Here is a 227,214-nt window from a genome sequence, read left to right as displayed (position 1 = left end):
CCGCGTCTACCGCGCCACCTACGCCCGCATGGAAGCCAGGAACGCGGAGTACTTCGCGGAGTACCCCGAGGACCGCGCCGTCCTGAATCGGGTCTTCGAGCACTTGGGGAGCACCGCTGAGCGCCTGCCCGACGGCCGGCCCGTGACGCGGGCACTGGTCCAGATGCTCGGCCAGTTCCTCGGAGGGAACACCCGCGTGGACCAGCTGCACCACGCGTTCGAACAAGCGTTCGTCCCCACCCCCGGCGGGGCGCGCCTCGGCGACGCCTTCCTGGCGGTGCTGCAGGCGCAGGCCGCACGGCTGACGAACCCGCTCTACGCGCTGATGCACGAGTCGATCTATGCCCAGGGGTTCGCCACCGACTGGGCGGCGGCACGCGTCCTGACGGAGTTCCCGGCGTTCCACCCGGACGCCGCCGAGCCGCTCCTCACCGGGGAGATGGTCTACCCGTGGTACTTCGATGAGGACCCGGCACTGCGCCCGTTGGAACAGACTGCCGGGCTGCTGGCGTCCATCGACGAGTGGCCGGAACTGTACGATCTGGACGTGCTGGCCACGAACACCATTCCGGTGGCCGCCGCGGTGTACTCGGACGACGTGTACGTAGACCGCGACCTGAGCATGGAGACGGCGTCCCTTGTCCGCGGCCTCCGCGTCTGGGAGACGGGCGAATACCACCACGACGGCATCGCGGACGACGGCGCCGGCATCTTCGCGCGCCTGCTGGGGATGACCGAACCGCAGCCCGCCGACGCAGAAACACCTCAGGCATCCCAACGGGGCCCCGCGGAAGGAAACGAATCATGACTCTGCACATCACGGGCGACGAGGCCGCGGACGCACTGCTCGACGAGAGCCCCCTGGCGCTGTTGCTCGGGATGCTCCTGGACCAGCAGGTCACCATGGAATCGGCCTTCGCCGGCCCGGCAAAGATCCGCGACCGGATCGGCGCACTCGACGCGGCCCAAATCGCCGCCTACCCACCCGACGACCTCCTCGAGGTCTTCCGGCAGTCCCCCGCCGTACACCGCTTCCCGGGGTCCATGGCCCAACGAGTACAGGCGGTCTGCGCCGTCGTCGAGGCCGAATGGGGCGGCGACGCCGCTGCCCTCTGGACGCGCGGCGGGCCGGACGGCGCCGAGGTCCTCAAGCGGCTCAAGGCGCTGCCGGGCTTCGGAGACCAAAAGGCGCGGATCTTCCTCGCGCTCCTGGGCAAGCAGCGGGGCCTCGACGCCGCGGGGTGGCGCGAGGCGTCCGGGCCCTACGGCGAGGAGGGCGCCCGGAAGTCCGTGGCGGACATCGTCGACGCGGAATCGCTCGCCCAGGTCCGCGCGACGAAGAAGGCCGCTAAGGCCGCGGCGAAAAAGAAGTAGCGAACACCACGCGCAGGCACCAGGCCCCGACGAACGCCGCCACGGCCATGGCGGCGTAGTTCAGCCCCCCGAAGCCCGCCAGCGCCAGCACGACGCCGGAGAGCGCGGCGCCGAGGGCACCCGCCGCGCCCATGAGGGCGTCGGCCGCCCCCTGCACCAGGACGCGGACCTGGCCGGGGACACTCTCGGAGACGAAGGCGGATCCCGACACGGTCGCGAGCGACCATCCAAGGCCCAAGAGCACCAGTCCGACGACGACGGCGGGTCTGGACTGACTGCCCAGCGCGCTGGTGAGCAGTGACGCCGCAAACACGGCCTGGGCGAGCAGCATCGTGCGCGGCCGACCCCACCGGTCGGCCAGGAGTCCCACCAGCGGCGACAGCGCGTACATGCCGGCGATGTGCAGCGAAATGGTGAAACCGATGATCACCAGCGCGTCGGCCGGCACCTGCCCGCCCACGGCATGGCCGGCGTGGGCGACTTCGGACGCGGCCAGGTTCTTCAAGTGCACCGGCGTCATGGACATGACCGCCACCATGATCAGATGCGCACCGACGATCGCCGCGATGCCCATTCTGGCCGCGGGATAGTCGCGCAACGCGGCCATCCCCTCGCGCAGGGAAGGCCTGCCCGGGGCGCCCCGGACCGCCGCCGCCGGATTCACGTCGGCGGGTGCGTCCCCGGTGGCGGCCCGGGCCATCTGGAGCGGGTCCGGCCGCAGCCCGATGTTCAGCACGAGCAGTGCCACGAGCAGTCCGGCGAACGAAAACAGGAAGGGCCCGCTCAGCTCCGGAAGCCCCAACGCCGCGCCCAACTCCGCGCCGGGACGGATCAGGTTGGGACCGCCGACGGCACCGATGGTGATGGCCCAGACGACGAGTCCCAAGTCGCGGCCGCGCGTTGCGTCGTCGGCCAGGTCGGTGGCCGCGAAACGGGCCTGCAGGTTGGCCGCCATCCCGACGCCCAACAGCCCCGACGCCACCAGCAACAGCGGAAAGCTGCGCACGACCGGCGCCAGCACCATGCCGAGCGCGCCCAGCGCGGCCAGTGCGAGGCCGGCGGACAACGCGACCCTGCGTCCGCGGCGGATGGCCAGCCCGGCCAGCGGCATCGCGGCGACCGCCGCGGCCACGGAGATGGCGGTGGTGGACGCTCCCGCGAACGCGTCGCTTCCGGTGAGTTCCACGGCAAGCAGGGAGCCGAGCGCCAGCCCCGCCCCGTTCCCGACGCCGCTGAAGAGCTGGGCCACGGACAACGACAAAACAACGCGGCGCTGGAGCGCCTTCCTTTGGGGAAGGCGGCCCAACGCCGCGTCGGTTGGCTCGCTCACCGCCCCAGCGTAGCAACCACCCGCTACGGGGACGAGGTTGTTCAGAAGGGTGCGTGAGTGACTACTCGGCGTCCGAGCGGGCGAGCTCGACGTCCTTGGCCAGGCGCGCGTCCATGGCGGCCCTCTTGCCGGCCGGGCTCAGCAGGCTGGCAACCGTCGCGACGACGATCGTTCCGAGGATGACGGCCAGCGAAAGGGGCGTCGAGATCTCGGGTACCCATTCGATGTGCTGGCCACCGTTGATGAACGGCAACTCGTTCTCGTGCATCGCGTGGAAGACCAGCTTGACGCCGATGAAAGCCAGGATGACCGACAGTCCGTGCTTGAGGTAGATGAGCCGGTCCATGAGTCCGCCCAACAGGAAGTAGAGCTGGCGCAGGCCCATCAGCGCGAAGATGTTGGCCGTGAACACGATGAAGGCGCTCTGCGTCAGGCCGAAGATGGCGGGGATCGAGTCGACGGCGAACAGCAGGTCCGTCATGCCGATGGTGATGAACACGACGACCATCGGGGTGAAGACGCGGCGACCGTCAACGGTGGTGCGCAGCTTGTTGCCGTCGTAGTCCTTGCTCATCGGAAGCCGTGACGTGAGCCGCGCGATCAGGCCGTTTTCGGAGCCCTCTTCCTCGTCCTCGCCGGAGTCCGTGGCCTGCTTCCAGGCGGTCCAGAGCAGGAAGGCGCCGAAGATGTAGAACACCCAGGTGAAGTGCTCGATCACGGTGGCGCCCACCATGATGAAGATGCCGCGGAGGATCAGCGCGATGATGATGCCGAACATCAGCACCTCCTGCTGGTACCTGCGCGGCACGGAGAACCTGGCCATGATGATGATGAAGACGAAGAGGTTGTCCACGCTGAGGCTGTACTCGGTGACCCACCCGGCGATGAACTCCTGGCCGTAGTCCGGCCCGGCCTGCCAGAACATCAGGCCGGCGAACACCAGGGCGAGGGTGACGTAGAAGCCGACCCACAGGCCGGCTTCCTTCATGGAGGGCTCGTGCGGTCGCTTTACCACGTAGAGGAGATCGAAGAGGAGGACCAGTCCGAGCACCACGAACGTGATGGTCTGGAACTGGGTGGAAAGCTGGTCTGACACAGGTGACCTTTCGGGGGCGGCGCGAAGCACCGATTGCGGATACAAGTGATTGCCGCAAGTCTCTCCGCCGCCCGGTGTCCGGGTCCGGCCACTGCGCCCGGCGGTGCCCCATTGCCCCGCGTGCTGACGTCCACAGTGTTCGGGATACTCCCCTACGCTCGGAACAGTCTATCGCAGGGCAGGACCTACGCGTGCCCGGCGTTCTTCATCTGGCGCAGTTCCTTCTTCAGGTCCCCCACCTCGTCGCGCAGACGCGCTGCCAACTCGAATTGCAGTTCCGCGGCCGCTCCGTGCATCTGATCGGTGAGTTGCGTAATCAGGTCCACGAGGTCTTCCGCGGGGACCGCGGCCAGCCCGTCCCGCTTGACGGCAGCCTCGCCCCTGTCCTTGGCCGACTTGCTGCGCTTGGCCCCCTTGGCCAGCCGCTGGTTGTTCAGCAGTTCCTGCGTGTCGGCGTCCTCGCGGGCGATCTGGTCCGTGATGTCCGCAATCCGCTTCCGCAGCGGCTGTGGATCCACGCCCTTTTCCTTGTTGTATGCCATCTGGATTTCGCGCCGCCGATTGGTTTCGGAGATCGCGTGCGCCATGGAGTCCGTGATGCGGTCCGCGTACATGTGCACCTGGCCGGACACGTTGCGGGCCGCGCGGCCGATCGTCTGGATCAGCGAGGTCCCCGAGCGGAGGAAGCCCTCCTTGTCCGCGTCCAGGATCGACACCAGGGAAACCTCCGGCAGGTCCAACCCCTCGCGCAGCAGGTTGATGCCGACCAGCACGTCGAAGACGCCCAACCGAAGTTCGCGAAGCAGCTCGACGCGGCGCAGTGTGTCGACATCGGAGTGCAGGTATTCGACCTTGACCCCGTGCTCCGTGAGGTAGCCCGTGAGGTCCTCCGCCATACGCTTGGTCAGCGTGGTGACGAGCACTCGCTCGTTCTTCTCGGTCCGTTCGCGGATCTCGTCCAGGAGATCGTCTATCTGGCCCTTCGTCGGTTTGACGACGATCTCGGGGTCGATCAGGCCGGTCGGACGGATGATCTGCTGGACCGTCCCGTCGGCCTTTCCGAGCTCGTACTTGCCCGGCGTCGCCGAGAGGTACACGGTCTGGCCGATGCGTTCGAGGAACTCGTCCCACTTCAACGGACGGTTGTCCATGGCGGACGGGAGGCGGAACCCGTGCTCCACCAGCGTGCGCTTGCGGGACATGTCGCCTTCGTACATCGCGCCAATCTGCGGGATGGTCACGTGCGACTCGTCGACAACGAGCAGGAAGTCGTCCGGGAAGTAGTCGATCAGGCAGTGCGGCGCCGTGCCGGGTCCGCGTCCGTCGATGTGCCGGGAGTAGTTCTCGATCCCGTTGCAGAAGCCCATCTGCTGCATCATCTCGAGGTCGTAGGTGGTGCGCATCCGCAGGCGCTGCGCCTCGACCAGTTTGTTCTGCGACTCCAGTTCCTCCAGACGCACTCGCAGCTCGTCCTCGATGTCGGTGATGGCCCGGTTCATGCGCTCGGGCCCGGCGACGTAGTGGCTGGCCGGGAAGACGTACATCTCCGTCTCCTCCCGGATGATCTCGCCCGTCAGCGGATCGAGCGTGAAGATCTTTTCGATTTCGTCCCCGAAGAACTCGACGCGCAGCGCCTGCTCCTCGTACATCGGGATGATCTCGACGGTGTCGCCGCGCACGCGGAAGGTTCCCCGGTGGAAGTCCACGTCGTTGCGCGCGTACTGCATGGACACAAACTTCCGCAGGAGGTCGTCGCGGTTCAATTCCATGCCCCGGCGCAGCGTCACCATCCCCGCCACGTATTCCTCGGGAGTGCCGAGGCCGTAGATGCAGGACACTGTGGCGACCACAACGACGTCGCGCCGGGTCAGCAGCGCGTTGGTGGCCGAGTGCCGCAGCCGCTCCACCTCCTCGTTGATCGAGGAGTCCTTCTCGATGAACGTGTCCGTCTGCGGGACGTAGGCCTCGGGCTGGTAGTAGTCGTAATAGGAAACGAAGTACTCGACCGCGTTGTTGGGCAGCAGCTCGCGGAACTCGTTGGCCAGCTGCGCCGCCAAGGTCTTGTTCTGCACCATGACCAGCGTGGGACGCTGCACCTTTTCGACGAGCCACGCCGTCGTCGCGCTCTTTCCCGTGCCGGTGGCACCCAGCAGCACGACGTCCTTCTCACCGCCCTTGATCCGTTCGGTCAGCTCGCCGATGGCCTGCGGCTGGTCCCCTGCGGGCTGGAAATCACTGACCACCTCGAACGGCGCCACGACGCGGTTGATTTGCTGGGCAAGACTCATGGGACAAGGCTACGCCCGGCCCCGGACGCATTGCGCCACTACCGCCGATGGCTTAATCGGCCGAGAATGGAACCCGCCAACTCGCGCGCGAACAACACTCCCCCGCCGACGGCCAGCACCATTCCGAGTCCGGCCAGCCAACCGGGGACCAGCACGCGCCACGTCCACGGAGCGGAGGACGTGGTGAACTCAGCGCGCCCCCCCCGACCGCCAGCCACAGCACGAGGGCGACCAGCAGGCAAGCCGCCATGGCCGAGAAGGTCCGCCGCACCCAGCGCATGCCGTCCCCGAATTCGAAACCCGGCGTCGGATCGGACGCGCGCGGCGTCACGGTCCGGCCCCGGGCTTCCCCGGGGCGCGCACGGCCGCCGCCGGCAGTATCCGTTCATTCCAGAGGCGGTCCACGGAGGCCAGCAGGTCGCCGAGGGTTCCCGAGTTCTCCAGCACGACGTCGGACGCGGCCGCGCGTTCGGCGTCCGTGGCCTGGGCGGATACGCGGGATTCGGCCTCGCTCCGGGCCATGCCGCGGTCCTGAACCATGCGGCGGATCCGTTCGGGCTCCGGCGCCTGGACTGTCACGACCAGATCGAAGTTTCCGGCCTGCCCGGTCTCCACCAGCAGGGGGATGTCCTGGACCACGACGGCGCCGGGTGCGGCCGCCGCACGCCGGCGGGCCGCCTCCGCACGGACCAGCGGGTGCACGATCCCGTTGAGCTTCAGCCGAGCCGGTTCGTCGGCGAAGACCAGCGCACCGAGCGCGGGCCGATCCAGCGCGCCGTCGGTCCCGAGCACGCCGTCACCGAACGCCTCGACCACGGCGGCCAGTCCCTCCGTCCCCGGCGCGACCACCTCGCGGGCGATCGCGTCGGCGTCGATGAGGACGGCTCCGAGTTCGACAAGCCGCGACGCGACGGCCGATTTTCCGGCGGCAATCCCGCCGGTGAGTCCAACATTGAGCATTCCCCCACCCTATCGGGCGCCTTCGGCCGGGGGGATGTTCTGGTTGACGTGGAACAGGTTGGCGGGGTCGTAGATGGCCTTGATGCGGGCCAGCCTCTCGTAGTTGCCCCGGTATGCCGCTCGGACCCTGTCCTGTCCCTCGTCCATGAGGAAGTTGACGTAGGCTCCCCCCGCGGTGGTGGGGTGGAGCTCCTCGGAATAGGAGCGCGCCCAGTCGCTGATGAGCTCCGCCTTCGCCGGATCGGGATCGACCCCCACAATGACTCCGGCCCAGCCCCCTTGCCGGTAGGCGAAGGCGGTGTCGCCGGTCCCCACCCGGGCCGCTGCCCCGTCGATCGGGTACAGGTGCATGGTGGAGTGTCCGGTGGGCAGCGCAGCCCCGTGTCTGGCATGGATCCCGATGGCCGCGTCGGAGATCTCGGCGACGAAGTCGGCACGCCAATACCATTGCATCCCAGCGGGATACAGCCCGTCGAAGGCCTGTTGCAGCACATTGAAGGGCATTTCCTGCAGGCCGACCAGCAGGGGATTGCCGAACTCCCGCACCTGTCCCAGCACCTCGCCCGCGCGGTCGTGGGCGCCGGTGTAGCACCAGACGATGCCACAGGATTTCCTGCCCCACAGTTCCTCGGGGAACGGCGCGGCCGGCGGAATCGCCATGATGCCGATCCAGCCGGACAGTTCTGCCGGCAACGTGGGGAGCAGTTCCCTGTACCAGGCCATGACTTCGCTGGTGTCGGCCAGGTCGTAGAGCACGGGTCCCCCAATGATCAACCCGTGCTCACCGATGTCATGGGTGCGGAAAACGAAGGACGTGGCGACGCCGAAGTTCCCTCCCCCGCCGCGCAGGGCCCAGAACAGATCGGGATGCCGGTCCGCGTCTGCCCTGACCAGCGAACCGTCGGCGAGCACCACGTCCGCGGAGAGCAGGTTGTCCACGGTGAGCCCGAAACGGCGCGCCAGGTAGCCGATACCGCCTCCGAGCGTCAACCCGCCGACGCCGGTGGAGGCGATGAATCCGCTGGGCGTCGCCACCCCGAAGGGCACCGTGGCGTGGTCCACGTCGCCCCAGGTGGCGCCGCCGTCGACGCGCACGGTGTGGGCCGCCAGGTCGAGGGTGGTGCCGCGGAGACCGCCCAAGTCGATGACCAGCGCGTCGTCGGCGATTCCCAGTCCACCGGCGTTGTGCCCGCCTCCACGGACGGCGACGGTCAGCTCATGCGTGCGCCCAAAATTGACGCAAGCGACGACGTCGGCCGCATCGGCGACCCTGGCGATGGCCGCGGGGCGCTTGTCGATCATCGCGTTGTACACGGCGCGCGCCGCGTCGTAGCCCGCGTCCGATGGTCGGGTCAGGCTTCCGCGCAACTGCGCGGCGAGTTCGTCGAAGTCCGCATGCGCGGTGACGGCCGTCGGTGTTGAGAGGCTCATGGCGTGCTCCCTGGTCAGCGTGGTGGGTTGATGGTCCCCACGATAGGATGCCGGGCGTTCGCGGAGCGTTCGGCCGTTCGGGCCAACCGTTCGCGTTGCTCCCTGAGATGCCCCGCCCACCAGTTTTCCTGGCGCGATCGGACCGCCTCGAGCGCCGCATCGACTTCGGCGAGCGCCGCCACGGGTTGGTGGTCGCGCACGAGGACGTCGGCCAACAGCGAGTGCCAGTACGTCATTCGCACCACGGCATCCTGGTGCTCCAGGGCCAGCATCGCGGTGCGGATCCGCCGCGCGCCGGGGGCTCCCCCGGTGCTCCATCCGGCGAAGATCTCCGCCCACTGTCCGTAGTAGGCGATGTCGTAGCGGCGACACAGCCCGAGCAACTCGTCCACCACCTCGCCGAGCCCCTCCGCGTCGGCCGACAGTTGGCGCAATAGCGCAACGTACGCCAGTGCCACGGCCCGGGTGTAGGGATGTTCGGCCGCTGCCGAGCGGTTAAGGGCCTCGGAGGCCAGGAGCCGCGCCCCGTCCCGATCTCCGGCAAGCCAGTGCGCGTGCGAGGCCCAGGCCCGCGCGTGGATCTCGATGCGCGTTCCCAGGATCGTGGAGTACCCGGGCGTTACCGTTGTGTAGCAGGCGGCGAAGTGTTCGATCGCCTCGCCGGGCCGCCCCAGTGCAAGGGCGGCCCCTGCCACCGCAAAGTGCGCCTGGGCCGCCAGGTCGGCGTCGTCCGCGGTGATTTCCAGGGCGCGTAGGCCGATCGCGTAGGACTGTTTGATACGTCCCTGAACATGCCGCCCGCAGAACAGGCCGATGAGACTCGCCACGACCACGCGTGGGCGCCCCAACCGCTCGGCCAGGACGACCGATCGTTCCAGGTTCTCCAGCAGCTCCGCGCAGGAGTACCCGTGAAGGGCGGTCAGCGGCGGAGACATGGCGCGCCTCGCGTCCAGCTCCGCCGCATCGCGGCCGGCTCCGGGATCCAAGCCCGCGACGATGTCCAGCGCCTGTCGGTAGCTTTCCAGCGCCGTTGCGTTAGCGAACACGCCGGCCGCCGCCGCTCCGGCACGCATCCGGAAGTGCAGCGCCCTGGCCGGGTTGGAGGCCAGGGCATGCTGTTCGGCGAGCAGGGCCGCCACGGCATCCAGGTCCTCGGCGTGCAGCGCCTCGAGGGACGCGGCCAGCCGGGTGTGCAGGAGCCACCGTTGCGCGGGGGTCAACGGCCGGTAGGCGGCGTCCGCCAGCAATTGGTGCGCAAAGTAGTAACCGTGGCCCACGGGAACCAGGATGCCCAGGCGCCACAGTTCGTCCACGGCCGCCACCAGCTCGCCCGCCGGGAGATCGGTTGCGGCATTGAGCAAGCCCAAGCCGATTTCCCGTCCGTTGGCCGCCACCAGCCCGGCCACTGCCCTGGCCTCGGGATCCAATCCGGATATCCTGTTCCCGAGCACCGCGCCAAGCTTATGTGGAGATCCGTCGTCTTCCTCCGGGAGAATGCGGGCGGTCTGGACGATGAACAGCGGATAACCTCCCGTCGCCGCCCTGAGCATTCGCGCCTGACCGTCGTTCAGGGGGCCTCCGCGCAGGGCGCCGGCGAGGGCGGCGGTATCCGCTTCGCCGAATGGTTCCAGGGGAATCTCGTGGAGGCAGCCACTGGTCCGCAGCGAGGCCAGCATGCCGGCAACGGCCCCGCCGGGGCGGGAACCGCCCGTGCGCATCGTGGCGACCAGCATCAACCCCGGCGCGTACTCCCCCGCAAGGAGGAAGTGGATCAGCGCGGCGGTTTCGCTGTCGCACCACTGCAGGTCGTCCAGCACGAGCAAGGTGGGCCTGCCCGCGGCCCCGATGCCGCGGGCCAGCGACTCGAAGTAGCCGAAGCGCTGCCACGCATCGACCATGGCGCGCTCACCGTCCGCGGCCGCGGAGGGGAGCGCCGCCGTGCCGCCTCCAACACCTGGCAGAAGCCGGCTCACGTCGCGTTGGATGCGGGGAGGGAGATCCCGCAGCACCGCGGCAAACCCGCTGGTGTGCAGCCACGCGGCGAACGGCGCCAGCGGGATCATCCCTCCGCCGTCGAAGCACCGCGCCCTCGCGACGAGGGCTCCACGCGCGGCTGCACCGGCCGCGAGGCTCTCGGCCAGGTGCGTCTTCCCGACTCCCGGGCCTCCCGTCAGGAGCATCACGGCACCGTGTCCGGAAGCAGCGGCGTCCCAGGCGGCGCGTAGTGTCGCCATCTCCCGGGCCCTGCCGATGGGATCCTGCAGTCGTTCCCGCCGCGAAGTGCGCCCGTGCTCCCCGGAGAGTCCGGACACCAGGGCCCGGGTCTCCTCCCCCGGCCCCACGCCCAATTCCCCCTCGAGCATCTGGCAACAGCCGTGGAACGTGTGCATGGCTGCCGCTGGCTCTCCGAGCGCCAACTGGACCCCGATCAGGTCGCGGTATCCGCTTTCGGACAGTGGTGCGACCTGCACTCCCCGTCGTGCCGGCCCCAGCGCCCGTTCCGCCTGTCCCAGCCTCAGCCAAGCCGCCGTCGCCTCCGAGCAGAGTCCCGAGTATTCGCCCTGCAGCGATTCGCGAAGCGGACCCACCCAGTCCGCATAGTTCCCAGGCATCAGTTCCCCGCGGTAGCTGGACAGGGCGGCGTCAGCATGCCGTAGGAATCCCCTGACATCGCCCCGTCCCGCGGCGTTCCGAGCCGCGGCCCCCTCGCCGGTGAAAAGCTCCACATCGATGCGCACGCCCGCGTCGGGAACCCATCCGATGGCGCCGTTCGCCGTCTCGAGGCGCCCGGACCCGCCCAGCAGGCAACGCAGGTTGTGGAGTTCGCGCCGAAGGTTCGTCAGCGCCTGCGCATCCGCGGAATCGGGCCAGAAGGTTCCGGCCAGCACCTGCCGCGGAACGAGGATGCCGGGGTGCAGCACCAAGTAGGCAAGGAGGTCCAGGGCACGGGCTTTGCCGACACCCACTTCGGCTCCGGCATCGGTGAGGCGCTGTTCGCCCAGCAAATTCAACTTCAGCACGATCCGTGTCTCCCCACGATGCCCCCACGCGCCATTCTCGCACCACCTCCACCGGCGAACAATGGGCCCTCCGCCGCCGCTAGGCTTGAGCGGTGACTGCCACAGAAAGCCGTGCGACGGCGTACACAACGGTCGAGGGCGACCACGTGCACGAAATCGTGGTCAAGCGGTCCCGGTTCGTCACCCACCTGCGCCGCGTGGAGACCGAGGACGCGGCCCGGGAGGTGGTCGCCGAACTCCGCAAGACCCACTTCGACGCCCGCCACCACTGCAGCGCGTACATACTGGGTCCCGACCGCACGGCCATGCGCAGCAACGACGACGGCGAGCCATCCGGCACCGCCGGCGTCCCGATGCTCGACGCACTCGCCAAACGCGAAACGGCTCCGGACACCGCCGGGCTCTCCGACACCGTCGCCGTCGTGGTCCGCTACTTCGGCGGGGTCCTGCTCGGCGCGGGCGGTCTGGTCCGCGCCTACTCCGAATCGGTCTCCGCGGCGCTGGACGGCGCCGTCCTGCTACGCCGCCAGCGGATGTGCAGCTACGGCATCGACGCGCACCACGCCGACGCCGGCCGGCTTGAAAACGAACTCCGAGCCGCCGGCACCACGGTCCTGGGCACCGACTACGGACCCTCCGGGGTGACCCTGCGCATCGCGCTGCCCGACGACGCCGCCGTTCTGGCTGGATTCAACGAGCGGCTCGCGACGCTGACCGCCGGTTCGGGACGGGCCGTGCAACTGGGAACCGACTGGGTGGACCTGCGGTGAATGATCCGATGCCTGCCGGCCTTGATTTCACGGCGCTGCGCCGCTGGCCCGACGCCGAGGCCGAAAACCTACAGGCGCACGACGCGGCGGACCGCCTGCTGCTGCACACCGCCGCCGAAACCGGGCGGCTGGCAGCCCCGGGAAAGGTCGTGGTCCTCAACGACCACTACGGCGCGCTGGTATTGGGGGCCGCCGCACTGGGCGCACACGGTATGCGCGTCCACCAGGACGGGCTCTCCGGGGTCCGCGCACTCGCGGCGAACGCGGACCGGTTGCTGCCCGGCCTGCCCGCCGATGCGTACCGCCAAGAGGCGCTGGGTCCGGCACTGCTTGCCGGAGCCACGCTCGTCGTCCTTCAGCTGCCGCGCTCGCTGGACGCCCTCGAGGAGTTCGCCGGGATGGTTGCCGCCCACGCGGACCCCGGCGTCGTGCTGCTCGCCGGAGGCCGGGTCAAGCACATGACCCGCGCCATGAACGACGTGCTCGGACGGCATTTCGCGTCCGTCTCGGCTGGACTTGCCCGGCAGAAGGCCCGGGTGCTCACCGCCGCGTCGCCCCGGCCCGCCACCGAACGTCCCGCCGACCGCTTCCCGCTGACAGCGGCCCACGACGTCGGGCTGCCCGCGCCGCTGACGCTGTGCGCCTTTGCGGCCACCTTCGGCGGCGCCAAGCTCGATCCGGGCACGCGATTGCTGCTTCCCCTGCTTGCGGGCGCCCGACCCGCGCAACGGGCCGTGGACCTGGGCTGCGGGAACGGCACCATCGCCGGCTATCTGGCCCTTGCCCGGCCCGACCTGCGGGTGCTGGCCTGCGACCAGTCGGCCTCGGCGGTCGCCTCCACCGCGGCGACGGCGGCGGCAAACGGCGTCTCGAACCGGGTCGAGGCGGTGCGCGACGACGGGCTGTCGGCGCTGGCGGACGGCTCCGAACAGCTGGTCGTGCTGAATCCGCCCTTCCACATGGGGAACACGGTCCATGCGGGGATCGCTCTGAAGCTGATCGCCGAAGCCGGCCGGGTGCTGGCCCCCGGCGGCGAACTCTGGTGCGTGTGGAATTCTCCCCTGGCCTACCGCCCGCACCTGCAGAGACTCGTCGGCCCCACGCGGCAAGTGGCCCGGAACCCCAAGTTCACGGTCACGGTTTCCACGCGGCCGCAGGCCTAGCCGCTCCACCGCGTCTCCCCCGACGATCTGCCGGCAACGAACGAGGGCCCCCTCGCCTTTCGGCGTGGGGGCCCTCGTTCGTGTTACGTCAGGCGGCGCGGGCGCCGTCTGACGCGGACTGCCTAGGCGCCGGTGAGCTTCTCGCGCAGTGCGGCGAGAGCCTCGTCGGAAGCCAGCGTGCCGGCGTCCTCGGCCGGAACCTCGGAGGAGTAGCTGGTCGAAGCGGACTCGCCGCCACCCTCGGTGGCCGCAACGTCCTCGGCGGCGTGCTGCGCGACCTGCTTCTTGTGCGCTTCCCAGCGGGTCTGGGCGTCGGCGTACTGCTGCTCCCAAACGGCGCGCTGGGACTCGAAGCCCTCGAGCCACTCGTTGGTCTCCGGATCGAAGCCCTCGGGGTACTTGTAGTTGCCCTCTTCGTCGTACTCCGCGGCCATGCCGTAGAGAGCCGGATCGAATTCGGAACCCTCGGGATCGACACCGTCGTTGGCCTGCTTCAGCGACAGGCTGATGCGGCGGCGCTCGAGGTCGATGTCGATGACCTTGACGAACAGCTCGTCGCCCACGGAGACAACCTGCTCGGCCAGCTCGACGTGGCGCACGGCCAGCTCCGAGATGTGCACGAGGCCCTCGATGCCGTCCTCGACGCGGACGAACGCGCCGAACGGAACCAGCTTGGTGACCTTACCCGGGACAACCTGGCCCAGTGCGTGCGTGCGGGCGAAGGTCTGCCACGGATCCTCCTGCGTCGCCTTGAGGGACAGCGAGACGCGCTCGCGGTCCAGGTCCACCTCGAGAACCTCGACGGTGACTTCCTGGCCGACCTCGACAACCTCGTTCGGGTGGTCGATGTGCTTCCAGGACAGCTCGGAAACGTGCACCAGGCCGTCGACGCCGCCCAGGTCCACGAAGGCACCGAAGTTGACGATGGAGGAAACGACGCCGGGACGGACCTGGCCCTTTTCCAACTTGTTGAGGAACGTGGAGCGAACCTCGGACTGGGTCTGCTCGAGCCATGCGCGGCGGGAAAGGACCACGTTGTTGCGGTTCTTGTCCAGCTCGATGATCTTCGCTTCGATCTGCTGGCCGATGTACGGGGCCAGATCGCGCACGCGGCGCATCTCGACGAGGGACGCGGGCAGGAAGCCGCGCAGGCCGATGTCGAGGATGAGGCCGCCCTTGACCACCTCGATGACGGTGCCGGTGACGACGCCGTCCTCTTCCTTGATCTTTTCGATGTCGCCCCAGGCTCGCTCGTACTGAGCGCGCTTCTTGGAGAGGATCAGGCGGCCTTCCTTGTCCTCCTTGGTGAGGACGAGAGCCTCGACGTTGTCACCGACGGCGACGACTTCGCCCGGGTCGACGTCGTGCTTGATGGAAAGCTCGCGGGAAGGAATGACACCCTCGGTCTTGTAACCGATGTCGAGCAGAACTTCATCGCGGTCGACCTTGACGACGACGCCCTCGACGAGGTCCCCATCGTTGAAGTACTTGATGGTGGCGTCGACGGCTGCGAGGAAGTCTTCAGCGGTACCGATGTCGTTGATGGCGACCTGCGGGGTACCAGTCTTCTCGTTGGAGGTGATGGTCATGTAGTAGGGGCTCCGATGTGGATAGTCTCTGATGGGTCGGGCAGCCGGAAGTCCCGGCATATTCCGAAATATTGGATTCAACGCACGATTTCCGCGCGCGACAGCGCGCAGGACATGCCCGACCAGTCTAGCCGCTTACGGCAACGGCGGTCAAAGGACGCCGGTCGCCGTCGCGGGAGTTCGCCCGACGGCGGTCGTTCCCGGCGCCCGCCACTCGAACCGGCACTAGAAATGTGTGATGCAGTACGGCGGCGCGCCCATTGCGAACATGCGGTCGATCAGTTCCACGGACGCCTCCGAGGCGCCGGGAAGCCGTCCCGCGGCGGCGAGGGTCGCGGCGGAGACACCGCCCAGAAACAGCGAGCCGAGCACGTCGACGGGAACCACGGCGTCGACGGGCGCGTCCGCGTCCAGCCGTTCCACGGTGGCCCGGCCACCTTCGGCGGCGACACGAATCCGTCCCGAGGCGATATCGAGCGGGTCGAGAACCTCCAGCGCGCAGGTGCCGTCCGTCGGCCAGGAGCGCGCCGCCAGGGCGGCGACCGGATCCAGCACCCGCAGCCACAGCACGTCCTCCGCCCCCTTCACGGCATATCCGCGGCTGTCCGCCATGGACCATGGCAGCGGATCGTCCTCCGCCGCCGCGCTGAACACGACGCGCTCCACCAGGTCCACAGAGGCCAGGTACCGCCAGAGTTCCCGGTAGGCATCGTCGGTCGCGGCGACGAGGTCGGCGACCTCCAGCGTGCGCGGCTCCTTGTCCCAGCCGGCGAAACGGTAGCTGACGTAGCCGTCGGCGGCGCCCCCATCCGCGTAGTACACGGCCGCGCGCAACCCCCGGTCCAGCTCCGGCTTGTCGCGGCCCCACGTTCCGGACACTCTCATGGCGTAGGCGCTCTGGCGTCCCACGGAGCCGGTGGTCCGGGCGTGGAATCGGGAGAAGACCTCGGGTGCGAGTTCGCGGAGGGTCCCGGGCTCGGCGACCTCCACGGTCCCCGTGGCGTGGGCGCGGAGTCCGAACCGCTCGCGGACATCCACCTCCACCTCGCGGGCGAAGGTGGCCGCGCCGAACCCGAAACGGCCGTAGATCGTGGCCTCGGAGGCGGTCAGCGCGGCCATCGCGCGGCCGTTGGCGGCCGCCCAGCGGAGATCCTCCGTCATCATCCGGCGCAGAATGCCCCGCCGGCGGTGCGTGGCCCTGACCGTCACGGCCGTGATCTGATGCGTGGGCAGCATGCGCCCGCCGCCCACATTCAGGTCGTTGGCGAGGGTGGCGTAGGTCGCGACCGGGACACTGGGGTCCCAGACGCCGGGACGCGTCTCGTCGTCGTAGGCTCCCCACAGCGTTCGACCGTCTTGGATGTAGGAGCGCGCAAATGCCGCGGTGTGCGCGGGTTCCATGCCTGAATCGAGGAAGCCGAAATCGACGGCCCCGAACCATCCAAGCGTTCGGGCGTCGGGCTTGTCGCCGTCAACGCCGGGCGGAAAACGCTCGATCCTCATGCCGATCTCCTTCGAGTTAGTGGCCGGCCTGGTGCCAGTCTGCGCCGATTCCGACGGACACGTCCAACGGGACGGACAAGCTGGCGGCGGCCCCCATGCGCTCGCGCACCATCGCACCCACGGCATCGAGTTCGCCGTGGGCGACCTCCAGCACAAGTTCGTCGTGGACCTGCAGCAGCATGCGCGATTTCATGTCACCCTCGCGCAGCCCCGCCTCCACGCCCAGCATGGCCCGCTTGATGATGTCCGCGGCGGACCCCTGGATGGGGGCATTGAGGGCTGCGCGCTCGGCCATGTCGCGGAGTTGCCGGTTGTCACTCGACAAGTCGGGAAGGTAGCGGCGACGCCCCTCGATGGTTGAGGTGAATCCATCGATCCGCGCCTGGTCGACGACGGAGCGCAGGTAGTCGCGCACGGCTCCGAAACGCGTGAAGTAGTTCTTCATCAGCATCCGGGCCTCGTCGACCGGGATGTTCAGCTGCTTGGAGAGACCGAAGGAACTGAGCCCGTAGGCCAGACCGTACGACATGGCCTTGACCTTGGAGCGCATCTCGCCGCTCACGTCCCCTGGATCGACGCCGAAGACCTGCGCGCCGACGAACCGGTGCAGGTCCTCGCCCTCCCGGAAGGCCTGGATCAGCGCCTCGTCCCCCGAGAGGTGCGCCATGATGCGCATCTCGATCTGCGAGTAGTCGGCTGTCAGGAGCGTCTCGAAGCCGTCCCCGACGACGAACACCTCGCGGATGCGCCGTCCGGCCTCGCTGCGGACGGGGATGTTCTGCAGGTTCGGGTTCAGGGAGGACAGCCGGCCGGTGGCCGCCACCGTCTGGGCGTACGTGGTGTGGATCCGTCCGTCTTCGGCCACTGCCCTGCGCAGGCCCTCGACGGTCTGTCGCAGCTTGGAGGCGTCGCGGTATGCCATGAGGGCCGCGAGGAACCCGTGTTGGGTCTTGGCCAGCAGGTCCGCGAGGGAATCCGCGTCCGTCGTGTAGCCCGTCTTGATCTTCTTCGTCTTGGGAAGGTCCAGCTCCTCGAAGAGCACCACCTGGAGCTGCTTCGGGGAACCCAGGTTCACCTCATGCCCGATGGCCTCGTAGGCCGCGGCCGTGGCACTGTCGATGGTCGTGGTGAAATCCGCCAGCAGGTCGTCCAGCTTGCCGGTGTCGATGGCGATCCCCGTGCGCTCCATGTGCGCCAGCACGGACGACAGCGGCAACTCCATGTCGCCCAACAGCGTGGCGGCTCCCCGCTCCAGCACCTGGCCCGCGAGGTAGACGCTCAGCGTGCGGATCACGTGTGCGGCGCGTGCGGCGGGCAAAGCCGCCCCCGAATCCCCCAATTCGAGCGAGAGCTGGCCGCTGTCGGCGGGCTGGGTGGCATCGAGTGCGATCCGCAGGTGGTACTGGGCGATGTCCGCGAGATCGTGGCTGCGTCGGTCGGGTTGAATCAGGTACGCGGAAATCATGGTGTCGTCCACGACCCCGTTGAGTTCGATCCCGCGCTCGAGGAGTAGCTTGTACCCGGCCTTGAAATCGTGGAGTGCCTTCTTGTAGTCGTCGGACGACAGCACCCTGGCCAGGGCCGACTCCGTTTCGGCGTCCGCTAGCTCCAAGTCGGCGTACGCCGTGGCGTCGTCGGAGGCGAAGGCGATTCCGACGGCGTCGGCGCCGCCCGGCGTCGTGGCCACGGTCGCCAGATGGACGCCGAGGGTGTGGGCGCCGTTGCGGGAGAACCACGAGTCGACCGCCTTGGGGGTGTCCAGCATCGTCGGTTCCGGCACCTCGGCCTCGTCCTCGTGCTCCGCCTCGTCTTCGCCGAACAGGTCGAAGAGGCGCTTGCGCAGCGTGTTGAACTGCAGCGCGTCGAAGAGCTCCTCGATGGCCTCCCGGTTGGGGCGGTCGAGTTCCAGGGCCTCCAGCGTGACGGGCAGGTCCAGTTCGCGCAGGAGGTGGTTGAGGCGGCGGTTGCGCTTGACGTTCTCGAGGTGCTCGCGCAGCGACTCCCCCGCCTTGCCCTTGATGTCCGCGAGGTTCTCGATGATGCCCTCGAGACCGCCGTATTGGTTGATCCACTTGGCGGCGGTCTTGGGCCCGACTCCGGGAACGCCCGGCAGATTGTCCGCGGTCTCCCCCACCAGCGCGGCCAGGTCCGAGTAGCGTTCCGGACGGACGAAGTACTTGGCCTCGACGGCGTCGCCGTCCATGGGCGGTATGTCCGAAACGCCCTTCTTCGGGTAGAGCACCGTGGTCTTCTCGGTGATGAGCTGGAAGGCGTCCCGGTCGCCCGAGACGACGACGACCTCCCACCCGGCGGTTTCCCCGCGCCGGGCCAGCGTCGCGATGATGTCGTCCGCCTCGTACCCGTCGGACGTGATGGTCGGGATGTTCATCGCCTCCATCACCTTCTGGATGAGGTCGATCTGCCCGTGGAACTCCTCGGGGGTCTTGTTCCGGCCCGCTTTGTACTCCGTGTACTGCTCGGAGCGGAACGTGGGGGTATCCAGGTCGAAGGCCACTCCGACGTGCGTCGGCGACTGGTCTTGGATCATCCGGATGAGCATCGAAACGAAACCATAGACCGCGTTGGTGTGCTGGCCCGTGTCCGTCGCGAAGTTCTCGGCGGGGAGGGCGTAGAAGGCCCGGAAGGCCATGGAATGACCATCGATGACAAGGAGGCGTTGCGCGCGGGGGTCCTCGGTTTTGGTTGATTGGCTCACGGGTGCCAGCCTAGTTGCCATGACGGACAATTTCACAGGCGCGCACCCTGCCCCGGCCAACCCCTTTGAAAGCCAGCTCACGGCGCATGGGGTGCCGGCGGAGATACACGCTCGGTTCGCGGCGCACGGTGTCGGAACGCTGGTTCAGAAGCTCGGGATCGTGTTCACCGAACTCGCCGTCGGGCGCGTCGTCGCCACCATGCCGATCGAGGGCAACCAGCAGGTGGCGGGGATCCTGCATGGCGGTGCCAGCGTTGCCTTGGCGGAGACGCTGGGTTCCTTCGCCGCCGCCCTGCACGGCGGCGACGACAGGCGGCCGGTCGGCGTCGACATCTCCGCGACCCACCACAGGCCGGGCATCTCCGGCTTGGTGACGGGCGTCTGCACGCCGATCCACCTGGGACGGACCATCACCACCCACGAGATCGTCATTACCGAAACGAACGGCAAGCGCGTGTGCACGTCGCGCATCACCAACATGCTGTTGGACGCGCGCTAGCCTTCGCCGGCCGGGACACGCAGGCTGCCGTACCTCTCCATCCGGTGCCACCGCAGCCGGACCCCGGCCAGCGCGGTGACCACCGACTGGATCACCACGAGGTACATGAGTTGCCGGTAGACGAATTGCTGGAGCGGGAGCGTCCACAGCGGCCGAAGCGGCTCGCGGTCAAGCCGGAACGCATAGGCCGCCATGGCGAACTGGACCAGGAGGAATCCGATCCACAGGGCGGCAATCCGGAGCGGATCCAGGAAAACCAGACCGTAGATGGCGAAGACGTCGACAACGGGAGCGAACAACGGAAGCAGCACCTGAAGCACCAGCAGGTACCCGAGGCCCCTCCGGCCCAGCTTGCCGGACGCGCCGCGCTGCAACACGGCGCCACGATGCTTCCACATGGCCTGCAGGGTGCCGTAGCACCAGCGGTAGCGTTGTTTCCAAAGGGCGCCGATGCTGGCAGGCGCCTCCGTCCAGGCCCGTGCGGCGTCCTCGTACACCACCCGCCAACCGGCGCGGCACAGCGCCATGGTGAGGTCGGTGTCCTCGGCGAGGGTGTCGGCGCTCACCCCGCCGACGCCGGTCAGGGCTTCGCGGCGGAAGGCCCCGATCGCCCCGGGAACGGTCGGCATGCATTCGGCGACATCGAAGAGGCGGCGGTCGAGGTTGAAGCCGACGACGTATTCGATGTGCTGCCAGGCGCCGAGGATGCCGCCCCGGTTCGCGACCTTGGTGTTTCCCGAGATCGCGCCCACCCGCGGATCGGCGAAGCGCTGGACCAGGACGTGGACGGTGTCGGGTTCGAAGACGGTGTCGCCGTCGACCATGACCACGAGGTCGTAACTGGCCGCGGCCAGGCCGGCGTTCAAGGCGGACGGTTTGCCGCCGTTCTCTTTCCGGATGACACGGACGCCGGGCAAATGGAGATCGGCGACGGCGCCGGCCGTGCCGTCGGTGGATCCGTCGTCCACGACGATGATCTCCACCGGATGCGTCGAGGCGGCGATGGACCTGACCGCGGCCTCGATGCCCGCCGCCTCGTTGTAGGCGGGGACGATCACGGTGACCGGTTCCAACACCTCGGCGCGAAGCGGCAGCTCGAACCAGCCGCGCTCTATCTCGGTTTCGCGGTTGTGCCGCACGGCGCGGCTGTGCCGGGCCGCAACACCGACCACGAGCAGGACACGCACGAGTGTCACCACTCCCGCCACGACCAGTGCCCACGCGATGGCCGTGACCACCGCATCGGTGAACCAAACGCCCCAGAGAAGGGCCTTTCCGGCCAGGGTGTCCCCTAATGGCGCCGGCCCCTCGCTCTCAACTCCGATCGAGTCGCCAACAGTCGTGAAGCGTTGGCCCGACTCCTGTTGTCCCGCCAGCACCGAAGAGAGCGCGGCGACGGTCTGGGACCTGTGACCGCCTCCGTCGTGCAGGAGGACCACCTGTCCCCCTTTGCCGGAGTCCGTGATCTGGTCGGCGATCGCCGTCGGACCGGGGCTCAGCCAGTCCCCGCTGTCGATCGTGCTGAGGACGGTGAGGTACCCCTCGTCCCCGGCCGTCTGCATGGCGGACCATTGGCCGTCGGTGACGGACGCGTTGTCGGAGACATACGGGGGCCGCAGCAGGGACGGCGAGCTGCCCGTGATCCCCGCAACCACCTTCTGGGCACCCCGGATCTCGAGTTGGCTCCTCCAGAGCGGAGACCCCGCGAGATCGGTGTGCGTCAGCGTCTGAATGCCGATTTCATGCCCCTCGGCGGCCATGCGTCGCACCAGATCCGGGTGCTGGATTGCCTCCGTACCCGTCACGAAGAAGGTCGCGTGGGTCCCGTGTTCGCGCAGCACGTCGAGGATTCGGGGCGTCCACAAGGGATCCGGCCCGTCATCGAACGTCAACGCGACGTCGCCGGCGGACGCGTCCGCGGTGCGAACTCCGCTTCCGCGGGGATCCACCACGGGTCCGCCCTCCAAGACTGCCCGGGGGACGCTCCCGGCGCTGGCTTCCGCCGTAGGGACGGGCGCGCCAATCCCGGACAGGTGGTTCATGTACCCCTGCACGGCCAGTGCCAGTCCGAGCGTCAGCACCAGTGCCATCATGAGGAACCAGTGCGCCCCGACTCCGTTGGCACGGGCGGCGCGGCGTCCCGAATTCACGGGCGTGTGGGCGCCATGGAGGTCGCGCGAGCCGTCGGGGCCGCCTGTGCCGTCGGTGCGGGTCCGACCGCGTCGTCCGCCGCGCGCGGAAGCGCCGGCGCCGCGACGGTCGATCCGCCGAGGAATGCGACCAGAAGAAGGACCACGTAGGCCGCCACAAGTCCCAACGCAATCACCCCCAACGTCCTGAGTCTTCGCAGTCGTCGACCTGTTGGGTCGACGAAGATCGGACCATGCGGTGGGGTGGGGGCGTCACGGACAGGCGTTTCGGTGGCAACTGGCATCGCTGATCCACTTTAGGCGACAGCGGCCAATGTAACAAAAGCATCACAGAGAAACTCGTGCAACGCTGGTGGCATGGACCTCGAGGTGACGACGGCACTCACGATTCCCGCCGCCGAACTGAGCTGGCGCTTTTCGCGCTCATCCGGACCGGGCGGACAGCACGTGAATACCTCCGACAGCCGCGTCGAACTCTCTTGGAGCATCGCCGAATCCACGGCGTTGGGCAGCGGCCAACGGCACCTGCTGTTGACGCGCCTCGAGCGTCGCCTCGTCAACGGCACCATCACGGTGACGGCCGCGGAACAGCGTTCCCAGCTGCGCAACCGCGAGATCGCCAGAACCAAGCTGGCCCAACTGGTGGCCGAGGGGCTTGCGCCCGGGCCGGCCCGCCGCCGCGCCACGAAACCGACCAGGGGCTCCAATCTCCGCCGTCTCGCCGCCAAGGAACGTCGTTCGGCGACCAAGCGCCAACGCAGGCGCCCGCCGGGCGATTAGAAGGTGCGGCCCGAGGGGGCGGGCTTGACGACGTCGTACCGCGTCTCGCGCACGCCGCCCCCGTGGTCGACCATCGAGGTCTCCACGAGCGTCGCTTGACCGCGCATGGCGAACAGCGGCCGTCCGCCGCCGAGGATGACGGGCATGCTGAAGAGGATGAACTCGTCCAGCAGTCCGGCGTCCACAAACTGCCCCGCCAGCGATCCGCCGCCGACCACCCAGACGTCCTTCTCCCCCGCGTCTTCGGCGATATCGCCCACCCATTCGCCGACGTCTCCGCGGATGAAGGTCAGGTCCGCCCCGGGAAAAGCGGCCAATTCGCGGTGCGTGAAGACCCACGTGGGGATCCCGGCGTACGGCCAACCGTCCTTAACGTTCGCCAGCATCCAGCTGTAGGTGTCGGCACCCATCGCCAAGGCCCCGACGCCGGCCATGAAGTCGGCTATCACCGAATCCTGGGTGGGGAAATCGACGTCGAAGAGCCATTCCAACGAGTCCCGCTCGTCGGCAATGTAGCCGTCGGCCGATGCTGCCACGTAATACCTGTTGCGAGCCATGGGACTATCCTAGGGGCGGATATCCCGCCGGCAACGGCCGGCTGCACGGCCGTTCTCAATACCCTTGTGCCCGAGGTGGGACTTGAACCCACACGCCTTGCGGCGCCGCATTTTGAGTGCGGTGCGTCTGCCATTCCGCCACTCGGGCCAGCGCCGCCGAATAGGCCATGCACGGGTCTTTTGACGGACCGGCGCGCCATGGTCGCTGCGGAGGCGTTGCGGAAAACAACTCTACATGCCGATAGGCTGGAGTCAGAATCCGTTCCAACCCACGCCCGGACACACCGCGGGCAGCCAGGAGCAAGAAAACAATGACGGAAATTACCCCCGAGCCGTCGGGTGCCCCCGCGCGCCGCGTTGTGGTGGCCGAGGACGAGACGCTGATCCGACTCGATATCGTGGAGATCCTCCAAGGCGAGGGCTACGAAGTCGTCGCCGAGGCGGACAACGGTGAGAAGGCCGTCGAGCTGGTGCGCGAGCACCGCCCGGACCTCGTGTTGATGGACGTCAAGATGCCGGTGATGGACGGCATCACGGCCGCCGAAACGATCGTCAAGGAGCGCATCGCCCCGGTCGTGCTGCTCACGGCATTCAGCCAGAAGGAACTCGTGGAGCGCGCGCGCGAGGCGGGCGCGATGGCGTACGTCGTCAAGCCCTTCACGCCGAACGACCTCATCCCGGCCATCGAGATCGCGATGTCCCGCCACGAGCAGCTCGTCGCCCTCGAGAAGGAGGTCGGGGACCTTCAGGAGCAGTTCGAGACGCGCAAGCTGGTGGAACGGGCCAAGAGCGTCCTGACGACGAAGATGGGCCTCTCCGAGCCGGAGGCCTTCCGGTGGATCCAGAAGACGTCGATGGACCGGCGGCTGGGCATGCGCGAAGTCGCCGAAACTATCATCAACCAGGTCAAGTAGGCCCGACCGGCACCTGCCCCATCCTCGGCGCGATGGGGCCGCGCACGGCACAAGGGAGGCGGACCCCGCGGGGTCCGCCTCCCTTGTTCACCGGCCTCGGGTGCCGAGGTCCGTGGTTCGTGCTAGGGCTGCTCGCCCCGCATGCGCGTGACCATGTCGTCGACGGCTTGCTCCTTGGTCCTCCAGGGACCGACCTTCTCCCGGTTCGGCGTCTGCTGGCCGTCGTAGAGCTGACCGGCATCGGCGATGTCGCCCACGCGGTGGATGCGCAGCGAGTTCGTCGAACCCGCCTGCCCCGGAGGGGAACCGGCGGCGATGCAGACCAAGTCGTTGATCTGCGCGATTCCCTCCTTCTGCAACGCCTCGTCGACCTGCGCGGTCATCTTGTCCGTGTGGTCGGCATAGTCGACCAACCGGGGCTGGATGCCCCAGAACAGCGTCATGATGTTGTAGGTGTGCTTCAACGGCGTGAACCCGAGGATCGGCTGCTTAGGCCGCAACCGCGAGAGCCTCCGCGCGGAATCGCCGGACTGCGTGAACGCGACGATGAACTTCGCGTCCAGCTGGTCCGCGATGGCGACCGCGGCGCGCGTGATGGCGCCACCGCGGGTCTTCGGGCGGCTTCCCAGTGGCGGTATCCGCTGCAACCCGTGGTCCTCGGTGGCCTCGATGATCCGGGCCATCGTCTCCACCGTTTCGATCGGGTACGCGCCCACGCTGGTCTCGCCCGAGAGCATGACCGCGTCGGCCCCGTCGAGGACGGCGTTGGCGCAGTCCGAGGCCTCGGCGCGTGTCGGCGTCGGACTCTCGATCATGGACTCGAGCACCTGTGTGGCGACGATGACCGGCTTGGCCCAGCGCCTGGCGAGCTCGATGGCACGCTTCTGGACCAGCGGCACCTCCTCCAGCGGCAGTTCGACGCCGAGGTCGCCGCGGGCCACCATAATGGCGTCGAAAGCGTCGATGATCTCCTCGAGCGCATCCACCGCCTGCGGCTTCTCGACCTTGGCGATGACCGGCAGCCGCCGGCCCTCCTCGTCCATGATCTCGTGGACCCGGGTGATGTCGCTGGCGTTGCGGACGAAGGACAGCGCGATCATGTCGACGCCGGCGCGGAGCGCCCAACGCAGGTCGTCCTCGTCTTTTTCGCTCAGCGCGGGGACGTTGACGGCCACGCCGGGGAGGTTGATGCCCTTGTTGTTGGACACCTCCCCGCCGACGATCACCTCGGTCACGACGTTCCGCTCATCGACCTCGACGGCGCGCAGGGCGACCCGTCCGTCGTTGACCAGAAGCCGGTCGCCCACGGCCACGTCCTGCGGGAGGCCCTTGAACGTGGTCGAGCAAATGTCCTTGGTGCCCTCGATGTCGTCGATGGTCACCGTGAACCGGTCTCCCACGGCGAGCGTGTGCGGCCCGTCGGCGAACCTGCCGAGGCGGATCTTCGGCCCCTGAAGGTCGGCGAACACGCCGACCGGGCGTCCGAGTTCCTCCGAGGCCTGCCTCACGTTGGCCAGGTTCTCGGCGTGGGTGGAGTACTCGCCGTGGCTCATGTTGAGCCGTGCGACATCCACTCCCGCCTTGATGACCTGAAGAGTCTTTTCGTACGTGCCGATTGCCGGGCCGAATGTCGCCACAATTTTTGCGCGTCTCATTGCGTCAGCCTATCCGCCTTTCCTTTGTCCGGGTCCGGGACGCAGGACTGCGCCCCGGTCAGAGCATGCCGATGGACCGGTCCGTCGGCGCCACGGGCGCCGGCAGACGAGTTTCACCCATCAGATACTTGTCCACCGCGGCGGCGCAGGCGCGCCCTTCCGCGATGGCCCACACGATCAGAGACTGTCCGCGGCCGGCATCGCCGGCCGCAAACACGCCGGGCGTGTTGGTCATGTAATAACCGTCACGGGCGACGTTGCCCCGGTTGTCGAACTCAGTGCCGGCCTGTTCGCCGAGCCCTGCGGGCTCGGGCCCGGTGAAACCGAGGGCCAGGAATACGAGGTCGGCGGGAATGACACGTTCGGTGCCGGCCTTCGGGACTCGCTTTCCGTCCACGAATTCGGTCTCGGCCACCATGATGCCCGTCACACTTCCGTCCTCACCAACGAACTCTACCGTAGAGGCGAGGTAAGTGCGCTCTCCGCCTTCCTCGTGCGCGCTGGCGACCTCGAAGAGGTTGGGGAACATCGGCCAGGGCTGGTGCCCGGGCCGTTCCGTCGGCGGCTGCTGGCCGATGGCCAGCGTCGTCACGGATGCGGCCTTCTGGCGGTGTGCGGTGCCGATGCAGTCCGCGCCGGTGTCACCGCCACCGAGGATGACGACGTGCTTGCCGCGCGCGTCGATCTGGTCCTCGACCTCCTGGCCGGACACGACACGGTTGGACTGCACGAGGTAGTCCATGGCGTAGTGCACGCCCTGGAGGTCCCGGCCCGGGATCGGGAGGTCGCGCGGCACCGTGGCGCCGGTGGCGACCACGACGGCGTCGTAGCGCCGCCGCAGCTGGTCCCAGGAGATGTCCTTGCCGAGTTCGACGTTGGTGCGGAACCGCGTTCCCTCGGCCTCCATCTGCTCGAGGCGGCGGTCCAGAACCGTCTTTTCCATCTTGAAGTCCGGGATCCCGTAGCGCAGCAGCCCGCCGATGGCGTCGTCGCGCTCGTACACGGCGACCGTGTGGCCGGCGCGGGTCAGCTGCTGGGCCGCGGCCAGGCCGGCCGGGCCGGAGCCGACGACCGCGATCGTCTGGTCCGTGTGCCGTTGCGGCCGCAGCGGTTCCACGACCCCGTCCTCGAACGCCTGGTCGGCGATCGAGACCTCGATCTGCTTGATGGTGACCGCCGGCTGGTTGATGCCCAGCACGCAGGAGGATTCACAAGGAGCGGGGCAGAGCCGTCCGGTGAACTCGGGGAAGTTGTTGGTCGCGTGAAGTCGCTCGCTCGCCTCCCCCATGCGGCCCTTCCAGACCTGGTCGTTCCACTCCGGGATCAGGTTGCCCAGCGGGCACCCCTGATGGCAGAACGGCACGCCGCAATCCATGCATCGTCCCGCCTGCTCCTTCAGGGCCCCCGACTCCTGCCGCTCGTAGACCTCCTTGTAGTCCATGATGCGCACCGGCACGGGGCGCCGGGGCTGGGTGACGCGGTCGCGTACTTTCAGGAATCCACGCGGATCAGCCACGGGTTGCCTCCAAAATCCTGTTCCAAACGGCTTCGCCGTCTGGGTCGAGTCCTTCCGCTTCGGCAGCGGCACGGGTTTGCAGCACGGCGGCGTAGTCGCGCGGCATGATCTGCGTGATGCGGGCGACGGTGTCCTGGAAATCAAGCAGCAGCGTCGCCGCCAGCGTCGATCCCGTTTCCTCCGCGTGACGCGCGAGCAGGGCGCGCACCGTTTCGACGTCGTCGCCGGGAACGGCCTGCAGGATCAGTTCGCCGGCGTCGAGCGCCTGGCGGTTCACCTGTGTGCGGTCCAGATCCAGCACGTACGCCTGCCCGCCGGACATGCCGGCGCCGAAGTTGCGCCCCGTGGGGCCCAGAACCAGCGCCGTGCCCCCTGTCATGTACTCGCAACCGTGGTCGCCGATACCCTCGGCCACGGCCGTGGCTCCGGAGTTTCGCACGAGGAAACGCTCGCCCACGATGCCGCGCAGGAACATCTCCCCGCTCGTCGCGCCGTAGCCGATCACGTTGCCGGCGATGACGTTCCGCTCAGCGGCGAACGAGTTCGCGCGGTCCGGCCGGACGATGATCCGGCCGCCGGAGAGACCCTTGCCGACGTAGTCGTTCGAGTCGCCGAACAGCCGGATGGTGATGCCCTCCGGGAGGAAGGCCCCCAGCGACTGGCCGGCCTGGCCCGCGAGCGTCACGTCGATGGTGTCCGTGGCCAGCGTGTCCGTCCCGAACGTCCGGGTGACGGCGTTGCCCAGCATCGTGCCCACCGAACGGTCGGTATTGACCACGTCGAGGCTGATGCGGACCGGCTGGCGGTTCTCCAGCGCATCCGCGCTCATCTCGATCAGGCGGTTGTCGAAGTGCTTTTCCAGCTCGTGGTTCTGGCCCACCATGTTGCGCACCGGGGAACCGTCGCCGTCGAAGCCCTGGAGGATCGGCTCCAGGTCGAGCCCCTCGGTCTTCCAGTGGTCGATCGCCGGCTTCTTGTCCAGCATCTCGGAGTGGCCGATGGCCTCGTCGATCGTGCGGAACCCGAGCTCGGCCAGGATCTCCCGGACCTCCTCCGCGAGGAACTCGAAGAAGTTCACCACGAACTCCGGCTTGCCCGTGAAACGCGAGCGCAGTTCCGGGTTCTGCGTGGCCACACCGACGGGGCAGGTGTCCAGGTGGCAGACGCGCATCATGATGCAGCCGGACACCACCAGCGGCGCCGTGGCGAAACCGAACTCCTCGGCACCCAGCAACGCGGCGATGACGACGTCGCGCCCCGTTTTGAGCTGGCCGTCCACCTGGACGACCACGCGGTCGCGCAGGCCGTTGAGCATCAGCGTCTGCTGCGTCTCGGCCAGTCCCAGCTCCCAGGGGGCGCCGGCGTGCTTGAGCGAGTTCAGCGGCGAGGCGCCCGTGCCGCCGTCGTGCCCGGAGACCAGCACAACGTCGGCCTTGGCCTTGGTCACGCCGGCGGCCACGGTGCCGATGCCCATCTCGGAGACGAGCTTGACGTGGACGCGCGCCCGGGGATTGGCCCGCTTCGCGTCGTAGATCAGCTGCGCCAGGTCCTCGATGGAGTAGATGTCGTGGTGCGGGGGCGGCGAGATGAGGCCGACGCCCGGCGTCGAATGGCGCGTGCGCGCCACCCACGGGTACACCTTCTGGCTCATCAGCTGGCCGCCCTCGCCCGGTTTGGCGCCCTGGGCCATCTTGATCTGGATGTCGTCGGCGTTGGTCAGGTACAGGCTCGTCACGCCGAAACGGCCGGAGGCGATCTGCTTGACCGCCGAACGGCGCTCCGGATCGAGCAGGCGGTCGACGTCCTCGCCGCCCTCGCCGGTGTTCGACTTGCCGCCCAGGCGGTTCATCGCGATGGCCAGCGTCTCGTGAGATTCCTTCGAGATGGAGCCGTAGCTCATGGCCCCGGTGGAGAACCGCTTGACGATCGAGGAGACCGGCTCCACCTCGTCCAGCGGGACCGCGGGACGGACCCCCTCCTTGAAGCCGAGGAGACCGCGGAGCGTCATGAGGTCCCGGGACTGGTCGTCGACGCCGCGCGTGTAGGACTTGAAGATGTCGTAGCGGCGCTCGCGCGTGGCGTGCTGCAGCCGGAAAACGGTCTCCGGGTTGAACAGGTGCGGCGGGCCCTCCCGGCGCCACTGGTATTCGCCGCCGGTTTCCAGAACCCGGTGCGGTTCCTCGTTGCCGTCGGCGGGATACGCGGCGGCGTGGCGGGCCGCCGCCTCCATGGCGATGACGTCGAGTCCGACGCCGCCCATCTGCGACTGGGTGCCCGTGAAGTACTGGTCGACGACCTGCTGGGACAGGCCCAACGCCTCGAAGGTCTGGGCACCGCAGTAGGAGGACACCGTGGAGATGCCCATCTTGGACATGATCTTCAGGACGCCCTTGCCGAGGCCCTTGATCATGTTCGCGTGCGCCGTCTCCGGCGTCGTGTCGCCGAGGTCGCCGCGCAGCGCCATCTCCTCCACCGACTCCAGGGCCAGGTAGGGGTTGATGGCCGAGGCGCCGTAGCCGAGCAGCAGCGCCACGTGGTGCACCTCGCGCACGTCGCCGGTCTCCACGAGGAGCGACGTCTTCGTGCGGTTGGCGCTCTTGAGCAGGTGGTGGTGCACGGCGCTGAGCAGCAGCAGCGACGGGATAGGCGCCCACTGGGCGTTGGAGTCGCGGTCGGAAAGCACCACGAACTTCACACCGCGGTTGATCGCGGCGGAAACCTTTTCACAGATCTCCTGCAGGCGCTGCCGCAGTTCCTTCTCCCCTCCCTCCGGGCGGTACAGGCCACGGACCTTGAGGGACACCTTGGTCCCCTTGTCGTCGCGGAGGTTGGTGATCTTCGCCAGCTCGTCGTTGGTGACGACCGGGAACGTGAGGGCGATCTGCCGGGCCGTGACCTGGCCGGTGTCCAACAGGTTCCCGTCCGGTCCGATCGAACCGTGCATGCTGGTGACCAGTTCCTCGCGGATGGCGTCGAGCGGCGGGTTGGTGACCTGGGCGAACGACTGCGCGAAGTAGTCGAACAACAGCCGGGGCCGCTTGGAGAGGACGGCGATCGGGGTGTCCGACCCCATGGCGCCGAGGGGCTCCGCCCCGGTCTTGGCCATGGGCGCCAGAAGGATCGAGAGTTCCTCGTTCGTGTAGCCGAAGGTGCGCTGGCGCAGCGCGACGGAGGCGGGGGTGTGCACGACGTGTTCGCGTTCGGGCAGGTCCTCGAGCTTGATGACGTTCTGCTCGACCCACTCCTTCCACGGGTTGGCCGCGGCGACCTCGGCCTTGACCTCGCTGTCTTCGATGATGCGTCCGGCCTCGGTGTCGACCAGGAACATCTTCCCCGGCGAGACGCGGCCCTTGCGGACGATCTTCTCCGGCGCGATATCCACGACGCCGACCTCGGAGGCGAGGACAACCAGGCCGTCGTCGGTGACCCAGTAGCGCGCCGGCCGCAGGCCGTTGCGGTCCAGGACGGCGCCGACGAGGTTGCCGTCGGTGAACGACACGGCGGCCGGTCCGTCCCACGGCTCCATGAGCATCGAGTGGTACTGGTAGAAGGCCCGGCGGTCCGGGTCCATCGAGGTGTGGTTCTCCCACGCCTCGGGGATCATCATCATGATGGCCTGCGTGATGGGGCGCCCGGAGATCATCAGGAGTTCGGCGACCTCGTCGAACGACGCCGAGTCGGAGGCGCCCGGCGTGCAGATCGGGAAAAGCTCCTCGGGCACTTCGCCCAGCACGTCGCCGGCGAGCTGGGACTGGCGGGCGCGCATCCAGTTGCGGTTGCCCTTGACGGTGTTGATCTCACCGTTGTGCGCGATGGTGCGGAAAGGCTGAGCCAGCGGCCACGAGGGGAACGTGTTGGTGGAGAAACGCGAGTGGACGATGCCGAGACGGGTTTTGAAACGCGCGTCGGACAGGTCCGGATAGAACGGCTCCAGCTGGGCCGTGGTCAGCATGCCCTTGTAGACGATCGTCTTCGACGACAGCGAGGGGAAATACACGCCGTGCTTGTTCTGCGACCGTTTGCGCAACCGGAAGGCCCGGGCGTCCAGGTCCTCCACCGGAGTCGCGGTTCCCTCGGCGGGCGCCAGGAAGAGCTGAACGAACCGGGGCATGCAGGCGCGCGCCATGGCGCCGACGATGGACGCCTCGACCGGCACCTCGCGCCAGCCGAGCACGGCGAGGGACTCCTGCGCGGCCAGTTCCTCGATGCCTTCGCGGGCCGTGGCCTCGATGGTCGCCTCGTCCGGCAGGAAGGCCGTACCGACGACGTAGGAACCCGCCGGAGGCAGGTCAAAGTCCACGACCGCGCGGAAGAACTCGTCGGGAACCTGGGTGAGCAGTCCCGCGCCGTCGCCCGTGCCTTCGTCGGCGCCGACGGCGCCGCGGTGCTCGAGGTTGCGCAGGGCCGTCAGCGCCGCATCGACGATGTCGTGGCCCGGCTCCCCCCGAAGGGTGGCGATAACGGCCAGGCCGCACGCGTCCTTCTCGTTCTCCGGGTTGTAGAGGCCCGTGGCCTCGGGGATGTTGGCAAAGCTGGTGAAGGGCGACGTGGCGACCCCGTCCAGAGGGCGCTGTGCGCGCGGCTGATCTCCGGTCAGTTTCATGTTGTCCTTTCTCCGTATGGTGGTCTGCCACGGGGGTGGCGGCGCAAGGGTGCGGAGGGACGGCGTTGGCCCCTGGGCGGTCGAGGCCGGCGGTCGCCGACGGTGCCCGGTGAGTCGGATTTCCTCTGCGGCGCGGGGCTGCGCCGGAGGACGTCCGGCCGAGGTGGGCCGCCGGCTTGTACTGGCGGTGTTCCACGTAACGGTGGTCCACTTCATTGTGGTGCGCGGCCCCGGATTGCTCAAGGGAGTCCGCGCCTCTTCCGAAGCGACCGACGCTTAAGGGTTGTGGTTCGGCGTGAAGCGGAAGTATGGAGAGATTAGCACCCCGCGGCCGGGCACCCCCAGCCGCGGGGCATTCTTTACGCGGGGCCCGACTTGGTTTCCTCGGACCGCCGGGCAGGGGGGGTTGCGTCCGTCTCCGGCGCCCCGTCGTCATCCGGTTCGGCGCCTTCTTCCTCGGGCGCGCGCCCCGGAAGATGGACCCCGGGATCCGGAAGACCGCTGAATCTCGCGGCGAGATAGGCGAAAACCACCAGGGCGACGACGAGCAACAGCAGCGACGTCCAGACGTTCAAGCGCTGCGTGACGCCGAAGAAGGAGATCATTTCGGCGTCGTCGATGCGCATGGCCTCGATCCACAGGCGGCCGAGTGTGTAGTAGGCCACATAGGCCCAGAACATGGTGCCCCGGCGGAACCTGAACTTGCGGTCCAAAAGAAGCAGGATGGCCACGCCGGCGATGTTCCAGAGGAACTCGTAGAGGAACGTGGGGTGGAACAGCGTCCCCGGCAGGGCATCGGGCGGGAAGTTGGGGCTTGTCGCGTCGATCTCCAGGCCCCATGGCAGGGTGGTCGGGCCGCCGAAGAGCTCCTGGTTGAACCAGTTGCCCCAGCGTCCGATCGCCTGGGCCAGCAGGACGCCCGGCGCGGCGGCGTCGGCGAACGCCATCAGCCGCACGCCGTACCTGCGGCATCCGATCCACGCGCCCACCAGACCGAGGGCGACGGCGCCCCAGATGCCGAGCCCGCCGCGCCAGATCTGCCAGATCAGGCTCAGGTCGCCCGAACCGTCGAATCCGGGACCGAAGTACGCGTCCGGCGACGACAAGACGTGGTAGAGACGGCCACCGATGATCCCGAACGGGATGGCCCAGATGCAGATGTCCCAGACGACGCCGTCCGGCCCGCCCTTGGACTGCCAGCGCCGCGCGGTCAGCCACATGGCCGCCACGATCCCGGCCAGGATGCACAGGGCGTAGGCGTGGATGGTCAGCGGACCGACCGAGAGACTGGCGAATTCCTGCGGAGGGCTCGGGATGGAGGCCGGAAGAGCCGTGAACGGATTCATGCCGTCCCTCCCTTGCCGCTGAGTTCGGCCGTGAGCCGTCCGACGGCCTCGACCCCACCATCGCGCAGGGCGGCGACAAGCGCGGTTCCGACGATCACGCCGTCGGCGTATGCGCCAATCTCCTCCACGTGCTCGGCCCGCGAGACGCCGAGACCGACGCAGGCGCGCTCCGCGCCGGCCGCGTGCGCTGCCTCGACGACGGCGGCCGCGGTGTTCGCGACATTGCTCCGCGCTCCCGTGACGCCCATGATGGAGACGCAGTAGACGAATCCACGGCTTGCCTCCACCGTGGAGCGCATGCGTTCCACGGTCGAGCTCGGTGCGACCAGGAACACGCGGTCCAGCCCGTGCCTGTCGGAGGCCTCGAGCCATTCGGAGGCCTCGTCCGGAATCAGGTCCGGCGTGATCAGGCCGGCGCCGCCGGCCTCGGCAAGGCGGCGGGAGAACTCGTCCACGCCCATCCGGAGCACGGGGTTCCAGTAGGTCATGACCAGCACCGCCGCATCGCAGCGCTCGGTGATGCCGCGGACCACGTCGAACACCTGCGCGACCCGGAAGCCGTCGGCCAGCGCCTGGACGGTCGCCGCCTGGATCACGGTGCCGTCCATGACCGGGTCCGAGTAGGGAATCCCGACCTCGATGATGTCCGCGCCGTTCTCGGCCATGGCCACGGCGGCGTCGATGGTCGTCTGCACGTCGGGGTAGCCGGCGGGCAGGTAGCAGATCAGCGCGGGACGGCCCTCCGAGCGGGCGCGTTCGATGGCTGCGGCGGACTTGCTCTGCATTACTTGTCCTGTCCTTCGGCGTCGTCGATGATGTCGAACCACTCGGCGGCGGTCCCCACGTCCTTGTCTCCGCGTCCCGAAAGGTTCACCACGACGATGGTTTCCTTCGGGTCCGCTCCGGCTTCCACCTTGCGCCGGCCGACCTTCATTGCCCCGGCCAGTGCGTGCGAGGACTCGATGGCGGGGATGATGCCCTCGGTGCGGCACAGCAGGCTGAACGCCTCCATGGCCTCCGCGTCGGTGATGGGTTCGTAGGCGACGCGCCCGATGTCGTGCAGGTGGGAGTGTTCCGGTCCGACGCCGGGGTAGTCCAGTCCCGCGGAGATGGAGTGCGATTCGATGGTTTGGCCGTCGTCGTCCTGCATGAGATACGTCCGCGCGCCGTGTAGCACGCCTGGTTTGCCCAGGGTGATGGTTGCCGCGTGACGCGGGGTGTCCACCCCGTCCCCGCCGGCCTCGAAGCCGTAGAGTTCCACCGAGGGGTCGTCGAGGAAGCCGTGGAAGATGCCAATGGCGTTGGAGCCGCCGCCGATGCACGCGCAGACGGCGTCCGGGAGCCGTCCGGCCTGTTCCAGGACCTGTGCCCTGGCTTCCTCGCCGATGACCTCGTGGAAGAAGCGGACCATGGCAGGGAAGGGGTGCGCGCCGGCGGCGGTCCCGAGCAGGTAGTGGGTGTTGTCGACGTTGGCGACCCAGTCGCGCAACGCCTCGTTGATGGCGTCCTTCAGCGTCTTCGAACCGGCGGTGACGGGCACCACCGTGGCGCCGAGAAGGTTCATGCGGGCGACGTTGAGCGCTTGCCGGCGGGTGTCCTCGGATCCCATGTAGACCACGCACTCCATCCCCATCAGGGCCGCGGCGGTGGCGCTGGCGACGCCGTGCTGGCCGGCGCCGGTCTCGGCAATGAGGCGGGTCTTGCCCATCCGCTTCGCCAGCAGCGCCTGGCCGATGACGTTGTTGATCTTGTGCGAACCCGTGTGGTTCAGGTCCTCGCGCTTGAGGAAAACACGGACTCCCCCGGCGTGTTCCGCGAACCGCTTGGCCTCCGTCAGCAAAGACGGCCTGCCCGAGTAGTTGCGGTTCAGCTCGGCGATTTCGGCGGTGAACGCCGGATCCGCCTTGGCCTTCTCGAACGTGTCCTGCAGCTCGTCCAGCGCGGCGATCAGGGATTCGGGCATCCAGCGCCCGCCATAGCCGCCGAAGTAGGGGCCGGGGGCATTGCGGAGGCTGGGACCGCCGTCGAGGAAGGCGTCGACCGGATCGGTCGCCTCTGGCTGGCTGGGGGTCTCGGTCATGGTGTGGCCGTCCTGTCTGGCTGGAGGGAAAGCTGGAAGGTGCGCCCGATCAGGCCCTGCGGGCGGGCCGCGCGGCGGTGCCGGTCGCGATGAAGGCCCGGACGGCGTCGGCCGGGGTGTTGTCCTTCACCAGGGCTTCGCCGACGAGGATCGCGTCGGCGCCGTGCGCGGCGTAGTCCGCGACGTCGTCGGCTCCGCGCACCCCGGATTCGGCGATGATCACGCACGTGGACGGAATCCTGTCCGCCAGGCGGGCGAAGTTGGACCGGTCGACGTCGAGCGTCTTGAGGTTGCGCACGTTCACGCCGATGATGCGGGCGCCGACGGCCACCGCGCGGTCGACTTCCTCTTCCGTGTGCGTCTCGACCAGGGCGTTCATGCCCAAGTCGTGCGTCAGCGCCAAAAGCTCGGCCAGCGTCGCGTCGTCCAGTGCGGCCACGATCAGCAGGATCAGGTCGGCACCGTGGGCACGCGCCTCGAGGATCTGGTACGGCTCCACCGTGAAGTCCTTGCGGAGCAGCGGCAGGTCGACCGCGGCGCGGACGGCGTCGAAATCCGCCAGCGATCCACCGAAGCGGCGCTCCTCGGTGAGCACGGAAATGACGGAGGCCCCGCCGTCGCGGTACTGGCGCGCCAGAATGGCGGGTTCCGGGATGTCCGCGAGGGCGCCCTTGGACGGGCTTTTGCGCTTGATCTCGGAAACCACCCGCAGGATGGTGTCGCGGCCTGTCCCGTCGGACGTGCCGCCGAGGGTGGCAAAGGCGTCGCGGGCGGGCGCTGCGGCGAGGGCCAGCGCGCGGATGGAGGCCGCGTCGATGTCCGACTGCCGCCCCCGCAGGTCCTCGCGGACGCCCGAAATGATGTCGTCGAGAACGCTCACGCCTAGTGGCCGTTGTCCTTGGACTTGCTGCCGCCGACGCCGTAGCCGATCTTCTTCATGAACCAGCCGGCCACGAGACCGAGGATCACCACGACGGAGCCCACCGCCAGAAGCGGCACGTTCGTGATGGCGAATCCCACGCAACCGAGGAGCGCGCCGATCAGCATGATGCCCACGGCGGTCCACGCCGCAACACTGTTTCCATGCCCGATCGGCTCCGCGTGCATTGGATCGAAACCGTGTCCGGTGGTGGCTTCGGCTTTGGTGGCCATGGCTGTTCTGCTCCTCGTCGGCTGGGTTGTCCGGGGAATGCGTCCCGGGTCGAAACTAGTTACATTCTGCCATTCTTTTCCCCGGCGGGACGCCATGTTGCGCCCGGCGGCGGCACCCCAGCGCATGCCGTCAGCGGGTGGGGTCCTCGCCGCGGGAGAGGCTGTCCCAACCGTCGATCTCGTTGACCGGGCCCGCCGCCGGACCCGCCGCGGACGGCGCTTCCGTGGCTGAGGTCGCGGCGTACTTGCGGTTGGCCCGCCAGTGCCGTCCGGTCGCGGCGAGCACGATGCCGCAGCCGATCGCCCAAACACCTGCCGCGAGGGCCACCCAGGGCCAGAACCGCACGTCGTAGGCGCCGTCCACGGTCGGCGTCCCCGCCGCCGCCCCGACGGCGGAGGCCGCGGCGCCGCGGGGGTCCGCGACGACGGCGAAGGCGGACGCCACGATGCCCGCCCCGGAGGCGGCCAACAGCACGGCAATGACGTACCGCGCCACGGGCCCGGCGATCGCAGCGGCCACGGAGCCCGCGAGCGCGACGATGGCCAGCGCCGCCACCGCGGTGGCCGCCTCCGAACCCGCCACGTCGATGGGTGCCGGGTTGATCGCCCCCTCGGCGGGAAGCACGCGGATCCACACGCGTGTGGCGGTGGCGAGCGCGGCGATGGCGCCGAGGACCCCGGCCAACACCACGCCGCGGCGCGACGGAGGCCAGAACCGGCGGACCGTCGCGGCCGACCCGCCCGCGGAGCCGGTCATGGAGTCGTTCCCGCCGGCCGCATGCTGCCGGCGGCCCACACCGCCCGCAGTGGTGCCGCGGACTTGTTGATGCTCTCCAACGATTCGGCCTCGGGGTCCGAGTCGGCGACGATTCCGCCGCCGGCCTGAACGTAGGCGCGGCCGTCCTTCATCAGGGCGGAGCGGATGGCGATGGCCATGTCCATGTCGCCGGCGAAGTCGAGGTAGCCCACGACGCCGCCGTACACGCCGCGGCGTTGCGGCTCCATCTCATCCAACAGCCGGAGCGCGCGCGGCTTGGGGGCCCCGGAGAGCGTCCCGGCGGGGAACGTCGCGGCCAGCACGTCGTACGACGTGGCCCCGTCGGACAACCGGCCGACGACGTTGCTCACCAGATGCATGATGTGGCTGAAACGCTCGACCTCCATGAACTGGCTCACCTCGACGGTTCCCGGTTCGCACACCTTGGACAGGTCGTTGCGGGCGAGGTCCACCAGCATCAGGTGCTCCGCGCGTTCCTTCTCGTCCGCCAGCAGGTCCTTCTCGAAGACCAGGTCGTCCTCGTAGGTCGCACCCCGGGGGCGCGAGCCGGCGATGGGATGCGTGACGACGTGCCGGTCGTTGACGGTCACCAACGCCTCCGGCGAGGAACCGACGATCGAGTACCGGCCGCCGTGGGTGTCCTCCATGTTGAAGAGGTACATGTAGGGGCTGGGGTTGGTGGTGCGCAGGATCCGGTAGACATCCAGCGGGTCGGCGTCGGTCTGGAGTTCGAAGCGGCGCGAGACGACGACCTGGAAGACCTCGCCGTCCACGATCGCCTCCTTGCCCCTGAGGATGGCCTGCCGGTACGACTGCTCGTCCCAGCTGTGCGTGACGGCCCGCATGAGCTCGTCTTGTGGCACGTCGGCGCCGCTGAAGGCGGAGACGTCCGCCGGAGCGGCCTCGTCGAGCCGGGCCAGCATGTTCCGGATGCGTTCGACGGCGTGTGCGTACGCGCCGTCGACGCCGGTCTCGGCGCCGTCTTGGTTGATGGCGTTCGCGATGAGTGTGACGCTGCCGTCGGTGTTGTCGTGGGCAGCCATGTCGCCGACGAGGTTCATGGCGAGTTCGGGCAGTCCGAGGTCGTCGTGCGGCGGGTTCGGCAAACGCTCCCAGTGGCGCACGGCCTCCCAGCCGATGAAACCGACCATCCCCGAGGTGAGCGGCGGCAACCCGTCCAGCGGTTCGGTGCGCAGCATGGCAACGGTGTCGCGGAGGATCTCGACGGGGTTGCCCTCCGTGGGGATCCCCACCGGAGGGTTGCCGATCCAGTGGGGCTTGCCGTCCCGCGTGGTCAGCGTCGCGGGCGAGCCGCAACCGATGAACGAGTAGCGGCTCCAGACGCCTCCGGCCGCGGCGCTTTCCATGAGGAACGTGCCGGGCCGGCCACCGGACAGCCGGCCGTAGATCGCGATGGGCGTGAGGGAATCGGCGAGCACGCGCAGCGACACCGGGATCACCCGTCGGGTGCGTGCGAGCTCGCGGAACTCCTCGAGCGTTGGGGAGATGACCCCGAGTCCTTGCATTTTCGTGGAGACCTTCCTCGTCGGGCGTGGGTGTGGGCAGCGGCCGTGGACCGGCGGAGCGTCAAGCTTCAGGCGAAGGACGCTACGGACGCGCCTAGGTCCCGCCCGTCGAAGCACGTTCGCGTGCCCGTGTGGCATGCGGCGCCGACCTGGTCGACCCGCACCAGCAGTGCGTCGCCGTCGCAGTCCAGGGCCACGGAGCGGACGTGCTGGACGTGTCCCGAGGTGTCGCCCTTGCGCCAGTACTCTTCGCGCGAGCGCGACCAGTAGGTGACTCGTCCGCTCGTGAGGGTCCTGCGCAGCGCTTCCTCGTCCATCCAACCCAGCATCAGGACCTCGCCCGTGTCGTGCTGTTGGACGATGGCCGCCACCAGGCCGGCGTCGTCCTTCTTGAGGCGCGCCGCGATGCCGCTGAGTGCGCCGAGACCGCCGGGCGCGGCGTCGGGGTCCGGTGGGGAAGCTGGGTTGTTGGACATCGGTTCCAGTCTAGTCGCTCGCGTGCCGGCCCCGCCGTCGACGACCGCTACGCGGCCCTGCCAAACGCGCCGCACCGTGCTAGTTTCGGAGGTGATGAGATTCGTACCTCCTTCGCGCGAAGTCCTGGCTGAGGTCCTGCTGGCGGCCGGACCTGATGAGTCGACCCTGTGCACCGGTTGGCGCACCCGTCACCTCGCGGCCCACCTATATCTCCGTGAACACCATCCACTGGCCGCGGGCATCACCATCAAGGCATTCGCCGGCCCGCTGGGCCGGGCAATTAACCGGCTCGCCGGCGAGGCATCCATCCCCGGGAGGTACGCCGAACTGGTGGGGCGTTTCGCTCATGGACCGGGCAGGCTGTCCCCCTTGGCGGTGCCCGCGGTGGACCATGCCGCCAACCTGGTGGAGTTCTTCGTGCACACGGAGGACGTGCGCCGCGCCGGTGAACGCTGGGCACCGCGCGTGCTGGACTCGGAATACTCCGACGAACTGTGGCTGGCCCTCGTGCGGGGAGCCGCCGTGCTCTACCGCGGGGTGGACGTCGGCATCATCCTCCGCCGCCCCGACGGTCGGCGGCATGTGGTCCGCCGCGCCCCGACCTCGGTGGCCATCACCGGCGAACCGGCCGAACTTTTGATGCACGCCTACGGCCGCCGAGGCCAGGCGCTCGTGACCTTCGAGGGTGCTGAAGACGCGGTCGCACTGCTCTCCAGCGCGGATCTGCGAACCTGACTCGTCCGGACGAGGCGGTGCGCAGCCCGGACGCCCTTAGAGTGTCCGCGTTCGGTAGTGGTAGTTGGAGGCCGTGGTGAAACCCAGCGCGTCATTCAGCAGGATGGCGCCCACGTTGCTTTCGCGCACCTGAAGCCAGACACCCTCGAGACCGCGTTCGGCCGCGTTCCGCAGCAGCGCCTCCAGTACGGCTTTCGAGAGGCCCTGGCGACGGAATCCGGCCCGAGTGCCCACGCAGTACATGCCCCCGTATGATCCGACCAGCGCCATGCGCGCGATGGCCGCGACGGTGCCGTCCGCTGTCAGGGCGGCGTAGACGGCGGGCGAGCCGAGCAGGATCTGCCGCGAGATCGTTCGGTCGGCCGGCGCGCTCGGGCCCTCGTGTTCCCAGAAGAGCTCCAGCCAACGTTCATCCGGTTGGTGCGTCAGTTCCACGCGCGGGTCGACGGGGAGGTCGGCGAACTTCGGCAGGTCGATGCCCTCCATCACCTGGACCAGCGTGGGGCTGCCGGCCGCGTAGCCGCGCTCGCCGAGGCGCGCGTCCAGATCCGCCGGCTGCGTTGCCGGCGTGATCTGGAACACCGCGTCCAGCCAGCGTTCGGCACTGCGCCGCTCGACCTCCGCGACTGCGGCGTCGACGTCGGAGGGCGTTTCCAGCGCCAGCACGGAATTGGCGCGGCGCGTGACGCCCGCGGCGTAGCGCAGCAGCCATCCGTCGACCTTTCCGCGTTCCAGGGCGGGCCACCCCTCGTTCATCAGTCCATCGAGGAACGCCGGGTTAGCGAACAGGGAAACCAGCCTCCCTGATCGCGTCCTTCACCCGGGCGATCATGTCCACGGGACCGAAATGGAAAATCGAGGCCGCCAGCACGGCGTCGGCGCCCGCGGCGATGGCCGCCGGAAAGTGCTCGGGGGATCCCGCGCCCCCGGAGGCGATTAACGGCACCTTGACCGCGGCGCGGACCGCCGCGATCATCTCGAGGTCGAAGCCCTGCTTCGTGCCGTCGGCATCGATCGAGTTCAGCAAGATCTCCCCCACGCCCCGCTCGGCGGCCTCTCGTGCCCACCCGATGGCGTCGATTCCGGTGCCCGTGCGGCCTCCGTGTGTGGTTACCTCGAACCCGGACGGAACGGAGGGATCCGCGGTGCGGCGAGCGTCCAGAGACAGGACGAGTACCTGTGAACCGAACCGCTGGGTGATCTCGCTGATGATCTCGGGCCGCGCGACGGCGGCCGTGTTGATGGAGGCCTTGTCGGCGCCGGCGCGCAGCAACCGATCGACGTCGTCAGCGCTGCGGACGCCGCCACCGACGGTCAGCGGGATGAAGACTTCCTCGGCGCTCTGGCCGACGACGTCGTATGTGGTCTCGCGGTTGCCCGAGGAAGCGGTGACGTCCAGGAACGTCAGTTCGTCCGCCCCGGCGAGGTTGTAGCGCTTTGCCAGCTCCACCGGATCCCCGGCGTCGCGCAGTCCCTCGAAGTTGATGCCCTTCACAACCCGGCCCGCGTCGACGTCCAGGCAGGGAATGACTCGGATGGCTACGCTCACGGCGGCTCCTCTAGATACGGCAGGCGTGGATGGTGCTGACCAGAATGGCGCGGGCGCCGAGATCGTAGAGCTCGTCCATGATGTTGTTGGTCTGCGATTTGCGGACCATCGAACGGACGGCGACCCAAGCCCCGTCCTGCAAAGGCGAAACCGTGGGCGACTCGAGCCCCGGGGTGAGGGCGCAGGCCTGATCCACGAGGTCACGCCGGATGTCGTAGTCGAGCATGGCGTACTGGCGGGCCACGAGGACCCCCTGCAACCGGCGGATCAGAACCTCGGAGCCGACGGAGTTTTCCCCCGTCCGGCCGATCATCACGGCCTCGGAGTTCAGGATCGGTTCGCCGAACGTCTCCATCCCGGCCGCGCGCAGCGTGCTGCCGGTCTCCACGACATCGGCGATGGCATCCGCGACGCCCAGCCGGACCGAGGATTCGACCGCGCCGTCCAGCCGGACCACTTGGGCGTCGATTCCGCGCGCCTCGAGATAGCCGCGCAGCAGGCCGTCGTAGCTGGTAGCAATGCGCTTTCCGTGCAGCTCCTGGACCGAGGAGAAGTCGCCGACCGGACCCGCGAATCGGAACGTCGAGGCTCCGATTCCCAGTGGAAGCCGTTCCTCGGCGTCCCCGTTGACCTCCGCGTCGAGGAACAGGTCGCGCCCGGTGATGCCGACGTCGAGGATGCCCCGACCGACGTAGACGGCGATGTCACGCGGGCGGAGGTAGAAGAACTCGACGTCGTTGTCCGCGTCCACCAGCACCAGCTCGCGGTTGTCGCGGCGCTGGCGGTATCCGGATTCGGTCAGCATGGAGGTCGCGGCCTCCGAAAGTGCGCCCTTGTTGGGCACGGCTACTCGCAACATGGTGCGGCTCGTTTCTGGTCTGGAGGTGGTGCCTGTGCCGGCTGGTCTACGTTTCTTCGCCGCGGCCGTGGCCGTCGGCTACAGATGCTTGTAAACGTCCCGCAGCGTCAGGCCCTTGGCCAGCATCATCACCTGAAGGTGGTAAAGCAACTGCGAGATTTCCTCGGCAGCCTCCTCGTCCGATTCGTACTCGGCGGCCATCCATACCTCGGCGGCCTCCTCGACGATCTTCTTGCCGATGCCGTGCACACCCGAGTCGAGCTCCGCGGTGGTGCGCGATCCGGCGGGGCGGGCCACGGCCTTCTCGGAGAGTTCGGCAAAAAGGGTGTCAAAGGTTTTCACGGCACAAGCCTAGCGGTTGGCCCGGTGCCGCCCGGCACCGGGCCAACCAATGTGACGAATTCCTCGGATCACCGGCCGGAGAGCACCAGGGCCGTCTGCAGGGCCGCCGCCATGGCTTCGTGGCCCTTGTCCTCGACGGAGCCCGGGAGTCCGGCGCGGTCCAGCGCCTGCTGTTCGTTGTCGCATGTCAGTACGCCGAACCCCACGGGCGTTCCCGTCCGCACGGAGACGTCTGTCAGGCCGGCGGTGGCGCCCTGGCACACGAATTCGAAATGGGGCGTGCCGCCGCGGATGACCACGCCCAGTGCCACGACGGCGTTGTATCCGTGCGCCAGCCGTGCGGCCACGACGGGCAGTTCGAACGTTCCGGGGACACGCACGACATCCGGCACGTCGATGCCCGCCTCGGCCGCGGCACGCAGGGCGCCGTCGACGAGGCCGTCCATGATCTGCTCGTGCCAGCTCGCCGCGATGATGATGGCCTTCAGACCGGCCTTGCCGGCGGCCGCGAGATCCTCGGCCCCGACGGCCGGAGCTCCGTGTCCACTCATGTTTTGTTCTCCCTTTGTTTGATTGACGTTTGGTTCCGGCCCGAAAGCCGGCTATTCGGCACTGGGCGCCGTGAACGCTCCGGCGGCGATGCTGTGCCGCATGCGTTCGCGCTTGGTTTGCAGGTACCGCGTGTTTTCCGGCCTGGCGGCCACATGGCTGGGAATGGTTTCGACGACGTCGATGCCGGACTCGGTCAGCCAGGTCTCCTTGAGCGGGTTGTTGGTGATCAAGCGGATGGACGAGTGCCCGAGGCTCAACAGGATCGCCACCGCGGCGTCGTAGCGGCGCGCGTCGACGGGCAGGCCCAGTTGTTCGTTGGCCTCCACGGTGTCCGCCCCGCCGTCCTGCAGCGCGTACGCCCTGATCTTGTTGGCCAGCCCGATCCCCCTCCCCTCGTGTCCCCGTAGGTAGACCACCGTCCCGCCCTCGGCGGCGATCGCGGCCAGGGCGGCGGACAGCTGTTCGCCGCAGTCGCAACGGTAGGACCCGAACACGTCCCCGGTCAGGCATTCCGAGTGCAGGCGGACCAACGGCGCGGGTCCAGGTATCTGGGACGGGTCAACCGGACCCGCGGGGGCCTGCGCCCCGCCGACGACGGGCGCCGTGAAGGTGAGGTGTTCGTCGCCGCTGCCGCGCACGGTCCACGCCTGGACGGTGAAGACACCCTGCGCGGTTGGAACCGACACCGCGGGCCCGCCGACGACGGAAGCGGGCTCGGGGGTGTGGGCCTGCGCCGGGCCGCCGGCGGCAAGGTAGTTCGCGAGGTCCTCGATGCTGATCAGCGGAATGTCCCACGTGGTGGCGAATTCGCGCAGCGCCGGCAGCCGCATCATGGTGCCGTCGTCGTGCACCAGTTCCGCGATGGCTCCGACCGGCTGCAGCCCTGCCAGGCGGCAGAGGTCCACGGACGCCTCGGTGTGGCCGCGCCGCTGCAGCACGCCCCCGTCCACCGCGCGCAGCGGGAAGATGTGGCCCGGCCGGGTGAAGTCGCCGATCCCGCTCTCGGGGTCGCCGAGCAGGCGAACCGTGGTCGCGCGGTCCGCGCCGCTGATGCCGGTGGTGATGCCGGCGGCCGCGTCGCACGAGACGGTGTACGCGGTGCCTTTGGCGTCCTCGTTGACCTCGACCATCGCAGGCAGGCCCAGTGCGTCGGCCCGTTCGCCGGGCAGCGGGACGCAGACGACGCCGGAGGTGTGCCGGATGGTCCAGCCCATGAGTTCCGGCGTGGCGAACTCTGCGGCGAAGATGATGTCGCCTTCGTTTTCGCGGTCCTCGTCATCGACGACGACGACGGCACGTCCCGCCGCGATGGCCGCGACGGCGGTCTCGATCGGGTCCAGGATGCTCATGCGTGGCTCCCCCTGTCCGGCGCCGCGAACGAGGTCAGGCGCTCGATGTATTTCGCCATGACGTCCACCTCCAGGTTGACGGGATCCCCAACGCGGCGGAATCCGAGGACCGTGTCGCGCAGGGTGGTCGGGATGACCCCGACCTCGAACCATTGATCCGCCTCGCCGGCCGGAGAAACCTCCGTCACGGTGAGCGAGACGCCGTCGATCGCGATCGATCCCTTCCGTGCGACGTACCGCGCCAGCTCCCGCGGCACCGAGAAACGCAACCGGTCCCAGTTCCCCCGGCCCTCGCGTTCTATGAGCGTGCCGACGCCGTCGACGTGCCCCTGGACCACGTGTCCGTCCAGCCGGCCTCCCGCCGGGACGCACCGCTCGAGATTCACGTTGTCGCCGACCGCGAGGGAGCCCGTGGTGGTGTGGCGCAGGGTTTCGCCCATGACGTCGATGTCCACGCGGTCGCCGTCGATCGCCGTGGCGGTGAGACAGACGCCGTTGATGGCGAGGGAGCCGCCGAGGCCCAGGTCGGCCGCGTGCCCCGGCGCCGAGACGGACAGCACGACGGCGTCGCCCTCGCCCTCCGGACGGATGGCCTCGATGCGGCCGAGGCCGCTGATGATTCCGGTAAACATTCCTAGTTCCTTCCTTCCGCGCCGTCGGGCGCGGTATGTGCGGGCGAGTCCGCCTCCTGGTGGGGCAAGGGCTCGAGGTGGAGGACGACGTCGTCCCCCAAAAGCTGGTGGGACGGTCCCCCCGTGGCGTCGAGGCGGAGGCGCCGCGCCGACGAAAGGGTACCGATCCCTAGGTCCCCGACGGCGTTGCGGCCGGAGCCGAGCAGAAGCGGTGCCTGGTAGAGCCACAGTTCGTCCACGAGATCAGCGGAGAGGAAGGCGGTGGCGATGGACGATCCGCCCTCCACCATGGCGTGGTCGATTCCGGAGGCCGCGAGGTCACGCAGCGCCGCGGCCGGGTCGTGGGTACGGAGGTGTCGCCAGTTCCCGTCTCCGCAGACGGCCGCGTCCGCAGGCACGTCCCGGTTCCCCATGATGACGCGCAGCGGCTGTCTGGCGGCCGGCGTGCCGTCGGGGTTGCGCGCGGTGAGGCGCGGATTGTCGGCGAGCACGGTCCCGGTTCCGGCGATGATGGCCTCGGCGGCGGCCCGGACGCCGTGGCTGTGAGCGCGCGCCGCCGCCCCGGTGATCCACTGGCTGGACCCGTCCGCCGCGGCGATGCGTCCGTCGAGCGTTTGCGCGAGATGCAAGGTGGTGAAGGGCCGGCCGGCCGCGCGTGCGGCGAACCAGCGGTGGTTCAATTCGCGCGCCGGGGCGCCGAGCGGGCCTTGCCGGACGTCGACGCCGGCCGCGCGGAGGCGATGGGCCCCGCCCGATGCCCTGTCCGTGCCGTCGGCCGTCGCGTACACGACGCGGCCGATTCCGGCATCGACGATGGCCTGTGCGCAGGGACCCGTCCGGCCCGTGTGGTTGCACGGCTCGAGCGTGACGAACATCGTCAGGCGTACCGCTTCGTCCCGGGGAACGGTGCCGAGCGCGGCCAGCGCGGCGGCCTCGGCGTGGGGCGTGCCCGCTCCGGCGTGGTGTCCGGTGGCGCGAACGCGTCCGTCGGCGTCGAGGATCACGGCTCCCACCAGCGGGTTCGCGCCACGGGGGCCCCGTCTCGCGGCCTCCAGCGCGGCGGCCATCGCTGTCGTCTCGGCCTGCTCCGCCATCAGTGCGCGCCCAGGGGGCCGACGGTGTGCGCCTGGGGAATGGAAAATTGTGTGAGCCACCGCTGGGGGTCCATCGTTCCTCCTCGTTGAGCCGCGGCGGCTCCGGGGGATACGACAGTTCGGCGCGGATGGCCGGCGTCCCCAGAGAGGGGTGCGCCGAAACCAGCGAACCTACTTTGTACGTGCTTCTCTCATCCAGACTTTAACTGTCGGTATCGGAATTTCACCGATTCAACCATCCCGCCGAAGCGGTTTGGGTCGCGGACTATAACCGCCGGTTCGGACTTACACCGACCCCGGAGCACGTGTAGTTGTGTTTGACGATTAAATCATACGGCCGCGTCGCCCGATGCCACGACGTTGCGCAATGTGTCGACGGCCGCGGCCGGATCTCCGGTTCCGTACACGCTGGATCCGGCGACGAAGACGTCCGCGCCGGCGTCGGCCGCCCGCAGGATCGTCTCGCGGGTGATCCCCCCGTCCACCTGGAGGGCGATGGGAAGGCCTGTGCCGTCGATGGCCGCCCGCGCCCGCCGGATCTTCGGCAGCACGATCTCCAGGAAGGCCTGCCCGCCGAATCCCGGTTCGACCGTCATCAGCAGCAACATGTCGAGTTCGGGCAGCATGTCCAGGTACGGTTCCACCGGCGTCGCCGGTCGCAGGGCCATGGCGGCCCGCGTGCCCAGACCGCGCAGTTCGCGCGCCAATCGCACCGGCGCCGACGAGGCCTCGGCATGGAATGTCACGGAGGCCGCGCCCGCCTCTGCGTAGTCCGGTGCCCAACGGTCCGCGTCCTCGATCATCAGGTGGACGTCGAGTGGCAGTCGGCTCGCCTCGGCCAGCCGCTTGACGATCGGCAGTCCCAGCGTCAGGTTGGGCACGAAGTGGTTGTCCATGACGTCGACGTGGACCGCGTCGGCGGTGTGGATGCGCGCCAGCTCAGATTCGAGGTTGGCGAAGTCGGCCGAGAGGATGCTCGGGTGGATCCGGCAGTCTTTCATCGGTCAGCCTTTCGTTTCCGCCGGCGCGGCGCCCGGCTCGTCGATGGTGATCAGTGCCAGGAACATGGCATCGGTGCGGTGGACGTGCGGCCACAACTGCACCGTTGTGCCGTCGCCCAGGGACTGCGCGGCCGCGACCTCCGCGATGCTCACGCGTTCGATCGCGGCCCCGGTGTCCAGAAGTCGCGCGTCGGGGTGGCGGCGCAGTGCGTCTTCCACCACGGCCACGGTTTCCGCCGGGTGCGGCGAACACGTCGCATAGGCCACCACTCCCCCAGGGCGCACGGCGGCGAGAGCGGCATCGAGCAACTCACCCTGGAGGATCGTCAGCTCGGCGATGTCGCGGGGCGTCTTCCTCCAGCGGGACTCCGGTCGCCGGCGCAGGGCGCCGAGGCCGCTGCACGGAGCGTCGACGATGATCCGGTCGAACCGTTCGTCGGCGGGAACCCCGGAGTACCGCCGGCCGTCGCCGACGACCACGGCCCACGCGTCCCGGGGCACGGCGGCCATGGCGTGGCGGACCAGCTCGGCCCGGTGTGGGGCCGGCTCGTTGGCGGTGAGCTCGGCCCCGCGTTCGGCAGCGAGTGCGGCCAGCAGGGACGCTTTGCCACCCGGGCCCGCGCAGAGGTCCAGCCAATCCGTGTCGCGTCCCTCGATCGGCTGTTCCGCCAGGGCGCGCGCCACGAGTTGCGACCCGGCGTCCTGCACTCGGGTGGTTCCGGACTTCACCGAGCGCAACCGGGACACGTCGCCGGCCGCGTAGTACGCCGAATCGGGTGCCAGTTCTCCGGGCTCGGCCCCGTTCTCGAAGGCCTCATCGAGGTTGCCCAGCCCGGGCAGAGCAACAAGGTTTACCACGGGCGCCAGGTTGTCGGCCTCGAGCAGCTCGGTGATCTCCTCCGCCGGGCGGCCGTGCGCGACGAGCGATTGGCGCAACGCACGCACGATCCACTCGGGATGGCTGTGGGCCAACGCGTCGCGGGCCGCCTGGTCTTCGACTCCCTCCAGCAGGATCGCGGTCCAATTCTCCAGGTCGTGGGCGGTGACCTTGCGCAAGACGGCGTTCACGAGGCCGGAGGGTCCCGCTCCGATCACGGCCCGGGCCAAGGACACCGTCTCGTCGAGGGCCGCGTGCGTGGGCACGCGCATGGCCAGCACCTGATGAGCCCCGATGCGCAGGGCATCGAGGATGGCGGGATCCAATTGGTCCAGGGGCCGGTCGACACAGCGGGCGAGCACCGCGTCGTAGAGCCCCTGTCCGCGCAGCGCCCCGTATGCGAGCTCGGTGGCGAAACCGGCGTCCCGGCGGTCCAGTCCACGTTCCCTGATGCGCGCCGGCAACACGAGGTTCGCGTAGGCATCCTCCGCCGAGACGGCACGCAGCACCTCGAAGGCCGTCAGCCGGGCCGGATCCGCCACACGCTTGCGCGCCGACGGCGCCGCGTCGCTGAACCGGCGTTCGGCGCCACCGCCCCGGTTTCGCTCGCGCCCCTGCTCGTTGCGGCGCTGGCGGTCGGCTCCGGCTCCCTGCCGGTCGCGTCCACGCGGTTGTTCGCTCATTCGAATTCCACCTTCGTTGCCGTTTCGCCATCCAGTGGGGCGCTTTCGAATCCGCGCGCCCATTCGGCGGCGGCCATGGGTTTCCTGCCCGCCGGCTGTACGGTTCCCAACCGGACGGCATGCGATCCAGTGCCGACGAACACCACCGGCTGTTTCCCGGGAAGAACCCGGATCTCGCCGGGCGCGAGGTCCTTCTCCCCGGGTTCAGGGCGCACCGGCCCGAGCTTGAAGCGCTGCCCCTTCCACCCGGTCCATGCGCCCGGTTCGGGTGTTGTCCCGTTGATGCGCCGCCGGATGGCCAGAGCCGGTTGCGACCAGTCAACGTGCCCGTCCTCCAGGCGCAGTTTCGGCGCGTGGGTGACTTCTCCCGATTGGGGTACGGCCGTCAACCGCCCGTCCCGCACACCCGCCAGGGTCTGCGCCAAGAGGACGCCGCCACTGTGGGACAGGCGTTCCAACAGCGCCCCCGAGGTGTCGCCGGGGAGGATTGTCTCGGTCAGGGTCCCGAAAACCGGACCCGTGTCCAGGCCCTCCTCCAACTGGAAAGTCACGGCACCGGTGATCTCGTCGCCGTTGATGACCGCGTGTTGGACCGGAGCGGCCCCGCGCCAGGCCGGAAGGAGCGAGAAGTGGAGGTTGATCCATCCGGCCGGCGGGATGGACAAGGCGGCGGGAGGCACCAGGCCGCCGTAGGCAACGATCGCCGCCACATCGGGCGCGGCGGCCCGGATGGCGTCCTGGGCGACGGCGTCGATGCGGTTGGCTCGAATCACCGGAAGGCCGAGTTCCTCCGCGCGCGCAGCCACGGGCGACGGTGCGGGGATGCGCTTGCGCCCCTGGGGCGCGTCCTCTCGCGTGAGGACCGCGACGACGTCGAACCCGTCCTTTAGCAGGCGGTCCAGCGACGGGACCGCAACCGCCGGCGTGCCGGCGAACAGGACCCTCACAGGCTGATCCCGAAGCTGGATCCGACGGATTTGCCGCGGGAGGCGACGGTGGCGCCGGCGACGTCGTTGTAGTTGGCGCGGCGGATGCGCCGCAGGGCGTCCTTCTTGTCCTCGCCCGCGAGCCGATCGATGTAGAGGACGCCGTCGAGATGGTCGGTCTCGTGTTGGAGGCAGCGTGCGAGCATGCCTTCGCCCTCGACGACCACCTCGTTGCCGTCCGCGTCGAGGCCGGTGGCGCGCGTCCACCGTCGGCGCCGGACGGGGTATCCGAGGCCCGGGATGGACAGGCAGCCCTCGACATGGTCGTCCTGGAAATCTTCGCTGAGTTCCAGAACCGGATTGACGATGTGACCGCGGCGACCCGCTATCTGGAAGGTGAAGACGCGCAGTCCGACGCCGATCTGCGGCGCCGCGAGTCCGGCGCCCTCCACGTTCTCCATGGTTTCGTCCATGTCCCGCACCAGCCTGCGCAACTCGGGACCGAAGTCCGTCACGGGCTCGGCCGCCGTCCTCAGGACCGGATCGCCGACAATTCGAATTCCCAAGACCGCCATGGGGCGTGAACTCCTCCCGCCGGCCGTACCGGCAATGTGCTCTGGATCCCTTCGCCGCGCCCCCGTGGGGTCGCGGTGCCCTGCCATTCTACTGTCCGGCGGCTCCCGCCGGCGGGGCGGCCACGGCGTCGGCCGCGGGAGCGGCCTGCGGCGGGGGGCCGATGGGACGCAGTGCGATTCCCGCGTCTTCGACCTTCATGTTGGCCTCCCACACCTGCCGGAGGGCCCAAAATCGCTTCCAATAGGCGGGCAGCACCGCCGGGTTCGCCATCATCGAAGCCACCTCCGTTTCCCCGATGGCTACGCCCAGCAGCATCGGGTCCGCCCCGTATTTCCAAGGTTCCCAGGTGCCCGTCTCCGCATCGACCACCATTTCCTCGGCCTTGTAGCCTGCCGCGAGCTGCATCACCACCTTGGGGTCGAGTTGCTTGACGCGCCCGTCCCGTCCGGTGCCTTTGGTCTTGTAGTCGACCAGACAGAGCCGTCCTCCGATTTCCGCCACCAGGTCCAGCGTGCCGGCATAGCCGACCTGGTGGTTCCACACGGTCACTTCGGCGGCCAAGGGGACCACCCGGTACTCGTCCCACCAATCGTCGAAGCGCGCCGCGAAGGCGCCCTCGCCGTGCTCCTCCAGACTCGCCCGGTGTTCGGCGGCCGCGTGCGGCTTGCCGAGGGCGCGCAGCGCCACCTGTTCGCAGTACCCATGCACGCGATCCCCTCTCCGGGCAGCGGCGTCGCGGAAAGTCTCGGCCGCGCTGGAGGCGTCGCGGGCCACTGTCCGTAGTTTCGCGGGGCTCCCCACGGAATCGGCCAGGCGGGCGTCCTGCACGACCGCGGTGGCGGCCATGTGTCCGATCCAGCCGTCCATGCCGGAGGCCGCCTGCCCGATGACCGTGGTGATCGAGGGCACCTCCGGGAGGCCGCCGGTGCGGCGGGAGTACATGCGGCCGAAGGAGGTCTGGTGGGCGAGAGCCGGTGACGTCATGACATCGATTCTGGCACGCCCCGCCGACGGTTTGGATCCGCCCAAGGGGGACGCGTGAACCCGATCGAAACCAACGCCGACACGCTCCGGAATCCGTCGATTTGGAGGAACGGCGAAACGTCGTATAGAGTTTTTACTCGTTGGAAAGCACGGGAACGGGCAAGGAAACAAGCCGGTTTCGGGCAGATTTTTCATCATGCGGACATAGCTCAGCTGGCTAGAGCGCCACCTTGCCAAGGTGGAGGTCGCGGGTTCGAATCCCGTTGTCCGCTCGCATTACTCTGTAGAGGTCGACTTGTCGGCAACCGGGTTCGGGTCACCGTTCCAGGATATGGTGGGGTGGCCGAGTGGCTAGGCAGCGGCCTGCAAAGCCGTCCACGCGGGTTCGAATCCCGTCCCCACCTCGCATACAGTAGGATTGCACCCTGACAAGGGCGATTGGCGCAGCGGTAGCGCGCTTCCCTGACACGGAAGAGGTCACTGGTTCGATCCCAGTATCGCCCACGAGGAATCTCCGCCCCGGCGGAGATTCTTTTGTGTTGAGACCCAAAATGTCCCGGCACGCAGGCGGACATAGCTCAGCTGGCTAGAGCGCCACCTTGCCAAGGTGGAGGTCGCGGGTTCGAATCCCGTTGTCCGCTCCGATTCTGCATGACACAAAAAAGCCCCGGCCCACGGTCGGGGCTTTTTTGCGCCTGCGCCCCTTGGGCTCTTGTGGCCAGGCTCACACCGAATAAGATGGTTGCAGGCGGGAGCACTTCTGGCTCCCCGAGTGAAGGGAGGTGCCACTTGACCGCATATGACGAGCTCAAGGGCAAGGCCGAGAAACTCAGGGGCGGGGCCGGCGAACCGGCCGGCCGAAGAGCGGAAACGCTCAGGGGCAATCCCCCCGCCTAGACATCTCGGGCGTCCACGGACGCCAGCCCGCCCAGAGTGCGGCAAAGTGGGTGTCGGTACCGCCGTGAGGCGGGACCGGCACCCACTCGCGTTAAGCTGGGCCCGTGGAAGCACGGGTTCCTGTGCGGACCGTCCGGTCGTACGCCGACCGGAAGGAGTCCCCACCGAGCATGCGCAGACTTCGAGAAATGGCCCTGCGCGATGGCCAGCCCATCGTTGCCGGCTTCGTGACGGCGCTCGTCGGCTTCGCGTCGTCGTTCGCCGTCGTGCTTGCGGGGCTGCGGGCAGTCGGCGCAACAGACGATCAGGCCGCGTCCGGCCTGTTGGCGCTGCTCGTCGCCTTGGCCGTCTGCAGGATCGCCTTGGCCTGGTCAACAAGGCTTCCCCCTCACCATGGCGTGGTCGACACCGGGAGCCGCACTGCTCGCGACCGCGGGCGGACTCTCCCTCGGATGGAACGAAGCCGTCGGAGCATTCCTCGTGTGTGGCTTGCTGATCGCAGTCAAGGGGGCGGTTCCAGCCCTGGGACGTCTCGTGGCGGCCGTTCCGGTCCCGCTGGCCCAGGCCATCCTCGGCGGAGTGCTCTTCGAGCTCTGTCTGGCACCATTCGCCGCTCCGGCGACCGTGCCTTGGCAGGCCGCGCCGGCCGTCCTGGCGTGGCTGGTGACGATGAGGTGGCACCCTCGGTGGGCCGTTCCCGTCGCCATGCTGGTCACGTTGGCGGTCGTCGGCTATTCCAGCGCCGCGTCCGGCGTCGGGCTCCCCGCAAGCGCGTTGCCGCGCTTCGAGTTCACTGCGCCGGTGTTCACGCTGCAGGCGATGGCCGGGATCGCGCTGCCGCTGTTCATCGTCACCATGGCCTCGCAAAACGTCCCCGGCATGACGGTGCTGGCAGGCTTCGGCTACCGCGCCCCGTGGTCGGCGTCCATGCTCGCAACGGGGGCGGGAACGATTGCGGCTTCGGTGTTCGGCGGTCACGCCGTCAATCTCGCAGCCATATCCGCCGCACTCGCCGCGGGCGAGGAAGCCGGCGCCGACCGCGGCCGCCGGTGGGTAGCGGCGGTCTCCTCCGGCGTCGTCTACCTGCTGCTGGGGACGGTCTCCGCGGCCGTTGCCGCGCTGGCCGCGGCCGCCGGTCTGGCGCTCCTTGGGACGCTCGGAAATGCCGCGTCCATGGCGCTGGCGGATCCAGCGCCCCTGCGGGACCGCTACACCAGCTGTTCGCCCTGCTGTCCCTCGCGCGCCAAGGCCGTCAGCCTGGAGACTGCGCGGAAGTACTTCTTCATGTAGCCGCCGGCCAGCATTTCGTCCGTGAACAGCTGGCTGAAGGGCGCGCCGCTCGCGACGATCGGAACGTCCTTGTCGTAGAGCCGGTCGGCCAGCACGACGAACCGCAGGGCCAGGGCCTGTTCGGTGATGGTGTGCACGTTGTGCAGCACCAACACGTCAATGCCCTCGAGCAGTTGCCGGTACCGGCTCGGGTGGACGCTGGAAAGGTGTTGGACCAGCTCCGGAAACGAGTCGACCGCCATGACCCTGCCGCCGTACCGCTCCGCGGCGTGCTCGCGCAGGCGGTCGTCGGCGATCGGCTCCGGCGCGTCGGGCAGGCCGCGGTGCCGGTAGTCTTCGCCGTCGATGCGCACCACATCGAACTGGTCCGCCAGCACTTGGATCTCGCGTTGGAAGTCGACCGCGGCGAACCGACCGTCACCCAGCGAACCGGGAAGGGTGTTCGACGTCGCCGCCAGCCGAACGCCGGCGTCGGAGAGTTCACGCATCAGCCGCGACATCAGGACGGTGTCGCCGGGGTCGTCCAGTTCGAACTCGTCGATGCAGACCAACTTGTAGCCGCTGAGAACCTCTACGGTCTTCCGGAAGGACAGGGCGCCCACGAGGTTGGTGTACTCCACGAATGTCCCGAAGGCCTTCGGCCCGGGAACCGCGTGCCACAGCGACGCGAGAAGGTGCGTCTTGCCGACGCCGAAACCACCGTCGAGGTAGATCCCGGACTTGGTGTTCTTCTTCTTGCCGCCGAACAACCGTCCGAGGAGTCCGCCCGAACCGGCGCCCACGCCCTCCGAGAATTCCCGGAGGCGCTGTACCGCCCCTGCCTGCGAGGGCTGGGCCGGATCCGGGCGGTAGCTGTCGAAGGAGACCTCTCCGAAACGGTGGGACGGGTGGAAGCCGGACAACAGTTGGTCAGGCGTCACTTGGGGGGTCCGGTGGGTCAGGTGCTGGATCGGGGCCACGGGGTGCGTTGGTTCCTTAGGTGTCGGTTGCGGCGCACTCGGAGCGCCACAGCGATTTTACGCCCCGCTTCGAGCCGTCCCGACGTAACGCATCAAGCCATCGGCGAAATGTGGCACCCGATGGCTCCGATGCCGGTCCGGCACCGGGCCATCCCGATAGGCTGAACGGCAGGACGACTTCCCGAACGAACAGAGGATGGACATGCCAATCGCAGTAGACAGCAACCCCAAGTTCTCCGACTACGCACACCCCGAGCGCCTGGTCTCCACGGAATGGCTGGCCGCGCACCTCGGCGACGAATCGCTCGTGGTGCTCGAGTCGGACGAGGACGTCCTGCTCTATGCGACGGGCCATATCCCCGGTGCCCTGAAGATCGACTGGCACACCGACCTGAACGACGAGGTGACGCGCGACTTCGTGCAGGGCGAGCAGTTCGCGGAACTTCTGGGCTCGCGCGGCATCACCCGGGACACGACGGTCGTCATCTACGGCGACAAGAGCAACTGGTGGGCGGCGTACGCACTCTGGGTCTTCACGCTGTTCGGCCACGAGGATGTGCGGCTGCTGGACGGAGGACGCGACAAGTGGATCTCCGAGGGTCGGGAGCTGACCCGTGAGAAGCCCGCCCCCTCCCGCATCGACTACCCTGTGGCCGAACGCAACGACGCGCCGATCCGCGCGTTCCTGCCGGATGTCCTCGAGCACTTCGGCAACCCCATGATCGATGTCCGTTCCCCCGACGAATACACCGGTGAGCGGACCCACATGCCCGCCTACCCCGAGGAGGGTGCGCTGCGCGGCGGGCACATCCCGTCGGCGGCCTCCGTGCCGTGGGCGCGCGCCGCTGCCGAAGACGGATCGTTCCGGACCCGCGCGGAGCTGGAGGAGATCTATCTGGACGAGGCTGGCCTGAAGCCCGGGGACAACGTGGTGGCCTACTGCCGGATCGGCGAGCGCTCGAGCCACACGTGGTTTGTGCTCAAGTACCTGCTGGGCTTCGAGACGGTGCGCAACTACGACGGCTCTTGGACCGAATGGGGCAACGCCGTGCGTGTCCCCATCGTCAAGGGAGCCGACGCCGGCAGCGCGCCCGCGGCCCGGGTGTCCCAGCATGGATAGCGCCCTGCCCGCGGCCCTCGCGGAGATCGTCGACGATTTCTCCGCCCTGGCCGAGCCCGAACGACTCGAGCTCCTGCTCGAATTCTCGGACAATCTCCCCGAGTTGCCCGCGCGGCTGTCGGACCACCCCGAGCTGCTCGAACAGGTGGTGGAGTGCCAGTCCCCCATCTTCCTGACCCTGGAGGTGGGAGACGGTCCCGACCGACCGGTGAGCCTCTTCTTCTCTGCCCCGCGCGAGGCTCCAACCACGCGCGGGTTCGCCGGCGTCCTGCACAAGGGGCTGGACGGCCTGCCGGCCGCCGACGTCCTCGCGGTGCCCGACGACATGCCCAACCAGCTGGGCCTGACGCGGGCCATCACCCCTTTGCGGATGCGCGGCATGACGGCAATGCTGGGCCGGATCAAACGGCAGGTCCGCGAGGCCGTGGGCCCCGTCCTCTAAGACGCCGAGGGGCGGTTGTCCGACGTGGCCAAAAGACACGCTCCGGCAGGACACCATGGCGGCACGCCCGCCATCTCGGCGCTGGACGCGGCCTGCGCCCGGTACGCCCTGCGCCACTATTCCGCTTCCGGCGACGCCGCCTTCGGCCCCGAGGCCGCGGCTGCGCTCGGGGTGTCCCCGGCCCGGGTCTTCAAGACCCTCCTCGTCGTCACGGGTGCATCGGCGCTGGCCGTCGGCGTCGTGCCGGTCGACGGGACACTGGACCTCAAGGCACTGGCCGCAGCACTCGGCGTCAAGAAGGTGGAGATGGCCGAACCCGCCGTCGCGGAGCGACGCACCGGCTATGTCCGCGGCGGCATCTCCCCGCTCGGGCAGCGGCACGCCAGTCCGACCGTCGTCGACGAATCCGTGCTGACGCACGCCACGGTGTTCGTCTCCGGAGGGCGCCGGGGGCTGGAAATCGAGCTATCGCCCGCCACCCTGCTGGCCCTCTCGTCGGGGTCCACGGCGCCGATCGCCTCCCGCTGAGGATTCCCCGGCGTTACCGCTCGGGGCGCTCAGCCGAAGGCGGTAGTGGGGCGCCGCCCGGATGCGGCGCGTCCATCACGCCACTGAGCCAGTGGGCAACCGTCAACTCCCAGCGGTCGGGATCGACGTTCCACTCGTGGGTGTGGCGCGCCTGAGTGAAGCGGACGAACGTGACCATGGCCGGGTTGAGCTCCGCGATTTCAGCGGAGGGTCCAACGGGCACGAAGTCGTCGTCCTCGCTGTGCAGGATCAGCGTGGGGACGCGCAGGTGGTCCGCCCTGGACACCCAGTTGAGATCCTTGAGGTTGACCGGCGCGGCCAGTCCGGTGATCCGGCGTCCCGCGCCGTTGGACAACATCCATTGGCCCAGGCGGCCGACGGACGCCGGGATCCGGTTCACGCGCGCGTGGTGGCCCAGGACGTCGATCCAGTCCACGACCGGGCCGTCGAGGACCAGCGCCTGGATGCGCCGCCGATGGCGGGACTTGTCGGCCACTTGAAGGGCGATGGCGCCACCCATGGACCAGCCGAACAGCACGATGTCGCGCGCGCCGTGGGCGAGTGCATAGTCGATGGCCGCTTCCACATCGCGCCATTCCGTGGTGCCGAGCCCATAGCGCTTGTCCGTGGCGGCCGGGGCCAGGCCGTCGTTCCGGTAGGAAACGAGCATGGCCGTCAGGCCCTGCCCGACGACAGCGGGGATGGCCCGTAGCGCCTCGGTCCGGTCCGCGCCCCGGCCGTGGACCATCACGGCCCAGGTGCCGGCGCGGTGCGTGCCCGGAACCAGCCACGCGGGTGCGGACCCCGCTTCGACCGCGACATCGACGTCGGTCGCCTCGAATCCAACGTCCGAGGGCGCCGAATAGACGACGCCGGACCAACGGCCGCGGACCGCCGTGGCCAGATTGCCCGAATAGACGTGTTCGACGCGTCGTGCGATGGTGCCCTCGGCCGGCGTGAACGAGGTGATGCCGCCGATGCGCGCATGTCCCCGTCCGCCGTCGAAGAAGAGCGAATAGGTTCCGGCGACCGTGGTCTGAGCGGTCGCCGGAAGAATGACCTCGAGCCCCGACGGCGTCTGGACCACGGCCAGGATGGCCACGTCCTCCGCGTGTGCCCGCGAGGGGGTGACGACCTGGCGGGCGAAGTATCCGGCGAGCGCGGACACGCTTCCGGCCAGGAGTGACCCTGCCCCGAGGCCGACTCCGGCGCCGAGGAGTCCCCAGCGGAGCATGGGCGCCCGTGCTCCGCCGTGGGAAAGGTGGGATGCCGTGTCGATGCGCATGGGCCCATCATCGCAACATCGCGCCCGCACGGCCAACCGCCCCTCCGAGCGGGGGCCGCGCGGGCGGACCCGCCGGGAATGGAGCGGGCGCCTCGTTCGTTGTCCACCACGTGAGCAACAACGACGAAAGCACCCAGAGTCCCTTCCCCGTCTCCAAGCCAGATGAGGAGTGGCGCAAGGAACTCTCCGCGGAGGAGTACCGCGTCCTGCGCCAGGCCGGGACCGAGCGTCCGTTCACGGGGCGGTATTGGGACAGCCGCGACGAGGGCGTCTATGCCTGCCGGGCGTGCGGATCCGAGCTTTTCGAGAGCGAGCGGAAATTCGATGCGCATTGCGGTTGGCCGTCCTTCTGGGCGCCACTGGCGGAGGAACGGGTCCGCTACCTGCGGGACACCGAGTTGGGCATGGAGCGCATCGAGGTCCGGTGCGCGAACTGCGATTCCCACCTCGGCCACGTCTTCGAGGGCGAGGGCTACGGCAACCCCACGGACCAGCGCTACTGCATCAATTCCGTGTCGCTGACTCTCCGGGCGGCCGGCGCGGAATAACGGCACCGCGCCCGTTCCCCGCCCCTGCTGGGGCTGGGTCCGGACACCGCGAGCGCAAGCAATCAATTTACTTACGCTTAGCCTGATTTTCAATCAGCGATTCTTTCCAAAAGCTACGCTGGGGCCATAACCCAGTAGCCGCCGTTCCCCGAACGGCATCCCCGGAAAGAAGGTGCACCGTCATGACCCAGACCGCCATCGCCGCAGCGGCCACGGATTCCGCCGCCCTGGTCTCCCACCCCAGCTGGCTGGCGCTCAAGTCCGCGGCCACCCGCTTCCAAACGGTCCAGGCAAAGGACGGCTCCCTGGCCGATCCCGCGGACCTCGCTCTCGCTGCGGGTCTGGCCGACGCGATTGTCGCCGCCATCGGGGACCTAGCCCCGGCCTTCCCCCACGACGCCGAATACCTGGACCTGCTGGCCCGCGACTTCCGGAAATGGTCCGACGGCGGTTTCGGCGTGCCGGACTTCCTCGACTCGCTGGTGGCGTTCCGCCCCCAGCTGCACCGCGTCGACGGACTGCGCCACCTCGTCGTTTTCCCCATGTACACCCAGAACGGATCGTCGAACCGCTACGTGGAGGCCGTTCTGGTGCAGGTCATCTGGCCCGACTTCATCGCGGAGCTGGAGGCAGGCGCCTACTCGAACAAGCTGTTCGTCCCACTGCGTTTCCTCGACTTCACCCCGGGCTACGACACCAATTCCGCGGTCCTCTTCCCGGAATCCGTGTCCCTGCGCGAGACACCGGCGTTCACTTGGGGCGCCATCTTCCAGGACCGCGAGGCCGCCCGCTACCGTCGCGTCGTCGACGCGGCCGCGTCCATTACCCGCCTCGACCTGCCACGGGACGCCGCCGAGCTCCTGACGGACCAGACCCTGGCCGAGGAAACCTTCATCATGTGGGATCTCATCCACGACCGCACCCACATGCGCGGTGACCTGCCCTTCGACCCTTTCATGATCAAGCAGCGGATGCCGTTCTTCCTCTACACACTCGAGGAGCTGCGCTGCGACCTGACGGCGTTCCGTGAGTCCGTGCGCATCGAGGCGGACGAGACGGCCGGGGACGACGCCCGCCGACACGCCAAACTGGTGCAGTACGCCATCATCTTCGACCGCATCTTCCGCTTCGCCATCACCGGCACGCGCGTGCGCAACTACGACGGGCTTGGCGGTCAGCTGCTGTTCGCGTGGATGCACCAGCACCACGTCCTGCACTGGACCGACACCAGGCTCACGATCGACTGGGCCCACGTCCCCGACGTCGTGAGCGCCCTCGGCGAGGCCATCGACCGGCTCTACTGGCGCTCCATCGACCGTCCCAAGCTGGCGCACTGGATCGCCGCCTACGAACTCGTCTCCGGGACGGTGGAGCCGCACCCGGCCTCCGTCTGGGCGCTTGGCAAAGCGGCCCTTCCGTTGACCGAACCGCTGCGCGAGATGACCAACCAGGTCATGGACGACGAATTCCCCCTGTCCATGTTCTACGAGGCCCTGTCCCGGAAAATGCAGCCGGTCATCGAATCCACCGTGGGAATCACGGGCACCGCCGCTCCCCACGAACTAGACTCGGCGGCATGACGGAAGCGCCTGGAACCTCCCGACTGCGCGGCACGACGGTCCTGGTGGCCGGTGCCACCAGTGCCGCCGGAGTCGCGGCCGCCCATGCCCTGCACGACGCCGGAGCGACGGTCCTGGCGGTCGGCACCGATGCCGGGCGCCTGGATGGGCGACTGCCGTTCACCGCCGGACGCCTGGTCTGCGACCTCGCCGACCCGCCGGCGGTCTCGCGGCTTGCCGCGGACGTCCACGCCACGCACGGCAGGATCGACGGGCTGGTGCACCTGGTCGGTGGCTGGCGCGGCGGCAAGGGCATCGCAGGGCAGTCCGACGGCGATTGGGACTTCCTGCACCGGAACGTCCTGACCACCCTGCGCAACACCTCGCGAGCCTTCTACGACGACCTTGCGCACTCGCCCCGCGGGCGCCTAGCGATCGTTTCCGCCACGGCCGTGGACCGACCGACCGCCTCCGGGGCCAACTACGCGACGGCCAAGGCAGCGGCGGAGGCGTGGACGCGCGCCGTGGCCGCCGGTTTCAATGCGGCGCAGGCGGGCAAGAGCGCCGAGCCCGTCCCGCAGCACTCCGCCGCGGCGGCCTTCGTCATCAAGGCCTTCGTGGACGAGGCCGCGCGCCGAGCGGAGCCGGACAAGACCTTCGACGGCTTCACGGACGTCGCCGACTTCGGCACCGCCGTCGTGGGCCTGTTCGAGGCCGACGCGGCGCTGGTCAACGGGGCCCGGCTCTACCTGGTCCCGGAGGAATCCCCCACGGTTCCCCACGCCGAGAACTAGTCCCCACCGCCCGACCCCGAACCAAGGATTAACGTGAGCACCTCCCTGCACGACATCACCACCCGCGGCTTCGCCTCGGACAACTACTCCGGCGTCCACCCGGAAATCCTCCAGGCCCTCGCCAACGCCAACGGCGGCCACCAGATCTCCTATGGCGAGGACGAATACACCGCGCGCCTGCAGGACGTGGTGCGCACCCACTTCGGGGCATCCGCCGAAGCGTTTCCTGTCTTCAACGGCACGGGCGCGAACGTCACCGCCCTGCAATCGCTGCTGCCGCGCTGGGGAGCGGTGGTGTGCGCCCAGACGGCGCACATCAACGTCGACGAGAACGGCGCGCCGGAGCGGGTCGGGGGCATGAAGCTCCTGTCCGTCCCGACCGACGACGGAAAACTGACGCCCGAGCTCATCGACCGCGAGGCCTGGGGGTGGGGCGACGAGCACCGCGCCCAGCCGCTGGCCGTGTCCATCACGCAGTCCACGGAGCTGGGCACGGTCTACTCGGCCGCCGAGATCCGCGCCATCGCAGACCACGCCCACTCGCTGGGCATGCGGCTCCACGTCGACGGTGCCCGGCTGTCCAACGCCGCGGCCGCGCTCGGCGAGCCGCTCGGCGCGTTCACGTCCGACGCCGGCGTCGACATCCTCAGCTTCGGAGGGACCAAAAACGGGCTGATGTTCGGCGAGGCCGTGGTGGTGCTCGACCCCGAGGCATCCACCGGCCTGACGTACCTCCGGAAGATGAACATGCAGCTGTCCTCGAAGATGCGCTTCCTCTCCGCGCAGTTCGTCGCCCTCTACGGCGGAGACCTGTGGCTGCGGTCCGCGTCGCACGCCAACGCCATGGCCGCCCGCCTGCACGCGGCCGTCCGGGACATCGACGGCGTCGATGTCACCCAGCCCGTGCAGTCCAACGCGGTGTTCGCGAAGCTGCCGCGTGCCGTCGCGGACCGGGTGCGCGAGACGTTCCGGTTCTACGATTGGGACGCGTCCAACTCCGAGGTGCGCTGGATGTGCTCGTTCGACACGACCGAGGAGGACGTGGACGCGTTCGTCGACGCCATCCGACGGGAAATGTCCGCGGCCTGAAGCGTTGCCCCGGCGTGCCGCGGGACGGGGCCGCCGCCCGCGTCCTAGACTCGGGAACGTGACCGCACTTGGCGACCTTTCAACGGTTCCGCCGGACTTCATGAACGCCCTCTCCTCGCTTCGGCGGGCGCAGGGCAGATCCGAGGTCCGGCTAGAGGAGATACCCGCACCGTCGCGGCTCGCGCCGTTCGCCGTGGCGCTCTCGGCCGAGGTGTTCGATCCGGCCGCGGCGTTCGCCCGGCCCCCGCACGGCCCGGCGGCCGCGGCCCTGGCCGATTCCGCCGCGGGCGAGAACGACGACGAGTTGGCGACCGGGCGCTTCATCCTCCTCCACGACCCGGCCGGCTCCGCGGTATGGCAGGGGAACTTCAGGATCGTCACCTACATCCGCGCCCAGCTGGACGCGGACATGGGCAACGACGCCATGCTCGGGTCCGTCGCGTGGACCTGGCTGGTCGAGGCCCTGGACGACCACGCGGCCGGCCACACCCAGGCCGGCGGGACCGCGACTCGCGTGCTGTCCGAGAGCTTCGGCAGTCTCGGAGAACGCCCCGAGACCATCGACATCGAACTGCGCGCGTCGTGGACGCCGTCCGCGCCGGACGTCACCGCCCACCTCGAGGCGTGGATGGACATGGTGTGCACGTTCGCCGGGCTCCCGCCGCTTCCGCCCGGCGTGACGGCGCTGCCCCGACGCCGCCGCTCGTGAGCCGACTAGACTCATAGGCACCATGACGAGCGCGAACACCGACACCAGCCCAGCCGAAGACGCCATCGACGAGCCAACGGAGCCAACGGCGGTTCCGCTCACGGAACCGCGGGACGGCGTGCCGCTGGTGATCAACACGCCCTCCGGCCTGGCCCGTGCGGCGGCGGCCATTGCGGCCGGAACGGGGCCCGCCGCGGTGGACGCGGAGCGCGCCTCCGGCTTCCGCTACGGCCAACGCGCCTTCCTCGTGCAGATCCGCCGCGAAGGCGCAGGAACCTGGCTGATCGACCCCGAGCCGTTCGAGGACCTCGGCGTCATCAACGAGGCGCTCTCCGGCGTCGAATGGATCCTCCACGCCTCCACCCAGGACCTGCCGTGCCTGGAGGCGGTCGGGATGCGCCCCGACTCGCTGTTCGACACCGAACTGGCCGCACGGCTGGCGGGCCTGCCGCGCGTGGGGCTCGGCGCCGTCGTCGAAGCGCTCCTCGGCCTGTCGCTGGCCAAGGAGCACTCGGCGGCCGACTGGTCCACCCGCCCGCTCCCCGAACCGTGGCTGCGCTACGCGGCGCTGGACGTCGAGGTCCTCACCGAGCTGCGGGTCGAGCTGATCCGGCTCCTCGAGGACGGGGGGAAGCTCGCGATCGCCCACGAGGAATTCGAGGCCATCCGCTCCGCGGCACCGGCCGCCCCGCGCGTGGATCCGTGGCGCCGAACGTCCGGACTCCACCAGCTGCGCGACCGCCGCCAGTTGGCGGCGGTGCGGGAGCTCTGGCAGGAGCGCGAGTCGCTGGCCGAAAACCGGGACGTCGCCCCCGGGCGCCTCATTCCCGATGCCGCCCTCATCGCCGCGGCCAAGGCCATGCCCACCACCGTCCCGCAGCTACTGAAGACCCCGGGCTTCCACGGGCGTGCCGCCGGCAAGGAGGCACCGCGTTGGTTGCGTTGCCTCCAGCAGGCCCGTGCCGAGGACCAGCTTCCGCCGCTGCACCTGCAGTCGAACTCGCCGCCCCCGCCGCGCACCTGGGCGGACAAGGATCCGGCGGCGGCCCAACGCCTGAACACGGCCAAGCCCCGGGTCGCCCGGGCCGCCGAGTCCCTCGACATGCCGGTGGAGAACCTGCTGACTCCGGACTACCTGCGTCGCCTGTGCTGGCGGCCGCCGTCGCCGGTCGAACCCGAATCCATCGCCGCGGCACTGTCGGACCTCGGCGCCCGGCCGTGGCAGATCGAGATCACCGCGCCGATCCTGACGGTCGCGTTCCTGGACCCCGACCCGTTGCCGTAGCTGGTTGGCGAGCTTGGTTGCACAGGAAGTTACTGCACAGTAACGTATGGGGTGGATCACACCCACCCGCCGAAGGAGCACCCGGTGAACCCCACCCCAACCCGTCCGCTCAACCGTTCGCGCCAGGTCCGCGACGTCGTCTTCGTCGACGGCGTCCGGACACCGTACGGCAGGGCCGGAGAGAAGGGCATCTACCATGGAACGCGCGCCGACGACCTGGTCGTCAAGTGCATCCGCGACTTGATGCGGCGCAACCCGTCCCTGCCCGCCGAGCGCATCGACGAGGTCGCCATCGCCGCCACGACCCAGACAGGCGACCAGGGCCTGACAATTGGCCGGACCGCGGCGCTCCTCGCGGGCCTTCCGCAGAGCGTCCCCGGCTACGCGATCGACCGCATGTGCGCCGGCGCAATGACGGCGGTGACCGCCATGGCCGGTTCGATTGCCTTCGGCGCCTACGACGTCGCCGTCGCCGGCGGCGTGGAGCACATGGGCAACCACCCGATGGGCGAGGGCGCCGATCCGAACCCGCGTTTCCTCTCCGAGCGCCTCGTCGACCCCGCCGCCCTGAACATGGGCAACACGGCCGAGAACCTCCACGATCGCTTCCCCGCAATCACGCGCGAACGCACCGACCGCTACGCGGTGGCCAGCCAGGCCAAGCTGGCCGCCGCGTACGACGCCGGGAGCATCCAGCCGGACCTCGTCCCCGTGGCCGCCCGGCGCCCCGGCGAAGGCTGGCGGGTCCACAGCACGGACGAGCCCCCGCGCCCCGGAACCACCGAGGCGGACCTCTCCGGCCTCCGAACACCGTTCCGCGCGCACGGCCGGGTGACTGCCGGCAACGCGGCGGGCCTCAACGACGGCGCGACGGCGGCGCTGCTGGCGTCCGCCGACGCCGCCGAGGAGCTGGGCCTGCCCGTCAGGATGCGGTTGGTCGCGTACGCGTTCGCCGGCGTCGAACCGCAGGTGATGGGCATCGGTCCCGTCCCTTCCACTCAGAAGGCACTGGCCCAGGCCGGGCTCGGCATCGACGACATCGGACTGTTCGAGATCAACGAGGCGTTCGCCGTGCAGGTGCTGTCCTTCCTGGACCACTTCGGCATCGCCGACGACGATCCCCGCGTCAACCGCTATGGCGGGGCGATCGCCGTCGGGCACCCTCTGGCGTCCTCGGGCGTGCGGCTGATGACGCAGCTGGCGCGGCAGTTCGAGCAGGACCCTTCCGTCCGCTTCGGGCTCACCACCATGTGCATCGGCCTCGGCATGGGCGGCACCGTCATCTGGGAGAACCCCCACCACGCAGACTACGGAAAGGACGCCTAGCCATGGCGCAGGAAAACTTCGGGCGCTTCGAGCCGCTCACCGCACTGGTGCCGGACGAGGTCGTCACCCACTCCCTCGTCGCCGACGTCGCGCTCCCGGGCGGCCGCACACTGGCCCTCGTCACCCTCGACAACGGCCTGGACCACTCCAAGCCCACCACCCTCGGACCGCGGACGCTCGTGGAGTTCGGCCAAACGCTGGAGGCCCAGAAGGTCCGCGCCGCGGCCGGGGAGATCGATGCCCTGGCCATCACCGGCAAGCCGTACTTCCTCGTGGCCGGCGCCGACCTCTCCGCCGTCAAGAGCCTGAAGGATCCCGCACATGGCCGCCTGATGGCCGAACTCGGCCACGCCGCCTACGACCTCCTCGCCGACCTGGGCGTGCCCACCTTCGCGTTCATCAACGGCGTGGCGCTCGGCGGCGGGCTCGAGATCGCGCTGGCCGCGAACTACCGGACGGTGTCCACCGGAGCCAACGGCATCGGGTTGCCCGAGGCGTTCATCGGCCTCGTCCCCGGATGGGGCGGCGTCTACCGGCTCCCCCGCCTGATCGGTCCCGAGGCGGCCCTGACCGTCATGATCGAGAACCCGCTGAACAACAACCGCTCCCTCAACGGTCCCGCCGCGTTCAAACTCGGCATCGCCGATGCCCTGTTCGAACCGGCCGACTTCGTGGAGCGCTCCGTCGCCTGGACCGCTTCCGTGCTCGACGGAAGCACCGACGTCGCGCGGGCCAACGCCGCGGATCCGGCGTCGGATCCCGCAGTCGCCGCACGGTGGGACGCCGCCGCCGCCAAGGCGCGGGCGTTCGTGGACGCGAAGACCTCCAACGCGGCTCCGGCACCGGCGAAGGTACTCGAGGTCTTCGAGGCCGGCAAGACGATCACCCACCGCGAGTCCGCCGAGCTAGAATGCCGGGCATTGGCGGACCTCATGCAGACTCCGCAGTTCCACGACACCGTCTACGCGTTCCTGGACCTGGTCCAGAAGCGTTCGAAGCGGCCCGCCGGCGCGCCGGACCGCAAACTGGCGCGGCCGGTGGGCAAGATCGGCGTCGTCGGCGCGGGCCTGATGGCGGGGCAGTTCGCCCTGTTGTTCGCCAAGGCGCTCAAGGTGCCCGTGGTCATCACGGACATCGACCAGGCACGCGTGGACCGCGGGCTGGCGTACATCCACGGCGAGGTGGACAAGCTGCTGGCGAAGAAGCGCGTCTCCCCCGACGCCGCCAACCGCACCAAGGCCCTCGTCACCGGGTCCGTGGAGAAGTCCGCGTTCGCGGATGCGGACCTGGTGATCGAGGCGGTCTTCGAGGAACTCTCGGTCAAAAAGCAGGTGTTCGCGGAGGTCGAAGCCGTGGTTTCGCCCGAGTGCATCCTCGCGACCAACACCTCCTCGCTTTCCGTGACGGAGATGGCAGCGGACCTGGCGCATCCCGAACGGGTCGTCGGCTTCCACTTCTTCAACCCGGTCGCCGTGATGCCGCTGATCGAGATCGTCCGGGCGCCCAAGACGGACGACGCCGTCCTCGCCACCGCCTTCGCGCTGGCCAAGGAGCTGAAGAAGACGGGGGTGCTCGTCAAGGACGCCCCCGCCTTCGTGGTGAACCGCATCCTGCTGCGTTTGATGGGCGAGGTGTCCAACGCCTTCGACGACGGCACGCCGGCGGACATCGCGGACAGCGCGCTGCGGCCCATGGGCCTGCCGATGACGCCGTTCCACCTCCTGGCGATGGTCGGCGTCCCCGTGGCGCAGCACGTCATGGAATCCCTGAACGGGGCGTTCGGCGAGCGCTTCCGCGTCTCGGCGAACCAGCAAAAACTCATCGACAACGGCATCACATCACTGTGGGAGAAGAAGGATGACGGCTCCGTCGCCATCCCCGCGCCCACGCTCGGTGTCCTCTCCTTCGGGGATTCGCCCAGCACCTCTGAGGAACTGCTGCGGCGCACGCAGGATGCCTTGGCCGAGGAGATCGGACTCATGTTGGCCGAGGGCGTGGTTGCGGGGCCGGAGGACATCGACCTGTGTATGGTCATGGGTGCGGGCTGGCCCATGCACTTGGGCGGGATCACGCCCTACCTCGATCGCGTCGGGGCCTCGGAGCGGGTCAACGGCCGCAGGTTCCACCCCGCCGCTTGAGCGCGCGCAACTTAGTGGTGCTTCGCGCTTCACAAAACGCCCGGCCGTGGATCAAGATGGGGCATGAATGAAATCACGGCCGGGCGCCCGGCGAGAAGGATAGTCCTCGGCTCGTCCCTGGCCGTCGGGGCCACATGCGCGCTGGCCGCCTGCGGCGGGGGCGGTGGCTCCGCCTCGAGCGAGGCCCCGTCCGCAACCGGCGAGGGCACGGAGGCCGCGACCACGGAGGAACTGCAGGTCGGCGGCAGCATGTCCGTGGACCTCGACGGCAAGAACTACCTGCTGCACCGGCCGGACGAGGCGACCGTCCTCGCCTACAGTTCGGTGTGCACCCACGAGGGGTGCCAGGTGGGCATCGGTGCCGAGAACTTCTCCTGCCCGTGCCACGGTTCCGAGTTCGCCATGGCCGACGGCGCACGCGTGGCCGGACCCGCCAAGGACCCGCTGGCGCGCTACGCCGCGGAAATCGACGGCGACAAGGTCATCGTCTACCTGTAGGCGGCGTCGAGGCGGTGGACGCGGTGCGCCATAGAGGCCGTGAAGGCCTCGTCGTGGGTGGCGACGACCACCGCGCCCCCGCGTTCCAGCACGGTTTCAATGGCCGCGTTCAGCCGGGCCACGCCCGGCGTGTCCAATGCCTCGGTCGGCTCGTCGAGCAACAGCACCGCGGGCTCGTGCACCAGCACCGCGGCCAGGGCGACGAGCCTCCGGGCCGAAGCGGGCAGCTCGTAGGGGTGCGTCTCGGCCGCGTGTTCCAATCCGAGGCGCGCCAGGACCTCCGGGACACGTTCCGCCGCCGTGCCCCGCCGGGAGAGCCCGAACGCAACCTCCCGGCGGACTGTCCGTTCGAACAACTGGTCGGACGGATTCTGCAGGAGCAGGCCCGCGGTATTGCCGGCGCGGCTGCGTTTTGGTCCGCACACGTCCGCCCCCGCCAGGAGGATCCGGCCGCCTTCCGGGCGCAACAGGCCGGCGGCCGCCTTGAGTATCGTGCTTTTCCCCGCCCCGTTCGCCCCCACCAGGGCAAGACACTCTCCCGCATCGACCCGCAGGTCCAGCCCGCTGACCACGGGTTCCGGGGCGCCCGGATAGCGCAGCCGCACGCCGGCGAACTCGAGCCCGGTCCCCGCGGCTTCGCGCACCGGGCGGCGCGGCCCCGACGCCAACGGAGAAGCCGACGGCGTCGGAGCCGAGGCGCCGGCGTCGGTCCGTCCCGGCGGGTACCCAGGGTATCCGCCCAGCGACACCACATGGTCCGCGCCCGAGCCCAACCCTCCCGGCGAACGGGTCAACAGGACGATCGCGGTGCCCCCGGCCCGCAGGCGCGCCACCAGGGCGGAGACCTCGGCGGCGGCCGTACCGTCGAGGCCGGCCAGCGGTTCGTCCAGTACCAGCACCCGCGATCCGGAAAGGGCGAGTGCGGCCAGTGCCACGAGACGCTCCTGGCCCCCGGAAAGACGTTCGGGGTCCCGCCGCAGCAGCGTCCGCGCTCCGAGCCGGTCCGCCACCTCGGAGACCCGAAGCCGCATTTCGGTGCGGGGAACCCCCGCGTTCTCCAGCCCGAAGGCGAGTTCCTCCTCCACCGTCTCGCGCACGCCGGACAGGTAGTGGCCGGCGTCCTGCGGCAGCATCCCCACGTGGCCGGCCCATCCGGAGACGTCGATGCGGAGGCTGCTGCCCGCGGTGTGGCGTATTCGCTGCCCTCCGAGGGAGATCGTCGCCTCCAATTCGTCGCCGTCGTGCCGCGGCAGCATCCCGGCGAGCACCGCGCCGAGGGTCGACTTGCCGGACCCGGAACCGCCGACGACGGCCGTCAGCGAACCGGGCGCCAGATTCATGGAGAGAGCTGAGAGCGCATCCTTCGGCGCGCCCGAATACCTGAACCGCTCCAGCTCGAGCTCAAGCACATCGATCCGCCGGTTTCCCTCGTTTCGCGTGGCGCTCATCCGGCACCCACCCACACGGGGGCGAGGACCGCCGCGGGCCCCAGGACGGCGCACGCGAGTGCGGTGAGGCGGAACCGGCGCTGGCCGGGCGAGTCGGGCACCGTGCGCAGCCGCGTGTGTTCCCCCGCGGCGGGGAAGCCGCGCGCGGCGAGGTGAGGGGCGCGGTCGGCCGCATCCTGCACGGAGGCCAACACCAGCGGGACGGCCCGTAGCCGGACGCGCCGCCACCAGCCAAGGGGTCCGGGTCCGGCTGCGGCCCCGCGCAGGGCCTGGGCCTCGCCAATTGTCCGCTGCTTCTCCGCCATCCGGGGCAGCAGCAACAGGGTGGCGGCCACGAGGTAGCCCAGCTGCGGCGGAGCGGCGGAGAGGTCGACGGCGGCGATCAGATCGTGCCGGTCGATCAGCAGCGTGCACAGCAATCCGGCCACCACGAACACCGCGGTGCGCAGTCCGAGCTGCAGGACGACCTCGAGTCCTTCGGCGGTGATCCGCAGCGGTCCGGCCGCGGCCACGACGTCGCCTGCCGTGCGGTCGCCCAATCCATGGATGAGGAACTGGGAAGCGGAGGCGGGTAGGACGATGGCGGCGGCAAGCCCCACCAGACGCAGTGCCCGGCGGGCCCACGCGGCGAGCAGCAGGCTGACGAGCAGCACCGCGCAGCTGAGCCACCAGCGGCCGGCTGCCGTGGTGGTGGCCACGACCGCCACGGCCAGTGCCAACACGGTGAACGGATGCAGCGGCAGGGCGCGGTGCACGGTTCGTCCTAGTTGGCGCCGCGCCGCCCGAGCACCCGGTGGCGGCGGACGAAAGCGAAACCGCCGGTGAGGCGGCCGGGCAGGGCGTAGACCAGCAGCGCGGCGAGCAGGAACACAATAGCCTTGTCGCCGGGATCGGAGATGAGGGCCTGCTTGGTCACGGCCGAGAGCAGCGAGTCGCCCATGGAGCGGAACGCGGCCACCAGGGCGCCGGTGCCGACACCCGAGGTACCACCGAAGACGAACGCGGCGACGGGGGCGGACACGACGCCGACGAGGATCCCGGCGCCGAGGCCGGCCACGGGGGCCAGATAGGGGCGCCGCAAAGCGCCGAACCGGGCGGCGGTGCCGGCCAGGAAGCCGACGAGCGCGGCGCCGGCCGCGAACGGCAGCACCGTGGGATTGAACAGGGACCAGACGAGCGTTCCCAGCACGCCGGTCGCGGCGCCCGCGCGGCGACCGGCGAGGAAACCAACCAGGACGGTGCCGAGCGAGTCCAGGTACAGCGGAACCATGACGGAGCCGACGAACTGGCCCAGCACGATGTTCAGCGCGAGCGCCACCGGGATGAGCGTCAGGGTGGATACCGGCAATTCGGGCAGCACGGCGGCCAACAGCAGGACGGCGGCGGCCAGATAGGCGGCGAAGGTGGCTAGGGCGACCCCCTGGCCGATTCCGTCGACCAGGCCCGCCGGCTGCGTGGCGACCAGGGTGGCGTAGGTGCCGGCGAGCAGGAGGCCTCCCGCGGCGGCGAGGATCCGCGCTCGCAGCGGATGGCCGGTGGCGGCGACGTCGGGCAGGATCAGATTCGGTGACATGGGGTTCGTTCCTCGGGTGCGGGTGCGGCGGGAGCGACGGCGGTACCGGGACGGTGCGGCGCGCCGCCGTAGCCGGGCCTATGTCACCTTGGCCCGGTGAACGATTCTATCCGACACCGAACGCCGGTCGAGCGCTCACGGCGCTTCGCGTAGCCTCCGGACCAGTGTGCCCAGCCGATCGACGAGTTCGGCGAAGCCCGCCGTCGGATCGTTCCAGGACACGACGTGGGCGTTCGCGTCGCGGCCCCAGAGCGAGCGGAAATCGGCCACGGTGGTTCCGGCCAGCAGGGGGGACTCGGTCTCGACGTCCACGCTGGCCGGGCGGGTGCGGTATTCGAGGGTGCCAACGGCGATCCCGGCGGCGCAGAAATCGTGCACGTGGGCGATGTAGCCCTGGTCGTGGTGCCGGTGGAATTCGAAGTAGAAACGAAGAGCGTCGGACAGGTACCGCACCAGCGGGTCCGCGGCCTTGCTCCGGGTCCCCTCCGGGTCGACGGCCAGGACGTTCTCCGGCTCGGGGCAGCCGGCGGCCGCGGTCAGGTCCGTGATCAAGCCGGGCTGCATCTCGAAGCGTTCGGTGGTGTCCAACGAGCACACGATCGGCAGCCGGTCCGCCTCGAGTCCGGCTTTGGCGGCCGCCGCGTAGGCGGCGTACACCTCCGCGGCCGCGTGCGGGTCCACGTGGGTGTTCCATTCGGCCGTCGGCGTGGTGTTTCCCTGGTGGTAGAAGCTGCCGCCCATGACGACCACCCGGCGCAACAACCACGGCAGCCTCGGTTCGCGGCGCAAGGCGAGGGCGAAGTTCGTCAGCGGGGCCGTGAGCAGAGCCGTCAGCTCCCCGGGGTGGGCGTGCGCGGCCTCGATCCAGTACCCGGCCGCGTCCAGATCCACGGCGGATGCGCCGCCCGGCAATGGATCGGCGGCCGGGCCGACCCCGCGGGCGGGATCCGGTTCCGGAAGCGTGGCGTAGCCGACCCCCTGCGGACCGTGGGTCTCCGGCGTCGTGGTCAGCGGCAGTCGCAGGGGGGCGCGCGCCCCGATGAGAACCGGCACGTCCGGCCTGCCGCACAACGCGAGCAGTGCCCGGTTGTTGGCGGCCACCTGCTCGGCAGAGACGTTTCCCGGCGAGGAAGTGACAGCCACGAGTTCAACGTGCCCGCAGGCGGCGAGGTAGGCCAGCGCGAGCGCGTCGTCGATCCCCGTGTCGTTGTCGAGCAGCAGGCGGACCCTGGGCAGCGTCATCGGTTAGAAGAGCGCGACTTTGGGCACCGCCGGGAAGATCTCCTCGAGTTCGGACAGATCCCCGGCGTCGGGCTTCCAGGCGACCGAGGCGGCGTTCTGGCGTATCTGGTCCGGCGTGGTGGCGCCGGCGATCACCGAGGAAACGGCCGGCCGTGAGGCCAGCCAGGAAAACGCAACCTGCAGTTCGCCCAGTCCGCGCGCGGCGGAGAACTCGCCGAACCGCGCGAGCTGACCGAAATCCGCCCTTTCCAGGAGGTTCTGTCTCGAATGCGTCAGCCGGCTCCCCTCAGGGGCGCTGCCGGAGGAATACTTGCCCGTCAGCAGTCCGTTGGCCAGGGGGAAATACGGCAGGACGCCCAAGCCATAGGCCTCCGCTGCGGGAAGCACTTCGAGTTCCGCGCGCCGGTCCAGCAGGTTGTAGTGGCTCTGGCTGGAGACGAACGGCGTGTATCCGCCCTGCCGGGCCGTGAACTCCGCCTCGGCGATCTGCCAGCCGGCGCGGTTCGAGTGCCCGATGTAGCGCACCTTGCCGGCGCGGACGAGGTCGTCCAATGCCGCCAGCGTCTCCTCGATCGGCGTCAGCGCATCCGGGGTGTGGAACTGGTACAGGTCGATGTAATCCGTGCCGAGCCGGCGCAGCGAGGCCTCCACCGCCGTGGCGATGTAGCGCCGCGAACCGCGTGCGCCGAAGTCCCGGCCGTTGGCACCGGACATGTCCATGCCGAACTTCGTGGCGAGAACAACGTCGTCCCGCCGCCGGCCGAGGGCCTTGCCGAGGCGGATTTCCGACAGCCCAGGTTCCTTCCCGTAGGTGTCCGCCGTATCGAACAGCGTGACACCGGCGTCGATGGCCGCGTGGACCACCGCGTCGGTTCCCTCTTGGGTCTCGGTCGGGGTGCCGGCGCGGCCCAGGTTGTTGCAGCCGAGTCCGACGACGGAGACGGCCAGTCCGGAGCCGCCCAGTCTCCGGTATTCCATGTCCCCGGACGAAGGGTGGGCGTCCGGGCCGCCGGGTGCCTTGAGGGAGTCGGTCACGGGATGCCTCTCATGTTCGTTTTCACACGGCGGCGCTGTGCCACCGTGGCCTACCTGCGTCGGCCGGCACCGCGCCGGCCGCTGCCCGCTACGTGAGCGAGAACCTGCCCTTGGCCGGAAGCGGGTGCTTCTGCTTCAGGGAGTCGGGCTCGCCGTGGGGCGCCACCCCGATGGACAGCTTGGTGAAATCCAGCTGCGCGTCCCGCAGGCACGTCTTGATGGCGGATACCGCCTTGGACGGCTCAGGCGACAGGATCCGGATGTTGAGCTTCCGGGGCGTGAAGTCGGAGGACTCCACGGTGCCCAGCCCGCGCCAGGCCAGATGGCCCCGCAGCACCTCCTCGGCCCGGCGCAACAGGTGCTTGTCCCGGTCCGTGCCCTCGACCGTCTTCAACGCGTACTGCGCCACGACCCAGAACTGGTCCGCGTCCTCGAGCTCGGCGAAACCGTCGTCGGAGCACTGCTCCTCGAAGCCGGCCAGAAGCGCCGCACCGGTCTCCGCGTCGACGTCCTTGGACTCCCGGGTCTTCGACTGGTACCCCACGGTTCCGTGGTTCAGGACGAATTGGCCGAGTTCCTGGTCCTCGAACTGCTCGTACCAGGCCTCGCGGAACTCGAGGGTCCCCTTGTCGTCCCGGCGGTACATGCGGATGATGGCCATGGTGCTCCTTGATGCTGGTGGTGCTGGATGTCTCGGAAAAATCGTGGCGCGTGGCTAGTGCGGGTCGGAAGCGGCACCGGCCGCGGACCTTCCCGCGGCAAGCCATGCGCCGGCGGTCGAATCGAAGGGAGCCGTGCGGTTGCGGACGGATCCAAGCAGAAACTCGGCCTCCGCGCCCATCGCGCCCCGCAGAACCTCCGGATAACCGAAGGCCACTGCGTGCTCGGCGAACTCGTCCTCGTCGTCGAGGAACACCCCGCGTTCGTTTGAACGAATGACATCGAGGTCCATGTCGATGGAGTTCACCTCCCAACCCGCCGGGCGGAGGGGACGCCAACCAATGCCCGTGGACACGTCGATGTACAACCTGACGTCCCCGGGATGACTCTCGTCGTAGAACGTTGCCACCCAATCCCCGGCATGCGGGAAGAGGCAGACGGCGTCGGACTCGGCCATGAACCCCAACCCGGGACGGGAGACGAACGAGCCCCGCGGCTGGAAGACCCAGTGCCCAAACGAGTCGGCACCGAGGTAGGTACCGGGGACGACCCAGTGCGCACCGCCGTCGTACTTCCAGGCGCGCGCGACGATTGGAGCCCCCGCCTCGATGGCCGGCGGCGTGCGGACCAGATCCCGCGGCAGGCTCACGTCTGCGGAATCTGGCCGGTGGGCAGATCGTGTCCGGGCAGGGGCCGCGCGAACGGCACCTTGGTGCCGAGCACCTGGGCGGTCGTGTCGCGCGCGATCTGCGCGGCCGTGACCCCGACCCGGGCCAGGACCTGGTTGCGGGATCCGTGCTTGAGGAATTCGACCGGGAGACCCACCTCGTTCAGCGCGGTGTCGACGCCCGCGGCGCGCATCTCCTGGCGGATCCGCGACCCGACACCGCCCGCCTTGACACCATCCTCGATGCACACGACGATCCGGTGCCTCGCGGCCAGTCCGATGATCGAGCTCGGAACCGGCAGGACCCACCGCGGATCGACCACCGTGGACGAAATGCCCTGGGAGCGCAGTCGCTCCGAGACCTCCAGTGCCATGCCGGCCATCGACCCGACGGCGACGATCAGCACATCAAGTTCGCCCTCCCCGTGGCGGGCGAGGACGTCGACGCCGTCGTGCAGCCGTTCCGTCGCTTCGATCTCGGCGCCGACGGAGCCCTTCGAAAAGCGCAGGACGGTGGGCGCGTCGTCGACGGCCACGGCCTCCCGCAGTTCCTCGCGAAGCCGGGTGGCGTCACGCGGCGCGGCCAGATGCAGGCCAGGCACCACCTGCAACAGCGAAAGGTCCCACATGCCATGGTGGCTGGGCCCGTCGGGACCGGTGACTCCCGCGCGGTCCAACACCACCGTCACACCGGCCTTGTGGAGCGCGACATCCATCAACAGTTGGTCGAAAGCGCGGTTCAGGAACGTCGCGTAGAGCGCAACCACCGGGTGCAGGCCCCCGAACGCCATGCCGGCCGCGCTCGTCAGTGCGTGCTGCTCGGCGATTCCGACGTCGATGACGCGCGACGGATGGCGTTCGGCCATGGCCTTCAGCCCCACCGGAATGAGCATGGCGCCGGTGATGGCCACGATGTCGGCCCGACGGTCCGCGATGTCCGCGATCTCCTCGCCGAAGACGCTGGTCCAGGACTGCGCGTTGGGACGCTCGACGAGCTCGCCGGTTTCGGGGTCGATCACACCGACCGAGTGGAACTGGTCCGCCTCGTCGGCGCGGGCCGGCGCGTAACCGCGGCCCTTCTCCGTCAGGGTATGGACGATGACCGGACCCTTGTAGCTGCGCGCGAGCTGCAGCGCCTCCTCGACGGCGGCCATGTTGTGGCCGTCGATGGGTCCGATGTATTTCATGCCGAGGTCCTCGAAGAGTCCCTGCGGCGCCCACCAGTCCTTGATGCCCTTCTTGGTGGCATGGAGGCTCTTGTACGCAAAGCGCCCGACCGCCCCGCCCTTCTGCAGGCGATCCTTCCAGAAGTCGAGCGTGCCCTCGTAGACCTCGTGCGTGCGGACCCTGTCCAGCGTCTGCCGCAGTCCGGCCAGCTGGTCCGCGAGCCCGCCGATGGTCGGGGCGTAGGAGCGGCCGTTGTCGTTGACGACGATGACAACGCGCCGGTCCTTGTCTACGGCGATGTTGTTGATGGCCTCCCAGGCCATGCCCCCGGTGAGGGCGCCGTCCCCGACGACGGCGACGACGTACCGGTCCCCCTCCCCCGCGAGCCGGCGGGCGCGCGAGATGCCATCGGCCCAGGAGAGCGAACTGGACGCGTGCGAGCTCTCGACGACGTCGTGTACGGATTCGGAGCGCTCCGGATAGCCGGCCAGCCCGCCCTCCTGGCGCAGGGTCGAAAAGTCCTGGCGTCCGGTGACGAGCTTGTGGACGTACGACTGGTGGCCGGTATCGAACACCAGCGAATCGTGCGGGGAATCGAACACGCGGTGAATGCCGAGCGTCAGTTCGACGACGCCCAGGTTCGGACCCAGATGGCCGCCGGTGCGTGCCACGTTGGCGATCAGGAAGCCGCGGATCTCCGCGGCCAGTTCCTTCAGCTGCTCCGGCGCCAGCGCGCGGAGGTCGCGGGGCTCGCCGATGGATTCGAGCAGGGACACGAAGCCGTTCCTTTCGCCGGGGCAGGTACCGCTATATCCTACCGGCCACGCGGGTGCACGGGGTGGGACGCGGCCGCGCCGCACGCCGTCGGCTTCCTACGCGGCGGGCGGCGGCGCGGCGTACACCATTGACAACCTGCGGTAGGACCGGGTGAGTAGCGCCGCGAGGCCCAGCAGGATCGACGCGACACCGGACACCAGGAACACCAGCGCGATCCCCCGGGCGTTACCGTCCCCGAGCAGCCAGCCCAACGACTGCCGCCCGGCCGGCGAACCCACGTACGGGATGATCCAGAATTCGGCCAGCGGGGCGACCATGAACGCCGTGACCGGTGCGGCGGCCGCCTCGAACGTCATGGCGAATCCGAAGACCCTCCCCTGGGTGGCGTACGGGACGACCTTCTGGATAACGGTCTGCTCCGCCGCTTCCACCGCCGGTATGATCATCATGAAGATCCACATGCCGATGGCGAAGAGCCACCACCACTCGCGCAGCGTGAACGTGGCTCCGAGCACGCCGGTGCACGCGACCAGCACCAACATGGTGCGGATCGGATTCCGGCCGAGCCCGAATTTCGCCACCAGGCCCCCGCCGATCAGGAATCCCGTGGCCGTGACACCGAGGACCACGCCCCAGATCTCGACGGGAAAGATGGTCAGGCCGTACGGATCCATGAGCGCCATGAAGACCCCGCCGGTGAGGTTGTTGAACGTGGTGAACAGGATCAGGGCGAACAGCCCCTGCGTGGCTCGGACGGCCGCGATTCCGGCACGCAACTCGGCGAAGCTTTCCCGTTCGGCCGAACGCACGATGCTGGGTTCGGGAATCCTGAGCGCCAGGAGGTGCCCCAGCACCGCGGCGCAGGCCACCAGGGCGATGACGATGGTCCCGCCCATGCCGATCAAGCCGATGGCCAGCCCGCTGAAGACCGAGGTGACCATGAAGGCAAGCCCCTGCACCGTGCCCACCAAACCGTTGGCGTTGGCACGGCGGTCCGGCGGCACCAGCAGCGTCACGGTCGTGGACAGCGCGATGTTGCGCAGCTGTTCGAACACCGCCCCGATGAGCACCACCAGGGCAAACATCCAGAACCAGATGCCGGTCAGGTCCAGCAACCGGGATTCGGGTATCAGCAGGAACATCAGTCCGGACACGGCGAAGCACGCAACAGTGAAGACCGTGGAGCCCACCATCACCGCGTGCTTGCGGTAGCGGTCCACGAGTACGCCGAAAAAGAGCCCGAAGAACGCAACCAACAACATGTAGGCCCCGCCGATGAGACCGGTGGCAAGCACCGAGCGGGTCTCCAGGTAGACCCAGAAAGTCAGGGCGAACCACAGGAAACTCGTGGTGACGTTGGCAAGCGCCGTGTTGACCAGGACGTGCGTAAAGGTGCGGTGCCCCGTTTTAGGTAGGGCCCGGCTCGCGCCGGATTCGCCGCCGTTCGTGCCGAGGTCCGTGGGAGACGTCCCATCCGGAGACATGGGGCCAGCATAATTCCGGCCACGTCGATTCAACAGGGCCGAGCCGTTCGCCGGCGCGGTCATCTGACGGAATGGGCCTGCTCTCCACTGAGTTTCTTGGTGAGCTCGTGCGCATGGTGCAGCAACAGGCGTCCCATTTCCGGGCGTCGGTCGGGCGCGAACCGCGATTCGATTCCGGTCAGGCTGAGGGCCCAGGCCGGTTGGCCCGCCTGGTCGAAGACGGCGGCGCCCATCCCCCAACTCCCCTCCACGATCAATCCTGGGTTTTCCGCCCAGCCCCGTTCGCGCGTCTCCGCGACGCGCCGACGCAGGGAGCGCTGCCCGTGTTCGCTTCCGAACTCGGTGTCCAGGGCGTGGGCAGCGAGGTACCGTTCGGTAGCGCCCTCCGGAAGGAAGGACAGGATCGCCAGCCCAGCAGAGGCCACTCCCAGCGGAAATCGCTTGCCCTCGTGGAGCACGAAGGACCGGATGGGAAACGCACCGTCCTCCCGCAACAGGCATACCGTTTCGTCGCCGCGCCGAACGGAGAGGAAGGCGCTCTCGCCGGTCGCGGCCGCGAGGGCGGCGACGTGGCCGCGGGCAATGCCGGTGATGTCGTAGCGCTCGGCGGCAACGGTACCCAAGAGGTACATTTCCGGACCGAGCATCCACAGACCCTCCCGGTGGTCGTGGTCGCAGAATCCCTCTGCGGTCAGCGCGGCCAGGAGGCGGTGCACCGTGGGGCGCGCCAGCCCGGTCGCCACGGCAACCTCACTCGTGGTGGTGCCCCGCGGCATGGCGGTGCCCACGGAGCGCAGGACAGTTGCCAGTCGACCCACAACCTGTGCACCCGGATACGAATCACTCATGTCCATATTATGGACCGAATCGGTCCGCGGGACCATCACTCGATCGATTTGCGTGAGATGCGTCCACTTCGTAGACCAAGTGCCCGCGTCATTGTTACGTTCTTCCCGTGAAGGACAGCGACTCCACATCGTGGACCATCAAGGGAGAATCATGACAACGAAGGTCTTGGAAAACGTCAGTGAGGTCCTGGGTGAGACAGTCCGCGACGGCATGGTCATTGCGGTTGGCGGCTTCGGCCTCAGCGGAATCCCCAGTCGACTCATTGCCGCCCTGCGCGACACCGGCGCCACCGGCCTGACCATCGTCTCGAACAACATGGGCGTGGACGGCAAAGGGCTGGGAATCCTGCTGGAAAACAGGCAAGTCTCCAAGGTCCTGGCCTCCTACGTGGGCGAGAACAAACTCTTCGCACGGCAGTTCCTGAACGGGGAACTCGAGGTGGAGTTCGTTCCCCAAGGCACGCTGGCCGAACGGCTGCGCGCCGGCGGCGCAGGCATTCCCGCCTTCTACACACCCACGGGAGTGGGAACTCCCGTCGCCGACGGCAAGCCGGTGATGGAGTTCGACGGGCGTCAGGCCATCCTGGAACGCGGCATCGTCGCCGACATCTCCCTGGTGCGCGCCCACGAGGCGGATCCAGAGGGGAACCTGCGCTACCGGATGACGGCTCGGAACCTGAACCCGCTCGTCGCGGCCGCGGGCCGCGTCACGTTCGCCGAGGCGGAAATCATCCATCGGGACTATCTGGATCCATCCCTCGTGGACACCCCCGGGATCTTCGTACGGCACGTCGTCACCACCGACGGCACCAAGGACATCGAAAAGCGGACCGTGCGCGTCCGTCAGGAGGCATAGGACCATGTGGACCCGCGATGAAATGGCGGCCATCGCCGCCAGCGAACTGACCGACGGCCAATACGTCAACCTGGGCATCGGCATCCCGACCCTGGTGGCCAACAACCTGCCCGAGGGCGTGCGAGTCACGCTGCAAAGCGAAAACGGCCTGTTGGGCATGGGCCCTTTCCCCTACGAGGGCGAGGAGGACGCGGACCTGATCAATGCGGGCAAGCAAACCGTCACCGTGCTGCCCGGTGGAAGCTACTTCGACTCCGCCGCCTCGTTCGGCATGATCCGTGGCGGGCACGTGGCCACCGCGATTCTCGGCGCGCTCCAGGTCGCCGCCAACGGCGATCTGGCGAACTGGACCATTCCCGGGAAACTCGTCAAGGGCATGGGCGGGGCCATGGACCTGGTGGCCGGGACGCCACGCGTCATCGTCATCACCGATCACGTGGCGAAGGATGGGACACCGAAAATCGTGGAACGCTGCGACTTGCCGTTGACCGGCGTTGGAGTGGTGGACCGGATCATCACGGACCGCGCGGTGTTCGACGTGGTCGATTCCGCCCTGGTGCTGCGTGCCGTCGCGCCGGGTACCGCCATCGAAGAACTCAGCGAGTCCACCCGGGCCGCATTCACCGTCGACCTCGAGGAGCAGGAAGCCGCATGAGCGCATTGATCGCCGGGTACGCCCGCACACCCTTCGCACGATTCAACGGGGCCCTGGCCACCGTTTCCGCCACGGAGCTGGGCGCCCATGCCGCGGCGGCCGCCCTCGAACGTGCCGGGATCGGCGCGGAGGAAGTGCAGCGGGTCTTCGCCGGGCAGGTGTTGCAGGCCGGTGCCGGGCAGAATCCGGCCCGGCAATCCGCCGTCGGAGCCGGTATCGATTTGCGCGTTCCGGCGCTGACACTGAATGCCGTCTGCCTCTCCGGCACGGAGGCGGTGGTCGCCGGCGAACGCCTGATCGCCAGCGGCGAGGCCGACGTGGTGGTGGCCATCGGCCAGGAATCCATGTCGCTGGCGCCGCACATCCAGCGGGCTCGGGCCGGTACCCGGTACGGGGCCATCGAGATGATCGACACCCTGGAGTTCGACGGACTCACCGACGCGTTCGAGGCCCGGTCCATGGGCTCGTCCACGGAGGACGGGAACACGGCCATGGGCATCGACCGTGCCGAGCAGGATGGCTTCTCCGCCCGCTCGCACCGCCTGGCAGCGGCCGCCGCGGAATTCCACGCGGCCGAGATCGCGCCGTTCACCATCGCCTCCCGGCGCGGAGACACGCTCGTTTCCCTAGACGACGGCGTTCGTGCCGAGACCACCGTGGAGACCCTGGGCAAGCTCCGTGCGGCGTTCAGCAAGGAAGGCACCATCACGGCGGGCAACGCATCGCAGATCACCGACGGCGCAGCGGCCCTGGTGTTGGTCAGCCGTTCCGCGGCCGAGCGGCTGGGCGTTACGCCCTTGGCCGAGATCGTCTCCCATGCATTCGTCGCCGGCCCGGACGTGCGGTTGCACGAGCAACCGGCCAACGCCATCATCGCCGCCTTGGAGGGCACGGACTTCGCCCCGGGCGATCTGGCCGCCGTCGAAATCAACGAGGCGTTCGCCGCCGTGGGCATCCGCTCCACCGCGAAGCTGGGCATCGACCCGGAGATCGTGAACACCAAGGGCGGCGCGATTTCCATGGGGCATCCGATCGGAGCCTCCGGCGCCCGGATCGTGGGGACGCTGGCTCGCCAGCTGGCGGAGCTCGGCGCCGGGTCCGTGGGTGCCGCCGGCATCTGCGGCGGCGGCGGCCAAGGCAGCGCCGTGGTCCTGCGCGCCCTGTAGCGGAACGATTCCGGGCCGCGAACCAGCGAGCCACGCCCGCTCGTCGGCGGGACCATGAAACACCGCGAGGGCGGACACCCGGTGACCCGGATGTCCGCCCTCGCGGTGTTGGCAGCTCGCCTAGGAAGCGGCGATCTGGCGCAGCACGTACTGCAGGATGCCGCCGTTGCGGTAGTAGTCGGCCTCGCCCGGCGTGTCGATGCGCACCACGGCGTCGAAGGACTTGGCGGAGCCGTCCTCTGCCGTCGCGGTGACCTTGACCGTCTTCGGGGTGGTGCCGTTGTTCAGCTCCGTGACGCCGGAGATCGAGAACGTCTCGGTCCCGGTCAAGCCCAGGCTGTCGGCGGACTCGCCCGCCGGGAACTGCAGCGGCAGGACGCCCATGCCGATGAGGTTCGAGCGGTGGATGCGCTCGAAGGACTCGGTGATGACGGCCTTGACGCCGAGCAGCGCGGTGCCCTTTGCGGCCCAGTCGCGGGACGAACCGGAGCCGTACTCCTTGCCGCCGAGGACGACCAGCGCGGTGCCGGCGGCCTGGTAGTTCTGCGCGGCGTCGTAGACGTACGCCTGGGGCGCGCCCTCCTGGGTGAAGTCTCGGGTGAAGCCGCCCTCGACGCCGTCCAGCAGCTGGTTCTTGATGCGGATGTTCGCGAACGTACCGCGGATCATGACCTCGTGGTTGCCTCGGCGGGATCCGTAGGAGTTGAAGTCCTTGCGGTCCACGCCGTTGTCCAGGAGGTACTGGCCCGCCGGCGTATCCGACTTGAAGGAGCCTGCCGGGGAGATGTGGTCGGTGGTGACCGAGTCGCCCAGCTTCAGCAGGACGCGTGCGCCCTCGATGTCCTTGACCGCGTCAGGGGTGGCCTGCATGCCCTCGAAGTACGGGGGCTTCCGGACGTAGGTGGACTTCTCGTCCCACGCGAACGTGTCGCCCGCGGGAGTGTCGAGTGCCTTCCAACGGTCGTCGCCGTCGAAGACGCCCTCGTAGCCCTTGGCGAACATGCCCTCGTCGATCGACGCGTCGATGGTCTCCTGGACCTCGGTCGGCGTCGGCCAGATGTCGCGCAGGAAGACGTCGTTGCCGGAGTCGTCCTTGCCCAGGGAATCCGTCTCGAAGTCGAAGTCCATCGTTCCGGCCAGCGCGTAGGCGATGACCAGCGGCGGGGACGCCAGGTAGTTCATCTTCACGTCCGGGTTGATCCGGCCCTCGAAGTTGCGGTTGCCGGAAAGCACGGCCGTCGCGGCGAGGTCGTTGGCCTGGATGGCCTCGGAGATCTCGGCCTCGAGCGGGCCGGAGTTGCCGATGCAGGTCGCGCAGCCATAGCCGACGATGTAGAAGCCGAGCTTCTCCAGGTACGGGGTCAGTCCCGACTTCTCGTAGTAGTCGGTGACGACCTTGGATCCCGGGGCCACGGACGTCTTGACCCACGGCTTGGAGGCCAGGCCCTTTTCGACCGCCTTGCGCGCCAGGAGCGCCGCGGCCAGCATGACCGACGGGTTCGAGGTGTTGGTGCACGAGGTGATGGAGGCGATCGACACGAGGCCGTGGTCGACGGTGAACTCTCGTCCGTCCGCCATGGCCACGTCGACGGGCTTGGAGGGACGGCCGATGTTCAGCGCGTCCGCGTCGCCTGCGGCGTAGTTGTGGATGTCCTTGCGGAATTGCTCCTTGGCGCCCGTCAGCTCGATGCGGTCCTGGGGACGCTTCGGGCCGGCGATGGAGGGAACCACCGTGGAGAGGTCCAACTCGAGGTATTCGGAGAAGCGGATCTCGCGCGACGCGTCGTGCCAGAGGCCCTGTTCCTTCGCGTAGGACTCGACCAGCGCGACGTTCTCGGCCGGGCGGCCGGTCAGGCGCAGGTAGTCCAGCGTCACGTCGTCGATCGGGAACATTGCGGCCGTGGAGCCGAACTCCGGGCTCATGTTGCCGATGGTCGCGCGGTTGGCCAGCGGCACCGCGGCGACGCCCTCGCCGTAGAACTCGACGAACTTGCCGACGACGCCGTGCTTGCGCAACATCTCGGTGATGGTCAGCACGACGTCGGTAGCGGTCGCCCCGGCCGGGATGTTGCCCGAGAGCTTGAAGCCGACGACGCGCGGGATGAGCATGGAGACCGGCTGGCCGAGCATGGCCGCCTCGGCCTCGATGCCGCCGACGCCCCAGCCCAGCACGCCCAGACCGTTGACCATGGTGGTGTGCGAGTCGGTGCCGACGCAGGAGTCCGGGTAGGCGCGCAGCTTGCCGTCGACCTCGCGGGTCATAACGGTGCGGGCCAGGTACTCGATGTTGACCTGGTGGACGATGCCCGTTCCCGGGGGAACGACCTTGAAGTCGTCGAACGCGGTCTGGCCCCAACGCAGGAACTGGTAGCGCTCGCCGTTGCGCTGGTATTCGATCTCCATGTTGCGCTCGAGGGCGCCGGAGTTGCCGAACACGTCGATCTGCACGGAGTGGTCGATGACCATCTCGGCGGGAGCCAGCGGGTTGACGCGGGTCGGGTCGCCGCCGAGGTCCCTGACGGCTTCGCGCATGGTGGCGAGGTCGACGACGCACGGAACCCCGGTGAAGTCCTGCATCAGAACGCGGGCCGGGGTGAACTGAATCTCGATATCCGGCTGCGCGTTCTCGTCCCACTGGGCAAGGGCGCGCACGTGATCGGCGGTGATGTTCGCGCCGTCCTCGGTCCTCAGCAGGTTCTCAAGCAGGATCTTCAGGCTGTACGGAAGGCTCTCGGCACCTTCGACGGCCTTCAGTCGGAAAATCTCGTATTCGTTGCCATCGACGTCCAATACGCCTTTGGCCCCAAAGCTGTCCACATTACTCATTGGGACTCCTCTCGCCAGACTTCATCTTTGTTGCTGGTCCGGACGAACCGCCAGTTAGGCGCGCCTTACCGTTAGGCGGTCCGGTTGGATTACGGCAGAGCTGTTCACAGTCTAGCCACGCACGACCGTTCGCATACCCCCCCCGGATCCGGGGTTATCTTGATGTCAAGATTTATTTTCACGGTACTTCCCAAGTATCTTGATGTCAAGATACTGTGGTCCGGACGGGCCGACACAAAGGAACTGGTGGACATGGACGGGCACACGGACGCCGTGGACGAAATCATCGACGGGTGGCGGCGGGCCCTGCCCTCGGAGGACGTCGAGCCGATGGGCGTCTTCAGCCGGATCGTCCGCCTCGCCCAACGCTTCGACGCCCTGCGCCGCAACGCCCTCGCGGCCCAGGGTCTCCAGCTCGGGGACTTCGATGTGCTCTCCGCGATTCGGCGCAGCCCGCACGGTGCGCTGACGGCGGGACAACTGGCCAGGGAAAACCTCGTCACGTCGGGCACGATGACCAACCGGATCGACCGCTTGGCCGCCCTGAAACTGGTGGGCCGATCGGCCGATCCGGACGACGCCCGGATCGTACGGGTCCAGCTGCGGCCGGAGGGACGGCGCATCGTCGACGCCGCTTTCGTGGAGCTCATGCGAATCGAACACGAACTCCTGGGGGCGGTCCGGGACGCCGACCGGCAGCCGCTCGTCGACCGGCTCAGGGAGCTATTGGCACGGCTCGAGGCCTAACGCGGGGTCCCGCGCCCGGGTACTAGCTGCGGACCAGGAGTCCCACCATTTCCATGTGGTGGGTGTGCGGGTACAAATCCAGCACCCGAACGGACTGCAGGGCATAGCCCTTCCGGTCGAAGTAGGCGACGTCGCGGGCGAAGGACGCCGGGTCGCAGGAGACGTACGCGACGCGGGCCGGATCCGCGGCGGCGATGCGGGCGACCGCCTCCTTGCCGGCACCGGCGCGGGGCGGATCCAGCACGACTCCGGCGAGGGACCCGGCTTCGAGGCCATCCGGGACACCCGCGGCCGCGAGCCGCTTCTCCACGCGACCCTGAACGATCTCCACCTGTGGCCTGCCGTGCGCGTTCCGCCGCGCGTCCTTGCTGGTCCCCGGAGCCCCCTCGATGGAGACGACCCGCCCGGACTCCCCCACGGCGTCGGCCAGCGCCAGGGTAAACAGGCCAGCGCCGGCGTAAAGGTCCGCGAAGCGCTGCCCAGGCCGGGGCTCCAGCAGGCTGGTCACGGCCTCCACGAGCGTCGGGGCGGCGAGCCGGTGGATCTGCCAGAATCCCTCTCCGGTGACCCGGTATTCGCGGTCCAGGACGTTCTCGGCGACCCAGGTGCGGCCGCGAAGGCGGCGCAGTTCGCCGCGGCCGTCCGCCGTCGAGCCCGTCGCCTGGGTCAGCACCGCGGCCGAGGTGCCGTCGGGCAGCCGTTTGGCGGCGCGGTCGGCGGAGCCGGGCTTGGCGCCGTCGTTCTCGACGAACAGGACCAGCGGCGCGGCGTCCGACGACGGCGCAACGACCTCCACGCGCGCGATGCCGCTGAGCGGAATCTCCCAGAGGCGCAGGGCGTTGATGGCATCGACCGCCAGCGGCATCTCGTGGACCGGGATGAGCCGGTCCGAATGGTATGCGTTCATCGCGAGGCGCCCTTGGGCATCGACGGAAAACGACGCCCGCGTGCGCCAGGCCAATCCGTCCCCGCGCTCACCCGCGGGAACCTCGACGCCGGCGAAGCCCACGGCCTCGGGGTCGGTTTCACCGAGGCGTGTCAGCTGTTCCCGGAAGACCTGTCCCTTGAGCTGGCGCTGGTGCGCGAGTGTGGCGTGTCCGAATTCCGCGCCGCCGACCGGCAAGCGTCCGTCCGCCTCGGCGGTTAGCGCGTCGGCGAGCGGCCACGGGTGTTCCGTGCGGTGCTCGGAGGCCTCCAGCACCTCGATGGTGTCCGCGTTCCAGAAGCGGCCTCCCGAGCCCTCCCCCGTCACCCGGGCCCGCACGAGCTCCCCGGGCAGCGCGTGGCGGACGAAGACCACGCGGCCCTGGTGGCGGGCCACGAAGTGTCCCCCGTGGGCCGGGGCGCCGATGCGCAGTTCGAGGACGTCGTCGTTCGGGGGGGTCTGCGTCATTCGGGCCTCCGGCCACTGGTGGTGTCCCGCGCGTTCGCGGTGTTGTCGAAAAGTGCCCGGCCATGGGTGGATTCGGACAGTTGCCACGGCACGCTGGCCACGACCACGCCGGGTTCGAAGTGGAGCCGGGTTTTGATGCGCAGCGCGGTCTGGTTGTGGATCAGCTGCTCCCACCAACGTCCCACCACGTACTCGGGGATGTAGACCACCACGAGGTCGCGGGGCGAGTCGCGTTTGATGCCCTTGATGTAGTCGATGATCGGCGCCGCCGTCTCGCGGTACGGCGAGGCGAGAACGGTGATCGGTACGGGAATGCCGAGCCGGTCCCAATCCGCTACGGTCCGGGCCGTTTTGTCTTCGTCGATGTCCACGATGATGGCGTCGAGCTTGGAGGGGCGGCCGGCCCGGGCGAAGGCCACAGCCCGCAGGACGGGCTTCCGCAGCGTGGACACCAGGATCAGGGCGTGGACACGTGCCGGCAGGGCCTTCGCCGACGTGGAGGCGTCCACGGAGAGTTCCCGGTCCACGGCCTCGTAGTGCCGGTTGATCGAGAACATGACCAGGTACAGGGCGAGGATCCCGAGGAGTGCCAGCCATGCGCCGAAAATGAATTTGGTGACGAGCACGATCACGAGCACGGCGGCCGTGAAGACGAAGCCGATCAGGTTCAGGAGGCGGGAGCGCTGGATCCGCAACCGGATCCGACGGTCGGCCGTGCTCGCCAGTTGCCGCCCCCAGTGCTTGACCATGCCCAGCTGGCTCAGTGTGAAGGAGACGAAGACGCCGACCACGTAGAGGTGGATCAGGGTGGGCACGTGGGCGTCGAACACCAGCACCAGCACCAGCGCCGCCACTCCCAGGGAAATGATGCCGTTGCTGAACCCCAGACGGTCCCCGCGCGTGCGCAGCTGCCGCGGAAGGTATCCGTCCGTCGCCAGGTGGGACGCCAGATTCGGGAAGGACCTGAACGCCGCGTGGCCGGCCATCCACAGGACGGCCCCGGTGAGGGCCAGGATCAGGTAGAAGCCCACACTGGCCGAACCGAAAATCGCCTGCGCCAACTGGCCCACGACGGGGTTCTGGATGTAGTCGGCGGGGATCGGACCGCCGTCGAGCAGTAGATTCGTCTCCGGATTCTCCACCACGTGGATGCGCGTCGCCCGAGCCAGGAACATGGTCCCCAGCGTCAGCGCCGTGGCCACGACCCCCAACCACAAGAGTATCGACGCCGCGCTGCGCGCCCGCGGCGCCGCCAGCGTCTGGACATTGCTGATCGGGGCCTCGATGCCCGTCATCGCGGCCGAACCCGTGGAGAAGGCGCGCAGCACCAGAAGGGCGCCGAAGAATCCGGTCAGGCCGGCTTCGTAACCGGCCTCGGGCACGATCTCGAACTCGGCGCTGGGCGCGCTGCCTAGGGTCCCGAGGCCGGCCGTGACCGTGCCGACCCCGATCATCACCAGCATCGCGGCGACAAAGAGATACGTCGGCAGGGCGTTGCCGACGGGCGATCTTCCAACACCGCGCAGATTCAGCAGGGCCAGCAGCACGACGCCGGACGCGGCGATCGGGGCTTCGTTTCCGGCCAGTGCCGGGAAGGCGGCGATCGCATAATGCGCCGCGGAGGACATCGACACGGCGACGGTGAGGACGAAATCGACCAGCAGCGCGGCCGCGACGGTCGTGCCCGCCCGGGGGCCGAGGTTCACGCTCGCGATCTCGTAGTCGCCCTTGCCCGACGGGTAGGCCTTCACCGACTGGCGGTAGGAGGCGATGATGACCAGCATGACGGCCATCACCGCCACACCCACCAGCGGGGACAGGTAAATGGCGGACAATCCCGCGATGGCCAGGGTCAACAGCACCTCGTCCGGGGCATAGGCCACCGAGGACAGGGCGTTGGAAGACAACAGGGGCAGCGCCAGCCGGCGCCGCAGGGGTGCCTGCTTCAGCCTTTCGGTCCTGAAGGGCCTGCCCACCAGGATCCGCTTGAGCGCGTCGAGAAACGTCAGCACCAGTCAAAGTTAGCCCCTGAGCGCGCCCATGTCATACGCGGCATCCACGCGGCGGGGCCCGCGGGGCCGAATCGTGCGAGACTTGGGCTGGAAAACGACGGGGCCGAGCGCATCGGGCCGGCCCAAGGCGAGAGAGTTCGGGAGCTGTACGTGGCGCATTTCGTCATCATGGGTTGCGGTCGCGTGGGAATGACCCTCGCGCACACGTTGGACGACGCCGGCCACACGGTGGCGATCATCGATCAGGACGAGCGGGCATTCCGGCGTCTTCGCCGCGGTTTCTCCGGGCGCCGGGTCACCGGCGTCGGATTCGACCGGGAGACCCTCGAGCGCGCCGGCATCGAGGACGCGTACGCTTTCGCCGCCGTCTCGAGTGGCGACAACTCGAACATCCTGGCCACGCGCGTGGCACGCGAGACCTACCACGTGCCTAATGTCGTCGCGCGGATCTACGACCCGGGCCGCGCGGAGATCTACCAGCGCCTCGGCATCCCCACCGTCGCGGCCGTGCGCTGGAGCGCCGACCAGGTGTTGCGCCGGATCCTTCCCGAACAAGGCATCAACGGCGACTTCCGCGAGGCGTCCGGGCGGTTGATCCTCGGCGAAGTCTCGCTCCACGACGGTTGGTACGGTCGCACCCTGAACGACATCGAGGACGCCACCGGAGTCCGTGTCGCCTATCTCACGCGGTTTGGCGAGGGCATGATCCCCGCCCGGGACGCGAGGCTGCAAAAGGGCGACATCCTGCACGCCATCATGTCGGTGGACGCCACGGCGGACATCGACCGCACGCTGTCCAAGGCGCCCAAAGCGCCTGCGGACCAACAGGCATCGGAGTCCTAACCGTGAAGGTGATCATCGTCGGGGCCGGCAGCGTCGGTTCCTCCATCGCACGCGAGCTGCTCGCCCACGGGCACGATGTCCAGCTGATTGACGAAAAACCGGAGGTCGTGGGACGCAGTGGGCTGCGCGGCGCGCGCTGGCTCTTCGGGGACGCCTGCGAGTTGAGCACGCTGAAGGAAGCTGGTCTGGACGACGTCGACGTCGTCGTCTCCGCCACGGGAGACGACAAGGTGAACCTCGTCGTCTCCCTCCTGGCCAAGAGCGAGTTCGGCGTGGGCCGGACGGTCGGCCGAGTCAACAACCCCAAGAACGATTGGATGTTCGACGACGCATGGGGTGTCGACGTCGCCGTCAATACTCCGCGCCTGATGACCGCGCTCGTCGAGGAGGCCGTCGAAATCGGCGACCTGGTCCGGCTTTTGACGCTGCAGACGGGCGTCACGTCGATGGTCGAGTTCACCGTCCCGCACGATTCCGCCCTGATCGGCGCCACCATCGGCCACATCGATTGGCCCGAGGACTCGACCGTCGTCGCGATCCTGCGCGACGACGCCCCCATCACCCCCAGCCCGGACGATGTCATCGAGAGCGGCGACGAGCTGTTCTTCATCACCAGCATCGCGGCCGAGGACCAGTTGCGCGCCGTGCTTCGGCCCGAAGCGGAAACCGACGGCCCGGCCCCGGCGGAGATCGACACGAAGTAGGCGGAACCCGGCCGACCGACCCCGGGCATAGGGGCCGGGCGGCGTCGCCGGTTGTTCCGCGAACCCTAGCGCTGCACGGCCCCGAAGCGTTCGGTGGCGACGGCGACCGCCGCGGCGCGCGCCTCGGAGGCCTCGTCTGCGGTCAGCGTACGATCCGCCGCGCGGAAGCGGAGGCCGAACGCCAGCGACTTCTTGCCTTCGTCGATTCCCGGACCCGAGTAGACGTCGAACAGCGCGACGTCCTCCAACAGCTCCCCGGCCCCCTCGCGCAAGGTCTCGAGCACGTCGCCGGCGACCACGGCCGAGTCGACGACAAGCGCGACGTCCTGGGTGGAGATCGGATACGTGGAGATCGGCCGCGCCACGATCACGTCCGCGGCGGCGGCGAAGAGAACGTCCGCGTCGATTTCCACGGCTGCCGTGCGCGCCGGGAGGTCCAGCTCGGTGAGGAGTTTCGGGTGAAGCTCCCCGGCGTAGCCAACCGCCGTGCCGTCGCGCAGAGTCAGCACGGCGGTGCGGCCCGGGTGGAATGCCTGGTGCGAGCCTTGGGAGCAAACCAGATCGACCCCGAGCACGTCGGCGACCAGCTTGGCCACGTCGAGGGCATCGGACCAGTCGTACGGGCGCGGCTCGTGCCCGGCTCCGGCGGGGGAATCGTGACCCGTCAGGACCGCGGCGATGTGCTGCGGCTGGTGAGGCAGGCCCTCGTCGAGCGCATCGAGTTCGTCGTCCGCCGGACGCTGGGCGGTCTCCGGTAGGGTCGCGGTCCCCAGCGCATCGCCGGGCAGGAACACCAGCCCCGCCTCATACAGCGCCAAGTCGCGGAAACCACGGCCGTGGTTGCGCCGCGCCGTGGCCAGCAGTCCGGGCAAGACCGACCGGCGCATGTGTCCGAACTCGGAGGACAGTGGGTTGGCGAGCCTGACCGACGCCGGTTCCCGACCGCCCTCCGCCGTGCCGAACGTCGCGTTCTGGGCAGCCGAAACGAAGGGGTAACTCAGGGTCTCGGTCAAGCCGGCGTCGGCGAGTGCCTGCACCACACGCCGACGTTGCTGCTGGACGCGGGTGAGGCCACGCCCGGGTGGAGCCACCGGCAGGGTCGCCGGAATCTTGTCGTAGCCGACGAGTCGGGCGACTTCCTCGGTGAGGTCGTCACGTGTGCGCAGGTCGTGCCGCCAGGTAGGAGCCGTCACGCGATAGCCATCGGCGGTCGCTTCCACCTCGGCGCCCAGGTCGCGGAGCGTGCCTTCGATCTGTGCGGGGGTGAACTCGATCCCCACCCGCCGCGTCGGGTAGTCGGCGGGCAGGTCGATGAGGGCCGGCGCGGGGCGCGTGCCGACGTCGGTCGCGGTGGAGTCGGCGACACCTCCGGCGAGTTGGACCAGCAGATCGACCGCGCGCTGCGCGGCCTCGTCGGCGATTTCCCAGTCGACGCCGCGTTCGAAGCGCTTCGAGGCCTCGGACGGCAGCTTGTGGCGGCGCCGCGTCCGCGCGATCGAGACCTCCTCGAAGTGCGCGGCCTCGACGAGTACGTTGGCCGTGTCGTGGGAAACCTCCGTGGAGGCGCCGCCCATGACCCCGGCGATGCCAATGGCACCGGTCTCGTCGGTGATCAGCAGGTCTTCGACGTTCAGAACGCGTTCCTTGCCGTCCAGCGTGGCCAGCCTCTCCCCCGCGGCGGCGCGGCGGACGGTGATCGGTCCGCTCAGCTTGTCGACGTCGTAGAAGTGCAACGGCTGGCCCAGTTCGAGCATCACATAGTTGGAGATGTCGACCACGAGGGAGATGGAACGGATGCCGGCCAAACGCAGGCGGCTGGCCATCCACGGCGGGGTCGGCCGGCTCGGGTCCACCCCGCGCACGGTCCGCGCCACAAAACGGTCGCAGCCCGCCAAGCCGTTGATGCCGGCGTCGTCCTGGATCACGACGGCGTAGCCCGGGCCGCTCGGCGCGTCTGCCGTGATCCCCGCGACGGGGTCCGTGAACGGCGTGCCGGTCGCGTGCCCGTATTCGCGCGCCACGCCACGGATGGAGAAGCAGTAGCTGCGGTCCGGGGTTACGTTGATCTCGGCGGCCTGGTCGTTGAGTCCCAGGAGCTCCATCGCGTCGGTGCCGACCTCGGGGTCCAAGCCCATCCGGGAGAGCACCAGAATGCCGTCGTGGTCCTCGCCGATACCCAGTTCCCGCACGGAGGCGATCATGCCGGCGGAGACGTGCCCGTAGGTCTGGCGCGGGCTGATGCGGAAGTCTCCCGGCAGCACGGCGCCGGGCAGGGTCACCACGACCTTGTCGCCCTCGACGAAGTTGTGCGCGCCGCACACGATGCCCTGCACGCCGGAAGGATCGATGCCCTCCTGCTCCAGGGTCTGGGGCCGGCCTTCGGGGACCACGCGCACCTGGCACCAGTTGATGGTCTTGCCGTTGGTCTGCGGTTCCTTGACGATGCTGAGGACCTGGCCAACCACCACCGGACCGGACAACTCGTCGGAGGGACGGTGGACGGCCTCCTCTTCGAGGCCGACTTTGACCAGGTCGGCCATGACGTCCTCGGCGGTGGCGTCGGAGGGAACCTGCGCGTACTCGCGCAACCATGAAAGTGGAATACGCATTGCTTAGATCTCCATCCCGAAGTGCTGGCTGAAACGGACGTCGCCCTCGATCATGTCGTGCATGTCGGGCACCTCGTTGCGGAACATCAGGGTGCGTTCGATGCCCATGCCGAAAGCGAAGCCCGAGTAGACGTCCGGATCGATCCCGGCCGACCGTAGGACGTTGGGGTGCACCATGCCACAGCCGCCCCACTCGATCCACTGGGGGCCGCCCTTGGCGCCGGGGTGCCAGATGTCCAGCTCGGCGGAGGGCTCCGTGAAGGGGAAGTAGTTGGGGCGGAGCCGGATGTCGGCCTCGTCGCCGAACATCTGGCGTGCGAAGTGCTCCAGCGTGCCGCGGAGGTCGGCCATGGACAGGCCCTTGTCCACGGCGAGTCCCTCGAACTGGTGGAACACCGGTGTGTGCGTCGCGTCGAGTTCGTCGGTGCGGAACGTTTTGCCCGGGCACAGCACGTAGATCGGCACGTCGCGCTCGAGCATCGAACGGACCTGTACCGGCGACGTGTGGGTGCGAAGGACGAGGTGCGCCTCCGGCGGGTCGACGAAGAACGTGTCCTGCATGTCGCGGGCGGGGTGGTCCGGCTTGAAGTTGAGCGCGTCGAAGTTGAACCACTCGGACTCGACCTCCGGCCCCTCGGCGATCTCCCAGCCCATGCCGACGAAGATGTCGCTAACGCGGTCCTGGAGCACGGAGAGCGGGTGCCGGGCGCCGGCACGACGACGGCGCGGGGCGGCCGTGACGTCCACGGCCTCCTCGACGAGAATGCGCGCGGCGTCCTCCTCCTCGAGCACCTTCGTGCGCGCGGCCAGAGCCTTGTTCACGCGCCCTCGCGCGGCTCCCAAAAGCTTGCCCGCAACGGCCTTCTCCGACTTGTCCAAGCGGCCGATCTCGCGGTTCGCGAGGCTCAGCGGCGCCTTCTCCCCCGTGTGCCCGAGACGGGCGGCCTTCAGCTCGGAGAGGTTCGACGCGTCGGCGATGGCGGTCAGCGCCCGGTCGGCCGCGGCGCCGACGGCGGCTTCGTCCGTCGGGTGCGGAACGGCGTCGCCCACGGAGTCGTGGACGCCGACGGGCGTCATTGATTCAGACATATCTGGTTGGTGCCCTTTTCACTGTGGTTCGCGTGTCCTGGTTCGGGCCCAAGTCTAGTTCAGCCGGATCGGCTGCCCCCAAACCCGGGTAGCTCGCAACGCCGACGGCAGTCCCGCTGGCTACACTGGGCGCATGCCACGCTGGAAGCACGCGAGGACCGTCGCCAATTGGGTCAACCTGTCGACGCCGATCGGCCTGGCGCTGGCGATCGCCACCCGGTGCAGTATCCGCCGCGGACCGAACGGGCTGATCCTCGCGCTGGGATACCGGCCCGCCCTACCGGTCGCGGGGGCCTTCACGGTGGGCGGCGTGGTCTTCTTCCGCGCGCGGTTCGGACGCCCCGAGGAACACCCGGCCCTCCTGGCGCACGAGGAGAGCCACAGTTCGCAGTACGCCTGTTGCGGCGGGCTGCCGTTCATACCGCTGTATTTCACCGGCGCCGCGTGGTCCTGGCTCCGCACGGGGGATCCTGCATCCCGTAATCCCTTCGAAAGGGGCGCGGGCTTGGCCGCCGGAGGCTACAGGGAACGCCCGGCGATGCCCTGGGCCTCGGCCCTGCTGCCCACGGCGCGCCGGCTGCCTGGCCAAGGTCCGCGGAATCGCTCCCGCGGCTAGCGCGCCGCGCCACCGAGCGCTGCCCGCCGCCTACGACTCGGCACCGGCAACCAGAAGGGCATCGGGAGCAGGATTCAGGGCCTCCACCGCGACGAGCCGCAGGGCACAAGCCAGGTCCGCACCTGTGGGTCCGGTGCCGCCGTCGGGGGCGATGGTCGGCACGTGCACGAATCCACCTCGGATCCTTCTGCCGTGCCCCGCCGCCTGATGCATCAACGCGTAGAACACCTGATTGCAGACGTACGTCCCCGCGGTCTGCGAGACCTCCGCGTCGATCCCCGCGGCGGACAATGCGGCCAGCGTGCGCTTGATGGGCAGCGTGGTGAAGTAGGCGGCCGGCGCGCCCTCCACCACGGGTCGATCCACGGGCACCTCGCCCGCGTTGTCCGGTATCCGCGCGTCCAAGACGTTGATGGCGACGCGCTCCAGCGACACCACCCGCCGCCCCGCCGCCAAACCAACGCAGACCACGACGTCGGGGCGGTGTCTCTCGATCGCCCGCGCCAAGGCGCCGGGCGCCTCGGCAAAGACGCACGGAAGTTGCTCGGCGACCGCCGGGATGCCTTCGGACACGAGAGCTCGGGCGGCCGTGGTGGCGGCGTCGATGGAGGGATTGGACGCCGCGCCGTCGAACGGCTCGAAACCGGTCAGCAGGATCATCGCACCATCATACGGTGCGCCTCGGCACCCGCTTCGACCCCATAGACACTCACTCGAAAACATGTTCTAATCAGAGGGTGAGATGGGAAGCTCAGCTCGTCCGGCACCAAACCGGACGGCCGGAAGCGGGGGCGGCCGATGCGGTCGGCGCCCCGCTTCCGCTCGCCGGCTTCGCAGGACCGGGCGTGGAGACCCTGCCACTCGCCGGCATGGTGCGCTCGGTGCAAACGCCCGAGTTCGCGGGCATGACGTTCCACGAGGTCCTGGCGAAGAGCGCACTCAACAAGGTTCCCGCGGCATCCAATATGCCCTTCCATTGGACGGTGAACCCCTACCGCGGATGCAGCCACGCATGCGTCTATTGCTTCGCGCGGAAGACACACACCTACCTGGATCTGGACGCCGGTCGCGACTTCGACTCGCAGGTGGTCGTCAAACTGAACGTCGCGGAGGTGCTCCGCGCGGAACTGCACAAACCGTCGTGGACGCGTGAACACGTGGCGTTGGGGACCAATACCGATCCCTATCAGCGTGCCGAGGGACGCTACCGGCTCATGCCGGACATCATCTCCGCGCTGTCCGAGTCGGGAACGCCGTTTTCGATCCTGACCAAGGGAACGCTTCTGGCCCGCGACATCGAACCGCTCGCACGCGCCGCGCAGCGGGTACCGGTCTCCGTCGCCCTGTCGATCGCGATGACGAATCCGGAACTCAGCGCCGCCGTCGAACCGGGCACGCCGACTCCCGAGGCTCGCTTCCGGCTGGTGGAGCGACTTGCGGCGCACGGCATCGAGTGTTCGGTGCTGGCAATGCCGATTCTTCCCTGGCTCAGCGACTCGGACGAGGCCCTCGACGCCCTGTTCGCCCGGCTGGCATCGGCCGGCGCCGCGGGGGTTTCGGCCGGGCCCCTGCATCTGCGCCCCGGGGCCCGCGAATGGTTCATGCAATGGCTCGCGGATAGCCATCCGGAGTTGGTGGAACGCTACCGTCGGCTCTACCGAAAAGGATCCGTGGCGGACACGGACTACCGTGACTGGTTGGCGGGCCGCGTCCGCCACTTCCGCGCGCGGCACGGGCTGGCATCGGGGGTCAGCGGATTCCGATCCCCCAAGGCTCGGTCAGATTCCGGCACGGACGGCCCGTTCGCGTCCCACAACGCCGAGCCGGCCGCTCCGCGGGGCCAACCTCGCCCCCAAGCCCAGGCCACATTGTTCGACCTCTAGGTGCGGGGGCCCGGCACGGCTCCACATGGCACTGTTACAAGCACGGGTTACAGGCAAGGGTTCCGGCGCGGGTTTTCGGCACCACGCGTGGCTCCCCGACGTGGACCTCCGGGCGGGACATGCGCCGGCGCCGTCCACCCCACCCGATGTTCACCATGGGTTCGTTGCCCCGGCGCGGGGGTGTGGCTAGGCTCGCCGTATGGCCATTTTGGAGACCTCAGCGACCGTGTTCCCCGTCCTCGACATCGACCGCGCCATGGCGCACTACGCCCTGCTGGGCTTCGACGTCACGGGCTACGACGGCGACGAGGCCTACGCCATGGCGCGCCGCGACGGCATTTCCATCCATCTGTGGGAGGCGCCGGCTCTGGAGCCGGAAGGCAATTTCGCGTCGGTCTTCGTCACGGTGGACGACGCGGATGGACTCTCCACCGAATGGCGGGGCGCCACGGCCGACATCGCGTACGACGCGCCGACCAGCAAACCCGTTGACACCGAATACGGGTTGCGCGAGGCCGCCCACGTGGACCCGGACGGCAACCTGATCCGGTTCGCACACAAATCGCGGGTGCCCGCGGACGCACAGGCCCCGCAAGCCGGCTAGCGGGGCGGTACCGCTCCGCCGAGAGACGCCTCCCGCAGGAGCGCCCGGACGATCGGGAGATCGGCGGGGATCCATGCGAGCCGCAGGGCCGCCTCCGGTTCCAGCTCGACCCATTCCAACGCATCGTGGTCCTCCAAGGGCTCCGGCTCCCCCGCCGTGATCTCGGCGAACCACACGCGCATCGCAGCGGCACCGTTCAATGGCCAGCCGTACTCCGAGGGACCCAACAGCTCTCGGCCGAGGCGCGCACCTACCCCCAGTTCCTCGACCAGTTCGCGCAGAAGTGCCGCCTCGCACTCCTCGCCGGGCTCGACCTTGCCGCCGGGGAACTCCCACAGGCCAGCGAGAGCCTCGGGCTTTGTGCGCCGGGCGGCCAGCAATCTACGGGGCGAGTCGAGCGAATCGACGATGGCCGCACCGACGATCTGCCGAATGTCATCCACACGCGGCCTATCCACGACGCTGGGCACGCGCCGAGGCGTACAGGCACACGGTCGCCGCGGTCCCGACGTTAAGGGATTCGGCCACTCCGTACAGGGGGACGGCGACTCGGTGGTCGGCGGTCTCCAGTTCCGCGGCCGAGAGGCCCTTGGCCTCGTTGCCGAACAACCAGGCAGTGGGAGCCTCCAGCACCGGCATCGGCTGCGCACTACCGGCGGGCCGCGCCCCATCCGCTGGACCGCCGGGCTCGACGCCGAGCCGGCGGGAAGCGCTCAGGTCCTGCAAGGCGTCCAGGTCGGTGTCGCCGTAGCCGTCCGCGGCGAGCACCACGACGCCGGCCGCGTGGAGGGCTTCCACCGCCTCGCCGAAGTCGACCCCCTGGATCACCGGGAGGTGGAAAATCGAGCCGGCCGTCGACCGCACCGCCTTGGGGTTGTACATGTCGACGCTCCCCTGGGTGACCAGGACGGCATCCGCGCCTGCGGCGTCGGCCGCACGCAGGACCGTGCCCGCGTTGCCGGGATCCTGAAGGCGGCACAACACTGCTATGAGGCGCGGGGCGGCGCCGAGCACGTCGGCCACGCTGTCCCCCGGGATCCGGCAGACGGCGAGGATTCCCTGCGGCGTGACCGTGTCGGCCATCGCTGCGATGACGTCCGGTGTCGCCAGCCGGAGCGGCGCGCCGCCCGCGAGCTCGGCAAGGCCCGGGTCGCGTTCGAGTGCGTCGGCGCTGGCAAACAACTGCTCAACGACGGGGGCGGCACCGGCGGCCACGCGCTCCCGGTGAAGGCTCAGGGCCTCACGCACCGATTGGGGTCCCTCCGCGAGGAAGAGACCGGTTCGCGCCCGTCCCATGCGCGTGGCGAGGCGGGCGACCTCCTTGACCCGCTCCGCCCGCGGGTTGGACATGGGGTCGGCGTCGGATCCGGCAATAGTCATGCCGAAAACCTTAGCCGGGAAAGCCGAAGGGGACGGAATCCTTGCGGATTCCGTCCCCTTCGCCAGGGCGCGGCGCAATGGCCGCGGATCAGTCGGTAACGACTAGCCCTCGAACTTCTGGCGCGATTCGCCACCGGCCGGCTCGAACCCGGCGGCCTTGGCGGCCTCAACCGAGTTGAACCAGAACTCGGGCTGGGTCTGCTCATACCAGGTCGAGCCCGGCACGTGGTACTTCATCGACTGGTTGCCCTTGATGACGAAGCCCTCGGGGGCGTCCTCGCCTTCGACGGCCGCCACGGATCCACCCTTGGCGGAAGCGGCCGGTGCGGCCTTGGAGGCAGGAGCCGGCTCGGCCGCGGGTGCCGACTTGGCAGCCCTGGCTGCGGGTGCCTTCGAGGCGGTCAGCTCGGTCTTCACCAGGGGGGCCTTGGCGGCGGCGGGGGCGTTGACATCGGCCGGCAGGGCCTCCTTGGCAACCTTGACCAGCGCGCTGAAGGCGTTGGCGTCGGAGATGGCCAGCTCGGCCAGCATGCGGCGGTCGACCTCGACCGCGGCGGCCTTCAGGCCCTGGATCAGACGGTTGTAGGTGAGTCCGTTGGCGCGCGCCGCGGCGTTGATGCGCTGAATCCACAGGCGGCGGAAGTCGCCCTTGCGCTTGCGGCGGTCGCCGTAGCTGTACACGAACGAGTGCAGCAGCTGTTCCTTGGCCTTGCGGTACAGGCGCGAACGCTGACCGCGGTAGCCCTTGGCCCGCTCGAGGATGACCCGGCGCTTCTTGTGGGCGTTGACCGCCCGCTTCACACGTGCCACGTGTGTACTCCTTAATGCTCTGCCCTCGGGCCGTCCACGAGGTGGGTTCCGGCCGGAGGAAAACTATGGGTGGATGGGGCCGCTGGGCCCCAGGGCGGTTTGCTAGATTCCCAGCATCCGCTTGATGGTCTTGGTGTCCGCCTTGGCAACGATGCGGTCGCCCTTGAGCTGGCGCTTCAGGCTGGAGGGCTTGTGCTCCAGGTAGTGCCGGCGGTTGGCCTGCTGGCGCTTGAGCTTGCCGCTACCGGTGAGCTTGAAGCGCTTCTTGGCTCCACTGTGGGTCTTGAACTTCGGCATGTCCGCCGTTCTCCTTACGTGCTCCCGTGTCCCTGGGGACCGAGGATCTCTCGTGCCTCCGGTTTCGGAGGCGCGTTGGTGGTGTGCTCACCCATAAAGGGCGGGCCGCACCGGTCCGGCTACTTGGCCGGACCCGGCTTGGCTGGCTTGCGCGGTGCCGGTTTCGGCGCCGGTGCAGGCTTGGGGGTTGGCTTTGGGGCCGCCACGGGCTTCGGTGCCGCCTTCGGGACCGGAGCCACGGCCGGCTTGGCGGCCGCTTTGGGAGCCGGTCGCGCCGGGGCCTTGGCGGCCTCCGCGGTCTTGGCTTCGGCCGCCGGTGCCTTGGTTTCCGGTGCCCTGGTTTCCGGTGCCTTGGTCTCGGCGGCCGGCGCCTTGGCGACCGGAGCCTTCTCCTCGGCCTGGGCCGGGGCCTCCGACACGGCTTCGGGCTTCGGCTCCTCCTTCGCCGGCGCCTTCGCGGCCTCGGCCGCGTCGGCCTCGACCTGGGCCACGCGGGCCATGAAGTCGTCGGGAAGGTTGTCCGCGAGGCTCTGCGTCAGCGCGGGCTGGTCGTCGCCAGAGGTGTCGATGCGATCCTTCGAAGCGGCCGACCTGGCCTTGTCCGACTCGCGCTGCTGCTGACGGCGGGCTTCGGCCTTGGCCTCCGCCTTGTTCTTCACCGGCCCAACGACCATAACCATGTTGCGGCCATCGATGCGCGGGGTCGACTCGACCATGCCCACTTCGGCAACGTCCTCGGCGAACTTGTTCAGGAGGCGGATACCCATCTCCGGACGCTGCTGCTCGCGGCCACGGAACTGGATCATGGCTTTGACCTTGTCGCCGGCCGCGAGGAAGCGGAGCGCGTGGCCCGTCTTCGTCTCGTAGTCGTGCTTATCGATCTTCAGCCGGAAACGGATTTCCTTTAGCACGGTGTTGGTCTGGTTCTTGCGTGCCTCGCGGGCCTTGACCGCGGCTTCGTACTTGTACTTGCCGAAGTCCATCAGTTTGCATACGGGAGGCTTCGCCGTGGGCGCCACCTCGACGAGATCCAGATCGGACTCCGATGCCAGACGCAACGCGTCCTCGATGCGGACAACGCCAACCTGTTCGCCGTTGGGTCCAACCAGCCGCACCTCTGGGACGCGGATTCGATCATTAATGCGTGGATCGCTGATGTGTAGCTCCTGCTGTTAGTCGTTCGGACGCCGCCCACAACAGGAGAAGGCCCCCGGCTGCAAGGCAGGCGGAGGCCAATTTATTCGTAGGCGATTTCGCGCCCGGCCCGGACGAATGTCCCGTGCCACCGAATGACCCGGCGGCCTGTGCGGCTGCAGCGGGTGGGAGAAGGCCTCCACTTGCGTACCGGATTCGCGCATCTTGACGGTCCACCATGCTTCAAAGTGGCATCACCGAATGCGCGATTCCAGTCGGTCTGTGAAAAGCTTAGCAGTATGAGCACCCCTGAAACCAATCCGACAGCTACCTCCTCCGACACCGACCACGTTCGCGACATCGCCGACGTTGCCGCAGTCGAGATCATCACGACGGCTGCCGTCCACCTGATGAGCGCCGCGGCAGTCAAGTGCGGCCTCGCGGAAGGGGCGGACGCCGAGGAGCTGAAGGACTTGGACGAGGCCCGCAAACTGATCACGGCGCTGGCCGGCCTCATCACCGCGGCGGCACCCGAGGTAGGAAGCCAGCACGCCGCTCCCCTGCGCGACGGCCTCCGCACGCTGCAGTTGGCCTTCCGCGAAGCGTCCACCATCCAGGATGCGCCCGGGCAGGGTCCGGGAGAGAAGCTGACGGGCCCCGTCAACTAGCCGCACCTCACCAAACCAGTCACCCCGAAGGGCCGACCGCACCGCGGTCGGCCCTTCGCATGCGTCCAAGGACCGGACAAGCGGCCGCGTCACGCGGACGGCCGGTCAGGCGCAACCTTCAGCGAGATCTCCAGCGAGTCCACGGACTCGGCGAACGACTGCTCGCCGGCCAGCGCCGTCTGGATACGGGCAGCGGATTCCCGCGCCGCCGTTTCTGCGGTGCCGGCGGTGAAGGTGATTTCCAACCGCAATTCGGGTCCCGGACCGCCGCCGGCGATAATCCGCCCGTCCGCGGAGCGGCTTGCCACCCCGCTCCCAGGTCCGGCCGAGATCCCGGCGACACCCGGCTCCGCGTCGGCCAGGCGCCTCAAGATCTGCAGGTGTCGGGCATCCCCATAGCTGGGCACCCACTGTTCCTGTCGTGCAAGGGCCCAGACCGCGGGCCGGCGAAGCACAAACGTCACTTCCGCGCCCGGATCCAGGACCAGCAACTGGGCCCCCTCGGCCACGGCGGACAGCGCGGCACGCGCCGCGTAGACGGCGACCGGCCGGGCTTCGGGGTGCCAGGTCCGTAACCGCTCCACCGTCGTGAATGCCGGCAGCGCGGACCGTCCGTCGGGAGCGGTGATGGTCACGAGCGCCATGTCGGCTTCCTTGTCCTCCATTTCGCCGTGTGCGCCGGTTCCGCCGTCCACCAGCGACGCGACGACGGGAACGAAGACCCTTGCCGAGGCAAGGGCGATGTGTACGTCCTCTTCCGCGCCCGAGCCCGAGAGCAGCGCCGCGATCGCAGACTCGTAGGCCGGGTCGGCGGATCCGTCGTCGCCCTCGAATCCGTGCAGCGGATTGCCGGGCCCAGACAGGTCGCGACCGTCCCAGGGACGGCCCGCGGAGTCGGTGGCAGCACCGGCGCGGTCGAGCGCGGCCGCGATGTGGCCGGGCAGGGAACGGCCGGCCGGACCGTCCGTTGACCTGTCGTGCGACACCATGCGCCTGGTTATCGGCTCAGCGCCTGCCGGCGACGTCCAGCGCCTCCGGCAGGGTGAACTTTCCGGCGTACAGTGCCTTGCCGACGATCGCGCCCTCGACGCCGGCGGGCACGAGCTCGCGCAGCACCCGGAGATCGTCGAGGCTGGAGATCCCGCCCGAGGCGACGACAGGCTTGTCGGTGCGCTCGCACATTTGGCGCAGGAGTTCCACATTCGGTCCGCGCAGCGTGCCGTCCTTGGTGACGTCGGTGACGACGTAGCGCGTGCAGCCGGCGTCCTCGAGCCGTGCGAGGACCTCCCAAAGGTCGCCGCCGTCCTTGGTCCATCCCCGGGCGGCCAACGTGGTGCCCCGAACATCGAGGCCGACGGCGATCTTGTCGCCGTGGCGCTCGATGGCGCGGGCGGTCCACTCCGGGTTCTCCAGCGCGGCCGTGCCGAGGTTCACGCGCGCCGCACCGAATTCGAGGGCGCGGTCCAGCGACTCGTCGTCGCGGATGCCGCCCGAGAGCTCGACCTTGATCGTCAGCTGGTCGGCCACCCGGCGCAGGACCTCCGTGTTGTTGCCGCGGCCGAAGGCCGCGTCGAGGTCCACCAGGTGGACCCACTCGGCGCCGTCGTTCTGCCACGCCATCGCCGCTTCGAGCGGATCGCCGTAGCCCGTTTCGCTGCCGGCCTCGCCCTGCACGAGGCGGACGGCCTGACCGTCGGCAACGTCGACGGCGGGGAGGAGTTCGAGGACGGGGACGTCTTGCTTGCTCATGTTCGGCACTTTCGGTTCGGTGGGTGGGGAGGTCGCGGCGGGCGCCCGACGGGGCCCACGGGGGTCAGGAAGCGAGCGTCAGCGCATAGGCGGCGAGGAGCGACAGCCCCGCGAGCACCCAGCACGTGATGGTCCAGGAGACGTGGGCCTTCTGCTGCCGGAGGGACAAGGCGCCGCCGGCCAGAATACCGGCCAGTGCCATGAGCAAAATGCTCCACATCAGAGCGTTCCGAGCCAGTTCTCCAGGAGTTGCGCCCCGGCGTCACCGGACTTCTCCGGGTGGAACTGCACGGCCGACAGGGGGCCGTTCTCGACGCCGGCGATAAACGGGGCGCCGTGCTCGGACCAAGTGACCAGGGGCGGGACCATGGCCGGCTGCAGGACCTCGAAGTCCCACTTCTGCACGGCGTAGGAGTGCACGAAATAGAAACGCTCGTCCTCGATGCCGGCGAAAAGCCGCGAGCCGGGGGGCGCCTTGATGGTGTTCCAGCCCATGTGCGGAACGATCGGAGCCGGCAGCAGCTCCACGGTTCCCGGCCATTCGGCGAGTCCCTTGGTCCGCACCCCGTGCTCCACGCCCTCCTCGAAGAAGACCTGGTGCCCTACGCAGATCCCCATGACGGGCCTGTTGCCGGCGATGCGGCGCCCGATGAGGCGCGCGGCACCGACGTCGTCCAGTGCCTTCATGACGGCGGCGAAGGCGCCGACGCCGGGCACGAGCAGGCCATCCGCCTCCAACACGTCCTCCGGACGGGCACTCAGGGTGACGGACGCGCCCACGCGCTCCAGCGCGCGGACCGCCGAACGGACGTTCCCGGAGCCGTAGTCCAGTACGGTGACCTTCTGGGCACCCATCTACAGTGCGCCCTTCGTGGACGGAATCGCATTGCCGATGCGCGGATCCGGCTCAACTGCCGTGCGCAGTGCGCGGGCCAGCGCCTTGAACTGGGCCTCGACGATGTGGTGGGGATCGCGACCGCCAAGAACCGTCATGTGGAGGCAAATCTGCGCGTGGAGCGTCAGGGATTCAAAGACGTGACGCGTCAGGGACCCCGTGAAGTGCCCGCCGATCAGGTGGTACTCCTGCCCGGCCGGTTCCCCGGAGTGCACCAGGTACGGGCGTCCCGAGATGTCGACGACGGCGTTCGCCAGCGCTTCGTCCAGGGGGACCGTCGCCTCGCCGAACCGGCGGATCCCCGCCTTGTTGCCCAGCGCGGTGCGCAGCGTCTCGCCGATAGTGATGGCGACGTCCTCCACCGTGTGGTGGACGTCGATGTGCGTGTCGCCCGTGGCCTCGACGGTCAGGTCGATCAAGGAGTGCTTAGACAACGCCGTGAGCATGTGGTCGTAGAACGGCACAGTGGTGCTGATATTGGCGACGCCGGTGCCGTCGAGGTTGAGCTCGACCGCGACGGAAGACTCGCTGGTCTTGCGCTCCATGCGGGCCCGGCGGCCGTTGGGCGATTCTGCAGACATACATGATCCTTAGGCATGGGTGGTGGTTGGCGACGCGCCGAAGGCTGGCGTCGCCTGCGGTCAAGTCTACCCGCGGGCATGCGCGGTCTCCTGGCCGAGCAGTTCCTCGAGCCGCGTCAGGAAAGCCGTGGTTTCCGTCTCCGTTCCGGCCGTCACACGCAGGTGGCCGGGAATGCCGACATCCCTGACGAGGACTCCGGCATCCAGCAATCCCTGCCAGATGCGACCGGCATGCTCCAACCCGCCGAAGAAGACGAAGTTCGAGTCGCTGGCAGCTGGGTCCAGTCCCATGCGCTTGAGTTCGTCCACGATCCGGTCGCGCTGCGTCTTGATGTCCTCGACGGTCCCCAGAAGCACATCCACATGCTTGAGTGCCGCGTTGGCGGTCGCTTGGGTCACCGCGGACAGGTGGTAGGGCAGCCTCACCAGGCGAAGCGCATCGGCGATTTCCGGCGCGGCCGCCAGATAGCCGACCCTTGCGCCCGCGAGCGCGAAGGCCTTGCTCATGGTGCGCGAGACGATGAGCCGGTCGCGGTCCGGCAACAGGTCGAGCGCAGAACGGGTGCCGGAGAGGGAGAACTCCGCGTAGGCCTCGTCGACAATGACGATCGCATCATTGGCCTCGCCGGCGTCGTAGACGGCTTCGACGACATCCAGTCCCAGTGCGGTTCCTGTCGGGTTGTTCGGCGAACAGAGGAAAACGATGTTCGCCCCGGAGGCCGCGACCTGCTCCGCCGCCGACTCGGCCGAAAGGCCGAAGTCGTCGGCGCGGACTCCTGCCGCGTAAGCGGTGTCCGTGCCGCTGGCCAGAAGCGGATACATGGAGTACGTGGGGGGGAACCCCATCGCGGTCCGTCCCGGGCCACCGAAAGCCTGGAGAATGTGCTGCAGCACTTCGTTCGAGCCGTTGCCGGCCCAAATGTTGGACGGGTCGAGGTCGTGCCCGAGATAGGCCGCCAACCGTTCGCGGAGTTCCGTGAACTCCCGGTCGGGATAGCGGTTCAGGCCCGACGCGCACGCTGCCACGTCCGCGGCGATCGCCGCACTGACCTCGGGGGGGACGGGATGCGTGTTCTCGTTCACGTTGAGCAGGATCGGCACGTCCAGCTGGGGCGCACCGTAGGGCTCGAGGCCCCTCAGATTGTCCCGCAGCGGTAGTTTGGCCAGGCGTCGAAGCTGATCACTCACCGGACGATTCTAGTGCCGTCTTCACGGAGGGCTCCAATCCGCGACCCCGCGCCGGTCACAAACGGGCACTGCCGGGCGGGCCGGACCAGTGGCGCAGATCGGGAGGTGCGGTCGGGACCGCGCGGTGTTGGCGTCTAGCCGCCGGTCGGGACGAACAGTTCCTGACCCGGAACGAGCTTGGAACCCGCCAGGTTGTTCAGTTCGGCGATTTCGGAGATGACCTCGCGTGGATCGCGATTGGGTGCGAATTCGGCCGCGAGCCCCCAGAGGGTCTCCCCCTCGGAGACCGTCACCGTGTCGGCTAGCACGGGGGTCGCTTCGCCGGTACCCGCGGCCATCACGGGAGCCGTGAATACACCAAGGAGCACCAGCAAGGCCGTGGCTCCCAGGAGCACGGGGAGTCCGATGAGCAGGAAACGCCCGCGACGTGTGAGCCGCACCGATGCCTGCGTGGACCGGACCGCGTGGACTGGCGCGTTCGCCTCGGGGCGGGCCGGGGGAACAAAAGCTGCGGGAAGCACTATCTGAGCCATGACTTGCCTTTCATGTTGCTTCGCCCGCTGATTTCGCGGGAGGTTCCAATCCGTTCGGGTTCGGGGCAGGCTTTCGTCTCTTCGAAACTCCTGTTCGAACTTATCTTCGAATTTGTTCTGTTCCATTTTTAGCATCCCTGGACGACGATTGTCGAGACACGATCGAACAAACCTTTGAAAGCGGGTTCCGTTCCACTAGCGTTGGCGGAAAGGAAGCCAGTGGGATTGAGTTCACCACCGGGCACCGACAGGTTGGGCGGGCATCCGGCAACGCAGGGACGAGAGGCACGGGGCAGGGCATGAGCACAATGGAGAATCGGGCGCCGCGGCGGACACCGAAGAGCCTGACCATCAGGCAGAAGAAGATCCTCGAAACCATCCAGCGCGCGGTGGCCGATCACGGATACCCGCCGTCGATGCGGGAGATCGGCGACACAGTGGGCCTTGCCAGTCTCTCGAGCGTGACCCACCAACTCGCACAGCTCGAGAAGCTGGGCTACATACGCAGGGACCCCCGGCGTCCCCGTGCCATGGAGATTCTGATGCCCCTGACGTTGAGCGACGGCGAAGTGTCCGCGGAATCCGCCGAGTCGAACCTGATGGCCATCAACGGAATGCCGGTGGCGGAACTGAGCACGTCGTCGGACACCGCAATGGTGCCCCTGGTGGGTCGGATCGCGGCCGGCGGACCGATCCTTGCGGACCAGACGGTGGAGGACGTCATGCCGCTTCCGCGCCAACTCGTGGGCCATGGTGAGCTGTTCATGCTCAAGGTCAGCGGGGACTCGATGGTCGAAGCGGCCATCTGCGACGGTGACTGGGTGGTGGTGCGCCGCCAGCAGAACGCCGAGAACGGCGACATCGTCGCCGCCCTGCTGGACGACGAGGCCACGGTCAAGACGTTCCGGCAGCGCGACGGGCACACGTGGCTCCTGCCGCAAAACCGCCAGTACGAGCCGATCCTGGGCGACCACGCGACCATCATGGGAAAGGTCGTCTCGGTGATGCGTTCGCTCTAGCGGTTGCCCGGCGCCGCCCGCACGCACCTAGGAACCGGCAAGCCGCTCCAACGCGCCCAGCACAGTCTTCTTGTCCGTCGTTGCCCACATCGGAGGCAACGAGGCGCGGAGAAAGCCGCCATACCGCTCTGTGGCCAGCCGCGAATCGAGGACCGCCACCACTCCCCGGTCGGAGGTGGAGCGGATCAGTCGTCCCGCCCCTTGGGCGAGACGAACGGCGGCGTGGCTTGCCGAGACTGCCATGAAGCCGTTTCCGCCGTGACGGGCCACGTCCCTGCTCCGGGCGGTGGCTAGCGGGTCGTCGGGGCGCGGGAACGGAATGCGGTCGATCACCACGAGGCGGCATGCCGGGCCGGGCACGTCAACCCCCTGCCACAGGGTCATGGTTCCGAAGAGGCAGGTGTCCCTTTCCTCGCCGAACCGCTTGACGAGGGCGGCCATACCCGATTCGCCCTGGCAGAGGATCTCTTGGTCAACCAACGGACGCAAAGCCTCCGCGGCCTCCTCCGCTGCCCGACGGGACGAGAACAACGCGAGCGTCCCCCCGCCCGCGGCGCGAATGAGATCCCCGAGTTCGGCAAGCGTCTCCGACGACACGCTCCGTGACGGCTTCGGCAGGTGCTTGGCGACGTACAACATGCCTTGGCGGGGATAGTCGAAAGGGCTTCCGACGTCGACTCCGGTCCAGCTGGGGGCACCTTCGCCCAGCAGGCCGAGCGAACCGGCAACCGGTTCGAAGGCCGCGCCAATCGCGAGTGTCGCCGACGTCAGGATGACCGTCCTTCCGTCGAACAATCCCTCCCGCAGACGGCCCGCGACGGATAGCGGGGCGACGTTCAGGGTCGCCGGAGTGGATTCGTCCGGTTGGGTGAACCCCTGTCCGGGAGTGAACGTCCCGGAACGCGATGCCCACAGGACCTCGCGGGAATCCTGGGCCGATTCGAAGCGGTCGCACTGCTCGGCGAGGTACTGGAGTTGCGAACGCGCCATCTGCCTGCCGCCGTCGACGGACTCGTTCCCCGCGGGTTTGGAGTCCGAGAGCGCCACCCGCGCGGCCTCGCGGATTTGACGCACCGCGGCGGCCTGCTCCTCGTTCAACCCAGAGGGCATCAAACCGGTGGGGTGCCCCTCGAGTGCGCGTTGTAGCGCCTTGCCCGCCTGGTTGAGGGCCTCGACGCTAACCGCGCAGTGTTTGCGCGCGGCGGACACGGCCGCGCCCACCAGGGCGACGGACAGCGGACGGGTCACGGAATTCGTCACGCGGTCTTGGAGTTCGTGGGCCTCGTCAATGATCACCGTGTCGAAGTCCGGCAAAACGGCCAGTCCCTCGAACGCGGCAATCGCCAACATGGCATGGTTTGTAATCACGATGTCAGCCTCGGCTGCGTTCTTGCGGGCAAGTTCGCTGAAGCACTCCTCGGCCATGGGGCACTTCTGCGCCCCCAGACAGTCCATGGCCGTTACCGAAACCTGGTGCCAGGCGCGGTCGCCCACTCCCGGAGTCAGGTCGTCGCGGTCGCCGGATTCGGTTTCCTCGGCCCATTCGCGCAAACGCACGACTTCCTGGCCCAGTGCGCTACTGGGGCCCGCCCCCGCGGTCAGCGGCCTGGCCGCTCCGTCCTCGCCGAGGGCGAAGACCGCCCCGTCGTCCTCATCGGGATATCCGCCGCCAAGCTTGTACTTGCACACGTAGTTTGAGCGTCCCTTTGCCAACGCAACGTTCACAGGTCGCGGCAGGTGCGGACGCAGGTGCTCCAGCAACCGGGGCACGTCGCGGCCCACGATTTGCGCCTGCAGGGCGAGCGTGGCCGTGGAGACCACGACCGGCTTGTCCGCTTCCAGCGCATGGGCGATCGCGGGAACCAGATACGCGAGCGACTTGCCGGTGCCGGTCCCCGCCTGCACCAGCAGATGCCTGCCCGAGTCGAGGGATTCGCACACCTTCTGTGCCATTTCGTGCTGGCCAGCGCGGTTCTGTCCCCCCATGCCCTCGACTGCCACGTCGAGGAGCGCAATGACGTCCTCGACCTCAGCCATGTACGGTGAACCGCTCCAATTCGGACGCCAGGCCCTCGCGGACCTTCACGACCATCCGTGTACCGTCCCCGACGTGTTCGGTCTCGAGGATCTCTGCATCGGAGCCGTGGAGCCGGTTGACGATGTCCCCGCGGTCGTAGGGGATCAACAGCTCGAGCCGCAGACTCGGCCTGGGTATCGAGTCGCTGATCAGCTGCAGCAACTCGTCGATGCCGTCGCCCGTCCGGGCGGAGACGACGACGTGGCGCGGCTCGCGCTGCCGGATCCGTTCCAACACGAACGGGTCCGCCACGTCCGCCTTGTTCAGGACGATGATCTCCGGGACGTTCTGCGCATCGACTTCCGTGAAGACCTGGCGGACGGCATGGATCTGCCCCTCCGGATCCGGATGCGACGCGTCGACCACGTGCAGGATCAGGTCCGCGTCCGCGACCTCCTCCAACGAGGAGCGGAACGCTTCCACGAGTTGGGTCGGCAGGCTCCGGACAAAACCCACGGTGTCAACCAGGGTGTAGCCCAGTCCGTCCGCCGTTTCCGTCTTGCGGACCGTCGGGTCCAGTGTCGCGAACAATGCGTTCTCGACGAGGACCCCCGCGTCCGTTAGCCGGTTCAACAGGGAGGACTTGCCGGCGTTGGTGTAGCCTGCTATGGCCACCGAGGGAACAGTGTTGCGCTTGCGGTTGGCGCGCTTGGTTTCGCGGGCGGGTTTCATCGCGGCGATCTCGCGACGCAGCTTAGACATGCGCGTGCGGATTCGACGGCGGTCGAGTTCGATCTTCGTTTCACCCGGTCCGCGCGACCCGATGCCTCCGCCGGCCGCGCCAACGCGGCCGCCAGCCTGGCGGGACATGGACTCGCCCCAGCCGCGTAGCCTGGGCAACAGGTACTCCAGTTGTGCCAGTTCGACTTGGGCCTTGCCTTCGCGGCTCTGTGCGTGCTGTGCAAAGATGTCCAGGATCAGGGCCGTCCGGTCGATCACCTTCACCTTGATGATGTCCTCCAGGCCGCGGCGCTGCGACGGGGACAGCTCCGAGTCCACTACCACCGTGTCCGCACCGGTGGCCGAAACGATGTCCTTGAGTTCCATGGCCTTGCCCGACCCCAGATACGTGCCCGGGTCCGGCTTGAGTCGCCGCTGGATCAGGCCGTCCAGAACCTCGGAACCCGCGGTCTCCGCGAGGGCGGCCAGCTCGCGCAGCGAGTTTTCGGCCTCGATTGCCGTGCCCTCCGTCCAGATGCCGGCCAGCACGACCCGCTCGAGCCTCAGCTGCCGGTATTCAACCTCGCTGACGTCCTCCAGCTCCGTGGACAGTCCCGCAACACGGCGGAGCGCCCGCCGTTCCTCGAGGTCGCGCTGTTCGCCGTCGGAGTCCGAGTGCTCGCGGCCGTGGCCGCCACCCAAAGCCTGTGCCCGACCACCCGCCAGAGCGCGCTCGGCGCCAGATGGGGCGGTCCCCGCGGATTTCTTCGCGGCCGCGTTGTCCGCGGCTAGGATTCGGTCGATGACGGACTGGATCTCGTCGTCGTTCAGACCGCGGTCGTGCGGGTTGGGCTGGTTCAAGTTGGTCATGTTCCCCTTTGGCGGATGGTTGCTATCAGGATAGTCCCCGGAGCCGTCGTTTAGCCCCGGTTCCCCGGTGGGCGAACGACGCGGGGCCCGCATCCGTGGTTCGGCTCGGACGCGGATTACCAGCAATCCGTCGGCTGCGGTTAACCTGCCTCCATGGGCTCCGACCATTATTTCAGCGCACAACCGTCCACCCCGCTCAAGCGCAAGACCATCCGGGTGCCCCTCGGAGGGGCCGAACGAACGATGGTGACCTCCGGCGGGATCTTCAGTCCCGACGGCGTGGACAAGGGGACGGCGGTTCTCCTGGCGGGCGCTCCCGCCCCCGCCGAACAAGGCGCGCTGTTGGACATCGGATGCGGATGGGGCCCCATAGCCTTGACCCTTGCGATGAGATCGCCCGGCGCGACCGTCTACGCCGTTGACGTCAACGAACGAAGCATCGAACTCACGCGTGAGAATGCCCGCATCCTGAACGTGGACAACGTGGTCGCGGGAAAGCCGGAGTCGGTTCCCGGGGCTCTGGAGTTCGCCACGATTTGGTCCAATCCCCCGATCCGGGTGGGTAAGGAGGCGCTCCACGAGATCCTGCTCCAGTGGCTTCCGCGGCTGTCTCCGGGCGGCGAGGCCTGGCTCGTGGTGCAGAAGAACCTCGGATCGGATTCGCTGCAAACCTGGCTGGGCGAACAGCTGTCGGAGGGTTGGACGGTGGAGCGGGCCTCGACCGCGAAGTCGTTTCGGCTGCTTCGCGTGGTCCGTCCCCGCTAGCCACAGATCCCAGGTGCCGCGCGGGACTAGGCGAGCGTGCCCCGCGCGACGATGGCCGCCGGCCCACTGAGCTCCACGTGTTCGCGGCCGTCGACCCCGGTCATGAACCGGACTGCCACCACGCCCCCGGGCACCTGCACGTCCCAGCGGTCCGCTGACGTTCCACCCGCCCAGTGGCGTGTGGCCACCACGGCGGCGCAGGCGCCCGTTCCACAGGACTGCGTTTCCCCGACGCCACGCTCGTGGACCCGCATCCGGATGCGGCCGACGCCGCGTTCTACGAGGGGCTCGGACGGCACCACGTACTCGACGTTGGTTCCATGCTCGGGAACGGGGTCCACCCGCGGGGCACGGTGCAGTTCCGCGTGTTCGAGTTCGCTGGCCTCCGACAGCGCGACCACCGTGTGCGGATTGCCCATGCTGATGCTCAACGCCGGCCGGGCAACGTCCAGTCCGTCGGTCTCCACGACCGAGTCGAGAGCCCGTTCCTCGGCCTCCGTTGGGGACGCGAACGCCCACGGCCCCATGTCCACCGCGTAGCCGTCCGCCGACCGGGCGACCACCTTGACGCCGGCCCTGGTCCCGATGGTCAGGGTCTCGCCCTCTTCCAGCGCCACCAGGCCCTCCTCGATCAGGAAGTGAACGAAGACGCGCACGCCGTTCCCGCACATCTCCGACAGCGAGCCGTCCCCGTTGTGGTAGTCCATGAACCACTCGGCACGCGGGTCGGCCGCCACGAGGGCGCGTCCCTCGGGCAGGGACTCGGAGCGCACCGCGCGGATGAGCCCGTCGCCGCCGATACCCAGGTGGCGGTCGCAGATCGCGGCGACCGCCTCGGGCGCCAGAAAGCGCTCACCCCCGGGATCTGCGACAAGGACGAAGTCGTTACCGGTGCCGTGCCCCTTGGAAAAGGCCAGGCCGGACAACTCATTGAAGTTCCGCGTGGCGCGCTCTGTGCTCATGCCTCCAAGCCTAGTGCGCGCCTTGCCCCCGGCGAATCCGCCGTAACGGTGCTACGGCGACTCGCCCAGGATCCCCAGCGACGCGTCCAGCAACCCGGGATCGGCGGCATCCATCCAGCGCACGCGGTGGTCGGCGCGGAACCACGTGACCTGCCGTCGGGCGAATTGACGCGTGGCAACGACAGTTCGATCGGCTGCCTCGTCAACGGTTGCCAACCCGTCGACCACGTCGAGGAACTGCGCGTAGCCGATGGCGCGACAGGCAGTCTTGCCGGTGCGCAGCCCCCTGCCGTCGAGGTCGCGCACTTCGTCCAAAAGTCCCTTGGTTACCATGGCCTGCACACGCTCCCGCAGCCGTTCGTGCAGGCGGGGCCGTTCCAAATCCAAGGCCAGCTGGACGGCTGGTCGGGAATACGTCCGGTCCGGCATGAACGATCCGAACGTCCTTCCCGTGAGTTCATGGACCTCCAATGCCCGAACGATCCGCCGGGCGTCGGTCAGACGCTCGGCCGACGCCGGATCGACATCCCGTAGGCGCACAAGAAGGGCCCCGACGCCGTATGCGGCCCCTTCCTCTTCGATGCGGCGGCGGACCCGGGCATCGGTCGGGGGAAACTCAAGCACGTCCAGCGCGGCGCGGACATAGAGTCCGGAGCCGCCGACGAGGATCGGAACGCGTCCGCGGGACTCGATCTCGTCGAACGCGGCCCTGGCCTGGGCCTGGAACCGCGCGACGCTCGCCTCCTCCCGGACATCGAGGATGTCCAGCAGATGGTGCGTGACCCCGCGGCGTTCCTCCGGGGCCACCTTGGCCGTGCCGATGTCCATGCCCCGGTAGAACTGCAACGCGTCGCCATTGACCACCTCGCCGTCGAGGCGCAGGGCGAGCTCGATCGCGAGGTCCGATTTTCCGGTGCCGGTGGGACCCACGATGGCCACCACCGGTCGCCTCGCGGCAGAAGCCACGTTAGGCGCGCGGCGGCAGCACCGGCATGCCCAGGCTGACGCCGCCACCTCCGGTGCCACCCACCGCCGGTACGCCGCACGTCTCGGCCTGTGCCCTGTCCCACGCGTCGCCTGCCCGCGACCGCCGAAGCTGGTACTCCGCTGGCTCCCCGGGATCCGCGATCAGGTGGAAGGAGGCGGCGGAGGTGACCGGGACCGTCACGAGATCGCCGGGCCGTGGATGTTCGGCACCCTCTGGAACGGTGAAGTGCACGAGACGCTGGTCGCGCGAGCGCCCCGACAAACGGTGGGTTTCATTCGACTTCCGGCCGGCCTGCGCCGTGACCATGATCTCGACGCGGCGGCCGACCTGCAGGGAGTTCTCCTCCGCGCAGATGCGGTCCTGGAGGGCCGTGAGTCGTTCGTACCGCTCCTGGACGACCGACTTGGGTAGCTGGTCCGGCAGTTCGGCCGCGGGGGTACCGGGACGTTTGGAGTACTGGAAGGTGAATGCGCTGGCGAACCGAGAACGTTCGACGACGTCGAGCGTGGCCTGGAAATCCTCCTCGGTCTCGCCCGGGAAGCCGACGATGATGTCCGTCGTGATGGCGGCGTGCGGGATACGCTCCCGGACCCGGTCGAGGATACCGAGGAATTTCGTGGATCTGTAGGAACGCCGCATGTCCTTGAGTACCTTGTCGGACCCCGACTGCAGCGGCATGTGCAGCTGGGGCATCACGTTCGGGGTATCGGCCATCGCCTCTATCACGTCGTCGGTGAAGGCCGCCGGGTGCGGGCTGGTGAACCGCACGCGCTCCAGCCCGGGGATGTTTCCGCAGGCCCGCAGGAGCTTGCCGAAAGCCAGACGGTCCCCGAACTCGACACCGTACGAGTTCACGTTCTGTCCGAGGAGGGTGACCTCGATGGCGCCGTCGGCAACGAGCGCCTCCACCTCAGCCAGGATGTCCCCGGGCCGCCGGTCGCGCTCCTTGCCGCGCAGGCTGGGGACGATGCAGAACGTGCAGGTGTTGTTGCAGCCGACCGAGATCGACACCCAGCCGGAATACACGGAATCGCGCTTGGTGGGCAGGGTGGAAGGGAAGACGTCGAGCGACTCCAGGATCTCCAGCTGAGCCTCGTTGTTGTGCCGCGCCCGCTCGAGCAGGGCCGGCAACGACCCGACATTGTGGGTGCCGAACACGACGTCGACCCACGGAGCTTTCTCGAGGATTGTTTCCCGGTCCTTTTGGGCCAGACACCCCCCCACGGCGATCTGCATCCCCGGTCGGCGCCCCTTGATGGGAGCCAAGCGGCCGAGGTTGCCGTAAAGCTTGTTGTCCGCGTTTTCGCGCACCGCGCAGGTGTTGAAGACGATGACGTCGGCCACGCCGTGTCCCTCCTCGGCCGGTACAAGACCCGAGGTCTCCAGGAGCCCGGCGAGACGCTCGGAATCGTGGACGTTCATCTGGCAGCCGAAAGTGCGCACCTCATAGGTGCGCCCGGCGTCGCCGCTAGCCTGGATCTGGGGACTGGGGATGGTGAGACTCACCGTTCAAGGGTACCGAACCCGGAGGCAGCGTCCGGACCGTCACCGGCCGCGAACAGACCCCGTGGACATCGTCTAGGAGCCGCCGTGCTCGTCCCACGCCTCGTTGGCTACTCGGAAGGCCATCGATGGGCCGTATCCCTTGCGGCCGAGCATCCCCACGATGCGCCGCACTGCCTTGTCGCGGTCCGCCGAGGGCGGCACGGAACGCAGCTTACGTTGGGCCAGGTCCCGCGCGGACGCCAACTCGTCTTCGACGGTGAGTTGCTCAAGCGCCCGGTCCGCTAATTCCGGAGCGATGCCCTTTTCGCGCAATTCCCTGCGGAGCGCGCTGGCGGCTAGGCCACGGGAGTGCGCGCGGCTCCGTACCCACGCCTGCGCGAAAGCCTCGTCGTCGACCAGCTGCAGCTCCTCGAACCGGTCCAGCACCGCGCCGGCGGCGGCGGCGGGGATGTCCCGCCGCGCGAGTTTCTCCTCGAGCTGCCTGCGGCTCTTCGCCGAGCCGGTCAACTGCCGCAGCACGATGGCGCGTGCGGCGGCTTCCGGATCGGCGTCCCCCGCGTCCCGCCCATTGGACCGACGCTTCGAGACGCTTGCGGCCCCGGGCGACGCATCGGAGGAGTCGGTGGAAGGCGAGCGCTGCCCGCCGGCGTCGTCTCCGGAGCCGGTCAGGCCGCTCCAGTCCGGTGTCCGCACCATGGCTACGAGTCCGAGACTGCCTTCAGCTTCGGATCCTTGACATCGGCCTCGACCGGTGCGCCGATGCCAAGCTTCTCCTTGATCCGGCGCTCCAATTCGTTGGCCAGGTCTGGGTTGTCGGTGAGGAACCTGCGCGCGTTTTCCTTGCCCTGTCCCAACTGGTCCCCGTCGTAGGTGAACCACGCGCCGGACTTCTTCACGAAGCCCTCCTCGACACCCATGTCGATCAGACCGCCCTCGCGGGAAATGCCGTGCCCGTAGACGATGTCGAACTCGGCCTGCTTGAACGGCGGGGCCATCTTGTTCTTGACGATCTTGGCGCGGGTCCGGTTGGCCACCGCGTTGGTGCCTTCCTTCAGTGTCTCGATGCGGCGGACGTCGATGCGAACCGACGCGTAGAACTTCAGTGCCTTGCCGCCCGTCGTCGTCTCCGGGCTGCCGAAGAAGACGCCGATCTTTTCACGTAGCTGGTTGATGAAGATGGCCGTGGTCTTCGTCTGGCTCAGGCGACCTGTGATCTTCCGGAGCGCCTGGCTCATCAGGCGCGCCTGCAGACCGACGTGGCTGTCTCCCATGTCGCCCTCGATCTCGGCGCGCGGAACCAGCGCGGCGACCGAGTCGATGACGATGACGTCCAGCGACCCGGATCCGATCAGCATGTCCATGATCTCCAGGGCCTGCTCGCCCGTGTCGGGCTGCGAGACCAGGAGCGCGTCCGTATCCACGCCGAGCTTCTTCGCGTATTCGGGGTCCAGCGCGTGCTCGGCGTCGATGAACGCGGCGATGCCGCCGTTCTTCTGGGCGTTGGCCACGGCGTGCAATGCGACGGTGGTCTTACCCGAGGACTCCGGACCGTAGATTTCCACGACGCGGCCGCGGGGAAGACCGCCAATGCCGAGCGCGATGTCCAGGGCGATCGAACCCGTGGGGATCACCTCTATCTTGGCGCGGGTGTCATCGCCCAAACGCATCACGGAACCCTTGCCGAATTGCTTGTCGATTTGCGCCAGCGCTGCGTCGAGCGCCTTCTCGCGGTCCATTGCGGCCATTTGCCCACCTCGGTTGTCTCATGGCCTTCCGGCCCGTTGTTCGTCCTTTAACCACGCTATGTGCCGGCCCGGACATTTTGGCCCGGGATGCGTCGGTTGTGGACGGTCGGGGCCGTTGGCCCCGTATTTCATCTCTGTGAGGAGCCTATCGTTATCCGAACAGATATTCGATTCATCTTCCCGGCGTGTCCGTGCCACTTTCAGTCCTTGGGCATCCTGTCGATTCCGAGGCGCCGCACCGGCGGCACGTCTTGCATCTCGCAGACGGCGAGCCACACGGCGCGGGGGTGCGCCCCGGCGGAAAGGGCCTCCTGCGCCGTGCGGCCACCCAGTTCCGCCAAAACCAGATCGCCCGCCAACACGCGGGCGTACGCGGAGCCGAACTCGTCCTCCATCAAACGCCAGAAATCACTGAGTCTCACCCTTGAATTGTCCCACGCGCACGCCACCGCGCCGGGGACCGCCACCTATCATGGTGGTCATGACGCACCACGATGCCCCGGCCTTCGCCGGAGACCGCGACCAGGCCATCCACGACATGGAGGAGCAGTTGAGTTTCCTCTGGCGGCGGGCCCGCGCCAACGGCAACAAGGTGGCCCGCCAGGTCCATCCGGACATGGAACCCGGAGCCTACGGACTTCTCGCCGCCCTACAGCGCAAGGGCAGCCTCCGCCTCACGGATCTGGCGGCGGAGATCGGTGTCGGAAAGCCGTCGGTCAGCCGTCAGGTGACCCTGCTCGAATCCCTGGGCATCGTGCGCAAGACCGCCGACCCGCTGGATGGACGCGCTCAGACCATCAGCCTCACCGAGGAGGGCGCGCGGCAGCTCTCCGCCGCCCAGACCGCACGACGCCATGTGTTCCACGACTTGCTCGCCGATTGGCCGGTCGACGACCTGTCGTCCCTGGCTGCGTTGCTGACGCGGCTGAACCATTCCTACCGGAACGACCCGATGTAGCTCTCGCAGGAACCGTAGCGAACCGCGTATCCGCTACGGGATACGGAAAGGGACCCGTTTCCGGGTCCCTTTCGCGTTGCTGCCGCGCGGCCTGGGCAGTATGGCCGCGAGTGGCGCGCCTAGCGGCTGGAGGCCATCCCCTTCAGGCGGTCCGGCCATTCCTCGGGCATGGACCCGAACTCGCTCGACAGCTCGACAGGGACGGTGTCGGGAATCTCTACGCCCTCGGCCAGCGCGACGCGGTCGCTTACCTGGCGGAGCATCAGGGAAAGCGGGACATCCAAGGCACCGCAAATGGACGAGAGAAGTTCGGAGGATGCTTCCTTCTGGCCGCGTTCGACCTCCGAAAGGTAGCCCAGGGAAACGCGGGCGTTGTGTGACACTTCGCGCAGGGTACGGCCCTGACGCTGACGAACGTCCCGGAGGACGTCGCCAATTTCGTGGCGTAGGACTACCATCTTGGGCTCCTTCTGGTCGCGACGGGCATCTTCTGTCAGTCCCACATCCCGCCAACGGACGACACCGTTCACGGTTACGGGTTGCTTGACCATGTGTATTGCCTTACTCCTTTGGGTCCTTGCGCCGGCTTGACGGTCGGATCGGGTGGCGCCTCGTGCGTTCCCCGATGCTTTTTCCAACTACCGGGGGCCACGTTTTGTTCCCGGGAGACCACCCTATCCATTCGGGGACCACGCCTGCCAGTGATACGACCGCGTTGTGGCTTAATCTTTGCCGAAGGCTAGTTCTCGGAGTTTCCGCAGTGCGGCGTCCCTCGACTGCACCCGGATTCGCTGGCGGTCGCCCTCGAACCGGAATGCCTCGAACCCCGTTCCGTCCGGTCCCGCATATCCGATGAAAACAGTGCCGACGTCTTTGCCGTCGTGGGCCGCGGGGCCGGCAACGCCGGTGGTGGAGACCGCGAAGTCCGCCCCGCAGGCACTGCGCGCGCCGACGGCCATCCGCGCGGCGACCTCGCCGTCGACCGAGCCGACCCGTTCCAACAGATCGGGGTCCACACCGAGGAGCCCCGACTTGACGTCGTTGTGGTAAGCGACGACGCCGCCGCGCAGGACTGCGGAGGATCCGGCGATGTCCGCCAGCGCCGCGGACACGAGTCCGGCGGTGAGGGATTCCGCGGTTGCCACTGTCACGGAGCGTCCGACGGCGGCCTCGACCACCTCCCGCGCCATGGGCAGTCCGGCTGCGGCGGGCTCGGGCAGCGGCCAGCAGCTCGTGGCGCCGGTCGCCTCCGGCGTGCGCTCGGCCACCTACTTGCCCCGCCGCGCGGCCGCGCGCAGGCGGGCGGCCTGGAACACATAGTCGATTCCCGTGTAGAGCGTGATGGCCACGGCAAGCAGCATCACCGCGAGCGCGACGACCTCCAGCCATCCCACGGTGTGTGTCACCGGCAGCAGGTACAGGAACACGGCCAGGGACTGCGTCACCGTCTTCAGCTTGCCCCCGCGCGACGCCGGCATGACCCCGTATCGGATCACCGCGAAACGCAGCAACGTGATCCCCAGTTCACGAACGAGGATGACGACGGTGATCCACCAGGGCAGTTCCCCGAGCAGCGACAGCAGCACCAGAGCCGAGCCGAGCAGGAGCTTGTCCGCGATCGGGTCGGCGATCTTGCCGAAGTTGGTGATCAGGCCCCGGCTGCGGGCCAGGTCGCCGTCGAGCTTGTCCGTGTAGATCGCCGCCGCGAAGACCGCCACGGCGACCCAACGCAGGACGCCGTACCCGGAGTCGTCCGCCAGCAGCGCCCACGCGAAGAACGGGACCATGACGATGCGCAGCGTGGTGAGCACGTTGGCGATGTTCAGCGTCGGGACGGGGTCGGTGCCGCCGTCCTCCTCATGCGATGTCACGGACTCAGGCTACCTTCCGGTGAGGCTCCACGCGTCGTTGGAGCCCCCCTCGTCGCCGTCGTCGGACCCGTCGTGGTAGTCGATCGCCCGCGTGCGGCTATCCAGGTCCTCGCCGACGACGTCGGTTCCGTAGTGGTTGGCGTTGGCGTTCTCGGCCAGCGCGGCCTCCATCGCCGGCGCCTCCCCGGCCGACGCCGGAGCGTCCTCCCCGCGCATCGTCGCCAAGACGCCGGGAAGGTCGTCCGGCTTGACGAGCACGTCGCGCGCCTTGGACCCCTCCGAGGGGCCGACGACGCCGCGCGACTCCAGCAGGTCCATCAGGCGTCCTGCCTTGGCGAACCCGACGCGCAGCTTGCGCTGCAGCATCGACGTCGAACCAAACTGTGTGGTGACCACCAGTTCCGTGGCCTGCAACAGCACCTCGAGGTCGTCGCCGATGTCGTCGTCGATTTCCTTCTTGGCGACCTCTACGGCGACGTCCTTGCGGTACTCCGCCTTCAGCTGTCCCTTGACGTGCTCGACGACGCGGTGGATTTCCGACTCGGTGACCCAGGCGCCTTGGACGCGCATCGGCTTCGAGGCGCCCATCGGCAGGAACAGCGCGTCTCCCTGCCCCAGCAGCTTCTCGGCGCCCGGCTGGTCCAGCACGACCCGAGAGTCGGTGACCGAGGACGTCGCGAACGCCATCCTCGAGGGAACGTTGGCCTTGATGAGGCCCGTCACGACGTCCACGGACGGTCGTTGGGTCGCCAGCACCAGATGGATGCCGGCGGCGCGGGCGAGTTGGGTGATGCGGACGATCGAGTCCTCGACGTCGCGCGGGGCCACCATCATGAGGTCCGCGAGCTCGTCGACGATCACCAGCAGGTACGGGTAGGGCTTCATGACGCGCTTGGAACCCTCGGGAGGTACCGCCTTGCCGTTCCGGACGGCCTTGTTGAAGTCGTCGATGTGCTTGTAGCCGAAGTTCGCGAGGTCGTCGTAGCGCGTGTCCATCTCGCGGACCACCCACTGCAGCGCCTCGGCGGCCTTCTTCGGGTTGGTGATGATCGGGGTGATCAGGTGCGGAACACCCTCGTAGGCGGTGAGTTCGACGCGCTTGGGGTCCACCATGACCATGCGGACCTCGTCCGGGGTCGCGCGCATCAGGATGGACGTGATCATCGAGTTCACGAACGAGGACTTGCCCGCGCCAGTGGCACCAGCGACGAGCAGGTGGGGCATCTTGGCCAGGTTGGCGACGACGAAGCCGCCCTCGACGTCCTTGCCGACGCCCATGACCATGGGGTGCTCGGTCTTCCGCGCCGCGTTGGAGCGCAGGACGTCGCCGAGGGCCACGACCTCCTTGTCGGCGTTCGGGATCTCGATGCCGATGGCGCTCTTGCCCGGGATGGGGCTGAGGATGCGCACGTCCGAGGAAGCGACCGCGTAGGAGATGTTCTTGCTCAGGGCGGTGACGCGCTCCACCTTGGTCCCGGGCGACAACTCGATCTCGTAGCGGGTCACGGTCGGTCCGCGGCTGAAGCCGGTGACCTGGGCCTCGACCTTGAACTGGTCGAGGGTCTCCGTCAGCGCCTTCACGACGGAGTCGTTGGCCTCCGAACGCTCCTTGGCCGGTGGCCCGGACGGGAGGAACTCCGACGCCGGCAGGGTGTAGGCGACGTCGCCAGACAGCTGCAGCTGCTCGGTGCGCTGCGGGATCGGCGTCAGGGGCGCGGGCTGGGCCACGGGATTCGAGGGAACCTTCGGCGCCGACGCCGCCAGGGCGGCCAGGTCGGCCGTGTCGATCGCCTCGGTGACCGGTGCGGGGTCGCCGAGGCCGACGTCGCTCTTGATCTTCTCGATGGCGCGTTCGGACGCCGTGGGACGGCGCACGCCCGGTGGTATCCGTGGCTCGGACGCGGCGTCCTCCGGACGCGCCTCCTCGTCCGCTTCGCGGATGACCGCGTGGTCGTAGGCCTCGTCGCCGGAGAAGGCGCCGCGCGACGCGTCGTCTTCGTCGTCGCGCGTCCGCTTGTCCTTGCCGAAGAGGCTTCCCTTCCGCCGGGCTTTGCGGTCCTCGCGGGACTTGGCCTTGCGCTCCTCGTAGAGGTAGCTCTGGTCGTGCTCGGGACCGTCCCGCGTGTCCCGCCCGGCGTCGTCCGGCTGACCCATGACCCATTCGTATCCCTGGCGCAGGCGTGCCGGGATGTGGCGGAACGGGGTGGCCGTGATGATCATCAGACTCAGGAAGAGCAGGAGGCACATGATCACCAGGGCGCCCCAGCGGCTGATGAGGCCGGAGATGGGCGAGGTCATGAGGAACCCCACGATGCCGCCTCCGGACCACAGCCGGTCGAAGGCATCGGAGAGCGTGGGGACGCCCTCGACGACGTGGGCGATACCGGCTCCGGCCGCCGTGCCCAGCGTCAGGCCGATGCCGACGCGGGTGTTGGCGCGGTCTTCCTCCGGATGGCGGAACAGCCTGAACGCGCCCACCAGGAGAACAAAGGGAAGGATGACGGCCATGTAGCCGAACGTGCCGCCGGCGACGTTGTGCACCGCGGTGCCGTACCAGCCCTGTCCGCGCAGGCCCCACCATTCGACGCTGGCGACGACCGCCGCGATGAGCACCAGGAACAGGCCGGTGCCGTCCCGGCGCAGGTCGTGGTCCGGATTGACGTCCCGCCCCAGCTTGCGGAAGGCGCCGGCCACGATGCGCGCGATCCCCATCCAGAGACCACGCACGGCGCGCAGCGGAAACGGCAGGTCGTGTTCGGGAACCTGTTGTTGCTGGCGCGTGCGGGCGGTGGGGGTGCGCGCGGCGCCGGCGGACTTGCTGCGCGCCCCTGCTGCGCTGGCCGGTTTGCGGCCAGAGGCCTTCGGCTGGCTGGGGGAAGTACGGGTGGCCATAGTCGCCACGGTACCCGAAATGGGCCTTGAAACCGGGGATCTACACGCCCCTTTGGGCCTCCGGATTTAGGCCTCCAGGACCACCGGCACGATCATCGGCCGACGCCGCAGCTTGCGGCTGACCCATGACCCGATCACCCGGCGAACCACTTGCTGGAGCTGGTGCGTGGTGTGCGTCGGGTTGTTGACCACAGCCTCCTCCAGCGCGGCGGCGATCTTCGGCTTGATGTCGTCGAAGACGGAGTCGTCCTCCGCCACGCCGCGGGCGTGGATGTCGGGCCCCGAAACGATCTTCCCGGTCTGCCTGTTGACCACGCTGATCACCGAGATGAATCCCTCTTCGCCCAGGGTCCTGCGGTCCTTGAGGTCGTCGTCGGTGACGCCGCCGACGCTGGAGCCGTCCACGTAGACGAATCCGCAGTCGATCCGTCCCACGGCCCGTGCGACTCCCCCGCGCAGGTCGACCACGGACCCGTCCTCCGTCAGCAGCACGTTGGCCGCGGGGACTCCCGTCTGTTCGGCGAGGCGGCCGTTGGCGATCAGGTGCCGCGTCTCACCGTGCACCGGCATGGCGTTCTTCGGCCTGATGATGTTGTAGCAGTAGAGCAACTCGCCGGCGGAGGCGTGCCCGGAGACGTGCACCTTGGCGTTGCCCTTGTGCACCACCTCCGCACCGCGGCGCATGAGTCCGTTGATGATGCGGAACACCGCGTTCTCGTTTCCGGGGATCAACGAAGACGCCAGGATAACGGTGTCGCCCCGGCCCACGTTGATCCGGTGGTCGCCGTTGGCCATGCGGGACAGGGCCGCCATCGGTTCCCCTTGGGAGCCCGTGGACATCAGCACCACCTTGTGGTCCGGGAGCTTGTCCACCTCCTTGAGGTCCACGAGGATGTTGTCCGGGACGGTGAGGAAGCCGAGCTTGGCGGCGATCGCCATGTTCCGCACCATGGAGCGGCCGACGAAAGCGACCTTGCGCTGGTGGAGGTGGGCCGCGTCCAGAACCTGCTGCACGCGATGGACGTGGGACGAGAAGGAAGCGACGATCAGCCGCTTCTCGGCCACGCCGAAAAGCCGCTCCAGCACGGGACCTATTTCCTTCTCGGCGGTGGTGAAGCCCGGCACGTCGGCGTTGGTGGAGTCGGACATGAACAGGTCGACGCCTTCCTCGCCCAAACGCGCGAAGGCGCGCAGGTCGGTGATGCGACCGTCGAGGGGCAACTGGTCCATCTTGAAGTCGCCGGTGTGCAGGACGTTGCCCGCAACTGTACGGATGAAGACGGCCAGCGCGTCGGGGATCGAGTGGTTCACGGCGACGAATTCGCACTCGAACGGCCCCAGCTTCTCCACCTGGCCCTCGGCCACCGTGAGGGTGAACGGACGGATCCGGTGTTCCTGCAGCTTGGCCTCGATCAGGGCGAGCGTCAGCCTGGAGCCGATGAGCGGGATGTCCGCCTTGAGTCGCAATAGGTACGGTACGGCACCGATGTGGTCCTCGTGCCCGTGCGTCAGGACGACGCCTACGACGTCGTCCAAGCGGTCCCGGATGTAGCCGAAGTCCGGCAGGATCAGGTCGACGCCGGGCTGGAATTCCTCGGGGAACAGCACTCCGCAGTCAACGATCAGCAACTTGCCGGCGATCTCGAACACGGCCATGTTGCGCCCGATCTCGCCGAGTCCCCCGAGCGGCACAATCCGCAGTGTGCCCTCCGGCAGGGGCGGTGGAGCGTTCAGTCGCGTCCCGTCCGCGGGGTCCACAGGGGTTTCGGTCATGCGGTGGCTACTTTCCTAGATGGCCCAGCCGGCCTCCGCCAGATCGGCGCGGATCGGCGCGAGATCCGCCTCCGTCGGTGCCACGAGGGGCAGCCGGACGAGGGCGTTCGGCAGGACGCCCTGCCAATGGAGAATGGTTTTGGCGGCGACGGCTCCCTGGATGTGGGACATGACGGCGCGTTGCACGGGGTCCAGGGCGAAGTGGGCGGCGCGGGCCGTCGCGAGGTCGCCTGCGCGGACGGCATCGACCAGCTCGCGGTATTTGGCGGTTGCCACGTGTGCCGTCACCGAGACCAGGCCGACGGCGCCCGCCGCCATCAGCGGCAGCGTCAGTCCGTCGTCGCCCGAGTAGACGTCCAGGTCGGTGTTGGCCAGCACGCGCGTGGTTTCCTGGAAGTTCGCCTTGGCGTCCTTCAACGCAACGATCCGGGGGTGCTCCGCGAGCCGCATCAGCGTCTCGGTCTCGATGACGATCCCGGCCCGTCCGGGGATGTCGTACACCATCACGGGCAGGTCAACGGCGTCGGCGATCGCCTCGACGTGCGCCTGGACGCCCGCTTGGCTCGGCTTGTTGTAGTAGGGCGCGGTCACGAGCAGGCCGTCGATGGGCAGCTCCGCTGCCCTGCGCGAAAGCGCGATCGAATGACGCGTGTCGTTCGTCGTCGAACCTGCCAGGACCTTGGCCCGGCCGCCGACGGCGTCGGCCACGACGCGGAACATCTCCAGGTTCTCGTGGTCCGCCAGCGTCGACGTCTCGCCCGTGGTGCCGGTGACGACCAGGCCGTCGCAGCCATCGTCGACCAGCTTGGACGCCAAGCGCGCGGCGGCGTCGTAGTCGACGTCCCCGTTGTCCTTGAAGGGGGTAACCATGGCGGTCAGCAGGGTACCGAACGTGTAGTCGTTCCGGGCGGCGGCGGGTGCGGAGGCTGGCATGGATACAACGTTACACTTTCCGCGAACGAGGGATCCCCGCGGCACCGCCCGTAGGCTGGCAACATGACGAAAAGCACGCCCGGGCGAGGCCCCGCCAAGACGCGGCTCGCCGGGATCGATGCGGCCAGGGGACTCGCCCTCCTGGGCATGATGGCCACCCACATCATCCCGCTGTCCAAGGACGTGACGGACGATTCCGCGGGAGCGGCCCTCGCCGCCGCCGAGCCCACGTGGGCGGCGCTCTGGTTCGCGGGCAAGGCGTCGGCGCTGTTTGCCGTGCTGGCCGGCGTCGGGCTGGCGTTGCTCACCGGCGCGGCGCGGCCGTTGTCCGGCGACCGTCTCGCCGCGACCCGCCGCGGCGTGGTGGTCCGCGCGCTGGCGATTGCCACCCTGGGACTTGTGGGCGGCTCGCTGGACACCCACGTGGCGGTCATCCTCGTCCACTACGGGCTGTTGTTCCTGTTCGCGATCCCGTTCCTGGGGCTTCCCGCACGGCGGCTCGCCTGGTGGGCCGGCGGGTGGTTGCTCTTGTCGCCGGGCCTCCTGTTCCTCGCGCGGCCGCCCGTCTCCGCCGCGCTCACGCCCGCGGACGTCGGCGGCTCCCCGGTCTTCATGGACCTGTTCCGGCCGGCCACCCTGGCGGCGGACCTCTTGGTCACGGGCTACTACCCGGTCCTCGTGTGGACCGGCTTCGTTCTGCTGGGCCTGTTCGTCGGGCGCTGCGACGTTTCGCGCCCACCAGTGGCCCTGGCGTTCGCCACGGCCGGCGCGGCCGTCGCGGCGGGTGCCCGGGCGCTATCCGTGGCGCTTTTGGCCCGTCCGGACGCCGAAGCTGCCCTGACGTCGGGTACGGGCCGGGGCTCCGACGCGCTGGGGGTCTCGCTGCGGACGGGGCAGGGGCTGGCCGGCGTGGAATCGACGCCCTGGTGGTTCGCGCTGTCCGCCCCCCACACCGGAGCGCCGCTGGACATCCTGCACGTGGCGGGAACGGCGGTGGCCGTCCTGGGGATCTGCCAATTGGCCGCGACGGCGCTGAAGTCCCTGCTCGGCGGGGCGGGCGAGATGCTCCTGTGGCCCATTGCCGGAGCGGGGGCGGCGACGCTCACCCTCTACCTGGGGCATCTGGTCGGGTTGGACCTGCTCAGCGGTGCGACCGCGGACAGGCCCCGGCTCGGTGTCTACCTGTGGTACGCCGGGGCCGCGCTGCTGGTGGGCATCGCCCTGAAGTGGGCGGCCGTCCGGGGACCGCTGGAGTCGATGGTGCATACGATGGCCGCCGGAGCGGCCGGCGACACCGCGCGCCGGTAGGCGGTCCCGCGGAGCCGGCTCCCGGCCGCCCGCGGGGTGGCCCCCGGCCCAGGCGGCCGGGAGCGTGGCTGGCTCTAGCCCGCCGGGGGGCGGGCGGGCCTGCCGATGCGCGATTCGGGCGAGGCGACGAACAACGCAACGGCGGCCCGCATCGTGTGCCGCGCCCGCTTGCGGTCCCCCGCCACGTCGTAGGCCAGTGCCAGTCGGTGCAGGCTGCGCCAGCTGTCCGGGTTCCGTTCGGCCTCGTCCCTGTACTGGGCGAAGTCCTCGTCGGCCGCGGCCCTGACGATGCGGCCCGACGGCGTCCGCGGCAGCTCGTCGACGGGCAGCAGTCCCTCGGCCTCCAGAATGCGGGCCATCCGCTGGGTGCGGGCGCCGAACAACAACTCGCGGACCAGGATCCACACCCCGATGAGCGGCAGCACAAACGCCGCCACCCCGATGCCCTTGGCGAGCGGCTCCGGCGCGGAAAGGTAGGCGATCGAGGACGAGAACGACGCGAAAAGGTACAGCACGAAAAGCGCGATGATCGCGCCCACCCACAGCTTGGTCTTCACCCGCGCTACGCCCCCAGGTCCAAGTAGCCGTCGAGTCCGTAGGTCAATCCGGGGCGGTCGGCAACGGTTCGCAGGCCCAGGAGGACTCCCGGCATGAAGGACGCGCGGTCGAAGGAGTCGTGGCGCAGGGTCAACTGCTCCCCCGGTCCCCCGAAGAGCACCTCCTGGTGTGCGACCAGGCCGCGTAGCCGGACCGAGTGCACACGCACCCCGTCGACGTCGGCGCCCCTTGCGCCCTCGAGGCCGGAGGCCGTGGCATCCGGGCTCCCCGCGACGCCGGCCGCCGCCCGCGAGGCCGCGATCAGTTCCGCGGTGCGCACCGCCGTCCCGGAGGGCGCGTCCACCTTGTCCGGGTGGTGCAGCTCGATCACCTCGACCGATTCGAAGTAGCGGGCCGCGCGCGCGGCGAAGGCGGTGGCCAGCACCGAGCCCAGTGCGAAGTTCGGGGCGATGAGCACGCCGGTGCCGGGCCGGGTGGCCAGCAGCTCCTCGAGCGAGGCGCGCCGCGCCTCGGTCCAACCGGTCGTTCCGACCACCGCGTGGAGCGAATGCTCGACGGCGAAGCGGACGTTGGCCTCGGTGCTTTCCGGGACGGTGAGGTCGAGGACGTGGGTGGCGCCGGCGTCGAGCACGGCACCGAGCGGGTCCTTCCGGCCGAGCGCGGCGACGAGGCGGAGGTCCGGGGCGGCTTCGACGGCGCGCACGGCTTCGGCACCCATGCGCCCGGAGGCGCCAAGGACTGCAACGGAAAGGGGTGGGGTCATGCCCCTAGGCTATCCCGGTCAGGCGATGCCGACCCATTCCGTGTCGCCGTCGTCGAAATGCTGTTCCTTCCACACGGGCACGCCGTGCTTGACGGCTTCGACCAGGTCGCGGCAGGCGTCGAAGGCCTCGGCCCGGTGCGCCGAGGCGGCCGCGGCCACCAGCGCGGAGTCCCCCACCACGAGGTCTCCGATGCGGTGGAACGCCCAGAGCCGCGTTCCGGGATGGCGGTCGGCCACCTCGGCGGCGAGTTCGAGCATCCGCTGCGGCGCGCTGGGGTGCGCGCTGTAGGCAAGCCGCTCCACGCCGCGCCCGCCGTCGTGGTTGCGCACGACGCCGCCGAACGTGACGACGGCACCGGTCTCGGCGGTCTCGACGGCCTGCCACGCGGTCTCCACGTCGATCGGATCGGCGCTCACGCCGGCCGCGACCACGATTCCGGGCGCCGGGGTTCCGGCGCGTGCCTCAATGTCCATGTCCGCCCTCCAGTTGTTCGCACAGGTGTCCGATGATCGGATCCAGCACGCCGAGCGCGTCCATCACGCCGCCCGGGGACCCCGGCAGGTTGGCGACGAATGTCCCGTTGGACGTGCCCGCGTATCCGCGGCTCAGGTCCGCGTGCGGAGTCTTTGCCCTGCCCGCGGCGCGGATGGCCTCCATGATGCCGGGCAGGTGCCGGTCCAGGAGCGGAAGCGTCATCTCCGGCGTCGCGTCCGTGGGGCTGAGCCCGGTGCCGCCGCTGGTCAGCACGACGCGCGGCCCGGTGAGGAGGATCGCCCGGAGAGCGGCACCGACCGGCTCCCCGTCCGGCACGACGATCGCCTCGCCGGTTTTCAGCCCGTGCTCGGCGAGCCAGTCGCGGATCACCGGTCCGGTGCGGTCCTCGTAGACGCCCGTGGCCGCACGCGTCGAGGCGATCAGCACGGCGGCTCGGCGCGGCGCGGCACCCGGCTCGCGGGCGCTCATGCGTCGGCTCCCGGGACGCGGGAGTCGTCCAGGGACCAGTCGCCGCTCTTGCCGCCGGACTTGGCAAGCACCCGGATGCCGCCGATCACCGCGTGCTTGTCCACCGCCTTGACCATGTCGTAGAGGGCCAGCGCCGCGACCGAAGCCGCGGTGAGCGCCTCCATCTCCACGCCCGTGACTCCCCGGGTCTTCACGGCCGCCACGATCCGCACGGATCCGGCGGCGGCATCCGGCTCGAAGTCCACCGTCACCTTCGACAGGGGCAGCGGGTGACACAGGGGTATCAGGTCCGGCGTCTTCTTGGCCCCCATGATTCCCGCGACGCGGGCCACCGCCAGCGCGTCGCCCTTGGGCAGCGTGCCGTCGGCAATGAGGACGACGACGTCGGGCCGGGTGGTCAGCACCGCCTCGGCGGTCGCCTGGCGCGAGGTCTCGGCCTTCGCCGAAACGTCGACCATGTGCGCCGTGCCGTCCGCCCGCACATGGCTCAGCTCCCGTGCCGCGTCCCCGCTCATGATTCGTCTCCCATCAACATGGTTTCAACCGTAGCGCCCGCCGCGACCTCCGTGGTTTCGCCCGGGATCAGGATCAGCGCGTTCGAACGGGCGAGGGCATGCACCAGGTGGGACTCCATTCCGCCCACGGTCGCCACGCGCCCGGACTCCGGGGAGTAGACGCCCCGCCGCGCCTGGACCTTGCCGTTCGGGGATCCCGCCAACGAATGCGCCAGCGTTGCGTCGACGCTTCGGCGATGCGGCAAACCGATCAGGGGTGCGAAGGCCGGGCGGAGGAACAGCTCGAAGCTGACGAAGCTGCTGACGGGGTTGCCGGGAAAGGCCACCACGGGAACCGGGCGCACCCCCGGCAGCTCCAGCAGGCCGGATCCCTGGGGCCCCCCGGGCTGCAACGCCACGGAGCCGAAGGTCACCCCGTGCGCGGCGAGGGCCAGCCGGACCACTTCGTAGGCGCCCTTGCTGATGCCGCCGCTGGTCAGCACCAACTGGAATCCGGGCCCGTCCGCGGCGCCGAGCTCCGCCGCCAACGAAGAGACGAAGCCGGCCACGTCGTCGGCGCTGATTCCGGCCGGGCGCACTTCCCATCCTGCCTGTTCCAAGCAGGCACGAAGCAGCGTGGTGTTCGCGTCGTGGATCTGCCCCGGCTTCAGTTCGGAGCCGGGCGCGGCGACCTCGTCGCCCGTGGAAATCAGGAGCGCGAGCGGACGGCGAACGACGTCGAGCTCCGCGACGCCCAGTGCCGCGGCAAGTCCCAGTTGAGCCGGTCCCAACCGGGTCCCCCCGGCCAGCGCCGCCGTTCCCGCGGCGATGTCGCTGCCCGCCCGGCGCACGAAGCGCCCCGCGGGGTGCGAGGCGGGAAGCCGGACCGTTGCCGCGCCGTCGTACGGTGATCCGCCGCCAACGAAGTCGGGGAAAACGGGCGGATCGGCGGCCTCGACGGGAACGACGGCGTCCGCGCCCGCGGGCAGCATGGACCCGGTCATCACGGGGGCCGCCGCGCCCGGCGGCAGCGCGGGCGCGGCGGCCCCCGCGGGGATCGGCCGCGCGACCGCCAGCGGCCCGCCCGGGGCGAGATCGGCGGTCCGCACCGCGAAGCCGTCCATCTGGGAATTGTCGAAGGGCGGCAGGTTCCGCGGGGCGGACAGCTCGACGGCGAGGGTGCGGCCGCGCGCGTCGGCCAGCGGCACTGATTCCGTCCCGAGCGAGGAAAGCGGACCGGAGAGCAGGACCCGCAGCGTTTCGCGGTGCTCGTCGACGGTGCGCCGGAAGGTGGGCTCCATGAAACCATCCTACGGCGGCGCCCTTTGACGCCGGTGGCGGAATGCCTGGCCGGGACGCGGCTTTCACTGTCCCCGCCCCGCACGGTGCACTACGCTCGATCCCATGGAACAGAGCCCCGAAACCCCACGATCTGGCGTCGCCGCGGCGGTGTCGCTGGGCATGCCGGGCCTACCGAAGGCCCTGCAGGCCGCACCGGAAGGCGACATGCGGCTCGTGGACCGCTTCGGCCGCGTCGCCACCGACCTGCGCGTGTCGCTCATCGACAAGTGCAACCTGCGCTGCACCTATTGCATGCCGGCCGACGGCCTCGCCTGGCTGCCCAAGGAACGGCTCCTGACGGCCGCGGAGATCCGGCGAATCGTCCGGATCGGAGTGGACACGCTCGGCGTCAGGGAACTACGGCTGACCGGTGGCGAACCGCTGGTGCGGCACGACTTGGTGGACATCATCGCCGGACTCCGCGAGGACCACCCGGACCTTCCGATTTCGATGACCAGCAACGGCGTCGGCCTCGCCGAGAAGGCGGCCGCACTGGCCGCCGCCGGGCTCAGCCGCATCAACGTCTCGCTGGACACGCTCCATGCGGAGTCATTCGAGCGGCTGGCCCGCCGCAACTTCCTGTCCCGGGTCATCGAGGGCATCGACGCAGCCGCCGCCGCCGGGTTGGCGCCGCTGAAGATCAACGCCGTCCTGATGCGCGGAATCAACGACGTCGAGGCGCCCGAGCTGCTGGCTTGGTCTTTGGAGAACGGATACGAACTCCGGTTCATCGAACAAATGCCCCTGGACGCCGACCACGGCTGGCGCAAGGACAACATGGTCACGGCGGAGGAGACCCGCGAATTGCTTCGCCGCGACTATGTGCTGACCGTCGACGGCGCCGACCGCGACGGCGCCCCCGCCGAGAAGTACACGGTCGCCGCCAAGTCCGATCCCGGCGTCGTGCTGGGCACGGTGGGGATCATCGCCTCGGTGACCGAGCCGTTCTGCGCCGACTGCCGCCGGACCCGCATCACGGCCGAGGGCAAGGTCATGAGCTGCCTGTTCTCGCGCGAGGAGACGGACCTGACCGCGCTGTTGCGCTCCGGCGCCAGCGACACGGAGGTCGCGGACCGCTGGCGCGCCGCCATGTGGGCGAAGCCGCGGGCCCACGGCATGGACCACGTGGGCCTCGGGGCCGACGACTTCGTTCAGCCCGACCGCTCCATGAGCGCGATCGGAGGCTAGATGCGGATCCGGTACTTCGCCGCCGCGGCGGCCGCCGCGGGCGTGCGCGACGAAACAGTGCACCTCGCGCGCATCGCGGCCGACGGCGGCACGCTGGACGCGCTCGTTCGCCATCTGGCGGCCGAGCACCCGGCCCCGTCGGCGCGCAACGCGCCGACGCTGGCCCGGGTGCTCGAACGCTCCAGCCTTCTGGTCAACGGGGTGTCGGCGAAGAACGCGCGGAAGCCGCTCGCGGACTCCGACGAGGTCGACGTCCTGCCCCCCTTCGCCGGCGGATAGCCGACGCTACATCTTGTGGCTTGAGCCGAGCACGTTGCCGGCCTTCCACTCTTCCCAACCCGGGCGTTCGGCCATGAACGCCTCGATCTCCTCCTTGGAGGCCTCCAGCTTGGGGTCGTGCTTGAGGTAGTGCCGGGTTTCCCGGGCCACCATGCCCGAGAGCAGCAGCAGGCCGATCAGGTTCGGCAGGGCCATGAGGCCGTTCATCATGTCGGAGAAGTTCCAGACGACGGCGAGCTCGACGGTGCAGCCGATGTACACCACCAGCGAGAACAGCATCCGGAACGGCATGACGGCGCGGCGTCCGAGCAGGCGCTCGACGTTGCGTTCGCCGTAGTAGGACCAGCCGAGAATGGTGGAGAAGGCGAACATCACCAGGCCGATGGTGACGATCCAGTGACCCCATTCGCCCGGCAACCCACTCGTGAACGCCTCGCCGGTCATCAGTGCCGCCGAGATCTGTTCGCCGGATGCGTCCGTCTGGTTCCAGACCCCGGTGGTGATGATCACCAGGCCGGTGCAGGTCACGACGATGATCGTGTCGATGAACGTCTGCGTCATCGAGACCAGACCCTGGCGCACCGGGTGTGTGGTCTGCGCGGCGGCGGCCGCGATGGCCGCCGAGCCCATGCCGGACTCGTTGGAGAATATGCCGCGGGCCACGCCGTACTGCACGGCGATGATGATCGCGGAGCCGGCGAACCCGCCGACGGCCGAGGTCCCGGTGAACGCGTCGGTGAAGATCAGTCCGATGGCGGCCGGCATCCCCGTGATGTTGGAGATCAGGATGTAGATCGCGCCCGCCACGTAGAAGATGATCATGACCGGCACGAACGCGGCGGTGACCCGGCCGATCGATTTGATGCCACCGACCAGCACGATTATCGCGCCGACAGTCAGGACCAGCCCGGTCAGCCAGGTGGGGATGGAGAAGCTGTTCTCCAGGTTGCTGGAGATCGAGTTGCCCTGGGTCATGTTGCCGATGCCGAAGCAGGCGATGACCGCGAAGACCGCGAAGGACAGGCCCAGGATCTTGCCCAACGGACCCGGGATGCCCCGCTCGAGGTAGTACTGCGGACCGCCGGACTTCTCCCCCGCCGCATCGGTGCCGCGGTAGCGGACGCCGAGGTACGCCTCGGTGTACTTGGACGCCATGCCGAGCAGGCCGGTGACCCACATCCAGAACAGGGCACCGGGACCGCCGATGCCGATGGCGGTGGCGACGCCCACGATGTTGCCGGTGCCGACGGTCGCGGCCAGTGCCGTGGTCAGCGCCTGGAACTGCGAGATGTCCCCCTCGGCCCCGGGGTCCTTGCGCCGGAGGATGCCCAGCCTCAGCGCTGCGCCGAGCTTCAGGAATTGCAGGCCCCCCAGCCTGATGGTCAGGTACAGTCCGGTGCCCAACAGGAGCGGGATCAGCAGGAACGGTCCCCAGACCACGCTGCTGATGTCGCCCAAGATGGTGGCGGGTGTTTCCATGTCTTATTTCACCCAAAGCCTCTCGGTGCGGTGCTGGTATCGTGGCCGCGTTCGCGGCTCCTCCAGCATCGACCCAAACACCTTTACCGACCGACTTCGTGACGGCAAACACGGAGCTGTTACATACCGAAATCGGCCGGACTGTCGAACGGGCCGACCACCGTGACGGTTCGCGGACGTCCGGCCAGTTCGCGGGCCAGTTCCCGGACCTGGTCCGCGGTGACCGCCTTGATCCGGGCGAGCGAATCGTCGATGTCGTGGAATACGCCGGTGACCAGTTCGGCCCGCCCCAGCCGGGACATGCGCGAGCCCGGGTCCTCCAGCGCCAGGACCATGCCGCCGGATAGCTGGCCCACGGCCTTGCGGAGCTCCTCGTCGCTGATGCCGTGCTCGGCCAGCTGGTCGAGTTCGTGGCCGAGCAGCCGGATGACCTGCCCGGTCTTGGCCGGCGAGCACCCGGCGTACATGCCGAAGTAGCCGGCGTCCGAGTAGGCCGCGGAGAAGGAATACGTCGAATACACCAGGCCGCGCTTCTCGCGGATCTCCTGGAAGAGCCTGGAGGACATTCCGCCCCCCAGCACGGCGTTCAGGACGCTCATGGTGTAACGGCGCGCGTCGGTCGCCACGATACCGGGACAGCCCATGATGATGTTGGTCTGCTCCACGGGGCGGCGGACGACGTCGACCGTGTGCTGTCCGCGGATGGCGGCGGGCTCCGTGGCGCGCCGCGGCTCGGGGCTCGCGCCCTCCTCGAGGCTCCACCCGGCCGTGACGAGGGCGTCCATGACCTGCCGGCAGACGTCGTCGTGGTCCAGGGACCCCGCTGCGGTGACCACCAGCTCGCTGGGCTTGTAGTACCGCGCGTAGTGGTCCACGACGGAGGCGCGGGGAACGGCCATGATGGCCTCGGGGGTGCCGCCGATGGGGCGCCCCAGGGGGTGCTCCCCCAGCACGGCGGCGACAAACTTTTCGTGGGCGACATCGCCGGGGTCGTCGCCGTCCATGGCGATCTCCTCGAGGATGACGTCGCGTTCCTGCTCGAGCTCGTCCGGGTCGAGCACCGCGGAGGTGACCATGTCGGCAATGACGTCGATGGCCAGCGCGAGGTCCGAATCGAGAACACGCGCGAAATAGCAGGTGTTTTCCTTCGCGGTGGCCGCGTTGGATTCGCCGCCGACCTCGTCGAAGGCCGAGGCGATCTCCAGCGCCGTGCGGCGGCTGGTGCCCTTGAACAGCAGGTGCTCCAGGAAGTGGGTCGAGCCGTGTTGGCCATCGGCCTCGTCGCGCGAACCGACACCGATCCAGAATCCGATCGTGGCGGAGCGTTGTCCGGGCATGGCCTCGGTCAGGACCCGGACCCCGCCGGGGAGGACGGAGCGGCGCACCAGCGCCCCTCCGGCCTCCCCGTGCAGGATCGTGGGGTCCCCGGCCTCGATGGGGGCGTGCGCTCCGATTTCGGGCGCACGCCTGCCCACCGGGGCCGGGGACATTCCCGAGCCGTTGAGCGGCAGAGGAATCATTGCCATCGTTGGTTGCTTACCTACTCCGCGGCGTCCACGGAGACGGCGGCTTCCTCGGCGACAACCGGGGCGAGCGAGAGCTTTCCGCGGTCGTCGACCTTGGTGATTTCCACCTGGAGCTTCTGGCCCACGGACACGACGTCCTCGACGTCGTCCACGCGCTTGCCCCCGGAGAGCTTGCGCAGCTCCGAGATGTGCAACAGGCCGTCCTTGCCCGGGGTGAGCGAAACGAACGCACCGAAGGTGGTCAGCTTCACGATGGTTCCGAGGTAGCGCTCGCCGACCTCCGGCACCATCGGGTTGGCGATGGCGTTGATCGCCGAGCGGGCGGCCTCCGCGGATTCGCCGTTGGTCGCGCCGATCAGGACCGTGCCGTCGTCCTCGATCGAGATGTCGGCGCCGGTGTCCTCCTGGATCTGGTTGATCATCTTGCCCTTCGGGCCGATGACCTCGCCGATCTTGTCCACCGGGATCTTCACGGAGATGATGCGCGGGGCGAACTCGGAGAGTTCGTCCGGCGTGTCGATCGCCGAGTTGATGACGGAGAGGATGTGCAGGCGCGCCTCGCGGGCCTGCTTCAGGGCCGCCGCCAACACGGAGGCCGGGATGCCGTCCAACTTCGTGTCCAGCTGGATCGCCGTGACGAACTCGGAGGTGCCGGCGACCTTGAAGTCCATGTCGCCCATGGCGTCCTCGGCGCCCAGGATGTCGGTCAGCGCCGCGTAGCGGGTCTGGCCGTCTACCTGGTCGGAGACCAGGCCCATGGCGATGCCGGCGACCGGCGCACGCAGCGGCACACCGGCGTTGAGCATCGACAGCGTGGAAGCGCAGACGGAGCCCATCGAGGTGGACCCGTTGGAGCTCAGCGCCTCGGAGACCTGGCGGATCGCGTACGGGAACTCCTCGCGCGACGGCAGCACCGGCACGAGGGCACGCTCCGCGAGGGCGCCGTGGCCGATTTCGCGGCGCTTCGGCGAACCGACGCGGCCGGTCTCGCCGGTGGAGTACGGCGGGAAGTTGTAGTTGTGCATGTAGCGCTTGCGCGTCACCGGCGACAACGAGTCGATCTGCTGCTCCATCTTGAGCATGTTCAGCGTGGTGACACCCATGATCTGGGTTTCGCCGCGCTCGAAGATCGCGGAGCCGTGCACGCGCGGCAGCACCTCGACCTCGGCCGTGAGCTGACGGATGTCCGTCAGGCCGCGACCGTCGATACGGATCTGGTCCTTGAGGATGCGCTGGCGCACCACCTGCTTGGTGACCGCGCCGAAGGCCTTGGAGATTTCGCCGGCACGCGCCTCGAACTCCTTGCCCTCGCCGGCCAACTGCGCCACGACCTCGTCGCGGTAGGCGCCGGAGGCGTTGTCGCGGTCCTGCTTGTCCGCGATGGCGAAGATCTCGGTCAGCTTGGCCGTGGCCAGCGACTCGACCGCGGCGAACGCGTCGTCCTCGTAGTCCTTGAAGACCGGGAACTCGACGGTGGGCTTGGCGGCGCGGCCGGCCAGGTCCGACTGCGCGTCGCACAGCACCTTGATGAACGGCTTGGCGGCCTCGAGGCCCTCGGCGACGACCTCTTCGGTCGGTGCCGTGGCGCCGCGCTCCTTGATGAGCGTCCACGAGTTGTCCGTGGCCTCGGCCTCGACCATCATGATCGCGACGTCGTCGCCGGCGATGCGGCCAGCGACAACCATCGAGAACACGGCGTTCTCCAGCTGGGAGTGCTTCGGGAAGGCGACCCACTGGGCACCGTTGCCGTCGTCGACCAGTGCGACGCGGACGCCGCCGATCGGGCCGGAGAACGGCAGGCCGGAAAGCTGGGTGGACATCGAGGAGGCGTTGATCGCCACGACGTCGTAGAGGTCGTCCGGGTTGATGGACAGGATCGTCACGACGACCTGCACCTCGTTGCGCAGACCCTTGACGAAGGCCGGGCGCAGCGGGCGGTCCATCAGGCGGCAGGCCAGGATGGCCTCCGTGGACGGACGTCCCTCGCGGCGGAAGAAGCTGCCCGGGATGCGGCCGGCGGCGTACATGCGCTCTTCCACGTCCACGGTCAGCGGGAAGAAGTCAAAGCCCTCGCGGGGGTGCTTTCCCGCGGTGGTGGCGGAAAGCATCGAGGTGTCGTCGTCGATGGAAACGAGCGACGCGCCGGCGGCCTGCTGGGCAAGGCGGCCGGTCTCGAAGCGGATGGTGCGCTGACCGTAGCGGCCGTTGTCGATAACGGCTTCGGCGAACTGGATTTCGGGACCCTCCATGGAGAGTCACCTCCGTTTCTTTGGTTGCGGAGGCAACCGGCATCTTCTCCGGGTCGACCGGAGGCTGCACCCGGTCTTCGATCGAGGCCCACGGGCGCCCCGGCGTCATGCCGGATTCCCGTGGACCACTACCGAGGACCGCGAATGCGTGTGATGCGGATTGGCTCCTGGTGTTTTGCTGATTCGGCGGCGGGCGTGTTGCCTCCACCGGGGGCGAGGCGTCCCCCCGCCGGATTCACCGGCCGGAGGGGCGCCCCAGGGGTCGTGCTAGCGGCGCAGACCGATGCGCTCGATGAGCGCGCGGTAGCGTCCGATGTCGGTGTCCTTCAGGTAGCCGAGCATACGACGACGACGTCCGACGAGGGCCATGAGGCCACGGCGGGTGTGATGGTCGTGCTTGTGCGACTTGAGGTGTTCCGTCAGATCGAGGATGCGACGGGACATCACGGCAATCTGGACCTCCGGCGAACCGGTGTCGCCTTCGTGCGTGGCGTAGGCCTTGATGATTTCCGTTTTTACAGCGGCGTCGAGGGCCACATGAACTCCTAGAGTTGTACCGCGAACAAAGAACAACCGTTGCCGGAAGGATGCCACGCAACCGCGGACTGCAGCGGGCACCGTCGTCAAGTCTAGCACCGGGAGCCGTGCCGGCTGCCACCGTCCGCCGTCCGCTAGAGCCTGACGGAGCGCCAGGCATGGGTGCGGTACGGCAGTCCCAACGGCTCGTCCGGATGGTGTCCGAGGTGCTCGAGGAGATACCAGCGCAGGTTGGCCTCGACCTTCTCCCGGACGGTCTCGGCGGCCCGCAGGTAATAGCTGCGGCTGCGGGCCAGTCCCAGCAGGTCCTCGGGAACCACCGACTGCTCCCACTGGATGTGCAGGGGCTCGGGTTCCGTGAATTCGGGTCCGATGCGGGGGCGGAACCCGGGGCGGTGGACGTCGCCCGCGTGCATGATGCGGCTCAGCCGGTGGACCCACGGCACGGTGACGTCCAATTGGTTCCAGACCAGCGACAGGTTACCCGAGGGACGCAGGAGCCGTGCTGCCTCCGTCGACGCCTGCTCCGGGTCGACCCAATGCCAGGCCTGCGCACACAACACGACGTCGAAGGCCGCCGCAGCCAGCCCGGTGGCCTCGGCGGTGGCCTCCACGGTCTCAACCCCGGGGAGTTTGCGCCGCAGCCGGCCCAGCATGTCCGCGGACGGATCGACGGCCGTGGCGGCCAACCCGCGGGCCGCCACGAGTTCCGTGAGGATGCCCGTGCCGGCTCCGATGTCCACGGCGTCGCGGGCTCCGTCCGGCAGCATGAAGTCGACCGCCGCTTCCGGATAGGAGGGCCGCACCGCGTCGTAGTGTTGGGCGCCGGCGCGGAACGCGGCGCCGAACTCGCGGCGCGCGGCCTCGCCGATCTCCGGGGCCCGTCCGGGGAGGTTCGGGACGGTGCCGCCGGCGGGGCGTGCCTCAGTCACCGGCGAGTACGGCGCGCGCGTGGACGACGTCGTCGCGCATCTGGTCGACCAGGGCCTCTACCCCGCGGTAGGCCACCATGGGACGAAGCCGGGCGACGAACTCCACGACCACCTGCTGGCCGTACAGGTCGAAGTCCTCCACCGATTCGGCCGGGCGGTCGATCACGTGCGCCTCCACCTGGCGGCTCACGCCCTCGAACGTCGGGTTCGATCCCACGGAGATGGCGGCGGGCCAGCGGACCTCCGCCTCATCCACGAGCCATCCGGCGTAGACCCCGTCGGCCGGGATGATGCCGGAGGCGTCCGTGGAGAGGTTGGCGGTGGGAAACCCGAGCTCGCGTCCGCGCGCCGCGCCGTGTACGACCTCGCCGCGCATCCGGTGTGGACGCCCGAGGATGTCGCCTGCCAGGCGCACGTCGCCGTTCACGAGTGCCTCGCGGATCCAGGTGGAGGACCAGCGGCGATCCTCTCCGATGTCGTCGATGCCGATGACCTCGAACCCGTGCCGCACCCCCAACTCGAGCATCGTGGCGAAATCGCCTTCATTCGCGCGGCCGAATCTGACGTCGTGTCCGACGACCACGGCCTTGGCCCCCAGCCGGTCCACGATCAGGTCCTTCACGAACTCCTCGGCGGAGGCCTGCGCGAATTCGAGGGTGTAACGAACCATCAGCAGGGCGTCGATGCCCGTGGCCGCGAGGGAGTCGATGCGGTCCTCGACGCCCATGATGAGCGGCGGACACGTCTCCGGCCGGTGGACCTGCGCCGGGTGGGGGTTGAAACTGATGGCGACGGCGGATGCCTGGTGCCCCCGCGCCTCGGCGACCAGTGTTCCGAGCACTGCCCGGTGGCCGCGGTGAACGCCGTCGAAATTGCCGATGGTGACCACCGACGGTCCGTAACCCGCGGGCACTGCCTCCAGGCCTTTCCAGTAGTGCACTGCGCTCCTTCGTGGGTCGGACATGCGGGGCGGCGGTCAGACGCCTGTTTCATTATGGCCGATCGGGGCCCGCGGACACATTCGGCGCCCCGCCACCGGCGGTTTTCCGTCAGTGGCGCACCGGGCGGTGGCGGAAGAGCCACCACAACCCGACCACGGGCAGGACGAGCGGTATGTAGCCGTATCCGGACCCGAACCCGGACCACACGGAGGCGTGCGCGAAGTGGCCGGGGATCGTGAGCGACAGGACCCCGACCACCACGACGCCGATCAACTCGACCGACACGGCGGCCACGGACCAGGCCCACGTCCTCCGGCCGCTGCCGGCGAGCGTAACGGTCGCCAGGATGTACACCAGGCCGGAGAAGAGGCTGAGCGTGTAGGCCAGCGGGGCCTCGTCGAACTCGGCCAGGATCTGGTAGACGGCGCGGACCGTCGCCGCGAGCGCCAGGATCCCGTAGACGGCCACGATGATTCGCCCCAGCCCCGTGCCGCGGGTCGCCTCCCCCGGCCCGCCGGTCTGTTCCGGCCTGCCCCGGGAGGCCGCGGAGATGATTCTCCTGCTCATGCCGGGCCCCCTCCGTCCCAAATCTGTTCCATGCGGTAAAGCATCACGAAGACCGTGGCCCCCGCGGCCGCGAGCACCACGTTGGACCACCGCGACCTGTCCGAGACCGCCCAGACGAACGCCAGGATCGGGAGCAGCAGGGCGGTCGCCACGTACCCCCAGAACTCCCAGGGCGCGCCCGCAAGCGCCTCTCCCTGGGCCTGCCGGACGGCCGCGGCAATGCCGTAGACCACCAGAAACAGCTCGACGGCGGCAACGCCGAGAATCGCGTAGTCGTCCGGGTGGTCGCGGATGATCGCCGCAACCACGCCGAGGACCACCGACAGGGCGCAGACAACGGCCCCGGCAATGAAGAGGCCGTCGACAATCACGGTGTGGAACCTTTCGTGGGTGGGGGGTGGCGTAGGACGTGCGCGGGCGGCCGGGATCAGGCGGTTGCGAAGACGATCTCGGGCTTCGCGGCGTCGCCCTTGTTCTTCAGGAGGGCGACCAGTCCCCCGCCCGGCGCGAACGCCGCCGTGACGGCCGGGTCCGGATTCGGCGCGACGCGTCGGCCGAAGGAGAGCTCGGTGGTCTCCTCCGTCGTCAGCTCCCGGTTCGGGAACAACGCGCGGGCGGCGTCGTCCAGCGGAAGCATGACGAGGTCCTCGGCCAACTGCTCCATGGTGCGCGCCCGGTCGATCCCGTACGGGCCCACCTCGGTGCGGCGTAGCGCGGTCAGGTGGCCGCCGACACCGAGCACTTCGCCGAGGTCTCGCGCCAGGGCCCGGATGTAGGTGCCGGAGGAACACCCGACCGTGACGTCGACGTCGAGCACCTTGCCGGCGCGCTCGCGGCGTATGTCGTGCACCTCGAAGCGGGACACGGTCACGGGCCGGGCGGCCAGCGACACGTCCTCGCCCTTGCGGACCCGCGCATAGGAGCGTACGCCGTCGACCTTGATGGCACTGACGCTCGAGGGAACCTGCGAGATGTCGCCGGTGAGGCCCGCGACGCCGGCGGCGATCATGTCCTCGGTGACGGCGGCGGCGATGCGTGCCTGCAGGATCTCGCCCTCCGCGTCGTCCGTGACGGTGCTTTCCCCCAGGCGGATGGTCGCCTCGTACGTCTTGGCCGCGCCCACGATGTAGGTGAGCAGCCGCGTCGCCTTGTTGACGCCTACGACCAGCACCCCGGTCGCCATGGGGTCGAGCGTTCCGGCATGGCCGACCTTCCGCGTTCCCGCGAGCCGCCGGGTCCGGCCAACCACGTCGTGGCTGGTCCACCCCTGCGGCTTGTCGACGATGACCAGACCGGAGCCTGCGCTTTCCGGCGTGCTGCCGCGACCTGTTTTCACGCACCCCAGTATAGGTGCACCGGCCACTCCACCCGTCGACGCGGGGTTCGCGGTCCGGAAAACAACGAAGTCCGGCCCCGGGGCTGTCCCCGGGGCCGGACTTCGGCGTTGATTCGGGCTACGCCCGTACGTCGCCGTCCGCGGCTTCGCCGTCGGAGTCGAGGTCGTCGTCCTCGTCCCGCTTGTACGGGTCGGCCTCGCCCGCGTGGCGGGCTCCCTGTGCGAGGGCCGCCACCTCGGCGTCGCGTTCCTTGGCGGCCCGAAGGACCTCCTCGAGGTGCGAGGCGTTGACCGGAATCTCGTCGGCGACGAACTCCAGGTCCGGAGTCAGCCGAACGGTCACGTTGCGGCCGACCTCCTTGCGAAGCACGCCCTTGGCTTTAGCCAGCGCCGCACGGGCGCCTTCCTTGGCCTCGTCGTCACCGAAGACGGTGTAGTAGATGGTCGCGTGCTGCAGGTCGTTGGTCACACGTGCGTCGGTGACGGTGACGCCCTCGACGCGCGGGTCCTTCACGACCTTGCCCAGAGACTGGGCGACGACGACCTTGATGCGTTGCGCGAGCCTGGCCGCGCGGGCCGGATCGGCCATGGTCCCTCCTTAGGGAATGTCTGTTTTTCGAAAACTACCAGTGACGACGACGGCGGACACCACCGTGGCGGTGTCCGCCGTCGTCGGCGCACTCGGACCGTTAGACGCGCGGCTTCTCGCGCATCTCGTACGTCTCGATGAAGTCGCCTTCCTTGACGTCGTTGAACGATCCCAGGCCGATGCCGCACTCGAAGTCCGTGCGGACCTCGGTGGCGTCGTCCTTGAAGCGCTTCAGCGAGTCAACGGTGAGACCCTCGCCGATGACCTTGCCGTCGCGGGTGACGCGCGCCTTGGCGTTGCGTCGGATGACCCCGGTCCGGACGATCGAGCCGGCGATGTTGCCGAACTTGGACGAGCGGAAGACCTCGCGGACCTCCGCCGATCCGAGCTGGACCTCTTCGTACTCGGGCTTCAGCATGCCCTTCAGCGCCAGCTCGATGTCATCGATGGCTCCGTAGATGACCGAGTAGAAGCGCATGTCGACGCCCTCCTTGTCGGCCAGGTCGGCAACGCGTTCGGCCGGCTTGACGTTGAATCCGATGATGATCGCGTTGTCCACGGTCGCCAGGTTGACGTCGTTCTGGGTGATGGCGCCGACGCCGCGGTGGATGACCCGCAGCTGCACGCCCTCGCCGACGTCGATCTTGAGCAGGGAGTCCTCGAGGGCCTCCACGGCACCGGAAACGTCGCCCTTGAGGATGAGGTTGAGGGTGTCGATCTTGCCGTCGGCGACGGCCTGGTCGAAGTCCTCGAGCGTGATGCGCTTGCGGCGCTTGGCGAGCTGGGCGTTGCGGTCCGCCGCCTCGCGCTTTTCGGCGATCTGACGCGCGGTGCGCTCGTCGGAGGTGACCAGGAACGTGTCGCCGGCACGGGGCACCGTCGACAGGCCCAGGACCTGGACCGGACGCGACGGCCCGGCGACCTCGAGGGTTTCGCCCTTCTCGTTGAACATCGCACGGACGCGGCCGTGCGCCTGGCCGGCGACGATCGTGTCACCGACGTTCAGCGTTCCGGACTGCACCAGGACGGTCGCGACGGCGCCGCGGCCCTTGTCCAGATTGGCCTCGATCGCGATGCCGCGGGCGTCCTTGTTCGGGTTGGCCCGCATGTCCAGCGCCGCGTCCGCGGTGAGCAGGACGGCGTCGAGCAACTCGTCGATGCCCTCGTTCCGCAGCGCGGAAACGTGGACGAACATGGTGTCGCCGCCGTACTCCTCGGGAACCAATCCGTATTCGGTGAGCTGGCCCTTGACCTTGTCCGGGTTCGCGCCCTCCTTGTCGATCTTGTTCACCGCGACGACGATCGGCACGTTGGCCGCCTGGGCGTGGTTGAGCGCCTCGACGGTCTGCGGCATCACGCCGTCGTCCGCCGCGACAACCAGAACCGCGATGTCGGTGACCTTCGCGCCACGGGCACGCATGGCGGTGAACGCCTCGTGGCCCGGGGTGTCGATGAAGGTGATGGCGCGGTCGGTGGACTCGTGTTCGTGCTGGACCTGGTAGGCACCGATGTGCTGGGTGATGCCGCCGGCCTCGCCCTCGATGACGTTGGTCTTGCGGATCGCGTCGAGCAGGCGGGTCTTACCGTGGTCGACGTGGCCCATGACGGTCACGACCGGCGGACGGGACATCAGTTCGTCGTCGTCCTCGTCCTCGAGCTCCTGGTCGAGGTCGATGTCGAAGGAGCCGAGCAGCTCGCGCTCCTCGTCCTCCGGCGACACGACCTGGACCTTGTAGCCGAGTTCGACACCGAGCACGTCGAACGTCGCCTCGTCCAGTGACTGGGTGGCAGTGGCCATCTCGCCCAGGTGGAACAGAACGGTGACGAGCGCCGCGGGGTTCGCCTCGATCTTGTCGGCGAAGTCCGTGATGGACGCGCCGCGACGCAGGCGGATGACGGTTTCGCCGTTGCCGCGCGGAACGCTCACGCCGCCCAGCGACGGAGCGCTCATCTGCTCGAGCTCCTGGCGCTTCGCGCGCTTGGACTTGCGCTGCTTGCCTCGGCCGGCGCCTCCCTTGCCGAAGGCGCCCTGCGTGCCGCCGCGGCCGCGGCCTGCGCCGCCCTTGAAGCCGCCACCGCCGGCCGGGGCTCCACCCGGGGCGCCGCCCGGACGTCCCGGGGCGCCGCCGCGACCGGGGGCACCGGGACGTCCGCCGGCGGGGGCCGCCGGGCGCTCGGTGCGGTTGGGCATCATGCCCGGAGTCGGACGCGGACCACCCGGACGGGGGCCGCCCGTGCCGGCGCCGGCAGGGCGCGGACTGCCCGGACGCGGGGCTCCGGCGCGCGGGGCCCCGCCCTGGCCGGCCGGCGGACGGGGACCGCCGGTGCCGGCGGCACCCGGACGCGGGGCGCCGCCGCGCATGCCCTGCTGCGAGGAGAACGGGTTGTTGCCCGGGCGGGGAGCGCCCGGACGGGCGCCGGGACGCGGCGCTCCGGGACGGGGCCCGCCGGGGCGATCTTCGCCGCGCATGCCCTGCTGCGAGGAGAAGGGGTTGTTGCCCGGGCGCGGGGCGCCGGGCTTGCCACCGGGCGCCGGACGGGATCCGGGCCGCGGAGCCTGGGAACGCTGTTCGCCTGATTCCCGTGCCTCCGGCTGTGCCGCCAGCGCCTCGGGAGATGCCGCGGCGGGCTTGCTGTCCGGCTGCGCAGGGGTCGCCTGCGACGCGGCAGCCGCGGGGGCGGCCGGTGCGGCGGGGGCCGGAGCCGCGGGGGCGGCCGGTGCGGCGGGGGCCGGAGCCGCGGGGGCGGCCGGCGAAGCCGCTGGCGTCGCGGGTGCTGGTTTGCCTGCCGGCTTCTGGCTGGCGGGCGAAGCGCCAGCGGACGAGCCGCTGGCGGGGAAGGCGTTGCGGAGTTTCCTCACGACCGGCGCCTCGATGGTCGAAGATGCGGAGCGGACGAATTCGCCCAGTTCCTGCAGTTTCGCAACTGCGTCCTTCGAAGTGATGCCGAGCTCTTTGGCGAGCTCGTGTACGCGGACCTTGGCCACATTTCTCCTGTCTCGGTCCGCCCCGCACTCACTTCTGCCAGGTACGAACCCTCGTTTTATTGCTTGCGCGGCCGCCGTCATCGGACGGCAGGCCGAATGCTGCACTTAGCTGCTGAGTCATAGCTAGGCGCTCATCGCTTGACACTCATCGGGTTTCCATCAGTTTTCTGACCCGCTTTCAGGTTGGACGGTTGCGTCGGCGCCATCCCCGTTCGGGGAGGTGCCCAGTGCCGCCAGCACCGCCTCGAGCGTCACGGCGTCCACCGGGACCCTGAAGGCCCTGGAAAACGCCCTTCGCTTCACGGCGAGGGCTGAACACTCCGGCGACGGGTGCAACCACGCACCCCTGCCGGACCTGCGACGAGCGGGATCCGGAACCACGGCATTCGAGCCGTCTTCCGCCACCGCCCATCGCAACAGCTGGTCCTGTGTTCCGGTTTCCCGGCATCCGATGCACGTCCGCCGCGGCCCGTCTTGCGCGCTCACGTTCGGAATAACTCCTGCTACCGGCTACCGGTCCGGATACGGACCATTGGCAAGTCTACCGCGTTTCGGCCTTCCCGGTGCGCAGCGGAAACACCGGTGGGCGGCCTCCACCGGAGACCGCCCACCGGGCGCCTACCGCGCCGTGGTCCTTTGGGACGCCGCCTACTCCGACGTCGCGGCGTCCGAGACGATGTCGATGCGCCAGCCGGTGAGCTTGGCCGCCAGGCGGGCGTTTTGCCCTTCCTTGCCGATGGCCAGCGAGAGCTGGTAGTCGGGAACCACCACGCGCGCCTGCCGGATCGCGGCGTCGACGATGGTCACGGAGTTGACCCGCGACGGCGACAGCGCGCTGGCGATGAACTTCGCCGGATCCTCGTTGTAGTCGACGATGTCGATCTTCTCGTCGTTGAGCTCGTTCATGACCGCCCGGACCCGTGAGCCCATCTCGCCGATGCAAGCTCCCTTGGCGTTGATGCCCGGCACGCGTCCACGGACCGCGATCTTCGAACGGTGGCCGGCCTCGCGGGCCAGGGAGACGATCTCCACGGACTTGTCCGCGATCTCGGGAACCTCCATTTCGAAGAGCTTTTTCACGAGGTTCGGATGCGAGCGGGAGAGGGTGATGGAGGGGCCCTTCGTGCCCTTGTGCACGTCGGTGACATAGGCACGGATGCGGGAGCCATGCGTGTATTTCTCGCCCGGCACCTGCTCCGGCGGCGGCAGCACGGCCTCCACCGTCCCCAAGTTCACCTGGATCATGTAGGGGTTCGAGCCCTGCTGGATCTGCCCGGAAACCAGCTCGCCCTCCTTGCCCCGGAACTGCCCGAGGATGTTGTCGTCCTCCGCGTCGCGCAGCCGCTGGAGGATGATCTGGCGGGCCGTGCTCGCGGCGATACGGCCGAATCCGGTCGGCGTGTCGTCGTATTCCGCGACGTCCCCGCCCTCGTCGTCGACCTCAGTGGCCCAAATGGTCACGTGGCCGCTCTTGCGGTCGATCTCGGCCCGTGCCTTCTCGATGGCTCCCGGAGACTTGTGGTAGGCCATCACCAGCGCTTGTTCAATGGTCGGAATCAGCAGCTCGAGTGGAATCTCGCGCTCGCGTTCCAGCAGGCGAAGCGCACTCATGTCGATATCCATGTCAGGCCCCCTCTTCCTCGTCGTCGATGTCCAGCGGTTCCGCGTCCGGGTCCCCCGGACGGGTGAATTCTACGTCGACCGTACCGCGGCGGATCCGGCCGTACTCCAGCGTCGCGGGCTCGCCCTGCTTGGGCTTCATGCCCTTCTTAACGGTCAGGTCCGGAACGACGACGATCGCGTCGTCCGTGGCCTCCACCAGGCGGCCCGAGATGTTCTCCTCGCCCATGAGGTTGACCTTGACCAGCCGTCCCACATTGCGGCGCCAGTGCCGCGGTTCAGTGAGGGGGCGGCCGACTCCGAAGGAGGAAACCTCCAGGTCGTAGGGCCGCCCGTCATCCCCCGGGTCCCGGTCCATGGCCTCGGAGAGCGAGCGCGAGACCTCCGCAATCGCGTCGAGGTCGACGCTGCCGGTTCCCTCCCGGAGATCGACCACCACGTGGACGGTCCGGTTCTCCCCCGCGGCGCGCACCTCCACGTCCTCCAGATGGAGGTCGTGGGAGGCAACCGTGGGTTCCAGGTACTCCTTGAGGCGGCTGGCCTCGAGCTGGGTGTCTACTGGCTGGCCGGGCATTTTTTCCTCCCACGTGATGATGTTGTGCAAACAAGAGTATCGACTTTATCGGGAAATCGTTTCCGCATCCCTCCCGCGTCGCGCGCACGGGGGCGGCGGCGACGCTGCGGACACGGGCGGAAGGGCCCCACCGGGCCGGCCGCGTGGGATGATCGAGGGGATGTCCCACACCGCCGCACCCCCGCCCCGCCGACACCCGGCCAGACGCGCGCTGATCTGGCTGCGCCGCGCCGTCGGACTGCTGCTGGTGGCCGTTGTGGTCGTCGGCATGGGGACCACGGGCGGCCCGTCCCCCCGGGCCATTCCGGACGTTGCGCCGGAGGTTCCGGATGCCGAACCGGTACCGGATCCTTCCGTCGAGGCGGGCCTCGCAGAGCTGTTGGCCAGGACCGAGGCGCTGGTGGCCGCGGCCTCCCAGCCGGCGGCCGGAAGAGCCGCGGGGAGCAACCCGCCGGCTGCACGGACCGACGTCGTCGCGTCGTCGCTGGGCACCGTCTCCACCGTGTTGGGACGCCATGTCGATTTGCTCACACCACCGGCGCCGGCCATCGGGGATTTCGGCTCCGAGCCCGGCGGACCGGGCACGGACACGCCCGCGCATCTTGCCGCCGACCTCGCGGAATCCGGCAACCGGCTTCTGGCCGCGTCCGTCCAGGAGCCGTCGCGGCGCTCCCGCGTCCTCCTCGGCGCGGGAATCGAGGAACTGCTCGCGGCCCGCGCCTTGGCGCGGGCCCACGACGGCGTCGTGGCCGAGGCGCCGACTTCCCGGGGCGCCACGGTACAGCAGTGGCGCGACGCGGCCGGAACCTCCATCGCCACCGGTTCCTGTGGAGGAACGGTCTCGCAAACCTTTCCGGAGGCGCCGAAAACCACCCCGAAGACGCTGCCGCGCATGGTCGCGGAGCCTTCCGCGGCTCCGACGCCTGCCGCGTCGATGGCCGCCGACGCGTCCTACCGGCTGTCCTACGCATACAGTCTGGCCGCGGCGCGGTCCGCCGGGAAAGCGTCCGCTTCTGCCGCGCGGGCCTCGGCCGCGCGCGAGGAGCTGGGCGCGCTGCTACAGGGACTGCTTCCGCCGGAATGCCCGCCGCAGCGCCACGCCGCCTACACCGTGCCGACGGACTTCGACGCCGATCCGTCCCGCGCGCTGGGCGCCGGGGAGGCCCAGCTGGCCGCCGCCCTGCTCGACCTCGCCGCGGCGGCCCCCGCGGACCTGCGGCCCCTCGTGGCGGCGGAGGCGTTCGCCGCCGCCGAGGCCGCCGCGGCGCGGGGCGTCCGCCCCGGATTGACCTGAGACCGCCATGGGTTGGGAACCGGAACCGCACGCGCTGCCGGCCAGGCTGCGCTCCAACGCACTGCTCCTTCCCTCGGGACGGGCCTGGCGGGCCGGGCTGGCCGACCACCTGCACCGGGTGATGGCGCGATGGTCCCTCGTTCACGACGCGGACGCGGGCACCTGGTGGGCCAGGCACTCTGCGGTCGTGGTCCCGGTGCTCTCAGAGACCGGCCGGCCCCTGGCCCTCAAGGCGTCCATTCCCGACGACGACCTGCTCACCGAGGCGTGGGCACTCGAAATCTGGGCCGGCGACGGGGCTGTGCGGATGCTGCGGCACGAGGGCTTCGACCTCCTTCTGGAGCGACTGGCGCCCGATGCGGACCTCGGCGCCGTCCCGATGGAGGAGGCGTGCGGGCATTGGGGCGCGTTGATGGCCCGGCTGTCGCTTCCGGCCGATCCGGTGTGGCCGCCGTTTGGACGAACCGATGCCCTGGCCGAACGCTGGAACGACGAGTTTCCCGCGGACTGGGAGGAACTGGGCCGTCCGTTCCCGCGGTCAGTGCTGGAAGCCGCCCTCGACGTGTGCCAGTACCGCGGCGCGGTCTCCCGCCGGGACTCCGACGATTTCCTGGTGCACGCCGACCTGAACTACCACAACGTCCTCGCCCGCCCGTCCGGCGGCTACGCGGCAATCGACCCGCAGGGCATCGTCGGCGACCGCGAGTTCGCCGTCCTGCCGATGCTGCACAACCGGCTGGGCGATCTGCCGCCGAGAAACCAGGCCGCGGCGCTCCGGGGCAGGCTCCGGATCCTGGGATCCGCGGCGGGGATCGACGCCGGCCTGGCCGCCGCGTGGTCCGTGGCCCGGGCGGTCGAGGACACGCTGTGGTTCACGCGCCATGGTCGTGCCCCGGATGCGGAGCGTTCCCTGTGGGTCGCCACGGCGCTGGCGGGACTGGACGTCTCGCACCTGCCCGCGGCAAGCGATCTCAAGCCGCTGGTCCAACCGGGGACAGGCGCCGGGCGCTAGCCGTTTCCGAGGATGTTCTCCTGGAGGACGTCGTAGCCGAGGCGCAGGATCAGCACGCCGACGACGGCGAGGAACACCACCCTGATGAAGCGGCTGCCCTTGCTCACCGCCATGCGCGCCCCGATGTACCCGCCGACCATGTTGGCGACGCCGAGAACGAGACCGAGTCCCCAGAGGAGGTGCCCGCTGGGCAGGAAGAACGCGAGCGCCCCGAGGTTGGTCGCCATGTTCACGATCTTCGCCTTGGCACTGGAGGACAGGAAGTTGTATCCGAGGAACACCACCATGGCGATGACGAGGAACGAGCCGGTGCCCGGGCCGATGAGTCCGTCGTAGAAGCCGATCACCAGTCCGATCACACCGGCCGCTGCATAGTGCCGGCCTCCCTGATGACGCAGGGACGTCAGTTCGCCGACGGTGGGCCGGAACGCGGTGAACAGCGCGACGGCGACCAGCGCGGCCACGATGATGGGCTTGAACACCGACGCCGGAAGCACGGTGGCCACGATCGCCCCCGCGAAGCTGCCGGCCAGGGCCACTGCGGCCATGGGCAGCGCGGTCCGCAGGTCCGGGTGCGCCCTGCGGTAGTAGGTCACGGCGCTGGTGGTCGTCCCGAACACGGAGCCCAGCTTGTTGGTGGCGAGCGCCTGGACGGGCGTGATGCCCGGAACGAGCAGCAGGACGGGCAGCTGCAGGAGCCCACCGCCGCCCACGACCGCGTCGATCCATCCGGCGGCCAGGCCGGCCAGGAGGATCAGCAGGAGGGTTCCGGCCTGGATGTTCTCCAGGCCGGCCCCCTCCAGCGTCGCGAACCAGTCCGGCAACTGGTGCCTAGCCGCGGACGGCGGAGACGAGGTAGCCGACGACGTCGGCGACGGCCACGTTCTCGGCGGTTCCGCTGGCGCGGTCCTTGACCTCGATGAGCCCCTCCGCCAAACCGCGTCCGACGACGGCGATGGTCGGCACGCCGATCAGCTCGGCGTCTCCGAACTTGACCCCGGCGGAGACCTTCGGACGATCGTCGAAAATCACCTCGATGCCCTGGGCCTCGAGCTCGGCGGCGATGCGCTCGGCCTCGGCGAAGAGGTCCTCGCCCTTGCCCGTGACCATGAGGTGGACATCGGCAGGGGCGACGTTGCGCGGCCACATGAGGCCGCGCCCGTCGTGGTAGGACTCGGCGAGGGCCGCGACGGCACGCGTGACGCCGATCCCGTACGAGCCCATGGTGACGACCGCGAGCTTTCCGTTCCGGTCCAACACCTTCAGGTCCAGTGCCTCCGCGTACTTCCGGCCGAGCTGGAAGATGTGGCCCATTTCGATGCCGCGGGCGGTCTCCAGCGGACCGGAGCCGTCGGGGGCCGGATCGCCTGCGCGGACGTCCACGGCCTCGATGATGCCGTCCCAGCCGAAGTCGCGCCCGGCGACCAGGCCAAACACGTGCTTGCCTTGCTCGTTGGCCCCGGTGATCCAGCTGGTGCCCGGCACCACGCGCGGATCGACCAGAAACGTGATCCCGGTGGATGCCTCGGCGCCGAGCACTGCGTTCTCCAGACCCTGACCCGGTCCGATGTAGCCCTTGACGAGTCCGGGGTGCTTCCGCAGGTCGTCCTCTGTGGCGGCCTCGATACCGACCTCGCCGCCCATCGGAAGGTGCGTGGCGATGTTCGCCTCCACGCGTTTCAGGTCCACCGCGCGGTCCCCGGGCACCCCGACGACCACCAGGTGGCGCTCGCCCGTAGGCAGGATGGCCGCCAGCACGACGTTCTTGAGCGTGTCGGCGGCAGTCCACGCGCCGCCGTCGCGCGGTGCCAGGACGTTGGCGGCGGCGACCAGCGTGTCGATGGTCGGCGTGTCCGGGGTGTCCAGGACTTCGCAGGCCGGAAGGCCGGCGTGGTCGATGGCATCGGGGACGACGGTGGTGACGGCTTCGACGTTGGCGTAGTAGCCGCCCGGCGAACGGACGAACGTGTCCTCCCCGACCTCGGTCGGATGGAGGAACTCCTCGGACTTCGAGCCGCCCATCGCTCCGGCGGTGGCGAAGACCGGCAGGACCTCCAGGCCCAGCCGCGCGAAGATCTTCAGGTACGCCGCGCGGTGCGCCTGGTAGGCCTCCTCGAGGCCGTCGTCGTCGATGTCGAAGGAGTAGGAATCCTTCATGATGAACTCGCGGCCGCGCAGCAGGCCGGCGCGCGGTCGGGCCTCGTCGCGGTACTTGTTCTGGATCTGGTAGAGGTACGCCGGCAGGTCCTTGTACGAGTTGTACAGGTCCTTCACGAGCAGCGTGAACATCTCCTCGTGCGTCGGAGCCAGGAGGTAGTCCGCGCCCTTGCGGTCCTGGAGGCGGAACAGCCCCTCGCCGTACTCGGTCCAGCGGTTGGTGGCCTCGTAGGGCTCGCGCGGAAGCAGCGCCGGGAAGTGCACCTCCTGGCCGCCGATGGCGTTCATTTCCTCGCGGACGATGCCCTCCACCTTGGCCAGGACGCGCAGTCCCAGCGGGAGCCACGTGTAGATGCCGGGGGCGGCACGGCGGATGTAGCCGGCGCGCACCAGCAGCTTGTGGCTGGCGACCTCGGCGTCGACGGGGTCTTCGCGAAGCGTGCGCAGGAAAAGGGTGGAGAGTCGAAGGACCACGCGTGATGTCCGTTTCCGCGGCCTCGGGCCGCAATCGGTGGAGTGTTTCCCGAAGGGAACGCAGACCAATTTACCCGGTTGTGCCCGGCGCGGCCGAATGCGGCTAGAAGAGGATCGTGGCGAATTCGCCGCACTGGCGGAAGCCGACCCTGCGGTAGGTCGCGAGGGCGGCGGCGTTGTAGTCGTTCACGTAGAGGCTGGTGACCGGCGCGAGCGACAGCGCGTAGTCCGCGACCGCCGCCATGTAGGGGGCCGCCAGACCCTGTCCCCGGTGGCGCGGCTCCAACCATACGCCCTGGATCTGGGTGGCGCGGGTCGAGGCGGTGCCCAGTTCGGCCTTGAACAGGACCTCGCCGTCGCCGTCGAGTTCCACCAGGGAGTGGCCCTGGCGGATGAGTGAGCGGACCCGCGAACGGTAGTAGGCTCCCCCGCCGGCCAGCGGCGAATACCCCAACTCCTCCTCGAACATCTTGGCGCATGCCGGCAGGACCGCCTCGTAGTCGGTCTCGACCGTGGTCCGCAGGCCGTCGGCCCGGGCGATCCCCGCCACCCGGTCCAACACCATCAGCGGTTGGTGCGCACGGATGTCGAAGGCTCGTTGGGGCCCGTCCTGCAGCCGCGACCACAGGGAGAGGACGGCCTCGGACATGCCAAAGACGGACGAGTAGCGGCGGCCCAGCGGCAGGACGGCGTCGGCGAATTCGACGGCCGCCTCCGCGGAGGCCTCGATGGGCACCAGGTTGGCCCCGACCCAGCAGGCGGAGTCGAGGCGAGCGCCATCGAACCGGCCGATCACGGTTCCGCCGCTGGACGTCGGTGCCGCCGATCCGGTCGCCTCGAGTTGGGCTTCCATGAAGACGTTGGCGACGGGATCCCGCGACACGAGCTCGGCCAGGGTCGTAGTATCCGCGTGGCCCAGGACCCGGACGTTGGCCGTGAGCTGGTCGCCCTCGGCCGCGATCCGCTTAGTGGACGGGAACCACGGTGCCACCCTGGAAAGAATCTTCGCCACCGCGTCCCCGTTCCGCCGCGTGTTTCGCCGCCTGGATCCAGTCTCTCAAGAAGTCGGGCCAGCGGGACAGCCCCGGCGCAAAATGACTCCGCGGGTCGTTTTTTACCGCGCTAGGAGACGCTGACGGTCGGTTGCGCCGCGGAACCGTCCTCCGGGGCCTCCATGCCTTCGGCGATCCGCATGGCCTCCTCGATCAGCGTCTCGACGATCTGGTCTTCGGGTACGGTCTTGATGACCTCGCCCTTGACGAAAATCTGGCCCTTGCCGTTGCCGGAAGCAACGCCAAGGTCTGCCTCGCGGGCCTCTCCCGGACCGTTGACGACGCAACCCATGACGGCCACGCGCAACGGCACCTCCATGCCCTCCAGGCCGGCGGTCACCTGGTCCGCCAGCGTGTAGACGTCCACCTGGGCGCGTCCGCAGGAGGGGCAGGAGACGATTTCGAGCTTGCGGGGTCGCAGGTTCAGCGACTGCAGGATCTGGTTGCCGACCTTGATTTCCTCCACGGGAGGGGCGGAGAGCGAGACGCGGATCGTGTCGCCGATGCCCTGCGCCAGCAGCGCGCCGAACGCCGTCGCGGATTTGATGGTGCCCTGGAACGCCGGTCCCGCCTCGGTCACACCGAGGTGCAGCGGCCAGTCGCCGCGCTCGGCCAGCAGTTGGTAAGCCCGCACCATGACCACCGGGTCGTTGTGCTTGACCGAGATCTTGAAGTCGTGGAAGTCGTGCTCCTCGAACAGGGAGGCCTCCCACACCGCCGACTCGACCAGGGCCTCCGGCGTCGCTTTTCCGTACTTCTCCAACAGGCGCGGATCGAGGGAACCGGCGTTGACGCCGATGCGGATAGAGGTGCCGGCGGCCTTAGCGGCGTCGGCGATCTGCTTGACCTGGTCGTCGAACTTGCGGATGTTGCCCGGGTTGACGCGCACGGCGGCGCAACCGGCGTCGATCGCGGCGAAGACGTACTTCGGCTGGAAGTGGATGTCGGCGATCACGGGGATCTGCGACTTCTTCGCGATGATCGGCAGGGCCTCGGCGTCGTCCGAGGTCGGGCAGGCGACCCGGACGATGTCGCAGCCGGAGGCCGTCAGCTCGGCGATCTGCTGCAGGGTGGCGTTGATGTCCGTCGTCTGCGTCGTGGTCATCGACTGCACGCTGATCGGCGAATCCGATCCGACGCCGACGGAACCGACCTTGATCTGGCGCGTCTTGCGCCGCGGAACGATGGTGGGCGGCGGTGCGGCGGGCATTCCGAGGCTGACCGGGGTCAAGGCTTCCTCCAGGTGTGGTGGTGCGTTGGGTTCGGCCCCCAGTATCCCACTGTCGTCGGATGCCGGGGCCCGGGCGGGGTCAGGCGTGGTGGGAGAGTTCGCCCGTCACGGGCACCCACGCGGTAGCACGCAGCGCCGATACGAGGCCTTCCGCGTTGAACGGATCGTCCTTGAGCGACGCCAACAGCTCGGACTCGGAGCCGGCGCCGAAGATGAGCAGCGCGCCGGTGCCGTCGGCGTACGGTCCGGAGGCGACGAGCCACACGCCCGTGTCCGCGTCCGGGTCCCGCTTCAGCGAGGAGAGGAACGAGCGGTGCCCAGGACGGTGCTCGTCGCGGGCCGCTTCGGTACCGGCGGCATAGACGTATTCGACTGCGAAGATGGTCATGCTTCAACACTAGCGGCTACTGGTAGGAGACGAACCACGGCTTCGGTGTGACCTCCGTGAAGGTTTCGACGGGAGTGAAGGTCGGCGAGTCCTCGTCGACGAAGTTTTTCCAGGCCATCCGGATGCCGGGCGGAAGGTCCCGGCGCAGCGCGTTCCAGGTCTCGAGCTTCTGGCCGGGCGTGCCGTGCCCGTCCGCGTGCAGGACCAGCGCCAGTTCCGGGTACCCCGTGTCCAGGGATCCGCGATCGGCAATCATCCGCAGCTGGAACTGGTGGAGGACGACGACCTTCTGCGGCAGCGCGTGCTCGCGCGTCAGCCCGGCGAGCCAGGCGTTCACCTCGTTCAGCTCGGCCGCGTCGACCGTCCCGATCTGGACCATGTGCCGCTGGTTCGGACCCAGCCGCCATTCCGGGTCGTAGGCCAGCCCGACGTGGGGCAGCCGCAGGAACTCCTCGTAGTGCTTGGCCTGGGTGAGGAAATCGTTGCGGCCCGGCTGCAGATCCAGCACCACGTAGACGCCGGCCTCCCCCGCGGCCTCGATCCAGGGCCGCAGGACCTCGACGTCCGTGTAGCGCGAGTAGTTTCCGTCCGCGCCCGGGGCGGCGGAGGCCACGGTCGCGATGATCTCGAATGCCGGCTGGACGGGTTCGGCGCTGTGCGGCTGGTACTCGGCCGCGAGTGCCTTGACGCGCGTGATTGCCGCGTCGACGCCCTGCTCGCCCAGCATTCCCAGCGCGGACGTTTCCGGATGCCCGTAGAGCGCCACCATCCGGCGCCCCGGGAAGACGAGCTGCCCGCCCCCCGGAAGCTCGGATCCGCCCGCGGCCGTGGCCGCCAGAGCCTCGAAATCGCCGGCCGATCCGAGGCCGGGTCCGACGCCGTACACCGCGGCCTTTGCGTGGTCCGCGAAGAACGCCAGGTCATCCGCGCCGTCCCTGGGGTCGGCCGAGTCGAGTGCGTGGACGCCGGCCCCGGCGGAGCGCGCGGTGGCCAGGGCCGCGGCGTAGGTCGTCGCCGCCCTTCCTTCCCGGTGGACGACGGCGAAGTCCGCGCCACCGGCTGTCGATGCCCGCGCGTCCGGCAGATCCGCGGCGGCCGTGGCCGATCCGTCGACCGTTTCGACTGTCCCGAGCCCGTCGAGCAACCCGTCCCAACCGCTGTCGGGAGTCCCGAAGGTCACCACGGATCCTGCCCCGAGACGCTTGATTTCGTCGCGGACGGCCGCGTGCGGGTCGGCATTGGAGGCGGTTGCGACCAACAGGAGCGGCACGCCCAGCTCGACGGCGCGGTCCGCCGCCCGGCCAGGCACCGCGCCGTGATCCCCATCGGCGTCGCCGTCCGTTTCCCCGCCCGCAGCCCCATCGGCGAGGACGACGACGGCCGGCGCCGAGGCGAACAGGGCCCGGCTGACCGCAACGGCTGCCTCGGCGGGGTCCCCGGCGAGGCGCTCGATGCCGCCCCGGGGGCGCTGCAGTACGGCCGTCGCCGGATCAGCGTCCGCCGACCCGGCGGTGCGCGTCCTGCCGGCACCGGCGGCCCCGGTGCCGGTGGGATCGGAGGTGCATCCGGCAAGTGCGAGCGCCGAGACGGCCAACACCGCCGTGAGCGTCCGTGTGTTGTGGCGCCGCCGCGACCTCCCCGCGTCCCGTTCGCCCTCGCGTGTCCTGTCCGTGTCCAACATCGGCGTACCCCCTGTGGTGCAAATGTGGTGAAAATCCGTCAGAAGATGTTCACCGGTTTGACGATGTCCGCATAGATCAACAATATGCCCATGCCCAACATGAGGGCGGCCACGACGTAGGTGACCGGCAACAGCTTGGCGATGTCCACCGGTCCCGGGTCCCGCAGGCGGAACACCTTGGCGAACCCGCGCCGCAGCGCCTCCCAGAGCGCTCCGGCAATGTGGCCGCCGTCCAGCGGCAACAGGGGAACCAGGTTGAACACGAAGAGGGCGATGTTCAGGCTCGCGACGAGACCGATCAGCGTGGCGAACCGGTTCTCGAGCGGAATCTCCTCCATGGCGCTGACCTCGCCGGCGATGCGTCCCACGCCGACCACCGAGATGGGGCCGTTGGGGTCCCTGGGCGCGTCGGAGAAGGCCGCCCGGGCGACCGCCGCCATGCGCGCCGGCAGGTCCAGCACCACGCCGGCGACGACCCGGACGTTCTCGCCGACGAGTCCGGGGACTTCCCCCACCGGCAGGGTCATCAGGCGCTGTTCGGATCCCATGCCGATGAAGCCCACCCGGACCGTCTGGACGGTCCCGTCGGCCTCCGTCAGCGGGCGGCCGTTGATGTCGAGTTCAGGGCGTTCGGTGAGCAGCGGCTCGATGGTTGCCGTGTGCTCGACGCCGTCCCGCAGATAGGTGATCGGCGCCTGGCGTCCGGCTGCCGCGCGGATCATTTCCGTGAGCTCCATCCAGTCCCGCTCGCCGACGGCGGTGCCGTCGAAGGACGTGACGACGTCGCCCGGCAACAGGCCGGCGGCGTAGGCGGGAGCCTCGGGATCCGAGGGGCGGCAGTCGGTGCCGCCCTGACGCTCGCGCTCGGCCTGTTCCTCGTCGGTAACGACGCACTGGAAGACCTCGGAGACGGTCGTGGTGGCCTGCACCGTCCCGAACCCGGTGACGACGACGGCGATGAGCAGGGTTCCGATCACCAGGTTCATCAGCGGTCCACCCAGCATGATGACGATCCGCTTCCACACCGGAAGCCGGTGGAACATGCGGTCCTCGTCTCCCGGCCGCAACTGCTCGGCGGCGGCCTTGCGCGCGTCGTCGGCGAGCTGCTGGAACATTCCGGTGCTGGATTGCCGCACCTGGCCCTCGCCCGACTTGGCCGGCGGGTACATGCCGATCATGGACACGTAGCCGCCCAGCGGGATGGCCTTGAGTCCGTATTCGGTCTCGCCCCGCCGGGTGGACCACACGGTCTTGCCGAAGCCCACCATGTACTGCGGGACGCGAACGCCGAACAGCTTGGCGGGGACGAGGTGGCCCACCTCGTGCAGGGCGATGGACAGGGCGATGCCCACGGCGACGATCACGACGCCGGCGATGAAAAGCAATACGGTCACAACAATCCCAAACGCTCGTGGGCACTCTTTCGTGCCCAATCCTCGGCCGCCAGCACCGCTTCCAGGGTGGGGTCCGCACCGGCGGCCGCACCGGCGTCGTACTCCGAGACGACGGCCGCCACGCTGTCGACGATGTCCAGGAAGCCGATCCGGCCCGCGTGGAAGGCGGCGACCGCCTCCTCGTTCGCGGCGTTGAAGACGGCCATGTGCGTGCCGGACGCCGCGGCCGCGGCCTTGGCGAGCAGGATGGCCGGGAAGGCCTCCTCGTCCAGCGGCTCGAAGGTCCAGGAGGCCGCGGCGGACCAGTCGCACGGCGTGGACGCGCCGGGCACGCGCGCGGGCCAGGCCATACCCAGCGCGATGGGCAGCCGCATGTCCGGCGGGGAGGCCTGGGCGATTGTCGAGCCGTCGACGAACTCCACCATGGAATGCACCACGGACTGCGGGTGCACCACGGCTTCGATCCGCTCCAGGGGGACGTCGAAGAGCAGGTGCGCCTCGATGACTTCGAGGGCCTTGTTGACCATTGTCGCCGAATTGGTGCTGACCACCTTGCCCATGTCCCAGGTGGGGTGGGCCAGCGCCTCGGCCGGCGTGACGCCGGCCAGCTCCGCGCGGGGACGTCCGCGGAACGGCCCCCCGGAGGCCGTGACCACCAGGCGCGCGACCTCCTCCGGGCGGCCCGAGCGCAGGGCCTGCGCGAGCGCGGAGTGCTCCGAGTCGACGGGCACCAGCTGGCCGGGCGCCGCGAGGTCCTTGACCAGGGCGCCGCCGACGATCAGCGACTCCTTGTTGGCGAGCGCCAGCAGGTGTCCGGCCCGCAGCGCGGCAAGCGTCGGCGCCAGTCCGATGGAACCGGTGATGCCGTTCAGCACGACGTCGGCGTCCTCCCACGCGGCGATGGCCGAGGCGGCGTCGGGGCCGGCGAAGAGTTCTGGCGCGTAGTCCGGGACGCCCGCCGCCGCCGCGCGAGCGGTGATGGCCGCGCGCAGCGCGTCGACGTCCGGGTGGGCGGCGCCGACCGCCGCGGCGCGCGTGGCGACGGCCTGCCCGGCCAGCAACGGCAGGTTGGAGCCACCGGCGAGCGCGGCGACGCTGAACCTGTCCGGGGACTTGGCCGCGACGTCGAGGCCCTGCGTGCCGATGGATCCCGTGGACCCGAGGAAGACCACCCGGCGCGGACCGGTGTCCGCGGGGGGCGTGAAGTGGCGAAGTGTGGGAGTCACGCCGCCATTCTCCCAGACCCCGGGGCGGTCCGCCTCACGCGCCCGGCTGCTCGAAGGGGTGGTGGAGCATCCAGCGGATCCGCGCGGACACGGCGGGGTTCCGGGCCGGGGCGTTGCAATGGAACATTTCCGGATCGGCGAGGGACCGCCGGGTCCCCTCCGCGACCGTGGCGTCGTCCCACGCGTTGGCGCCGCCGGCGGTTCCGGCCGCGAATTCGACGGCCACGGTTCGTCCCAGGTGTTCCGCCAGCAGGAGCGCCACGAGGACCCCTTCGGCGCGGTGGCGGTTGACGACGGTGGCGGGAGGGAACCCCGTGGATTCCCACCCGCCGGCGTGGTACGTCCGCTCCCATGCCCGCATCCGGCGTTCCAGGTCCTCGGGCATCCCGAGTTCGGCGTACCCGACCGCGTCCCAGGCCCATACGGGGCTTTCGCCGTGGTCCACGAACAGCCGGACGTAGGGCACCGACTCGATGGTCGTGTAGGTCGAATCCAGGCCTTCGTCTTCCATCCGGCAAGTCTCGCAGACCCACCCGCCGCCCGCGGAGGGGAGCGCTCCTACGCCTTGACCGCCAGCACGGGGCAGTCGGCGTCGAGGATGATCCGCTGCGCGTCCGAACCCAGGATGAGCTTCCCCACGGGCGTCCGCCGCCGGATGCCGACGACGACCAGCTCGGCCCCCGTTTCCTCCGCGGCGTCCAGCACGTCCTCGGAGGCCAGTTGCGACGAGGTGAAGTGCCGGACCTCGAAGTCCACGCCGCCGGCCCGCAGCGCGGCGTCGAGCTCCTCCATCGCCGTCGCGTGGGCGTAGTTCGGGTCCACGTGCCGGTCCGCCCGCGTGGTGTTGAGCACCAGCAGGCGCGCGCCACGGCGCCGGCACTCCCCGATGGCGGCCGCCAGGGCCGCGAGGCCGATCTTGCTGGGCACGTACCCGAGCACCACCGTCCTGCCGGTCGGCGTCCGCCGCGCCGCGCTCATGCCGCCATCTCGAGGGTTTCGGATTCCATGGCCTTCTGCTTCCTTTTGATCCAGTACGACGCCGCGAACAGCAGAGCAAGCGCCGTGTAGACGAACCACGTGAACGGTGTGGAGACTAGCGCGGTGAGGTCGTTCTGCGAGATCTGCAGCGACCGGCGCAGCTGGACCTCGAACATCGGGCCGAGGATCATCGCCACCACCATGGGCGCCACCGGGTAGCCGTAGCGCCTCATGAAGAACCCGAGGATGCCCACCGCCAGCAGGATCACGAGGTCCATGGTCGCGAAGTTCACCGAGTACGCGCCGAGTCCCGCGAACACGAGGATCCCCGAGTAGAGGTACGGCCGCGGGATCTGCAGGATCTTCACCCACAGTCCCACCAGCGGAAGGTTGAGCACCAGCAGCATCACGTTGCCTATGTACAGGCTGGCGATGAGCGCCCACACCAGGGCGGCGTTCGTCTCCATCAGGAGCGGTCCTGGCTGGATCTGGTAGCGCTGGAAGGCGGTGAGCATCATGGCGGCGGTCGCCGTCGTGGGGATGCCCAACGTCAGCAGCGGCACCAGGACGCCGGCGGCGGCCGCGTTGTTGGCCGCCTCGGGACCGGCGACGCCCTCGATGGCGCCACGGCCGAACTCCTTGCGGTTCTTGCCCTTGGCCAGTTTCCGCTCGGCCGCGTAGGACAGGAAGGTGGAGACGTCCGCTCCGCCGGCCGGCACGGTGCCGATCGGGAAGCCGATGAACGTGCCGCGCAGCCACGGCTTCCAGGAGCGGCCCCAGTCGTCGCGGGTCATCCAGCCGGCTCCCTTGGCCTTGCCCACGGACATGACCTCCACGGGGCCGCGGCGCAGGCGCCCCGCCACGTAGAGCGCCTCGCCGAGCGCGAACAGGCCGACGGCGACGAGGACGACGTCGATTCCGTCCGCGAGGCCCGGAATGCCCATCGTGTAGCGCTGTTGGGCCGTGGTGTCGTCCACGCCGACGAGCCCGATGAACAGGCCGAGCGTCAGCGAGGCCATGCCGCGCAGGACCGACGCCCCGAGCAGCGCGCCGATGGTTAGGAACGCGACGATCATCAGGGCCACGAAGTCCACGGGCCCCAGGTTGATGGCGTATTCCACGATGATCGGCGCCAGGAACGTCAGCAGCACGGTGGCGATGGTTCCGGCGACGAAGGATCCGACGGCGGCCGTCGCCAGCGCGGCGGCGCCGCGTCCCGCCTTGGCCATCTTGTTGCCCTCGAGCGCGGTGACGATCGAGGCGGATTCGCCGGGTGTGTTGAGCAGGATGGACGTTGTCGATCCTCCGTACATGCCGCCGTAGTAGATGCCCGCGAAGACGATCAGGGCGGCGGTGGGTTCCAGCGAGTACGTGATCGGCATCAGCAGCGCCACGGTCATGGCGGGGCCGATGCCGGGCAGGACGCCGACGGCGGTGCCCACGAAGACGCCGAACAGCGCGTACAGCAGGAAAATGGGCTGCGCTGCGGTGGCGAAGCCCTCCAGGAGCAGGTTCAGGTTATCCATTGAGGATGTCGATTCCTTCCAACAGCGGGCCCGGGGGCAGTGAGACGCCCAGCAGGCCGCCGAAGAGGTACTGCAGGAGCAGTGAGAGGACGACGGCGATCAACACCGAGCGCCAGAAGGGCTTGGCTCCCAGCGTCCACGCGCCCCCCGCGAACAGCACGGCCGCCGCGACCGGCCATCCGGCCGGCCCGATCAGCAGGATGTGCACGACGACGAAGCCCACGAGCTTGCCGATCGTCAACCAGTCGATCGACGCGTCGGCGTCGACGTCCTCGCCCTCCTCGGCGGCGCCGAGGCGGCCGCGGAGCGCCTGGAAGACCAGTCCCGCCCCCACGGCCGCCAGCGCCCCGCTCACGATGTACGGGAACGCGCGCGGGCCCATTCCGGTCTCCAGCTCGGGGACCTCGATGGCCCCGGCGAGCATGAACCCGGCGATGCCGAGGACGACGAAGACCAGCGCGAAGAGCACCTCACCGAGATTCTTCTGCGTGGTCTCCACGGCTACTTGACCAGACCGATGTCGGACAGCGTGGTCTTGACCTTGGCGATGTCCTCCGTGAGGAACTCGTCGAACTCGTCCCCGGCAAGGAACGCGTCGTCCCAGTTGTTGGTCTCCAAGGTGTTCTTCCAGTCTTCGGTGCCGTGCATGGAGGTCACCAGTTCGGTAAGCTTGTCCGCCTGCGCCTCGTCGATGTTTCCGGAGGCGACGACGCCGCGCCAGTTGGTGAGGACAACGTCGATGCCCTGTTCCGTCAGTGGCGCGACACCCGGGAGCGCCGGCGCCTCGGCCTCGCCGGACACCGCCAGGGCGCGGACCTTGCCCGCCTTGACCTGCTCGGCGTACTCCCCGACGCCGGAGATGCCGGCCTGGACCTTGTTGCCCAGGAGCGCGGCCAGGGACTCGCCGCCGCCCGAGTATCCGATGTAGTTCAGCTGGTCGGGCGAAATGCCCTGCTGCTGGAGGATCTGTCCCATCAGGATGTGGTCCGCGCCGCCGGCGGAGCCGCCGGTGACGGCGACGCCCTTGCCCTTGGCCTCGATGTCCGCGACCAGGTCCGCCGTGGTCTGGTAGGGGCTGTCGGCGGGCACGACGAGAACCAGCGGCTCCTCCGTCAGGCGGGCGATCGGCGTCGTGTCCTCGATGCGGCTCTCCGACTTGTTCGTCTCCACGGAGCCGACCAGCACGTAGCCCATGACCATCAGCGTGTTCGGGTCCTTCTCCGTGGCCAGCTTCGCCAGGCCGTTGGTGCCGCCGGCGCCACCGACGTTCTGCACCTGCGCCGAACCGACCAGGTCGTTTTCCTGCAGGTCCTTCTGCATCGAGCGTCCGGTCTGGTCCCAGCCGCCGCCCGGGTTGGCCGGGACGATGATGTTCAGCTTGTCGACCTGGCCGTCCGCCGAAGCCGCCTCGTCGGCGGAGCCGCCGCAGGCGGACAGCGCGAGAACGACGGCGGCCGCGGTGACGGCCAGGGCGGTGCGGCGGGCGGCGGGGGTGATGGCGTTGTTCATGGATCTTCCTCGATCTGTGGGTGCGTCATGCCGGAGTGACGATCGTCACTCCGAACTTCGATTCACACTAGGAAGCTCTCCGACCGGGCGGAAGCATGTGGTGATACTGGAGGTATTGGTCGTATTGGTCGCACCGAGGACGCCCGGGAAGACGCGCCGTGAGCTGTGTCACGTGACAGAATCGTTCGGTGCTCCGAACCGTTACCCTCCGCAGCCAGCTGCTGCTGCTCCAGGTCGCCATCATGCTTCTGGTGATCGGCGTGGCAGGCGTCGTCGCCGCCACGCTGCAGGCCGAAGGCATCCGCGAGGCCCACCGGGAACGCATGGTCGGCGTCGCCGGGTCCGTCGCGCGCCTTCCCTCGGTCGTGGAGGCGTACGACGATGCCGACCCGGCCCAGGCGATCCAACCCATCGCCGAGCTGATCCGGCAGGCCACCAACGTCACCTACGTCGTCGTGACCGACGCCGACGGGATCCGCTACTCCCACCCCGTCCCCGGCCGCATCGGCGAACGCGTGTCCACCGACCCCTCGGTGCCGTTGTCCGGAGAAACCTTCGTCGGAACGGAAACCGGCACACTCGGTTCCTCGTGGCGCGTGAAGGTTCCGGTCCGCGGCGACCGGGAGGAGATCATCGGCAGCGTGTCCGTCGGCATCCTGGAAAGCGAGATCACCGACGACCTGATGGAGGCCCTGCCCGTGCTCGCGGCCTGGCTGGCCGTGGCCGCAGTCGTCGGCGGGGCCGGGGCCTTCTACGTGTCGCGGCTCGTCTGGTTGCGGATCCACCGACAGGAACCGGAGCAGATCGCCGAGCTCCTCACCGCCCGCGACGCCATGCTGCACGGCATCGGCGAAGGCGTGGTGGCAACGGACTCGACCGGACGGGTGACCCTGGTCAACGACGAAGCCACGCGCCTGCTGGGGCTCGGCGGTGACGCCGCCGGACGCCCCGCCCGCGACATCCTCGAGGCGTCCGTGGCCCGCGTCCTGGACGACGCCGACGGCTCGGCGGAACTGGTCCTCGCCGGCGAGCGCGTACTCGTCGCGAAGGCCACGGCCGGCGTCGTGGGCGGCCGGAGCGTCGGCGGCATGCTCATCCTGCGCGACCACACCGAACTGCACCGGGCCCTCGGCGAGCTCACCGGCGAGCGCGACACCACGCAGGCGCTCCGCGCGCAGGCGCACGAGCATTCGAACCGCATGCACGTCATCTCCGGGCTGCTCGAGCTGGGACAGACGGAGCAGGCCGTCGACTTCATCGGACGGATGGACGCCGGCGGCGCGTTGTGGGGCAACGGCGCCCTCGCCGGCATCACCGATCCCGAGGTCACGGCGCTGCTCCTGGCGAAGACGGTGATCGGGCGCGAGAAGGACATCGAGGTGGCGGTGGACCCGGAGTCCGCCTACGCGCCGGGGGATGCCCGCATGACGGCGGACCTGGTGACGATTCTGGGCAACCTCGTGGACAACGCGCTGGAGGCGGTGGGCCACGACGGTCGCATCGAGGTGCTGGTCGCGTCGGACGACGACGGCGCCGTGGTCGTCGAGGTGCACGACGACGGGCCCGGGATCGCCGCCGGGCTCGGCGGCCCGGTCTGGGGTCTCGGCGTCAGCGGCAAGGCGGAGCGTCCCGGAGCCGCCGGGGGACGCGGCATCGGCCTGGCGCTGGTGCGCCGCGTGGTGGACCGGCGGGCCGGGACCGCAGACGCCGGGGCCTCCGAGATGGGCGGTGCCTGCTTCGCCCTGCGGCTCCCATCCGGCGCGCCCGCGGCGACGCCGTCCCGCAGCAGAACCCCTCCAACGGCGGGAGCACCGACGTGATTCGCGCACTGATCATCGACGACGACCCCGCGGTGGCCGGACTGCACGAGGGTTTCCTCATGGCCCACGGCGGGTTCGAGGTGGTCGGGACGGCGCACACCGGCGAGGACGGGCTCGCCCTGCTGCACGAGCTCCGGCCGGACCTGGTCCTGCTGGACATCCACCTGCCCGGCATCAGCGGGATCGAGGTGCTGCGCCGGCTACGCGGCGCGGACACCCCCGCCGTCGACGTCTTCGCGATCACGGCCTCGCGGGAGCTCGAGACCGTGCGGGCGGCGCTCGCCGGCGGCGTGGTCCAGTACCTCGTCAAGCCGTTCACGGCGCGCGAATTCCGCGGGCGGCTCGACGAGTACGCGGCGCACCGCAGCGACCTCGCCGCGCATCTGGCGACCGAACGGGACCTGGACCAGGCCGCCATCGACCGGCTCCGCGCCAGGAGCGTACCCGCGCGTTCGGCGCCGTCCGCTCCCGCGGCATCCCTGCCCAAGGGGCTCTCCGCGGCGACGCTGGCCGCCGTCGTCGCGGATCTCCGCGACCTGGGGGCCGACACCTCCGCCGCGGAGCTGGCCGCGCGGCTGGGCATGGCCCGGGTGAGTGCGCGCAGGTACCTGGAGCACCTGGTCGCGACGGGGCACGCGCGGCTCGCGCCGCGGTACGGGACCGCCGGCCGGCCGGAGAACCGCTACGCCTGGATCGGCTAGAGGCCGAGTTCGCGCGCGATCAGCATCAGCTGCACCTCCGTGGTGCCCTCGCCCACCTCGAGGATCTTGGAATCCCGGTAGTGGCGGGACACCAGGAACTCGTTCATGAAGCCGTATCCGCCGAAGACCTGCGTGGCGTCGCGGGCGTTGTCCATGGCGGCCTCGCCGGCAACCATCTTCGCGATGGCGGCCTCGGTCTTGAACGGCTTGCCCGCCAGCATCTTCGACGCCGCGCCGTAGTAGGCCAGGCGGGCGGTGTGGGCGCGGGCCTGCATCCTCGCGATCTTGAACTGGATGGCCTGGTAGCTGCCGATGTTGCGGCCGAAGGCGGTGCGCTCCTTCGCGTAGCGGACGGACTCGTCGACACATCCCTGCGCGGCTCCCGTGGCCAACGCCGCGATCGCGATGCGGCCCTCGTCCAGGATGGAGAGGAAGTTCGCGTAGCCGCGCCCGCGCTCCCCCAGGAGGTTCTCCTCCGGGACCCGAACGTCCTTCAGCGTCAACGGATGGGTGTCCGAGGCGTTCCACCCGACCTTGTTGTAGGCCTTCTCGGCGCGGAATCCGGGAGTCCCGGCCGGAACGAGAATCGTGGAAATCTCCTTCTTCACGGACCCGTCCGCGCGCTCGGAGGTCCCCGTGACCGCGGTGACGGTGACGTGCTGGGTGATGTCGGTGCCGGAGTTCGTGATGAATTCCTTGTTGCCGTTGACCACCCACTGCCCGTTCTCCAGCCGCGCGGTGGTCCGGGTGCCTCCGGCGTCGGACCCGGCCTCGGGCTCCGTCAGCCCGAAGCCGGCCAGCGACTTGCCGGAAGCGAGCTCCGGAAGCCACTTCTCCTTCTGCGCCTGCGTGCCGAACCGGTAGACCGGCATGGCGCCCAGGGAGACCCCGGCCTCGAGCGTGATCGCCACGGACTGATCGACCCGGCCCAACTGCTCCAAGGCCAGCGCCAGCGCGAAGTAGTCCCCGCCCATTCCGCCGAATTCCTCCGAGAACGGCAGGCCGAACAGGCCCATCTCGCCCATTTGGGCGACCACCTCGTACGGGAAACTGTGTTCCTCGTCGTGTTTGGCGGAGACCGGGGAAACCACCTGGTCGGCAAAGTCGCGGACGGTGTCCACCAGATCCTGGTATTCGTCCTCGAGCTCAAAATTTGGCATGGCGGGTTTCCTCCGGTGGCGCGAATGACTCGGTTAGTGTTCATTAACCGAAATCGACGTTAGTGTTCGTTAACCGAAATGTCCAGCGAATCATGTGATACCCGCCCCGGCGGGAGACGGGGGTGCCATGACCGCCCGCCAGCCCTTCCCCAGCGGCCGAAGCCAGGCCAAGGCGACCCGCCGCACCACGCTGCTTGCCGAGGCCGCGCGCCTGTTCGCCCTCCACGGCTACCGCGGAGTCTCGATCGAGGACCTCGGCGCCGCCTCCGGCATCAGCGGCCCGGCGGTCTACCGGCATTTCCCGGGCAAGGCCGCCGTGCTGGGAGCGCTGCTGGTGGGCGTCAGCGAGGACCTTTTGGAGGGGGGCCGGCGCGTGGTGTCCGACGGCGGCAACCCCTCCGACACGCTGTGGCGCCTGGTGGGGTTCCACGCGGACTTCGCCCTGGGCAACCCCGACGTCATTCGGGTGCATGACCGCGAGCTGTCCAGCCTCGCGGACGACGACGGGGCGTCCGTCCGCCGTCTCCAACGCGCGTACATCGACGTGTGGGCCGAGCAGTTTCTGGCGTTGCATCCCGCCGAGGACCTGGCCGCGGCCCGCTTCCGCGCGCAGGCCGTGTTCGGACTGATGAACTCCACCCGGCACTCGGCGGCCCGCGGCGAGGGACCCCCCGCGCCACTCAGGGCGCGCCTGACCTCGATGGCGTTCGCGGCCGCGTGCGCCCCGGTAGGGTAGGAAGCGGAACAGTGTTGTTATGAGAGAGGTTTTTGCCGTGAAGCTACGCCCCGTTGAGCCCCAGGACCTGGACTGGTTCTTCGCGCACCAGCAGGATCCCGAGGCCAACCAGATGGCCGCGTTCACGGCGAAAAACCCGGCGGACCGGGGGGTCTTCGACCACCACTGGGGTTTGATCCTCAGCGACCCGGAAATCTCCGTGCGAACCATCGAACACGACGGCAAGGTGGTTGGATCCGTCCTCGCCTACCCGAACGAGGGCTTCCCGGAAATCAGTTTCTGGACCGACAAGGACTATTGGGGCCAGGGCGTCACGACCAGCGCCGTCGACGCCTTCCTGCGCGAATTCGCCCAGCGCCCGATCCGCGCCCGCGTCGTCACCGACAACATCGGCTCCCAAAAGGTACTGGAGCGACGCGGCTTCACGGTCATCGACGAGGTGCAGGGATTCGCCAACGCCCGCGCGGCCGTCGTCAAGGAATTCATCATGGAGCTCTCCTAGCCCCATCCGCCCTAGATCATGGCGATCAGCATGCCCGGATCCGCCAGCATCGTTCCGACGTCCGCCAGGAACCGCGAGCCCTGCTCGCCGTCAACCAGCCGGTGGTCGAAGGACAGGCTCAACGTCATCACCTGGCGCAGCGCGATCCCGTCCAAGTGCTCCCACGGCGTGCGCCGGACCTGGCCAATGGCCAGGATGGCCGCCTCTCCCGGGTTGAGGATCGGCGTTCCCGCATCGATGCCGAAGACGCCCACGTTGGTGATGGAGATGGTGCCGCCCGACAGGTCCGCGGGCGAGGTCTTGCCGGCCCTCGCGGTTTCGGCCAGGGTCGCCAGGGACCGTCCCATGCCCGCGAGATCCAGCGACTGCGCGTCCTTGATGTTGGGAACCGTCAGCCCGCGGGGCGTCGCGGCGGCGATGCCCAGGTTGACGTAGTTCAGCTGGACGATTTCCTGAGCGGCCTCGTCCCACCGCGAGTTCAGCGACGGCGTGCGCTCCAGCGCGAAGCAGACGGCCTTGGACACGATCGTCAACGGGGTGAGCTTGATGCCAGCGAAGAGCCGGTTGGCCCTCAGCCGTTCGAGTAACTCCATGGTCGGCGTCACGTCCACCGTCAGGAACTCGGTGGCGTGCGGGGCCGTGAAGGCGCTGGAGACCATCGCGGCGGCCGTGTGCTTGCGGACGCCACGGATGGCCGTCCGGACCTCCCGCGGCTGGTTGCCCAGCGTCCGCACGTGTGGAGCGTCCTCCGGCGTCGCGCGGCCAGGCGTTCCCGCGACGCGACCGGGTGCCGCCGCACCCCCGCGCTCCGGGCCGACCGCACCGCCGGCGGCGGCGACGTTACCGGACGCCAGGACGTCCTCTCGTGTGATCAGTCCGCGCGGTCCCGTGCCCTCGATCCGGTCCAGTTCGATGCCCAAGTCCCGCGCCAGCTTGCGGACCGGCGGCGTGGAACGGGGGCGATCCGCCGTCGTGCCCCCGGCGGTCGATGCGGGCTCCGCCGCGGCCGCGGCCGCGGGCGCCGGCGCCGGTTCCGGCGTGGACGTCGACGCCACCGCCGTCGCGCGTTGCCTGCGGGCGGGCCTGCCGGACTTCTCGACGGCGGCGCCGTACCCCACCAGGTTCGGCTCCCGCTTCTGTTCCGGTTCCGCGTCCGCGTCGGCGTCCGACGGGGCCTCGCCACCGGGAACCTCGAAGGAAACGATCGGGTTGCCCACCTCCACGACGGTTCCGGGCAATTCGTGGAGCTCGGCGATGGTCCCGGCATACGGCGAGGGAAGCTCGACGACGGCTTTGGCCGTCTCCACGTCGGCGATCACCTGATTGAGCGTGACGACGTCGCCAACTGCCACGTGCCACGCGAGGATTTCCGACTCGGTGAGGCCTTCGCCCAGGTCGGGAAGCTTGAATACCTTCAACACGGCGCTAGCCTTCCAGTGAGCTAAGGGAGTTCGGACGTCCAAGGGCGCGGTCGACGCCGTCGAGGATGCGGTCGAGGTCGGGCAGGTGGTGCATCTCCAGTTTCGAGGCTGGATAGGGGATGTCGAAGCCGGTGACGCGCACCGGCGCGTGTTCCAGGAAGTCGAAGCAGCGTTCGGTGAGACTTGCCGCCAGCTCGGCTCCGAGTCCGCCATGCTGGCCGGCCTCGTGCGTGATCACCAGCCGCCCCGTTCTGCGCAGGGACGCCTCCAGCGGCGCGAAGTCCACCGGGGAGAGCGACCGGAGGTCGATGACCTCCACGGAAACGCCTTCGTCGGCGGCGGCGACCGCCGCGGTGAGCGCCGTTTTGACCAGCGGCCCGTATGCCACGAGCGTGACGTCGTTCCCCGGGGCCGCGACCCGTGCGGAACCCATCGGCAGCGCGGACGCCAGGGAGTCCAGATCGACGTCGCCCTTCTCGTGGTAGCGCCGCTTCGGCTCGAAGTAGACCACCGGGTCGTCGCAGGAGATCGCCTGCTGGATCAGCGTGAACGCATCCTGGGGGTTGGACGGGCTGACCACACGCAGTCCGGCCGTGTGGGCGAAATAGGCCTCCGGCGACTCCGAATGGTGCTCGGGCGATCCGATGCCGCCCCCGAAGGGGATGCGGATGGTCAGCGGCATGTGTACCTGGCCGCGCGTACGGTAATGGAGCTTCGCGATTTGGCTGACGATCTGGTCGAACGCCGGGTAGACGAATCCGTCGAACTGGATCTCGACGACCGGGCGGAAGCCGCGGTAGGCCATACCGATCGCGGTGCCGACGATGCCCGATTCCGCCAACGGCGTGTCGATCACCCGGTGTTCGCCGAAGTCCTTCTGCAGTCCGTCGGTGACGCGAAAGACTCCCCCGAGCTTGCCGATGTCCTCGCCCATCAGGACCACCTTGGGGTCGCCCTCCATGGACTGCCTCAGACCGGTGTTGATGGCCTTCCCAAACGCCATGGCGCTCATCGCGCGTCTCCTTCCGCGGCGGGGGCGCCGGCAAACTGCTCCAGGTACAGGGAATAGTGCTGTTTCTGCCGCTCCAGCCACGTGTTGGGAGTCGCGTACACGTGTTCGAAGACGTCCATCGGTTCGGGGTCGAGCATGGCGATCACGCCCGCGCGGAGTTTCGCGGCAACCTCGTCCGCCCGGCGCGACGCGGCACCGTTGAACTCCTCCGGGTCCAGGCCCAGCGCCGTCAGGTGCGCCTCGAGCCGGTCGATGGGATCCTTGGCCCGCCAGTCCTCGAGTTCGTTGGCGTCGCGGTAGCGCGTCGGGTCGTCGGCGGTCGTGTGCGGACCCATGCGGTATGTGACGGCCTCGATGAATGTCGGGCCGTTGCCGGAGCGTGCCCTATCGAGCGCCTGGCGCGTGGCCGCGAGGCAGGCCAGGACATCGTTCCCGTCGACGCGGATGCCCGGGATGCCGAAACCGGCCGCGCGGTCCACGATCCGGGTGTGCGTCTGCAAAGACACGGGCTCGGAGATGGCCCAGTGGTTGTTCTGGCAGAAGAACACGACCGGAGCCTGGTAGCTGGCCGCGAAGACCAGTGCCTCGTTCACGTCCCCCTGGCTGGTCGCGCCGTCCCCGAAGTAGGTGATCGCGGCCTCCTCGCCGCCGTCGAACTTGATGCCCATGGCGTAGCCGGCGGCGTGCAATGTTTGCGCGCCGATGATGATCTGCGGCGTGGCCATATTCAGCTCGAACGGATCCCAGCCGCTGGCGGCGTTCCCGCGCCAGACACGCAGGATGTCCTCCGCGTCCACTCCCCGGCAGAAGGCGACGCCGTTCTCGCGGTAGGAGGAAAACACGAAGTCGCTCTCGCGCAACGCGCGCCCGGAGCCGATCTGCGCGGCCTCCTGACCGAGCAGCGGGGGCCACAGCGCGAGTTCGCCCTGGCGCTGCAGCGCCGTCGCCTCCGTGTCGATCCGCCGGACGGCGACCATATCCGTGTAGAGGGCCGCCAGCGCGGGCGCGTCGATGTCCTCCACCCACGGGTCGAGGTCCGGGTGGGACGTCCGCTCGCCGGACGGGGAAATCAGTTGCGCCGGACCGCCGCCCCGAACGGTCGAAGCTGCCTCGTGCAGGGACATGTGGTGGGCCCTTGTCTCTCGATTGTTCACCGCCCGCGGCTTGTGGCCGCGAGCGCCGGACGGTACCGCGATACGTCGTCGCGGCTTGATGTGACCCTACTCACAGGAGGATCGACGCACAACCTAGCGCACCGAAACTCATCACTATGCACTATTTCGGGGTATCCGACGGTGCTAAAGTTGCGCACTATGCACGCATTGGATGACACCGACCTTCGACTCCTTGACGCCCTGGCCCTCGACCCCAAGGCCACCGTCCTGTCGCTGGCGCAGCAACTGGGCATCTCGCGGAACACCGTCCAAGCGCGCACGTTGCGCCTCGAGAACCGCGGAGCGTTCCTCCCCTTCGAGCGCAGGGTCAATCCCACCGCGCTCGGATACCCGATCACCAGCTTCGTCCACATCCATGTCCAGCAGCGGCTCCTCGGCGACATCGTCTCGTCGCTGAGCGAGATACCCGAGGTCGTGGAGGCCCACGGCCTCACGGGCAGCGCCGACATACTCGCGCGCGTGGTCGCCCGCGATGCGGAGGACCTGTTCCGTGTCAACGGCACCATCCTGCACATCGACGGCGTCGACCGCGCGGACACGTCCATCTCGATGGCGGAGCTGATTCCGCACCGCATGCGGCCGTTGCTGGCCACCGAAGCGACGCCCCGCTCCGCCTGAGGACCGGTCCGGGGCCGGCCGGAACCCCCGTGTCCACAACGACGGAACCCCCGCGGCGCAAGGTATGCGCCGCGGGGGTTCCGAAGGTGGTGCGCCGGATGGCGCCGTACCGCCCTAGTGGTCGACGGCCTTCTCGGCGCCGACGCCGGTGAGCGAACGGACCTCCATCTCGGCCTGCTTCACCGGATCCTCCGTGCGCTTGTCCAGGACCGTGCCCAGCCAGCCCAGGAGGAACGCGAGCGGGATCGAGACCAGGCCCGGGTTCTTCAGCGGGAAGATCGCGAAGTCAGCCCCCGGGATCATGGCCGTCTCATTGCCGGACATGACCGGCGAGAAGACGATCAGGAGCAGGGCGGAGGCAAGCCCGCCGTACATGGACCAGACCGCGCCCTGGGTGCTGAACTTCTTCCAGAACAGCGAGTACAGGATGGTCGGCAGGTTCGCGGAGGCCGCCACCGCGAAGGCCAGCGCCACCAGGAAGGCAACGTTCTGACCCTGGGCGCCGATGCCGCCTGCGATCGCCAGGATGCCGATCACGATGACCGTGCGGCGGGCGACCTTCACTTCCTTCTCCGGAGTGGTCTTGCCCTTGGCGATGACGTTCGCGTAGATGTCGTGGGCGAACGACGCCGCCGCCGTGATCGTGAGGCCGGCGACCACCGCCAGGATGGTGGCGAAGGCGACCGCCGAAATCACGCCGAGCAGTAGCGATCCGCCGAGTTCGAACGCGAGCAACGGAGCCGCGGAGTTCACGCCGCCCGGGGCCGCGTTGATCCGATCCGCGCCGATCAGCGCTCCGGCGCCGTAGCCGAGGACCAGAGTGAACAGGTAGAACGCGCCGATGAGCCAGATGGCCCACACGACTGACCTGCGGGCCTCTTTGGCGGTCGGAACCGTGTAGAAGCGCATCAGGACGTGCGGAAGTCCGGCGGTGCCGAGAACCAGCGCCAGGCCGAGCGAGAGGAAGTCCAGCTTCGTGATCGAGCTGGCCCCGTACTGCAGGCCCGGGTTCAGGATGGCCTCGGTGCCGGCCGACGCGACGGCGTCGCCCAGCAGCGCGGAGAGGTTGAAGCCGTAGATGGCCAGGACCCACACGGTCATCACGAACGCGCCGGCGATCAGCAGGCAGGCCTTGATGATCTGGACCCAGGTGGTGCCCTTCATCCCGCCGACCAGTACGTAGAGGATCATCAGTCCGCCGACGACGGTGATGACCAGGGACTGCCCGAGTCGGTCGTCGATGCCGAGCAGCAGCGAGACCAGCGCACCGGCTCCGGCCATCTGCGCCAGAAGGTAGAACAGGCAGACGGCGAGTGTGGTGGTCGCCGCGGCGATGCGGATGGGGCGCTGCTTGAGGCGGAACGAGAGCACGTCGGCCATGGTGAACTTGCCCGTGTTGCGCAGGAGCTCGGCGACGAGCAGCAGGGCCACGAGCCAGGCCACGAGGAAACCGATGGAATAGAGGAACCCGTCGTATCCGTTGATGGCGATCGCGCCGACGATGCCCAGGAAGGATGCCGCCGAGAGGTAGTCGCCCGCGATGGCGGTGCCGTTCTGGCCGCCGGTGAAGGAGCGTCCGCCGGCGTAGTAATCCGCCGCCGTCTTGTTGTTCTTGCTGGCGCGCAGCACGACGACGAGCGTCACGCCAACGAACAGCGCGAAGATCAGGATGTTGACTAGGGGGTCGCCGACCTTGGTGGATTCGGCGGCCGCCGCGATTGGGGTGACGTTCACTGGTTTGCCTCCGGGGTGCCGATTTGCGCTTCCAGCCGGTGGCGGATCGCGGTGGCCTTGGGATCGAGCCTGCGGTTCGCGAAGGACACGTACAGCCCCGTGATCACGAACGTGGACACGAACTGCAGCAAGCCCAGCAACAGGCCGATGTTGACGTTGCCGAAGACCTTGATGGACATGAACTCCGGCAGGTACGCGGCCATGAGGACATAAACGAAATACCAGACCAGGAACACGATGGCCATGGGAAATACGAAACTGCGGTGCGTGCGGCGGAGCTCGGTGAACTCTTCGCTGTTCTGGACCTCCGTGAAGTCCTCGATCGGACCGACGTCCGATGGTGGGGTGTTGCCCATGCTTCCTCCTTGTGGGGTGGCACAATCCGCCCGGGCGGCTAGTGACTTGAATCACCATCCTTCATGCGGCGCCCCGCTGTGAAGATCCTCGCGGGCGCGTCGTGCCGAGCGGTGCCCCTCCTGCGACGAACGGTTGGGCCGGGCCGACGAATGGCGCGGCCCCGCCCGCGGTCTACTGTGGTGCCATGATGTCCACCGCCTTGGAAACCACCCTGATCGCGGCCATCGTCATGGTCGCCATCGCAGTGGTCGGTTTCGTCGGCTACCGGATCTTCCGCTCGTCGCGCGATCTGGGAACCGACGCCGACAGGGCCACCTACGAGACGCTGCACACCGTTTCGCGGGCGGCCCCCCACCTCGCCAGCGGCCTGACGCGCGAGGGGGCCGCCGGGGCCAGCCGTCACCTCCGGGGCCTGCTGGCCTGCGACGGGCTGGCCATGACGGACACGACTGCGGTGCTCTCCGAGGACGGCTCCCTCCCGCCGGATCCACTCATGGGACTCGCCGCGAACGCGCTGGCCTCCGGCCGCACCCAACTGCACCACCTCGACGGATGGGACGCCGTGTTCGCGCCGGTCGTCGTCCAGGACCGCACGGTGGGGACGGTCGTCGCGGTGGCGCGCCGGGCGGACGCGGGCCTGCTCCGCGCGACAACGGAGGTGGCGGCCTGGGTGGCGGCCCAGGTCGGCTTGGCGGAACTTGACGAATCGCGGGCGCTGCTCATGGAAGCCGAGGTCCGCGCGCTGCGCGCGCAGATCAGCCCGCACTTCATCTACAACAGCCTCAACGCGATCGCGTCCTTCATCACCACCGACCCCCAGCGGGCTCGCCAGCTCGTGGTGGAATTCGCCGACTTCACCCGCTATTCCTTCCGCCGGCACGGCGACTTCACGACCCTGGCCGAGGAACTGCAGTCGATCGACCGCTACCTCCTGCTGGAGAAGGCCCGCTTCGGCGACCGGATCAGGGTCTCCCTGGCGATCGCCCCGGAGGTCCTCGGCACGGTCATCCCGTTCCTGTCCCTGCAGCCGCTTGTGGAGAACGCGGTGCGGCACGGGCTGGAGGGAAAGGCCGACGGTGGCCTCGTCACCCTCACGGCGCGGGACAGTGGGGAATTCGCGGAGATCACGGTGGAGGACGACGGCGTGGGCATCGACCCCGACGCGCTACGGTCCGTGCTGGCCGGCACGACGGAAGGCGTCCACGTGGGGCTGCGCAACGTCGACGTGCGGCTGCGGCAGGTCTACGGCGACGAGCACGGGCTGGTGATCGAGACGGCGCCCGGCGCCGGCACCCTGATCACGTTGCGGGTGCCGAAATTCCAGCCGGGCAACACCACGGGTCCGCCGCGGGGCGCCAGCCGGCACGCCATAGACTAGGGCGCATGATCAATGTGGTTGTCGCCGACGACGAGCTCCCGGCAGTCGCCGAACTGGCGTATCTGCTCGCGCAAGACGACCGCGTGGGCCAGATCCACCGCGCGACTTCGGGCGCCGAGGCACTCCGCGCACTCGAGGAGTTCCCGGTGGACGCGTTGTTCCTCGACATCCACATGCCCGCCCTCTCCGGCCTGGACATCGCCCGGACCATCTCGCGCTTCAGCCGGCCCCCCGCCGTCGTCTTCGTGACCGCCGACGAGGCGCAGGCCCTCGAGGCGTTCGAGCTGGCCGCCGTCGACTACGTCCTGAAACCGATCCGGCCCGAGCGCCTGGCGGAATCGGTGCGCCGCGTCTGCGAGTTGATGGAGGACGACGGCGCGAAGCCGGAGGTCGTCACCGTGGACCAGGGCGGCGTCACGAAGATGATCCGCCGGGACGACATCCGCTACGTCCAGGCGCAGGGCGACTACGCGCGGCTCCACACGGCCGACGCGAGCTACCTGATCAGGGTGCCGCTCAACGACCTGGAGCAGCAGTGGGCCTCCGCCGGCTATATCCGCATCCACCGCAGCTACCTGGTGGCCATGGAACACATCGACCGGGTCCAGCTGCGGACGGGTCGGGCCTCCGTGGTGGTCGCCGGAACGGAACTTCCCGTCAGCCGCCGCGCACTGCCGTACCTCCGCGAGCGGCTCGCCGCAAACCGGGTCCGCCCGCTGTGATCGGATCGCCGTGACCGCAGACCGCGTTCCGCCGCGCAGGGTCAGGGTCGTGGCCCCGGACGGCGCCGGGCTGCGGCCCTCCCGCCGCGATCCCGCCGATCCCGCCGATCCCGTGGATTCGTTCTACGTGCGCTCGCTCATCCGGTCGCAGCTGCGTCTGGCGCTCTCCGTCGCGATCGGGTTCCTGGTCCTGTTGGTGGGTCTCGCGGTCCTCGTCGGGACATGGCCGGAAATCAACGCCTCGCGGATCGCCACCGTGCCCCTGCCGTGGCTGGTCATGGGTCTGGGCGTCTACCCCATCATCCTGCTCGGCGCGTTCCTGTTCACCCGGGCCGCGCAACGCAACGAGGACCGCTACCGGGACGTGTCCGGCCGATGAACCCGACCACCGCGCTCGCAGCGGTCATCGCCGTCACGGCCGTCACCGTCCTGATCGCCTTCAACGGCCTGCGCATCTCCCGCACCACCGGCGACTTCTACGTGGCCTCGCGCACCGTCAAGCCCTGGTGGAACGCCTCCGCCATCGGCGGCGAGTACCTGTCGGCGGCCAGCTTCCTGGGCGTCGCCGGCCTGATCGTGGTCTCCGGGCAGGACGCACTGTGGTTCCCGATCGGCTACACGGCCGGATACCTGATGCTGCTCCTGTTCGTCGCCGCGCCGCTGCGCCGCTCCGGGGCGTACACCCTGCCCGACTTCGCCCAGATCCGGCTGGGCGGACGCGCGGCGCGGCACGCCACCAGCGTCCTGGTCGTCGTCGTCGGTTGGCTGTACATCGTTCCGCAACTGCACGGGGCGGCACTGACGCTCGGCATCACCACCTCGCTGCCGTCTTGGCTGGGGGCGCTTCTGGTCATGGTGGTCGTGTGCCTGACCGTCCTCGCGGGCGGGATGCGATCCATCACCTTCGTGCAGGCCTTCCAGTTCTGGCTGAAGCTCCTCGCGCTGGCGGTGCCCACCGCCTTCATCCTCATCCACCTGGGGATCGCCGGGGAGTCCCCGACCGCCAACGGGCAGGCCTTCGACGCCCCGGTAGCCCCGATAGAGGACGCCGGCATCTACCGCAACATCTCGTTGATCGTCGCGCTGCTGTTCGGCACGCTGGGTCTGCCGCACGTCCTGGTGCGCTTCTACACCAATCCGGACGGACCCTCCGCCCGGCGGACGACGGCGATCGTCATCGGGCTCCTGAGCCTGTTCTACCTTTTCCCGACCATCCTCGGCGTCCTGGGGCGCACCTACACGCCGGAGCTGGCCGCGGCCGGCAACGCGGACGCGACGATCCTTCTGCTCCCCGGACGGATCGTGGGCGGCACCGCCGGCGAAGCACTCTCGGCCGTCGTGGTCGGCGGCGCCTTCGCTGCCTTCCTGTCCACCACGTCCGGCCTCGTGGTCTCCCTGGCGGGCGTCATCAGCCAGGGGCTGTTCCGCGGCACGGTCCGTGGATTCCGGATCTCGACCGTCATGGCGTGCGTGGTCCCGCTGCTGCTCGCGCTCGGCACAAGCACGTTCGCCCTGGCCGGGGCCATCGGGTCGGTGTTTGCCTTCACCGCCTCGACCATCTGCCCGTTGCTGCTGCTGGGGATCTGGTGGCGGGGGCTGACCGCTCGCGGCGCGGTGGCCGGAATGGCTGCGGGCGCCGTGTCCTGCGGTACGGCGCTGGCGGTCGGCGGCATCCTGCCGGAGACTTCGGGCCTGATCCACGAGCTGTTGTCGCAGCCGGCGGCGTGGACCGTTCCGCTGGCGTTCCTCACCATGTTCACGGTGTCGCGCGCTTCGGGCGGCGGCCAAAGCACGCGAAAACGCGTGGACGCCGTGATGGCCAGCCTCCACGCGCCGGAAACGCCCTAGTCGATCGACGCCATCAGTTCGACGACCCGGTCCAGGAACGCGTCCACCTGGCTTTCCTCGTAGCCGTCCTGCCCCTTGGCCTCGCGGAACACCACGCGGCGGACGGTGTCCACGCTCATGGGGGTGTCGTGTTCGAAGTAGTCCAGCAGCTGCTCGCACAACTCGTCGACGTCCTCGACGTTGTAGCTGGGTGCGCCGCGGCGGGTGGGGCGGCGAAAGCGCTCGCCCGGCGCGCGGTGCAGGCGTCCGCGTAGGATCGCGGACAGGCGGCCGACCTGTTGCAGCCACGCGTCCTCGCCCTCTTCCTCGATCAGCGCATCCCGCTCCCGCTGGGCGAACACGTCCTCGAGGCGGTCGAGCGCGGTGTCCACCTCCCGCGCGTCGTAGCCGCCCTTTTGCGGTTCGAAGGCGGTGCGGCGGACGAGGTGGCTCGTGACGACGCTCTCGTCGTCGCCGGTGCCGTTGAAGGTGGCCCGGGCCCTGGCCAGGAAGTGGTCCACCTGCTTGGTGCTGTAGCCGAATTCCTGTGGAGCCACCCTCTCGAAGGGCGTCTGGGTTGTCTGCGCGTGGTCCTGGCTCAAAGCGATATCCTCAACTCCGGCGTTGTGCACCGATGTAATCATGACGATGGGGCGACCGCCTGGGCACGCCGCTCCCCCATCCTACCTAGTCGTGTGGCAAAGACCCTAGACTGCGCCGGGCAGCAGCAGAACGAACAGGATGTAGGCGACGGGAGATGCAAAGACGATGGAATCCAGCCGGTCCATGAAACCGCCGTGCCCGGGCAGCAGCGTACTCATGTCCTTGATGCCGAGCTCCCGCTTGACCATCGACTCCGAGAGGTCACCCACCGTGGCCGCCGCCACCGTCGCCATCGCCAGCGGCACGCCGACCCACCACGGCTGGCCGAGCAGCCAGACGCTGGCCAGAACGCCGACGACGACGGCGCCGGCCACGGATCCGGCGAATCCCTCCCAGGACTTCTTCGGACTGATTTTCGGGGCCATGGGATGCTTGCCGAGAAAGGCCCCCACGAGGTAGCCGAACGTGTCGTTCGCGACGACCAGCAACAACAACGTGGCGACCTTGAGCGGCCCGTCCGCCTCGTTGAACAGCAGGATCGAGAAACTGAGCAGGAACGGCACCCAAAGCGCGACGAACACCGACGCGAGGACCGACCGGGTGGCGCCGCCGCCGCCTTCGATGACGCGCCACAGCAGCACCAGCAGCAGCGACCCGGCGAGGGCGAAACCCAACGCCTCGGGGCCGCCGTAATAGGCGGAGAACGGCATGGAGATCGCCCCCACCGCCAGGGGCACGAGCGGAAGGTCCACCTTGGACTCAGCCAGCGCCCGGCCGACCTCCCAGCTGCCCAGGACGCCGAACAGGGTCACGATCACCACGAAGGCCAGCGGGAACAGCAGCAGCCCCGCGAGGACGCCGACCAGCAATACCAGTCCGACGGCGATCGCCGCCGGCAGGTCGCGGCCGGCGCGCGATGTGGGCGCCGCCTGCCTCAGTGACCGCCGGGAGAAGCTGTCGGGGCCGTTAGCCCCCGCCTGCGGCTTCGGCGTGGGCCCCGGGTTGGGCTCCCCCGCGTCGGGCGGCGTGGAGTTGGGCATTAGACTTCCAGCAGCTCGGATTCCTTGCGCTTGAGCAGCTCGTCGATCGAGTCGACGTGCTTCTTGGTCAACGCGTCGAGCTCCTTCTCGCCGCGGGACCCGTCGTCCTCGCCGACGTCGCCGTCCTTCACCATCTTGTCCAGCATGTCCTTGGCCTTGCGGCGGTGGTTCCGGATCGCGACCTTGGCGTCCTCACCCTTGCCCTTGACGATCTTGACGTATTCCTTCCGTCGCTCCTGCGTCAGCTCGGGGATCGTCACGCGGATCAACTTGCCGTCGTTCGACGGGTTGGCACCCACTTCCGAGTCGCTCAGGGCCTTCTCGATGGCGCGGAGGGCGGTGACGTCGTAGGGGGTGATGAGGATGGTGCGGGCGTCCGGCACGCCGAAGGACGCCAGTTGCTGCAGCGGCGTCGGCGAACCGTAGTAGTCAACCATGACCTTCGAATACAGCCCCGGGTTCGCCCGCCCCGTACGGATGGTCGCGAAGTCCTCCTTGGCGGCCTCGATGGTCCGCTCCATCTTCTCGGCCACGTCCTGCAGCGTTTCGTCGATCACTTGCTTCTCCTTAGTCTCCGGGGCCTCGCCGAGGCCGTCCGGCCGGTTCTCCGACTCTCAAAACATCCTATGTCACGGGCACTAGACGGTGACGAAGGTACCCATTTCCTCGCCCAGGATGGCGCGCGTGACGTTGCCCTCGCCCTGCATGCCGAAGACCATCATCTCCAACCCGTTGTCCTTGCACATGGTCATCGCGGTCTGGTCCATCACACGGATGTCCTGGATCAGCGCCTCGTCGTAGGTCAGGCGGTCCAGCTTCACGGCGTTGGGGTCCTTCTTCGGATCGGCCGTGTAGACGCCGTCCACGCCGCTCTTGGCCATCAGCACGACGTCGGCGCGCACCTCGAGCGCACGCTGGGCCGCGACCGTGTCGGTGGAGAAGTACGGAAGTCCGGCGCCGGCGCCGAAGATCACGACGCGGTCCTTCTCGAGGTGGCGGATGGCGCGGCGGGGGATGTAGGCCTCGGCGACCTGGGCCATGCTGATCGCGGACTGGACGCGCGTTTCGACGCCGGCCTGCTCGAGGAAGTCCTGCAGGGCCAGGCAGTTCATGACGGTGCCCAGCATGCCCATGTAGTCCGCGCGCGACCGGTCCATCCCCGATTGGGACAGTTCGGCGCCACGGAAGAAGTTGCCGCCGCCGACGACGATGGCCGTCTCGACCTGCCCCACGGTCTTGGCGATCTGCTCGGCGACGCCGCGCACCGTCACGGGGTCGACACCGAGCTTGCCGCCGCCGAACACCTCGCCCGAGAGCTTGAGCAATACGCGGCGACGGGGCGCCCGCTCAAGCGATTCGGGTGCGCGGGACGAATGTTCGGTGGCTACCATGGTGACTCCTCAAACTGGAACGAAAGGGCAGGAAAAAGGGGCGGCCACCCGTGGTGGCCACCCCCTTTGCCTTCGTCGGCGGTCGGATACGCGCCGCCGTCGTGTGTTGCTAGGCTCCTACGCGGAAGCGGGCGAAGGCAGTGGCCTTCACGCCCGCCTCCTCCAGAACCTTACCAACGGACTTCTTTGCGTCTTTCGCGAAGGACTGGTCGACGAGGACGCCCTCCTTGAAGAAGCCAGTGAGGCGTCCCTCGACGATCTTCGTCAGCGCGGCCTCGGGCTTGCCCTCGGCGCGTGCCGTCTCGTCGGCGATGCGACGTTCGTTCTCGACGGTCTCTGCCGGAACCTCGTCGCGCGTCAGGTAGGTCGGTGCCATCGCGGCGGTGTGCACGGCGACGTCGTGCGCGACGGTCGCGGCGGCCTCGTCCGTTCCGTCGACGGCCAGCAGGACGCCGACCTGCGCCGGAAGGTCCTTGGAGGTCTTGTGCAGGTACGCGTCGACGGCTCCACCCTCGACGCGTGCCAGGCGGCGGACGACGACCTTCTCGCCCAGGACCGCACCCTCTTCGGTGACGTAGTCCGCGAGGCTCTTGCCCTCGACGTCGACGGCCAGGAGGCTCTCCAGGTCGGCGGCGGCGGATTCGACCGCGATCCCAAGGACCTTGTCGGCCAGCGCGATGAACTTCTCGTTCTTCGCGACGAAATCCGTCTCGCAGTTGACCTCGACCATGACCCCGACGTTGCCGCCGACGATCTTGGCGGCCACGAGGCCCTCAGCGGTCGAACGGCCTTCTCGCTTCGTGGCGCCCTTGAGGCCCTTGATGCGAATCAGTTCCATGGCCTTGTCGGCGTCGCCGTTGGCCTCGTCGAGTGCCTTCTTGACGTCCATCATGCCAGCGCCGGTGCGCTCGCGAAGGGCCTTGATGTCAGCGGCGGTGTAGTTCGCCATGTGCAACCCCATTCTCAGTGGTTCTTAGTTGTCTAGCCGAACGGCCCGCTTAAGGCGCGTCCGGTCAACCGAGCCGGCGGACCTTGCGGCCCGCCGGTCCGGAAACTCGGATGGTTACTTGGCGTCCTCGGCCGGAGCCTCGGTTGCCGCCTCGGCCGGAGCCTCTTCGGTCTTGGCTTCCTCGGCCGGGGCCTCGGTTGCGGCGGCTTCGGTTGCCGGAGCCTCTTCGGTCTTGGCTTCCTCGGCCGGGGCCTCCGTTGCGGCGGCTTCGGTTGCCGGAGCCTCTTCGGTCTTGGCTTCCTCGGCCGGGGCCTCCGTTGCGGCGGTCTCGGTGGTGCCCTCGAGCAGTTCGCGCTCCCACTCGGCCAGCGGCTCGGCCGCCGCGTCGGTGTTGCCCGACGCCTTGTTGTTGCGGGCGATGAGACCCTCGGCAACGGCGTCGGCGATGACGCGGGTCAGCAGGTTGACGGAGCGGATGGCGTCGTCGTTGCCCGGGATCGGGAAGTCGACCTCATCCGGATCGCAGTTGGTGTCCAGGATGGCGACCACGGGGATGCCAAGCTTCTGGGCCTCGTCAACGGCGAGGTGCTCCTTCTTGGTGTCGACGATCCAGATCAGCGAGGGGGTCTTCGTCAGGTTGCGGATACCGCCCAGGTTGGTCTGCAGCTTGGTGAGCTCGCGGCGGAGCAGCAGCAGTTCCTTCTTGGTGTGGCCCGAGCCGGCGACGTCGTCGAAGTTGATTTCCTCGAGTTCCTTCATGCGCTGGACGCGCTTGGCCACGGTCTGGAAGTTGGTGAGCATGCCGCCGAGCCAACGCTGGTTGACGTAGGGCTGGTTCACGCGGGTCGCCTGGTCGGCGATCGCTTCCTGTGCCTGCTTCTTCGTGCCGACGAACAGCACGGTTCCGCCGTGGGCAACGGTGGCCTTGGTGAACTCGTAGGCGCGGTCGATGTAGGACAGCGACTGCTGGAGGTCGATGATGTAGATGCCGTTGCGCTCAGTGAAGATGAAGCGCTTCATCTTCGGGTTCCAGCGACGGGTCTGGTGGCCAAAGTGGACGCCGCTGTCGAGCAGCTGGCGCATGGTTACGACGGGCATGTCGCAACTCCTTCCGGCAGTAGCGGGCCGGCCCTCGCGGGCCGCGGTAACTGCCTATTGTTTCGGTTGTTGGCGATTCACCCGGGTTGGATGGCGCCCCTGGCATCGTCCGCCGGTTGCCCGGCCCCCGCCACCACCGGATTTCCGGACCGTGGACAGCGTGGTCCACCCCACGGTCCGCCACAGGCGGATGGGGGTGGATGCGCGATGCGCGAAGTCAGCTTCATGTCCGATGGTCCGGGCATGGATCATCGACGCACAGAACTGCGGTTACAAGTGTACTACAGCCCGGGCGCGGTTCCGCCCGTACGGCTCCCCCTCCACAGGGCCTCCTGCGGCGCTGTCCTCCACCGTTGCCGACTGGCGGGTTTCGGCGCCGGCGTCCCGGGACACGATGGATGCCTCAAGCGGAAGGAATCGAAATGGAATGGATCGGCTCGGCACTTCGGACGAGGACTCCCGCCATGACCCGTGCCGTCGCGCTGGCGACGACACTGGTCCTACCGTTGGCCGCGGGGTCCGCCATGGGGCCACCCGCCGCGCCGTCCGGGGGAATCGCTTCGGCGCCCGCACCGGGATGGACCTGGCCCGTGTCCGGCGGGCCCGGCGGCGCGCCGCGGGTGCTCGAGCCGTTCGATCCCCCGCGCGAGCGATGGCTTGCCGGACACCGGGGCGCGGACCTCGAGTCCGGTTCCGGGGCCGAGGTGCTGGCGCCCGCCGGCGGAATCGTCGCCTTCGTGGGAACCGTGGTGGACCGCCCGGTTCTCACGATCGACCATGGGGACGGGCTGGTGTCCAGCTTCGAGCCCGTCACGGCCTCGTTTCCGGCGGGCGCGGCCGTCACGGCGGGCCAGGCCGTCGGGATCGCGGCCACAGGCGGCCATTGCTCGGGGCGGTGCATCCATTGGGGACTCCGGCTGCACGGGGAGTACATCGACCCGCTCAACACCGTCACAGACCGCCGCCCGTCGGTGCTGCTGCCGGTTCCGCGCGACGGACCTTCCGGCTAGGCGGCGGCTCCGTGGCGGCAGGATCCGGTTAGGCGTTCCGCCGCGCGCCGATGGCTCGCTCGTAGACATGCGCCATCGACCGCGTGTGGCGGCTTTGCAACAGCGTCGACGGGTCGAGGGCGTCCGCCGGCCGCGCGCCGTCGGACGGCAAATCGCCCACGGCCGCCCGTATCGCGGCGGCCAATCCGTCGACGGTGTCGTCGGGCGTCAGCCAGTAGGTGGACCCGGCCAGGTCCTCGGCGATCCTGTGGTCGCTGAGGACGGCCGGCGTTCCCAGCGCCGCTGCCTCGAAAACGGTCATGCCCTGGGTTTCGAAACCCTGGGATGTCTGCACCAGGAGGTCCGAGGCGCGCAGGTGGGCGAGCATCTCCCGGTACGGGACGGTGCCGTGGAAGACCACCTTAGCGGGAGAGATGCCTCTGGCGGCCGCTTCGGCCCGACGCCGCTCCGAGCCGTCGCCGAAGATATGGATCTCGGCGTCGATCCCTGATCTGCGCACCGCTTCAAGAAAGGGAAGGAGCCGCTTTTCCGGACTGAAGCGCCCGATCCAAACGAGCCGGTTGCGTCCGGTGCGCGGCGGCTTCGGCGTGGCGAGCAGTTCGGCGGCCACGGAGTCGTCGAGTCCGTTCGGGACCACATCCACTGCGCCGAAGACCCCGCGCTCCTGAAGCAGCCGGGCGAAGTGGCTGGAGGGGGCAGTCACCGCCTGGGCGTTGACGGTGAAGGCGCGCAGGTACTGCCATGCGTCGCGCGCCGCGGGGCCCGGTGTCCGCAGGAAAAGCTTCTGGAGCGCGCCGAACAACCGCTGGACCAGGGATGGCAAGGGCACTGTGGCCTCGAGCCCGACGTCGAGGCGGTTATGCATCGTGTGGACCACGGGGAGGCCGTGTCGCCGCGCGAAGCGGTAGCCGGTCACGGCCTGCCAAAAGTCCGCCTGCACGTGGACCACATCGACCGGCGGCCTTCCGCGCAGCTGGCGTTCCAGGCTGCGGTCCGATATCCGGCCGGGAAGTGTCAGCGCGTACTCCCCCACCCCCAGCGGCAGCGATGGAAGCGGAATCAGCGAAGCGTCCGGCGCCTCGTCCGAGCGCCGGCGCGGCGAAACAATGGTGACGCGGTGGCCTTCGGCCTCAAGGAACTTCCTCTGCAGACGAACGGACGTCTGCATGCCACCGAGCGTCCGGGGATGCTGGTCGACGAACATCGCAATATGCAGCAGCCGCGGCATGCGGCACCTCCTCGCGCAAGACCCTAGAAGCTTCGGTCGCTGCCGGTCGCGCCGTCCGATCGGCAGCCGTTGTAGGGCGAGTGGGGCTTGAACCCACGACCCAGGGATTATGAGTCCCTTGCTCTAACCAACTGAGCTATCGCCCCTCGTTGCCGGCGGAGGGTATTCGCCCCCGACGGCATCTGCCATCCTAGTGGATTTCGCCACTGGCCAGTGTCAGGTGGCGGACAGGAATTCGTCGGCCGTCGCCCCGCGGTACAGGCTCTCGAACGTGTCCATCGTCTTGTCGTGGCTGTGCGCCACTGCCTTCCGGTGACCTTCCTCGCCCATGGCCGCCCGCTGCGAGGGGTCGGCGGCCAGCACGGCGTCGAGGCGGTTGGCGAGCTCCACCGCATCCCCGGGCGTGAACAGGAAGCCGTTCACCCCGTCGTCGACCAGATGGGGAAGCGCCATCGCGTTGGCCAGCAGCACGGGCCGGGACGCCGACAAAGCCTCCAGAGTCACCAGGGACTGAAGTTCGGCCGTGCCGGGCTGGCAGAACACGTCGCAGCGCAAGTAGGCACGCCGGAGCTCGGCATCGTCCACGTGCCCATGGAAGTGGACGCGGTCCGCCACGCCCCGCTCCGCCGCGTGGCGCTCCAGGTGCGCGCGCTGTTCGCCGCCGCCGACGACCTCGAGGTGGGGAGCGGGGACGGTGGCGCTCCGGGCGATTGCGTCGATCAGCACATCGACGTTCTTCTCCACCGCGAGTCTCCCGACGAACAGGACAACCGGCCACTCGCGTTTCTCCACCGATTCGTCCGGCGCCAGTTCGTACAGGCTGGAGTCGATTCCGTTGGACAGGGGCAGGACCTTGCCGAGGCGGGCCTGCTGCTTCATCGCCCGAGCCGCCAACGGCGTCGGGGTGGTGACGACGTCCGCCCTGCCCATGATGTGTCCCATGTCCCGCCACGAGTTCTTGGCGACGACGCGCTTGAACCACTTCGGAAACGGCAGGAAGGGATCGAGGTTCTCCGGCATGAAGTGGTTGGTGGCGATCGTCCGGATGCCCCGTTTTTTCGCTTCGTTGATGGCCGCGTGGCCGACCATGTAATGGCATTGGACGTGCACGACATCTGGACGCACCTCATCCAGGATGCGCCCAACGGCCCGGCTGGCGCTCCAGGGCGTGCAGAGCCGGTAGGACTCGTGCGTGGGAACGGCGTGCGACCTCAGTCGGTGGACCGTCGCCTCCGGAAGCACTTCCGTGGTCTCGGGTCCGGACTCGCTGTTGGCGGCCACGACGTGCACCTCGTGGCCGCGCTTGGCCATGGCCGTCGCGAGCCGGTGGCAGAACACGGACGCCCCGTTGACGTCGGGAGGATAGGTGTCCGCGGCGATCAGGATCTTGAGTGGCTGTTCACCGGTCACGTGGTGGGAACTCCTTGTCATGGGGCATCGTGGTGTCGCCGGCCGTGGAACGACCCCTTAATCGGCCGTATGCACCCACCGGTGGCTACGGGTAGAGGAGGCCCGCCGCCTTCTTGCGGCGCGCTTCCTCTTGCCGTTGCAGGACATCGGGGTGGTGCCGCGACAGGGCGACGACCCCCACGATAGCAATGGTTGCGGCACCGGCCATGGACATCGCCGTCACCGGATGCACGTCGGGTTGGAGTTCCCCGAGGATGCCGATGCCGATCGCGATCCCGACGATCGGATCCACGACGGTCAGCCCGGCGATGACCAGGTCCGGCGGTCCGCTGGAATAGGCGTTCTGCACGAAGTACGTGCCGAGGAGCCCGGCGACGACGACGGCCACCACCAGGTACCAGGAGACGTTTCCCAGAAACAGCCCGTTGGGATCCAGGAGCGAGATCGCCAACGTCCGCACCAGCACCGCCACGAACCCGAAGAGTACCCCCGCGCCCATGATGTAGAAGAAGGCGTTCAACCGGTGGCGGAAGGCCGCGGCGACGCCTCCAAAGGCCACGACGACGACCGCGAGCAGCATGATTGTGGTGGCTTGTTGGCCGGTGCTCACTCCGTGGTTCTCGCGGGTGACATTGATGGCCAGTAGGACGAACCCGATGCTCCCCGCCATGCATGCGGTAATGGCCAGGACCGTCGGGCGGTTGATCCGTATGGATTGTTCGCGCGCGTTGACGACAGTGGTGATGACCAGGGCTATGGCACCGATCGGCTGGACCACGGTCAACGGGGCCGAAGCCAGCGCGTAGACGTTCAGGGACATGCCGATCACCAGCAGGACCAGCCCGAGGACCCATCGCGGGTTCCGCAGCAGCCGCAGCATGCCACGCGAGGTCACGCTGAGGCCTCCGCTGCTGGCGCGAACGGCGCTCCCCTGGCGCTGCGTTCCGAAGGCGAGGAAAAACGCGGCCACAACCGCGCAGGATACCGCTACCCAGACCATTTTTTCCCGGTGCGCAGGGCATTGGCCTTGCGGCGCGCGGCAATAAGGTACCCGATGGCGGCAATGACGTGGAGCAGGCATCCGACGGCGAGCACCGCCGTCGCCACCACGCCTAGTGCCGGGGCGGCGATCCCGTCCACGCGGTCCAGGAGGAGCAGCGGCGTTCCCACCAGCAGGAGGGCGGTTCGGATCTTGCCCAGGTTGCTGACGGGCAGGTTGGGGCTGCCGCCGAAAAGCAGCATGGCGTTGGCGATCAGGACGATGTCGGGGACCACGATTGCGTACACCAGCCACGCGGGCGCTATTCCCGCGATGACGAAAGTCGCGGCCACGGTGATCAGTGCCAGCCTGTCGGCCAAGGGGTCGAGCCACTTGCCGACCGTCGAAACCTGATTGAGGCGACGGGCCAGATAGCCGTCCACCCAATCGGTGGCGCCCAGGACCACCAGTATGACGGTCGCCCAGCCAAAATCCTGGACTGCAACAAGCCAAACGAAGACGGGAACCAGCAGGAACCTGCCGACGGTGATCAGGTTGGGAACGGTCCAGAAGGTGCGGAGCTCACGGTAAACGACGTCGTCGCGCTGCCCGGCGCCGATGAACCTCACCGGTCCCCCCTTCCCTCGGTCACGGCAGTTGGTTGGTTACGGCAGTGGCCCGACGGGCACCTAGCGCCTGACGAGCTGCCTCACGAAGGCAACGAGCGCCACGAGGGACGCCGCCATGACGGCCAGGGGCTGCCATTTCTCCCGGAGCAGCCGTGCCGTGTCGTCGCCGGCCGGAGCCTTCTGCGACAGGCTCGCCGCCGCCTGCCCCTTTTTGGCCTCGGCGAAGGCCGATGCGCGGTGCACACCGTCGCTCGCGCGGGCCTTCATGTCGAGCTTGGGACCTAGGCGGTCACGTACCCGCGTGAGATGCTCGCGACGTTGCTTGGAACGGTGGAGGAGTTCGGCATAGGGAACCGGTGGGTTCTTGTCCTTGTCTTCCTTATCCTTTTTCGGCTTCTCGTCCTTGGGCTTTTCCTCGTCCAGCGTGGACGGATCGAACGACGAACCCTCCTTGAGGATTCCGAGGTCGTGCTTAATGCCGCGCATGGCGTCCTCCGGAACAAGCGGAAGCGCCTTCTTGACGCGGCTGTAGCCGATGAGTCCGAGGATTGCGGCCAACACGAGCAGCAAAGCCGCGACCAGCAGGGCCGCCAACCAGGGATCCACAACCAGCCCGAGGCCCAAGATGCCCGCGACGAGCAGTGCAACGACAAGCAGTGCAACGAACACCAGTGCCACGGCCGCAATGGCGGCGGCGATGCCCACCTGGATGCCCTTCGCCTTCATTTGCTCGATGGCAAGTTGGATCTCGTCGTTCAGCTGTCTGGGAACGAGCCTGCCGGCGACCTTGGCCAATCCCGCCAGGGAAGACGGTCGTCGTTCAGGTGTGCTTCCTGCCATCGTGAGCCTCCATCCTGTTCGGCCCGGGCGGGCCAATGCATTTCAAAACTACCATCATGCCCGGTCAGGGAGGCCCATCCGATCGAGGTGCGGCCACAGTTGCATCGGCGCGCCGGGGGTGGCTACGGCGCAAGCCCGGAACGCGATAGGGCCCCGCCAAGCGGCGGGGCCCTATCCGTGTGCTCCCCCGACTGGACTCGAACCAGTAACCCTTCGATTAACAGTCGAATGCTCTGCCAATTGAGCTACGGGGGAATGAAGCGAGTAAAACTTTAGCAGGGCACGCACGGATCCCGAAATCCGGCGGCCGCACCCTTCTGCCCGCTACCCGCCGCGCCGTCGGTGGCCGGGTGACAGCTTCTCGACACCGGAGACCGCCAGCACCGCGCAGCTGAACCAGATGGCCCCAGCCGGACCCAAGGGGGCCGCCGCCACGCCTGCCAACAGCGGCATGGCCACCTGGCCCAACCGGTTGCCCATGAGCCGCACCGCAAGGGCCGAGCCTCGCCACGACGCGGGAACCGACTGCGAGACCAGGGTCATCGTCAAGGGCTGTCCCAGTCCCAAAAGGAAGCCGCCGACTGCGAGGCAGGCCGCCGCGATCCATACGTGTTCCATCACCAGCGGCGGAATGGCCAGCGCCACGGCCGAACCAAAGAGGCTGACCAGCACCAGTGACTCGCGCCGCCATTTCCGGGCGAGCGCCGGCAGGAAGACACGCGAGAGGATCGTGGCACCACCGCGCACCGCGAGCAGGACGCCGATCCAGAGCGGCGCCACCCCGGCCCGTTCGCCCACCACGGGCAGGAACGCGACCAGAATGTCTATCATGGCCAGAAGCGCCAACCCTGCCAACATGTGCGAGGGCATGCCGGGGACCCGGAGGATCCCGGCTACGCTGGGCGCCCCCTCACGCGGTTTTCCCTCGGCGCGCGCGTCCCGCGCCCGTCGCGCGGCGGCGCCGGGAAGGTGTGGTTTGGCGAGCATCAGGGGAAGCGCCAACAGGGACAGAACGACGCCAAGCCACATGGCGACGTCGATGCCGGCCACGCGCTGCGGATCCCCCAGCGGGGCGGTGCCCACGATGGCCCCGCCGACCAGCGGCCCAATCAACTGTCCGGCGGCGAAGGCCGCGGTGAACCAGCCAAACCCCGCGTCCAGCTCGCTCTCCCGCGAGTGCCGGGCCACGGCGCTTTGCCCGGCGATGGTGTACATGAGGTGCCCGACGCCCAGGATCGCACTGCCGATACCGAGCGCCCAAAGGGAGGACCCAACCGCGAGGATGCCGGCGCCGGCCGACAATAGCAGGGCTCCTCCGGCCAGCAGGATCCGCAAAGACGGCATTCGGTCGCTGACCTTGCCCAGCCACACCGCCAGGAACAGCGGAAGGACGGCGTAGACCGCCGTCACCGCGCCGACGACCGTGGCGTCCGCGCCCAATTCGAGCAGCTTGTAGCTGGTCATGGGCCTGACGAGGTTCAGCGTCGACTGCGTGAGAACCGCGGAACCGATCAGGAGCCATAGCCAACCGAGCCGGCGCCGCTTTCCCCCGGAGTCGGCCAATTAGGCGTTTCCGGCGGCTTTAACCGCTATCGCCGGGACGGACGCGCCGAGGAGGATCTCCTGCGCGTTGGGCCCGAGCAGGAGTTTCCCCACCGGACTGCGTCGCTTGATGTCCACCACGATGGCGGAGACGTCTTCTGTCCGGGCGACCTCCAACAAGTCGCCGGCGGCGGCGACGGCCGCCTGTCCCTCGGGGCTGGAAGTGCGAGCCATCAAGACCGACATCGTGTGTCCTTCCGTCGAGTGGGCGCCAGCCCACGTACTCCGTGCCCGGGCGTCCGTGCCCGGGCGCCGATCGTGCCCGCCACAGCGGTTCGCTACCAGACTAGTCCCCGGTCCGCGGACACGGGGAGTCCCGGAACCGACGCTAGGTTTCGCATGCGGCACTGGTTAGGTTGGTGTCCCTAGACGTTTTCGGATGGTGTGGGGGCGACGGATTAGACGAGGGAACGCGCCCCACGCCGCCAACAGAGAGGCCCCCATGACCCGCTCCACTCCCTACCTGGCCGTGGACACGCGTGTATTGCGGCAGAACATCGCCTCCATGGCCGAGTTCGCGGCCGGTGCCGGTGTCGCGTTGCGTCCGCACGCCAAAACCCACAAGAGCCTCGACGTCGCACGCCTCCAGCTGGAGGCCGGCGCCGTCGGCCTGAGCGTGGCCACCCTCGGCGAAGCCGAAGTGTTCGCCGGCGGAGGGTTCGACGACCTGTTCATCGCGTACCCCCTGTGGGTCGACGAAGCCAAGGGCCGGCGGCTCCGCACGCTGGTCCGGGAGGCACGCGTCGTGGTCGGCGTGGCCACGGAGTCGGGGGCACGCGCCTTGGGATCGGCTCTGGGAGGCGACGCCGGCCTGCTCGGTGTGCGCATCGAGGTGGACAGCGGCCACCACCGCAGCGGAACGGTTCCGGAGGAGGCCAGCCGCATCGCAGCCGCGGCAAGCGAAGCGGGCCTACGGATCGACGGCGTGTTCACGTTCCCGGGCCACGGCTACGGACCCGGCAGGGCTCTGCAAGCCGCGACCGACGAGGCCAGGGCGTTGGGGGCGGCGGCCGCCTCACTGGCCGTTGCCGGCATCGAATGTCCAGTGGTCAGCGGCGGGTCGACACCCACCGCGCGCCGCCACACGCCGGGAGCGGTCAACGAACTCCGCCCGGGCGTCTACGTCTACAACGACGCGCAGCAGATTGAATCCGGCACCTGCACCGAGGAATCTGTGGCACTGACGGTCGCCGCCACCGTCGTCGACGTACGCGGCCACCTGGTGGTCGTTGATGCCGGCAGCAAGGTCCTCGGAGCCGACCGGCCCGACTGGACCACAGGCTACGGACGTGTGGCCGGCCATCCGGCGGCCCGCGTCGTCGCCCTGTCCGAGCACCATGCCACCATCGACTGGCCCGCGACGGACACGGCGGTCCCGCCACCCGGCGCGGCGCTTTCCCTGATTCCGAACCACGTCTGCAACGCGGTGAACCTCGTCGACGATGTCCTCGCCGTCGACAACGGGTACGACGCCGTCTGGGCCATCCATGCGCGCGGCCGTAACTCATAGCGCAGGACGCGCCTAGCCGCCGCCCACGGCGGGGATCACCAGACGCGCGCGGTCCCGGACCCAGTGTGCCCCGGTTTCCCGGTGTTGCGCAGTGGAGGCGAAGCGGTAACGGTAGGCCCAAACGCGGACGAACCGCGGCGCCGCGCCGTCGAACGGGTCGCGGCACAGCAAGCGCAGCGTCGCCGGGTCGGCATCCAGGAGCTTACCGAGGAAGGCGTAAAACCAACGCTGGTGGACCGTACCCAGCGGGAGGAACCACATGAGCCAGTCCAGCCGCAGGTGGTAGGGGGCGAACTGCGCCGGGCGGCGGTCCACGTCGCCTGGCTTTCCCTTGAACTCGTATTCCAGCCATGTGGCCCCCGGGGAGGCTGCGTCGTCGAGTGTTCCCTCGACGACGATCTCGATACGCTCGCGGGTGACCGAGCCGAACGCCCCATAGGCGTTGCCGATTTGCCAACGGTTGAAGCTGGCGTTCATCAACTGGTTCCGGGAGAACAGGTTACGCAGCGCCGGCACGCTGGCGACCACAATAAGCACCGAGCCGGCCACGACGACGATGTTCCACCACACGGGCGCCTCGGACGGCGTGCCGAGATCGGCGGGGACAACGGGAACAACGGCGTGCACCGCCGGATCGCCCACCGCGCAGAACGCCAGGACGATGGTGATCCAGTTCAGCCAGGCGAAGTTTCCGGTGGCGACCAGCCAGAGCTGGGTGAAGATGATGGTCCCCGCAGCGATGGACGCGATCGGCTGCGGCAGGAACAGGAGGAACGGCACCGCCAGCTGGGCCGCGTGGTTGCCCGCCACCTCGGCACGGTGCCACCACTTCGGCATCAGGTGCGCTCGCCGGCTGAGGGGACCCGGCATGGGTTGGGTCTCGTGGTGGTAGTAGAGGGCCGTCAGGTTGCGCCAGGCGGGGTCCCCGCGCCATTTGATCATGCCTGCCCCGAACTCGAGGCGGAACACCAGCCATGCAATGAGGACGAGGATGGGCGCAGGCGGCGGGACCTGCTGCGAGCCGAGGAACCCGACCGTGAATCCGGCCTCGAGCAGGAGCATCTCCCAGCCGAAGCCGTAGAACACCTGGCCGACATTCACGATCGACATGTACAGGCCCCACAGGGCGAGGAATGCCGCGAGCGGAAGCCACGGCGGCCCGAGTTGCGGCAGCCCGGCCACCAGGGCCGAGGCGATCAGGATTCCGAGGGCGCACACCAGGACGAGCTTCCGGTCCGAATAGCCCCAGCGGCTGAATACCGTTGGACCTCGGGCACCTCCGCGATCCAGCAAGGCGGGTACCGGCATCAGCCCGTGCTCGCCCAGAAGGGCACGGAACTGGTTGAGGGTGGAGACGAACGCCACGACGTATAACGCGGCCACACCGCGTTGCAGGATTTCCCGCGCAACCTCGTAGTCGGTGCCCGCCAGCCACTCCACGTGCCCATCGTAGGGCGGGACGGCGTCCGCCGCCATGGGATTCACGCGAGGGCGGCGGTCGCCTCGGGCGGAAACGGCGAAGTCCCCACCCCCTTGCGGGAACGGGGACTTCGAGAGTGGCTCCCCCGACTGGACTCGAACCAGTAACCCTTCGATTAACAGTCGAATGCTCTGCCAATTGAGCTACGGGGGAAGGCAACGGATACGACTATACAAGAGCACGCGAGCGACGCCTAAATCCCACCAATCCGGCGGGTTTATTCCGCCCGCAGAGAGCGGCGGCGCAGCTCCAACTCCATCAGTTCGCGGTTGATCCGTTGGAACGCCGCGGGGTCCGCGGAAGGGTCCATCCGCTGGAGTTGTCCGATCTTCTCCGCCTTGAAGTGGGTGATCTGCAGTTCGAAAAGCCTGTTCATGATGTCCCTGCAGTAGCCCGCCAAGGCATCGTCGGAGTGGGCCGGCAACGGCATAACCGCCAGCTCGGAGACAAAGGACCGCACCGGATCGGGCACTTCCTGGCGGATCGTCTCGACCCAGTGCGCCGGGGTCGCCCCGGCCGCGCCGGCGGCCCGGATGGCATCATGGATGAGGACATGAACGGGGGCGGTGAACCGTGCGTCGTAGAACGCCTGCCATTGCTCGGGCGTGAGCATTCCTGGCTGCTGGAGCACCACCTCCAAGGACTCCCGCTCCATCCGCGCCACCGGGTCCCGGGGATCGGGACGGGCGAGGGATTCGCCCCGTTCCCCCCTATCCCCCGGGGCCGCGTCGTCACCGTGTCCCCCCTGATTTCGCTGCCGCGTGGCTTCGCTCTGCTGCCGGCTTCCGGCGCCGCGCTGTAGCGCTCCGGCGTCGTTCCGGCCGGCGTCGTTCCGGCCGTTGTCGCTCCTACCGTTGTCGCTCCTACCGCCGTCGCTCTTGGCATCGCCGTTCCTGGGGCCGCCACTCCCGCCCGGTTCGCCGGCACCGTCGCGGAGCCGTTTGGCGGCCGCGCCGACGGCGCGGTTGACGTCGTCCATGTCCATGCCCAGCCAGCCGGCCAACTCACGCGCGTAGGCAGGACGCATGGCCGAGTCGCGGATGGCGGCGATGATGGGCGCGGATGCCCGCAGGGCCTGGACGCGGCCCTCCACGGTGTTGAGGTCGAACCGCTTCAGCCCGACCTTGATGGCGAATTCGAACAGCGGACGCTTGGATGCGATCAGTTCGAGCACGGCCTCGGGACCGCGCCGCTGACGCAGCTCGCAGGGATCCGCGCCGCTGGGTTCAACTGACACATACGTCTGCGCGGTGAACCGCTGGTCCTCCTCGAACGCCCGCAGGGCGGCCTTCTGTCCTGCGGCGTCGCCGTCGAACGTGAAAACCACTTCTCCCCCGGTGCCATCGTCCTGGAGCAATCGACGTGCGATCTTGATGTGGTCCGTGCCGAAGGCCGTGCCGCAGGTGGCCACCGCGGTCCCGACGCCGGAGAGGTGGCACGCCATGACGTCCGTGTAACCCTCAACGACGACGATCTGGCGGTTTTTCGTGATTTCCCGTTTGGCCAGGTCCACTCCGTAGAGCACCTGTGATTTCTTATAGAGCTGCGTCTCGGGTGTGTTGAGGTACTTCGGACCCTGGTCGTCCTCGTAGAGCTTGCGCGCTCCGAAACCGATCGTCGCGCCGCTGAGATCCCGAATGGGCCAGATCAAACGACCACGGAAGCGATCGTAGATTCCACGGTTGCCCTCGGAGAACATCCCGGTGAGTTTGAGCTCCTCCTCTTGGAAGCCCTTGTGCCTCAGGTGCTTAAGCAGTGCGTCCCAGCCCTTTGGGGCGTAGCCCACGCCGAAGTGGGCGCACGCGGACTCGTCGAAGCCGCGCTCGGTGAGGAACTTACGACCGGTCTCGGCTTCGGGACTCGCGAGCTGTCCGTGGAAGTATTCCTCCGCGACCTTGTGGGCATCGAGCAGCCGCTGACGGCGTCCGACTTCCTGCCTGTTCGGGCCGTGCCCTCCGTCCTCGTAGCGAAGCTCGAAACCAATCCGTCCCGCCAGGCGTTCGACGGTTTCGCTGAAGGTGGTGTGGTCCATCTTCTGGATGAACGCAATGACGTCGCCGCTTTCGCCGCAACCGAAACAGTGGAAGGTTCCCACTTGCGGCCGGACATGGAAGCTCGGGCTGCGCTCGTCGTGGAAAGGGCATAGACCCTTGAAGGAACCTACGCCGGCGGAGCGCAGCGTGACATAGCCGTCGACGACTTCCTTGATGTCGGTGCGCGAGCGGACCTCATCGATGTCTTCGCGTTTGATCAGGCCGGCCATGGCGTCCAGTCTAGTTGGCGGACGGGACGTTTTGGACGCCCGCAGGCCCCTCGGACGACGTCCAAAATCAGAACAGTTCGCTGCTGAACGAATGCCCTTGAACCAGCGTCGCGTGCCATTCAATGGCGGAGCCATCCGTCAGTGAGGCAACTTGGTCAATGACGACGCGGAGCCGTCCGGCGTCGTCGGCGGCATCCCTCCAGTCGGCGGCGAACATCGGCTCCAGGTAGCGGTCGCCGGTTTCCTCAAGCAGGCCCACGAGGTCGGCCAACACCTCTTGTTGGCGCTGGTAGATCGGCTGCCGTTCCTCGCTGGTCATGACGTAGGCGGTCGCAAGGCCCTTCATGGCGGCGATCTCGTGCTCTGTCTCGACCGGAACCAGCAGTCGCCCGTTGAACCTGGTCAGCCGGTCGGGCCCGAACTCCGCGCGGGTGGCGTCCAAAGCGGATTGGGAGAACCTGCCGATGAATTGGCTGGTCATGTCCTTCAGCGCGGCCATGGCTCGGCGTGACCCGTCGGTGTGGGGCACCCACTCCGGGGTGGCCTCGAGACGCGCCAGAGCGGCGTCGATCGTGTCGTCGGACTCGTCCGGCAGGTACCAGCGGCGCGTGTAATCGACCACTCTCGCCCGTTGGTCCGGATCCCGGATCCAGCGCAGCTGGAATCGGCCCGCAACGATGGCATCCTCAACGTCGTGCACGGAATAGGAGATATCGTCGGCGAGGTCCATGACCTGGGCCTCGATGCACGTCTGGCGAGGCTCGGAGGCGGCCCCGTGCGCCCCGTCGTCGTTGCCGGAGCGAAGCCAGTCGAAGATCGGTCGGTCGTCCTCGTAGACACCGAATTTCTTCGTCGTCTTGCCGTTCTTCATGGGCGCGTCGACGCGTCGCCAGGGGTACTTCGTTGCGGCGTCAAGGGTCGCCCTCGTGAGGTTCAGGCCGGCCGAATCTCCCGTGTGTCGGAACGTCTTGGTTTCGAGCCTGCTGAGCAGGCGCAGGGTCTGGGCGTTGCCCTCGAAGCCTCCGATGTTCTGGGAGAGCTTGTTGAGGGCCTTCTCGCCATTGTGGCCGAATGGAGGGTGCCCAAGGTCGTGCGCAAGGCACGCCGTGTCGACGACATCGCGGTCGCAACCGAGTGTTCCCCCGAGTTCCCTGCCCACCTGCGCGACCTCAAGCGAGTGGGTGAGCCGCGTGCGGACGAAGTCGTCGGAATACGGGGCGACTACTTGCGTCTTCGCGCCCAACCTGCGCAAGGCCGAGGAATGGAGGACGCGCGCCCGGTCGCGCTCGAAACTGGTCCGGTACGCCTTCTTAGGCGGTTCGGGAACCCATCGTTCCTCGTCGTAGGGCGTGTAGCCCGGCGCGAGTCGGGACACCGCGCCGTCGGTCCGCTCCGCGCGGGGATCAGCCACCGGAGACATCCAGCTCCGCCGCCGCGATCATCGACTTGTGGTCCGCGCTCAACTCTCGGCTGTTCAGCCAGCCGTCCGGCAGGGTCGTTCGCTTGGGCGAACCCGCGCGCCCGCGGGGGCCTTCTGCGTCGACTCCCGGGTAGGGCGCATCGGCGTCGAGCTGCGAGAGGAGTTCACGCAGTACCTCGAGACTCGGCACGGAAGCCAGCGCCGCACGCAACTCACCGCCGACCATGTAGCCCTTGAAGTACCAGGCGACGTGCTTGCGGATGTCCCGCAGGGCCTTGCCTTCGTCCGCGAAGTAGTCGACGAGGAGTTCGGCATGGCGGTGGAAGCTGTCGGCCACTTCCTTGAGGCCCGGGCGGAACCGATGGTCCGAGCCCTCGAAAGCGGCTTGGAGGTCACCGAACAGCCACGGGCGACCCTGGCAGCCACGGCCGATAACGACGCCATCGACTCCGGTCTGCTCGACCATGCGCAATGCGTCCTCGGCGCTCCAGATGTCGCCGTTTCCAAGCACGGGAACGTCCGGCAGTGCCTCGCGGAGTTCCGCGATGGCGGCCCAGTCCGCCTTGCCGGAGTAGAACTGGCTGGCCGTGCGTCCGTGCAGTGTCACCGCGGCCACGCCCGCGTCCCGGGCGATCTTGCCTGCCTCGATGAATGTGAGGTGGTCGTCGTCGATACCCTTGCGCATCTTGATCGTCAAGGGAATGTCGCCGCGTGCGGCCTCACGCGTAGCCGCCTGGACGATCGCCGTGAACAGGTCGGTTTTCCAAGGGAGCGCAGACCCTCCTCCGCGGCGGGTTACCTTGGGGACGGGGCAACCGAAGTTGAGATCGATGTGGTCCGCGCGGTCCTCGTCGACCAGCATGCGGACGGCGGCGCCCACGGTTTTGGGATCGACGCCGTAAAGCTGCACAGAACGGACCGATTCGTCCTCATCGTGGGAGATGATGCGCATGGACATGTCGTTGCGCTCCACGAGGGCACGGGAAGTGACCATTTCGGCCACGTAAAGACCGCCGCCGTATTCGCGGCATAGGCGGCGGAAGGCCTTGTTGGTGATGCCCGCCATCGGCGCGAGCACCACGGGCACGTCGACGACGAGCTTGCCCAGCCTCAGGGGCGGCAACTCGAGCTTCGCAGGCGTGTGGGAATCGGAGGAAATAACGGTCACCCCCCCATTGTCTCAAGACGGCGCAAATCGGCGAACAGTAGATGCGGTCGGTGGAAACGTGCCCGCTGGCTGGCGGCACCACCCATCGACACCGCCCCTATTTCTCGAGACCGCCCGGACTTTCAGGGGGACTCGACAATTTCGCGCGGTCTCGCCGAACCGGTGGGGACGGGACAGGGCGGCGGGCGCGCTGCGTCGGGACGGTCGGATCCGCGTCCCACGCAGCGACGCCGGCGGTTCGTTCCTCGCTCGGGCCGGTGGCACCGTCCGGAGCGTTGGGTGCGGCCGCCGTACCGCGGCGGCCCCTGCCATGGCCCACCGCCTTCACGACCGCCACCGCGATCGCCGTCGTCACGGGGATGGCCAACACCAGCCCGATGGAACCGACGAGTGTCCGGACCACTTCCTCGGCCAACTCGCCACTCGTGAACGTATCGAGCAGCGCCCGATCGTACAGACTCACCAGGATCAGGACCGGCAACGCGGCTCCGGCATAGGCGAAGGCGATCGTATACACGGTGGACGCAATATGGTCTCGTCCAATGCGCATGGCCGAGGTGAACAGCTCCCCCGCGGGCCGATGGGGAGACGCCTCGGCCAACTCCCAGACCGCGGACGACTGTGTAATCGTCACGTCGTTCAGCACGCCCAGTCCGGCGACCAGTAGACCACACAGGATGACGCCGGAAAGATTGAGTTGCGGAACCTGGTTGATCAGCGTGTAGGCGTTGTCGTCGCCGACACCGGTGAGGTGGGCGGCGCCGGTCGCCCACGCCGCCAGCAGCGCCGTGACCAGCAGTCCGAACAGCGTTCCCAAGAGCGCCGTCGTGGTGCGCGCGGTGAATCCATGTGCGAAATACAGCACGGCGAACATGATCACGGAGCATCCGACCAGTCCCACCAACAGCGGCGGCTTGCCCTCGACCAGCGCAGGGAGCATGAATGCGGACAACACCGCGTAGGCACCACCCAGCCCCAGCAGGGCCCGGAAGCCGCGCCACCGCGCCACGGCACAGACGACGACGGCGTACAGCGTCGCGAGCAGCAAAATGGGTGCGGTCCTGACGAAATCCACGAAAACGTACGGCGCCGCGGAGCCCGTCACGGCCCCACGCAGGTCCAGGTACCGTACCTGGTCTCCCGCCGACACGCCGTCGGACGCCACGATCTCGGGCGGAACCTCGACGGGGACCGCGCTCCCGCCTGCCGACGGCAGGACATACGACACCTCGCACTGCTGGGCCGTTCCCCCGGCGTCCTCCGTCGCGCCCGCGGACGGGCACTCCTCGAGGACCGTTTTCTGCACGGTACCGGTCGTGAAAACGACGCCGGCGGCCGCCGAGTACGGATCGCCGAGCGTCACGCGGTCCTCGGCCGGACCGGGCCACAACGCGAGGACGCCGACACCGGTCAGCAGCGCCAATGGCAACAGGATCGAGGCGAGGATGATGGTGGCGCGACGCCGGCGAACCGGATCCGCGATGGTCTCTCCGCCGTGCCCGTGGCTGTGCCCCACCCTGCTCCCCTAGTCCGTGCTGACGATGTGCGTGGTGGTGACCACGGTCGCTTGGCCGGCCGCCATCAACGAATCTACGAGGTCGTGGAGCGGGACCATCGCGTCGTCCACCTCGAGCTTGACCGGGTACTGGTGCGCCAACATGGCCAGAAGGTTGACCAGCGCTTCGCGCGCGGAGGCGTCGGACAGCGACGGGTCCCAGCCCATCAGCACGTCCGCCGGGGCGTCGACGCGGTCGGGCTCGTAGCTGACGGCGAACGAGAGGATCTTCCCGCCGAGTTCCTTGGGCTTGTCGCGCAGGACGACGGCGCCCTTGGCCCCCGTCGCGTCGCCGAGCAGCATGGTCTGTGCCCGGCCCAGTGTCATCTCGGATCGGTCCCAGTCGTGCACCGCATTGTAGAAGTCGGCAACCAGCTGCGTGAGCTCGACGGATCCCGTGGCCGATTCCTCGAGCGTGAGGCCCTCCTCGTCGAACGTCGGGAGCTTCAGCCCACCGGGTTCCACCACGACGGCGCGCGAACGCTGAATGGGCTTCTGGCCAACCGCGCCGGTGAAGGCGTGCGCAGCCTCGGCCTCCGCGCCCTCGACGGTGTACCGGGACTTCAGCGCGGTGACGCCCGACGGCGCCGGTTCGGCACGCAGGCGCCGCAGCAGCTCCGTGGCGATTCCCTGGCGGCGGTGGCCGGACGCGACCTCGGCGAAGAACCACAGCCGGTCCGGATGCAGCGAGGATTCGAAGACCGTGGCCGCCGCGACGGGGACGCCGTGGTCGTCGGCCACCAGCGTGCGTGCCCACGGGTCGTCCGAGGAGGGACGCAGCATAGTGCGGTCGATGTGGGCCTGCGGGGTCGAGGGGTCCCCCCAGAGCTGCAGCAGCGCCAGGTCGTCGCCGTCGCGCCATGGGCGGTAGTTCAGGTTGGTCATTCTGCTCCTGTGTAGATCTTGCTGTGGAACGCGCCGGGCCCGCCGATGATCTTCGGCGGGCCCGGCGCCGGTTCCCGTGCTATGCGCCCAGCAGGCGTGCGGCGAGGTAGGACTTGACCTGGTCAAGCGCCACGCGTTCCTGCGACATGGTGTCGCGTTCGCGGATCGTCACCGCATTGTCCTCGAGGGTGTCGAAGTCGACCGTGATGCAGAACGGCGTGCCGATCTCGTCCTGGCGGCGGTACCGACGGCCGATCGCCCCGGCGTCGTCGAAGTCGATGTTCCAGTGCTTGCGCAGCTCGGAGGCCAGCGCCTTGGCCTTGGGCGAGAGCTCCTCGTTGCGGCTCAGCGGCAACACGGCCGCCTTGACCGGAGCCAGACGCGGATCCAGGCGCAGGACGGTGCGCTTGTCGACGCCGCCCTTGGCGTTCGGAGCCTCGTCCTCGGTGTATGCGTCCACGAGGAAGGCCATCATCGAGCGGGTGAGACCGAACGACGGCTCGATGACGTACGGCGTGAAGCGCTCGCCCGAGGCCTGGTTGAAGAAGCTCAACTCGGTGCCGGACCCCTTGCTGTGCGAGCCGAGGTCGTAGTCCGTGCGGTTGGCGACGCCCATGAGCTCGCCCCACTCGGATCCCTGGAAGCCAAACTTGTACTCGAAGTCGATCGTCCCGGCCGAGTAGTGGGCGCGCTCGTCCTCAGGGACGTCGAAGCGTCGCATGTTCTCGGGGTTGATGCCCAGGTCCATGAACCAGGCCCAGCAGATCTCCACCCACTCCTTGAACCATCCCTCGGCGTCCTCGGGCGCGGTGAAGAACTCGATCTCCATCTGCTCGAACTCGCGGGTGCGGAAAATGAAGTTTCCGGGGGTGATTTCGTTGCGGAACGCCTTGCCGATCTGGCCGATGCCGAACGGCGGCTTCTTCCGCGAGACCGTGAGCACGTTGTTGAAGTTCACGAAGATACCCTGCGCCGTCTCGGGGCGGAGGAAGTGCAGTCCGGCCTCGTTGTCCACGGGGCCGAGGAATGTCTTGACCAGCCCGGAGAAGAGCTGGGGTTCGGTCCACGCGCCCTTGGTGCCGCAGTCCGGGCACACGATTTCCGACATGCCCTCCTGCGGGGCGCGCTTCTTCTTGGCCTCGAAGGCCTCGAGCAGGTGGTCCTGACGGTGGCGCTTGTGGCACTTGGTGCACTCGACCAGCGGGTCGGTGAACGTCGCGACGTGGCCGGAGGCCTCCCAGACCGCCTTCGGCAAGATGACGGAGGAATCGAGCCCCACCATGTCCTCGCGCCCGCGGATGAAGGTCTGCCACCATTCCCGCTTGATGTTTTCCTTCAACTCGGTGCCCAGTGGCCCGTAGTCCCACGCGGAGCGGGATCCGCCGTAGATCTCACCCGCCTGGAACACGAATCCGCGCCGCTTGGCGAGGGAAATGACCTGATCGAGCTTGGATTGTGGCGCCATAGATTAATACTCCAAAGGTTCACGTGGCCGCTGGTTGCGGTCCGTAACGGGGGAACAATTCGCATCCAGCCTAGCGCGGGCGGGCGGGCGGGCGCGCATCGGCGGACGCTCAGGCGCGGCCCGTGCGCCCCCTCATGCCGGGCAGGGCGGCGGTGACGACGGCCACGAGCGTGAGCAACGTCCCCAGCACGGTCGCCGTCTCGACGATGGTTCCCGGCGTCGGCACCAGCAGGTCCAGGGCCAGCGATCCGAGGAGCTGTCCCGCGATCATGCACAGACCCGAGAGGAGAACGCCGAGCGTTCTGACCAGCACCGCGCCGACGGCGATGAAGACGACGCCGAATAGCCCGCCCGTGTAGTACCACCATTCGGTCGGCAACGGATGGGAGGGCCCGACGACGGCGGCCTTCACCGCCCACGCGGCGCAGAGCGCGGCGCCCCCGGCCGCGAAGTTCATCAGGGTCGCTGTGATCGGGGTTCCGTAGGTGGCCGCCTGGACGCCGTTCATGGCCTGTTGGAACCCGATGAAGAGCCCGGCGCTGAGCGGCAGCAACACCGGAAGGAGCCAGATGGCCACCTGCGTGGCCTCCATGCGCGGGGACACGGCCCACAGGACGGATCCCACCATCAGGACCGACGCCGCGAGGCGCCAACCGGAAACGGGGCGCCGGCCCCCGGGACCGAAGCCGATGCGGTCCACGAGGAGCCCGCTGAAAGTCTGGCCGGTGACAATGGCCAGGGTGAACAGTGCGATGCCGATCAGCGGCACGGACGTGGTCTGGCCGACCACCAGGTAGGCGCCCAGGACCCCCGCCCCGAGGTACCAGCGGGGAAACTCCCGGCGACCGACCGCCCGGCGCATCGCCCGCCACCCCGCTCGTCCGCGGGGCAGCAACGCCGTCGCGGCTATCAGCACCGTCAGGCCGACGCCGAAGCTGATGCCCGCCGCGCCGATGGGATCCTCCATCGTGAATCCCAGGGCGCCGTTGACCCTGCCCTGGAGGGGAATGATGGTTCCCGCCGCGAGCGCGAGGCCGAGGCCGAGCCACGTGGGGATCGATCCCGCTGCGGGGCGCGCGGAGCCCTGGGAGTGCGGGGCGGTGGGGGCAGGTTTCCGGGTGCTCATCGACTCACCATGTTACGCGGATGCACGCCGGCGGGGCGGCAAACCGGCCGCGTTCGCGCGACGGCGCCAACTGCCGGATGATGGGTCCATGAGCATTCCCGAACCCGCACCCGTTCAGATCCGCGACGAATCCATCCGCCTCGGCCAGCTGCTGAAGCTTTCCTCCCTGGCGGAGGACGGAATCCAGGCCAAGGAATTCGTGGAGAACGGGCTGGTGAAGGTCAACGGCGAGATCGAGACGCGCCGGGGGCGCCAGCTCCGCGCCGGAGACACCGTGGAGGTCAACGGCGAGGTCATCGTCGTCGAACAGGGCTAGTCCCCTAGCCGACGGGGGCCTCGCGGGCGTCGAGGACGGCCCGGCGCAGGAACTCGGAGACGTGGCCCATCTCCGGCTGGGAAATGCTGTGCTGCATGCCCGCGTAGAGCATCTTGGTCAGATGGGTGTTCTCGGTCGCCCAGTCGTGGGTGAACGCGATCTTGTCCTCGGTGATGACCTGGTCCGCCTGGCCCCGACCCCAGAACAGCGGCGTGCCGGCGGCCTTGACCCCGGCGTCGTCAAAGAAGTCGCTGCCCGTGGCGGGCACCGCGAAGCCGGAGAGTCCGACGACGGCGGCGACGTCGCTCGGGCGGTGGCGCAGCGCGCTGGTGGCCACGGCCATGCCCATGGAAAAGCCCAACAACGTCACCGACGAGTGGTTCCCGCGGACGGTGTCGAGCCACGCCCAGACATCGGCCACGGACTTCTCGACCTTGTCCACGGAGAAGTCGGGCTCGTGCATCAGCGGGAACCAGGTGAACCCGGGGCCGAGCGCGTGCGGCGCCCGCACGGAGGCGATCGTGAACGCCTCCGGGAGCAGCGGGGCGAGCCCCATCAGGTCCGCCTCGTTGGACAGATAGCCGTGGAAGGCCACCAGCAGGGGCGTTCCGGCCCGCTCCGATTCGGGACGGGACCAGACAACTACGGGGTTCGAAGACGATTCGCTCATGGTTCCATTGAACCACAGTCAAGGTTGACGCTTCAATCGTTTCGCGTCGGTTGCCCGTACAGCGATCCGCGAAGCCCCCCGTCGAGCTGCTCGATGTCCGTGAGGAACCCGTCGTGCCCCAGCGGAGAAGCGATGTAGCGGACCGCGGGCCGTCCGGGCAGCGCGGCCGCCAGCCGCTCCGACTGCGCCGGCCAGTACAGCCGGTCGCTGTCGACCGCCGCAACGACGAATTCGACGGAGCCGAGCCCCGCGAGAGCCGCATCGACTCCCCCGCGCCCACGGCCGACGTCGTGGCTCATCAGCGACTCCGTCAGCACCAGGTAGCTGTTCGCGTCGAACCGCCCCGACAGCTTCGCCGCCTGGTGGTCGAGGTAGCTCTCGACCTGGTAGCGACCGCGTTCCATGGTCGCCGACCCGAGTGGCTCCTCGCCCGGCTGCGGCCGCCGCCCGAAACGGACGTCGAGTTCCGGTTCGGAGCGGTAGGTGATGTGGGCGATGCGCCGGGCCAACCCGAGCCCGGCGACCGGCGCCGTCCCGCCGTAGTAGTCGCCACCGGCGAAATGGGGGTCAAGGCGGATCGCGGCGGTCTGCGCCTGCGCGAAGGCGATCTGTTCCGCACTCGCCTCGGCCGCGGCGGCGATGACCACGCACGCCCCGACCCGCCCGGGGAACTCGGCGGCCCATTCCAGCGCCCTGGCACCTCCGAGGGAGCCCCCGATCACGCTGTGCCAGCGGGCGACGCCGAGGGCGTCGGCCAAGCGCGCCTCGGCGCGGACGGAATCGCGGACCGTGGTGAACGGGAAGCGCGACCCCCAGGGCGCGCCGTCCGGATCCGGGCTGGACGGCCCGGAGGTCCCGTTGCAACCGCCGACCATGTTGGCGGCCACGACGAAGTAGCGGTCGGTGTCCAACGTCTTGCCGGGCCCGACGAATCCGTCCCACCAGCCGGGTTCGTCAGAGTCCCCGCGGGCGACGTGCGGGTCCCCCGTGAGGGCGTGCTGCAGCAGGACGGCGTTGGACGCGTCGGCGTTCAACCGGCCCCACGTTTCGTATCCGATGACGAGCTCGGGCAGCCAGCCGCCCGTCTCGAAATCGAAGGCGCCGGTGCGCAGGGTCCGCGGAACGCCGTCGGTCCGCGGACCGACGGCGTTCGGAGCGGCGCGCTCCGACGTCGCGTTGAAGTCGAGGGTCACCGGGCCGCCTGCAGGTCCGAGGGCGCGGCCCGGCGGACGGCGTCGAACCCGGCCAACAGGTCGGCGATGATGTCATCGACGTGCTCCAAGCCGACCGACAACCGCACCAGCCCGGGAGTGACCCCGGCGGCGGCCCGCTCGGCCTCGCCCAACTGCGCGTGGGTCGTCGACGCCGGGTGGATGACCAGCGAACGGACGTCGCCGATGTTGGCCACGTTGGAGTGCAGTTCCAGCCCGTCGACGAAGGCCTGTCCCGCTTCCGCGCCGCCCTCCAGGTCGAACGCGACGATCGCGCCGGTGCCGCGCGGTCCGTACTTGCGCCCCCGTTCGAACCACGGGCTCGACGGCAGGCCGGCGAAGGCCACGGAGCGGACGGACTCCCGCGCCTGAAGCCATTCGGCGACCTTCTGCGCGTTGGAGACGTGGCGCTCCATACGCAGGCTCAGCGTTTCCAGGCCCTGGGCGATCAGGAACGCGTTCAGCGGGGCCGCCGCGGAACCGAGGTCCCGCAGCAGTTGGACGCGGGCCTTCAGGATGTAGGCCAGGTTGGCTCCGAGGGCGCCGCCGACGCCGAGGTCGCGGGCGAACACCAACCCGTTGTAGGACTCGTCCGGCGTGTTGAACGTCGGGAACCGCTCGGGGTCCCGCGCGAAGTCGAAGTTGCCGGAGTCCACGATCACACCGGCGATCGCGGTTCCGTGCCCGCCGAGGTACTTGGTGGCCGAGTGCACAACGATGTCCGCGCCCCATTCGATGGGGCGGATCAGGTACGGAGTCGCCAGCGTGTTGTCCACGATGAGCGGGACGCCGGCCTCGTGGGCCGCGGCGGCGAGGCCCTCGATGTCCAGCACGTCCTGACGGGGATTCGAAACCACCTCGCCGAAGAAGGCCTTGGTGTTCGGCCGGACCGCCGCGCGCCAGTGTTCGAGGTTGTCGGGATCCTCGACGAACGTCGTCTCGATGCCCAATCGACGCAGCGTGTGCTTGAACAGGTTCTGCGTCCCGCCGTAGAGGCTCGGGCTGGCCACGATGTGGTCGCCCGACTCGGCGACGTTCAGGATCGCGAAGGTCGTGGCGGCCTGGCCGGAGGCCAGGAGGAGAGCGCCGACGCCGCCCTCGAGGTCGGCGATGCGGTTTTCCACGGCCTCGGCCGTGGGATTGCCGATGCGCGTGTAGATGGGCGCGAGTTCCTGTAGCGCGAACCGCGCCGCCGCGCTCTCCGCGCTCGGGAAGACGAACGACGTCGTCTGGTAGATCGGCAGGGCGCGCGCCCCGGTTGCCGCGTCGGGTGTTTGTCCCGCGTGGATCTGGCGCGTCTCAAAGGACCAGTTGGTGGACATTGTGGTGCTCCTCTTTCGTCTGAGGGGCCGCACCAAACGGAGTTGCCACACGGAGTGTGACGCCGCCCGGAACCGACCCGCGCTTGCCCCGCGCCACGCTTGGCGCCGAGCCCGGTCCTCACCCGGGGCACCCCACCGCGAGTGGAGGGTTGCCGGCCAGCAAACCGGGGTTTCGCGCTGGCACTCATGACCTGTAGAACAGTTTCGCGGATGCCGCCGCGCCCCGCAAGCGACGCCCGGCGAATATGACGGGGTTTGACACAGCCTTCGGCTCAAGTAAGGACAACCTAAGTCGAGACGCACCTCACAAAGTGCCATCATGGGCACATGAGGTTGGACCACGTTTCATACGCTTGCGGACAGGATGGGTTGGCGGCCACCGCCGACCGCATCAAAGACACTCTGGGGATCGAGTCCGTCAAGGGCGGCGTGCATCCCCGGTTCGGCACACGGAATGTCATTTTCCCGTTGCTGAACAACCAATACCTGGAGGTCGTCGAGGTGCTCGCGCACCCGGCCTCTGACAAGGCTCCGTTCGGCCAGGCCGTGCGTGCGCGGTCGGAAATGGGCGGAGGATGGATGGGCTGGTGCGTCGCCGTCGACGACCTGGCCCCCTTCGAGGAGCGGCTCGGCCGGTCCTCGGTTCCCGGGAACCGGAAGTTCCCGGACGGCCAGGAACTGACGTGGCAGCAGATCGGCATCAAGGGGCTCATCGCGGACCCGCAGGTGCCCTACATGTTGCGCTGGGACGACGGAACCGAGAACCTGCACCCGTCTCGCGCGCTGGAGCCGGTGGGGCGGATCTCCCGGATCAGCATCGCCGGCTCCAGGGAGCGGGTGCGCGAATGGCTGGGAACGCCGGAGCAGAGCCCCCTGGAGGGAGTGGACGTCGAGTGGCAGGCGCCCAACGGGACGCCGGGCATCATGTCCGTGACCTTCGAGACCCCCAAGGGATCGATCACGCTGTAGCGGGACGGGACCTTGCGGACAGGACCGCGGGACACGAAGTGCGGGCCGGACATCCGCTGTCCGGCCCGCGCCGCTTAACCGAGGTGAACTGCTTGAGCTAGGTGCCCAGCCCGATCGCCGGTCCGATCAGCGCGTAGCCGACGAACCCGGCCGTATCGAGCAACGCGTGGGCGATGACCAGGGGCATTACCCGGCGGTACTTGAGGTACAACCACCCGAAGACCAGCCCCATCAGGAAGTTCCCCACGAACGGGCCGAAACCCTGGTAGAGGTGGTAGCTTCCGCGCAGGATCGCGCTGGCGACCACCACGGCCCACGGGCCCCACGCCAGACGGCGCAACCTGTCGAAGAGGTAGCCGACGGCCACCGTTTCCTCGAGGAGGCCGTGGCGCACCGCGGACAGCACCAGGACCGGTATGGTCCACCAGTAGGGTTCCAGGGCGGACGGCACGATGGCCGTGGTCGCCCCCAAAGCCCGGCCCGCGGCGTAGACGCCCAGCGTTCCCGCGCCGATCACGGCGAACAGCCCGAAACCCCACCCCAGATCGCGCCAAGGCCTCCGGAAGTCCAGACCCATGGCCCGGAACCCATTGGTTCCCGCTTGGGCAAATAGGAAGAAAACCAGCGCCACGGGGACCAGGGCGAACACGATGTCCAACATTTGGTAAGTCAGGTCGAAGAGGGGACGCTCGCTCAGCGGGTTGTTCATGCTGGTCGTCTGCCCGCCCAGCGGGGCCCGGCTCAACTTGTCCAGGAGGCTGACCGCGGCGTAGACCGCGGACTGTCCGAGGGACAATCCGAGGACCAGTGCGATCTCGAACGCGATCCAGCGGCGGGACGCCGGCGGCCGCGCGCCGGCTTGGCGGCCGGCCGCGGAGGCGGCAAGGGATCCGGTGCTGTCCATGCCAACGATCGTAGCGGGCGGCGGAACAGCGCACAGGGCCCGCCCGGTTTCCCGGACGGACCCTGCCTCGAAGCGCTACTGCAGGGCCGCGGTTAGTTCAGCGCCGCGATGGCGGCGTCGTAGTTCGGCTCCACCGTGATGTCCGAGACGAGTTCGGAGTGCAGGACCGTCCCATCGGTGTCGACGACGACGACCGAGCGTGCGTTCAGTCCCGCCAGCGGGCCGTTGACCATCTTCACGCCGTAGGCCTCGGCGAAGTCGGAGCGGAAGGTGGACGCTGAAACGACGTTCTCCAGGCCCTCCGCACCGCAGAAGCGGCCCAGCGCGAACGGCAGGTCCGCCGAGGCGCAGACCACGGTGGCGTTCTGGAGTCCGCCGGCGAGCTCGTTGAACTTCCGCACGCTGGCGGCGCAGACGCCGGTATCGACGCTGGGGAAGATGTTGAGGACCAGACGGCGGCCGGCCAGGTCGGCGCTGGCGACGTCGGTCAGGTCCGCTCCCGTCAGCGTGAAGTCCGGGGCCGGGGCGCCCTGCGCGGGCAGGTCGCCAATGGTCTGTACGGGAGTTCCCTTGAATGCGGTGTTAGCCATGGCTCCTGTTTATCACGCGGCGGGCCCCGCTCCTGACCGCCGCCGCGCCAGCCGATCGCTAGATCGCACCCGCCGCCAGCGCACCCGCCCGGAAAACGGGGCCGGTGAGCCGCATCCCGGGCCGGTAGGCCAAATGCGAGACGCTGGGTGCGTCGAGCAGCTGCAGGTCCGCGCGCTTTCCCACCTCGAGCGAGCCGACTTCATCCTGCACGCCGAGCGCCAGCGCGCCACCGTATGTTGCCGCGGTGATCGCCTCGCCGATGTCCAGGCGCATCTGCAGCACGGCCGTCGCCACGCAGAACGCCATCGACGTCGTATAGGAAGTACCCGGGTTGCAGTTCGAGGCCAGCGCGATCCGCACCCCGGCGTCCAACAGCTCCCTGCCGGGCGCGAGGGGCTGGCGGGTCGAGAGGTCGCAGGCCGGCAGGCACGTCGCGACGGTGCCGGGGGTGCCGGACCGCGTGGCCGGATCCCATCCACTCCACGATCCGGCGAGCGAGTCGACGTCGGCCGCGTCCAAATAGTTGACGTGGTCCACGCTCTGGGCGCCGAACTCCACGGCCAGGCGCACCCCCGGGCCGGGTCCGAGCTGGTTGCCGTGGACCTTCAGCCCCAACCCCGCCGCCGCACACGCCGCGAGCACCTGCCGCGATTGCGCCTCGTCAAACGCGCCGCGTTCGCAAAAGACGTCGGCGAAGCGCACGTGCGGGAGTACGCCCGCAAGCATCTCCCCGCAGACCAGGTCCGTGTATTCCTGGGCGTCCATGCCGGCCGGCACCAGGTGGGCGCCCAAATAGGTGACCGCGTCGACGACCTCGGCGGCAATCCGGGCATGGCGGGTCTCCTCCGCCACGGTCAGTCCGTATCCGGTCTTCGTTTCGAGGTACGTCGTGCCCCCGGCCACGGCCTCGGCGGCGCGGCGGGCGACAAGGGCGAACAGTTCGTCGTCCGGAGTCGTCGTGGTGGCCGCGGTGGTCACGGCGATCCCCCCGGCGGCATAATCCTGCCCGGCCATCCTGGCGACGAATTCGTCGCCCCGGTCCCCGGCGAAGACCAGGTGGGTGTGCGAGTCAACCCAGCCCGGCAGCGCCGCGCGTCCGTCCGCGTCGAGCACGGTGCCGGCCGCGGGCGCATCCGCGGCCGGCCCGATCCAGGAAATGCGGTCGCCGTCCATGAGGAGTGCGCCATCACGCACTGTGGACTGGGCGGCGTCGGCCGTGAAGATCTCCGACAGGTTGGTGATCAGCGTGGTGCTCATGAAAACTCCGGGTGTTCGGCGAAGAAGGCGGCGTACAGGGCGGCGGGGTCCCCCAGACGGACGTGGATCCCGTCCGTCGCGACCAGTTCCCCGTTGATGTGGACTTCCGCGACGTCGGCTGCCGTGGCCGTCAGGGGCAGTTGGGCCGGCCGCGAACCGATCGTGCGCACGGTGTCTGTGCGCACCAGCAGGTGGTCCCCGTTCTCCCCGAGTCCCAGCGACCGCAGCCCGCCCTCGCGCGCGGCACGGGAGATTTGCGCCGGGGAGAAGCGCCCGCGTTGGCCGCTGCGCAACCGTTCGCCGTGCTCGAGCGAGCGCTGTTCCAGATAGGGATCCAGCACAGCGTGCTGGTCGCTGCCCAGGGACAGGACCGCGCCGGCGTCGGCCAGTTCGCGGGCCGGTCCGATCCCGTCGCCTAGGTCGGCCTCGGTCGTGGGGCAGAAGACGACGCCTGCGCGCGCCGCGCCCAGGTCGACAACGTCGGATTCCGTCAGATGGGTGGCATGCACGGCAGACAGCCGGCCGCCCAACAACCCGGCACTCCCGAGCAACGCCGTGGGCGTCAACCCATGGGCGGCAACGCACGCCTCGTTTTCGGCGGGCTGCTCGGAAAGGTGCACGTGCAAGGGGGTGGCGGGATCCAGACCCGCGGCGATTTCGGCCAGGTCGCCGGCGGAGACGGCGCGCACCGAGTGGATCGCGGCACCCAGGGTCAGCAGGCCGCGACCGGCATCCAGCGTGGCCAACGCGTGTCCGAGCCGCGCGTGGCGCTCCAGCCAGCCGGCGGCGGTGCCGTCGCTGAAGCGCCGCTGCGTCTCGTCCAGGGGCAGCGCCGAACCGTCGGCGGCCAGCCCGCCCTGCAGGTAGCAGGTGTCCAGCAGCACCAGGCGGATGCCCACGGACAGCGCTGCCCGTCCGAGCGCCAGTTCCATGGCGTGTCCGCCGTCGCGGCGGGCGCCGTCCCCGCCGTAGGGTGTGCCGTCCGCTTGGTGGTGCAGATAGTGGAATTCGCCCACCGCGCCGTATCCCGCGGTCGCCATCTCCGCGTAGACCGCGGTGGCCAACTGCTCGTACGCCGCCGGCGTGAGCCGGTGGGCGGCGGCATACATGTGTTCGCGCCAGGTCCAGAACGTGCCCGCTCCCCCGTCCGCGCCCTCGTGGGTTCGCCCGCGCAGGATCCGGTGGAAGGCGTGCGAGTGGGCGTTCACCGGCGCCGGAACGCGGACCGCGGGGCGGCCGGACGCGCCGTTGGCGACACCGCCGGCTACTTCGTCGCTGGCGCTCACAGCAGGTCCTCCAGTGCGTCGGCGAGGGCGAGGACCCCGGCTTCGGCGTCGTCCTCTTCCACAAATTCCTCGGGCGAGTGGCTGATGCCGGAGGGATTGCGCACGTACACCATGCCGGAGGGGACCTCGGCGGCGAGCACTCCAGCGTCGTGCCCCGCTCCCGTGGGAAGCAGCGGCGCCGCCGGTTCGCGGCGCCGGACCGACTGGGCGAGGGATCGGGACAGGCCGGCGTCGAAATGCACGGTGTTGGAGAACGATTCCTCGGTGAGGACGACGCGGCAGCCCTCGAACGCCGCGATCTTCTGCGCCTGGCCGTGGATCGATTCCACCAATCGGGCGGTGATCGCATCGTCCGGGTGCCGCACGTCGAGCCAAAGATCCACACGCGAGGCGATCACGTTGGTGCCGCCGGGGACCGGCTCGAGCCTGCCGACGGTGGCGCGGGCGTTGTCTTGGGCGGCGCCCGTCTTGCGCACTGCCACCACGCATTGGGCGGCGGCGACCATGGGGTCCGCGCGGTCGGCCATGAGCGTGGTGCCCGCGTGGTTGCCTTGACCGGAGAAGGAGAGCCGCCAGCGGCCGTGGCCCAGAATGGTGTCCCCGACCGCGATGGCCGGCCCCCGCCCCGCGTGGTCCGTGTGCTCGGCGGAATTCAGTCCGCGGCCCTGCTCGACGTGCAGCTCGACGAAGTCCCCGATCCGCGCCAAGGTGGCCTCGTCGCGGCCGAAGCGGTCGGGGTCCAACCCGTTGGCCCGTGCGACGTCCGCGAGCGTGTTGCCGTCGGCGTCGCGCAGCCGCAGTGCGCGTGCGGGGTCGATGGCCCCGGTGAGCAGGCGCGATCCCAGGCAGGCCACGCCGAAGCGCGACCCCTCCTCCTCGGGGAAGACCGCGATGGCCATCGCCCGGTGGCGGACCACTGCGCCGGCCGCCTCGCGTTCGGCCAACAGATCGAAGGCGGCCAGCGCGCTGGCAACGCCGAGCGGGCCGTCGAAGGCCCCGCCGCCGGGAACCGAATCCAGGTGGGATCCCGTCACGAGCGCACCGCGGCGCGGGTCCCCGCCGTCCGCGGTTCCGGGCAGGTCCCACCACGCCCAGATGATGCCGTGGGCATCGGTGGAGACCTCGAGCCCGCGAGCGGCGGCCTCGGCCTGGAACCATTCGCGCAGGCCCAGCTCGGCGGAGGAGAAGACCGGGCGGGAGTAGCCGCCGCGCCGCCCGTCGCGCCCGGTGTCCGCGATCGCGGCGAGCAGGGAGTTTACGGTGTTCGTGGGCACGTCCATGTGTCCTATCTGCCGACCATCAGGAAGGCGATGGGGCTGGCGATGAGCAGGGTCAGGGCGACGCGCTGGGCCCAGATGACCACGAGCTGCCAGACCTTCAACGGAATTTGGGTGGCCAGGATGCAGGGCACCAGGGCGGAGAAGAAGATGATCGCCGACACGCAGACCACGCCGATGACCAGGCGCAGGTACTCGGACTCGTGCCCGGCGACCACCGTGGCCGGCAGGAACATCTCGGCGATCCCCACGGCGGAGGCCTTGGCCGCCAGCATCGGGTCGGGCAGGCCGACGGCCCAGGTGATCGGCAGGAACAGGTAGCCCAGCCAGTCGAAGACCGGCGTGAAGCGCGCGAGCAGCAGTCCGATCAGGCCGACCGAGAGGATCGAGGGCAGGATCGCCATGGCCATGAGCAGCCCGTCGCGGAAATTCGTCCAGAGGTTCCGTCCCAGCGAGGGTGCGCCCGCGAGTGTCTTCATCGCCTCGTTCCAGGCGGTGGCCAGGCGGCGGCCGGTGACCTTCTCCTCCGGGGATGCGTCGGAGCCCGGGTGGTATTCGTCAGTGATCCGGCTCAGCGGGGGAAGCCGCACGACGATGGCGGTGACCAGGAAGGTGACCGCGAAGGTGAGGAAGAAGTAGGGCAGCCACAGGTGCATGAGGTCCAGCGTCTTGGCCACGATCAGCATGAACGTCACCGAGACGGTGGAGAACCCGGTGGCGATGATGGAGGATTCCCGGGCGGTGTAGCGTCCGGACTGGTACATCCGGTCGGTGATCAGCAGTCCGAGCGAGTAGCTACCCACGAAGGAGGCAACGGCGTCGACCGCCGAACGTCCCGGCGTGCGCCAGATGGGGCGCATCACGCGCTGGACCATCACGCCCACGAACTCCATCAGTCCGTAGCCCACCAGCAACGCCAGGAAGATGGCCCCGACCGGGACGATCATACCCACGGGGACGACGAGCTTGTCGAACAGGAACGGGCCCAGATCGGGTTCGAAGAGCAGCGCCGGCCCCGCGTTGAGCACCAGCATGGTGCCCGTTGCCAGGCCGAGGATGTTGAGGAACGCGAACACGGTCTTGATTGGCGACTGGCGCCAGCGGCCGGAGGCGAAGGGGTAGATGGTTCCGGCGACGATCAGCCCGAGGGCCACGAATCGCACCGCCTCGCCGAGGCCGGCGATGATCCAACCGACCAGATGGTCGAGCGGGATGGTCTCCTTGCCACCGATGTCGATCGGCACGAAGAACATGAAGACGCCGATGAGGCTGTAGACGAAGAAGCGCCAGGTGCCGCGCGGCTTCACGGCAGTGCGGTCTTGCTCGAGATCGGTGCTGTTGATTTCCGACATGGAACCGGCCCCTCCCTAATTCGCCATCGGGACGCGGACGCCCCGCTCGGCGGCGACCTCGATCGCGCGTTCGTAGCCGGCGTCGACGTGTCGGATGACACCCATGCCGGGGTCGTTGGTCAACAGCGCCTCCAGCTTGGCTGCGGCGAGTTCGGTGCCGTCCGCGACCGAGACCTGTCCGGCGTGGATGGAGCGGCCGATGCCGACACCGCCGCCGTGGTGGATGGAGACCCAGGTGGCTCCGGAGGACGCGGCGGTCAGGGCGTTGAGCAGGGGCCAGTCGGCGATCGCGTCCGAGCCGTCCTTCATGGCCTCGGTCTCGCGGTAGGGGGACGCCACGGAGCCGGAATCGAGGTGGTCGCGGCCGATCACGATCGGCGCGGAGACCTTGCCCTCGGCGACGAGGCGGTTGAACAGCAGCCCGGCCTTGGCGCGGTCGCCGTAGCCGAGCCAGCAGATGCGCGCGGGCAGGCCCTCGAACTCGACGTGCTCGGCCGCGGCGTCCAGCCAGCGGTGGAGGTGCGCGTTCTCCGGGAAGAGTTCTTTAAGGGCCTCGTCGGTGACGCGGATGTCCTCGGGGTCCCCGGAGAGCGCGACCCAGCGGAACGGGCCGAGGCCCTCGCAGAAGAGCGGGCGGATGTACGCCGGGACGAAGCCGGGGAACTCGAAGGCACGCTCGTAGCCGCCCTGGCGGGCCTCGTCGCGAATCGAGTTGCCGTAGTCGAAGACCTCGGCACCGGCATCCTGGAAGCCGACCATGGCCTCGACGTGCGCGGCCATCGACTGCTGGGCCTTCTTGGTGAAGCCGATGGCGTCCGCCTTCGCCTCCGCGTCCCACGCCTCGACCGTGTATTCGACGGGCAGGTAGCTCAGCGGGTCGTGGGCGCTGGTCTGGTCGGTGACGATGTCGATCGCGATCTCGCCGGCCAGCTGGCGGCGGAGGAGCTCGGGGAAGACCTCGGCGGCGTTTCCGACGTAGCCGACGGAGAGTGCGCGGCGCTCGCTCTTGGCGGTCAGGACCTTCCCCAGCGCGGAGTCGAGGTCCGTGTCGACGTCGTCGAGGTAGCGCTTTCCGAGCCGACGGCGGAGCCGGTCCTCGGAGACGTCGACGATCAGGCACGCGCCGCCGTTCAGGGTGACCGCCAGCGGCTGGGCGCCGCCCATTCCGCCGCAGCCGCCGGTGAGCGTCAGCGTGCCGGCGAGCGTGCCGCCGTCGTCCGCGTAGAGCTTCCGCCCGATGGCGGCGAACGTCTCGTAGGTTCCCTGCAGGATGCCTTGGGTGCCGATGTAGATCCAGGACCCGGCGGTCATCTGGCCGTACATCATCAGGCCCTCGGCCTCGAGCTTGCGGAACGCGGGCCAGTTGGCCCAGTCCCCCACGAGGTTGGAGTTGGCGATCAGGACACGCGGGGCCCACTTGTTCGTGGTGAACACGCCGACCGGCTTGCCGGACTGGACCAGCAGCGTCTCGTTGTCCTCGAGGCTCTCCAGCGTGCGCGTGATCGCGTCGTACGCCTCCCAGGAGCGGGCGGCGCGGCCCGTGCCGCCGTAGACCACGAGGTCCTCGGGGCGCTCGGCGACCTCTGGGTCGAGGTTGTTCATCAGCATGCGCAGCGGCGCCTCGGTCTGCCACGACTTGGCGGTCAGGGTGGTGCCGCGCGCGGCCCGGATGACGCGGGAGGGATCGTGCTGGGTGAAGCTCATGGGAATCTGCCTTTCGTGGGCCGCGGCGCGGGGAACGCCGGCGAAGTGGTCGGTGGAATGGGTGGGTCAGGGTGAGGCGAAAAGGGATGCCGCGCTCGAGGCGACCATCGCCCCGAGCCGCGCGGCCGTGCTTTCGTCGGTTCGGTAGCTGGGCGCCACTATGCTCAGCGCCGCCACGACCCGGCTGCCGGCCATCACCGGGGCGGCAACCGCGGTGATGTCTGATTCGACGGCGTCGGCAACGGCGGTGAACGTCCCCGCCTGGACGCGGCCCAACAGGGCCGCTCCGGCCGCGCTGCCCTCGAGCGGGAACGTGCGTCCCACCCAGTTCACGTGGCGAACGGTGTGGGTGCCCTCCTCGATGGCCAAATACAGGCCGTCGCCGTTGTCGGCCGCGACACTCAGGTAGGCCGACTCGCCGCTTTCGGCCACGAGAGCGGCGAGCGTGCGCCGCGACGTCGCGACCAACGACTCGTGGCTGAGCGCCTCGACGCCGAGTTGCACCATCCGGTAGCCCGGGCGGTACAGGCCGTCGTCGCGCCGCGTGGCAAAACCGTTGGCCTCCAGCGTGCGCAAAAGACGCAGCGCGGTGGACGGTGACAGATCCATTTCCTTGGCCGCGTCGGCGAGCTTGACGCCGTCGTGTTCGCAGACGACGCGCAACAGGCCGAGCACGCGGTCCGCGCTGCGGGTGGTCGCGTCGGGCTTCGTTGTGACGTCCATCATGCCTCCATGGTCGAGAATATGTTGCAACCAGTAGAACATTCATTTCACCTGTCGGCAAGCATGAGCCGTTGACCAAGTGAGGCAACGTGTTGTTTCATAGGATGGTTCGTTCGTTTTATTGCTTGAAATTCCATGCCGTCCCGAAAGAGAACATGAACCCCGTCGATTCCAGCACCCCCGCCACCGTCCTGCTCTCCCCGTCGCCACTCGCCCCCGCCGACGTCGTGGCGGTCGCCCGGCACGATGCCCGGATCGAACTTTCCCCCGAATCCCTGGACGCCATGACCCGCTCGCGCGCCGTCATCGACGACCTGGCGACGGACACCCGCCCGCACTACGGCGTGTCCACGGGCTTCGGCGCCCTGGCCACCAAGCAGATCCCGCTGGAGCTCCGCGCCCAGCTGCAGCGATCGCTGATTCGGTCGCACGCCGCATCCTCGGGCGCCGAGGTGGACCGCGAGGTGGTCCGCGGGTTGATGCTCAACCGACTCCACACCATGGCCACGGGCCGCACGGGCGTCCGCCCCGCCGTCGCGCGGGCCTACGCCAGGCTGTTGAACGCCGGGATCACGCCCGTCGTCGGCGAGTACGGATCGCTGGGATGCTCCGGCGACCTGGCGCCGTTGTCCCACTGCGCGCTGGCCGCCATGGGCGAGGGCCAGGTCCGCACCGCCGACGGTCGACTCGTGGACGCCGCCGAGGCCCTGACCGCCGCCGGGCTGGAGCCGATCGTCCTCGCGGAGAAGGAGGGCCTGGCGCTCATCAACGGAACCGACGGCATGCTCGGGATGCTGCTGATGGCCGCCGCGGACCTCCGCCGCCTCGTCACGACGGCGGATGTCTCGGCAGCCATGAGCGTGGAGGGGCTGCTCGGAACGGACGCCGTCTTCGCCGAGGACCTGCACGCGCTGCGCCCGCATCCGGGACAGATCGCCTCCGCCGCCAACATGCGGGCGACCCTGGCGGGATCGGCGCTGGTCGAGGCCCAAAAGCACGGCGACCACGCCTTCACGCGCGTCCAGGACGCCTACTCCCTGCGCTGCGCCCCGCAGGTCCACGGCGCCGTGCGCGCCACGCTGGACCACGCGGAGTCCGTCGCCGGCTACGAGCTGGCCTCGGCCATCGACAACCCCGTCGTGACCGTGGACGGCCGCGTCGAGTCCAACGGAAACTTCCACGGCGCGCCGGTGGGCTACGCGCTGGACTTCCTGGCCATCGCCGTGGCGGACCTCGCCTCCATCTCCGAGCGGCGGACGGACCGGTTCCTGGACAAGTCCCGCAGCCACGGGCTCAACGCGTTCCTCGCCGACGATCCCGGCGTCGATTCGGGACACATGATCGCGCAGTACACGCAGGCCGGAATCGTCTCCGAGCTCAAGCGCCTCGCCGTGCCCGCCTCGGTCGACTCGATCCCGAGCTCCGCCATGCAGGAGGACCACGTGTCCATGGGATGGGCCGCCGGACTGAAGCTGCGGCGCGCCATCGACGGGCTGGAGCGCGTCCTCGCCGTCGAACTCCTCACCAGCGCCCGCGCGCTGGACATGCGCGACGGCGGCCTCGCCACCGCACAGTCCTCCCCCGTTTCGACGGCAGTGCGCACCGTCATCCGGACCGTCGCCGAGGGGCCGGGAACCGACCGTTACCTGGCCCCGGAGATCGAGGCCGTCCTCGGCCTGGTCCGATCCGGCGCGATCCTCGAGGCGGCCACCGGCGCGGCCTCGGGCCCGCTCGCGTAGGGCGGATGGCCTCGGACCGGCCCACGCGAACTAGGCTGATGGGCATGCATTCGAACGAGACTCCGCCCATCGTCCGGGCCGCAGACCTGCGGACGGAACGGTGGCGCAACGGCGGCGGCACCACACGCGAAATCGCCCGCGGCCCAAAGGGCGCCGGCGCGGACGACTGGGGCTGGCGGATCAGCCTCGCGGACGTGGACAAGGCCGGACCCTTCTCCGTTTTCCCCGGCACGGAGCGCATCCTCACCGTGGTGGAGGGCGAACTGTTGGTCCTCACCGTGGGCGGTCGCGAGCAGGGATTGGAGAGGCACCGGCCGTTCCGGTTCGACGGCGGCGTCCCGACGTCCGCGACGCTTCCCACGGGCGGCATCCGCGATCTCAACGTCATCACGTCCGCCGGTTTCCGTGCGCACGTGGCCATCGTCGAGCTCTCCAAGAAGCGTCCCCACCCCGTCTTCGGCGGGCAGCACGCGGTCCTGCTTCAGGGCAGCGCGACGGCCGGCGGGGGCGTCGCGCTGGAACGGTACGACGCCGTCGTCGGCTCCGGGGAACGCACGCCGGAGGTTTCGGGGCGCGGAATCCTTGCCGTGGTGTCGATCGACGCGGTCGCGGGCGAGACCGCGGCACCGTGACCCTGGCATCGCTCCTCGCCTTCGCGGGGCTCGCCACGGTGCTGGCGCTCACGCCGGGTCCGGACACGTTTCTGGTGCTCCGCTATGGACTCGCCGGGGCGCGGTCCGGTTTCGCGGCGGCATTCGGCTGCCTGCTCGGCAGCATGGTCTGGGCCCTCCTGGTCGGCGTCGGCGTGGCCGCGCTGCTCCAGCAGTCGGCCGAGGTGTACCAGTGGCTCAAGATCGCCGGCGGCCTCTACCTGGTGTGGCTGGGGGCCGGGTCTTTCCTGGCCGCCCGGCGCGCCGCGGCGGCGGACACGGCCGCCGCCCGGCACACGGGCACGGGCGACGCGGCGAACACCCAGGCGTCCGGGACGTCCGCCGGACGCAAGGCCCAAGGCACGACGCCGGCCTTCCTCGCCGGGGTCTTGTCGTCCACGCTGAACCCGAAGATCGGGCTGTTCTTCCTGGCCTTGATGCCGCAGTTCATCCCCGCCGGATCCAACACGCTGCTGGCGGCCCTGGCGCTCGGCGCGCTCTTCGCGGGCATCGGATTGGCTTACTTCGTGGTGCTGATCCTGGTGGCTACGCGCGCCGTCGCGTGGTTGCGGCGGCCGGTGGTCAACGAATGGCTGGAACGGGTGTCGAGCGCCATCCTGGCGGTTCTTGGCATCGGCGTGATCGCCTCCGCGGTGGCCGAGGGCGCCTAAACCGGCGGCGACACGAACCGCCGAGGTGCCAGTCCCGCGACCACCCAATCCGGAAAGGGCGCCTCGCGGCCCACTAGCTGGGCGGCGGCGAGCTCCGCCATGCCGGTGGACGTCTGGAATCCGTACCCGCCCTGTCCGGCGAGCCAGAGGAATCCCTCCACGCGCGGATCGAATCCGAGGACGGGGACGCCGTCCGCCGACTCGGTGCGCAGTCCGGTCCAGGCGCACGCGACGCCGGTGATGCCCAGCGCGGTGATCGAGTTGAGCCGGTCGACGAGCGCCGCGACATCCGCGGCGACCGGTTGCGCGTCCCCGGCCTCGGCGGGAACGGCCTCCGCCGCGGACACCAGTACCCGGTCGCCGTGCGGCCGGAAGTACCAGGTGTGGTCCGCCGAAGCGACCATGGGCGTCGCGGGATCCAGTGGACGCGGGACGTCCACGTACGCGGCGGTGCGCCGCAGCGCCACCAGGCCGATCGGCCGGGCGCCGAACATCTCCGCGACCCGGTCCGCCCAGGCTCCCGCGGCGTTGACGACCCGGCGCGCGCGTACCGTGCCGCCGGAGGACGAGACCAGCCAGTCGGAGTCGTCCCGCTGCGCCGTCCGCACGCGTTCGCCGGTCAGGATCCGGGCGCCGCGGGCCACGGCCAGGGACCGGTGGTGCTCGATCAACGCGGCGGCATCCGTCCGGAAACTGGTCTCGTCGAGGCCGGCGGCCTCGAACGAACCCGCCCGTAGAACCGGCGCCAACCCAACGGCATGGGCGGGCCCGATCTCGCGCATGGTGTCTGTGCGATGGGTCCGGACGTCGGCGGCGTCGCCCACCAGCATGAACCGGCTCGGCCACACGAGCGGCACGGCCCTGGAGGAAAGGGCCGTGAGGGCGTCAATGGTGCGGTTGGTGAGCGCGCGCACGACGGGCGGCCCGTAGCTGGGTATCAGTTGCTGGGCCGATCGCCCGGATGTGTGGAACGCGAGGGTCGCCTCCGCCTCCAAAAGCACGACCGACGTCTCGGCGGCCAGTTCCGAAGCCAGCGAAAGCCCCGCGATCCCGCCGCCGACAATCAGGACATCGCATTCGAGGGTTTCCGCCGTCTCCGCCATGGCGCCAGCGTATCCCCCGGTCCGTGGAGGACCGGCGACCGCAACGCAGTCCCTAGCGCGCGGCGACGAAGGCAGCGACGCAGGCCTCGATGTCCTCGGCCGAGTGCGCCGCGGAGAGCTGGACGCGGATGCGGGCGGCCCCCCTCGGGACCACCGGGTAACTGAACGCAGTGACGAAGACGCCGCCGGCCAGCATCCTGTCCGCGACCTGGGCGGCCTTGGCCGCGTCGCCGAACATGACCGGGATGATGGCGTGCTCGCCCGAAAGGAGCTCGAAGCCCTCCTGGGACATGCGGCGGCGGAAGTGGGAGGCGTTCTCGAACAGCCGTGCCCGGAGCTCGACGGACTCCGCGACGAGGTCCAGCGCGGTCAGCGTCGCCGCGACGATCGCCGGGGCCAGCGAGTTGGAGAAGAGATACGGGCGGGCCTTCTGGCGGAGCATGGCGACGATCTCGCCGCGGGCGGAGACATATCCACCGGACGCGCCGCCGAGGGCCTTGCCGAATGTCCCGGTGAAGATGTCTACGCGGTCGGCGACGCCGGCGTGCTCGGGAGTACCGGCTCCCGTGGCGCCCATGAATCCGACGGCGTGGGAATCGTCCACCATCATCAGTGCACCGTAGCGTTCGGCGAGGTCGCAGATGTCCGCGAGCGGGGCGAGGTATCCGTCCATCGAGAAAACGCCGTCGGTGACGATGATCTGCCGACGCGGGCCGGCGCCGTCGTTCATCAGCGCGGCGGCCCGCAGCTGGGCCTCGAGGTCGGCCATGTCCCGGTTGGCGTAGCGGAACCGGCTGGCCTTGGACAGCCGGATGCCGTCGATGATCGAGGCGTGGTTCAGCGCGTCGGAGATGATGGCGTCCCCGGGACCGAACAGCGATTCGAAGACGCCGCCGTTGGCGTCGAAGCAGCTGGAGAACAGAATGGTGTCCTCGGTGCCGAGGAATTCCGAGACGCGCTTCTCCAGCTTCAGGTGGAGATCCTGCGTGCCGCAGATGAAGCGGACGGAGGCCATGCCGAAGCCGCGTTCGTCCATGGCGGACTTGGCTGCCGCGACGACCTCCGGATGGTCCGCGAGGCCCAGGTAGTTGTTTGCGCAGAAGTTCAGCACCGGCCGCGCCGGCTCGCCCAACGCGCCGGCGGCAACGTGGCTGGACTGGGCCGAATCGATGTGGCGCTCGCGCTTGAGCAGCCCGGCCCGCTCCATCTCGTCCAATTCGGCGGCCAGCTGGTCCCTGAGGTTCGTGTACATGGTGTGGCGTTCCTTCCTAGAAGACTGACCAGTCGAGCACGACCTTGCCGCCGTTGCCGGCACGGGCGGCGGCGAATCCGGCCTCCCACTCCGTGGCGGGAAGGCGGTCGGTGACGACCGAGGCGATGCGCTCGCGCAGCTGGGTGTTGGACTGGAGCATGGCACTCATCGCGTACCAGGTCTCGAACATCTCGCGGCCGTAGATGCCCTTGAGCGTGAGCATGTGCGTGACCACCTTCCCCCAGTTGATGTCGATCGGCTGGCTCGGGAGGCCGAGCATGGCGATCTTGCCACCGTGGTTCATGTTGTCGATCATCTCCGGAAGCGCCGTCGGGTGGCCGGACATCTCCAGGCCGATGTCGAAGCCCTCGACCAGACACAACTCCTTCTGCGCATCCGCGATGCGGGTCGTCGAAACATCGACGGCGAGGTCCACGCCCAGGCCGCGGGCGAGTTCGAGGCGAGGCGCCGAAACGTCGGTGATGACGATCTTGCGGGCACCCGCATGACGTGCGACCTCAATGGCCATGAGCCCGATCGGTCCGGCGCCGGTGATCAGCACGTCCTCGCCCACCATGGGGAAGGACAGTGCCGTGTGGACGGCGTTGCCGAACGGGTCGAAGATCGCGCCGAGCTCCGGCGTGATGGCGTCGTCTCGGTGCACCCACACGTTGGCCTCGGGGACGACGACGTATTCGGCGAAGGCCCCGTCGCGCTGCACGCCGACGGACACGGTGTCGATGCACATCTGGCGCCGGCCGGCCCGGCAGTTGCGGCACATCCCGCACACGATGTGCCCCTCGCCCGACACGCGGTCACCGACCCGGATGTGCGTCGCGAGCCCGCCGACCTCGACGACTTCGCCGTAGAACTCGTGCCCGGGGATCAGCGGCGTCCGGATCATGGCCCTCGCCGCGTCGTCGTCCGCCAGGATGTGCAGGTCGGTGCCGCAGATGCCGGTGGTCATGACCCGGATCTTGACGTCGTGGGGCCCGGCCTCGGGCTCGGGGCGGTCAACGAGTTCCAGGCCCGCGTGCGGACCTGATTTGTAGAGCGCTTTCATGGGTCCCATGTCACCATTGCGCAGAGTTTAGAACAACCACGCGTTTCTCAATGGACGATTTAGTATTACCTACATGGAAATCCATCAGTTGCAGATTCTCCGCGAGCTCGGGGATCTGGGAAGCGTGAAGGCGGTCGCCCAGGCGCTGTTCGTCACGCCGTCGGCCGTCTCCCAGCAGCTGGCGTTGCTTCAGCGCGGCGTCGACGTCCCTCTGACCCGCAAGGAAGGAAGAAACCTGGTACTCACCGACGCCGGCCGCGTCCTGGCCACGGCCGGAGCCGCCGTCATCGCCTCGATGGCAGACGCCCGTGCGGCCATCGGCGCGTTCCAGGACGACGACGAGGCCGCCGTCACCATCTCCGGTTTCCACTCGGTGGGGCAGGCACTGTTCGCTCCCCTGTTGGGGGCGATCGCCGGCGCCGGCGCCCCCCTGCCGATGTTCTTCGACGAGGACGTGGCGCAGCAGGAATTCCCGGCGCTGACCGCGCGCTACGACCTGGTGCTGGCGCACCGCATGGACCACACGCCGCGCTGGCCCACGGACCGCGTGGCGGTGGTCCCGCTGACCCACGAGCCGCTGGACATCGCGCTGCCCGCCGCGCACCCCCTGGCCGACCGCGATGCCCTGCTTCCCCAGGACCTGACCGGCGCGGACTGGGTGGTCAGCAGGGAGGGGTACTCGCCGGCGGACATCCTCGCCGCGCTGTCGGCCGTAAGCGGCAGCGCCCCGCGCGTGGTGCACCGGATCAACGACTACACCACGGTGGCGGCCCTGGTGGGGACCGGCAACGTGTTCGGCATCCTTCCCCGGTACACCGCGGCCGTCGCGGCGGGCGCAGGCGTGGTCCTGCGCCCGCTGGAGGGGATCAACAACCGGCGCCGGATCGATCTGCTGGCCCGGCCGGAAACCCTCCGGCGGCGTTCGGTCCGCCGGGTGGCAGACGCCATCGGCACGGCGATGCGCGAACTGGCCGGGGAAGACGGCTGACGCGCCGGGTCAGTGCCCGGACTGGTCGGCGGCCTTCTTGGCGTCCTTCTCGGCGTCCCGCTCGGCCCGCAGCGCCTCCGACTCGCTTTGTTCCTCGGCCTTCTCCTGGTGGATGACCTCCGCGAGGAGCTTCTCCATCTCCTTCGCCACGCCGGCGGCGGACGCGGGGTTCTGGCCGGTCACCAGCCGGTCGTCCACCACGACCTTCTCCTGGAAGACGTCGGCCGACACGTGCGTAGCGCCCCGCTCCTCGAGCCGGTCCGCCAGGAAGAACGGGATGATCTTGTCCTTGCCCGCGGCCACCTCCTCGTCGTTGGTGAAGGCCGCCACCTTGCGCCCCTCGACCAGGCGGAACCCGTTGGCCAGTTCCACGTTGACCAGGCCGGCCGGTCCGTGGCACACCGCACCCACGACGCCGCCGGCGTCGTACACCCCGCCCACGAGCTTCTGCAGGCCGTCGCTGTCGGGGAAGTCCCACATGGTGCCGTGCCCGCCGACGAGGAAAACGGCGTCGTACTGGCCGGGGTCCACCACGTCGACGCGCGCCGTGTTGTAGAGGCCCGCGCGGGCGGTCTCGTCCTCGGTGAAGGCCACCTGGAGGGGATCGTCGGCGTCGACCTCGTCACGCGGCGGCTGCCCACCGGCAATGGACGCGAAGTCCACGAAGTGGCCCGAATCCCGGAACACCTTCCACGGATGCGCGGCCTCGGCGACGTTGTAGCCGGTCTTCTCGCCCGTGTCCCCCAGCTCGGAGACGCTGGTCAACACCATCAGGATCTTCTTCATGGAATGCTCCTATTCGTCGGGTTTCCCACCCTAGGGCACATCCGCCGCCTCCCGCAGGGCATGGAGCCCGACTTCGTGGAGCGGATCACCGGACGGCAGTAGGGCCATCATGGCGCCGAGGTGGACGGCCCAACCCCGGGCGCGGAGCCAGGTGTCGTCGTCGTGCAGCGGACGCCCGCTGTCCGTCACGAGCGCGGACCGGAACTCGCTCCGTCCGGCGGCCGTGAAATGGAGCCACGCCGCGGCGAGGTCGGACGCGGGGTCCCCCGCGGCGAGGTCCCCGAAGTCGACGACGGCGGCCAACCGCGGCGGCCCGTCGCCGGCGGCCAGCACCATGTTGTGCGGGTGCGGGTCCCCGTGGAGCCAGAGCGCAGGACCGGTGTGGCGCGGGGCGCCGGCCGCCTCGTCGAAGACGGTGCGCAGCGCGTCGGCGTCGGGTAGCCGGCCCACGGCGAGCCGCTCGGCGAAGGCCTCGGCACGGGTGGCGAGCGGAACGCCGCGAACGAGGTTGCGCGGCGCGTCGCCGGGGGCCGGCACGTGGAGCGCACGCAGGAAGGCCGCCAGTTGGCGCGCGTATCCGTCGCGTTCGGACGGCTCGGCCAGGGCCGCGCTGCGGCCCTCGTACCACGGCACCACGGCCCAGTGGTACGGATATCCGTGCGCGGGCCGGCCGCGCCGCACCGCGGCCGGGATGAGTAGCGGCAGCCGCGCGGCCAGGAACGGCAGCCAACGGACCTCGTTGAGCAGGAGCCGGTGTGCGGACCGCCTCCGCGGAAGCCGCACGCACAGAGCATCGCCCAGACGGTAAACCACGTTGTCCCAACCGTTGTCCACGCGTTCCAGGTTCAGCCCGGCGAGGTCCGGGTGCTGCTCGGCCAGCAGCGCACGGACCAGCGCGTCGGTGATCGCGACGTCGGCGTCCGGCACGGAATTCATCCCCCCAACATACGCACCAACCCCGCGAAGTGGACATCACCTATCGGAACAACCGGCGGTAATGTCCACTTCGCGGGGCGGGGAGAGCGGGGGGGTGCTGGGGTGGCGCTAGCCCTCGATGCCGAGCTTCTCCAGCACCAGCTCGCGCACGCGGGCCGCGTCGGCCTGGCCGCGCGTGGCCTTCATGACCGGGCCGATGAGGGCGCCGATCGCCTGCAGCTTGCCGTCCTTGATCTTGTCGACCACGCCCGGCATCGCGGCCATCGCGTCGTCGATCGCGGCACCAAGCGCGGAGTCGTCGTTGACGACGGCGAGCGAGCGCTTCTCGACGATCTCCGTCGGCGTCCCCTCCCCCGCAACCACGAACTCGAGCACCTGGCGGGCGATCTTGTCGTTGATCTTCTTGGCCTCGATCAGCGC

212 protein-coding genes, 8 tRNA genes, 1 pseudogene and 2 riboswitches (2 of these 223 running past the window's edge) are annotated in these 227,214 nt (G+C 69.0%); of the genes and pseudogenes, 61 read left to right on the top strand and 160 right to left on the bottom strand.

All coding sequences use genetic code 11. The annotated features are described in order from the left end of the window. Positions 1–808, top strand: the 3' portion of a protein-coding gene (locus tag ACHAAJ_RS01295) for an alpha/beta fold hydrolase (RefSeq protein ID WP_435726040.1). 557 nt of this gene lie to the left of the window's left edge; the window shows 808 of its 1,365 coding nt (coding positions 558–1,365); its start codon lies off the left edge, out of view; the stop codon is at positions 806–808. After that, positions 805–1,374, top strand: a complete 570-nt coding sequence (locus ACHAAJ_RS01290) for an HhH-GPD-type base excision DNA repair protein (protein WP_435726039.1) — start codon at positions 805–807, stop codon at positions 1,372–1,374. The genes ACHAAJ_RS01295 and ACHAAJ_RS01290 overlap by 4 nt, the downstream gene beginning before the upstream one ends. Here the strand turns inward: ACHAAJ_RS01290 and ACHAAJ_RS01285 are convergent. The 6 genes from ACHAAJ_RS01285 to ACHAAJ_RS01260 all read right to left on the bottom strand — a co-directional run bounded on the left by ACHAAJ_RS01285 (position 1,349) and on the right by ACHAAJ_RS01260 (position 11,499). After that, complete coding sequence (locus ACHAAJ_RS01285; RefSeq protein WP_435726038.1) at positions 1,349–2,704, bottom strand: MFS transporter; 1,356 nt, start codon at positions 2,702–2,704, stop codon at positions 1,349–1,351. The genes ACHAAJ_RS01290 and ACHAAJ_RS01285 overlap by 26 nt on opposite strands. Positions 2,705–2,765: 61 nt before the next feature. Beyond that, a complete protein-coding gene (locus ACHAAJ_RS01280) occupies positions 2,766–3,800 on the bottom strand; it encodes a TerC family protein (protein ID WP_435726037.1) in 1,035 nt (344 codons plus the stop codon). Positions 3,801–3,985: 185 nt separating this feature from the next. Beyond that, positions 3,986–6,088, bottom strand: a complete 2,103-nt coding sequence (uvrB, locus tag ACHAAJ_RS01275; protein ID WP_435726036.1) for an excinuclease ABC subunit UvrB — start codon at positions 6,086–6,088, stop codon at positions 3,986–3,988. Between the two features lie 327 nt (positions 6,089–6,415). Beyond that, the gene (gene coaE / locus ACHAAJ_RS01270) at positions 6,416–7,048 is read right to left on the bottom strand and encodes a dephospho-CoA kinase (RefSeq protein WP_435726035.1); all 633 of its coding nucleotides are present in this window, start codon (positions 7,046–7,048) and stop codon (positions 6,416–6,418) included. Between the two features lie 9 nt (positions 7,049–7,057). Further along, the gene (locus ACHAAJ_RS01265) at positions 7,058–8,479 is read right to left on the bottom strand and encodes an FAD-binding oxidoreductase (protein ID WP_435726034.1); all 1,422 of its coding nucleotides are present in this window, start codon (positions 8,477–8,479) and stop codon (positions 7,058–7,060) included. A 14-nt stretch (positions 8,480–8,493) separates the two neighbouring features. Beyond that, complete coding sequence (locus tag ACHAAJ_RS01260; protein ID WP_435726033.1) at positions 8,494–11,499, bottom strand: ATP-binding protein; 3,006 nt, start codon at positions 11,497–11,499, stop codon at positions 8,494–8,496. A gap of 92 nt (positions 11,500–11,591) precedes the next feature. Between ACHAAJ_RS01260 and ACHAAJ_RS01255 the strand changes: the two genes are divergently transcribed. Further along, positions 11,592–12,269 (top strand): IMPACT family protein, encoded by a 678-nt coding sequence (locus ACHAAJ_RS01255; protein WP_435726032.1) that lies wholly within the window; start codon positions 11,592–11,594, stop codon positions 12,267–12,269. Between the two features lie 8 nt (positions 12,270–12,277). Beyond that, on the top strand, positions 12,278–13,432 hold the full coding sequence (locus tag ACHAAJ_RS01250) for a class I SAM-dependent methyltransferase (protein ID WP_435726031.1): 1,155 nt from the start codon (positions 12,278–12,280) through the stop codon (positions 13,430–13,432). A 122-nt stretch (positions 13,433–13,554) separates the two neighbouring features. Here the strand turns inward: ACHAAJ_RS01250 and rpsA are convergent, their stop codons facing one another. The 3 genes from rpsA to polA form a co-directional block, all read right to left on the bottom strand. Next, positions 13,555–15,021, bottom strand: coding sequence for a 30S ribosomal protein S1 (gene rpsA / locus ACHAAJ_RS01245; protein WP_435726030.1), 1,467 nt, complete (start codon positions 15,019–15,021; stop codon positions 13,555–13,557). Between the two features lie 225 nt (positions 15,022–15,246). Further along, positions 15,247–16,524 (bottom strand): GNAT family N-acetyltransferase, encoded by a 1,278-nt coding sequence (locus tag ACHAAJ_RS01240; RefSeq protein ID WP_435726029.1) that lies wholly within the window; start codon positions 16,522–16,524, stop codon positions 15,247–15,249. Between the two features lie 16 nt (positions 16,525–16,540). Continuing rightward, positions 16,541–19,174, bottom strand: coding sequence for a DNA polymerase I (polA, locus tag ACHAAJ_RS01235; protein ID WP_435726223.1), 2,634 nt, complete (start codon positions 19,172–19,174; stop codon positions 16,541–16,543). Between the two features lie 85 nt (positions 19,175–19,259). On the opposite strand from polA, the gene ACHAAJ_RS01230 reads away from it, so the two are divergent. Further along, positions 19,260–19,739 (top strand): hotdog fold thioesterase, encoded by a 480-nt coding sequence (locus ACHAAJ_RS01230; protein ID WP_435726028.1) that lies wholly within the window; start codon positions 19,260–19,262, stop codon positions 19,737–19,739. Here ACHAAJ_RS01230 and ACHAAJ_RS01225 read toward each other — a convergent pair. Beyond that, entirely contained in the window at positions 19,736–21,889 is a 2,154-nt protein-coding gene (locus ACHAAJ_RS01225) for a bifunctional polysaccharide deacetylase/glycosyltransferase family 2 protein (RefSeq protein ID WP_435726027.1), read from the bottom strand. The two genes, ACHAAJ_RS01230 and ACHAAJ_RS01225, sit on opposite strands and share 4 nt — an antisense overlap. Positions 21,890–22,246: 357 nt before the next feature. Between ACHAAJ_RS01225 and arfB the strand changes: the two genes are divergently transcribed. Then, complete coding sequence (gene arfB / locus ACHAAJ_RS01220; RefSeq protein ID WP_435726026.1) at positions 22,247–22,669, top strand: alternative ribosome rescue aminoacyl-tRNA hydrolase ArfB; 423 nt, start codon at positions 22,247–22,249, stop codon at positions 22,667–22,669. On the opposite strand, the gene ACHAAJ_RS01215 is transcribed toward arfB, so the two are convergent. Beyond that, a complete protein-coding gene (locus ACHAAJ_RS01215) occupies positions 22,666–23,226 on the bottom strand; it encodes a dihydrofolate reductase family protein (protein ID WP_435726025.1) in 561 nt (186 codons plus the stop codon). The genes arfB and ACHAAJ_RS01215 overlap by 4 nt on opposite strands. A 67-nt stretch (positions 23,227–23,293) precedes the next feature. After that, positions 23,294–23,374, bottom strand: a tRNA-Leu gene (locus ACHAAJ_RS01210). Positions 23,375–23,537: 163 nt separating this feature from the next. On the opposite strand from ACHAAJ_RS01210, the gene ACHAAJ_RS01205 reads away from it, so the two are divergent. Further along, the gene (locus ACHAAJ_RS01205) at positions 23,538–24,140 is read left to right on the top strand and encodes an ANTAR domain-containing response regulator (protein ID WP_435726024.1); all 603 of its coding nucleotides are present in this window, start codon (positions 23,538–23,540) and stop codon (positions 24,138–24,140) included. 122 nt (positions 24,141–24,262) lie between these two features. On the opposite strand, the gene pyk is transcribed toward ACHAAJ_RS01205, so the two are convergent. The 11 genes from pyk to hisI form a co-directional block, all read right to left on the bottom strand. Continuing rightward, positions 24,263–25,795, bottom strand: a complete 1,533-nt coding sequence (gene pyk / locus ACHAAJ_RS01200) for a pyruvate kinase (protein WP_435726023.1) — start codon at positions 25,793–25,795, stop codon at positions 24,263–24,265. 58 nt (positions 25,796–25,853) lie between these two features. Beyond that, complete coding sequence (locus tag ACHAAJ_RS01195; RefSeq protein ID WP_435726022.1) at positions 25,854–27,311, bottom strand: glutamate synthase subunit beta; 1,458 nt, start codon at positions 27,309–27,311, stop codon at positions 25,854–25,856. Further along, entirely contained in the window at positions 27,304–31,914 is a 4,611-nt protein-coding gene (gltB, locus tag ACHAAJ_RS01190) for a glutamate synthase large subunit (RefSeq protein WP_435726021.1), read from the bottom strand. The genes ACHAAJ_RS01195 and gltB overlap by 8 nt, the downstream gene beginning before the upstream one ends. Before the next feature lie 359 nt (positions 31,915–32,273). Then, complete coding sequence (lgt, locus tag ACHAAJ_RS01185; RefSeq protein ID WP_435726020.1) at positions 32,274–33,260, bottom strand: prolipoprotein diacylglyceryl transferase; 987 nt, start codon at positions 33,258–33,260, stop codon at positions 32,274–32,276. After that, a complete protein-coding gene (trpA, locus tag ACHAAJ_RS01180) occupies positions 33,257–34,045 on the bottom strand; it encodes a tryptophan synthase subunit alpha (RefSeq protein WP_435726019.1) in 789 nt (262 codons plus the stop codon). Before trpA ends, lgt begins: the two co-directional genes overlap by 4 nt. Beyond that, the gene (trpB, locus tag ACHAAJ_RS01175) at positions 34,045–35,340 is read right to left on the bottom strand and encodes a tryptophan synthase subunit beta (RefSeq protein ID WP_435726018.1); all 1,296 of its coding nucleotides are present in this window, start codon (positions 35,338–35,340) and stop codon (positions 34,045–34,047) included. Before trpB ends, trpA begins: the two co-directional genes overlap by 1 nt. Positions 35,341–35,389: 49 nt before the next feature. After that, entirely contained in the window at positions 35,390–36,220 is an 831-nt protein-coding gene (gene trpC / locus ACHAAJ_RS01170; RefSeq protein ID WP_435726017.1) for an indole-3-glycerol phosphate synthase TrpC, read from the bottom strand. 2 nt (positions 36,221–36,222) lie between these two features. After that, entirely contained in the window at positions 36,223–36,492 is a 270-nt protein-coding gene (locus ACHAAJ_RS01165; RefSeq protein ID WP_435726016.1) for an HGxxPAAW family protein, read from the bottom strand. 130 nt (positions 36,493–36,622) lie between these two features. Further along, on the bottom strand, positions 36,623–37,249 hold the full coding sequence (locus ACHAAJ_RS01160) for a Trp biosynthesis-associated membrane protein (protein ID WP_435726015.1): 627 nt from the start codon (positions 37,247–37,249) through the stop codon (positions 36,623–36,625). Beyond that, the gene (locus ACHAAJ_RS01155) at positions 37,246–38,796 is read right to left on the bottom strand and encodes an anthranilate synthase component I (RefSeq protein ID WP_435726014.1); all 1,551 of its coding nucleotides are present in this window, start codon (positions 38,794–38,796) and stop codon (positions 37,246–37,248) included. Before ACHAAJ_RS01155 ends, ACHAAJ_RS01160 begins: the two co-directional genes overlap by 4 nt. A gap of 68 nt (positions 38,797–38,864) precedes the next feature. Then, positions 38,865–39,272 carry a phosphoribosyl-AMP cyclohydrolase gene (hisI, locus tag ACHAAJ_RS01150; RefSeq protein ID WP_435726013.1) on the bottom strand — a complete coding sequence of 136 codons (408 nt, stop codon included), beginning with the start codon at positions 39,270–39,272 and terminating at the stop codon, positions 38,865–38,867. Positions 39,273–39,366: 94 nt separating this feature from the next. On the opposite strand from hisI, the gene ACHAAJ_RS01145 reads away from it, so the two are divergent. After that, positions 39,367–40,008 (top strand): TIGR03085 family metal-binding protein, encoded by a 642-nt coding sequence (locus tag ACHAAJ_RS01145; protein WP_435726012.1) that lies wholly within the window; start codon positions 39,367–39,369, stop codon positions 40,006–40,008. A gap of 36 nt (positions 40,009–40,044) precedes the next feature. Here the strand turns inward: ACHAAJ_RS01145 and ACHAAJ_RS01140 are convergent, their stop codons facing one another. The 13 genes from ACHAAJ_RS01140 to ACHAAJ_RS01080 form a co-directional block, all read right to left on the bottom strand. After that, positions 40,045–40,764: a GNAT family N-acetyltransferase gene (locus ACHAAJ_RS01140; RefSeq protein ID WP_435726011.1), complete on the bottom strand. Its 720-nt coding sequence runs from the start codon at positions 40,762–40,764 to the stop codon at positions 40,045–40,047. A 22-nt stretch (positions 40,765–40,786) separates the two neighbouring features. Continuing rightward, the gene (gene hisF, locus ACHAAJ_RS01135; RefSeq protein ID WP_435726010.1) at positions 40,787–41,557 is read right to left on the bottom strand and encodes an imidazole glycerol phosphate synthase subunit HisF; all 771 of its coding nucleotides are present in this window, start codon (positions 41,555–41,557) and stop codon (positions 40,787–40,789) included. Between the two features lie 10 nt (positions 41,558–41,567). Continuing rightward, positions 41,568–42,416 carry an ATP phosphoribosyltransferase gene (hisG, locus tag ACHAAJ_RS01130; protein WP_435726009.1) on the bottom strand — a complete coding sequence of 283 codons (849 nt, stop codon included), beginning with the start codon at positions 42,414–42,416 and terminating at the stop codon, positions 41,568–41,570. Between the two features lie 78 nt (positions 42,417–42,494). Then, complete coding sequence (locus tag ACHAAJ_RS01125) at positions 42,495–42,758, bottom strand: phosphoribosyl-ATP diphosphatase (RefSeq protein WP_435726008.1); 264 nt, start codon at positions 42,756–42,758, stop codon at positions 42,495–42,497. Positions 42,759–42,826: 68 nt separating this feature from the next. Next, complete coding sequence (gene ribH / locus ACHAAJ_RS01120) at positions 42,827–43,309, bottom strand: 6,7-dimethyl-8-ribityllumazine synthase (protein ID WP_435726007.1); 483 nt, start codon at positions 43,307–43,309, stop codon at positions 42,827–42,829. A gap of 51 nt (positions 43,310–43,360) precedes the next feature. Continuing rightward, positions 43,361–44,659, bottom strand: a complete 1,299-nt coding sequence (ribB, locus tag ACHAAJ_RS01115) for a 3,4-dihydroxy-2-butanone-4-phosphate synthase (protein WP_435726006.1) — start codon at positions 44,657–44,659, stop codon at positions 43,361–43,363. Next, positions 44,656–45,291 (bottom strand): riboflavin synthase, encoded by a 636-nt coding sequence (locus tag ACHAAJ_RS01110; protein WP_435726005.1) that lies wholly within the window; start codon positions 45,289–45,291, stop codon positions 44,656–44,658. The genes ribB and ACHAAJ_RS01110 overlap by 4 nt, the downstream gene beginning before the upstream one ends. 2 nt (positions 45,292–45,293) lie before the next feature. Beyond that, entirely contained in the window at positions 45,294–46,385 is a 1,092-nt protein-coding gene (ribD, locus tag ACHAAJ_RS01105; RefSeq protein ID WP_435726004.1) for a bifunctional diaminohydroxyphosphoribosylaminopyrimidine deaminase/5-amino-6-(5-phosphoribosylamino)uracil reductase RibD, read from the bottom strand. Positions 46,386–46,563: 178 nt separating this feature from the next. Continuing rightward, positions 46,564–46,694: riboswitch (FMN riboswitch) on the bottom strand. A 20-nt stretch (positions 46,695–46,714) separates the two neighbouring features. Next, entirely contained in the window at positions 46,715–47,386 is a 672-nt protein-coding gene (gene rpe / locus ACHAAJ_RS01100) for a ribulose-phosphate 3-epimerase (protein ID WP_435726003.1), read from the bottom strand. Positions 47,387–47,389: 3 nt separating this feature from the next. Beyond that, positions 47,390–48,946 (bottom strand): RsmB/NOP family class I SAM-dependent RNA methyltransferase, encoded by a 1,557-nt coding sequence (locus tag ACHAAJ_RS01095; RefSeq protein WP_435726002.1) that lies wholly within the window; start codon positions 48,944–48,946, stop codon positions 47,390–47,392. After that, positions 48,943–49,893: a methionyl-tRNA formyltransferase gene (gene fmt / locus ACHAAJ_RS01090; protein WP_435726001.1), complete on the bottom strand. Its 951-nt coding sequence runs from the start codon at positions 49,891–49,893 to the stop codon at positions 48,943–48,945. Before fmt ends, ACHAAJ_RS01095 begins: the two co-directional genes overlap by 4 nt. Continuing rightward, positions 49,890–50,447, bottom strand: coding sequence for a peptide deformylase (gene def / locus ACHAAJ_RS01085; RefSeq protein WP_435726000.1), 558 nt, complete (start codon positions 50,445–50,447; stop codon positions 49,890–49,892). The genes fmt and def overlap by 4 nt, the downstream gene beginning before the upstream one ends. Before the next feature lie 88 nt (positions 50,448–50,535). Continuing rightward, complete coding sequence (locus tag ACHAAJ_RS01080) at positions 50,536–51,432, bottom strand: cytochrome (RefSeq protein WP_435725999.1); 897 nt, start codon at positions 51,430–51,432, stop codon at positions 50,536–50,538. 198 nt (positions 51,433–51,630) lie between these two features. On the opposite strand from ACHAAJ_RS01080, the gene ACHAAJ_RS01075 reads away from it, so the two are divergent. From ACHAAJ_RS01075 to ACHAAJ_RS01055, 6 genes and pseudogenes are all read left to right on the top strand, one after another. Continuing rightward, positions 51,631–51,704 (top strand) — tRNA-Gly (locus ACHAAJ_RS01075). A gap of 61 nt (positions 51,705–51,765) precedes the next feature. After that, positions 51,766–51,836: transfer RNA gene (locus ACHAAJ_RS01070), tRNA-Cys, on the top strand. Positions 51,837–51,864: 28 nt separating this feature from the next. Then, positions 51,865–51,936: transfer RNA gene (locus ACHAAJ_RS01065), tRNA-Val, on the top strand. 63 nt (positions 51,937–51,999) lie between these two features. Next, a tRNA-Gly gene (locus ACHAAJ_RS01060) sits at positions 52,000–52,073 on the top strand. 426 nt (positions 52,074–52,499) lie between these two features. Next, positions 52,500–52,655: pseudogene (locus ACHAAJ_RS15655) on the top strand (hypothetical protein); the annotation flags it as partial. A 67-nt stretch (positions 52,656–52,722) separates the two neighbouring features. Next, the gene (locus ACHAAJ_RS01055) at positions 52,723–53,619 is read left to right on the top strand and encodes a benzoate/H(+) symporter BenE family transporter (RefSeq protein ID WP_435725998.1); all 897 of its coding nucleotides are present in this window, start codon (positions 52,723–52,725) and stop codon (positions 53,617–53,619) included. Here the strand turns inward: ACHAAJ_RS01055 and zapE are convergent. After that, positions 53,538–54,578 (bottom strand): cell division protein ZapE, encoded by a 1,041-nt coding sequence (zapE, locus tag ACHAAJ_RS01050; RefSeq protein ID WP_435725997.1) that lies wholly within the window; start codon positions 54,576–54,578, stop codon positions 53,538–53,540. The two genes, ACHAAJ_RS01055 and zapE, sit on opposite strands and share 82 nt — an antisense overlap. A 202-nt stretch (positions 54,579–54,780) precedes the next feature. On the opposite strand from zapE, the gene ACHAAJ_RS01045 reads away from it, so the two are divergent. From ACHAAJ_RS01045 to ybaK, 3 genes are read left to right on the top strand one after another with little or no spacing between them, the layout of a single operon-like run. Next, entirely contained in the window at positions 54,781–55,698 is a 918-nt protein-coding gene (locus ACHAAJ_RS01045) for a sulfurtransferase (RefSeq protein WP_435725996.1), read from the top strand. Then, on the top strand, positions 55,691–56,140 hold the full coding sequence (locus ACHAAJ_RS01040; RefSeq protein ID WP_435725995.1) for a SufE family protein: 450 nt from the start codon (positions 55,691–55,693) through the stop codon (positions 56,138–56,140). Before ACHAAJ_RS01045 ends, ACHAAJ_RS01040 begins: the two co-directional genes overlap by 8 nt. A gap of 24 nt (positions 56,141–56,164) precedes the next feature. Next, entirely contained in the window at positions 56,165–56,668 is a 504-nt protein-coding gene (ybaK, locus tag ACHAAJ_RS01035; RefSeq protein WP_435725994.1) for a Cys-tRNA(Pro) deacylase, read from the top strand. A 13-nt stretch (positions 56,669–56,681) separates the two neighbouring features. Here the strand turns inward: ybaK and ACHAAJ_RS01030 are convergent, their stop codons facing one another. Continuing rightward, positions 56,682–57,953, bottom strand: coding sequence for an alpha/beta hydrolase family protein (locus ACHAAJ_RS01030; RefSeq protein ID WP_435725993.1), 1,272 nt, complete (start codon positions 57,951–57,953; stop codon positions 56,682–56,684). Positions 57,954–58,063: 110 nt separating this feature from the next. Between ACHAAJ_RS01030 and msrB the strand changes: the two genes are divergently transcribed. From msrB to ACHAAJ_RS00985, 9 genes are all read left to right on the top strand, one after another. Then, positions 58,064–58,501, top strand: a complete 438-nt coding sequence (gene msrB, locus ACHAAJ_RS01025) for a peptide-methionine (R)-S-oxide reductase MsrB (protein WP_435725992.1) — start codon at positions 58,064–58,066, stop codon at positions 58,499–58,501. Between the two features lie 182 nt (positions 58,502–58,683). After that, the gene (locus ACHAAJ_RS01020; RefSeq protein ID WP_435725991.1) at positions 58,684–60,081 is read left to right on the top strand and encodes a DUF6421 family protein; all 1,398 of its coding nucleotides are present in this window, start codon (positions 58,684–58,686) and stop codon (positions 60,079–60,081) included. Further along, on the top strand, positions 60,078–60,854 hold the full coding sequence (locus tag ACHAAJ_RS01015) for an SDR family NAD(P)-dependent oxidoreductase (RefSeq protein WP_435725990.1): 777 nt from the start codon (positions 60,078–60,080) through the stop codon (positions 60,852–60,854). Before ACHAAJ_RS01020 ends, ACHAAJ_RS01015 begins: the two co-directional genes overlap by 4 nt. Positions 60,855–60,887: 33 nt before the next feature. Beyond that, positions 60,888–61,943: a threonine aldolase family protein gene (locus ACHAAJ_RS01010; protein ID WP_435725989.1), complete on the top strand. Its 1,056-nt coding sequence runs from the start codon at positions 60,888–60,890 to the stop codon at positions 61,941–61,943. A gap of 100 nt (positions 61,944–62,043) precedes the next feature. Then, a complete protein-coding gene (locus ACHAAJ_RS01005) occupies positions 62,044–62,652 on the top strand; it encodes a DUF3000 domain-containing protein (RefSeq protein WP_435726222.1) in 609 nt (202 codons plus the stop codon). Between the two features lie 22 nt (positions 62,653–62,674). Further along, positions 62,675–63,937 (top strand): HRDC domain-containing protein, encoded by a 1,263-nt coding sequence (locus tag ACHAAJ_RS01000; protein ID WP_435725988.1) that lies wholly within the window; start codon positions 62,675–62,677, stop codon positions 63,935–63,937. An 84-nt stretch (positions 63,938–64,021) separates the two neighbouring features. After that, on the top strand, positions 64,022–65,263 hold the full coding sequence (locus ACHAAJ_RS00995) for a thiolase family protein (protein WP_435725987.1): 1,242 nt from the start codon (positions 64,022–64,024) through the stop codon (positions 65,261–65,263). Positions 65,264–65,265: 2 nt separating this feature from the next. After that, positions 65,266–67,401 carry a 3-hydroxyacyl-CoA dehydrogenase NAD-binding domain-containing protein gene (locus ACHAAJ_RS00990; RefSeq protein ID WP_435725986.1) on the top strand — a complete coding sequence of 712 codons (2,136 nt, stop codon included), beginning with the start codon at positions 65,266–65,268 and terminating at the stop codon, positions 67,399–67,401. A gap of 63 nt (positions 67,402–67,464) precedes the next feature. Then, positions 67,465–67,899 carry a Rieske (2Fe-2S) protein gene (locus tag ACHAAJ_RS00985; RefSeq protein ID WP_435725985.1) on the top strand — a complete coding sequence of 145 codons (435 nt, stop codon included), beginning with the start codon at positions 67,465–67,467 and terminating at the stop codon, positions 67,897–67,899. Here the strand turns inward: ACHAAJ_RS00985 and ACHAAJ_RS00980 are convergent. From ACHAAJ_RS00980 to ACHAAJ_RS00935, 10 genes are all read right to left on the bottom strand, one after another. Then, complete coding sequence (locus tag ACHAAJ_RS00980; protein ID WP_435725984.1) at positions 67,890–69,347, bottom strand: ABC transporter ATP-binding protein; 1,458 nt, start codon at positions 69,345–69,347, stop codon at positions 67,890–67,892. The two genes, ACHAAJ_RS00985 and ACHAAJ_RS00980, sit on opposite strands and share 10 nt — an antisense overlap. Further along, positions 69,344–70,102, bottom strand: a complete 759-nt coding sequence (locus tag ACHAAJ_RS00975; RefSeq protein ID WP_435725983.1) for an energy-coupling factor transporter transmembrane component T family protein — start codon at positions 70,100–70,102, stop codon at positions 69,344–69,346. The genes ACHAAJ_RS00980 and ACHAAJ_RS00975 overlap by 4 nt, the downstream gene beginning before the upstream one ends. Positions 70,103–70,110: 8 nt before the next feature. Then, a complete protein-coding gene (locus ACHAAJ_RS00970) occupies positions 70,111–70,920 on the bottom strand; it encodes an ECF transporter S component (protein WP_435725982.1) in 810 nt (269 codons plus the stop codon). 135 nt (positions 70,921–71,055) lie between these two features. Next, positions 71,056–72,162, bottom strand: a complete 1,107-nt coding sequence (locus ACHAAJ_RS00965; RefSeq protein ID WP_435725981.1) for a nucleoside hydrolase — start codon at positions 72,160–72,162, stop codon at positions 71,056–71,058. A 3-nt stretch (positions 72,163–72,165) separates the two neighbouring features. Next, positions 72,166–73,140: an aldo/keto reductase gene (locus ACHAAJ_RS00960; protein WP_435726221.1), complete on the bottom strand. Its 975-nt coding sequence runs from the start codon at positions 73,138–73,140 to the stop codon at positions 72,166–72,168. A 145-nt stretch (positions 73,141–73,285) separates the two neighbouring features. After that, positions 73,286–73,858, bottom strand: coding sequence for a hypothetical protein (locus ACHAAJ_RS00955; protein WP_435725980.1), 573 nt, complete (start codon positions 73,856–73,858; stop codon positions 73,286–73,288). 54 nt (positions 73,859–73,912) lie between these two features. Continuing rightward, entirely contained in the window at positions 73,913–74,506 is a 594-nt protein-coding gene (locus tag ACHAAJ_RS00950) for a DUF402 domain-containing protein (RefSeq protein ID WP_435725979.1), read from the bottom strand. Then, a complete protein-coding gene (gene dxs / locus ACHAAJ_RS00945) occupies positions 74,503–76,467 on the bottom strand; it encodes a 1-deoxy-D-xylulose-5-phosphate synthase (RefSeq protein WP_435725978.1) in 1,965 nt (654 codons plus the stop codon). The genes ACHAAJ_RS00950 and dxs overlap by 4 nt, the downstream gene beginning before the upstream one ends. 96 nt (positions 76,468–76,563) lie before the next feature. Further along, positions 76,564–77,952 carry an MFS transporter gene (locus ACHAAJ_RS00940; RefSeq protein ID WP_435725977.1) on the bottom strand — a complete coding sequence of 463 codons (1,389 nt, stop codon included), beginning with the start codon at positions 77,950–77,952 and terminating at the stop codon, positions 76,564–76,566. Positions 77,953–78,011: 59 nt separating this feature from the next. After that, entirely contained in the window at positions 78,012–78,806 is a 795-nt protein-coding gene (locus ACHAAJ_RS00935) for an IclR family transcriptional regulator (protein ID WP_435725976.1), read from the bottom strand. 145 nt (positions 78,807–78,951) lie between these two features. Here ACHAAJ_RS00935 and ACHAAJ_RS00930 point away from each other — a divergent pair, with 145 nt between their 5' ends. The 3 genes from ACHAAJ_RS00930 to ACHAAJ_RS00920 are packed head-to-tail and all read left to right on the top strand — an operon-like array spanning position 78,952 to position 81,477. Then, positions 78,952–79,656: a CoA transferase subunit A gene (locus tag ACHAAJ_RS00930; RefSeq protein WP_435725975.1), complete on the top strand. Its 705-nt coding sequence runs from the start codon at positions 78,952–78,954 to the stop codon at positions 79,654–79,656. Positions 79,657–79,660: 4 nt separating this feature from the next. Further along, positions 79,661–80,311, top strand: coding sequence for a CoA transferase subunit B (locus ACHAAJ_RS00925; RefSeq protein WP_435725974.1), 651 nt, complete (start codon positions 79,661–79,663; stop codon positions 80,309–80,311). Then, complete coding sequence (locus ACHAAJ_RS00920) at positions 80,308–81,477, top strand: acetyl-CoA C-acyltransferase (protein WP_435725973.1); 1,170 nt, start codon at positions 80,308–80,310, stop codon at positions 81,475–81,477. Before ACHAAJ_RS00925 ends, ACHAAJ_RS00920 begins: the two co-directional genes overlap by 4 nt. Before the next feature lie 120 nt (positions 81,478–81,597). Here the strand turns inward: ACHAAJ_RS00920 and acnA are convergent, their stop codons facing one another. Next, positions 81,598–84,303 (bottom strand): aconitate hydratase AcnA, encoded by a 2,706-nt coding sequence (gene acnA / locus ACHAAJ_RS00915; protein WP_435725972.1) that lies wholly within the window; start codon positions 84,301–84,303, stop codon positions 81,598–81,600. A 252-nt stretch (positions 84,304–84,555) separates the two neighbouring features. Between acnA and ACHAAJ_RS00910 the strand changes: the two genes are divergently transcribed. Continuing rightward, entirely contained in the window at positions 84,556–85,050 is a 495-nt protein-coding gene (locus ACHAAJ_RS00910; protein WP_435725971.1) for a MarR family winged helix-turn-helix transcriptional regulator, read from the top strand. A 22-nt stretch (positions 85,051–85,072) separates the two neighbouring features. Here ACHAAJ_RS00910 and ACHAAJ_RS00905 read toward each other — a convergent pair whose 3' ends face one another. Next, the gene (locus ACHAAJ_RS00905) at positions 85,073–86,443 is read right to left on the bottom strand and encodes a class I SAM-dependent RNA methyltransferase (RefSeq protein WP_435725970.1); all 1,371 of its coding nucleotides are present in this window, start codon (positions 86,441–86,443) and stop codon (positions 85,073–85,075) included. Further along, a complete protein-coding gene (locus ACHAAJ_RS00900; protein ID WP_435725969.1) occupies positions 86,440–88,455 on the bottom strand; it encodes an APC family permease in 2,016 nt (671 codons plus the stop codon). Before ACHAAJ_RS00900 ends, ACHAAJ_RS00905 begins: the two co-directional genes overlap by 4 nt. 150 nt (positions 88,456–88,605) lie before the next feature. Here ACHAAJ_RS00900 and ACHAAJ_RS00895 point away from each other — a divergent pair, with 150 nt between their 5' ends. Both ACHAAJ_RS00895 and ACHAAJ_RS00890 read left to right on the top strand, forming a co-directional pair. Then, entirely contained in the window at positions 88,606–89,298 is a 693-nt protein-coding gene (locus ACHAAJ_RS00895; protein WP_435725968.1) for a potassium channel family protein, read from the top strand. Positions 89,299–89,300: 2 nt separating this feature from the next. Further along, complete coding sequence (locus ACHAAJ_RS00890) at positions 89,301–90,002, top strand: potassium channel family protein (protein WP_435725967.1); 702 nt, start codon at positions 89,301–89,303, stop codon at positions 90,000–90,002. Positions 90,003–90,067: 65 nt separating this feature from the next. On the opposite strand, the gene pheT is transcribed toward ACHAAJ_RS00890, so the two are convergent. Both pheT and pheS read right to left on the bottom strand, forming a co-directional pair. Continuing rightward, positions 90,068–92,611: a phenylalanine--tRNA ligase subunit beta gene (gene pheT, locus ACHAAJ_RS00885; protein WP_435725966.1), complete on the bottom strand. Its 2,544-nt coding sequence runs from the start codon at positions 92,609–92,611 to the stop codon at positions 90,068–90,070. 3 nt (positions 92,612–92,614) lie between these two features. After that, complete coding sequence (gene pheS, locus ACHAAJ_RS00880; RefSeq protein WP_435725965.1) at positions 92,615–93,700, bottom strand: phenylalanine--tRNA ligase subunit alpha; 1,086 nt, start codon at positions 93,698–93,700, stop codon at positions 92,615–92,617. Positions 93,701–93,833: 133 nt separating this feature from the next. Between pheS and ACHAAJ_RS00875 the strand changes: the two genes are divergently transcribed. Beyond that, positions 93,834–94,316: an eCIS core domain-containing protein gene (locus tag ACHAAJ_RS00875; protein ID WP_435725964.1), complete on the top strand. Its 483-nt coding sequence runs from the start codon at positions 93,834–93,836 to the stop codon at positions 94,314–94,316. Positions 94,317–94,346: 30 nt separating this feature from the next. On the opposite strand, the gene pcp is transcribed toward ACHAAJ_RS00875, so the two are convergent. After that, positions 94,347–94,976 carry a pyroglutamyl-peptidase I gene (gene pcp / locus ACHAAJ_RS00870; protein WP_435725963.1) on the bottom strand — a complete coding sequence of 210 codons (630 nt, stop codon included), beginning with the start codon at positions 94,974–94,976 and terminating at the stop codon, positions 94,347–94,349. A 77-nt stretch (positions 94,977–95,053) separates the two neighbouring features. Here pcp and ACHAAJ_RS00865 point away from each other — a divergent pair, with 77 nt between their 5' ends. Both ACHAAJ_RS00865 and ACHAAJ_RS00860 read left to right on the top strand, forming a co-directional pair. Beyond that, positions 95,054–96,199 (top strand): Rv2578c family radical SAM protein, encoded by a 1,146-nt coding sequence (locus ACHAAJ_RS00865; RefSeq protein ID WP_435725962.1) that lies wholly within the window; start codon positions 95,054–95,056, stop codon positions 96,197–96,199. Positions 96,200–96,398: 199 nt separating this feature from the next. Beyond that, the gene (locus tag ACHAAJ_RS00860) at positions 96,399–96,803 is read left to right on the top strand and encodes a bleomycin resistance protein (RefSeq protein ID WP_435725961.1); all 405 of its coding nucleotides are present in this window, start codon (positions 96,399–96,401) and stop codon (positions 96,801–96,803) included. Here the strand turns inward: ACHAAJ_RS00860 and ACHAAJ_RS00855 are convergent. From ACHAAJ_RS00855 to infC, 5 genes are all read right to left on the bottom strand, one after another. Beyond that, on the bottom strand, positions 96,800–97,246 hold the full coding sequence (locus tag ACHAAJ_RS00855; RefSeq protein ID WP_435725960.1) for a (deoxy)nucleoside triphosphate pyrophosphohydrolase: 447 nt from the start codon (positions 97,244–97,246) through the stop codon (positions 96,800–96,802). The two genes, ACHAAJ_RS00860 and ACHAAJ_RS00855, sit on opposite strands and share 4 nt — an antisense overlap. A gap of 7 nt (positions 97,247–97,253) precedes the next feature. After that, positions 97,254–98,183: a TrmH family RNA methyltransferase gene (locus tag ACHAAJ_RS00850; RefSeq protein WP_435725959.1), complete on the bottom strand. Its 930-nt coding sequence runs from the start codon at positions 98,181–98,183 to the stop codon at positions 97,254–97,256. A gap of 102 nt (positions 98,184–98,285) precedes the next feature. After that, positions 98,286–98,993 (bottom strand): 50S ribosomal protein L20, sunset domain variant, encoded by a 708-nt coding sequence (rplT, locus tag ACHAAJ_RS00845; protein WP_435725958.1) that lies wholly within the window; start codon positions 98,991–98,993, stop codon positions 98,286–98,288. Positions 98,994–99,095: 102 nt separating this feature from the next. After that, positions 99,096–99,290: a 50S ribosomal protein L35 gene (gene rpmI / locus ACHAAJ_RS00840; RefSeq protein WP_435725957.1), complete on the bottom strand. Its 195-nt coding sequence runs from the start codon at positions 99,288–99,290 to the stop codon at positions 99,096–99,098. A gap of 119 nt (positions 99,291–99,409) precedes the next feature. Next, on the bottom strand, positions 99,410–100,405 hold the full coding sequence (gene infC, locus ACHAAJ_RS00835) for a translation initiation factor IF-3 (RefSeq protein ID WP_435725956.1): 996 nt from the start codon (positions 100,403–100,405) through the stop codon (positions 99,410–99,412). Between the two features lie 318 nt (positions 100,406–100,723). Between infC and ACHAAJ_RS00830 the strand changes: the two genes are divergently transcribed. Next, positions 100,724–101,092, top strand: coding sequence for a DUF1844 domain-containing protein (locus tag ACHAAJ_RS00830; protein WP_435725955.1), 369 nt, complete (start codon positions 100,724–100,726; stop codon positions 101,090–101,092). Positions 101,093–101,181: 89 nt separating this feature from the next. Here ACHAAJ_RS00830 and ACHAAJ_RS00825 read toward each other — a convergent pair whose 3' ends face one another. From ACHAAJ_RS00825 to ACHAAJ_RS00795, 7 genes are all read right to left on the bottom strand, one after another. Continuing rightward, positions 101,182–102,081 (bottom strand): SseB family protein, encoded by a 900-nt coding sequence (locus ACHAAJ_RS00825; protein ID WP_435725954.1) that lies wholly within the window; start codon positions 102,079–102,081, stop codon positions 101,182–101,184. A gap of 16 nt (positions 102,082–102,097) precedes the next feature. After that, positions 102,098–102,841: a bifunctional 1-(5-phosphoribosyl)-5-((5-phosphoribosylamino)methylideneamino)imidazole-4-carboxamide isomerase/phosphoribosylanthranilate isomerase PriA gene (gene priA / locus ACHAAJ_RS00820; protein WP_435725953.1), complete on the bottom strand. Its 744-nt coding sequence runs from the start codon at positions 102,839–102,841 to the stop codon at positions 102,098–102,100. 64 nt (positions 102,842–102,905) lie between these two features. Beyond that, positions 102,906–103,061, bottom strand: coding sequence for a hypothetical protein (locus ACHAAJ_RS00815; protein ID WP_435725952.1), 156 nt, complete (start codon positions 103,059–103,061; stop codon positions 102,906–102,908). After that, a complete protein-coding gene (hisH, locus tag ACHAAJ_RS00810; protein WP_435725951.1) occupies positions 103,061–103,696 on the bottom strand; it encodes an imidazole glycerol phosphate synthase subunit HisH in 636 nt (211 codons plus the stop codon). The genes ACHAAJ_RS00815 and hisH overlap by 1 nt, the downstream gene beginning before the upstream one ends. Continuing rightward, positions 103,697–104,317 carry an imidazoleglycerol-phosphate dehydratase HisB gene (hisB, locus tag ACHAAJ_RS00805; protein ID WP_435725950.1) on the bottom strand — a complete coding sequence of 207 codons (621 nt, stop codon included), beginning with the start codon at positions 104,315–104,317 and terminating at the stop codon, positions 103,697–103,699. Positions 104,318–104,383: 66 nt separating this feature from the next. Beyond that, positions 104,384–105,505 carry a histidinol-phosphate transaminase gene (locus ACHAAJ_RS00800; RefSeq protein WP_435725949.1) on the bottom strand — a complete coding sequence of 374 codons (1,122 nt, stop codon included), beginning with the start codon at positions 105,503–105,505 and terminating at the stop codon, positions 104,384–104,386. 134 nt (positions 105,506–105,639) lie between these two features. Continuing rightward, positions 105,640–106,038, bottom strand: a complete 399-nt coding sequence (locus ACHAAJ_RS00795) for a LysM peptidoglycan-binding domain-containing protein (protein WP_435725948.1) — start codon at positions 106,036–106,038, stop codon at positions 105,640–105,642. A 299-nt stretch (positions 106,039–106,337) separates the two neighbouring features. Here ACHAAJ_RS00795 and lexA point away from each other — a divergent pair, with 299 nt between their 5' ends. Continuing rightward, positions 106,338–107,057 carry a transcriptional repressor LexA gene (lexA, locus tag ACHAAJ_RS00790; protein WP_435725947.1) on the top strand — a complete coding sequence of 240 codons (720 nt, stop codon included), beginning with the start codon at positions 106,338–106,340 and terminating at the stop codon, positions 107,055–107,057. 27 nt (positions 107,058–107,084) lie between these two features. Here the strand turns inward: lexA and ACHAAJ_RS00785 are convergent, their stop codons facing one another. Next, entirely contained in the window at positions 107,085–109,094 is a 2,010-nt protein-coding gene (locus tag ACHAAJ_RS00785) for an ATP-dependent DNA helicase (RefSeq protein WP_435725946.1), read from the bottom strand. Then, on the bottom strand, positions 109,087–110,664 hold the full coding sequence (hflX, locus tag ACHAAJ_RS00780; RefSeq protein ID WP_435725945.1) for a GTPase HflX: 1,578 nt from the start codon (positions 110,662–110,664) through the stop codon (positions 109,087–109,089). Before hflX ends, ACHAAJ_RS00785 begins: the two co-directional genes overlap by 8 nt. Positions 110,665–110,817: 153 nt before the next feature. Between hflX and ACHAAJ_RS00775 the strand changes: the two genes are divergently transcribed. Further along, a complete protein-coding gene (locus tag ACHAAJ_RS00775) occupies positions 110,818–111,429 on the top strand; it encodes a class I SAM-dependent methyltransferase (RefSeq protein ID WP_435725944.1) in 612 nt (203 codons plus the stop codon). 26 nt (positions 111,430–111,455) lie between these two features. Here the strand turns inward: ACHAAJ_RS00775 and dapF are convergent, their stop codons facing one another. The 6 genes from dapF to ACHAAJ_RS00745 all read right to left on the bottom strand — a co-directional run bounded on the left by dapF (position 111,456) and on the right by ACHAAJ_RS00745 (position 117,052). Then, the gene (gene dapF / locus ACHAAJ_RS00770) at positions 111,456–112,391 is read right to left on the bottom strand and encodes a diaminopimelate epimerase (protein WP_435725943.1); all 936 of its coding nucleotides are present in this window, start codon (positions 112,389–112,391) and stop codon (positions 111,456–111,458) included. A 51-nt stretch (positions 112,392–112,442) separates the two neighbouring features. Continuing rightward, positions 112,443–113,330, bottom strand: coding sequence for a tRNA (adenosine(37)-N6)-dimethylallyltransferase MiaA (gene miaA, locus ACHAAJ_RS00765; protein ID WP_435725942.1), 888 nt, complete (start codon positions 113,328–113,330; stop codon positions 112,443–112,445). Between the two features lie 28 nt (positions 113,331–113,358). Continuing rightward, positions 113,359–114,885: a tRNA (N6-isopentenyl adenosine(37)-C2)-methylthiotransferase MiaB gene (gene miaB / locus ACHAAJ_RS00760; protein WP_435725941.1), complete on the bottom strand. Its 1,527-nt coding sequence runs from the start codon at positions 114,883–114,885 to the stop codon at positions 113,359–113,361. A 72-nt stretch (positions 114,886–114,957) separates the two neighbouring features. Then, positions 114,958–115,581, bottom strand: a complete 624-nt coding sequence (locus ACHAAJ_RS00755) for a regulatory protein RecX (protein WP_435725940.1) — start codon at positions 115,579–115,581, stop codon at positions 114,958–114,960. Between the two features lie 2 nt (positions 115,582–115,583). After that, positions 115,584–116,630, bottom strand: coding sequence for a recombinase RecA (gene recA, locus ACHAAJ_RS00750; RefSeq protein ID WP_435725939.1), 1,047 nt, complete (start codon positions 116,628–116,630; stop codon positions 115,584–115,586). 200 nt (positions 116,631–116,830) lie between these two features. Further along, complete coding sequence (locus ACHAAJ_RS00745; RefSeq protein WP_435725938.1) at positions 116,831–117,052, bottom strand: DUF3046 domain-containing protein; 222 nt, start codon at positions 117,050–117,052, stop codon at positions 116,831–116,833. Positions 117,053–117,111: 59 nt separating this feature from the next. Here ACHAAJ_RS00745 and ACHAAJ_RS00740 point away from each other — a divergent pair, with 59 nt between their 5' ends. Further along, the gene (locus tag ACHAAJ_RS00740; protein ID WP_435725937.1) at positions 117,112–117,588 is read left to right on the top strand and encodes a MarR family winged helix-turn-helix transcriptional regulator; all 477 of its coding nucleotides are present in this window, start codon (positions 117,112–117,114) and stop codon (positions 117,586–117,588) included. 119 nt (positions 117,589–117,707) lie between these two features. Here ACHAAJ_RS00740 and ACHAAJ_RS00735 read toward each other — a convergent pair whose 3' ends face one another. The 6 genes from ACHAAJ_RS00735 to dapA form a co-directional block, all read right to left on the bottom strand. After that, entirely contained in the window at positions 117,708–118,139 is a 432-nt protein-coding gene (locus ACHAAJ_RS00735) for a helix-turn-helix domain-containing protein (RefSeq protein WP_435725936.1), read from the bottom strand. A 171-nt stretch (positions 118,140–118,310) separates the two neighbouring features. Next, a complete protein-coding gene (locus ACHAAJ_RS00730) occupies positions 118,311–118,856 on the bottom strand; it encodes a CinA family protein (protein ID WP_435725935.1) in 546 nt (181 codons plus the stop codon). Continuing rightward, positions 118,857–119,459, bottom strand: coding sequence for a CDP-diacylglycerol--glycerol-3-phosphate 3-phosphatidyltransferase (gene pgsA, locus ACHAAJ_RS00725; RefSeq protein WP_435725934.1), 603 nt, complete (start codon positions 119,457–119,459; stop codon positions 118,857–118,859). A gap of 9 nt (positions 119,460–119,468) precedes the next feature. Further along, on the bottom strand, positions 119,469–122,351 hold the full coding sequence (locus tag ACHAAJ_RS00720; protein ID WP_435725933.1) for an FtsK/SpoIIIE family DNA translocase: 2,883 nt from the start codon (positions 122,349–122,351) through the stop codon (positions 119,469–119,471). Positions 122,352–122,417: 66 nt separating this feature from the next. Then, entirely contained in the window at positions 122,418–124,124 is a 1,707-nt protein-coding gene (locus ACHAAJ_RS00715) for a ribonuclease J (protein WP_435725932.1), read from the bottom strand. Between the two features lie 15 nt (positions 124,125–124,139). Next, positions 124,140–125,057, bottom strand: a complete 918-nt coding sequence (gene dapA / locus ACHAAJ_RS00710; RefSeq protein WP_435725931.1) for a 4-hydroxy-tetrahydrodipicolinate synthase — start codon at positions 125,055–125,057, stop codon at positions 124,140–124,142. Positions 125,058–125,120: 63 nt separating this feature from the next. Here dapA and ACHAAJ_RS00705 point away from each other — a divergent pair, with 63 nt between their 5' ends. Next, positions 125,121–126,365 (top strand): heparan-alpha-glucosaminide N-acetyltransferase domain-containing protein, encoded by a 1,245-nt coding sequence (locus ACHAAJ_RS00705; RefSeq protein WP_435725930.1) that lies wholly within the window; start codon positions 125,121–125,123, stop codon positions 126,363–126,365. Positions 126,366–126,439: 74 nt separating this feature from the next. Here ACHAAJ_RS00705 and ACHAAJ_RS00700 read toward each other — a convergent pair whose 3' ends face one another. The 6 genes from ACHAAJ_RS00700 to ACHAAJ_RS00675 are packed head-to-tail and all read right to left on the bottom strand — an operon-like array spanning position 126,440 to position 130,445. After that, complete coding sequence (locus ACHAAJ_RS00700) at positions 126,440–126,922, bottom strand: hypothetical protein (protein ID WP_435725929.1); 483 nt, start codon at positions 126,920–126,922, stop codon at positions 126,440–126,442. Positions 126,923–126,927: 5 nt separating this feature from the next. Continuing rightward, positions 126,928–127,686, bottom strand: coding sequence for a 4-hydroxy-tetrahydrodipicolinate reductase (gene dapB / locus ACHAAJ_RS00695; protein WP_435725928.1), 759 nt, complete (start codon positions 127,684–127,686; stop codon positions 126,928–126,930). Positions 127,687–127,704: 18 nt separating this feature from the next. Beyond that, positions 127,705–128,160, bottom strand: a complete 456-nt coding sequence (locus ACHAAJ_RS00690) for a molybdenum cofactor biosynthesis protein MoaE (protein WP_435725927.1) — start codon at positions 128,158–128,160, stop codon at positions 127,705–127,707. Next, positions 128,150–128,650 carry a MogA/MoaB family molybdenum cofactor biosynthesis protein gene (locus ACHAAJ_RS00685; protein WP_435725926.1) on the bottom strand — a complete coding sequence of 167 codons (501 nt, stop codon included), beginning with the start codon at positions 128,648–128,650 and terminating at the stop codon, positions 128,150–128,152. Before ACHAAJ_RS00685 ends, ACHAAJ_RS00690 begins: the two co-directional genes overlap by 11 nt. Then, positions 128,647–129,165: a cyclic pyranopterin monophosphate synthase MoaC gene (gene moaC / locus ACHAAJ_RS00680; RefSeq protein WP_435725924.1), complete on the bottom strand. Its 519-nt coding sequence runs from the start codon at positions 129,163–129,165 to the stop codon at positions 128,647–128,649. The genes ACHAAJ_RS00685 and moaC overlap by 4 nt, the downstream gene beginning before the upstream one ends. After that, positions 129,162–130,445: a molybdopterin molybdotransferase MoeA gene (locus tag ACHAAJ_RS00675; RefSeq protein ID WP_435725922.1), complete on the bottom strand. Its 1,284-nt coding sequence runs from the start codon at positions 130,443–130,445 to the stop codon at positions 129,162–129,164. The genes moaC and ACHAAJ_RS00675 overlap by 4 nt, the downstream gene beginning before the upstream one ends. 160 nt (positions 130,446–130,605) lie before the next feature. On the opposite strand from ACHAAJ_RS00675, the gene moaA reads away from it, so the two are divergent. Both moaA and ACHAAJ_RS00665 read left to right on the top strand, forming a co-directional pair. Then, positions 130,606–131,673: a GTP 3',8-cyclase MoaA gene (gene moaA, locus ACHAAJ_RS00670; protein WP_435726220.1), complete on the top strand. Its 1,068-nt coding sequence runs from the start codon at positions 130,606–130,608 to the stop codon at positions 131,671–131,673. After that, positions 131,674–131,952: a MoaD/ThiS family protein gene (locus ACHAAJ_RS00665; RefSeq protein ID WP_435725921.1), complete on the top strand. Its 279-nt coding sequence runs from the start codon at positions 131,674–131,676 to the stop codon at positions 131,950–131,952. Between the two features lie 6 nt (positions 131,953–131,958). Here ACHAAJ_RS00665 and ACHAAJ_RS00660 read toward each other — a convergent pair whose 3' ends face one another. The 14 genes from ACHAAJ_RS00660 to rimP form a co-directional block, all read right to left on the bottom strand. Further along, on the bottom strand, positions 131,959–133,431 hold the full coding sequence (locus ACHAAJ_RS00660) for an alanine/glycine:cation symporter family protein (protein WP_435725919.1): 1,473 nt from the start codon (positions 133,429–133,431) through the stop codon (positions 131,959–131,961). A gap of 119 nt (positions 133,432–133,550) precedes the next feature. Next, entirely contained in the window at positions 133,551–134,957 is a 1,407-nt protein-coding gene (locus ACHAAJ_RS00655; protein WP_435725918.1) for a M16 family metallopeptidase, read from the bottom strand. A 14-nt stretch (positions 134,958–134,971) separates the two neighbouring features. Continuing rightward, positions 134,972–137,206, bottom strand: coding sequence for a polyribonucleotide nucleotidyltransferase (locus ACHAAJ_RS00650; RefSeq protein WP_435725916.1), 2,235 nt, complete (start codon positions 137,204–137,206; stop codon positions 134,972–134,974). 267 nt (positions 137,207–137,473) lie between these two features. Next, positions 137,474–137,743, bottom strand: a complete 270-nt coding sequence (gene rpsO, locus ACHAAJ_RS00645) for a 30S ribosomal protein S15 (protein WP_435725914.1) — start codon at positions 137,741–137,743, stop codon at positions 137,474–137,476. A 134-nt stretch (positions 137,744–137,877) separates the two neighbouring features. Further along, complete coding sequence (locus ACHAAJ_RS00640; RefSeq protein WP_435725912.1) at positions 137,878–138,675, bottom strand: class I SAM-dependent methyltransferase; 798 nt, start codon at positions 138,673–138,675, stop codon at positions 137,878–137,880. Further along, on the bottom strand, positions 138,668–139,615 hold the full coding sequence (locus ACHAAJ_RS00635; protein ID WP_435725910.1) for a bifunctional riboflavin kinase/FAD synthetase: 948 nt from the start codon (positions 139,613–139,615) through the stop codon (positions 138,668–138,670). Before ACHAAJ_RS00635 ends, ACHAAJ_RS00640 begins: the two co-directional genes overlap by 8 nt. Positions 139,616–139,724: 109 nt before the next feature. After that, a complete protein-coding gene (locus ACHAAJ_RS00630) occupies positions 139,725–140,183 on the bottom strand; it encodes a hypothetical protein (RefSeq protein WP_435725908.1) in 459 nt (152 codons plus the stop codon). After that, on the bottom strand, positions 140,180–140,554 hold the full coding sequence (locus tag ACHAAJ_RS00625; protein ID WP_435725907.1) for a hypothetical protein: 375 nt from the start codon (positions 140,552–140,554) through the stop codon (positions 140,180–140,182). The genes ACHAAJ_RS00630 and ACHAAJ_RS00625 overlap by 4 nt, the downstream gene beginning before the upstream one ends. A gap of 56 nt (positions 140,555–140,610) precedes the next feature. Next, entirely contained in the window at positions 140,611–141,519 is a 909-nt protein-coding gene (truB, locus tag ACHAAJ_RS00620) for a tRNA pseudouridine(55) synthase TruB (RefSeq protein ID WP_435725905.1), read from the bottom strand. A 118-nt stretch (positions 141,520–141,637) separates the two neighbouring features. After that, the gene (rbfA, locus tag ACHAAJ_RS00615) at positions 141,638–142,108 is read right to left on the bottom strand and encodes a 30S ribosome-binding factor RbfA (protein WP_435725903.1); all 471 of its coding nucleotides are present in this window, start codon (positions 142,106–142,108) and stop codon (positions 141,638–141,640) included. A 100-nt stretch (positions 142,109–142,208) separates the two neighbouring features. Beyond that, complete coding sequence (gene infB / locus ACHAAJ_RS00610) at positions 142,209–145,094, bottom strand: translation initiation factor IF-2 (protein WP_435725901.1); 2,886 nt, start codon at positions 145,092–145,094, stop codon at positions 142,209–142,211. Between the two features lie 159 nt (positions 145,095–145,253). After that, on the bottom strand, positions 145,254–145,580 hold the full coding sequence (locus ACHAAJ_RS00605; RefSeq protein WP_435725899.1) for a YlxR family protein: 327 nt from the start codon (positions 145,578–145,580) through the stop codon (positions 145,254–145,256). Between the two features lie 162 nt (positions 145,581–145,742). After that, on the bottom strand, positions 145,743–146,717 hold the full coding sequence (nusA, locus tag ACHAAJ_RS00600) for a transcription termination factor NusA (RefSeq protein WP_435725898.1): 975 nt from the start codon (positions 146,715–146,717) through the stop codon (positions 145,743–145,745). Position 146,718: 1 nt separating this feature from the next. Beyond that, on the bottom strand, positions 146,719–147,288 hold the full coding sequence (gene rimP, locus ACHAAJ_RS00595; RefSeq protein ID WP_435725896.1) for a ribosome maturation factor RimP: 570 nt from the start codon (positions 147,286–147,288) through the stop codon (positions 146,719–146,721). Between the two features lie 160 nt (positions 147,289–147,448). Between rimP and ACHAAJ_RS00590 the strand changes: the two genes are divergently transcribed. Together ACHAAJ_RS00590 and ACHAAJ_RS00585 are read left to right on the top strand one after the other, a co-directional pair. Beyond that, the gene (locus ACHAAJ_RS00590; protein ID WP_435725894.1) at positions 147,449–148,582 is read left to right on the top strand and encodes a hypothetical protein; all 1,134 of its coding nucleotides are present in this window, start codon (positions 147,449–147,451) and stop codon (positions 148,580–148,582) included. Positions 148,583–148,589: 7 nt separating this feature from the next. Next, on the top strand, positions 148,590–149,594 hold the full coding sequence (locus tag ACHAAJ_RS00585) for an aminoglycoside phosphotransferase family protein (protein ID WP_435725892.1): 1,005 nt from the start codon (positions 148,590–148,592) through the stop codon (positions 149,592–149,594). On the opposite strand, the gene ACHAAJ_RS00580 is transcribed toward ACHAAJ_RS00585, so the two are convergent. From ACHAAJ_RS00580 to ACHAAJ_RS00520, 13 genes are all read right to left on the bottom strand, one after another. Next, positions 149,591–150,418 carry a sulfite exporter TauE/SafE family protein gene (locus tag ACHAAJ_RS00580; protein WP_435725890.1) on the bottom strand — a complete coding sequence of 276 codons (828 nt, stop codon included), beginning with the start codon at positions 150,416–150,418 and terminating at the stop codon, positions 149,591–149,593. The two genes, ACHAAJ_RS00585 and ACHAAJ_RS00580, sit on opposite strands and share 4 nt — an antisense overlap. 7 nt (positions 150,419–150,425) lie before the next feature. Beyond that, on the bottom strand, positions 150,426–152,225 hold the full coding sequence (locus ACHAAJ_RS00575) for a proline--tRNA ligase (protein ID WP_435725888.1): 1,800 nt from the start codon (positions 152,223–152,225) through the stop codon (positions 150,426–150,428). 103 nt (positions 152,226–152,328) lie between these two features. Further along, positions 152,329–153,216 carry a GNAT family N-acetyltransferase gene (locus ACHAAJ_RS00570; RefSeq protein WP_435725887.1) on the bottom strand — a complete coding sequence of 296 codons (888 nt, stop codon included), beginning with the start codon at positions 153,214–153,216 and terminating at the stop codon, positions 152,329–152,331. Between the two features lie 131 nt (positions 153,217–153,347). Further along, entirely contained in the window at positions 153,348–154,508 is a 1,161-nt protein-coding gene (ispG, locus tag ACHAAJ_RS00565) for a flavodoxin-dependent (E)-4-hydroxy-3-methylbut-2-enyl-diphosphate synthase (protein ID WP_435725885.1), read from the bottom strand. Between the two features lie 79 nt (positions 154,509–154,587). Beyond that, entirely contained in the window at positions 154,588–154,896 is a 309-nt protein-coding gene (locus tag ACHAAJ_RS00560; RefSeq protein WP_435725883.1) for a YciI family protein, read from the bottom strand. Positions 154,897–154,912: 16 nt separating this feature from the next. After that, positions 154,913–156,577, bottom strand: coding sequence for a hypothetical protein (locus ACHAAJ_RS00555; protein ID WP_435725881.1), 1,665 nt, complete (start codon positions 156,575–156,577; stop codon positions 154,913–154,915). A 38-nt stretch (positions 156,578–156,615) separates the two neighbouring features. Continuing rightward, complete coding sequence (locus ACHAAJ_RS00550; RefSeq protein ID WP_435725879.1) at positions 156,616–157,971, bottom strand: M50 family metallopeptidase; 1,356 nt, start codon at positions 157,969–157,971, stop codon at positions 156,616–156,618. Next, positions 157,968–159,197: a 1-deoxy-D-xylulose-5-phosphate reductoisomerase gene (dxr, locus tag ACHAAJ_RS00545; RefSeq protein WP_435725878.1), complete on the bottom strand. Its 1,230-nt coding sequence runs from the start codon at positions 159,195–159,197 to the stop codon at positions 157,968–157,970. The genes ACHAAJ_RS00550 and dxr overlap by 4 nt, the downstream gene beginning before the upstream one ends. 34 nt (positions 159,198–159,231) lie before the next feature. Further along, positions 159,232–159,708 carry an immunity protein CdiI family protein gene (locus tag ACHAAJ_RS00540; protein WP_435725876.1) on the bottom strand — a complete coding sequence of 159 codons (477 nt, stop codon included), beginning with the start codon at positions 159,706–159,708 and terminating at the stop codon, positions 159,232–159,234. A 47-nt stretch (positions 159,709–159,755) separates the two neighbouring features. Then, complete coding sequence (locus ACHAAJ_RS00535) at positions 159,756–160,175, bottom strand: universal stress protein (RefSeq protein WP_435725874.1); 420 nt, start codon at positions 160,173–160,175, stop codon at positions 159,756–159,758. Beyond that, on the bottom strand, positions 160,172–161,701 hold the full coding sequence (locus ACHAAJ_RS00530) for a tripartite tricarboxylate transporter permease (protein WP_435725872.1): 1,530 nt from the start codon (positions 161,699–161,701) through the stop codon (positions 160,172–160,174). The genes ACHAAJ_RS00535 and ACHAAJ_RS00530 overlap by 4 nt, the downstream gene beginning before the upstream one ends. Next, positions 161,694–162,200, bottom strand: a complete 507-nt coding sequence (locus ACHAAJ_RS00525; RefSeq protein ID WP_435725870.1) for a tripartite tricarboxylate transporter TctB family protein — start codon at positions 162,198–162,200, stop codon at positions 161,694–161,696. Before ACHAAJ_RS00525 ends, ACHAAJ_RS00530 begins: the two co-directional genes overlap by 8 nt. 2 nt (positions 162,201–162,202) lie before the next feature. After that, positions 162,203–163,210 (bottom strand): Bug family tripartite tricarboxylate transporter substrate binding protein, encoded by a 1,008-nt coding sequence (locus ACHAAJ_RS00520; protein ID WP_435725869.1) that lies wholly within the window; start codon positions 163,208–163,210, stop codon positions 162,203–162,205. Positions 163,211–163,398: 188 nt separating this feature from the next. On the opposite strand from ACHAAJ_RS00520, the gene ACHAAJ_RS00515 reads away from it, so the two are divergent. Both ACHAAJ_RS00515 and ACHAAJ_RS00510 read left to right on the top strand, forming a co-directional pair. Beyond that, positions 163,399–165,030, top strand: a complete 1,632-nt coding sequence (locus tag ACHAAJ_RS00515; protein ID WP_435725867.1) for a sensor histidine kinase — start codon at positions 163,399–163,401, stop codon at positions 165,028–165,030. Next, positions 165,027–165,731: a response regulator gene (locus tag ACHAAJ_RS00510; protein ID WP_435725865.1), complete on the top strand. Its 705-nt coding sequence runs from the start codon at positions 165,027–165,029 to the stop codon at positions 165,729–165,731. Before ACHAAJ_RS00515 ends, ACHAAJ_RS00510 begins: the two co-directional genes overlap by 4 nt. Here the strand turns inward: ACHAAJ_RS00510 and ACHAAJ_RS00505 are convergent. Further along, complete coding sequence (locus ACHAAJ_RS00505; RefSeq protein WP_435725863.1) at positions 165,728–166,891, bottom strand: acyl-CoA dehydrogenase family protein; 1,164 nt, start codon at positions 166,889–166,891, stop codon at positions 165,728–165,730. The two genes, ACHAAJ_RS00510 and ACHAAJ_RS00505, sit on opposite strands and share 4 nt — an antisense overlap. Before the next feature lie 127 nt (positions 166,892–167,018). Between ACHAAJ_RS00505 and ACHAAJ_RS00500 the strand changes: the two genes are divergently transcribed. Together ACHAAJ_RS00500 and ACHAAJ_RS00495 are read left to right on the top strand one after the other, a co-directional pair. Then, on the top strand, positions 167,019–167,627 hold the full coding sequence (locus ACHAAJ_RS00500) for a TetR/AcrR family transcriptional regulator (RefSeq protein WP_435725861.1): 609 nt from the start codon (positions 167,019–167,021) through the stop codon (positions 167,625–167,627). 19 nt (positions 167,628–167,646) lie between these two features. After that, positions 167,647–168,129, top strand: a complete 483-nt coding sequence (locus ACHAAJ_RS00495; protein WP_435725860.1) for a GNAT family N-acetyltransferase — start codon at positions 167,647–167,649, stop codon at positions 168,127–168,129. An 11-nt stretch (positions 168,130–168,140) separates the two neighbouring features. Here the strand turns inward: ACHAAJ_RS00495 and ACHAAJ_RS00490 are convergent, their stop codons facing one another. Genes ACHAAJ_RS00490 through pdhA form a run of 3 tightly spaced genes read right to left on the bottom strand, consistent with a single transcriptional unit; the run spans position 168,141 to position 171,686 of the window. Continuing rightward, positions 168,141–169,550, bottom strand: coding sequence for a dihydrolipoamide acetyltransferase family protein (locus ACHAAJ_RS00490; protein WP_435725858.1), 1,410 nt, complete (start codon positions 169,548–169,550; stop codon positions 168,141–168,143). 4 nt (positions 169,551–169,554) lie between these two features. Beyond that, entirely contained in the window at positions 169,555–170,562 is a 1,008-nt protein-coding gene (locus ACHAAJ_RS00485; protein WP_435725856.1) for an alpha-ketoacid dehydrogenase subunit beta, read from the bottom strand. Then, on the bottom strand, positions 170,559–171,686 hold the full coding sequence (pdhA, locus tag ACHAAJ_RS00480; RefSeq protein WP_435725854.1) for a pyruvate dehydrogenase (acetyl-transferring) E1 component subunit alpha: 1,128 nt from the start codon (positions 171,684–171,686) through the stop codon (positions 170,559–170,561). Before pdhA ends, ACHAAJ_RS00485 begins: the two co-directional genes overlap by 4 nt. Before the next feature lie 189 nt (positions 171,687–171,875). Here pdhA and ACHAAJ_RS00475 point away from each other — a divergent pair, with 189 nt between their 5' ends. Beyond that, positions 171,876–172,355 carry an Lrp/AsnC family transcriptional regulator gene (locus tag ACHAAJ_RS00475; protein ID WP_435725853.1) on the top strand — a complete coding sequence of 160 codons (480 nt, stop codon included), beginning with the start codon at positions 171,876–171,878 and terminating at the stop codon, positions 172,353–172,355. A 114-nt stretch (positions 172,356–172,469) separates the two neighbouring features. Here ACHAAJ_RS00475 and ACHAAJ_RS00470 read toward each other — a convergent pair whose 3' ends face one another. Both ACHAAJ_RS00470 and ACHAAJ_RS00465 read right to left on the bottom strand, forming a co-directional pair. Further along, positions 172,470–174,089 carry a monocarboxylic acid transporter gene (locus tag ACHAAJ_RS00470; protein WP_435725851.1) on the bottom strand — a complete coding sequence of 540 codons (1,620 nt, stop codon included), beginning with the start codon at positions 174,087–174,089 and terminating at the stop codon, positions 172,470–172,472. Continuing rightward, positions 174,086–174,445 carry a DUF485 domain-containing protein gene (locus ACHAAJ_RS00465; RefSeq protein WP_435725849.1) on the bottom strand — a complete coding sequence of 120 codons (360 nt, stop codon included), beginning with the start codon at positions 174,443–174,445 and terminating at the stop codon, positions 174,086–174,088. The genes ACHAAJ_RS00470 and ACHAAJ_RS00465 overlap by 4 nt, the downstream gene beginning before the upstream one ends. A 185-nt stretch (positions 174,446–174,630) precedes the next feature. On the opposite strand from ACHAAJ_RS00465, the gene ACHAAJ_RS00460 reads away from it, so the two are divergent. From ACHAAJ_RS00460 to ACHAAJ_RS00445, 4 genes are read left to right on the top strand one after another with little or no spacing between them, the layout of a single operon-like run. Then, complete coding sequence (locus ACHAAJ_RS00460) at positions 174,631–175,824, top strand: sensor histidine kinase (RefSeq protein ID WP_435725847.1); 1,194 nt, start codon at positions 174,631–174,633, stop codon at positions 175,822–175,824. A 5-nt stretch (positions 175,825–175,829) separates the two neighbouring features. Further along, positions 175,830–176,546: a LytR/AlgR family response regulator transcription factor gene (locus tag ACHAAJ_RS00455; RefSeq protein ID WP_435725845.1), complete on the top strand. Its 717-nt coding sequence runs from the start codon at positions 175,830–175,832 to the stop codon at positions 176,544–176,546. 10 nt (positions 176,547–176,556) lie between these two features. Next, entirely contained in the window at positions 176,557–176,925 is a 369-nt protein-coding gene (locus ACHAAJ_RS00450) for a hypothetical protein (protein WP_435725843.1), read from the top strand. Beyond that, a complete protein-coding gene (locus ACHAAJ_RS00445; protein ID WP_435725841.1) occupies positions 176,922–178,394 on the top strand; it encodes a sodium/solute symporter in 1,473 nt (490 codons plus the stop codon). The genes ACHAAJ_RS00450 and ACHAAJ_RS00445 overlap by 4 nt, the downstream gene beginning before the upstream one ends. On the opposite strand, the gene ACHAAJ_RS00440 is transcribed toward ACHAAJ_RS00445, so the two are convergent. From ACHAAJ_RS00440 to rpsB, 6 genes are all read right to left on the bottom strand, one after another. Beyond that, the gene (locus ACHAAJ_RS00440; RefSeq protein ID WP_435725840.1) at positions 178,391–178,975 is read right to left on the bottom strand and encodes a DivIVA domain-containing protein; all 585 of its coding nucleotides are present in this window, start codon (positions 178,973–178,975) and stop codon (positions 178,391–178,393) included. The genes ACHAAJ_RS00445 and ACHAAJ_RS00440 overlap by 4 nt on opposite strands. 105 nt (positions 178,976–179,080) lie before the next feature. Beyond that, positions 179,081–180,016: a phosphatidate cytidylyltransferase gene (locus ACHAAJ_RS00435; RefSeq protein WP_435725838.1), complete on the bottom strand. Its 936-nt coding sequence runs from the start codon at positions 180,014–180,016 to the stop codon at positions 179,081–179,083. Beyond that, positions 180,016–180,537 (bottom strand): ribosome recycling factor, encoded by a 522-nt coding sequence (gene frr, locus ACHAAJ_RS00430; protein WP_435726219.1) that lies wholly within the window; start codon positions 180,535–180,537, stop codon positions 180,016–180,018. The genes ACHAAJ_RS00435 and frr overlap by 1 nt, the downstream gene beginning before the upstream one ends. A 117-nt stretch (positions 180,538–180,654) precedes the next feature. Then, entirely contained in the window at positions 180,655–181,407 is a 753-nt protein-coding gene (gene pyrH, locus ACHAAJ_RS00425) for a UMP kinase (protein WP_435725837.1), read from the bottom strand. A 109-nt stretch (positions 181,408–181,516) separates the two neighbouring features. Continuing rightward, the gene (gene tsf / locus ACHAAJ_RS00420; protein ID WP_435725835.1) at positions 181,517–182,356 is read right to left on the bottom strand and encodes a translation elongation factor Ts; all 840 of its coding nucleotides are present in this window, start codon (positions 182,354–182,356) and stop codon (positions 181,517–181,519) included. Positions 182,357–182,470: 114 nt separating this feature from the next. Continuing rightward, entirely contained in the window at positions 182,471–183,454 is a 984-nt protein-coding gene (rpsB, locus tag ACHAAJ_RS00415) for a 30S ribosomal protein S2 (RefSeq protein WP_435725833.1), read from the bottom strand. 464 nt (positions 183,455–183,918) lie between these two features. Here rpsB and ACHAAJ_RS00410 point away from each other — a divergent pair, with 464 nt between their 5' ends. After that, on the top strand, positions 183,919–184,464 hold the full coding sequence (locus ACHAAJ_RS00410) for a murein hydrolase activator EnvC family protein (RefSeq protein WP_435725832.1): 546 nt from the start codon (positions 183,919–183,921) through the stop codon (positions 184,462–184,464). 28 nt (positions 184,465–184,492) lie between these two features. Here ACHAAJ_RS00410 and ACHAAJ_RS00405 read toward each other — a convergent pair whose 3' ends face one another. The 9 genes from ACHAAJ_RS00405 to ACHAAJ_RS00365 all read right to left on the bottom strand — a co-directional run bounded on the left by ACHAAJ_RS00405 (position 184,493) and on the right by ACHAAJ_RS00365 (position 191,326). Further along, positions 184,493–185,692: a glycosyltransferase gene (locus ACHAAJ_RS00405; RefSeq protein ID WP_435725831.1), complete on the bottom strand. Its 1,200-nt coding sequence runs from the start codon at positions 185,690–185,692 to the stop codon at positions 184,493–184,495. A gap of 72 nt (positions 185,693–185,764) precedes the next feature. Continuing rightward, a tRNA-Ile gene (locus tag ACHAAJ_RS00400) sits at positions 185,765–185,838 on the bottom strand. Between the two features lie 70 nt (positions 185,839–185,908). Beyond that, the gene (locus ACHAAJ_RS00395; RefSeq protein WP_435725830.1) at positions 185,909–187,123 is read right to left on the bottom strand and encodes a glycosyltransferase; all 1,215 of its coding nucleotides are present in this window, start codon (positions 187,121–187,123) and stop codon (positions 185,909–185,911) included. Between the two features lie 64 nt (positions 187,124–187,187). Further along, positions 187,188–188,102, bottom strand: a complete 915-nt coding sequence (locus tag ACHAAJ_RS00390; RefSeq protein ID WP_435725829.1) for a DMT family transporter — start codon at positions 188,100–188,102, stop codon at positions 187,188–187,190. After that, complete coding sequence (locus tag ACHAAJ_RS00385; protein ID WP_435725828.1) at positions 188,090–188,710, bottom strand: CDP-alcohol phosphatidyltransferase family protein; 621 nt, start codon at positions 188,708–188,710, stop codon at positions 188,090–188,092. The genes ACHAAJ_RS00390 and ACHAAJ_RS00385 overlap by 13 nt, the downstream gene beginning before the upstream one ends. Positions 188,711–188,770: 60 nt before the next feature. Then, positions 188,771–189,505: a phage holin family protein gene (locus tag ACHAAJ_RS00380; protein ID WP_435725827.1), complete on the bottom strand. Its 735-nt coding sequence runs from the start codon at positions 189,503–189,505 to the stop codon at positions 188,771–188,773. Between the two features lie 227 nt (positions 189,506–189,732). Continuing rightward, positions 189,733–189,805: transfer RNA gene (locus tag ACHAAJ_RS00375), tRNA-Asn, on the bottom strand. A 69-nt stretch (positions 189,806–189,874) separates the two neighbouring features. Next, positions 189,875–191,113 (bottom strand): MFS transporter, encoded by a 1,239-nt coding sequence (locus ACHAAJ_RS00370; RefSeq protein ID WP_435725826.1) that lies wholly within the window; start codon positions 191,111–191,113, stop codon positions 189,875–189,877. Continuing rightward, positions 191,114–191,326, bottom strand: coding sequence for a universal stress protein (locus ACHAAJ_RS00365; RefSeq protein ID WP_435725825.1), 213 nt, complete (start codon positions 191,324–191,326; stop codon positions 191,114–191,116). Positions 191,327–191,594: 268 nt separating this feature from the next. Here ACHAAJ_RS00365 and ACHAAJ_RS00360 point away from each other — a divergent pair, with 268 nt between their 5' ends. Further along, positions 191,595–192,662 (top strand): alanine racemase, encoded by a 1,068-nt coding sequence (locus ACHAAJ_RS00360; RefSeq protein WP_435725824.1) that lies wholly within the window; start codon positions 191,595–191,597, stop codon positions 192,660–192,662. Between the two features lie 12 nt (positions 192,663–192,674). On the opposite strand, the gene ACHAAJ_RS00355 is transcribed toward ACHAAJ_RS00360, so the two are convergent. The 9 genes from ACHAAJ_RS00355 to ACHAAJ_RS00315 all read right to left on the bottom strand — a co-directional run bounded on the left by ACHAAJ_RS00355 (position 192,675) and on the right by ACHAAJ_RS00315 (position 204,024). Then, entirely contained in the window at positions 192,675–194,138 is a 1,464-nt protein-coding gene (locus tag ACHAAJ_RS00355; RefSeq protein WP_435726218.1) for a lipase maturation factor family protein, read from the bottom strand. A gap of 81 nt (positions 194,139–194,219) precedes the next feature. Next, positions 194,220–194,295, bottom strand: a tRNA-Asn gene (locus ACHAAJ_RS00350). 64 nt (positions 194,296–194,359) lie between these two features. Further along, complete coding sequence (dnaG, locus tag ACHAAJ_RS00345; RefSeq protein ID WP_435725823.1) at positions 194,360–196,405, bottom strand: DNA primase; 2,046 nt, start codon at positions 196,403–196,405, stop codon at positions 194,360–194,362. 67 nt (positions 196,406–196,472) lie between these two features. After that, positions 196,473–197,825: a deoxyguanosinetriphosphate triphosphohydrolase gene (locus ACHAAJ_RS00340; RefSeq protein WP_435725822.1), complete on the bottom strand. Its 1,353-nt coding sequence runs from the start codon at positions 197,823–197,825 to the stop codon at positions 196,473–196,475. Further along, complete coding sequence (dusB, locus tag ACHAAJ_RS00335; RefSeq protein ID WP_435726217.1) at positions 197,809–198,984, bottom strand: tRNA dihydrouridine synthase DusB; 1,176 nt, start codon at positions 198,982–198,984, stop codon at positions 197,809–197,811. Before dusB ends, ACHAAJ_RS00340 begins: the two co-directional genes overlap by 17 nt. 106 nt (positions 198,985–199,090) lie before the next feature. Beyond that, positions 199,091–200,509 carry a YibE/F family protein gene (locus ACHAAJ_RS00330; protein ID WP_435725821.1) on the bottom strand — a complete coding sequence of 473 codons (1,419 nt, stop codon included), beginning with the start codon at positions 200,507–200,509 and terminating at the stop codon, positions 199,091–199,093. A gap of 9 nt (positions 200,510–200,518) precedes the next feature. Further along, positions 200,519–201,433, bottom strand: coding sequence for a GNAT family N-acetyltransferase (locus tag ACHAAJ_RS00325; protein ID WP_435725820.1), 915 nt, complete (start codon positions 201,431–201,433; stop codon positions 200,519–200,521). 79 nt (positions 201,434–201,512) lie between these two features. Next, positions 201,513–202,898, bottom strand: a complete 1,386-nt coding sequence (locus ACHAAJ_RS00320; RefSeq protein WP_435725819.1) for a glycine--tRNA ligase — start codon at positions 202,896–202,898, stop codon at positions 201,513–201,515. Between the two features lie 109 nt (positions 202,899–203,007). Beyond that, the gene (locus tag ACHAAJ_RS00315; protein WP_435725818.1) at positions 203,008–204,024 is read right to left on the bottom strand and encodes a DMT family transporter; all 1,017 of its coding nucleotides are present in this window, start codon (positions 204,022–204,024) and stop codon (positions 203,008–203,010) included. An 88-nt stretch (positions 204,025–204,112) separates the two neighbouring features. Here ACHAAJ_RS00315 and ACHAAJ_RS00310 point away from each other — a divergent pair, with 88 nt between their 5' ends. Then, positions 204,113–204,340: an RNA-binding S4 domain-containing protein gene (locus ACHAAJ_RS00310; protein ID WP_435725817.1), complete on the top strand. Its 228-nt coding sequence runs from the start codon at positions 204,113–204,115 to the stop codon at positions 204,338–204,340. A gap of 4 nt (positions 204,341–204,344) precedes the next feature. On the opposite strand, the gene ACHAAJ_RS00305 is transcribed toward ACHAAJ_RS00310, so the two are convergent. The 3 genes from ACHAAJ_RS00305 to ACHAAJ_RS00295 form a co-directional block, all read right to left on the bottom strand. Next, the gene (locus tag ACHAAJ_RS00305) at positions 204,345–205,010 is read right to left on the bottom strand and encodes an alpha/beta hydrolase (RefSeq protein ID WP_435725816.1); all 666 of its coding nucleotides are present in this window, start codon (positions 205,008–205,010) and stop codon (positions 204,345–204,347) included. Positions 205,011–205,042: 32 nt separating this feature from the next. Further along, on the bottom strand, positions 205,043–206,122 hold the full coding sequence (metX, locus tag ACHAAJ_RS00300) for a homoserine O-acetyltransferase MetX (RefSeq protein WP_435726216.1): 1,080 nt from the start codon (positions 206,120–206,122) through the stop codon (positions 205,043–205,045). Between the two features lie 77 nt (positions 206,123–206,199). Continuing rightward, entirely contained in the window at positions 206,200–207,543 is a 1,344-nt protein-coding gene (locus tag ACHAAJ_RS00295; protein ID WP_435725815.1) for a bifunctional o-acetylhomoserine/o-acetylserine sulfhydrylase, read from the bottom strand. Between the two features lie 74 nt (positions 207,544–207,617). After that, positions 207,618–207,735, bottom strand: a riboswitch (SAM riboswitch). A gap of 135 nt (positions 207,736–207,870) precedes the next feature. On the opposite strand from ACHAAJ_RS00295, the gene ACHAAJ_RS00290 reads away from it, so the two are divergent. Beyond that, complete coding sequence (locus ACHAAJ_RS00290) at positions 207,871–208,512, top strand: VOC family protein (protein WP_435725814.1); 642 nt, start codon at positions 207,871–207,873, stop codon at positions 208,510–208,512. Positions 208,513–208,609: 97 nt separating this feature from the next. Here ACHAAJ_RS00290 and ACHAAJ_RS00285 read toward each other — a convergent pair whose 3' ends face one another. The 8 genes from ACHAAJ_RS00285 to ACHAAJ_RS00250 all read right to left on the bottom strand — a co-directional run bounded on the left by ACHAAJ_RS00285 (position 208,610) and on the right by ACHAAJ_RS00250 (position 217,606). Further along, on the bottom strand, positions 208,610–209,416 hold the full coding sequence (locus ACHAAJ_RS00285) for a CPBP family intramembrane glutamic endopeptidase (RefSeq protein WP_435725813.1): 807 nt from the start codon (positions 209,414–209,416) through the stop codon (positions 208,610–208,612). A 92-nt stretch (positions 209,417–209,508) separates the two neighbouring features. Next, complete coding sequence (gene tpx / locus ACHAAJ_RS00280) at positions 209,509–210,006, bottom strand: thiol peroxidase (RefSeq protein ID WP_435725812.1); 498 nt, start codon at positions 210,004–210,006, stop codon at positions 209,509–209,511. A 58-nt stretch (positions 210,007–210,064) separates the two neighbouring features. Continuing rightward, the gene (gene hutI / locus ACHAAJ_RS00275; protein ID WP_435725811.1) at positions 210,065–211,264 is read right to left on the bottom strand and encodes an imidazolonepropionase; all 1,200 of its coding nucleotides are present in this window, start codon (positions 211,262–211,264) and stop codon (positions 210,065–210,067) included. Further along, positions 211,261–212,550 (bottom strand): formimidoylglutamate deiminase, encoded by a 1,290-nt coding sequence (locus ACHAAJ_RS00270; protein WP_435725810.1) that lies wholly within the window; start codon positions 212,548–212,550, stop codon positions 211,261–211,263. Before ACHAAJ_RS00270 ends, hutI begins: the two co-directional genes overlap by 4 nt. Further along, complete coding sequence (locus tag ACHAAJ_RS00265) at positions 212,547–213,824, bottom strand: allantoate amidohydrolase (protein ID WP_435725809.1); 1,278 nt, start codon at positions 213,822–213,824, stop codon at positions 212,547–212,549. The genes ACHAAJ_RS00270 and ACHAAJ_RS00265 overlap by 4 nt, the downstream gene beginning before the upstream one ends. Positions 213,825–213,835: 11 nt before the next feature. Further along, positions 213,836–215,179, bottom strand: coding sequence for a YjiH family protein (locus tag ACHAAJ_RS00260; protein WP_435725808.1), 1,344 nt, complete (start codon positions 215,177–215,179; stop codon positions 213,836–213,838). A 15-nt stretch (positions 215,180–215,194) separates the two neighbouring features. Next, complete coding sequence (gene hutU, locus ACHAAJ_RS00255) at positions 215,195–216,883, bottom strand: urocanate hydratase (RefSeq protein ID WP_435725807.1); 1,689 nt, start codon at positions 216,881–216,883, stop codon at positions 215,195–215,197. A gap of 66 nt (positions 216,884–216,949) precedes the next feature. Further along, a complete protein-coding gene (locus tag ACHAAJ_RS00250) occupies positions 216,950–217,606 on the bottom strand; it encodes an IclR family transcriptional regulator (protein WP_435725806.1) in 657 nt (218 codons plus the stop codon). 155 nt (positions 217,607–217,761) lie between these two features. On the opposite strand from ACHAAJ_RS00250, the gene hutH reads away from it, so the two are divergent. The 3 genes from hutH to ACHAAJ_RS00235 are packed head-to-tail and all read left to right on the top strand — an operon-like array spanning position 217,762 to position 220,666. Beyond that, complete coding sequence (gene hutH / locus ACHAAJ_RS00245; RefSeq protein ID WP_435725805.1) at positions 217,762–219,345, top strand: histidine ammonia-lyase; 1,584 nt, start codon at positions 217,762–217,764, stop codon at positions 219,343–219,345. 44 nt (positions 219,346–219,389) lie between these two features. Then, positions 219,390–219,977 (top strand): HutD/Ves family protein, encoded by a 588-nt coding sequence (locus tag ACHAAJ_RS00240; RefSeq protein ID WP_435725804.1) that lies wholly within the window; start codon positions 219,390–219,392, stop codon positions 219,975–219,977. Beyond that, the gene (locus ACHAAJ_RS00235) at positions 219,974–220,666 is read left to right on the top strand and encodes a LysE family translocator (protein WP_435725803.1); all 693 of its coding nucleotides are present in this window, start codon (positions 219,974–219,976) and stop codon (positions 220,664–220,666) included. The genes ACHAAJ_RS00240 and ACHAAJ_RS00235 overlap by 4 nt, the downstream gene beginning before the upstream one ends. Here ACHAAJ_RS00235 and ACHAAJ_RS00230 read toward each other — a convergent pair. From ACHAAJ_RS00230 to tdh, 3 genes are read right to left on the bottom strand one after another with little or no spacing between them, the layout of a single operon-like run. Beyond that, positions 220,663–221,769: an NAD(P)/FAD-dependent oxidoreductase gene (locus ACHAAJ_RS00230; protein WP_435725802.1), complete on the bottom strand. Its 1,107-nt coding sequence runs from the start codon at positions 221,767–221,769 to the stop codon at positions 220,663–220,665. The genes ACHAAJ_RS00235 and ACHAAJ_RS00230 overlap by 4 nt on opposite strands. 52 nt (positions 221,770–221,821) lie before the next feature. Further along, the gene (locus tag ACHAAJ_RS00225; RefSeq protein ID WP_435725801.1) at positions 221,822–223,021 is read right to left on the bottom strand and encodes a glycine C-acetyltransferase; all 1,200 of its coding nucleotides are present in this window, start codon (positions 223,019–223,021) and stop codon (positions 221,822–221,824) included. A 16-nt stretch (positions 223,022–223,037) separates the two neighbouring features. Further along, positions 223,038–224,084 (bottom strand): L-threonine 3-dehydrogenase, encoded by a 1,047-nt coding sequence (gene tdh, locus ACHAAJ_RS00220; protein ID WP_435726215.1) that lies wholly within the window; start codon positions 224,082–224,084, stop codon positions 223,038–223,040. Positions 224,085–224,157: 73 nt separating this feature from the next. Between tdh and ACHAAJ_RS00215 the strand changes: the two genes are divergently transcribed. Beyond that, entirely contained in the window at positions 224,158–225,072 is a 915-nt protein-coding gene (locus ACHAAJ_RS00215) for a LysR family transcriptional regulator (protein ID WP_435725800.1), read from the top strand. A 9-nt stretch (positions 225,073–225,081) separates the two neighbouring features. On the opposite strand, the gene ACHAAJ_RS00210 is transcribed toward ACHAAJ_RS00215, so the two are convergent. The 3 genes from ACHAAJ_RS00210 to gatB form a co-directional block, all read right to left on the bottom strand. Then, positions 225,082–225,858 (bottom strand): type 1 glutamine amidotransferase domain-containing protein, encoded by a 777-nt coding sequence (locus ACHAAJ_RS00210; RefSeq protein ID WP_435725799.1) that lies wholly within the window; start codon positions 225,856–225,858, stop codon positions 225,082–225,084. A 30-nt stretch (positions 225,859–225,888) separates the two neighbouring features. After that, on the bottom strand, positions 225,889–226,794 hold the full coding sequence (locus tag ACHAAJ_RS00205; RefSeq protein ID WP_435725798.1) for an aminoglycoside phosphotransferase family protein: 906 nt from the start codon (positions 226,792–226,794) through the stop codon (positions 225,889–225,891). 108 nt (positions 226,795–226,902) lie between these two features. Further along, on the bottom strand, positions 226,903–227,214 hold the 3' portion of the coding sequence (gene gatB / locus ACHAAJ_RS00200; protein WP_435725797.1) for an Asp-tRNA(Asn)/Glu-tRNA(Gln) amidotransferase subunit GatB. It continues 1,203 nt past the right edge of the window; only the last 312 of its 1,515 coding nucleotides appear in the window; its start codon lies beyond the right edge, outside the window; its stop codon occupies positions 226,903–226,905.

The organism is Arthrobacter arnarulunnguaqae (genome assembly GCF_051262515.1).
Classification (GTDB): Bacteria; Actinomycetota; Actinomycetes; order Actinomycetales; family Micrococcaceae; genus Arthrobacter_N.
Note: the sequence above shows the minus strand (reverse complement) of the source record. Positions and strands in the feature narration are given on the sequence as shown.

Coding starts and splice junctions, on each gene's coding strand:
- ACHAAJ_RS01290 (WP_435726039.1), top strand. CDS start 805: ATGACTCTGCACATCACGGGCGACGAGGCCGCGGACGCACTGCTCGAC.
- uvrB (WP_435726036.1), bottom strand. CDS start 6,088: ATGAGTCTTGCCCAGCAAATCAACCGCGTCGTGGCGCCGTTCGAGGTG.
- coaE (WP_435726035.1), bottom strand. CDS start 7,048: ATGCTCAATGTTGGACTCACCGGCGGGATTGCCGCCGGAAAATCGGCC.
- ACHAAJ_RS01265 (WP_435726034.1), bottom strand. CDS start 8,479: ATGAGCCTCTCAACACCGACGGCCGTCACCGCGCATGCGGACTTCGAC.
- ACHAAJ_RS01250 (WP_435726031.1), top strand. CDS start 12,278: ATGCCTGCCGGCCTTGATTTCACGGCGCTGCGCCGCTGGCCCGACGCC.
- rpsA (WP_435726030.1), bottom strand. CDS start 15,021: ATGACCATCACCTCCAACGAGAAGACTGGTACCCCGCAGGTCGCCATC.
- ACHAAJ_RS01240 (WP_435726029.1), bottom strand. CDS start 16,524: ATGAGGATCGAGCGTTTTCCGCCCGGCGTTGACGGCGACAAGCCCGAC.
- polA (WP_435726223.1), bottom strand. CDS start 19,174: ATGGCCTTCCGGGCCTTCTACGCCCTCCCCGCCGAGAACTTCGCGACG.
- ACHAAJ_RS01230 (WP_435726028.1), top strand. CDS start 19,260: ATGACGGACAATTTCACAGGCGCGCACCCTGCCCCGGCCAACCCCTTT.
- arfB (WP_435726026.1), top strand. CDS start 22,247: ATGGACCTCGAGGTGACGACGGCACTCACGATTCCCGCCGCCGAACTG.
- ACHAAJ_RS01215 (WP_435726025.1), bottom strand. CDS start 23,226: ATGGCTCGCAACAGGTATTACGTGGCAGCATCGGCCGACGGCTACATT.
- ACHAAJ_RS01205 (WP_435726024.1), top strand. CDS start 23,538: ATGACGGAAATTACCCCCGAGCCGTCGGGTGCCCCCGCGCGCCGCGTT.
- pyk (WP_435726023.1), bottom strand. CDS start 25,795: ATGAGACGCGCAAAAATTGTGGCGACATTCGGCCCGGCAATCGGCACG.
- gltB (WP_435726021.1), bottom strand. CDS start 31,914: ATGAAACTGACCGGAGATCAGCCGCGCGCACAGCGCCCTCTGGACGGG.
- lgt (WP_435726020.1), bottom strand. CDS start 33,260: ATGAATCCGTTCACGGCTCTTCCGGCCTCCATCCCGAGCCCTCCGCAG.
- trpA (WP_435726019.1), bottom strand. CDS start 34,045: ATGCAGAGCAAGTCCGCCGCAGCCATCGAACGCGCCCGCTCGGAGGGC.
- trpB (WP_435726018.1), bottom strand. CDS start 35,340: ATGACCGAGACCCCCAGCCAGCCAGAGGCGACCGATCCGGTCGACGCC.
- ACHAAJ_RS01165 (WP_435726016.1), bottom strand. CDS start 36,492: ATGGCCACCAAAGCCGAAGCCACCACCGGACACGGTTTCGATCCAATG.
- ACHAAJ_RS01160 (WP_435726015.1), bottom strand. CDS start 37,249: ATGACCGGCTCCGCGGGCGGGTCGGCCGCGACGGTCCGCCGGTTCTGG.
- ACHAAJ_RS01155 (WP_435726014.1), bottom strand. CDS start 38,796: ATGCAAGGACTCGGGGTCATCTCCCCAACGCTCGAGGAGTTCCGCGAG.
- hisI (WP_435726013.1), bottom strand. CDS start 39,272: ATGTCCAACAACCCAGCTTCCCCACCGGACCCCGACGCCGCGCCCGGC.
- ACHAAJ_RS01145 (WP_435726012.1), top strand. CDS start 39,367: ATGAGATTCGTACCTCCTTCGCGCGAAGTCCTGGCTGAGGTCCTGCTG.
- ACHAAJ_RS01140 (WP_435726011.1), bottom strand. CDS start 40,764: ATGAACGAGGGGTGGCCCGCCCTGGAACGCGGAAAGGTCGACGGATGG.
- hisG (WP_435726009.1), bottom strand. CDS start 42,416: ATGTTGCGAGTAGCCGTGCCCAACAAGGGCGCACTTTCGGAGGCCGCG.
- ribH (WP_435726007.1), bottom strand. CDS start 43,309: ATGAGTGGACACGGAGCTCCGGCCGTCGGGGCCGAGGATCTCGCGGCC.
- ribB (WP_435726006.1), bottom strand. CDS start 44,659: ATGAGCATCCTGGACCCGATCGAGACCGCCGTCGCGGCCATCGCGGCG.
- ACHAAJ_RS01110 (WP_435726005.1), bottom strand. CDS start 45,291: ATGTTTACCGGAATCATCAGCGGCCTCGGCCGCATCGAGGCCATCCGT.
- ribD (WP_435726004.1), bottom strand. CDS start 46,385: ATGGCGGAGCAGGCCGAGACGACAGCGATGGCCGCCGCGCTGGAGGCC.
- rpe (WP_435726003.1), bottom strand. CDS start 47,386: ATGAAAGACTGCCGGATCCACCCGAGCATCCTCTCGGCCGACTTCGCC.
- ACHAAJ_RS01095 (WP_435726002.1), bottom strand. CDS start 48,946: ATGAGCGAACAACCGCGTGGACGCGACCGGCAGGGAGCCGGAGCCGAC.
- def (WP_435726000.1), bottom strand. CDS start 50,447: ATGGCGGTCTTGGGAATTCGAATTGTCGGCGATCCGGTCCTGAGGACG.
- ACHAAJ_RS01080 (WP_435725999.1), bottom strand. CDS start 51,432: ATGACGTCACCGGCTCTCGCCCACCAGACCTCCTTCGGCCGCATGTAC.
- ACHAAJ_RS01055 (WP_435725998.1), top strand. CDS start 52,723: ATGGCGTGGTCGACACCGGGAGCCGCACTGCTCGCGACCGCGGGCGGA.
- ACHAAJ_RS01045 (WP_435725996.1), top strand. CDS start 54,781: ATGCCAATCGCAGTAGACAGCAACCCCAAGTTCTCCGACTACGCACAC.
- ACHAAJ_RS01040 (WP_435725995.1), top strand. CDS start 55,691: ATGGATAGCGCCCTGCCCGCGGCCCTCGCGGAGATCGTCGACGATTTC.
- ACHAAJ_RS01030 (WP_435725993.1), bottom strand. CDS start 57,953: ATGCGCATCGACACGGCATCCCACCTTTCCCACGGCGGAGCACGGGCG.
- ACHAAJ_RS01020 (WP_435725991.1), top strand. CDS start 58,684: ATGACCCAGACCGCCATCGCCGCAGCGGCCACGGATTCCGCCGCCCTG.
- ACHAAJ_RS01015 (WP_435725990.1), top strand. CDS start 60,078: ATGACGGAAGCGCCTGGAACCTCCCGACTGCGCGGCACGACGGTCCTG.
- ACHAAJ_RS01005 (WP_435726222.1), top strand. CDS start 62,044: ATGAACGCCCTCTCCTCGCTTCGGCGGGCGCAGGGCAGATCCGAGGTC.
- ACHAAJ_RS01000 (WP_435725988.1), top strand. CDS start 62,675: ATGACGAGCGCGAACACCGACACCAGCCCAGCCGAAGACGCCATCGAC.
- ACHAAJ_RS00990 (WP_435725986.1), top strand. CDS start 65,266: ATGGCGCAGGAAAACTTCGGGCGCTTCGAGCCGCTCACCGCACTGGTG.
- ACHAAJ_RS00985 (WP_435725985.1), top strand. CDS start 67,465: ATGAATGAAATCACGGCCGGGCGCCCGGCGAGAAGGATAGTCCTCGGC.
- ACHAAJ_RS00980 (WP_435725984.1), bottom strand. CDS start 69,347: ATGAGCGCCACGCGAAACGAGGGAAACCGGCGGATCGATGTGCTTGAG.
- ACHAAJ_RS00970 (WP_435725982.1), bottom strand. CDS start 70,920: ATGTCACCGAATCTGATCCTGCCCGACGTCGCCGCCACCGGCCATCCG.
- ACHAAJ_RS00965 (WP_435725981.1), bottom strand. CDS start 72,162: ATGACGCTGCCCAGGGTCCGCCTGCTGCTCGACAACGACACGGGGATC.
- ACHAAJ_RS00960 (WP_435726221.1), bottom strand. CDS start 73,140: ATGGAATACCGGAGACTGGGCGGCTCCGGACTGGCCGTCTCCGTCGTC.
- ACHAAJ_RS00955 (WP_435725980.1), bottom strand. CDS start 73,858: ATGGCCATCATCCGCATGTACCGCCGGGACGACAAGGGGACCCTCGAG.
- ACHAAJ_RS00940 (WP_435725977.1), bottom strand. CDS start 77,952: ATGTCTCCGGATGGGACGTCTCCCACGGACCTCGGCACGAACGGCGGC.
- ACHAAJ_RS00935 (WP_435725976.1), bottom strand. CDS start 78,806: ATGGACATGAGTGATTCGTATCCGGGTGCACAGGTTGTGGGTCGACTG.
- ACHAAJ_RS00930 (WP_435725975.1), top strand. CDS start 78,952: ATGACAACGAAGGTCTTGGAAAACGTCAGTGAGGTCCTGGGTGAGACA.
- ACHAAJ_RS00925 (WP_435725974.1), top strand. CDS start 79,661: ATGTGGACCCGCGATGAAATGGCGGCCATCGCCGCCAGCGAACTGACC.
- ACHAAJ_RS00920 (WP_435725973.1), top strand. CDS start 80,308: ATGAGCGCATTGATCGCCGGGTACGCCCGCACACCCTTCGCACGATTC.
- acnA (WP_435725972.1), bottom strand. CDS start 84,303: ATGAGTAATGTGGACAGCTTTGGGGCCAAAGGCGTATTGGACGTCGAT.
- ACHAAJ_RS00910 (WP_435725971.1), top strand. CDS start 84,556: ATGGACGGGCACACGGACGCCGTGGACGAAATCATCGACGGGTGGCGG.
- ACHAAJ_RS00905 (WP_435725970.1), bottom strand. CDS start 86,443: ATGACGCAGACCCCCCCGAACGACGACGTCCTCGAACTGCGCATCGGC.
- pheT (WP_435725966.1), bottom strand. CDS start 92,611: ATGCGTATTCCACTTTCATGGTTGCGCGAGTACGCGCAGGTTCCCTCC.
- pheS (WP_435725965.1), bottom strand. CDS start 93,700: ATGTCTGAATCAATGACGCCCGTCGGCGTCCACGACTCCGTGGGCGAC.
- ACHAAJ_RS00875 (WP_435725964.1), top strand. CDS start 93,834: ATGCCACGCTGGAAGCACGCGAGGACCGTCGCCAATTGGGTCAACCTG.
- pcp (WP_435725963.1), bottom strand. CDS start 94,976: ATGATCCTGCTGACCGGTTTCGAGCCGTTCGACGGCGCGGCGTCCAAT.
- ACHAAJ_RS00860 (WP_435725961.1), top strand. CDS start 96,399: ATGGCCATTTTGGAGACCTCAGCGACCGTGTTCCCCGTCCTCGACATC.
- ACHAAJ_RS00850 (WP_435725959.1), bottom strand. CDS start 98,183: ATGACTATTGCCGGATCCGACGCCGACCCCATGTCCAACCCGCGGGCG.
- rpmI (WP_435725957.1), bottom strand. CDS start 99,290: ATGCCGAAGTTCAAGACCCACAGTGGAGCCAAGAAGCGCTTCAAGCTC.
- ACHAAJ_RS00830 (WP_435725955.1), top strand. CDS start 100,724: ATGAGCACCCCTGAAACCAATCCGACAGCTACCTCCTCCGACACCGAC.
- ACHAAJ_RS00825 (WP_435725954.1), bottom strand. CDS start 102,081: ATGGTGTCGCACGACAGGTCAACGGACGGTCCGGCCGGCCGTTCCCTG.
- priA (WP_435725953.1), bottom strand. CDS start 102,841: ATGAGCAAGCAAGACGTCCCCGTCCTCGAACTCCTCCCCGCCGTCGAC.
- ACHAAJ_RS00815 (WP_435725952.1), bottom strand. CDS start 103,061: ATGTGGAGCATTTTGCTCATGGCACTGGCCGGTATTCTGGCCGGCGGC.
- hisH (WP_435725951.1), bottom strand. CDS start 103,696: ATGGGTGCCCAGAAGGTCACCGTACTGGACTACGGCTCCGGGAACGTC.
- hisB (WP_435725950.1), bottom strand. CDS start 104,317: ATGTCTGCAGAATCGCCCAACGGCCGCCGGGCCCGCATGGAGCGCAAG.
- ACHAAJ_RS00795 (WP_435725948.1), bottom strand. CDS start 106,038: ATGGCTCAGATAGTGCTTCCCGCAGCTTTTGTTCCCCCGGCCCGCCCC.
- lexA (WP_435725947.1), top strand. CDS start 106,338: ATGAGCACAATGGAGAATCGGGCGCCGCGGCGGACACCGAAGAGCCTG.
- ACHAAJ_RS00785 (WP_435725946.1), bottom strand. CDS start 109,094: ATGGCTGAGGTCGAGGACGTCATTGCGCTCCTCGACGTGGCAGTCGAG.
- hflX (WP_435725945.1), bottom strand. CDS start 110,664: ATGACCAACTTGAACCAGCCCAACCCGCACGACCGCGGTCTGAACGAC.
- ACHAAJ_RS00775 (WP_435725944.1), top strand. CDS start 110,818: ATGGGCTCCGACCATTATTTCAGCGCACAACCGTCCACCCCGCTCAAG.
- dapF (WP_435725943.1), bottom strand. CDS start 112,391: ATGAGCACAGAGCGCGCCACGCGGAACTTCAATGAGTTGTCCGGCCTG.
- ACHAAJ_RS00755 (WP_435725940.1), bottom strand. CDS start 115,581: ATGGTGCGGACACCGGACTGGAGCGGCCTGACCGGCTCCGGAGACGAC.
- recA (WP_435725939.1), bottom strand. CDS start 116,630: ATGGCCGCAATGGACCGCGAGAAGGCGCTCGACGCAGCGCTGGCGCAA.
- ACHAAJ_RS00740 (WP_435725937.1), top strand. CDS start 117,112: ATGACGCACCACGATGCCCCGGCCTTCGCCGGAGACCGCGACCAGGCC.
- ACHAAJ_RS00735 (WP_435725936.1), bottom strand. CDS start 118,139: ATGGTCAAGCAACCCGTAACCGTGAACGGTGTCGTCCGTTGGCGGGAT.
- ACHAAJ_RS00720 (WP_435725933.1), bottom strand. CDS start 122,351: ATGGCCACCCGTACTTCCCCCAGCCAGCCGAAGGCCTCTGGCCGCAAA.
- ACHAAJ_RS00715 (WP_435725932.1), bottom strand. CDS start 124,124: ATGACCGAAACCCCTGTGGACCCCGCGGACGGGACGCGACTGAACGCT.
- dapA (WP_435725931.1), bottom strand. CDS start 125,057: ATGCCAGCCTCCGCACCCGCCGCCGCCCGGAACGACTACACGTTCGGT.
- ACHAAJ_RS00705 (WP_435725930.1), top strand. CDS start 125,121: ATGACGAAAAGCACGCCCGGGCGAGGCCCCGCCAAGACGCGGCTCGCC.
- dapB (WP_435725928.1), bottom strand. CDS start 127,686: ATGACCCCACCCCTTTCCGTTGCAGTCCTTGGCGCCTCCGGGCGCATG.
- ACHAAJ_RS00690 (WP_435725927.1), bottom strand. CDS start 128,160: ATGGACATTGAGGCACGCGCCGGAACCCCGGCGCCCGGAATCGTGGTC.
- ACHAAJ_RS00685 (WP_435725926.1), bottom strand. CDS start 128,650: ATGAGCGCCCGCGAGCCGGGTGCCGCGCCGCGCCGAGCCGCCGTGCTG.
- moaC (WP_435725924.1), bottom strand. CDS start 129,165: ATGAGCGGGGACGCGGCACGGGAGCTGAGCCATGTGCGGGCGGACGGC.
- ACHAAJ_RS00675 (WP_435725922.1), bottom strand. CDS start 130,445: ATGGAGCCCACCTTCCGGCGCACCGTCGACGAGCACCGCGAAACGCTG.
- moaA (WP_435726220.1), top strand. CDS start 130,606: ATGCCGGGCCTACCGAAGGCCCTGCAGGCCGCACCGGAAGGCGACATG.
- ACHAAJ_RS00665 (WP_435725921.1), top strand. CDS start 131,674: ATGCGGATCCGGTACTTCGCCGCCGCGGCGGCCGCCGCGGGCGTGCGC.
- ACHAAJ_RS00660 (WP_435725919.1), bottom strand. CDS start 133,431: ATGGAAACACCCGCCACCATCTTGGGCGACATCAGCAGCGTGGTCTGG.
- ACHAAJ_RS00655 (WP_435725918.1), bottom strand. CDS start 134,957: ATGGCAATGATTCCTCTGCCGCTCAACGGCTCGGGAATGTCCCCGGCC.
- ACHAAJ_RS00650 (WP_435725916.1), bottom strand. CDS start 137,206: ATGGAGGGTCCCGAAATCCAGTTCGCCGAAGCCGTTATCGACAACGGC.
- ACHAAJ_RS00630 (WP_435725908.1), bottom strand. CDS start 140,183: ATGAGCAGGAGAATCATCTCCGCGGCCTCCCGGGGCAGGCCGGAACAG.
- rbfA (WP_435725903.1), bottom strand. CDS start 142,108: ATGGCCGATCCGGCCCGCGCGGCCAGGCTCGCGCAACGCATCAAGGTC.
- nusA (WP_435725898.1), bottom strand. CDS start 146,717: ATGGATATCGACATGAGTGCGCTTCGCCTGCTGGAACGCGAGCGCGAG.
- rimP (WP_435725896.1), bottom strand. CDS start 147,288: ATGCCCGGCCAGCCAGTAGACACCCAGCTCGAGGCCAGCCGCCTCAAG.
- ACHAAJ_RS00590 (WP_435725894.1), top strand. CDS start 147,449: ATGTCCCACACCGCCGCACCCCCGCCCCGCCGACACCCGGCCAGACGC.
- ACHAAJ_RS00585 (WP_435725892.1), top strand. CDS start 148,590: ATGGGTTGGGAACCGGAACCGCACGCGCTGCCGGCCAGGCTGCGCTCC.
- ACHAAJ_RS00560 (WP_435725883.1), bottom strand. CDS start 154,896: ATGACCATCTTCGCAGTCGAATACGTCTATGCCGCCGGTACCGAAGCG.
- ACHAAJ_RS00555 (WP_435725881.1), bottom strand. CDS start 156,577: ATGTTGGACACGGACAGGACACGCGAGGGCGAACGGGACGCGGGGAGG.
- ACHAAJ_RS00540 (WP_435725876.1), bottom strand. CDS start 159,708: ATGGAAGACGAAGGCCTGGATTCGACCTACACGACCATCGAGTCGGTG.
- ACHAAJ_RS00535 (WP_435725874.1), bottom strand. CDS start 160,175: ATGAGCGCGGCGCGGCGGACGCCGACCGGCAGGACGGTGGTGCTCGGG.
- ACHAAJ_RS00530 (WP_435725872.1), bottom strand. CDS start 161,701: ATGGATAACCTGAACCTGCTCCTGGAGGGCTTCGCCACCGCAGCGCAG.
- ACHAAJ_RS00520 (WP_435725869.1), bottom strand. CDS start 163,210: ATGAACAACGCCATCACCCCCGCCGCCCGCCGCACCGCCCTGGCCGTC.
- ACHAAJ_RS00505 (WP_435725863.1), bottom strand. CDS start 166,891: ATGCCAAATTTTGAGCTCGAGGACGAATACCAGGATCTGGTGGACACC.
- ACHAAJ_RS00500 (WP_435725861.1), top strand. CDS start 167,019: ATGACCGCCCGCCAGCCCTTCCCCAGCGGCCGAAGCCAGGCCAAGGCG.
- ACHAAJ_RS00495 (WP_435725860.1), top strand. CDS start 167,647: ATGAGAGAGGTTTTTGCCGTGAAGCTACGCCCCGTTGAGCCCCAGGAC.
- ACHAAJ_RS00485 (WP_435725856.1), bottom strand. CDS start 170,562: ATGAGCGCCATGGCGTTTGGGAAGGCCATCAACACCGGTCTGAGGCAG.
- pdhA (WP_435725854.1), bottom strand. CDS start 171,686: ATGTCCCTGCACGAGGCAGCTTCGACCGTTCGGGGCGGCGGTCCGGCG.
- ACHAAJ_RS00475 (WP_435725853.1), top strand. CDS start 171,876: ATGCACGCATTGGATGACACCGACCTTCGACTCCTTGACGCCCTGGCC.
- ACHAAJ_RS00465 (WP_435725849.1), bottom strand. CDS start 174,445: ATGGGCAACACCCCACCATCGGACGTCGGTCCGATCGAGGACTTCACG.
- ACHAAJ_RS00460 (WP_435725847.1), top strand. CDS start 174,631: ATGATGTCCACCGCCTTGGAAACCACCCTGATCGCGGCCATCGTCATG.
- ACHAAJ_RS00455 (WP_435725845.1), top strand. CDS start 175,830: ATGATCAATGTGGTTGTCGCCGACGACGAGCTCCCGGCAGTCGCCGAA.
- ACHAAJ_RS00445 (WP_435725841.1), top strand. CDS start 176,922: ATGAACCCGACCACCGCGCTCGCAGCGGTCATCGCCGTCACGGCCGTC.
- ACHAAJ_RS00435 (WP_435725838.1), bottom strand. CDS start 180,016: ATGCCCAACTCCACGCCGCCCGACGCGGGGGAGCCCAACCCGGGGCCC.
- frr (WP_435726219.1), bottom strand. CDS start 180,537: ATGGAGCGGACCATCGAGGCCGCCAAGGAGGACTTCGCGACCATCCGT.
- pyrH (WP_435725837.1), bottom strand. CDS start 181,407: ATGGTAGCCACCGAACATTCGTCCCGCGCACCCGAATCGCTTGAGCGG.
- tsf (WP_435725835.1), bottom strand. CDS start 182,356: ATGGCGAACTACACCGCCGCTGACATCAAGGCCCTTCGCGAGCGCACC.
- rpsB (WP_435725833.1), bottom strand. CDS start 183,454: ATGCCCGTCGTAACCATGCGCCAGCTGCTCGACAGCGGCGTCCACTTT.
- ACHAAJ_RS00410 (WP_435725832.1), top strand. CDS start 183,919: ATGACCCGTGCCGTCGCGCTGGCGACGACACTGGTCCTACCGTTGGCC.
- ACHAAJ_RS00405 (WP_435725831.1), bottom strand. CDS start 185,692: ATGCCGCGGCTGCTGCATATTGCGATGTTCGTCGACCAGCATCCCCGG.
- ACHAAJ_RS00395 (WP_435725830.1), bottom strand. CDS start 187,123: ATGACAAGGAGTTCCCACCACGTGACCGGTGAACAGCCACTCAAGATC.
- ACHAAJ_RS00390 (WP_435725829.1), bottom strand. CDS start 188,102: ATGGTCTGGGTAGCGGTATCCTGCGCGGTTGTGGCCGCGTTTTTCCTC.
- ACHAAJ_RS00365 (WP_435725825.1), bottom strand. CDS start 191,326: ATGGCTCGCACTTCCAGCCCCGAGGGACAGGCGGCCGTCGCCGCCGCC.
- ACHAAJ_RS00360 (WP_435725824.1), top strand. CDS start 191,595: ATGACCCGCTCCACTCCCTACCTGGCCGTGGACACGCGTGTATTGCGG.
- ACHAAJ_RS00355 (WP_435726218.1), bottom strand. CDS start 194,138: ATGGCGGCGGACGCCGTCCCGCCCTACGATGGGCACGTGGAGTGGCTG.
- dnaG (WP_435725823.1), bottom strand. CDS start 196,405: ATGGCCGGCCTGATCAAACGCGAAGACATCGATGAGGTCCGCTCGCGC.
- ACHAAJ_RS00340 (WP_435725822.1), bottom strand. CDS start 197,825: ATGTCTCCGGTGGCTGATCCCCGCGCGGAGCGGACCGACGGCGCGGTG.
- ACHAAJ_RS00325 (WP_435725820.1), bottom strand. CDS start 201,433: ATGACCAACCTGAACTACCGCCCATGGCGCGACGGCGACGACCTGGCG.
- ACHAAJ_RS00320 (WP_435725819.1), bottom strand. CDS start 202,898: ATGGCGCCACAATCCAAGCTCGATCAGGTCATTTCCCTCGCCAAGCGG.
- ACHAAJ_RS00315 (WP_435725818.1), bottom strand. CDS start 204,024: ATGAGCACCCGGAAACCTGCCCCCACCGCCCCGCACTCCCAGGGCTCC.
- ACHAAJ_RS00310 (WP_435725817.1), top strand. CDS start 204,113: ATGAGCATTCCCGAACCCGCACCCGTTCAGATCCGCGACGAATCCATC.
- ACHAAJ_RS00305 (WP_435725816.1), bottom strand. CDS start 205,010: ATGAGCGAATCGTCTTCGAACCCCGTAGTTGTCTGGTCCCGTCCCGAA.
- ACHAAJ_RS00295 (WP_435725815.1), bottom strand. CDS start 207,543: ATGTCCACCAACTGGTCCTTTGAGACGCGCCAGATCCACGCGGGACAA.
- ACHAAJ_RS00290 (WP_435725814.1), top strand. CDS start 207,871: ATGAGGTTGGACCACGTTTCATACGCTTGCGGACAGGATGGGTTGGCG.
- ACHAAJ_RS00285 (WP_435725813.1), bottom strand. CDS start 209,416: ATGGACAGCACCGGATCCCTTGCCGCCTCCGCGGCCGGCCGCCAAGCC.
- tpx (WP_435725812.1), bottom strand. CDS start 210,006: ATGGCTAACACCGCATTCAAGGGAACTCCCGTACAGACCATTGGCGAC.
- hutI (WP_435725811.1), bottom strand. CDS start 211,264: ATGAGCACCACGCTGATCACCAACCTGTCGGAGATCTTCACGGCCGAC.
- ACHAAJ_RS00260 (WP_435725808.1), bottom strand. CDS start 215,179: ATGTCGGAAATCAACAGCACCGATCTCGAGCAAGACCGCACTGCCGTG.
- hutU (WP_435725807.1), bottom strand. CDS start 216,883: ATGAGCTTCACCCAGCACGATCCCTCCCGCGTCATCCGGGCCGCGCGC.
- ACHAAJ_RS00250 (WP_435725806.1), bottom strand. CDS start 217,606: ATGGACGTCACAACGAAGCCCGACGCGACCACCCGCAGCGCGGACCGC.
- hutH (WP_435725805.1), top strand. CDS start 217,762: ATGAACCCCGTCGATTCCAGCACCCCCGCCACCGTCCTGCTCTCCCCG.
- ACHAAJ_RS00240 (WP_435725804.1), top strand. CDS start 219,390: ATGCATTCGAACGAGACTCCGCCCATCGTCCGGGCCGCAGACCTGCGG.
- ACHAAJ_RS00230 (WP_435725802.1), bottom strand. CDS start 221,769: ATGGCGGAGACGGCGGAAACCCTCGAATGCGATGTCCTGATTGTCGGC.
- ACHAAJ_RS00225 (WP_435725801.1), bottom strand. CDS start 223,021: ATGTACACGAACCTCAGGGACCAGCTGGCCGCCGAATTGGACGAGATG.
- tdh (WP_435726215.1), bottom strand. CDS start 224,084: ATGAAAGCGCTCTACAAATCAGGTCCGCACGCGGGCCTGGAACTCGTT.
- ACHAAJ_RS00215 (WP_435725800.1), top strand. CDS start 224,158: ATGGAAATCCATCAGTTGCAGATTCTCCGCGAGCTCGGGGATCTGGGA.
- ACHAAJ_RS00210 (WP_435725799.1), bottom strand. CDS start 225,858: ATGAAGAAGATCCTGATGGTGTTGACCAGCGTCTCCGAGCTGGGGGAC.
- ACHAAJ_RS00205 (WP_435725798.1), bottom strand. CDS start 226,794: ATGAATTCCGTGCCGGACGCCGACGTCGCGATCACCGACGCGCTGGTC.